The sequence below is a fragment of the Cobetia sp. MM1IDA2H-1 genome, assembly GCF_002916775.2.
Classification (GTDB): Bacteria; Pseudomonadota; Gammaproteobacteria; order Pseudomonadales; family Halomonadaceae; genus Cobetia; species Cobetia marina.
On sequence record NZ_CM133225.1, the window covers coordinates 3914686 to 4145371 of the forward strand.

Annotated in this window: 202 protein-coding genes, 6 tRNA genes and 3 rRNA genes (2 of these 211 running past the window's edge); 61 read left to right on the forward strand and 150 right to left on the reverse strand. The window is 62.0% G+C overall.

Annotation, left to right across the window (positions count from 1 at the left end; all coding sequences use genetic code 11):
- Positions 1 to 560 carry the 5' portion of a 23S rRNA pseudouridine(1911/1915/1917) synthase RluD gene (rluD, locus tag BOH68_RS16400; RefSeq protein ID WP_077373483.1) on the reverse strand. Its footprint begins 394 nt before the window's first position, so 560 of the gene's 954 nt are visible here — the first part of the coding sequence; the start codon lies at positions 558 to 560; its stop codon lies beyond the left edge, outside the window.
- A gap of 106 nt (positions 561 to 666) precedes the next feature.
- Here rluD and BOH68_RS16405 point away from each other — a divergent pair, with 106 nt between their 5' ends.
- Complete coding sequence (locus BOH68_RS16405) at positions 667 to 1458, forward strand: outer membrane protein assembly factor BamD (RefSeq protein ID WP_103751389.1); 792 nt, start codon at positions 667 to 669, stop codon at positions 1456 to 1458.
- A gap of 152 nt (positions 1459 to 1610) precedes the next feature.
- On the opposite strand, the gene BOH68_RS16410 is transcribed toward BOH68_RS16405, so the two are convergent.
- Entirely contained in the window at positions 1611 to 3245 is a 1635-nt protein-coding gene (locus BOH68_RS16410) for an NAD+ synthase (RefSeq protein ID WP_077373477.1), read from the reverse strand.
- A gap of 180 nt (positions 3246 to 3425) precedes the next feature.
- On the opposite strand from BOH68_RS16410, the gene BOH68_RS16415 reads away from it, so the two are divergent.
- On the forward strand, positions 3426 to 3689 hold the full coding sequence (locus BOH68_RS16415; RefSeq protein ID WP_077373474.1) for a PP0621 family protein: 264 nt from the start codon (positions 3426 to 3428) through the stop codon (positions 3687 to 3689).
- Between the two features lie 56 nt (positions 3690 to 3745).
- Here BOH68_RS16415 and thiO read toward each other — a convergent pair whose 3' ends face one another.
- The 26 genes from thiO to rplU all read right to left on the reverse strand — a co-directional run bounded on the left by thiO (position 3746) and on the right by rplU (position 31386).
- Positions 3746 to 4891, reverse strand: a complete 1146-nt coding sequence (thiO, locus tag BOH68_RS16420; RefSeq protein WP_077373471.1) for a glycine oxidase ThiO — start codon at positions 4889 to 4891, stop codon at positions 3746 to 3748.
- Positions 4892 to 5005: 114 nt separating this feature from the next.
- The gene (locus tag BOH68_RS16425) at positions 5006 to 5467 is read right to left on the reverse strand and encodes a type IV pilin protein (RefSeq protein ID WP_052384920.1); all 462 of its coding nucleotides are present in this window, start codon (positions 5465 to 5467) and stop codon (positions 5006 to 5008) included.
- An 84-nt stretch (positions 5468 to 5551) separates the two neighbouring features.
- Positions 5552 to 8968, reverse strand: a complete 3417-nt coding sequence (locus tag BOH68_RS16430; RefSeq protein ID WP_077373468.1) for a pilus assembly protein — start codon at positions 8966 to 8968, stop codon at positions 5552 to 5554.
- 11 nt (positions 8969 to 8979) lie between these two features.
- Positions 8980 to 9501, reverse strand: coding sequence for a pilus assembly PilX family protein (locus BOH68_RS16435; RefSeq protein ID WP_077373465.1), 522 nt, complete (start codon positions 9499 to 9501; stop codon positions 8980 to 8982).
- Complete coding sequence (locus BOH68_RS16440) at positions 9498 to 10454, reverse strand: PilW family protein (protein ID WP_077373462.1); 957 nt, start codon at positions 10452 to 10454, stop codon at positions 9498 to 9500. The genes BOH68_RS16435 and BOH68_RS16440 overlap by 4 nt, the downstream gene beginning before the upstream one ends.
- Positions 10451 to 10924, reverse strand: coding sequence for a type IV pilus modification protein PilV (gene pilV, locus BOH68_RS16445; protein WP_077373459.1), 474 nt, complete (start codon positions 10922 to 10924; stop codon positions 10451 to 10453). The genes BOH68_RS16440 and pilV (BOH68_RS16445) overlap by 4 nt, the downstream gene beginning before the upstream one ends.
- On the reverse strand, positions 10917 to 11483 hold the full coding sequence (locus BOH68_RS16450) for a GspH/FimT family pseudopilin (protein ID WP_170877367.1): 567 nt from the start codon (positions 11481 to 11483) through the stop codon (positions 10917 to 10919). Before BOH68_RS16450 ends, pilV (BOH68_RS16445) begins: the two co-directional genes overlap by 8 nt.
- Before the next feature lie 215 nt (positions 11484 to 11698).
- Positions 11699 to 12184 (reverse strand): type IV pilin protein, encoded by a 486-nt coding sequence (locus BOH68_RS16455; RefSeq protein ID WP_077373453.1) that lies wholly within the window; start codon positions 12182 to 12184, stop codon positions 11699 to 11701.
- Positions 12184 to 12528, reverse strand: a complete 345-nt coding sequence (locus BOH68_RS16460) for a hypothetical protein (RefSeq protein ID WP_077373450.1) — start codon at positions 12526 to 12528, stop codon at positions 12184 to 12186. Before BOH68_RS16460 ends, BOH68_RS16455 begins: the two co-directional genes overlap by 1 nt.
- A gap of 10 nt (positions 12529 to 12538) precedes the next feature.
- Positions 12539 to 16153 (reverse strand): pilus assembly protein, encoded by a 3615-nt coding sequence (locus BOH68_RS16465; RefSeq protein WP_170877366.1) that lies wholly within the window; start codon positions 16151 to 16153, stop codon positions 12539 to 12541.
- A 13-nt stretch (positions 16154 to 16166) separates the two neighbouring features.
- On the reverse strand, positions 16167 to 16745 hold the full coding sequence (locus BOH68_RS16470) for a pilus assembly PilX family protein (protein ID WP_139345424.1): 579 nt from the start codon (positions 16743 to 16745) through the stop codon (positions 16167 to 16169).
- Positions 16745 to 17722 (reverse strand): PilW family protein, encoded by a 978-nt coding sequence (locus BOH68_RS16475; RefSeq protein ID WP_167592954.1) that lies wholly within the window; start codon positions 17720 to 17722, stop codon positions 16745 to 16747. Before BOH68_RS16475 ends, BOH68_RS16470 begins: the two co-directional genes overlap by 1 nt.
- The gene (pilV, locus tag BOH68_RS16480; RefSeq protein WP_077373441.1) at positions 17719 to 18219 is read right to left on the reverse strand and encodes a type IV pilus modification protein PilV; all 501 of its coding nucleotides are present in this window, start codon (positions 18217 to 18219) and stop codon (positions 17719 to 17721) included. The genes BOH68_RS16475 and pilV (BOH68_RS16480) overlap by 4 nt, the downstream gene beginning before the upstream one ends.
- Positions 18216 to 18716, reverse strand: a complete 501-nt coding sequence (locus tag BOH68_RS16485) for a GspH/FimT family pseudopilin (RefSeq protein WP_077373519.1) — start codon at positions 18714 to 18716, stop codon at positions 18216 to 18218. The genes pilV (BOH68_RS16480) and BOH68_RS16485 overlap by 4 nt, the downstream gene beginning before the upstream one ends.
- 92 nt (positions 18717 to 18808) lie before the next feature.
- Positions 18809 to 19180: a type IV pilin protein gene (locus BOH68_RS16490; RefSeq protein WP_127736627.1), complete on the reverse strand. Its 372-nt coding sequence runs from the start codon at positions 19178 to 19180 to the stop codon at positions 18809 to 18811.
- Between the two features lie 330 nt (positions 19181 to 19510).
- Complete coding sequence (gene ispH, locus BOH68_RS16495; RefSeq protein ID WP_077373435.1) at positions 19511 to 20479, reverse strand: 4-hydroxy-3-methylbut-2-enyl diphosphate reductase; 969 nt, start codon at positions 20477 to 20479, stop codon at positions 19511 to 19513.
- A gap of 58 nt (positions 20480 to 20537) precedes the next feature.
- A complete protein-coding gene (gene fkpB, locus BOH68_RS16500; protein ID WP_077373432.1) occupies positions 20538 to 20981 on the reverse strand; it encodes an FKBP-type peptidyl-prolyl cis-trans isomerase in 444 nt (147 codons plus the stop codon).
- Between the two features lie 20 nt (positions 20982 to 21001).
- Entirely contained in the window at positions 21002 to 21529 is a 528-nt protein-coding gene (gene lspA, locus BOH68_RS16505; RefSeq protein ID WP_240499635.1) for a signal peptidase II, read from the reverse strand.
- A gap of 141 nt (positions 21530 to 21670) precedes the next feature.
- Positions 21671 to 24502, reverse strand: coding sequence for an isoleucine--tRNA ligase (ileS, locus tag BOH68_RS16510; protein WP_077373429.1), 2832 nt, complete (start codon positions 24500 to 24502; stop codon positions 21671 to 21673).
- Positions 24503 to 24513: 11 nt separating this feature from the next.
- Positions 24514 to 25644: a bifunctional riboflavin kinase/FAD synthetase gene (ribF, locus tag BOH68_RS16515; RefSeq protein ID WP_077373426.1), complete on the reverse strand. Its 1131-nt coding sequence runs from the start codon at positions 25642 to 25644 to the stop codon at positions 24514 to 24516.
- Between the two features lie 123 nt (positions 25645 to 25767).
- Complete coding sequence (gene murJ / locus BOH68_RS16520; protein ID WP_371861107.1) at positions 25768 to 27312, reverse strand: murein biosynthesis integral membrane protein MurJ; 1545 nt, start codon at positions 27310 to 27312, stop codon at positions 25768 to 25770.
- 226 nt (positions 27313 to 27538) lie between these two features.
- Positions 27539 to 27805 (reverse strand): 30S ribosomal protein S20, encoded by a 267-nt coding sequence (gene rpsT / locus BOH68_RS16525; RefSeq protein ID WP_077373420.1) that lies wholly within the window; start codon positions 27803 to 27805, stop codon positions 27539 to 27541.
- Positions 27806 to 28069: 264 nt separating this feature from the next.
- The gene (proB, locus tag BOH68_RS16530; protein WP_077373512.1) at positions 28070 to 29200 is read right to left on the reverse strand and encodes a glutamate 5-kinase; all 1131 of its coding nucleotides are present in this window, start codon (positions 29198 to 29200) and stop codon (positions 28070 to 28072) included.
- Between the two features lie 261 nt (positions 29201 to 29461).
- Positions 29462 to 30658 carry an Obg family GTPase CgtA gene (cgtA, locus tag BOH68_RS16535; RefSeq protein WP_077373417.1) on the reverse strand — a complete coding sequence of 399 codons (1197 nt, stop codon included), beginning with the start codon at positions 30656 to 30658 and terminating at the stop codon, positions 29462 to 29464.
- 125 nt (positions 30659 to 30783) lie between these two features.
- On the reverse strand, positions 30784 to 31041 hold the full coding sequence (rpmA, locus tag BOH68_RS16540) for a 50S ribosomal protein L27 (RefSeq protein WP_043335969.1): 258 nt from the start codon (positions 31039 to 31041) through the stop codon (positions 30784 to 30786).
- A 33-nt stretch (positions 31042 to 31074) separates the two neighbouring features.
- Positions 31075 to 31386: a 50S ribosomal protein L21 gene (gene rplU / locus BOH68_RS16545; protein WP_065392479.1), complete on the reverse strand. Its 312-nt coding sequence runs from the start codon at positions 31384 to 31386 to the stop codon at positions 31075 to 31077.
- 283 nt (positions 31387 to 31669) lie between these two features.
- Here rplU and ispB point away from each other — a divergent pair, with 283 nt between their 5' ends.
- From ispB to BOH68_RS16560, 3 genes are all read left to right on the forward strand, one after another.
- The gene (gene ispB / locus BOH68_RS16550) at positions 31670 to 32659 is read left to right on the forward strand and encodes an octaprenyl diphosphate synthase (protein ID WP_077373509.1); all 990 of its coding nucleotides are present in this window, start codon (positions 31670 to 31672) and stop codon (positions 32657 to 32659) included.
- A 201-nt stretch (positions 32660 to 32860) separates the two neighbouring features.
- Positions 32861 to 32937: transfer RNA gene (locus BOH68_RS16555), tRNA-Pro, on the forward strand.
- 122 nt (positions 32938 to 33059) lie between these two features.
- Entirely contained in the window at positions 33060 to 33290 is a 231-nt protein-coding gene (locus BOH68_RS16560) for a hypothetical protein (protein WP_077373415.1), read from the forward strand.
- 14 nt (positions 33291 to 33304) lie between these two features.
- Here BOH68_RS16560 and BOH68_RS16565 read toward each other — a convergent pair whose 3' ends face one another.
- A complete protein-coding gene (locus tag BOH68_RS16565; protein ID WP_077373412.1) occupies positions 33305 to 33565 on the reverse strand; it encodes a hypothetical protein in 261 nt (86 codons plus the stop codon).
- 177 nt (positions 33566 to 33742) lie between these two features.
- On the opposite strand from BOH68_RS16565, the gene BOH68_RS16570 reads away from it, so the two are divergent.
- The 3 genes from BOH68_RS16570 to BOH68_RS16580 all read left to right on the forward strand — a co-directional run bounded on the left by BOH68_RS16570 (position 33743) and on the right by BOH68_RS16580 (position 38657).
- On the forward strand, positions 33743 to 34600 hold the full coding sequence (locus tag BOH68_RS16570) for a TlpA disulfide reductase family protein (protein ID WP_077373409.1): 858 nt from the start codon (positions 33743 to 33745) through the stop codon (positions 34598 to 34600).
- A 183-nt stretch (positions 34601 to 34783) separates the two neighbouring features.
- Positions 34784 to 37726, forward strand: a complete 2943-nt coding sequence (gene rapA / locus BOH68_RS16575) for an RNA polymerase-associated protein RapA (RefSeq protein ID WP_077373406.1) — start codon at positions 34784 to 34786, stop codon at positions 37724 to 37726.
- 166 nt (positions 37727 to 37892) lie between these two features.
- On the forward strand, positions 37893 to 38657 hold the full coding sequence (locus BOH68_RS16580) for a pseudouridine synthase (RefSeq protein ID WP_077373403.1): 765 nt from the start codon (positions 37893 to 37895) through the stop codon (positions 38655 to 38657).
- A 79-nt stretch (positions 38658 to 38736) separates the two neighbouring features.
- Here BOH68_RS16580 and BOH68_RS16585 read toward each other — a convergent pair whose 3' ends face one another.
- On the reverse strand, positions 38737 to 39669 hold the full coding sequence (locus BOH68_RS16585; protein WP_077373400.1) for a TIGR01777 family oxidoreductase: 933 nt from the start codon (positions 39667 to 39669) through the stop codon (positions 38737 to 38739).
- A gap of 159 nt (positions 39670 to 39828) precedes the next feature.
- Here BOH68_RS16585 and BOH68_RS16590 point away from each other — a divergent pair, with 159 nt between their 5' ends.
- From BOH68_RS16590 to BOH68_RS16635, 10 genes are all read left to right on the forward strand, one after another.
- The gene (locus BOH68_RS16590; protein ID WP_170877365.1) at positions 39829 to 40980 is read left to right on the forward strand and encodes an NAD(P)/FAD-dependent oxidoreductase; all 1152 of its coding nucleotides are present in this window, start codon (positions 39829 to 39831) and stop codon (positions 40978 to 40980) included.
- 54 nt (positions 40981 to 41034) lie between these two features.
- Positions 41035 to 41421, forward strand: coding sequence for a sirohydrochlorin chelatase (locus BOH68_RS16595; RefSeq protein ID WP_254696575.1), 387 nt, complete (start codon positions 41035 to 41037; stop codon positions 41419 to 41421).
- A 272-nt stretch (positions 41422 to 41693) separates the two neighbouring features.
- Entirely contained in the window at positions 41694 to 42605 is a 912-nt protein-coding gene (locus BOH68_RS16600; protein WP_077373395.1) for a MerR family transcriptional regulator, read from the forward strand.
- Positions 42606 to 42755: 150 nt separating this feature from the next.
- Positions 42756 to 44207, forward strand: coding sequence for a deoxyribodipyrimidine photo-lyase (phrB, locus tag BOH68_RS16605; protein ID WP_258038191.1), 1452 nt, complete (start codon positions 42756 to 42758; stop codon positions 44205 to 44207).
- Positions 44208 to 44296: 89 nt separating this feature from the next.
- Positions 44297 to 44779 (forward strand): nuclear transport factor 2 family protein, encoded by a 483-nt coding sequence (locus tag BOH68_RS16610; RefSeq protein WP_077373503.1) that lies wholly within the window; start codon positions 44297 to 44299, stop codon positions 44777 to 44779.
- A gap of 86 nt (positions 44780 to 44865) precedes the next feature.
- Positions 44866 to 45666 carry an SDR family NAD(P)-dependent oxidoreductase gene (locus BOH68_RS16615; protein WP_077373389.1) on the forward strand — a complete coding sequence of 267 codons (801 nt, stop codon included), beginning with the start codon at positions 44866 to 44868 and terminating at the stop codon, positions 45664 to 45666.
- Positions 45667 to 45740: 74 nt separating this feature from the next.
- Entirely contained in the window at positions 45741 to 47087 is a 1347-nt protein-coding gene (locus BOH68_RS16620) for an NAD(P)/FAD-dependent oxidoreductase (RefSeq protein WP_077373386.1), read from the forward strand.
- Positions 47084 to 47914, forward strand: a complete 831-nt coding sequence (locus tag BOH68_RS16625; protein ID WP_077373383.1) for a DUF1365 domain-containing protein — start codon at positions 47084 to 47086, stop codon at positions 47912 to 47914. Before BOH68_RS16620 ends, BOH68_RS16625 begins: the two co-directional genes overlap by 4 nt.
- A gap of 10 nt (positions 47915 to 47924) precedes the next feature.
- Positions 47925 to 49208 carry an SAM-dependent methyltransferase gene (locus BOH68_RS16630; RefSeq protein ID WP_077373381.1) on the forward strand — a complete coding sequence of 428 codons (1284 nt, stop codon included), beginning with the start codon at positions 47925 to 47927 and terminating at the stop codon, positions 49206 to 49208.
- A gap of 2 nt (positions 49209 to 49210) precedes the next feature.
- Entirely contained in the window at positions 49211 to 49735 is a 525-nt protein-coding gene (locus BOH68_RS16635) for a DUF2878 domain-containing protein (RefSeq protein WP_077373378.1), read from the forward strand.
- Between the two features lie 21 nt (positions 49736 to 49756).
- On the opposite strand, the gene BOH68_RS16640 is transcribed toward BOH68_RS16635, so the two are convergent.
- Positions 49757 to 51595, reverse strand: coding sequence for a putative bifunctional diguanylate cyclase/phosphodiesterase (locus tag BOH68_RS16640; protein WP_077373375.1), 1839 nt, complete (start codon positions 51593 to 51595; stop codon positions 49757 to 49759).
- A 305-nt stretch (positions 51596 to 51900) separates the two neighbouring features.
- Between BOH68_RS16640 and fabA the strand changes: the two genes are divergently transcribed.
- On the forward strand, positions 51901 to 52416 hold the full coding sequence (gene fabA, locus BOH68_RS16645) for a 3-hydroxyacyl-[acyl-carrier-protein] dehydratase FabA (protein WP_077373372.1): 516 nt from the start codon (positions 51901 to 51903) through the stop codon (positions 52414 to 52416).
- A gap of 13 nt (positions 52417 to 52429) precedes the next feature.
- Positions 52430 to 53647, forward strand: coding sequence for a beta-ketoacyl-ACP synthase I (fabB, locus tag BOH68_RS16650; RefSeq protein ID WP_077373369.1), 1218 nt, complete (start codon positions 52430 to 52432; stop codon positions 53645 to 53647).
- Positions 53648 to 53776: 129 nt separating this feature from the next.
- Here fabB and BOH68_RS16655 read toward each other — a convergent pair whose 3' ends face one another.
- From BOH68_RS16655 to BOH68_RS16675, 5 genes are all read right to left on the reverse strand, one after another.
- A complete protein-coding gene (locus tag BOH68_RS16655; protein WP_240499633.1) occupies positions 53777 to 54538 on the reverse strand; it encodes a lysophospholipid acyltransferase family protein in 762 nt (253 codons plus the stop codon).
- Between the two features lie 18 nt (positions 54539 to 54556).
- Entirely contained in the window at positions 54557 to 55441 is an 885-nt protein-coding gene (locus tag BOH68_RS16660) for a sugar nucleotide-binding protein (protein WP_077373366.1), read from the reverse strand.
- Between the two features lie 62 nt (positions 55442 to 55503).
- The gene (locus BOH68_RS16665; RefSeq protein WP_077373363.1) at positions 55504 to 58008 is read right to left on the reverse strand and encodes a bifunctional diguanylate cyclase/phosphodiesterase; all 2505 of its coding nucleotides are present in this window, start codon (positions 58006 to 58008) and stop codon (positions 55504 to 55506) included.
- 363 nt (positions 58009 to 58371) lie between these two features.
- On the reverse strand, positions 58372 to 59013 hold the full coding sequence (locus BOH68_RS16670) for a single-stranded DNA-binding protein (RefSeq protein ID WP_077373360.1): 642 nt from the start codon (positions 59011 to 59013) through the stop codon (positions 58372 to 58374).
- Between the two features lie 87 nt (positions 59014 to 59100).
- Positions 59101 to 60516, reverse strand: a complete 1416-nt coding sequence (locus BOH68_RS16675; protein WP_077373357.1) for an MFS transporter — start codon at positions 60514 to 60516, stop codon at positions 59101 to 59103.
- Positions 60517 to 60721: 205 nt separating this feature from the next.
- On the opposite strand from BOH68_RS16675, the gene uvrA reads away from it, so the two are divergent.
- A complete protein-coding gene (gene uvrA / locus BOH68_RS16680; protein ID WP_077373354.1) occupies positions 60722 to 63652 on the forward strand; it encodes an excinuclease ABC subunit UvrA in 2931 nt (976 codons plus the stop codon).
- A 188-nt stretch (positions 63653 to 63840) separates the two neighbouring features.
- Here the strand turns inward: uvrA and rplQ are convergent, their stop codons facing one another.
- The 52 genes from rplQ to BOH68_RS16940 all read right to left on the reverse strand — a co-directional run bounded on the left by rplQ (position 63841) and on the right by BOH68_RS16940 (position 110330).
- Complete coding sequence (rplQ, locus tag BOH68_RS16685) at positions 63841 to 64227, reverse strand: 50S ribosomal protein L17 (protein ID WP_065392559.1); 387 nt, start codon at positions 64225 to 64227, stop codon at positions 63841 to 63843.
- 46 nt (positions 64228 to 64273) lie between these two features.
- Complete coding sequence (locus tag BOH68_RS16690) at positions 64274 to 65272, reverse strand: DNA-directed RNA polymerase subunit alpha (RefSeq protein WP_065392560.1); 999 nt, start codon at positions 65270 to 65272, stop codon at positions 64274 to 64276.
- Positions 65273 to 65346: 74 nt separating this feature from the next.
- Complete coding sequence (gene rpsD, locus BOH68_RS16695; protein ID WP_065392561.1) at positions 65347 to 65967, reverse strand: 30S ribosomal protein S4; 621 nt, start codon at positions 65965 to 65967, stop codon at positions 65347 to 65349.
- Between the two features lie 12 nt (positions 65968 to 65979).
- Positions 65980 to 66363, reverse strand: a complete 384-nt coding sequence (gene rpsK, locus BOH68_RS16700; protein WP_043334827.1) for a 30S ribosomal protein S11 — start codon at positions 66361 to 66363, stop codon at positions 65980 to 65982.
- Between the two features lie 30 nt (positions 66364 to 66393).
- A complete protein-coding gene (gene rpsM / locus BOH68_RS16705) occupies positions 66394 to 66750 on the reverse strand; it encodes a 30S ribosomal protein S13 (protein ID WP_024950672.1) in 357 nt (118 codons plus the stop codon).
- Positions 66751 to 66881: 131 nt separating this feature from the next.
- Positions 66882 to 66995 (reverse strand): 50S ribosomal protein L36, encoded by a 114-nt coding sequence (rpmJ, locus tag BOH68_RS16710; RefSeq protein WP_077373351.1) that lies wholly within the window; start codon positions 66993 to 66995, stop codon positions 66882 to 66884.
- Positions 66996 to 67029: 34 nt separating this feature from the next.
- A complete protein-coding gene (gene secY / locus BOH68_RS16715; RefSeq protein WP_065392562.1) occupies positions 67030 to 68364 on the reverse strand; it encodes a preprotein translocase subunit SecY in 1335 nt (444 codons plus the stop codon).
- A complete protein-coding gene (gene rplO / locus BOH68_RS16720) occupies positions 68365 to 68799 on the reverse strand; it encodes a 50S ribosomal protein L15 (RefSeq protein WP_065392563.1) in 435 nt (144 codons plus the stop codon).
- A gap of 3 nt (positions 68800 to 68802) precedes the next feature.
- Positions 68803 to 68985 carry a 50S ribosomal protein L30 gene (gene rpmD / locus BOH68_RS16725; RefSeq protein WP_024950669.1) on the reverse strand — a complete coding sequence of 61 codons (183 nt, stop codon included), beginning with the start codon at positions 68983 to 68985 and terminating at the stop codon, positions 68803 to 68805.
- Positions 68986 to 68991: 6 nt separating this feature from the next.
- Entirely contained in the window at positions 68992 to 69492 is a 501-nt protein-coding gene (gene rpsE / locus BOH68_RS16730; RefSeq protein WP_054556902.1) for a 30S ribosomal protein S5, read from the reverse strand.
- A gap of 11 nt (positions 69493 to 69503) precedes the next feature.
- On the reverse strand, positions 69504 to 69854 hold the full coding sequence (gene rplR / locus BOH68_RS16735) for a 50S ribosomal protein L18 (protein ID WP_024950667.1): 351 nt from the start codon (positions 69852 to 69854) through the stop codon (positions 69504 to 69506).
- Between the two features lie 9 nt (positions 69855 to 69863).
- On the reverse strand, positions 69864 to 70394 hold the full coding sequence (rplF, locus tag BOH68_RS16740; protein ID WP_065392564.1) for a 50S ribosomal protein L6: 531 nt from the start codon (positions 70392 to 70394) through the stop codon (positions 69864 to 69866).
- A 9-nt stretch (positions 70395 to 70403) separates the two neighbouring features.
- Positions 70404 to 70796, reverse strand: a complete 393-nt coding sequence (gene rpsH / locus BOH68_RS16745) for a 30S ribosomal protein S8 (RefSeq protein ID WP_065392565.1) — start codon at positions 70794 to 70796, stop codon at positions 70404 to 70406.
- Positions 70797 to 70828: 32 nt separating this feature from the next.
- Positions 70829 to 71134, reverse strand: a complete 306-nt coding sequence (rpsN, locus tag BOH68_RS16750) for a 30S ribosomal protein S14 (protein ID WP_043334842.1) — start codon at positions 71132 to 71134, stop codon at positions 70829 to 70831.
- A gap of 9 nt (positions 71135 to 71143) precedes the next feature.
- A complete protein-coding gene (rplE, locus tag BOH68_RS16755; protein ID WP_065392566.1) occupies positions 71144 to 71683 on the reverse strand; it encodes a 50S ribosomal protein L5 in 540 nt (179 codons plus the stop codon).
- A gap of 17 nt (positions 71684 to 71700) precedes the next feature.
- The gene (gene rplX, locus BOH68_RS16760; RefSeq protein ID WP_043334846.1) at positions 71701 to 72018 is read right to left on the reverse strand and encodes a 50S ribosomal protein L24; all 318 of its coding nucleotides are present in this window, start codon (positions 72016 to 72018) and stop codon (positions 71701 to 71703) included.
- Positions 72019 to 72033: 15 nt separating this feature from the next.
- Positions 72034 to 72405, reverse strand: a complete 372-nt coding sequence (gene rplN / locus BOH68_RS16765; RefSeq protein ID WP_043334850.1) for a 50S ribosomal protein L14 — start codon at positions 72403 to 72405, stop codon at positions 72034 to 72036.
- A 50-nt stretch (positions 72406 to 72455) separates the two neighbouring features.
- Complete coding sequence (gene rpsQ / locus BOH68_RS16770; RefSeq protein WP_043334852.1) at positions 72456 to 72716, reverse strand: 30S ribosomal protein S17; 261 nt, start codon at positions 72714 to 72716, stop codon at positions 72456 to 72458.
- Between the two features lies 1 nt (position 72717).
- Positions 72718 to 72909: a 50S ribosomal protein L29 gene (rpmC, locus tag BOH68_RS16775; protein ID WP_024950659.1), complete on the reverse strand. Its 192-nt coding sequence runs from the start codon at positions 72907 to 72909 to the stop codon at positions 72718 to 72720.
- Positions 72909 to 73322: a 50S ribosomal protein L16 gene (rplP, locus tag BOH68_RS16780; RefSeq protein WP_043334854.1), complete on the reverse strand. Its 414-nt coding sequence runs from the start codon at positions 73320 to 73322 to the stop codon at positions 72909 to 72911. The genes rpmC and rplP overlap by 1 nt, the downstream gene beginning before the upstream one ends.
- Positions 73323 to 73333: 11 nt before the next feature.
- The gene (gene rpsC, locus BOH68_RS16785) at positions 73334 to 74026 is read right to left on the reverse strand and encodes a 30S ribosomal protein S3 (RefSeq protein ID WP_043334856.1); all 693 of its coding nucleotides are present in this window, start codon (positions 74024 to 74026) and stop codon (positions 73334 to 73336) included.
- Between the two features lie 10 nt (positions 74027 to 74036).
- Positions 74037 to 74369 (reverse strand): 50S ribosomal protein L22, encoded by a 333-nt coding sequence (gene rplV, locus BOH68_RS16790; protein ID WP_043334859.1) that lies wholly within the window; start codon positions 74367 to 74369, stop codon positions 74037 to 74039.
- Positions 74370 to 74388: 19 nt separating this feature from the next.
- Positions 74389 to 74664 (reverse strand): 30S ribosomal protein S19, encoded by a 276-nt coding sequence (rpsS, locus tag BOH68_RS16795; protein WP_024950655.1) that lies wholly within the window; start codon positions 74662 to 74664, stop codon positions 74389 to 74391.
- A gap of 22 nt (positions 74665 to 74686) precedes the next feature.
- Positions 74687 to 75514 (reverse strand): 50S ribosomal protein L2, encoded by an 828-nt coding sequence (rplB, locus tag BOH68_RS16800; RefSeq protein WP_043334862.1) that lies wholly within the window; start codon positions 75512 to 75514, stop codon positions 74687 to 74689.
- 16 nt (positions 75515 to 75530) lie between these two features.
- Positions 75531 to 75827, reverse strand: a complete 297-nt coding sequence (rplW, locus tag BOH68_RS16805; RefSeq protein WP_065392567.1) for a 50S ribosomal protein L23 — start codon at positions 75825 to 75827, stop codon at positions 75531 to 75533.
- A complete protein-coding gene (gene rplD, locus BOH68_RS16810) occupies positions 75824 to 76429 on the reverse strand; it encodes a 50S ribosomal protein L4 (RefSeq protein ID WP_065392568.1) in 606 nt (201 codons plus the stop codon). Before rplD ends, rplW begins: the two co-directional genes overlap by 4 nt.
- 13 nt (positions 76430 to 76442) lie before the next feature.
- Positions 76443 to 77081: a 50S ribosomal protein L3 gene (rplC, locus tag BOH68_RS16815; protein WP_065392569.1), complete on the reverse strand. Its 639-nt coding sequence runs from the start codon at positions 77079 to 77081 to the stop codon at positions 76443 to 76445.
- Positions 77082 to 77227: 146 nt separating this feature from the next.
- A complete protein-coding gene (gene rpsJ / locus BOH68_RS16820) occupies positions 77228 to 77539 on the reverse strand; it encodes a 30S ribosomal protein S10 (RefSeq protein ID WP_024950650.1) in 312 nt (103 codons plus the stop codon).
- A 147-nt stretch (positions 77540 to 77686) separates the two neighbouring features.
- Complete coding sequence (tuf, locus tag BOH68_RS16825) at positions 77687 to 78880, reverse strand: elongation factor Tu (RefSeq protein ID WP_065392570.1); 1194 nt, start codon at positions 78878 to 78880, stop codon at positions 77687 to 77689.
- A gap of 29 nt (positions 78881 to 78909) precedes the next feature.
- The gene (gene fusA / locus BOH68_RS16830) at positions 78910 to 81027 is read right to left on the reverse strand and encodes an elongation factor G (RefSeq protein ID WP_065392571.1); all 2118 of its coding nucleotides are present in this window, start codon (positions 81025 to 81027) and stop codon (positions 78910 to 78912) included.
- A gap of 18 nt (positions 81028 to 81045) precedes the next feature.
- Positions 81046 to 81516 (reverse strand): 30S ribosomal protein S7, encoded by a 471-nt coding sequence (gene rpsG, locus BOH68_RS16835; RefSeq protein WP_043334878.1) that lies wholly within the window; start codon positions 81514 to 81516, stop codon positions 81046 to 81048.
- 101 nt (positions 81517 to 81617) lie between these two features.
- Positions 81618 to 81992: a 30S ribosomal protein S12 gene (gene rpsL, locus BOH68_RS16840; protein WP_077373348.1), complete on the reverse strand. Its 375-nt coding sequence runs from the start codon at positions 81990 to 81992 to the stop codon at positions 81618 to 81620.
- A 137-nt stretch (positions 81993 to 82129) separates the two neighbouring features.
- Entirely contained in the window at positions 82130 to 86371 is a 4242-nt protein-coding gene (rpoC, locus tag BOH68_RS16845) for a DNA-directed RNA polymerase subunit beta' (RefSeq protein ID WP_077373345.1), read from the reverse strand.
- Positions 86372 to 86459: 88 nt separating this feature from the next.
- Complete coding sequence (rpoB, locus tag BOH68_RS16850; protein ID WP_077373342.1) at positions 86460 to 90536, reverse strand: DNA-directed RNA polymerase subunit beta; 4077 nt, start codon at positions 90534 to 90536, stop codon at positions 86460 to 86462.
- A gap of 206 nt (positions 90537 to 90742) precedes the next feature.
- The gene (gene rplL, locus BOH68_RS16855; RefSeq protein ID WP_043334886.1) at positions 90743 to 91111 is read right to left on the reverse strand and encodes a 50S ribosomal protein L7/L12; all 369 of its coding nucleotides are present in this window, start codon (positions 91109 to 91111) and stop codon (positions 90743 to 90745) included.
- Between the two features lie 92 nt (positions 91112 to 91203).
- Complete coding sequence (rplJ, locus tag BOH68_RS16860) at positions 91204 to 91713, reverse strand: 50S ribosomal protein L10 (RefSeq protein WP_065392618.1); 510 nt, start codon at positions 91711 to 91713, stop codon at positions 91204 to 91206.
- Positions 91714 to 91974: 261 nt separating this feature from the next.
- Complete coding sequence (gene rplA / locus BOH68_RS16865; RefSeq protein WP_065392620.1) at positions 91975 to 92667, reverse strand: 50S ribosomal protein L1; 693 nt, start codon at positions 92665 to 92667, stop codon at positions 91975 to 91977.
- 2 nt (positions 92668 to 92669) lie between these two features.
- Positions 92670 to 93101 (reverse strand): 50S ribosomal protein L11, encoded by a 432-nt coding sequence (gene rplK, locus BOH68_RS16870; protein WP_043334893.1) that lies wholly within the window; start codon positions 93099 to 93101, stop codon positions 92670 to 92672.
- 117 nt (positions 93102 to 93218) lie between these two features.
- A complete protein-coding gene (nusG, locus tag BOH68_RS16875) occupies positions 93219 to 93752 on the reverse strand; it encodes a transcription termination/antitermination protein NusG (protein WP_065392619.1) in 534 nt (177 codons plus the stop codon).
- 10 nt (positions 93753 to 93762) lie between these two features.
- Complete coding sequence (gene secE, locus BOH68_RS16880; protein WP_043334897.1) at positions 93763 to 94131, reverse strand: preprotein translocase subunit SecE; 369 nt, start codon at positions 94129 to 94131, stop codon at positions 93763 to 93765.
- Between the two features lie 77 nt (positions 94132 to 94208).
- A tRNA-Trp gene (locus BOH68_RS16885) sits at positions 94209 to 94284 on the reverse strand.
- A gap of 163 nt (positions 94285 to 94447) precedes the next feature.
- Positions 94448 to 94522, reverse strand: a tRNA-Thr gene (locus BOH68_RS16890).
- A gap of 35 nt (positions 94523 to 94557) precedes the next feature.
- Positions 94558 to 94631 (reverse strand) — tRNA-Gly (locus tag BOH68_RS16895).
- 46 nt (positions 94632 to 94677) lie between these two features.
- A tRNA-Tyr gene (locus BOH68_RS16900) sits at positions 94678 to 94761 on the reverse strand.
- Positions 94762 to 94872: 111 nt separating this feature from the next.
- Positions 94873 to 95712 carry a type III pantothenate kinase gene (locus BOH68_RS16905; RefSeq protein ID WP_077373339.1) on the reverse strand — a complete coding sequence of 280 codons (840 nt, stop codon included), beginning with the start codon at positions 95710 to 95712 and terminating at the stop codon, positions 94873 to 94875.
- The gene (locus tag BOH68_RS16910; protein ID WP_077373336.1) at positions 95709 to 96689 is read right to left on the reverse strand and encodes a biotin--[acetyl-CoA-carboxylase] ligase; all 981 of its coding nucleotides are present in this window, start codon (positions 96687 to 96689) and stop codon (positions 95709 to 95711) included. The genes BOH68_RS16905 and BOH68_RS16910 overlap by 4 nt, the downstream gene beginning before the upstream one ends.
- A 91-nt stretch (positions 96690 to 96780) precedes the next feature.
- Entirely contained in the window at positions 96781 to 99666 is a 2886-nt protein-coding gene (locus tag BOH68_RS16915) for a DUF2339 domain-containing protein (RefSeq protein ID WP_170877363.1), read from the reverse strand.
- 516 nt (positions 99667 to 100182) lie between these two features.
- Positions 100183 to 100298, reverse strand: a 5S ribosomal RNA gene (rrf, locus tag BOH68_RS16920).
- Positions 100299 to 100436: 138 nt separating this feature from the next.
- Positions 100437 to 103325 (reverse strand): 23S ribosomal RNA (locus tag BOH68_RS16925).
- Positions 103326 to 103566: 241 nt separating this feature from the next.
- A 16S ribosomal RNA gene (locus tag BOH68_RS16930) occupies positions 103567 to 105107 on the reverse strand.
- The 16S, 23S and 5S rRNA genes sit together here, the layout of an rRNA operon.
- Positions 105108 to 105619: 512 nt before the next feature.
- Positions 105620 to 108559, reverse strand: a complete 2940-nt coding sequence (locus tag BOH68_RS16935) for an FAD-binding and (Fe-S)-binding domain-containing protein (RefSeq protein WP_077379975.1) — start codon at positions 108557 to 108559, stop codon at positions 105620 to 105622.
- A 64-nt stretch (positions 108560 to 108623) separates the two neighbouring features.
- A complete protein-coding gene (locus BOH68_RS16940; RefSeq protein WP_077379973.1) occupies positions 108624 to 110330 on the reverse strand; it encodes an L-lactate permease in 1707 nt (568 codons plus the stop codon).
- A 412-nt stretch (positions 110331 to 110742) separates the two neighbouring features.
- Between BOH68_RS16940 and BOH68_RS16945 the strand changes: the two genes are divergently transcribed.
- The 3 genes from BOH68_RS16945 (at position 110743) to BOH68_RS16955 (ending at position 115390) form a co-directional block, all read left to right on the forward strand.
- The gene (locus BOH68_RS16945; protein ID WP_077379971.1) at positions 110743 to 111510 is read left to right on the forward strand and encodes an FCD domain-containing protein; all 768 of its coding nucleotides are present in this window, start codon (positions 110743 to 110745) and stop codon (positions 111508 to 111510) included.
- Positions 111511 to 111587: 77 nt separating this feature from the next.
- Positions 111588 to 113948: an ATP-binding protein gene (locus BOH68_RS16950; protein ID WP_167592950.1), complete on the forward strand. Its 2361-nt coding sequence runs from the start codon at positions 111588 to 111590 to the stop codon at positions 113946 to 113948.
- Entirely contained in the window at positions 113945 to 115390 is a 1446-nt protein-coding gene (locus BOH68_RS16955) for a sigma-54-dependent transcriptional regulator (RefSeq protein ID WP_077379969.1), read from the forward strand. Before BOH68_RS16950 ends, BOH68_RS16955 begins: the two co-directional genes overlap by 4 nt.
- A 36-nt stretch (positions 115391 to 115426) precedes the next feature.
- Here BOH68_RS16955 and BOH68_RS16960 read toward each other — a convergent pair whose 3' ends face one another.
- From BOH68_RS16960 to BOH68_RS16970, 3 genes are all read right to left on the reverse strand, one after another.
- Positions 115427 to 116134, reverse strand: coding sequence for a metal-dependent hydrolase (locus BOH68_RS16960; protein WP_077379967.1), 708 nt, complete (start codon positions 116132 to 116134; stop codon positions 115427 to 115429).
- Positions 116135 to 116381: 247 nt separating this feature from the next.
- Positions 116382 to 116924 (reverse strand): gamma carbonic anhydrase family protein, encoded by a 543-nt coding sequence (locus BOH68_RS16965; RefSeq protein ID WP_077379965.1) that lies wholly within the window; start codon positions 116922 to 116924, stop codon positions 116382 to 116384.
- 167 nt (positions 116925 to 117091) lie between these two features.
- On the reverse strand, positions 117092 to 118435 hold the full coding sequence (locus BOH68_RS16970; protein WP_077379963.1) for a sodium-dependent transporter: 1344 nt from the start codon (positions 118433 to 118435) through the stop codon (positions 117092 to 117094).
- 282 nt (positions 118436 to 118717) lie between these two features.
- Here BOH68_RS16970 and prlC point away from each other — a divergent pair, with 282 nt between their 5' ends.
- Together prlC and BOH68_RS16980 are read left to right on the forward strand one after the other, a co-directional pair.
- Positions 118718 to 120766: an oligopeptidase A gene (gene prlC / locus BOH68_RS16975; protein ID WP_077379961.1), complete on the forward strand. Its 2049-nt coding sequence runs from the start codon at positions 118718 to 118720 to the stop codon at positions 120764 to 120766.
- 172 nt (positions 120767 to 120938) lie between these two features.
- The gene (locus BOH68_RS16980; RefSeq protein ID WP_077379959.1) at positions 120939 to 121190 is read left to right on the forward strand and encodes a YheV family putative zinc ribbon protein; all 252 of its coding nucleotides are present in this window, start codon (positions 120939 to 120941) and stop codon (positions 121188 to 121190) included.
- A 121-nt stretch (positions 121191 to 121311) separates the two neighbouring features.
- Here BOH68_RS16980 and sodC read toward each other — a convergent pair whose 3' ends face one another.
- Both sodC and metF read right to left on the reverse strand, forming a co-directional pair.
- The gene (sodC, locus tag BOH68_RS16985) at positions 121312 to 121881 is read right to left on the reverse strand and encodes a superoxide dismutase family protein (RefSeq protein ID WP_077379957.1); all 570 of its coding nucleotides are present in this window, start codon (positions 121879 to 121881) and stop codon (positions 121312 to 121314) included.
- 159 nt (positions 121882 to 122040) lie between these two features.
- Positions 122041 to 122892: a methylenetetrahydrofolate reductase [NAD(P)H] gene (gene metF / locus BOH68_RS16990; protein ID WP_077379955.1), complete on the reverse strand. Its 852-nt coding sequence runs from the start codon at positions 122890 to 122892 to the stop codon at positions 122041 to 122043.
- Positions 122893 to 123240: 348 nt separating this feature from the next.
- Between metF and BOH68_RS16995 the strand changes: the two genes are divergently transcribed.
- A complete protein-coding gene (locus BOH68_RS16995) occupies positions 123241 to 124170 on the forward strand; it encodes an AEC family transporter (RefSeq protein ID WP_077379953.1) in 930 nt (309 codons plus the stop codon).
- A gap of 3 nt (positions 124171 to 124173) precedes the next feature.
- Here the strand turns inward: BOH68_RS16995 and BOH68_RS17000 are convergent, their stop codons facing one another.
- From BOH68_RS17000 to BOH68_RS17010, 3 genes are all read right to left on the reverse strand, one after another.
- Positions 124174 to 125067 (reverse strand): UDP-2,3-diacylglucosamine diphosphatase, encoded by an 894-nt coding sequence (locus BOH68_RS17000; protein ID WP_077379951.1) that lies wholly within the window; start codon positions 125065 to 125067, stop codon positions 124174 to 124176.
- Positions 125068 to 125206: 139 nt separating this feature from the next.
- Complete coding sequence (locus BOH68_RS17005) at positions 125207 to 126355, reverse strand: GGDEF domain-containing protein (protein WP_167592949.1); 1149 nt, start codon at positions 126353 to 126355, stop codon at positions 125207 to 125209.
- Between the two features lie 210 nt (positions 126356 to 126565).
- The gene (locus BOH68_RS17010) at positions 126566 to 128041 is read right to left on the reverse strand and encodes an NCS1 family nucleobase:cation symporter-1 (protein ID WP_077379947.1); all 1476 of its coding nucleotides are present in this window, start codon (positions 128039 to 128041) and stop codon (positions 126566 to 126568) included.
- A 393-nt stretch (positions 128042 to 128434) separates the two neighbouring features.
- Between BOH68_RS17010 and BOH68_RS17015 the strand changes: the two genes are divergently transcribed.
- A complete protein-coding gene (locus BOH68_RS17015; RefSeq protein WP_077379945.1) occupies positions 128435 to 129175 on the forward strand; it encodes an aspartate/glutamate racemase family protein in 741 nt (246 codons plus the stop codon).
- Positions 129176 to 129274: 99 nt separating this feature from the next.
- Here BOH68_RS17015 and BOH68_RS17020 read toward each other — a convergent pair whose 3' ends face one another.
- From BOH68_RS17020 to metK, 3 genes are all read right to left on the reverse strand, one after another.
- The gene (locus BOH68_RS17020) at positions 129275 to 130546 is read right to left on the reverse strand and encodes a cation:proton antiporter (RefSeq protein WP_077379943.1); all 1272 of its coding nucleotides are present in this window, start codon (positions 130544 to 130546) and stop codon (positions 129275 to 129277) included.
- A 156-nt stretch (positions 130547 to 130702) separates the two neighbouring features.
- A complete protein-coding gene (locus tag BOH68_RS17025) occupies positions 130703 to 131206 on the reverse strand; it encodes a M48 metallopeptidase family protein (RefSeq protein ID WP_077379941.1) in 504 nt (167 codons plus the stop codon).
- Between the two features lie 176 nt (positions 131207 to 131382).
- Positions 131383 to 132603, reverse strand: a complete 1221-nt coding sequence (metK, locus tag BOH68_RS17030) for a methionine adenosyltransferase (protein ID WP_077379939.1) — start codon at positions 132601 to 132603, stop codon at positions 131383 to 131385.
- Between the two features lie 446 nt (positions 132604 to 133049).
- Between metK and tkt the strand changes: the two genes are divergently transcribed.
- The 8 genes from tkt to BOH68_RS17070 all read left to right on the forward strand — a co-directional run bounded on the left by tkt (position 133050) and on the right by BOH68_RS17070 (position 142006).
- Entirely contained in the window at positions 133050 to 135044 is a 1995-nt protein-coding gene (gene tkt / locus BOH68_RS17035) for a transketolase (protein WP_077379937.1), read from the forward strand.
- Positions 135045 to 135479: 435 nt separating this feature from the next.
- Positions 135480 to 136616: a type I glyceraldehyde-3-phosphate dehydrogenase gene (locus BOH68_RS17040; RefSeq protein WP_077379935.1), complete on the forward strand. Its 1137-nt coding sequence runs from the start codon at positions 135480 to 135482 to the stop codon at positions 136614 to 136616.
- The gene (locus BOH68_RS17045; protein WP_077379933.1) at positions 136613 to 137776 is read left to right on the forward strand and encodes a phosphoglycerate kinase; all 1164 of its coding nucleotides are present in this window, start codon (positions 136613 to 136615) and stop codon (positions 137774 to 137776) included. Before BOH68_RS17040 ends, BOH68_RS17045 begins: the two co-directional genes overlap by 4 nt.
- A gap of 181 nt (positions 137777 to 137957) precedes the next feature.
- The gene (gene fba, locus BOH68_RS17050; protein WP_077379931.1) at positions 137958 to 139022 is read left to right on the forward strand and encodes a class II fructose-bisphosphate aldolase; all 1065 of its coding nucleotides are present in this window, start codon (positions 137958 to 137960) and stop codon (positions 139020 to 139022) included.
- Between the two features lie 154 nt (positions 139023 to 139176).
- Complete coding sequence (locus BOH68_RS17055; protein WP_077379929.1) at positions 139177 to 139551, forward strand: translation initiation factor Sui1; 375 nt, start codon at positions 139177 to 139179, stop codon at positions 139549 to 139551.
- A 74-nt stretch (positions 139552 to 139625) separates the two neighbouring features.
- Complete coding sequence (locus BOH68_RS17060; protein ID WP_077379927.1) at positions 139626 to 140075, forward strand: YbaY family lipoprotein; 450 nt, start codon at positions 139626 to 139628, stop codon at positions 140073 to 140075.
- 34 nt (positions 140076 to 140109) lie between these two features.
- On the forward strand, positions 140110 to 141030 hold the full coding sequence (locus BOH68_RS17065; RefSeq protein ID WP_077379925.1) for a nuclease-related domain-containing protein: 921 nt from the start codon (positions 140110 to 140112) through the stop codon (positions 141028 to 141030).
- 139 nt (positions 141031 to 141169) lie between these two features.
- Positions 141170 to 142006: an ATP-grasp domain-containing protein gene (locus tag BOH68_RS17070; protein ID WP_077379923.1), complete on the forward strand. Its 837-nt coding sequence runs from the start codon at positions 141170 to 141172 to the stop codon at positions 142004 to 142006.
- A 103-nt stretch (positions 142007 to 142109) separates the two neighbouring features.
- Here BOH68_RS17070 and BOH68_RS17075 read toward each other — a convergent pair whose 3' ends face one another.
- From BOH68_RS17075 to BOH68_RS17105, 7 genes are all read right to left on the reverse strand, one after another.
- On the reverse strand, positions 142110 to 143861 hold the full coding sequence (locus BOH68_RS17075) for a BCCT family transporter (protein ID WP_077379921.1): 1752 nt from the start codon (positions 143859 to 143861) through the stop codon (positions 142110 to 142112).
- A gap of 358 nt (positions 143862 to 144219) precedes the next feature.
- Positions 144220 to 145557 (reverse strand): deoxyguanosinetriphosphate triphosphohydrolase, encoded by a 1338-nt coding sequence (locus tag BOH68_RS17080; RefSeq protein ID WP_077379919.1) that lies wholly within the window; start codon positions 145555 to 145557, stop codon positions 144220 to 144222.
- Positions 145558 to 145781: 224 nt separating this feature from the next.
- The gene (gene ntrC / locus BOH68_RS17085; RefSeq protein ID WP_077379917.1) at positions 145782 to 147191 is read right to left on the reverse strand and encodes a nitrogen regulation protein NR(I); all 1410 of its coding nucleotides are present in this window, start codon (positions 147189 to 147191) and stop codon (positions 145782 to 145784) included.
- Entirely contained in the window at positions 147188 to 148267 is a 1080-nt protein-coding gene (gene glnL / locus BOH68_RS17090; protein ID WP_077380022.1) for a nitrogen regulation protein NR(II), read from the reverse strand. The genes ntrC and glnL overlap by 4 nt, the downstream gene beginning before the upstream one ends.
- 313 nt (positions 148268 to 148580) lie before the next feature.
- On the reverse strand, positions 148581 to 149222 hold the full coding sequence (locus BOH68_RS17095) for a DUF4124 domain-containing protein (RefSeq protein WP_240499632.1): 642 nt from the start codon (positions 149220 to 149222) through the stop codon (positions 148581 to 148583).
- A 417-nt stretch (positions 149223 to 149639) separates the two neighbouring features.
- Positions 149640 to 151046, reverse strand: coding sequence for a glutamate--ammonia ligase (gene glnA, locus BOH68_RS17100; RefSeq protein WP_065392424.1), 1407 nt, complete (start codon positions 151044 to 151046; stop codon positions 149640 to 149642).
- Positions 151039 to 151332: a hypothetical protein gene (locus BOH68_RS17105; protein ID WP_136939534.1), complete on the reverse strand. Its 294-nt coding sequence runs from the start codon at positions 151330 to 151332 to the stop codon at positions 151039 to 151041. Before BOH68_RS17105 ends, glnA begins: the two co-directional genes overlap by 8 nt.
- A gap of 373 nt (positions 151333 to 151705) precedes the next feature.
- Here BOH68_RS17105 and typA point away from each other — a divergent pair, with 373 nt between their 5' ends.
- From typA to rnk, 3 genes are all read left to right on the forward strand, one after another.
- Positions 151706 to 153514, forward strand: a complete 1809-nt coding sequence (gene typA, locus BOH68_RS17110; RefSeq protein ID WP_077379915.1) for a translational GTPase TypA — start codon at positions 151706 to 151708, stop codon at positions 153512 to 153514.
- Between the two features lie 626 nt (positions 153515 to 154140).
- Positions 154141 to 155031: a WYL domain-containing protein gene (locus BOH68_RS17115; RefSeq protein WP_077379913.1), complete on the forward strand. Its 891-nt coding sequence runs from the start codon at positions 154141 to 154143 to the stop codon at positions 155029 to 155031.
- A 152-nt stretch (positions 155032 to 155183) separates the two neighbouring features.
- Positions 155184 to 155597 carry a nucleoside diphosphate kinase regulator gene (gene rnk / locus BOH68_RS17120; protein WP_077379911.1) on the forward strand — a complete coding sequence of 138 codons (414 nt, stop codon included), beginning with the start codon at positions 155184 to 155186 and terminating at the stop codon, positions 155595 to 155597.
- A gap of 6 nt (positions 155598 to 155603) precedes the next feature.
- Here the strand turns inward: rnk and BOH68_RS17125 are convergent, their stop codons facing one another.
- Both BOH68_RS17125 and BOH68_RS17130 read right to left on the reverse strand, forming a co-directional pair.
- Entirely contained in the window at positions 155604 to 157061 is a 1458-nt protein-coding gene (locus BOH68_RS17125; protein ID WP_103751493.1) for a coniferyl aldehyde dehydrogenase, read from the reverse strand.
- 293 nt (positions 157062 to 157354) lie between these two features.
- A tRNA-Arg gene (locus BOH68_RS17130) sits at positions 157355 to 157431 on the reverse strand.
- 145 nt (positions 157432 to 157576) lie between these two features.
- Between BOH68_RS17130 and BOH68_RS17135 the strand changes: the two genes are divergently transcribed.
- Entirely contained in the window at positions 157577 to 158071 is a 495-nt protein-coding gene (locus BOH68_RS17135; protein WP_077379909.1) for a c-type cytochrome, read from the forward strand.
- Between the two features lie 13 nt (positions 158072 to 158084).
- Here BOH68_RS17135 and rep read toward each other — a convergent pair whose 3' ends face one another.
- The 4 genes from rep to pyrE all read right to left on the reverse strand — a co-directional run bounded on the left by rep (position 158085) and on the right by pyrE (position 162151).
- A complete protein-coding gene (gene rep, locus BOH68_RS17140) occupies positions 158085 to 160166 on the reverse strand; it encodes a DNA helicase Rep (RefSeq protein WP_077379907.1) in 2082 nt (693 codons plus the stop codon).
- A 75-nt stretch (positions 160167 to 160241) separates the two neighbouring features.
- Positions 160242 to 160715, reverse strand: coding sequence for a tRNA (uridine(34)/cytosine(34)/5-carboxymethylaminomethyluridine(34)-2'-O)-methyltransferase TrmL (gene trmL / locus BOH68_RS17145; protein WP_077379905.1), 474 nt, complete (start codon positions 160713 to 160715; stop codon positions 160242 to 160244).
- 145 nt (positions 160716 to 160860) lie between these two features.
- The gene (locus BOH68_RS17150; RefSeq protein ID WP_077379903.1) at positions 160861 to 161421 is read right to left on the reverse strand and encodes a YfaZ family outer membrane protein; all 561 of its coding nucleotides are present in this window, start codon (positions 161419 to 161421) and stop codon (positions 160861 to 160863) included.
- A gap of 55 nt (positions 161422 to 161476) precedes the next feature.
- Entirely contained in the window at positions 161477 to 162151 is a 675-nt protein-coding gene (pyrE, locus tag BOH68_RS17155) for an orotate phosphoribosyltransferase (RefSeq protein WP_077379901.1), read from the reverse strand.
- Positions 162152 to 162237: 86 nt separating this feature from the next.
- Between pyrE and BOH68_RS17160 the strand changes: the two genes are divergently transcribed.
- Positions 162238 to 163005: an exodeoxyribonuclease III gene (locus tag BOH68_RS17160; RefSeq protein ID WP_077379899.1), complete on the forward strand. Its 768-nt coding sequence runs from the start codon at positions 162238 to 162240 to the stop codon at positions 163003 to 163005.
- A gap of 133 nt (positions 163006 to 163138) precedes the next feature.
- Here BOH68_RS17160 and rph read toward each other — a convergent pair whose 3' ends face one another.
- Positions 163139 to 163885: a ribonuclease PH gene (gene rph, locus BOH68_RS17165; RefSeq protein ID WP_077379897.1), complete on the reverse strand. Its 747-nt coding sequence runs from the start codon at positions 163883 to 163885 to the stop codon at positions 163139 to 163141.
- A 198-nt stretch (positions 163886 to 164083) separates the two neighbouring features.
- On the opposite strand from rph, the gene BOH68_RS17170 reads away from it, so the two are divergent.
- The 5 genes from BOH68_RS17170 (at position 164084) to BOH68_RS17190 (ending at position 168460) form a co-directional block, all read left to right on the forward strand.
- Entirely contained in the window at positions 164084 to 164947 is an 864-nt protein-coding gene (locus BOH68_RS17170; protein WP_077379895.1) for a YicC/YloC family endoribonuclease, read from the forward strand.
- Positions 164948 to 165073: 126 nt separating this feature from the next.
- A complete protein-coding gene (gene dcm / locus BOH68_RS17175) occupies positions 165074 to 166516 on the forward strand; it encodes a DNA (cytosine-5-)-methyltransferase (protein WP_077379893.1) in 1443 nt (480 codons plus the stop codon).
- A 248-nt stretch (positions 166517 to 166764) separates the two neighbouring features.
- Positions 166765 to 167481: an HNH endonuclease gene (locus BOH68_RS17180; RefSeq protein WP_077379891.1), complete on the forward strand. Its 717-nt coding sequence runs from the start codon at positions 166765 to 166767 to the stop codon at positions 167479 to 167481.
- A 9-nt stretch (positions 167482 to 167490) separates the two neighbouring features.
- Positions 167491 to 167961: a very short patch repair endonuclease gene (locus BOH68_RS17185; RefSeq protein ID WP_077379889.1), complete on the forward strand. Its 471-nt coding sequence runs from the start codon at positions 167491 to 167493 to the stop codon at positions 167959 to 167961.
- A 70-nt stretch (positions 167962 to 168031) separates the two neighbouring features.
- Positions 168032 to 168460 (forward strand): organic hydroperoxide resistance protein, encoded by a 429-nt coding sequence (locus BOH68_RS17190; protein ID WP_077379887.1) that lies wholly within the window; start codon positions 168032 to 168034, stop codon positions 168458 to 168460.
- 96 nt (positions 168461 to 168556) lie between these two features.
- Here the strand turns inward: BOH68_RS17190 and BOH68_RS17195 are convergent, their stop codons facing one another.
- Positions 168557 to 170137 (reverse strand): BCCT family transporter, encoded by a 1581-nt coding sequence (locus tag BOH68_RS17195; RefSeq protein WP_077379885.1) that lies wholly within the window; start codon positions 170135 to 170137, stop codon positions 168557 to 168559.
- A gap of 326 nt (positions 170138 to 170463) precedes the next feature.
- Positions 170464 to 172041 (reverse strand): BCCT family transporter, encoded by a 1578-nt coding sequence (locus tag BOH68_RS17200; protein WP_077379883.1) that lies wholly within the window; start codon positions 172039 to 172041, stop codon positions 170464 to 170466.
- 294 nt (positions 172042 to 172335) lie between these two features.
- Between BOH68_RS17200 and BOH68_RS17205 the strand changes: the two genes are divergently transcribed.
- Positions 172336 to 173337 (forward strand): GlxA family transcriptional regulator, encoded by a 1002-nt coding sequence (locus BOH68_RS17205; protein WP_255304485.1) that lies wholly within the window; start codon positions 172336 to 172338, stop codon positions 173335 to 173337.
- Positions 173338 to 173452: 115 nt separating this feature from the next.
- Here BOH68_RS17205 and BOH68_RS17210 read toward each other — a convergent pair whose 3' ends face one another.
- Positions 173453 to 174640, reverse strand: a complete 1188-nt coding sequence (locus BOH68_RS17210; protein ID WP_077379879.1) for an MFS transporter — start codon at positions 174638 to 174640, stop codon at positions 173453 to 173455.
- Positions 174641 to 175185: 545 nt separating this feature from the next.
- Here BOH68_RS17210 and gmk point away from each other — a divergent pair.
- The 4 genes from gmk (at position 175186) to BOH68_RS17230 (ending at position 179315) form a co-directional block, all read left to right on the forward strand.
- Entirely contained in the window at positions 175186 to 175842 is a 657-nt protein-coding gene (gene gmk, locus BOH68_RS17215) for a guanylate kinase (protein ID WP_077380016.1), read from the forward strand.
- A gap of 346 nt (positions 175843 to 176188) precedes the next feature.
- Positions 176189 to 176440 carry a DNA-directed RNA polymerase subunit omega gene (gene rpoZ / locus BOH68_RS17220; protein WP_077379876.1) on the forward strand — a complete coding sequence of 84 codons (252 nt, stop codon included), beginning with the start codon at positions 176189 to 176191 and terminating at the stop codon, positions 176438 to 176440.
- Between the two features lie 111 nt (positions 176441 to 176551).
- Positions 176552 to 178717: a RelA/SpoT family protein gene (locus BOH68_RS17225; RefSeq protein WP_077379874.1), complete on the forward strand. Its 2166-nt coding sequence runs from the start codon at positions 176552 to 176554 to the stop codon at positions 178715 to 178717.
- A gap of 208 nt (positions 178718 to 178925) precedes the next feature.
- A complete protein-coding gene (locus BOH68_RS17230) occupies positions 178926 to 179315 on the forward strand; it encodes a RidA family protein (protein ID WP_077379872.1) in 390 nt (129 codons plus the stop codon).
- A 214-nt stretch (positions 179316 to 179529) separates the two neighbouring features.
- Here the strand turns inward: BOH68_RS17230 and BOH68_RS17235 are convergent, their stop codons facing one another.
- Complete coding sequence (locus tag BOH68_RS17235) at positions 179530 to 180417, reverse strand: NAD-dependent epimerase/dehydratase family protein (RefSeq protein ID WP_077379870.1); 888 nt, start codon at positions 180415 to 180417, stop codon at positions 179530 to 179532.
- Positions 180418 to 180488: 71 nt separating this feature from the next.
- On the opposite strand from BOH68_RS17235, the gene BOH68_RS17240 reads away from it, so the two are divergent.
- The gene (locus BOH68_RS17240; RefSeq protein WP_077379868.1) at positions 180489 to 181454 is read left to right on the forward strand and encodes a hydrogen peroxide-inducible genes activator; all 966 of its coding nucleotides are present in this window, start codon (positions 180489 to 180491) and stop codon (positions 181452 to 181454) included.
- Complete coding sequence (gene recG, locus BOH68_RS17245) at positions 181451 to 183592, forward strand: ATP-dependent DNA helicase RecG (RefSeq protein ID WP_077379866.1); 2142 nt, start codon at positions 181451 to 181453, stop codon at positions 183590 to 183592. Before BOH68_RS17240 ends, recG begins: the two co-directional genes overlap by 4 nt.
- A gap of 80 nt (positions 183593 to 183672) precedes the next feature.
- Here the strand turns inward: recG and yccS are convergent, their stop codons facing one another.
- The gene (gene yccS, locus BOH68_RS17250; protein WP_077379864.1) at positions 183673 to 185925 is read right to left on the reverse strand and encodes a YccS family putative transporter; all 2253 of its coding nucleotides are present in this window, start codon (positions 185923 to 185925) and stop codon (positions 183673 to 183675) included.
- A 202-nt stretch (positions 185926 to 186127) separates the two neighbouring features.
- Here yccS and BOH68_RS17255 point away from each other — a divergent pair, with 202 nt between their 5' ends.
- Positions 186128 to 186544, forward strand: coding sequence for a DUF2780 domain-containing protein (locus tag BOH68_RS17255; protein ID WP_077379862.1), 417 nt, complete (start codon positions 186128 to 186130; stop codon positions 186542 to 186544).
- Positions 186545 to 186627: 83 nt separating this feature from the next.
- On the opposite strand, the gene BOH68_RS17260 is transcribed toward BOH68_RS17255, so the two are convergent.
- From BOH68_RS17260 to BOH68_RS17270, 3 genes are all read right to left on the reverse strand, one after another.
- Complete coding sequence (locus tag BOH68_RS17260; RefSeq protein ID WP_077379860.1) at positions 186628 to 186984, reverse strand: hypothetical protein; 357 nt, start codon at positions 186982 to 186984, stop codon at positions 186628 to 186630.
- Between the two features lie 178 nt (positions 186985 to 187162).
- Positions 187163 to 187438: an HU family DNA-binding protein gene (locus BOH68_RS17265; RefSeq protein WP_024952843.1), complete on the reverse strand. Its 276-nt coding sequence runs from the start codon at positions 187436 to 187438 to the stop codon at positions 187163 to 187165.
- A 274-nt stretch (positions 187439 to 187712) separates the two neighbouring features.
- On the reverse strand, positions 187713 to 188897 hold the full coding sequence (locus BOH68_RS17270) for an NAD(P)/FAD-dependent oxidoreductase (RefSeq protein ID WP_077379858.1): 1185 nt from the start codon (positions 188895 to 188897) through the stop codon (positions 187713 to 187715).
- Positions 188898 to 189048: 151 nt separating this feature from the next.
- On the opposite strand from BOH68_RS17270, the gene BOH68_RS17275 reads away from it, so the two are divergent.
- The 4 genes from BOH68_RS17275 (at position 189049) to phoR (ending at position 192828) form a co-directional block, all read left to right on the forward strand.
- On the forward strand, positions 189049 to 189696 hold the full coding sequence (locus BOH68_RS17275) for a chorismate--pyruvate lyase family protein (RefSeq protein WP_240704350.1): 648 nt from the start codon (positions 189049 to 189051) through the stop codon (positions 189694 to 189696).
- Between the two features lie 30 nt (positions 189697 to 189726).
- On the forward strand, positions 189727 to 190608 hold the full coding sequence (ubiA, locus tag BOH68_RS17280) for a 4-hydroxybenzoate octaprenyltransferase (RefSeq protein ID WP_077379853.1): 882 nt from the start codon (positions 189727 to 189729) through the stop codon (positions 190606 to 190608).
- Positions 190609 to 190835: 227 nt separating this feature from the next.
- A complete protein-coding gene (gene phoB / locus BOH68_RS17285) occupies positions 190836 to 191525 on the forward strand; it encodes a phosphate regulon transcriptional regulator PhoB (protein ID WP_077379851.1) in 690 nt (229 codons plus the stop codon).
- Positions 191526 to 191532: 7 nt separating this feature from the next.
- Positions 191533 to 192828, forward strand: a complete 1296-nt coding sequence (gene phoR / locus BOH68_RS17290; RefSeq protein WP_077379848.1) for a phosphate regulon sensor histidine kinase PhoR — start codon at positions 191533 to 191535, stop codon at positions 192826 to 192828.
- A 105-nt stretch (positions 192829 to 192933) separates the two neighbouring features.
- On the opposite strand, the gene cysZ is transcribed toward phoR, so the two are convergent.
- The 6 genes from cysZ to BOH68_RS17320 form a co-directional block, all read right to left on the reverse strand.
- Positions 192934 to 193662, reverse strand: coding sequence for a sulfate transporter CysZ (gene cysZ / locus BOH68_RS17295; protein ID WP_077379846.1), 729 nt, complete (start codon positions 193660 to 193662; stop codon positions 192934 to 192936).
- Between the two features lie 186 nt (positions 193663 to 193848).
- Entirely contained in the window at positions 193849 to 194574 is a 726-nt protein-coding gene (gene phoU / locus BOH68_RS17300; RefSeq protein ID WP_077379844.1) for a phosphate signaling complex protein PhoU, read from the reverse strand.
- Positions 194575 to 194830: 256 nt separating this feature from the next.
- Positions 194831 to 195676, reverse strand: coding sequence for a phosphate ABC transporter ATP-binding protein PstB (gene pstB, locus BOH68_RS17305; RefSeq protein WP_077379842.1), 846 nt, complete (start codon positions 195674 to 195676; stop codon positions 194831 to 194833).
- Positions 195673 to 197472, reverse strand: coding sequence for a phosphate ABC transporter permease PstA (pstA, locus tag BOH68_RS17310; protein ID WP_077379839.1), 1800 nt, complete (start codon positions 197470 to 197472; stop codon positions 195673 to 195675). Before pstA ends, pstB begins: the two co-directional genes overlap by 4 nt.
- Positions 197469 to 199499 (reverse strand): ABC transporter permease subunit, encoded by a 2031-nt coding sequence (locus BOH68_RS17315; RefSeq protein ID WP_170877496.1) that lies wholly within the window; start codon positions 199497 to 199499, stop codon positions 197469 to 197471. The genes pstA and BOH68_RS17315 overlap by 4 nt, the downstream gene beginning before the upstream one ends.
- 139 nt (positions 199500 to 199638) lie before the next feature.
- Positions 199639 to 200637: a PstS family phosphate ABC transporter substrate-binding protein gene (locus BOH68_RS17320; protein WP_077379835.1), complete on the reverse strand. Its 999-nt coding sequence runs from the start codon at positions 200635 to 200637 to the stop codon at positions 199639 to 199641.
- A gap of 388 nt (positions 200638 to 201025) precedes the next feature.
- Here BOH68_RS17320 and BOH68_RS17325 point away from each other — a divergent pair, with 388 nt between their 5' ends.
- Positions 201026 to 201451, forward strand: a complete 426-nt coding sequence (locus BOH68_RS17325; RefSeq protein WP_077379833.1) for an acyl-CoA thioesterase — start codon at positions 201026 to 201028, stop codon at positions 201449 to 201451.
- A gap of 129 nt (positions 201452 to 201580) precedes the next feature.
- Here BOH68_RS17325 and BOH68_RS17330 read toward each other — a convergent pair whose 3' ends face one another.
- From BOH68_RS17330 to hexR, 3 genes are all read right to left on the reverse strand, one after another.
- Positions 201581 to 202681, reverse strand: coding sequence for a TRAP transporter substrate-binding protein (locus BOH68_RS17330; RefSeq protein ID WP_077379831.1), 1101 nt, complete (start codon positions 202679 to 202681; stop codon positions 201581 to 201583).
- A gap of 206 nt (positions 202682 to 202887) precedes the next feature.
- Positions 202888 to 205110, reverse strand: coding sequence for a DNA helicase II (gene uvrD / locus BOH68_RS17335; RefSeq protein WP_077379829.1), 2223 nt, complete (start codon positions 205108 to 205110; stop codon positions 202888 to 202890).
- Between the two features lie 144 nt (positions 205111 to 205254).
- Entirely contained in the window at positions 205255 to 206121 is an 867-nt protein-coding gene (hexR, locus tag BOH68_RS17340) for a transcriptional regulator HexR (RefSeq protein WP_043331730.1), read from the reverse strand.
- 166 nt (positions 206122 to 206287) lie between these two features.
- On the opposite strand from hexR, the gene BOH68_RS17345 reads away from it, so the two are divergent.
- Positions 206288 to 206506 carry a PA3496 family putative envelope integrity protein gene (locus BOH68_RS17345; RefSeq protein ID WP_077379827.1) on the forward strand — a complete coding sequence of 73 codons (219 nt, stop codon included), beginning with the start codon at positions 206288 to 206290 and terminating at the stop codon, positions 206504 to 206506.
- Between the two features lie 483 nt (positions 206507 to 206989).
- Here BOH68_RS17345 and BOH68_RS17350 read toward each other — a convergent pair whose 3' ends face one another.
- A complete protein-coding gene (locus BOH68_RS17350; RefSeq protein ID WP_077379825.1) occupies positions 206990 to 208357 on the reverse strand; it encodes a sodium-dependent transporter in 1368 nt (455 codons plus the stop codon).
- Positions 208358 to 208758: 401 nt separating this feature from the next.
- Complete coding sequence (locus tag BOH68_RS17355) at positions 208759 to 209586, reverse strand: DUF72 domain-containing protein (protein WP_258038375.1); 828 nt, start codon at positions 209584 to 209586, stop codon at positions 208759 to 208761.
- Between the two features lie 333 nt (positions 209587 to 209919).
- Here BOH68_RS17355 and BOH68_RS17360 point away from each other — a divergent pair, with 333 nt between their 5' ends.
- Positions 209920 to 210612 carry a YitT family protein gene (locus tag BOH68_RS17360; protein ID WP_077379821.1) on the forward strand — a complete coding sequence of 231 codons (693 nt, stop codon included), beginning with the start codon at positions 209920 to 209922 and terminating at the stop codon, positions 210610 to 210612.
- On the opposite strand, the gene rluF is transcribed toward BOH68_RS17360, so the two are convergent.
- The 18 genes from rluF to BOH68_RS17450 form a co-directional block, all read right to left on the reverse strand.
- Positions 210609 to 211898: a 23S rRNA pseudouridine(2604) synthase RluF gene (gene rluF / locus BOH68_RS17365; RefSeq protein ID WP_077379820.1), complete on the reverse strand. Its 1290-nt coding sequence runs from the start codon at positions 211896 to 211898 to the stop codon at positions 210609 to 210611. The two genes, BOH68_RS17360 and rluF, sit on opposite strands and share 4 nt — an antisense overlap.
- A gap of 169 nt (positions 211899 to 212067) precedes the next feature.
- The gene (glmS, locus tag BOH68_RS17370) at positions 212068 to 213915 is read right to left on the reverse strand and encodes a glutamine--fructose-6-phosphate transaminase (isomerizing) (RefSeq protein ID WP_077379814.1); all 1848 of its coding nucleotides are present in this window, start codon (positions 213913 to 213915) and stop codon (positions 212068 to 212070) included.
- 11 nt (positions 213916 to 213926) lie between these two features.
- Complete coding sequence (locus tag BOH68_RS17375) at positions 213927 to 214706, reverse strand: DeoR/GlpR family DNA-binding transcription regulator (protein WP_077379812.1); 780 nt, start codon at positions 214704 to 214706, stop codon at positions 213927 to 213929.
- Positions 214707 to 214914: 208 nt separating this feature from the next.
- The gene (gene glmU, locus BOH68_RS17380; RefSeq protein WP_077379809.1) at positions 214915 to 216285 is read right to left on the reverse strand and encodes a bifunctional UDP-N-acetylglucosamine diphosphorylase/glucosamine-1-phosphate N-acetyltransferase GlmU; all 1371 of its coding nucleotides are present in this window, start codon (positions 216283 to 216285) and stop codon (positions 214915 to 214917) included.
- A 326-nt stretch (positions 216286 to 216611) separates the two neighbouring features.
- Positions 216612 to 217034 carry a F0F1 ATP synthase subunit epsilon gene (locus BOH68_RS17385; RefSeq protein WP_054556360.1) on the reverse strand — a complete coding sequence of 141 codons (423 nt, stop codon included), beginning with the start codon at positions 217032 to 217034 and terminating at the stop codon, positions 216612 to 216614.
- A gap of 29 nt (positions 217035 to 217063) precedes the next feature.
- Positions 217064 to 218437 (reverse strand): F0F1 ATP synthase subunit beta, encoded by a 1374-nt coding sequence (gene atpD, locus BOH68_RS17390; RefSeq protein ID WP_077379807.1) that lies wholly within the window; start codon positions 218435 to 218437, stop codon positions 217064 to 217066.
- Positions 218438 to 218493: 56 nt separating this feature from the next.
- Entirely contained in the window at positions 218494 to 219360 is an 867-nt protein-coding gene (gene atpG, locus BOH68_RS17395; RefSeq protein WP_065392631.1) for a F0F1 ATP synthase subunit gamma, read from the reverse strand.
- 67 nt (positions 219361 to 219427) lie between these two features.
- Positions 219428 to 220972, reverse strand: a complete 1545-nt coding sequence (gene atpA / locus BOH68_RS17400; RefSeq protein WP_065392630.1) for a F0F1 ATP synthase subunit alpha — start codon at positions 220970 to 220972, stop codon at positions 219428 to 219430.
- Between the two features lie 16 nt (positions 220973 to 220988).
- Positions 220989 to 221531, reverse strand: a complete 543-nt coding sequence (locus BOH68_RS17405) for a F0F1 ATP synthase subunit delta (protein ID WP_077379805.1) — start codon at positions 221529 to 221531, stop codon at positions 220989 to 220991.
- A 13-nt stretch (positions 221532 to 221544) separates the two neighbouring features.
- A complete protein-coding gene (locus BOH68_RS17410) occupies positions 221545 to 222015 on the reverse strand; it encodes a F0F1 ATP synthase subunit B (protein ID WP_065392628.1) in 471 nt (156 codons plus the stop codon).
- Between the two features lie 64 nt (positions 222016 to 222079).
- Positions 222080 to 222328 (reverse strand): F0F1 ATP synthase subunit C, encoded by a 249-nt coding sequence (gene atpE / locus BOH68_RS17415; protein WP_011508579.1) that lies wholly within the window; start codon positions 222326 to 222328, stop codon positions 222080 to 222082.
- Between the two features lie 100 nt (positions 222329 to 222428).
- Positions 222429 to 223292, reverse strand: coding sequence for a F0F1 ATP synthase subunit A (gene atpB / locus BOH68_RS17420; RefSeq protein ID WP_077379803.1), 864 nt, complete (start codon positions 223290 to 223292; stop codon positions 222429 to 222431).
- A 9-nt stretch (positions 223293 to 223301) separates the two neighbouring features.
- Positions 223302 to 223742, reverse strand: a complete 441-nt coding sequence (locus BOH68_RS17425) for an ATP synthase subunit I (protein WP_240704348.1) — start codon at positions 223740 to 223742, stop codon at positions 223302 to 223304.
- Between the two features lie 356 nt (positions 223743 to 224098).
- A complete protein-coding gene (locus BOH68_RS17430) occupies positions 224099 to 225064 on the reverse strand; it encodes a ParB/RepB/Spo0J family partition protein (RefSeq protein ID WP_077379801.1) in 966 nt (321 codons plus the stop codon).
- 18 nt (positions 225065 to 225082) lie between these two features.
- Entirely contained in the window at positions 225083 to 225850 is a 768-nt protein-coding gene (locus BOH68_RS17435) for a ParA family protein (protein WP_077379799.1), read from the reverse strand.
- 148 nt (positions 225851 to 225998) lie between these two features.
- Complete coding sequence (gene rsmG / locus BOH68_RS17440; protein WP_077379797.1) at positions 225999 to 226649, reverse strand: 16S rRNA (guanine(527)-N(7))-methyltransferase RsmG; 651 nt, start codon at positions 226647 to 226649, stop codon at positions 225999 to 226001.
- A complete protein-coding gene (mnmG, locus tag BOH68_RS17445; protein WP_077379795.1) occupies positions 226646 to 228568 on the reverse strand; it encodes a tRNA uridine-5-carboxymethylaminomethyl(34) synthesis enzyme MnmG in 1923 nt (640 codons plus the stop codon). The genes rsmG and mnmG overlap by 4 nt, the downstream gene beginning before the upstream one ends.
- A gap of 1387 nt (positions 228569 to 229955) precedes the next feature.
- Positions 229956 to 230686: the 3' portion of an amino acid ABC transporter ATP-binding protein gene (locus tag BOH68_RS17450; RefSeq protein ID WP_077379793.1), read on the reverse strand. The gene runs 16 nt beyond the window's last position; only the last 731 of its 747 coding nucleotides appear in the window; the start codon falls outside the window, past its right edge; it ends in the stop codon at positions 229956 to 229958.

Below are 230686 nucleotides of genomic sequence, written 5' to 3' on the forward strand. Positions count from 1 at the left end.
GGCGCATCCACGGTACCGCCCGCCGTCAGCACACCGGTCACGACGGCATCGTACTCGCGAGACACGGTACGCGCCTGCAGCTGCTCGACCAGGTCCGCCTGGGCGGTCAGCGACTTGGCGACCACCATCAGGCCACTGGTGTCCTTGTCGAGACGATGCACGATCCCGGCACGCGGCAGCATGGCATTGCCCGGACAATGGTGCAGGATGGCATTGAGCAGCGTGCCATCCGGATTGCCGGCCCCCGGGTGCACGACCATGCCGTGCTCCTTGTTGATGACCAGCACGTCGTCATCCTCGAAGACGATCTCGAGCTCGATGTCCTCGGGGCCATGACTGACTTCTTCTTCAAGCTCGGCGGTCAGGGCCAGACGTTCACCGCCATAGACCTTCTCGCGGGGTTTGACAGCGGCACCGTCGAGGGTCAAGGCACCGGTCTTGATCCAGTGCTTGAGGCGCTCGCGGGAATAGTCGGAGAAGATCTCGGCGCAGGCCTGATCAAGGCGCATGCCAATCATCGCCTCCGGGATCCGCTCTTCGCGGTTGATGGTGTCTGCCATATTGCTCTCTGAGGCCGTTTCGCAGGAAAGGGCCTTTGCTTTATAGTGAGTGCGGATCGGCGGATTCTAGCATGCCCGCCATGGATTGCCCGAGATGAGGAAACCGATGCGCGCCCTTCCCTTGACTGCCTTCGCCCTGGCCAGCACCTTGCTGGTCGGCTGTGCGTCCAACGAGCCGGCACCGGATCTTCAGGAGCAGGAGCTGTACCGTCAGGCTCAGGTTTCCCTGGATACCAGCCGCTTCAACTCCGCCGTGCAGCAACTTGAAGCACTGGATACTCGCTTCCCGTTCGGCAGCTATGCCGAACAGTCGCAGCTGGAGCTGATCTACGCCTACTACCAGGTGGACAACTGGGAAGCCGCACGCGCGGCGGCCAGCCGCTTCATTCGGCTGCACCCGGACCACCCGCAGGTCGATTATGCCTACTACATGCGTGGACTGGCAGCCTATAGTGCAGGGCGCTTCAGCCTGGAATCGCTGGACCTGATCGACATCTCCAAGCGGGATCTCGGTGCGACGCGGGACGCCTACGTCGACTTCGGCGAACTGGTGCGCCGCTTCCCCAACAGCACCTACGCGGCAGATTCGCGTCAGCGCATCATCTATCTGCGCAACGTACTCGCGCGTGGCGAGCTGCAGACTGCCGATTTCTACCTGCGCAAGCAGGCCTATCTGGCCGCCGTGAAGCGTGGCGAGTGGGTGATCGAGCACTACCCTAACACTCCTGCCACTCGTGATGCGCTGGCCGTGATGGTCGAAGGCTATCTGGGCCTCGGTCTGCGCGACCGCGCCAGCGAGACGCTCAAGGTGCTGATCCAGAATGATCCGGACAACAAGCGTCTGGATGGCCGTACCTTCGAGCCGCGCTACGTGAAGGCGGATGACCTGACCGTCTGACGATCAGGCTTCCCGCCTCACCATCGAAAAGCCCGTGATCACCGATCACGGGCTTTTTTCATGCTGTCAGCATGGCCAGAATCGTCGGACTCAGGCGCTTTCAGCGGCTTGCGCAAAGAATCCGCAATCCCTGACACCGAACATGAGTTGCCTCAGTCGCCGGCCGCCCAGCCATTGACGATCGGGTAGCGACGGTCACGCCCGAAGCCACGCGGCGTGACACGCACGCCAACCGGTGCCTGACGGCGCTTGTACTCACAGCGGTCGACGAGACGCACCACACGATAGACATCCTCTTCCTCGAAACCGGCACGGATGATCGCCTCGGCACTCATGTCACCCTCGATGTAATGGGTGAGAATCGCATCCAGGGTGTCGTAGTCCGGCAGCGAGTCGCTGTCGAGCTGGTCTTCGGCGAGCTCCGCGGACGGCGGACGCGTGATGACACGCTCCGGAATCGCCGGGCCCATGGTGTTGCGCCAGTTGGCGAGACGGAATACCCAGGTCTTGTAGACGTCCTTGAGCGCATTGTAGCCACCGACCATGTCGCCATAGAGGGTGGCGTAACCCACCGCCATCTCGCTCTTGTTGCCAGTGGTCAGCACCATCAGGCCCTTCTTGTTGGAGATGGCCATCAGCAGCACGCCACGACAGCGTGACTGCAGGTTCTCCTCGGTGGTGTCGCGCTCACTGCCGGCAAAGCTCTCCGCCAGTGTCTCGGTGAACGCCTCGACCATCGGGGCGATGGGCATCACCTCGTAATTCACGCCCAGCAGTGTCGCCTGCTCGGCAGCGTCTTCCCTGGAGATGTCCGCGGTGTAGTGGTACGGCATCATCACCGCATGCACGCGGTCCGCGCCCAGCGCATCGACGGCAATCGCCAGCGACAGGCCGGAGTCGATGCCACCAGAGAGACCCAGCACCACGCCCTTGAAGCCGCTCTTGTTGACGTAGTCACGCAGGCCGGTGACCAGTGCACAGTAGAGCGACTCTTCCGGTGACAGCAGCTCGGCGATCTCGCCGCTCTGCGGCGCCCAGCTACCGCCTTCCTCCTTGAGGAACTGCACCGGCATCAGGCCGACATCCCACCAGGGTGCCTGCACGCAGGTATTGCCCTCGGCATCGATGGCGGCGGAGCCACCATCGAAGACCAGCTCGTCCTGGCCACCGATCTGATTGACGTAGACCAGCGGACACTTCACTTCGGCCGCCCGCTGAGCGAACAGATGATTGCGCTCGGCCGGCTTCTCCAGATGATAGGGCGAGGCATTGAGGCTGACGAGAATGTCCGCGCCGGCATCCCGCGCCTGACGAACGGGCGCGCCATCCCACAAGTCTTCACAGATCACGATACCCAGACGGGCGCCGCGGCATTCCACCACGCAGGCCTCGGAGCCCGGCGTGAAGTAACGCTGCTCATCGAAGACCTGATAATTGGGCAAGGCCTGCTTGGCATACTCGGCGATCCACTCGCCATCCTTGAGCACGCCGGCCAGGTTGTAGCGCTTGCCGTCACGCATGCCGGGGTAGCCGACGATGACCATCACGCCGCGCGCGACCTTGCTGGCCATCCGCGCGCGCGCCTCGGCGAGTCGTGCCTCCATGGATTCGCGCAGCAACAGGTCTTCCGGCGGGTAGCCGGTCAGACACAGCTCGGGCAGCACGACGACGTCGGCCTTGTGCTCGAGACTCGCTTCACGGACGGCTTCGATGGCACGCTCGGTATTGCCGGGGATATCACCGACCAGCGGGTCGAGCTGGGCCATCACCAGAGTCAGATCTTGCATGCGGTAAGGATCTCTCGATTGGCGGTTCGATAAGGGGCCAGTACACTGTGGCCAGACATCTGGCTCAGACTGCTGAGCCGTGCACCGGCTCATCAGTCTCATGATGGCCGCCATTGTCCCGCAAGGTCGCGCCGCTGGCAAAAAGCCACGCGCGCCGCCTCATCTGGGAGTCATATAGGAATGAGCCTGTTGATCATCCGTCTGCTGGTATTCGTCGTCCTGTTCTGGGCAGGCCTGCGCCTCTATCGCATGTATCGCCAATGGAAGCTGAGCCAGGACAACCACGATGACGGCCAGCCTGCCGAGCGCGAGGCCCAGAACATGGTGCGCTGCGCCTACTGCGATCTGCATCTGCCGGAAAATGACGCCATCCGCCATGAAGCGCTGCACTTCTGCTGTCAGGAGCACCAGCAGCATTTCCTCGACGAGGGCCCACGCAAGTAACGCACTGTCTTCCCCCTCGAGACGAAGGCTCGAGGGGGAAGACGCCATGACGATGCTCAGGCCCAGCGCGTCGCGTCTGGCTGGGACGAGGCTTCCAGCGTGGCGATCTCGCCCAGCAAGGTCTCGGGCTGGTAGGGGGTGGGGTCGATGATCGGCGTACGCCCCAGCAACTGGTCCGCCAGCAGGCGGGTCGAGGCCGGCGCCAGTACCAGGCCATTGCGATAGTGACCGGCATTGACGTGCAGATGGCGGCGTTCAGGCGCGGCACCAATGAACGGCGTGCCGGTCGGCGAACCGGGGCGCAGCCCCGCCCAGTGATGCTCGACCTCACACTCGGCCAGCGCCGGGATGATCTCGCAGGCGCTCTTGATCAGCGACTCACGCGCCTCAAGGGTGGTCGCCTTGTCGAAGCCGACCTCCTCCAGCGTGGAACCCGCCACGATGCGCCCATCGGCACGTGGAATCACGTAGCGTCCATTCTTGAGTACCACGCGCTCCACCAGCCCCTTGGGTGCCTTGAACAGCACCATCTGGCCGCGGACTGGCCGCACCGGCAGCGCCAGCCCCGCCTCACTCAGAATCTCGCGACTCCAGGCGCCCCCACAGACCACGACCTGTCCGGCGGACAGCACTGAATTGGCGGTCTGCACGCCGATGGCGGTGTCGTCCTGCAGCAGAATGCCCTGTATCGCGACATTCTCGAGCAGACGTACGCGCGGGTGGGCATCGAGAGCGGCGCGCAGTGACTTGCCCAGGCGCGGATTGCGGATGCTGCCCAGCGTCGGCATCCACAGCGCCGATTCGCAACCGGGCGCGACGGCCGGTGCCTTGTCATAAAGAAAGTCAGCCTCCACGCGCGTCAGCGGCTTGGTGTATTCCTCGGACCACGCCAGTGCCTGCTCGGCATCCTCGACATTCAGGTACAGCAGGCCCTGCTGGCGATATTCGGGGTCGATGCCGGTGGTCTCGATCAGGCGCTCGGCCAGCGTGGGGTAGAAACCTTCCGACCAGGCAGACAGGCGTGAGATCGGCGCACTATAACGCCACGGATACAACGGCGAGACGATACCGCCGCCCGCCCAGGATGCCTCGCGCCCACACTGGCCCCGCTCGACCAGCGTGACCTCGGCACCGCCATCCGCCAGTTCCAGCGCAGTCAGCATGCCGATCACGCCACCGCCTACCACCACAAAGTCATTCACGCCTGTTCGCTCCTGCCTCAAGACCGGGAAAGGCTTCCAGAATACGCCGCCCGCAAGGCGGTGCAAGCGAGCCGCGCCCAATCCAGCATCGCGCCGAGGCCGCTCTCGCCACTGCTACCAGCAATCGCCATCGCCTTCAGCCGTCCGGCGCCCGGTACTACTCAAGCTCAAGGACTTACACTCAGTATCGCGAGCCTGAACACCTGTCGCCGTCGCCTTGACAGTAAAAGCAGTTGCATTGCCATCAAGACTCAATGTGTAAAAGCCATCAGGCGACGTGGTCGCACGCCCCAAACCGTCATCATCACAGCTCGAGCCACCCCCGATACTGGATGAGTATTCACCACAGCGCGCCATGTAGCGCTCCTGCGCCTGTGCTAGCGACACCAGCGCGACATGAGCGTCCTCGCGGTGGGTACGCAGAACATGATTCTGGTAACTGGGATACGCGATGGCAGCCAGAATGCCGACGATGGCAACCACTATCATCAACTCGATCAGACTGAAGCCCCGCCCTCTTCGATAAGCGCTTGACTGACTGTCTATACGCTCATTGGCAATGGCTTGTTCAATCATGGGCATGTCCTGTCGTGAAACAGCCACCGCGGCAAGTTGCGGTGGCTGACATAAGAAGTAAAAGTACACGCTTTACCGAGAGCTTCAGCGCAGCTGGTACCAGGAGACACGGCCAGATGTCGCAGACGTCTGTACATTGAGCTCGAACGGAGTAACCGTGCCAGGGTCGCTGCCACTGGCCCCAGTAGCGACAAAGACATGATTGCCAATACTGGCCAGGCCACTAGGCTCACCAGAGAGTTTGATGCTGACCAGGATATTGCCAACCTCAGGACCAGCTTCATTCACTGTTCCAATAAGATCTCCATCATCGAAGCTACTGTCTCCATTGAGATCGAAAATCGGGACATAGCTTGAGTTGCCGCTATCGTAAGACGGCAGACCAGTCTGTACGTCGACCGCTATCAACCAACCACTACTATTGGCTTCACAGAAGTTACTGCCGCCCCCGTCAGTGCGTGTTGAGACGACCAGCAGATTGCCCAGCAAACTGGCAGGCTGGACGACCTCCTCGCCAGCATCAACGAGATCCAGATACCAGCCGTAGCGTGACTCCTTGTCACTGGCTAAAGGCTGCTGGCCGTAATCAAAAAGCTGGCCATCCAGCGTGCGCCCGACAATCTCTCCCTCAGCATGCTCCACACCAGTAAACTCACGCTGCTCAAGCTGCTCACGCCCCAGGTCGAGATGCTGGCCGTCATCGAGCACGGTATACAGACTTTGCTGGCTGGCCACGTCATCATCAATCGGCGTATAGAGCTGTTCACCCGTGCCGAATGACACAAGGAGATTAGGCTCTTCCATGGTATTCGTCGCACCAGAAAGGCGACTCAATGTCGGCTTGACCGTGATCGGCTGAACACTCCCGCTGGCGCAGCCTTCACTACTATCCGAGTCACAGGTGGCAGTGAAAAGCAGACTGGACTTCCACTCCGCTGGGTCCCTCTCACTAAGGTCAAACTTCCACATTCTCCCCTGCATATCACCGCCGTAAGCAAAATCGATCGTTCCGTTGCCATCAAGGTCAGCGACCTGAAGGCTGGTGAGTTCTCCTGCATCACTCCCGCCGACAAGCTTGGCTATCGCGGTACCAGACGTCAGCTCACGCAGAAACAGAGTGGCAGAAGCCTTGTCGTTCTCCGGTTTGAGTCCATTGGGGATCAGCAAGGCCTGCTGGCCATTGTTGAGTTGACCAACATGAACACCGCCATAGACATAGCCTACATCCTTATCCTTGAGGCCATTGCGGTTATTGGCGACCCCAAACTCCCAACCTGCCAGTCCAGCAGCCGAAACCTCATTGCCTTTGACGGCATCCGAGACATTGAGCACGAAAACCCCACGGCCACCGCCGCCCAACCCGGACGCCAGCCAGGTACTCCCCTCAGCTAACGTCGTCACACGTGGGACGGCATCAACATAATAACGATGCTGGTAACCGGTGCTTGCCAGATAACCGAGCCCTTCTCCATCTTCTTTGCTGAACAACAGCTCAGGAATATACGCGAACTGCTCATCGCCAGATTCGAGATCAAAGGCATGCAACATGCCGTCATTGGCCCCCACAAAGACACTGCCCTGACCATTTCCGCCATCGCGAGTCACAACGACTGGGGAAGATCCAATGATATCGCCCAACACGCTACCCTGACGGGTACGTAGGCCCTTTCCCTCGAGTGCGCGACTCCCTTTGAGCCAGGCGACCACCGCCTCGCGCCCCTCTCTTTTGCTCAGATCATCGGGCGCATGACGCTCCAGATCCTTCTGCTGCGCACTGGTGAGGTTGCCCTCTGAAAACACGACTGTTGAACCGTTATCCGCGGTGTAGACCTTGCGACTGGCGGCTCCTGACTTATTGAGATTGGCCGTCAGCCTGTCCGAAGCATTCCATACAGGGGCCTCTTGGTTTGCCTCGAATGTCCCGCTATCCACCACTTCGGCATCGGAGTCTCCCTGAGCCACTGCCGATACCGCCGTGACTTCCCCCGACCAGCTGGCGGGGGAATAGCTGACCTGAAGTACGACACCACCTGCTTCAACCTCCGCAGTACTCAGATTGGTCGCCACACCGCTGACACTCTCACCACGCGCCACGATATCTCGCGAAATGGCTGCCAGAGCATCGACCAAGGCCGCAGGATCAGCGGCATTGAAGTAGAGCCCGCCCCCATCTTCCGCAGCTTGCTTGAGGTCATCGATGGTGCTGGAGGTCGATTCCTGAACATATCCAGGTATGTCGCTATTCAGCCGAGTATTCCACCTGTCATCATCAGCCTCGACACCAAATGCGACGGTATAGGTCGTCATCACCTGGTTCTCATAACTACCACTACCCAATGATTCCTTGAGGTCCTTGTTAGCGTAGTAATAGGCAACATCAGCCAATGTCGTTTTGCCTCCGTATCCTCCATTGGAGTAATACCAGCGTCGCCCATCATTATTTGCATCTCCGATCGACTCAACGCGAGTACGATCGCCACTGGTACTTTCGCGGTTCCAGAAACCATCAGTAACCAGAATGGTGAAGTTTTGCTGACACATGCCGCCCAAATCAGCACTCATGATAGGTGAGCTATCACCGCGATAATATTCGCCAGCACGATAAAGTGCTTCACGCAATGGTGTGCCGCGATAACTATTGACACTACTGATTACACTGGTAGCAATAGCATCACGCACATCGTCGAAGTGCGCATTGGTATTGACAGCGGCCCCACCAAGAGCAGAACCCAAAAGACTGCCGACCGTATTTAGTATCTTGGTGATAATATCATCGACTGGTACTTGTTGAGCTGTATCAGCATCTGGATTGATCGTCATGAAGCCAGTACGATATTGCGTCCCTGTCAACAGCTCCAAACTGGCCGCCTTACCCACACTCAGACGATCTCGATAATAGGTAAACCAATTAGCATAATTTTGTTTTTGTGCAGGTAATAAATCTGAAACTTCATATTTTAAACTGCAACCACTACCAGCATTACCACTATCCACATAATAGGAAAAACCACGCTTACGATCTGTCAAGTCAACGCGATTTCCTGAGACATCGCCTTTAGAATAATCAATCAAAGCATTTTCTGGATCACTATCATCGGCCCGAGTGCCATCTTCCTCTAGCTTCCAAGGAAGATAATCAAGATTTGGATTATAGGCCTGCGAGTTATATGACGAACAGAAAAAATGCTTATCAAGCTCATACTGGGAGAACACATACTTCCAGCTGCTATTCCAATTACAATAACTGGAACAACGCCAATCGTATCCGAATAGCTTATCATAACCACGAGGCGACCCCCCGCCTTCTACTGTATCTTCAAAGGACATTGACCCAGAATCATCCAACAACAGCAGAACATTCGGAGTAACACCCACGTTCTGGGTAATCGGCAGCTGTGAGAGTGTACGCTCGTCATTTGAAGAGGCAGCAAAGCTTGCTGTAGTGATAAATGCCAAGCCATACATAGGCAGCAGGCAATAACGTAAAGTACGCGGAGTCATGTAAAGAATCCTTACTGTGCCAGTATGATTTCGCTCTGCACGACTGCCAGCGCCTGGCGCTCACTGCCACCCCAGCCAGCTGCAGTAATGCGATATCCATTTTCGGGCAAGGCATTGTTCATGTTGTCGGCATTGAGAATGCCCTGAACGGTGCTGCCCAGATACTCGATGATGTAATTTCCGCTCTCTCCTTCCTTTAAGTGACCGATACCGGTCCAGCCATCTGGAGTCAGCAGATCACTCGGCGCATCAACACCCGATACCGTCAGATCGTAGAGTCCGTTGCTCTCTCCTGTCGAAAATTCGCCCAGTGAAATGACACCACTTTCCAGCTTATCCTCAGCCTCTTTCAACAATCCTTCAGCACGTGCATAAGCAGTGTCATATTGCTGCACATTGACCGTCATACGGGTTTGCAACTGAGTATTTTCACTGCCCGACACAGCCATCATGCCTACGACTACCAGCATGACCAGGACCATCAGCAGCACCATACCACCTTGCTGGTGGGCCGAAGCATAACGAGGACTCATAAGCCAAGGTTCCGTGGGCTAAACGTCATGGAGAAGGTACGTTGCATGGTGCCACCAGCTTCGCCTTCAACCTGAAGTGAAGGCGGCGTGCTGAGCGCCAGATCAAGGTGGATGCGCCGCACTTGATCCCAACGACCTGCGACTTGGCTGGCAGTCTGATCAACGGCGTAACCGCTGCCTACGGCGAGGTCAAATCGAAGCTGTATCTCATTCACGTAACTGGCCAGCTCCTCTGCACATCCAGCCTCCGGGCCGTCACCTGACGCATTATCCGAGCTGAGGCAAAGCCGTTGTGGGTTATCAGTGGTAGACGTCAGCATTACAAGATACCAACGCTCGAAAGGATAGACGAAAGGATGGGTTTGCTGATTACCGCCGTAGCCATGCTGCAAGCCACTCGACAATGACAATTTGCCATCTTCACTACCACTGACAGTGTCGATGTCACCACTCTCACAATCGCTGATCATGACGTAACTACCAGATGACAATTGCTCGCCACTGTAGCTCTTCACCTCAATGGAGCGATCGCCCTGCGCGGCCGCGGAAGACAACTGCCAACCGCGTTGACCGTCATCAGCCAAAGCCAAGGCAGGAATCTGCATGGCAAGGCGATCATAGCCCACCCCACCCTCAGTGACAGTCTTAACGGCCAGAGGTTGAGCGTGAGTTCCCGTGTTATCGCTGACATTCGACCAGGGTGTACACCCCGAGAAGCCAATATTGCGCATGACCGGCTGCAGACGGTGTGAAACATGACGAGCACTCTCCTGAAGATAGGAAAGAGCTTCTTGGGTCGTTGCGGTAGCGCGTATCGTCAGGAAGTACTGAAGCGCCATACCCGTGATGAACAACCCCAGCACCAATCCCAGCATCAACTCAACCAGTCCAATACCCTGCTGACGGCGAAGTCCTTGTAGTCGGCACTGGCGGTGACCAATTGAAGGTTTCATGGCGCTATCCGGATCTGAAGTGTCTCAGTGAGTGTTTGGCTATCCGTATCTCCGGAACTCCCCTTGTCGGCTGCTGCCTGCCAGGAAAGAGTGAGATCAAGCTGGCCGCCACTTTCAGTGATGGTGCCTATGGATTCAGGTAAACGACTATTGGCAAGTCTTTGCTGCCACGACCAGACGTCATGGGCAGCCAGCGCATCATCGCTTGTCACGGCCTGCTGCTCCGTGGCGGTTTTCGTATTGCTCCCCGAATATTGGCCTTCAGGATTCGCCTGAATGCGCTCAGCCATACCCACCAGCAAAATGCGCGCTTCAGTGCGAGCGAAGCTCTCATTATTCGCCTGCAGAGTTTCCATCTGCATCAATGCAAACCCGAGCAGTGCAAGCCCCATCAACAGCACGGCAATCAATGCCTCGATCAAACTAGCCCCGTGCTGGTTAGGACGTACTGGCCAGCATGCCTTATCCACAGCTCATTCCTCCGGCTCCATACGCCTCTGGCGCCAGGCGACCAATGATAGAAAGACCCAGCTGACGATGTGCCTGTGACGTTACACGACCACATATCAGAAGGTGTGTCGTGCTTTGCACCGCGCCTTGGCTATCAAAGGAAATGATTTTACTCGCGATCTGCACTGAAGCGCTGCCAGTGTGCTCGCGTAATACCTCGACTTTATCGGTACTAAAGTTGCTCAAAGCCTCTGCTGGGCTCCCTATAACCACTGCCCAGCCATTGTTCCAGGCAGCCGTATCCTCACAACGAGTACCGTCCCCACTAAGCGGGCACACGGATACCTGGCGCCCTCGAGTCACAGCGGTGCTCCGCGCATAGTTGAGCGCAGCGGTGAGTGTTTCGGCCGTGCTTGCCACCTCCTGACGGGTGATGAACCCCTGCCAAGCAGGCACAGCGACTGTCGAGATGATGGCCAACACCGAAACGGTGACCATCAACTCGACAAGGGTAAAACCACGCATCGCGTTGACCCGCTGCCCGGAGTACCCGGTAGCCATCTGGAGGGATTGCTTCATTGATTCATCCACTGGAGTGGCCCGAAAGACGACCAAAATGCAAATATTCGTAGTTAAGCAGTTACACATTCTCACTCAGCCGATACTCAACAACAAGACCAAGGAGCTTGCGTCCAAACATGCGTCCCTTGAAATACTGGCACATGACAAAAAAAACCCCGATCATCGTAGATCGAGGCTTCAGGCGCTTGCCATGCAATGTCGGCTGTCAGTGCCTACCAACAATCACTGCTATCGGTATCTTCCGAGTCCTCAAGAACTGCCGCTCCCTTCACTCCCAGCTCCGTGAGCGTAAAGGTGGCACAGTCCTCATCATTGGCCTGACTGCCCGTGGCAGTGGCCGTCAGCGTATAGCTGTCGGCGTCCCCCGCGACGGCCAGTGTATAGAAGCCCTCCTCGCTGGCCGTATCCGCCTGGCCAAGCCCGATCCCGTCTCCGCCGAGCCCCAGAGCATCATCACAGTCCGTGGCGGCAGTCACACTGGCGGTGGCATATTCTCCGCAGGTGGCCATGATACGCTCCTGGGTCTGGGCAAGCGCCAGCAGGGACGTGATGGCATCCGTGCGGCGTGAGCGCTCCACCTGATCCTGATAGCTGGGATAGGCGATAGCGGCCAGGATTCCGATGATGGCCACGGCAATCATCAGCTCCATCAAGCCGAAACCACCTTGTGATCGAGAACCGCCAGTTCGTCTGATCATCAACGCCCCCTGCGAAGCAGCGTGATATCGATCACCGGTCTTGGCTCGCCGCGCGGATCGAAGCGTACCTCGACCTCCTGCCCCGGATTGAGGTGGAATGCCTGAAGTTCTCGCCCATTGCGATTGAGGACGCGCGTGGTGGGCAGGATCACGAACCCCATGTCGTTGAGCTGCAGCTGGTCCCCCTCCACCTGATCAATCACGCCTGTGACGGTCTGCTCCATGTCCAGCTGAATCAAGGTATCTGCCGCCATGGCCGTCCCGCCCCACCCCGTGAGGAGTGCACAGGCTGCCAGCATCCATGCGCCGCCGCTCCGCTGCCACTTGTGTCGTGATATCTGCATGTTCCCTCTCCTAGCGCAGCTGGTACCAGGCACTACGGCCTTCCAGTCCATCGATCCCGAAGTCCATGGCCATATCGACCACCTGATTGGTACCGCCCTGACCGACGTACTGGGTATCTCCCAGGAACTTGGGCGAGGTGGGCTCCCCGTCCGTCTTTATCGACAGCACGACCTGATTGTTGACGTTGTCGCTGGCATCCACCTTGCCGTCGCCATTGTAGTCAAAGACCTGCTGGACACTGTTGTTGCTGCGGACCGGTTGCAGACCATTGCGCAGGCTGAGGGCATTCAACCAGCCGCTGGCACCACCGGTACAGGGGCCATTGCTGCCCGGGATCGTGGTATTGAAGACGATCAGATCGCCACGTACTGCCGGAATCGTCACCAGACGCTCCCCGGAATCGGAAAGCTCCACATACCACCCGTACTGGATGCCATTGTTGTTCTGATTGGCATAATCGACACCCACACCGGTGACGGTACGTGCATCACTGACCCCGGTGATGTTCGTGAAGCTCTGCTTTTCCAGCTGTCCGTGATAACGGCGCGTCGTGTCGCCCGTGTGCAATACGCTATAGAAAGACTGCGTCGAGGTGTCGATGGCATCCTGCAGCGTCAACAGTTGCCCCGTCCCCCAATAGACATTCAGGTACGGCGTATCGACGGTACTGTTGAAGACACCGCTGCGTGCCACGGCCACTCGCGAGGTGATGGGCTGGCGCGAAGCCGTCGGACAGGTCGATGTCGTGCTGTTCAGAGCCACCGCACATGACTGGAACAGGCGCGACGTCTCGCCGCTCCCCACGTCATCCAACGAGAAATCACGCATGTCGAACACCCAGACGTTGCCGTGAAGATCACCCGCGTAGACCCAATCGGTAATGCCATCGGCATCGATGTCCGCCAGCTCCGGGCTCGACATGCCATTGCAGTCGCTGTTGGCTGACGTGCAGGAACCCCCGGCATTGCTGCCCTGCTGTGAATCCAGCAGCGCGAAGTTTTCCGGGTCCTCCAGGTCCACGATGAACAGTTTGGCACGCCCGTCACTATCCGCGTTGTAGCCATTGCCGAAGATGGCGTACCACTTGCCATCATCAAGTCGAGCAACCTGAATGTCGCTGAAGGTGTAACCGAGATCCTCGTGGGTGAACTCCCACTGCACGATATCCGCCGGCGAGGTGCCATTGGACTCCCCCAGCGTGTCGAAGGCTTCGGGATCCGTGATATCCAGCATGTAGACCGCCTTGCCACCCGCGCCAAGCCCCCCCACCAGGACCGAATGCCAGCTGGGAGCGTCTTCCTCTCCCAGTTGTACGTGGACATCGCGCGCGACAGGCGTGGCATCGACGTAATACTGGTGAACATAATTCTGATCAGCGAGCTGACGAATGCCACGCCCTCCCTCGATGCTGAAAGCGGCATATGGCATGTAGGCGAATTTCTCTTCCCCGCTTTCCATGTCGATGGCATGCAACATGCCATCGTTGGCACCGATGTAGATCATCGACTGGCGATCTTCATGCAAGGTCTTGAAGGAGCGGTACGAAGACACTTCCATGTCATTGCGGTAGCTGGCGGAAGGCGGGCCGACGATGGCCGGCGAGGCGTGGACGATATCACCGAGATAGTTGTCGTCACGATCACGGAACAAGGTACCTTCATAGGTATCATCGCCCTTGAGATAGCCGATCAGATTCTCGAGCTCCGACGTTCTCACGGCAAGCGGTGTCCCATTGAGCGTGAGGAAGGTCCCGCTCGTATCCAGAATCTGCCCCGTCAGCTGCGTCACGGTATCACCGACCAGCTCCAGCACGCCGCTCTGCCCGCCGGTCAACCCCAGGGCATTGGCCAGACCATTGCCATTCCCCAGGCCGAGCCCCAGACCGTTGCCGAGAGTCCCGGAGACCCCGTTTGCAGCTTCACGCACGGAGATCAGCACGGCATCGGTCAACAGCGTCTCGTCCAGGAAACCGACGAGGTCGAGAATCTGTTCCGCCTCCAATGAGCCGGCCTCCTCGATATCAAAGAAGAAGGCCTTCTCGTCGACGTCCGAAATCCCCGGATTATAGGTGATCACCTTGCGACTGCTGCTGCGACCGGCATCGTCACGCAACCACTCCGCGACGGACCATTCGGATGTGCTGCTCAAGGTGCCATCGCTGCCGATCTTGCGTGCGACCACATCCCCCGCCCAGTTGGCCGGGTCATAGGTCGTCTGGATGACATAGGCATCACTGGTCTGGCTACCACTGCTGATATCCAGACTGCCGGTGCTGGCAGCACGCCCCGCGATTGACTGGGCGATATTGTTCAATGCATCGATCAGGGCCTGGGGGTTGGCAGCACTCAGATACTCGCCGCGTCCATTCCAGGCGGCATGGCGAAGATCATCAATGGTGGTATTGGTATTGGACACCGGCTGAGGCCAGGTGAAGGAGGTATCGATACCGGATGGGTTCTCGGTCAGGGAACCATCCACCCCGAAGCCGACAGTGTAGGTGACCATGTGCTGGGACGGGTTTTCATCCACATCCGGCACGGTGGGAACGCTATTGATCAGATCAGTGCGCAGGTCGGTGCGATAGTAATACATCGCCACGTCACCCAAGGTGTTGGAGTAACTGTCACGGTGACTGGCACTGATGTAATCACCGCTGCCACCATCGACATTGCCGACACTGGGACTTGAGCCATTCCAATAGCCATCAGTCATCATGATCGCGTAATTCTGCTGACACATGCCGCCTTCATCCGCACTCAGGATGGGCGCATTGTTCCCGGTACTGGCGAAGTATTCGCCGGCATTCTTCAAGGCCGTGCGCAGTGGTGTCCCGCCGGAGGGATAAGCGGTGAACAGCTCTTCCATCAGGTCGTCACGTTCATCGGCATCGGTCATGTCCGCGACGTTGCGGTTGTTGCGCCCCTGGATGGTACGCAGGCCTACCCGAGACTCGTTGGTATCGATGACGCCTGCCATGGCCGACTTGGCAACGGACATGCGGTCGCGGTAATAGGTGAACCAGTTGGCGAAGTTGGTCTTCTGCGCGGCGGACTGCTGGTTGATGTAGGTCTGACGCGTGGTATCCACATAAAGACCATTGCCACTTCGATAAAGCCCGCACTCCTCGAAGTCATACTCGCCGTCACCGTCATTGTCCGTCCAGTGCATGTAATAGACCCCGGTAAGATTGACGGTTGTCGTCGGCTCATAGGGATCCGCGCGCGCCGTCAGGAGCGTCGCGTCGAGGTAATCCGCTCCAAAGCGATCCTTGCCCGCCCAGGGGGCATAGGTGAGGGCCGGATTGTAGGCCAGGACATTGAAGCCATTGCACGAGCCAATGGCGCGGGCAACGCTGGTCTGGGATTGATGACTGACAGTCCCAAAATTGCTGATCGAGTAGACCCCGGAGTCTCCAAGCACCGACGAGGCGGGCTGATAGCCCCAGTATTCGACGCCCTGATTGAGCGTATCCTCCCAGGCCATGCTGCCCGAATCATCAAGGATGAACAGGATATTGGGCTGAACACCCGTGGCTTCCGTCACTGGCGCACGAGCGATTTCCCCGGGAGCCGCCAGGCAAGGCAGAGCGAAAAGGCATAGGGCACCACTCAGCAGATAACGCATGTTCATGCTCCTCTCAGAAGTAAGGGCCCAGTTCCAACTCGCTTTGCACCACTGTCCAGGAGGCGCCATTGCCGCCTCCCAGGCCCATTGCACTGACGCGGAAGGCATCCAGGCGCGTACCGACCGCATTCAATTCGTTGCTGGTATTCAGTGGGGGCTGACCGACCTTGCCCAGATACTCGATCACGTACGCCCCGATCACCGCGCCGTCATCATCATCCAGCGTATCGATGCCATTGGCCTGCCAATCCGCTTCAGAGAGCGGGTTGATCGGCGGCGCATCCTCAGGGAGTGCCAGCATCAGCCCAGCCGAGTCAACGAAATCGCCCAGTTCCCAGGCGCCATTCTCCAGACCCTCCTGCAACGCCCGCTCACCGATGCTGAGGCTGGTCTCGGCGTTGTAATAGGACTGCTCGAAGTTACGGCTGTTGACGGCCATCCGGGTCTGCAACTGACTGTCCTCCACGCCGGTGACGGCCAGCAGACCGATCACCACCAGCATGACCAGCACGATCAGCAGCGCGATGCCTTGCTGATGCGCGGGCCCCCTCGTTGCCGCACAGGGCCCGGATGTTGACGGCGATGTATGCATCAGCTGCCCCTCAGTTGCAGATTGCGCGGCGTGAACGTCAGATTGAAGGTGCGTGTCAGACGGCCATCGTTATCTCCGCCCGGCACCACGCCTGGCAGGCTCTCGAGCGTCAGGGCGATCTCGATGCGACGCACCTCATCCCAACGGTCTTCGCTGCGAACCGTGGCGGCAGGCACCTTGACCCGATCGACACTGCCGTTGCCAGTGGTGTCCAGACTGAAGCTGACATCGAAGCCCTCGACGCCAGAGGCCAGCTCTTCGCGCGCAAAGGTGGCATCGATGCGATCGAGATACAGCGCACGCACCGAGCTGTCATTGGCCTGATCATCCAGCCGGAGCTCCCAGGCCTGCACCGGATACAGATAGGCGTTCGATGACTGTGAACTGCCATAGGAACGCGACAGGGTATCGTTGGTCTCGATACTGCCCTGGGTCGTCCCCGACACCTTGAAGACATCGGTGCTGTTGCAATCACTGACCAGCGCGAACTCGTCCGTCACGAAGGCCGCTTCACTGCCATTGCGCACGCTCAGTGGTCCGCCCAGTGAGGTCATGCTGCTGATGAGCGTGGTCTCATCGCCATCCTTGCTGGCGGCGACGAACGTCAGATTGAAATAGCTGAGGCTGCGCTGGGTACGCTGCTGCCCACCGAAGGGCGCCGTGAGATCGTGGGAGTCATCCACTGAACTGGCATTGGTGATATCACGACTGTTGGCACACCCCGCGTAGCCCACATTGCGCATGAGGGGCTGAAGCCGGAACGAGACATAACGCGCAGACTCCTGAAGATAGGACAGGGCTTCCTGGGTACTCACGGTACTGCGTGACGTCGAGAACATCTGCACCGCCATCGCCGTGATGAGAAGCCCCAGCACCAGACTGATCATCAGTTCGACCAGGCCAACCCCCGCCTGATGCGCGCGAGAGGCTGGAGAGCGAGAGAACTTCTTGCCAGCGATAGAGACACGCGGGTTCATGGCTCCACCTCGAAGCGATATGCCTGGATATCCATTCCACCATTGAGCGTATCGCTCCATTGCACCTGGACACTGACGTCATGCACCCCGATACCGGCACCGCCGACCAGGCGCTCGTCTACCGTCACGTTGCCGACACCGCTGGTCAGAGTGGAACCCTGGATGGCCGTTCGCCAGTCGATCACATCCTGATTGGCCAACTGAGCAGGCGTGCAGTCTGACGAGCATCCATTGTCCGGTGGGTCCTGCGTATCGGCACCATCGTATTGCGCAATGGCTTCGAGATTGGCCCGGATGCGCTCGGCCATGTCCAATGACAGCAGCTGTGCCACCGTATTGCTGTAACTGACGCGCTGGTGCTGCAACGTCTGCACCTGCAGCAGCCCCAACCCCAGCAAGGAGACACCAAGCAGCAGCACGGCCACCAGCGCCTCGATCAGACCGACGCCACGCTGACGATGCGCCGTCGCGATCTTCGGAGGGTTACGCCTTGTCATGAGCAATCACCTCCCGTCTCGAGTCTCACGCGCCCTGAAGGCGCCACCACCACGGAAGTGGAATCCGATGCTGCGCAGAACACCAGCGTGCTGTTGCCGCTGTTGAGTGTGCCGCGATCGTTGAAGGTGATACGACTGGCACCGCCGGATTGCGCCACCGAGTTGCTGCCCTGATGAACCCACATGCGATCCCCTGCCGTGAAATTGGCCCCACTGCCTTCATACACCACCCAGCCATTCGACCAGTCCGCATCGCAGACAGTGGGATTCGGCGTGGCAACGCTCGGAGCATAGGGACAGACGCTGACCATGGTGCCGCGACTGGTCGCGGCACTGCGTGCCATCGCCAGGGCATGCGTCAGGGCGCGAACGTCGGACTCCACCTGAGAGCGCTGTACCATCCCTTGCCAGGCAGGCACCGCCCAGGCAGCGATGATGGCGATGATCGCCACCGTCACCACCAGCTCGATCAGCGTGAAACCGCGTGAATGACGCATGATGTCAGGCTCCCCGGCCTCTCGTGGCCTCTCATGCAACGCGAAAGGCAGTTCTCTCCCGACCCGATGTCGAGAGGATGGTCTCGCAGACTTCACCAACACCGCCCTCCTCCTTCCGCGCCGGTATTCATGACCTCATCCATCCACAGAATGCCGCAGTCATCGTTGAGCTGTGCTCCCTGCGGAGTGGCTTGCAACACGAAGGTGCTCGGCGTGAGGCTGCGATAGGAGATCAGGTAACGCAGATTGCCGCCGGCATCCTCGATACTGCTGACGCCATCGGCTGGCAACTCACCCTCCAGCACCGGCGCCTCGGAGAAATCGTGTCCATAGAAGCCATGCAACTGCCTGGCCTGCTGGCCCAGCGCCTGCTGAGCATGAGAACGCCAGCTGCGCTCCACGTACCCGAGATAGGATGGCACTGCTACCGCCGCCAGAATCCCGATGATCGCGACCACCATCATGACTTCGATGAGCGTGAAGCCTCGTGCTCCTCTGGGCCCGCACGCTCCCGCTGCCCCGCGTCGTGCACGAGCACCGATGACGCTTTTGGCTAGGGGATGGCATGGCATGCCGATATCTCCAGAGGTGGCTTACCCTCCATTATGTATCATTTTCGTAACTGAGCATTACATTTTTTTTCATATATCCTCAGCCCAGATCAACGCTCACCGGAATGATCAGGGCATTGAGAACATGCGCAATAACTCACAAAGAGCCAGATATTGCGGATCAGACATGAAAAAAGCCGCGACAGAGTCGCGGCTTTCAGATGACCAATGACTTACAGAGCGTTACAGCTCGCGAATCTGATCCGAGGCGATCAAGCGCTCCTTGAGCTCCTTGGGCATGGAGAAGACGATATTCTCCTCCTGACCTTCCAGTTCCTCGGGCGCCGAAGCCCCCAGTGCCATCAGGCGATCGATCACGCCCTGCACCAGCACTTCGGGCGCACTTGCGCCTGCCGTGATCCCGATACTGCCGATACCCTCGAGCCAGGCGGCCTCGATCTGCTCGGCATCATCGATCAACCAGGCCGGGGTCTGCATGCGCTCGGCCAGTTCGCGCAGGCGATTGGAGTTGGAGCTGTTGGGGCTGCCGACCACCAGCACCACATCGCAGGCTTCCGCCAGCATGCGTACGGCGTCCTGACGATTCTGGGTCGCGTAGCAGATATCGTCCTTGCGCGGCCCTTGAATCGCCGGGAAGCGTTCGCGCAGCGCATCGATCACACGCGCCGTGTCATCCATGGACAGTGTGGTCTGGGTGACGAAGGCCAGCTGATCCGGGTCCTTGACCTCCAGGCGCGCCACATCGGACTCGTCCTCCACCAAGTGGATGGTGCCACCCTTGGAGGTGTCATAGCGACCCATGGTGCCCTCGACTTCCGGGTGACCCTCATGGCCGATCAGCACGCAATCCTGGCCCTTGCGCGCATAGCGCAGCACTTCCATGTGCACCTTGGTCACCAGCGGACAGGTGGCATCGAAGACCTTGAGGTTGCGACGCTCGGCCTCTTCCTGCACCGCACGCGAGACACCGTGGGCCGAGAAGATGACGATGACGTCATCCGGCACTTCGTGCAGTTCCTCGACGAAGATGGCGCCGCGCTCCTTGAGGGAGTCGACCACGAAGCGATTGTGCACCACCTCGTGACGCACGTAGATCGGCGGCCCGAACACGTCGAGCGCCCCGTTGACGATATCGATGGCGCGATCCACTCCGGCGCAGAAACCGCGCGGGTTGGCCAGCTTGATCTGCATGACAGGCTCCGCTTGATGGCAAGGGGCACACGTGTGAGGCGCCCCTGGAAAAGAAGACTCAGTGCGTGGTCGCGGGGGAGACGGACAGCACCTCGACCTCGAAGGTCAGGGTACGCCCGGCCAGCGGGTGGTTGAAGTCGACCTTGACGTCACGCTCATCGATCTCGCGAATGATGCCCGGCAGCTCCGAGCCTGACGGCTCGGCGAAGGACATCACCATGCCGACCTCGATCTCGTCATCGAAGCTCTTGCGCGCCACGGTCTGGACATTCTGCGGATTGTGCTGACCGAAGGCATGCTCCGGCGTGACCGTGAAGCTGCCGGTCTCACCTGCCGCCATGCCCATGATCGGCCGCTCGAAGCCCGGCGGCAGATTGCCATCGCCTACCTGGAAGGTGGCCGGCGTCTTGTCGAAGGTGGAATCCACTTCGGTACCGTCTTCCAGACGCAGACGGAAATGGAGGCTGACCTCCATGTTTTCGGCGATACGATATTCGCTCATGCTGACCTCGTTTGCGCCACTCACTCGGAGCGGCCACGGAAGGATTCGATGATCAGTGCCACGGCTCCCAGGCTGATGGCGACGTCCGCCACATTGAAGGCCGGGAAGAAGGCATTGCCCCAGTGGAAGGACAGGAAGTCCACCACGTAACCATGCACGACACGATCATAAAGATTGCCCAGTGCGCCACCCAGTACCAGCGCGATGCCCAGCGCCGTGAAGGTCTCGTGACGCTTGAGGCGCGCAAGCCAGATGCTCAGACCGATGGCCGCCACCACGGCGATGCCGGCGAACAGCCAGCGCTGCCAGCCGTCATGACCGGCCAGGAAACTGAAGGCCGCGCCGGTATTGTGCAGCAGCGTCAGATTGAAGACCGGCAGCACCTCGTTGGCCTGACCGTAGATCAAAGAACTGCTGGCCAACCACTTGGTGGTCAGGTCCAGCACCACGATCACCACTGACAGCCACAGCCAGCGCAACGGCGAACGCATCGGCTCACTGGCGGCCGAGCCGGCCTCACTGGCAGGCGGTTGTGAAGAAGACGTCATGTTACCTTCCTGTCGGGGATGCCATGGGCATCCCTGCATGAAATGAATCCGTCGGCAGCAAGACACGAACGCCGGGCCAGAGCCCGGCGTTCGATATCAGCGCTCAGCGGAGGCTGAACGATGCCGCGGTCGCGTCAGCGATCACGCGAAGTGACGCGTCTCGCCTTCGCCATCCGACAGGTTGGTCACGCAGCGGCCACACAGGGTCGGATGTTCCGGCAGGGTGCCGACTTCCGGACGGTGGTGCCAGCAACGTTCGCACTTGGCATTCTCGCTGACCTTGACCGCCACCTTGAGGCCGGACACTTCGGTCTCTTCTGCGTCACCCGCAGCATCGAGAGGCGCCAGGGTCACGCCGCTGGTCAGCATCACGAAGCGCAGCTCGTCGCCGAGGCTTGCCAGCAGTGCGTTGAGCTCGTCATTGACGTAGAGGGTGACTTCCGCCGCCAGGCCATTCTTGACCAGACCGGCATTGCGCGCACCTTCCAGCGTCTTGTTGACCGCCTGCTTGACGTGCAGCACCTGTTCCCAGAAGTCACGACCCATCGCGGCATCATCCGCCAGTGTGGCCAGGCCGGTATAGGCTGTCTCGAGGAAGATGGTGTCCTTGCGCGGGCCCGGGATGTTGGCGTAGATCTCTTCTCCGGTGAAGGAGAGGATCGGTGCCATCCAGCGAGCCAGTGCCTCGATCACGTGATACAGCGCGGTCTGACAGCTGCGACGCGCACGCGAGTTCGGCTGCGTGGTGTACTGGCGATCCTTGATGATATCCAGGTAGAAGCCACCCAGCTCACGCGAGCAGAAGGTCAGCACCTGCTGATAGATATCGAGGAAGCGGTATTCCTCGTAGGCCAGCTCGACACGTGCCTGCAGCTGGGCGGCACGATCGACCACCCACTGGTCCAGCGCCAGCATGTCGTCGAAGGCCAGCGCATCACGCTCGGGCTCGAAACCGTTCAGGTTGGACAGCAGGAAGCGCGAGGTGTTGCGAATGCGGCGATAGGCATCGGCAGTCCGCTTGAGGATCTCGTCCGAGACGGCCATCTCACCGGAATAGTCATTGGAGGACACCCACAGGCGCAGAATGTCGGCACCCAGCTTGTCCATCACCTGCTGCGGCGCGACCACGTTGCCCACTGACTTGGACATCTTGCGGCCCTGCGCATCGACGGTGAAACCGTGAGTCAGCAGTGCCTTGTAGGGCGCGTGGCCGTCGATGGCACAGCCGGTCAGCAGTGACGAGTGGAACCAGCCACGGTGCTGGTCGGAGCCTTCCAGATACAGGTCGGCACGCGGACCTTCCTCGTGACCATGCGGGTGCGAGCCACGCAGCACATGCCAGTGGGTCGTGCCGGAATCGAACCACACGTCCAGCGTGTCGGTGACCTTCTCGTAGTTCTCGGCCTCATCGCCCAGCAGCTCCTGGCTGTCGAGTGACCACCAGGCATCGATGCCGTGCTCGGCGACGCGATCCGCGACCGCTTCCATCAGCGCGACGCTGTCAGGGTGCAGTTCGCCAGTGGCGCGATGCAGGAACAGCGGAATCGGCACGCCCCAGTTGCGCTGACGCGAGATGCACCAGTCAGGGCGGTTGGCGATCATGCTCTTCAGGCGCGCCTGGCCCCAGGCCGGGATGAAGGTGGTGTCCTCGATGGCGGACAGCGCCTTGTCACGCAGGGTCACGCCATCGGTGCCGGCGATGTCCATGCCGACGAACCACTGGGCCGTGGCGCGATAGATGACCGGCGTCTTGTGGCGCCAGCAGTGCATGTAGCTGTGGGTGATCTTCTCGTGCGCCATCAGCGCGCCGAGTTCTTCCAGACGCGCGACGATGTTCGGATTGGCCTTCCAGATGAACTGACCACCGAATTCCGGCAGGTCCGGCACGTAGACGCCGTTGCCCTGCACCGGGCTCTCGATCTCGTCGAAGCTCATGCCGTAACGACGGCAGGTGTGGAAGTCATCCTCGCCGTAGGCCGGCGCGGAGTGGACGATACCGGTACCGGCACCGGTCTCGACGTAGTCGGCCAGATAGACCGGCGACAGACGATCGTAGATCGGGTGGCGGAAGTTGAGATTCTCCAGTGCCGCGCCATTGACGGTCGCCAGTGTCTCGCCACTCAGCCCGAAGCGCGCCAGGCTGTCGTCGACCAGCTCCTCGGCGAGCACCAGCAGGCGCTCGCCGGTATCGACCAGCGAGTAGACGAAGTCCGGGTGAACGTTGAGCGCCTGGTTGGCCGGAATGGTCCACGGGGTGGTGGTCCAGATCACGATCGCCGCCGGCTTGCTCAGTGACTCGAGGCCGAAGGCCTTGGCCAGCGCCGCGCTGTCGTCTGCCGCGAAGGCGACATCGATGGCGTCAGAGGTCTTGTCGGCGTATTCGACTTCCGCTTCCGCAAGCGCAGAGCCACAGTCGAAGCACCAGTTGACCGGCTTCAGGCCCTTGAAGACATAACCGCCCTTGACCATCTCGGCCAGCGCACGGATCTCGCCGGCTTCGTTGGCGAAGTCCATGGAGCGATACGGGTTACCCCAGTCACCGACGATGCCGAGACGGATGAACTCGTGCTTCTGACCTTCCACCTGCACGCCCGCGTATTCGCGGCACAGGTGGCGGGCTTTCTCGGACTCGAGATGCTTGCCGTGGGTGGTCTCGACCTTGTGCTCGATGGGCAGACCATGACAGTCCCAGCCCGGCACGTAAGGCGCATCGAAGCCCGCCATCGTCTTGGACTTGACGATGATGTCCTTGAGAATCTTGTTGACGGCGTGACCGATGTGAATATTGCCGTTGGCATAGGGAGGGCCGTCGTGGAGCACGAAGCTCGGACGGCCCTTGCCTGCTTCACGCAGACGCGCGTAGAGGTCAATCTCGTTCCAGCGGGCCAGTTGGTCCGGCTCACGCTTGGGGAGATTGCCGCGCATCGGGAAGTCGGTATCGGGCAGATTCAAAGTGTGCTTGTAGTCGCTCATAGCCTTTCGGGTCAGCCGTCGTGGGGGCGGGAAGCCTGAGCTTCCCGAGCTGTGGAATCAGACACCTCAGCAGTGCCGTGTAAGGGTGCCGTCGGCGCATTCATCAGTGCGCTCAGCGGACGGCTGGCCAGCGGCAGGTCAGCCATCGAGGTCATGCAATCGAGCAATGCCTGCTCATCACTGGCGGGCGTCTCACCTGCGGCCAGTGCGAAGAAGCGGCGTGCCAATGCGATATCGGCGTAGATGGCGGCCTTGAGAGCTTCCAGGCCATCGAAGCGCTGCTCGCCACGCAGGAAGGCACAGAAGCTGACACGCATCGACTGGCCATAGAGGTCCTCCGCGAAGTCCAGCAGGTGAACCTCAAGGACCGGGCGCGGCGTGCCGACCGTCGGGCGCCAGCCGATATTGGCTACCGCCGGGCAGGCGCGGCCATCGGCCAGATGCGCCATCACCGCGTAGACGCCGGAGACCGCCAGCGGCGCATTCGGCAGCGGCAGATTGGCGGTCGGCACGCCGATGGTACGCCCCAGCTGACGGTCCGCGACCACGCGCCCCTGCCAGTGATGGGCTCGTCCCAGCAATCTGGCGGCCAATGCCATGTCACCCGCGGCCAGTACCTTGCGCACGCGAGTGCTGGACACACGCTCACCGGCGATCTCGAAGGTGCGGGTATGCTCCACCGCGAAGCCCTCGGCGGCGCCGATGCGCTCCAGCAGCGCGAAGTCACCGGCACGATCACAGCCGAAGCGGAAGTCGTCGCCGACCACCAGGTGGCGCACGCCGAGACCATCGATCAGTACCTGCTCGATGAATTCACGGGCCGACAATGAGCGCAGCGCCTCATTGAAGGGCAGGCACAGTACGCGCTCGGCGCCGTGGCTACCCAGCAGGCGGACCTTTTCCGCCAGTCGCGTCAGGCGTGGCGGCGCCTTGTCACCCGCGAAGAACTCGCGCGGCTGCGGCTCGAACACCACCACCGTGGCCGGCAGCCCATAGGCCGCCGCGCGCTCGCGCAGTTGCTCCAGAATCGCCTGGTGGCCGAGGTGCACCCCATCGAAATTGCCGATGGTGGCCACGCAGCCGCGACTGCCATCCTGCTTGCGCAGGCGGGCGAGATTGTGGAGTCCTCTGATCAAGTCCATGCGTGCATCACACAAGCCGCCGAAAGTGGTCGATTATAGCGAAGGGGCACGGCGCTGACAGCCACCGTTGCCCCACCAGAGAGAAAACTGCTGGAACGCGAGATGTGAATCGAGAGTCGGGGCTCAGCCCTGCATGCGGAAGTGGCGCGGACGTATGCCGCAAAGCCCCAACCACAGTGCATAGACCAGCACACCGCCGACGACCAGCGCCCCCATCATCGCACAGCGCTCCCAAAGGCCCCAACCGAGCCAGGTGGTCCAGTCCGGTGACAGCCACAGCAGGCCGCCGCCCATCAGGGCGCAACCGCCGATCAGCGTCAGCGAATAGCGCCCCCAGCCCGGCTGGAAGCGCAGCACACCCTCGCGATACAGGCCACGCGCCAACAGCCCGGCATTCAGGAAGGCCGACAGCGCCGTGGCCAATGCCAGGCCCGCATGGGCCAGCGGCACGATCAGCGCGAGGTTGAAGGCCATGTTGGCGACCATCGCGATGATGCCGATCTTGACCGGCGTCTTCGTGTCCTGACGCGCATAGAAGCCCGGTGCCAGCACCTTGATCAGCATGAAGGCCAGCAGCCCGAAGCTGTAGGCCCGCAGGCTCTGGGCCGACATCACCACATCATTGTCCGTCATCGCCCCATAGTGGAACAACGTGATCAGCAGCGGCTCCGCGAGCACGCCCAGCGCCAGCGCCGCCGGCACGCCGATCAACAATACCGAACGCAGCGCCCAGTCGAGCATCTTCTGGAAGTGCTCCAGCGACTGCTCCGCGTGACGCTTGGAGAGCGCCGGCAGAATCACGGTGCCGATGGCGATGCCGATGATGCCCAGCGGCAGTTCGACCAGCCGGTCGGAGTAATAGAGCCACGACACGCTGCCGGTGACCAGAAACGAGGCCAGCACGGTATCCAGCAGCAGGTTGATCTGCGAGACCGAGACCCCGAACAGCGCCGGTGTCATCAACTTGAGGATGCGCCGCACGCCTTCGTGGGCGAAGTTCGGCCATGGCTTGGGCATCAGGCCAAGACGCAGCAGGAACGGCACCTGGAACAGCAGCTGCACGCCACCGGCGATCAACACGCCCCAGGCCAGCGCCATGGCGGGTGTCTCGAAACGCGGTGCCAGCAACAGCGCCGCGCCGATCAGGCTCAGGTTGAGCAGCACCGGGGTGATGGCCGGCACCGCGAAGCGGTTCCAGGTATTGAGCACGCTGCCGGCGAAGGCGGTCAGCGAGATCAGCAGCAGATAGGGAAAGGTCAGGCGCAGCATGTCACCGGTCAGCGCCAGCTTGCCGGCATCGTCACCGAACCCCGGCGCGAAGACCCACACCAGCCAGGGCGCGCACAGCATCGCCAGCGCCGTGATCAGCGCCAGGATGACGCCGAGACTGCCACTGACGGCATCCAGCAACTCGCGGACCTCTTCCCGCGTGCGCCGGGTCGCATACTCGGACAGCACCGGAATGAAGGCCTGATTGAAGGCCCCCTCGGCGAACAGACGACGCATGAAGTTGGGGATCTTGAAGGCCACGAAGAAGGCATCCGCCCCGCTGCCTGCCCCCAGCAGACTGGCGATGATCACGTCTCGCGCCAGCCCCAGCACCCGCGACAGCATCGTCATCACGCTGACGATCAGCCCGGAGCGCAGCAGTCCCGCACGCACCGGCAGGCTGTCTCCACTGCTGGTCTCTGCCTGAGCCGTCGCCTGAGAGCCAGTCTGCACGGCCTGGCGACCCGACTCCTTCCCGACATCCTGATCGCCTCTGGGCGACTCATCCTGCGGCTTGCTCACCCTGACACCCCTTTCACTTCCCTGATCCGATACCGATGCCATCCAACACGATAGACAGACACAAAAAAACCGGCCGAAGCCGGTTTTTTCACGCGAACACGTCTCAGACAGCCAGTGCCTTGACGCGTGCGTTCAGACGGCTCTTGACGCGAGCGGCCTTCTTCTTGGACAGGATGTCCTTGTCGGCGTAACGGTCGAGGACCTTCTGCGCGACATTGAAAGCGGCCATGGAAGCAGCGTGGTCACCAGTCTTGACGGCCTTCAGCACGTTCTTGACGCTGGTACGCACGGCGGAACGCTGTGCGGAGTTGTGCTGACGACGGACTTCAGCCTGACGAGCGCGCTTGCGAGCTTGCTTGGAGTTTGCCACTTTGATGCTCCTTATGAGTCCACCCGTAGGCGCGTACTCATGAACTTGAATTTGGAAGACGTTGTCGCGAGGCGACAGCGGGTCCGGTCATCTCTCGCTTTCGACACTTGACGTGAAGACCATAGAGAAATCAGCGACTTGACGTGGAAGCCCCGCCAAGCCTTCGCCATCGGAGCGGACCAGCTCCCGACAGGACGGCAGAGTCTAGCATGGCCAGACGGATGACTGCCAGCATGAGGCCCGCATCGGCAGGCCTCATGCGCCCTACAGCACGATGAGGTTGTCGCGATGGATCAGCTCCGGCGCCTCAATATAGCCCAGCGCAGCCTCGATCTGATGACTCGGCAGCCCCAGGATGCGCTCGGCGTCGACCGCGGAATAGTTGACCAGCCCCTTGGCGATCCGCGCGCCGGATTCATCGACACACTGCACCAGGTCACCGCGCTTGAAGGCTCCCTCGATCTTCTTCACGCCCACCGGCAGCAGGCTGGAACCACGCGTGGTCAGCACGCTGACGGCACCGGCATCCAGCGTCAGGGTGCCCCGCACCTGCAGTTGCCCGGCGATCCAGCGCTTGCGCGCCGCGATCGGCGCATGCTCGGGCAGCAGCAGGGTACCGAAGCGCTCGCCAGCGGCTAGGCGCGTGATCACGTCAGGCTGGCGGCCGGAGGCAATCACCGTCAGCGCGCCACTGCGGGCTGCCAGGCGCGCCGCCCGCACCTTGGTGGCCATGCCGCCACGCCCCAGCACCCCGCCGCCACCGGCGACCTTGACCAGCATCGGGTCATCGGCCTGCGCTTCCTCGATCAGCCTGGCCGCCGGATCATGGCGCGGGTCGGCGTCGTACAGCCCTTCCTGATCGGTGAGCAGCAACAGGGCATCGGCTTCCAGCAGATTGGCGACCAGCGCGCCGAGCGTATCGTTGTCACCGAAGCGAATCTCGTCGGTGACGACAGTGTCATTCTCGTTGATCACCGGCACCACGCGCAGCTCCACCAGGGTGCGCAGCGCCGAGCGTGCATTCAGGTAACGCTTGCGATTGGAGAGATCGTCGTGGGTCAGCAGAATCTGGGCGGTGGTCAGGCCGTGACGATGGAAATGCTCTTCATAGCACTGGGTCAGGCCATTCTGGCCGACCGCCGCCGCGGCCTGCAGCTCATGCACGCCACTGGGTCGCGCCGTCCAGCCAAGCCGGGACATGCCGACGGCGATCGCGCCGGAAGACACCACGATCACCTCGATGCCACGCGCATGCAGTGCCGCGATCTGGTCGACCCAACGCCCGATGCCGGCATCGTCCAGCCCGCGGCCGTCGTCGGTCAGCAGCGCACTGCCGATCTTGACCACCACGCGCCGCGCCCTGGCCAATGCCTCACGTCCGACCCGACTGCCCATCTCCGCCACTTCCGCCACCTTCTGCTCCGCCACCGCACTATCTCCTGTCATGTGGTCTCCCGCCCCGCTCGGCAGGCTGTGACTGCCCCGTCGCGTCATTGTCCGCTCCCGCCCCGCTGCTGTCATCACCCTCGAGCGGCACCTGCAACGAAAACGCCCCGCCGCGAGACCAGAAGGCTCGGGGCGGGGCGTGAATCGCGAAGCGGGTCGCTCGTCACTCAGTGACTGCCTCGCAGGGCAGCCACCGGACGAACCTCGACCTCAGGGCGCGTATTCGACCTCGACGTCGTAATCGTCGTCATTGAAGTCGTCATCGTCCTCTTCTTCGTCATCCTTCTTGCGCTTGCGACGTGTCAGGCGCTCTTCAGCGCGCTCCAGCGACTCGTTCTCCATGCGCGCCAGCAGGGCGGCATGCGCCTCGGCAGCTTCCGGATCTTCCGCCAGCTGCAGGCGTTGCTCGCCCAGCCAGCGGTGTGCGGCCTGCACCAGCTCCTGAGTGCCGATACCACTGGCCGCGGAGACGACGAACAGCTCACCTTCCCAGCCCAGACGCTCGACGAGGTCCTTGACCATCGCCTCGCGATCCTCTTCCGCCAGCAGATCGATCTTGTTGATCACCAGCCAGCGCGGCAGCTCCGTGAGTGCCGAGGAGAAGTTCTTGAGCTCATTGAGAATCGCCTCGACCGCATGGACCGGGTCGCTCTCGTCGAAGGGCGCGATATCCACCACATGCAGCAACAGGCGCGTGCGCGTCAGGTGCTTGAGGAAGCGCAGCCCCAGGCCGGCGCCATCCGCCGCCCCTTCGATCAGGCCGGGAATGTCGGCCATCACGAAGTGCTGGTGGCTACCGATCTTCACGACGCCAAGGTTCGGCACCAGCGTGGTGAAGGGGTAGTTGGCGACCTTGGGCTTGGCCGCGGAGACGGCGCGAATCAGCGTCGACTTGCCGGCATTCGGCATGCCCAGCAGGCCGACATCCGCCATCACCTTCATCTCGAGGCGCAGGTTGCGACGCTCACCCCAGGTGCCCTTGGAGGTCTGGCGCGGCGCGCGATTGGTGGAGGACTTGAAGTGGATGTTGCCCAGACCACGACGCCCACCCTGCGCAACCAGCACCAGCTGGCCGATTTCCGTCACGTCACCGATGATCTCGAGGGTTTCCTCGTCGATCACGGTGGTGCCGACCGGCACCTTGACGATCAGGTCCTCACCCGCCTTGCCCGCCATCTGACGGCCCTGGCCGGCGTCACCGCTCTCGGCCTGGTAATAGCGCTGGAACTTGAAGTCGATCAGGGTATTGAGGGAATCATCCCCGATCAGGTACACACTGCCGCCGTGCCCGCCGTCACCCCCATCGGGGCCACCACGCGGCACATATTTCTCACGGCGAAAACTCAGGCAACCATTGCCGCCACGTCCGGCCTCGACAATGATCGACGCTTCATCAAGGAACTGCATGCTGCTCTCTCCTGACGACGACCCGGGCCGTCATGCGACAAAAAAGCCCCGCCTGAGCGGGGCTTCCTTGCAGACCGTCATACGATACCGGGGCATCGTCCAGTCTGCGTAAGCTGTCAGACGTTTCAGGCAGAAACGATGCTGACGAACTTGCGGTTCTTCGGACCCTTGGTCTCGAACTTCACGTGGCCGTCGGCCAGAGCGAAGAGAGTGTGGTCCTTGCCGATGCCAACGCCAGTACCGGCGTGGAAACGGGTGCCGCGCTGACGCACGATGATGTTGCCGGCGATAGCCGCTTGGCCACCGAACAGCTTCACACCAAGGCGCTTGGATTCAGAATCGCGACCGTTGCGGGTAGAGCCCGCCGCCTTCTTATGTGCCATTGGATAATTCTCCTATGGTGGGTAGCGCTGCAATTACGCAGAGATACCAGTGATCTTGACTTCGGTGAACCACTGACGGTGGCCCGCACGACGCATGGAGTGCTTCCGGCGACGGAACTTGATGATGGTGACCTTGTCGCCACGGCCGTGAGACACGACCTCGGCAGCAACCTTGGCACCTTCAACCAGCGGAGCGCCGACCTTGATGTCGTCGCCTTCAGCGACCATCAGGACTTCGTCGAACTGGATAGTTTCGCCAGTGGCGACTTCAAGCTTCTCGAGCTTCAGGGTCTGGCCTTCCTGAACGCGGTACTGCTTGCCACCGCTCTTGATAACTGCGTACATGATTCTCTCCATCGAACTCATCAAGGGTGTGCTCTTGGGTGGCCTGCTGCGAGTGGCGCCCCTTTTGGAGCCATCTGACAGGGAGCGGGATGAGTCACGGCCGCGTATTATAGCGCCGCGTGCCGCGATCGACAAGCAATGTCAAGATGCACACGTCCGACCCGCCGCCAGCCTGCATCCCTGCGCGGGTGCACGCCTTGACGGCCATAGGGGTGCCCCATAGCATAACCGGCAAATGGCACGCCACGGCGGCCTCACCTCTCGCTACGGGCACGACGACCTCATGCAAGCCGACGCATCGACCCTTCACGCGGCAGTGGCAGATGACTTCGCCGCCGTAGACCGCACCATTCTCGCGCAGCTCGAGTCGCGCGTGCCGCTGGTCCAGACCATCGGTCAGTACATCATCCAGAGTGGTGGCAAGCGCCTGCGCCCGGTCCTGGTGCTGCTGGCAGCCCGCGCACTCGGCTATCAGGGTGATCGCCACATCAACCTGGCCGCACTGATCGAGTTCATGCACACCTCGACACTGCTGCACGATGATGTCGTCGACGAGTCCAGTCTGCGTCGCGGTCGCTCCACCGCCAATGACACCTGGGGCAACGCGCCCTCCGTGCTGGTCGGTGACTTCCTCTATTCCCGCTCTTTCCAGATGATGGTGGAGGTCGGCTCGATGGACGTGATGGCGATTCTCTCCGCCGCCACCTGCACCATCGCCGAAGGCGAGGTCCTGCAGTTGACCAACATCGGCAATGCCGACATCGATGAAGCCGCCTACTTCGAGACCATCCACGGCAAGACCGCCATGCTGTTCGAGGCAGCCGCGCATGCCGGGGCGATACTCGCCCAGGAAGCGGATGGCAGCGTCACGGCGGCACAGGTCAGCGCGTTGCAGAACTATGGCCGCTACCTGGGCCTCGCCTTCCAGCTCATCGATGACCTGCTCGACTATCAGGGCGACGCCGAGACCATGGGCAAGAATGTCGGTGATGACCTGGCCGAGGGCAAGCCGACCCTGCCGTTGATTCGCGCCATGCAGGTCGGAAGCCCGGCGCAGGCCAGCCTGGTACGTGGCGCCATCGAGAAGGGTGGACTGGAGCAACTCGACGAGGTACTGGAAGTCGTGCGCCTCACCGGCGGCCTCGACTATACCCGCAGTCGCGCGCAGGAAATGGCCGACAACGCCCTGGCGGAACTCGAGGCGCTGCCGGAGAGTGACTTCCGCGACAGCCTCGAACGCATCGCGCTGTTGAGTGTCGGCCGTCAGGCCTGATCCCCCTTTCAGCCACGGGGAGACAGACCACCAGCAGGAAAACGTGACGAGAAGTACCGGCAGGATGAGGTGAAGAGAAGCGCGCTTCTCGACAGCCGAATTGCCTCTTGAGACATCGATAAAACTTTTTGACCTCAAGGGCTTGCAAAGCAAAGCTGTCTGCGTATAATTCACCTCCGTCGAGACAAGCTCACGACGCATCGGAGTATAGCTCAGCTTGGTAGAGCGCTGCCTTCGGGAGGCAGAGGTCGTAGGTTCGAATCCTGCTACTCCGACCAGATATCTGAAAAAGCCGCTGATCACTGATCAGCGGCTTTTTTGATGCTGGAAGGTTTCCCTGCGGCTCATGCTGCCCAGTGACGAACTCCCCTCCAACGCCTTACATCCCTCAGGATGCCACATGCACACACTGCGCCTTGCCATGCTGTCCCTGCTGCTCACCTCCCTGCTCTCCGCCTGCGCCTCCACCCGTACCCAATGGGAGAAGCCCGGTGCCAACAGCACGGAGGCTCACAACACCTGGGCCGGCTGCCAGTACGAACTTGGCCTGACGGACAAGTCAGACAACGAGAAACAGACGCTGCTGAAGTACTGCATGGAGCGTGAAGGCTACCGACTGCAGAGCTACTGAGTCGCTCACCTGCGTCAATCGGACATCCAGGTGTCACTCGCCTTGCGGGCCCGCTCGCGACCAGCACGTTCTCGGTCGCGGCGGGCCTTTTGCTTGAGGTAGTAACTGCGCAGCGCCAGCCCTAGTCCACAGGCAAGCATCAGGGCGAACACCAGCCCCTGCCACGGGCGGGCGGCATCCCCCAGCCAGGTTTCCAGCGCGACGATGGCGATAAGGCCGGCGGCCTGACTGGCAACGGCGATCGCACGGCTACGGTCATAATGATGTGAAAGCATGGGGATATCCTGGAGCGTCCTCGGCGCCAGAGCAATGCTCAGCGCGCGAGGCGTGGATGTCGAAGTCCGTCGATTATCGCATACTCGAGCCTCACGACTGCAGCGCCGGCCAAGCGCCGCTCGACAGGTAGTGCTGACCCGAATGCCCCTTCCCGGACACCGCCAAAGGATAACCGCATGGATGCCATCGCTCTGGGCCCTGCCCTGATTTCCGTCGAACGCCTCTATGCCTTCGTGGCAGCCCTGGTGATGCTGATCGAGTTCTCGCTGCTGATTCGTCTACTGGCGCGCATGCACGCCAGGGGCACGACCGCGCCCGCTCACGACTCTTCACCGCTGAGCCCCTCGCGCTGGTTCAATCGCATGCTGGTCAGCTGGGTGATCGGTGCGCGCCTCACTTACGTCGCCCTGCACTGGGCAAGTTATCAGCAGACACCGCTGGATATTCTCAAGCTGTGGCAACCGGGCTACCACCTGCTCGGCGGCATGCTGGCCGCGACCCTGGCCAGCCTGTGGCTGTTGCGCCGGCATGGCGTGATTCGCCAGGTCATCGCGCTAGGCAGTCTGACTCTGGGCCTGACCGCTTTCCTCGGCCTCAAGCAGCTCGACCCGCTGGGCAGCACGCCTTCCATCGAGCGCATGCCGTCGATCACCCTGCATCATCTGGATCGCCGCCCGGTATCGCTGGATGAGGTCCGCAATCAGCGCGTGATCGTCAATCTGTGGGCTACCTGGTGCCCGCCCTGCCGCCGGGAGATGCCGCTGCTGGCCGAGGTGAACGCCCGGCCGGATGTCACCGTGGTGCTGGCCAATCAGGGCGAACAGGCGCTCGCGGTCACTCGTTTCCTCAAGAGTGAGCGACTCACGCTGGAATACGCCCTGCTGGACCCCGCCATGCAGCTGATGGGGCTCGCCGACGCACAGGGCCTGCCTGCCACCCTGATATTCGATGGCGAAGGCCGCCTGATCGAACGCCACATCGGCGAGCTGAGCCGCGCCCAGCTGCAGGCGCTGATGCCCCCGTCTGGATCGTGACGGACACCCTCCCCCAAATCATGAGAGAAGGCCTCATGCCATGGGTGCACCACGCCCAGTGACGACACGAGAGGACAAAGACGCCTCACAAGGACAAAAGGCGCTTAAGCCACGGCGCGTGATCCGGTAAGATACCGCGCCCCTGTATTCCCGATTCCCGTCTTTGTCCTACCCCGAGGCATCATGAGCGACTTCATTCCCGGTCAGCGCTGGATCAGTGATGGTGAGGCCGATCTCGGCCTTGGCACGATCCTCAATGTCGATTTCCGCACGGTTACCGTCCTCTTTGCCGCCAGCGAAGAAACCCGCACCTACAGCCTCCGCGAGGCGCCCCTGACCCGAGTCGCCTTCGGCAATGGCGACCGCATTCAGTCCGACGATGGCGAATGGCTGATCGTCGATGATTCCAAGGAAGTGCGCGGCCAGATCCTCTACATCTGTGAACGTGAAGGCGAAAGCGCCGGCGAGCTGCTCGAGCTTCCCGAGGCACGCCTCAACGACAAGATGCAGTTCAACCAGGCCCGTGACCGCCTGCTGACCGGCCAGGTCGACCGCAATGACTGGTTCGACCTGCGTTACCGCACCCTGCGCCACTTCCATCGTGTCGAGCAGAGCCCCGCGCTGGGCCTCTCCGGCCCCAAGGTCGACCTGGTACCGCACCAGCTGTACATCGCCGATGAGGTCTCGCGCCGTCACGCACCGCGCGTGCTGCTGGCCGATGAAGTCGGCCTGGGCAAGACCATCGAAGCCGGCCTGATCCTGCATCGCCTGCTGCTCAGCGGTCGTGCCCGTCGCGCCCTGATCCTGGTACCGGCGAGCCTGACCCACCAGTGGCTGGTCGAGATGCTGCGCCGCTTTGCGCTGGATGTCTCGCTGCTCGATGAAGAACAATGCAAGGCCCACGGCACGCGCAACCCCTTCGAAGGCAACCAGATCATTCTGGCCAGCCAGGACTGGCTGTTCGCCAACCCGTCGCGTCAGGTCCAGGCTGCCGCCTGCGACTGGGACATGCTGATCGTCGATGAAGCCCACCACCTCGACTGGAGCGAAGACAAGGTCGGCCCGGGCTATGCCTGCGTCGAATCACTCGCCCGCCAGACCGCCGGTGTGCTGCTGCTGACCGCCACACCGGAGCAGATGGGGCTGGAGAGCCACTTCGCGCGCCTGCGCCTGCTCGACCCGGAGCGCTACCACGACCTGGAGCGCTTCAAGGCCGAGGAAGAGGGTTACGTCGCCGTGGCCTCGGCCATCGACAGCCTGGACGCCCTGCCGACTGACACCAGCGGCCTGGACAGCCTGACCGCCGTGCTGGATGACGGCGACAGCCGCGCCCTGCTCGAGACCCTGATGGACAGCGACAGCGATGACGCCCAGCGGGACAGCGCACGTCGTCAGCTGCGTGACCAGCTGCTCGACCGCCACGGCACCGGCCGCGTGATGTTCCGCAACTCGCGCACCCACGTCGAAGGCTTCCCCGAGCGTCGTCTGCACGTCCACGAGCTGGAGTTGCCCTCCTCCTACCGGCGTGTGGTGCGCAAGCTGGAGCGTGACGAGGACTACCTCGATGACCTGCTGATCGAGACCGGCATGAACCACCCCGAGGTGGTGCTGTTCCTCGACGAGATGTACCGCGCCCTGCCTGATGACCGCATGAACGCCGAGCCCTGGTGGCAGATCGACCCGCGCGTCATGTGGCTGCTGGAAACCCTGACCGACCTCGGCAACGAGAAGGCGCTGGTGATCTGTCACACCGCCGATACCGCGCGTGAGCTGTCCGAAGGCCTGCGCGTACTGGGCGGCGTGCATGCACCGGTCTTCCATGAGGGCATGAGCCTGGTCGAGCGTGATCGCGCCGCCGCCGCCTTTGCCTCCGAGGAAGAAGGCGTGCAGCTGCTGGTGTGCTCGGAAATCGGCTCGGAAGGCCGTAATTTCCAGTTCTGCCACCACTTGGTGATGTTCGACCTGCCGGTGCATCCGGACCAGCTCGAGCAGCGCATCGGGCGTCTGGACCGCATCGGCCAGCAGTTCCCGATCGAGATCCACGTACCGGTCTTCGAAGGCTCACCGGGCGCCCAGCTGCTACGCTGGTACCGCGATGGCATGGACGCCTTCAGTGCGCCCCACGGCATCGGCAGCGAGCTGTATTCCCAATTCGGTGACGAGCTGGAAGAAGCCCTGCTCGACAGCGAAGAGATCGACAGCATCATCGAGCAGACCCGCGAACGCTTCGACGCCCTGCAGGCCGAGCGCCAGTCCGGTCGCAACCGTCTGCTGGAACTCAATGCCTGTCGTCACGAGCGCGCCGCGGAAGTCATCGCCGCCATCGAGACACTGGACAACGACAAGGCGCTGCCGGGCTACCTGGAGCGCGCCTTCGACATCTTCGGTATCGAGAGCCGGGACCTCGGCGATGGCATCACCTACCTGGCACCAGGCCCGCACATGCTCGACGGCCTGCCGGGGCTGGTGAAGGGCGAGGAAGGCTTCAGCGTCACCAGCGACCGCGCCACGGCGCTGTCACGCGAAGATGTCCAGCATCTGTCGTGGGAGCACCCGCTGGTCCGCGAGATGCTGGTGCGCATCATCGATGGCTCCATGGGCAACACGGCGCTGGCACTGCTCAAGCACCCGGCGATCCCGGGCGGTCGCCTGATGACGGAAGTGGTGTTCCGCACCCAGTCCACCGCACCGCGCGGCTTGCGCCTGGGTCGCTTCCTGCCACCGACCGCCATCCGGGTACTGCTGGATGAAAACGGCAGCAACCTGTCCGACAAGGTTTCCTTCGGCGGGCTGGCCAAGAACCTCAAGCCGGTCAAGAAGGCGGTCGCGCGTGATCTGATCAAGCAGAGCCACGCGACACTGCGCAAGCTGATGAGCGACGCCGAGCAGGAAGCCGAGCGCGAACTGCCGAGCATCGTCGAGCAGGCCCAGCAGCAGATGCGTGAGCAGCTCAGCGCGGAGCTCGCCCGCCTCGAAGCATTGGCCAGCCACAACCCGTCGGTGCGCGAGGAAGAGCTGGAAGCGCTGCGCCAGGAGCGTGCCGCTCTCGATGGCGCCATCGAGACCACGCGTCTGCGTCTGGACAGCGTGCGCGTCATCGTCACCGTGGATGCTCACGAACGTTGATCTGCCCGCGACGTGACGTCAGGTAGCCCCTGACGTCACAGCTTGCCAATGACGCAAGAAAAGCGCCCCACCTGCCATCGGCAAGTGGGGCGCTTTTCATTGTGAGTCGCCGAAAGCGTTATTCTTGGGCCTGACCGACCAACCCCTACTACCCTAGAGCACCGTCATGGCGACATCACATCCAGAAAGCCGACCCGACACCACGACCGAGCATGGCTGGCAGGGACAACGCCTTGCCGAGGAGGTCGCGCGTGTCGAGGGAGTGGGGCTGACGCTGCTGGCGGCAGGCGATGACTGGTGGGCGATCGACAAGCCGGCCGAGCTGCCTTCGGTACCGGGCCGCGACCCTTCACGCTTCGACAGCGTCCATTCGCGCCTGTGCCGGTTGAGCGAGGACACCCGTGCCGTGCATCGGCTGGATGTGGCAACTTCCGGGGTGCTGCTGGTGGCGCGCAATGTCGAGGGACAGCGGCGGCTGTCGCGCCTCTTCCAGTCGCGCACCCTCGAGAAACGCTACGTGGCCGTGGTGGCAGGGCATCTCACGCCCGACGAGGGCAGCATCGCCCTGCCGCTGCGCTGTGACTGGCCGCGCAGACCGCGGCAGATCGTCGACTTCCTCCATGGCAAACCGGCACTGACGCACTATCAAGTCGAGCGTCACCTGATGCTCGATGGCCAGCGCCCGGATGGCTCGCCTCAGACCCTCGCCGCCAGCCGTGTCCTGCTGACACCTCATACCGGGCGCTCGCATCAGCTGCGCCTGCATATGCTGGCGCTCGGCCATCCCATCATCGGTGATGGCTTCTATGCACGCGGGGCGGCACTGAATGCCAGCCCTCGCCTGCTGCTGCATGCCGCACAGCTGGTGATTCCGTCAGCGACAGGCAGCGACGCGCCATCGCTGGTGCTGAACGCTCCGCTGCCGTTCTAGCCGCCAGGTTCTGGCCAAGAGGCTCTAGCCACCAAGCTCTAGCCACCAGGGGCAAGTCCTGCAGCATCAGACCAGGCCTTCACTTTCTCAGGATGTCGGCGAAGGCCACGTCGAGGGTCGGGTAGTCGAAGGTGAAGCCTGCGGCCAGCAGACGCGCCGGCACCATGCGGGCGCCCTCCAGCAATAGCGTGCTCATCTCTCCCAACCCCAGCTTGAGGGCCTTGGCCGGCAGCGGCAGGATCGCTGGGCGCCCCAGACCGCGCGCCAAGGCGTGGGTAAAGCCCATGTTGGTGACCGGATGCGGTGCACTGGCATTGAAGGCCCCACTCAAGTCCTCATCCTCCAGCAGACGCTCGATGATGCGGATCAGATCATGGCGGTGGATCCACGGCATGTAGTGACGGCCATCGCCGAGACGCCCACCCAAGCCGAACTTGAAGGGCGTCAACAACTTGGCGAGCGTTCCGCCATCCGCTTCCATCACCAGACCGATGCGGATGATCGCCAGGCGAACACCACAGTCCGAGACTGGCATGGCGGCCGCTTCCCAGTCGCGACACAGGCGATGATTGAAGTCATCGTGAGGCGTTGCCTGCTCGTCGATCTCGACATCACCCGGCTCGCCCGCCTTGGGCTGCGCGCCGTAATACCCCATCGCCGAACCGGATACCATCACCTGGGGAGCCTGCCCCTCAGCCGCCAGTTGCTGACACAGCAGCACCAGATGCTCGGTGGTTTCCAGCCGCGAGCGACGCAGCTCTTGCTTGTGATCCTCGCTCCAGCGCCTCCCGGCAATCGATTCCCCCGCCAGATTGACGATGCCCTGTGGCTGCCAGTCCTTGAACATCAGCGCCGAATCCGCCGCCTTCAGGGTGATGCCCAGTTCGGCGAACTGCCGCTCGGCCCGCTCCGGACGACGTGACACCACTGCCAGCTCATGCCCGGCCGCGGCCAGTGAGCGGCAGAGTGCCTGACCGACAAATCCCGTTGCCCCCGTGATCAAGATTCGCATGCTGTCCTCCTCGGCGATGAAGCATCGAGTGTGCCAACTCTTGCCATGAATCTATACCTTTATTGTACAATCCTGCACAAGAAGTTAACTTCAAGGGATGCCGGTGTCATTTCATGTTCCATCCTCCCGGTCCATCTTCCCCAGCAGGAGCCCTGCCTGATGTCAGTATCGTCCATCGCCATCATCGGTGCCGGTATCGCCGGTCTCTCTGCTGCTTCGTACCTGGCAGCGCAGGGTCACGCGGTGACGATCTTCGAGAAGGGACGCGGCCCGGGCGGTCGTCTGGCCAGTCGGCGCACTCCCCACGGCCCCCTCGACATCGGCGCTCAGTATTTCACCGCGCGTGATCCGCGCTTCCAGTCAGCGCTCGAGACATGGCGGGCAGACGGTATCGTCGCCCCCTGGGGTGACAGGCTGTTGCGTCTGGGCAAGACAGCGTCTGACACGCAGGAATGGCAGCGGCTTCGCGATGATTCTGCCCGCTATGTGGCCAGTCCGCGCATGAGCGCCCTGAGCCGCCACCTGAGCGAGGAGCTGCCGGCCAATGCCACCCTGCACACTCGCCTGCGCATCACACGCCTGGTCCGCGATGAAGCGGCGGGCGGCAAGGTTCGCTGGCAGCTTGAGGACCGGGACGGCGAGCGGCATGGTCCCTTTGATCATGTGATGATCACCGCCCCGGCCCCTCAGGCCCGTGCTCTGCTGAATGACGCCGGTACCGACGCTGAAGGCAACGTGCCGGCCTCGGCGCAACAGGCCTCACACTCTCTGGCGCCCGAGCTGAGCGCCCTGCTCTCGCGGATCGAGATGGCACCCACCTGGACCGTGATGGCCGTATTGGAGACACCGCTGCCGGCCCTGGCAGGCATCGAGGACTGGCAGGGGCTGCTGGTCAGTCGCGGAGATGACGCCCCACTGCGCTGCGTGATGCGACAGCATTCGCGCCCCGGCCGCCAGCCCCCCTCGGGGGCTCGCGAGACCCTGAGCCTGCTGGCCACCGCCGGCTGGAGCCAGACTCACCTGGAAGACTCGCCTGAGGACATCTGCGCGGCACTCTGGCAAGCCTTCACGGCACTGCCCGAGATCCAGGCGCTTGGCGAGGACTGGAGTGAAGACAAGGTATCGCTCACGGCCCATCGCTGGCGCTATGCTCATCCGACCCGCTGCGCACCTCAGGCAATGCCCGCCTCGCCGATGAGTCAGCACGGCCTGAGCCTGGCGGGCGATGCACTGAAAGGACCGCGAGTCGAAGATGCCTGGCTGTCAGGACGCGAAGCGGCAGAGCGACTGGCTGACGCGCTGAACTCATGAGCTCACGAGCTCAGAGAACTGACCCACGATCTCCCCCCATGACAGGAAGCCCTCATGAGCAAGATGGAACACCAGGATGACGCCTTGATCCTGCTGGCGCATGGCTCGCGTGATCCACGCTGGCGCGAGCCCTTCGAGGCACTCGAGACCTCGCTCGCCAGTCGCCTGAAGCGCCCGACACGTCTGGCCTACATGGAGTTGTGTGACCCGCTGCTGACCGACACCATCGACGCCCTGGCGGCAGACGGTGCGGCGCGTATCGACATCCTGCCGCTGTTCTTTGCGGCGGGCCGCCATCTGCGCGAAGACGTCCCCGCCATGCTCGAGACATCCCGCCAGCAGCATCCGGATTGTCCGATCACGTTGCTGGACCCGGTGGGTGCCCATCCAGCGTTTGTCGAGGCCTTGATCGAGATTGTGGAGCAACAGGACAACGCATGATGACCCGATGACCCGAGAGAGACTGCGAACCGGAAAGGCTCTGCGATGCCACCTTCAGGCCTGCGCGTCGAATATGCGACGTGAATTGACGCGTGATGCCACTTGTCAGGCCGAGGCGGCTGCGCCATCCTGAGCCCCACATGTACAGCTAATGCACAAGATGCATTGCCGGCATCCCGCAGCGCTTCGAATGCTTCAGTTCCCACTTCTGTGCTTCGTTCCTCTTCGTGCTTCATCCGGGATGCCTCGTCACCGCAGAGGTAACACCATCCATGACTGACAAGGCCACGGAAACTGCCAGCTCGCCCCTGTTTCCGATCCGTGAAGTCTCACGCCTGACCGGCGTCAATTCGGTCACGTTGAGAGCCTGGGAGCGCCGCTACGGGTTGATCGAACCGCGCCGAACGCCCAAGGGACATCGCCTGTATGCCCGCGAGGACATCGAGCGCATCGAGCACATCCTGCAGTGGCTCAACAGGGGCGTGCCCGTCAGTCAGGTGCGAGAGCTGCTGGATCAGCCCCAGCCAGAGACGGCGCCGATGCCGGATGAAGGTAGCTGGGGCGGCCAGCAGCAACTGATCATGGCCGCCATCGACGCCCAGGATGAGTCTCGGCTGGCGGAGCTCTACAACCAGAGTCTGGCGCTGTATCCGGTCAACAGTGTGGTCGAACGCCTGTGGAAGCCGGTGGTCGAACAGCTGGAGGAGCGTGGCACCACGACCTTCGGGGCCCGATTGGCACAGTGTTTCCTCGAGAGCTTCCTGCGCTCACGTATCGGCGCCCGCCTGATGTTCGCGAATCAGGAGCGCCATGCCCCGCACATCACTCTGACGCGCCTGCCGGATGAACCGGGGTTGAGCTGGCTGCTGCTGCTGGCGCTGGTCGCCAGCGATGCCGGTTATCACGTCAGCCTGCTGGATGGCCCGCTGCCCCTGGCCGAGCTGCCACTGGCCGCTGAGCGATTCCAGGCGCAGGCCGTGATCCTGGTCGGCACTCAGGCCGAGCGCAGCGATGTCATGCGCCGCCAGTTGCCGCGGGTGGCAGAACAACTCTCCGTGCCGTTGGCCATCGCTGGCCCGGCCGCCCAGATTCGCCAGCAGGAGCTGGTGGACGGGCCCCTGGAAGGTCTCGGGGCCGACCCCGTTCAAGCGGTGGTCCGCCTGAGGTCCTTGCTGGCTCGTTGATCCCCCCGAAGCTCCTGCGCGATGCACATTTCCGACCGCAAAGGAGCTTTCATGCCTGCCCCTTCTCCCACATCCCGCACAGCCACCGCCTCACGGTCTCCCGGTACGGACACCGAATCCGGGGCTGACTCCGACGCAAGCCGACAGCCTCTGCAGCTCGTGTGGCTGCGAAGCGACCTGCGCGTGCATGACAATACCGCCCTCTCGCAAGCGGCCGCACGCGGCCCGGTGGTGGCGGTGGTCATCCCCTGCTATGCCCAGTGGATGACCCATGGTCATGGTGCCAACAAGCTCGACTTCCTGCGTCGCGGTCTGCACGTCCTGCAGCAGGCACTCGCCGGCCATCACATCCCGCTCAAGGTCCTCGACTGCGACACCTTCGCGGAAGTACCCGAAGCGCTGGCCACGCTGTGCACGCAACTTGGCGTCCAGGCGCTGCACTTCAATGACGAGTACGCCGTCAATGAGCGCGAACGCGACAGACTCGTCCGCGCGCGCCTGGCCGACAGCGACATCCGCCTGCATCGCTACACTGACATGCTCGCCTTCACGCCCGGCGAACTGCTGACCGGCAAGGGCGATTATTACGGCGTCTTCACACCCTTCTCCAAGCGCTGGCACAAGGAGATCGACGCGCGGCGTCTGGCGCTCAACGAGGCTCCCGCGGTGCAGGATGCGCCCCGAGACGCCGAGGGCCGCGAGATTTCGGGAGACGCCATTCCCGCGCTTCCCGACACGCATAGCGTCGACGTGAGACATGGGCCGAGCGAGCCGCTGGAGGCGGAGCGATGGCCTGCCGGCGAGGATGCCGCCCAGGAGCGCCTGGAGCGCTTCATGACCTTCCGGGCGCGCCGCTACCACGAGCAGCGCGACCTGCCCGCCACGCGCGGCACCAGCGAACTGTCCCCCTATCTGGCGCTCGGCATGATCTCGGCTCGACAGTGCTACGCGGCGGTATTGGCGGAAAACGGCAGTCTCGCCGACGGTGATGTCGGCCTGACCACCTGGGTCAACGAGCTGATCTGGCGCGAGTTCTACCAGCACATCCTGGTCGGCTTTCCGCGCGTCAATCGCCACCGCCCCTTCCAGCGCCATACCGAAGCCCTGCAATGGCGCGATGATGACGCAGGCTTCGCCGCCTGGTGCGAAGGGCGTACCGGCTACCCCATCGTCGATGCCGCCATGCGCCAGCTGGTCGAGACCGGCTGGATGCACAATCGCCTGCGCATGGTGACGGCCATGTTCCTCACCAAGCACCTGTTGATCGACTGGCGCCGTGGTGAGGCCTACTTCCTGGCACACCTGGTGGATGGTGAATTGGGGGCCAACAATGGCGGCTGGCAGTGGGCCGCCTCGACCGGCACCGATGCCGCGCCCTATTTCCGCATCTTCAACCCCACCACCCAGGGGCAACGCTTCGACAAGGACGGCGACTTCATCGCAAGCTTCGTGCCTGAGCTGGCCGAACTTCCCGCCAAGCGTCGTCACCAGCCCACGGCTGACGACTGCCATGCCTGTGGCTACCCGCGCCCGATCGTCGACCACAAGGCCGCCCGCCAGCGAGCCCTCGATGCCTTCAAGGCGCTCACCAGAAGCGAATGACCCTGCCAGGCGGCCTGCTGATCTCCAGCGGGCCGCTTTTTCATTGCCTCGACGTCAGGAGCACAGCCATGCAATCGCTGCCCCCCGAGATGAGTCCGACGCTGGTTCGGGTCTGTCGCCTTTACGAAAATCTGGACAAAACCTCTACAGAGCTGCTGAAATCAGTCTATAGTGACGATGTCGTTTTTCGCGATCCTCTGCACGAAGTTCAGGGCCTCGAAGCGCTCAACCAGTATTTCTCAGGGTTGTACACGAATGTCTCATCGATTGATTTCGTGTTTCATCATCCGCTGGGCCCGACTCGGCCAGAGCCAGCCGCCACGTCGCATGAGGCACCGGACACGTGGGAGAGCGCGGAGCAGGGACTGGCATGGTTGAGCTGGACGATGACCTATCGCCATCCGCGCCTGAACGGCGGCAGCGATATCGTGGTGGAAGGTGCCTCACGCCTCGAATTCCGACACGGCAAGGTATGTCGGCACCGTGACTTCTTCGATGCCGGCGAGCTGCTCTACGAGCAGGTGCCGTTGCTGGGCAAGGTGATCAGGCTGCTCAAGCGACGCATGGACTGATGTGCTCCCAGGCACGCAGATGACATCCCCCACCGACAGTCAAGCGGTGCGCTCATCGCGACAGGCGAACACGCCAAGGAGAGAGAATGCCCAGTCAAGCCAGGCCCCCAGCCACGACACGCAAGCACATCTGGTTGACCGGTGCCAGCTCCGGGATCGGTGAAGGGCTGGCGCGTCGCCTGCTGGCCGATGGGCATCGTGTCGTGCTGAGCGCACGCTCCACCGACAAGCTGAAGGCCATCGCGGCCGACGCCGAACAAGGCCCCGGTGATGCACTGGTGATCACGCTGGATCTCACCGACCGTGATGCCATCCGCACGGCCGCACGACAGATCGAGGAAGACTTCGGTGGACTCGACCTGATGCTCCTCAACGCAGGTACCTGCGAATATCTGGATGCACGTGATTTCGAGGCCGACCTGGTTCACCGAGTCTTCGCCACCAATTTCCAGGCAGCCGTGGATGTGATCGAGAGCGCGCTGCCCCTGCTTCGCACGGCTGCCGCGCAGGGGGGAGAGCGGCCACAGCTGGCGGCGGTGTCGAGTGCCTCGGCCTACCTGCCGCTGCCACGCGCCGAAGCCTACGGAGCTTCCAAGGCTGCAGTGAGCTACTTCCTCGAGTCGCTGCGGCTGGACCTGGATGCCCAGGGGATCGATGTCAGCGTGATTCATCCGGGCTTCGTCAAGACACCGCTGACCGAGCGCAATGACTTCCCGATGCCGATGCAGGTCACGGTCGATCAGGCCGTCGAGGCGATCGTGTCAGGGCTGGCGCGTCACCGGCTCGATATCCACTTCCCCAGGCGCTTCACGCTGCTGGTGAAGCTGCTGGGCATTCTACCGCCGACGTTGCGCCGCCAGATCGGGCTGCGCATGACGCGAGATTGACCGACATCAGGCAGGCGGATGCCTGCCACGAACAGCATGTTTCTTGATCGCAGGTCTTCCTTCTCTGGAGTGGCATGAATACAACGACGTCACAGGCAACAGCTCCTCTTTCCCGCCAGCGGATCGCCGTCATCGGCAGCGGCATCAGCGGCATGGCAGCGGCCTACTACCTCAGTCGTCACCACGAGGTACATGTCTTCGAGTCGGCCGAGCGTCTCGGCGGCCACACTGCGACCATGGACGTGCAGACCGCCGATGGCAGCGAATGGGCCATCGATACCGGATTCATCGTCTTCAACGACCGCACCTATCCCCACTTCCAGCGCCTGCTGGAGCGTCTCGATGTCGCCTACCAGCCCACCGAGATGAGCTTCTCGGTACACACCACCGCCGAGGACTTCGAGTACAACGGCCATACGCTGCTGTCGTTGTTCGCCCAGAAACGCAACCTGCTGCGTCCGCGCTTCTATCGACTGCTGCGTGACATCCTGCGCTTCAATCAGCAGGCCGCGGCGGACCTGGACAGCGGCAGGCTCGCCGAGGACGCGACCCTGGGCAGCTATCTCGACGCCAACGGCTACTCGCAGGTGTTTCGCGAGCATTATCTGCTGCCGATGGGCGCGGCGATCTGGTCCGCCAGCATCGCGGACATCGAGCGCTTCCCGCTGCAGTTCTTCGTGCGCTTCTTCCGCCATCACGGCCTGCTGTCGATCAACGATCGTCCCCAATGGTTCACGCTGATCGGTGGGTCACGCAGCTACATCGCCCCGCTGACCGAGGGCTATGCCGAGCGCATTCACCTCAACAGCGAGATCCGCCAGATACGGCGCGATGTCGACGGCGTGACACTGGAGCACGTCGATGGGCGCTGCGAACGCTTCGATCAGGTGGTGCTGGCCTGTCATGCGCCTCAGGCACTGGCTCTGCTGAAAGACGCCAGCGCCTGTGAGCAGGACGTGCTCTCGGCGATCACGACCCAGCGCAATGACGTGGTGATGCACACCGACACCTCCCTGCTGCCCAGGCGCCGTGAGGCCTGGGCGAGCTGGAACTACCGTCTCGATGGGCGGGATGACGCCCAGCGAGCCAGCGTCACCTACGACATGAACATCCTGCAGCGCCTCGATGAGCGCGACTATCCGCCTCGAGAGACCTTCTGCATCACGCTCAACGACAGCGATGCCATCGACCCCGCCCTCGTACTGGGCCGTTACGCCTATGACCACCCGCGCTTCACGCTTGAGGCCGAGGCCGCCAAGCAGCGCTTCATGGAGATCTCCGGTGTCTCGCCGCGGCCCGGTGGCCCGGTGGGACGCACCCATTTCTGTGGTGCCTGGTGGCGCAACGGCTTCCATGAAGATGGCGTGTGGAGTGCATTGCGCGTCGCCGAGGCACTGGGTGCCCGCGAGGCAGACGATTGAAGGCGCCCGCCAGCCGTATCGGCTACGGCACGCTGCGCCATCGTCGCCATGCGCCGCGCCAGCATGCCTTTCGCTATCGCGTCGCGATGGCGTGGCTGGCGCTGGATGAGCTGCCGGACCTGATGGCAGGCCGGCGTCTGGCAAGCGCCAGTCGGGCGGCACCGCTGGCCTTCCGCGAGCGCGACCATCTCCCGGCAGCCCTGCACGGTCTGACGGATGGCCCATTGATCGAGCGTGTCCATGAGGCTTGTCGACGCGAGCTCGCCATGGCGGGCGATCATGCGCCCCTGCCGCAAGGCCGCATCTTCCTGCTGACCCAGCTGCGGCATTTCGGGGTGGGCTTCAATCCGATCCGACTCTATTACCTCTACCACGCGACGGGCCAGCTGGGCGCCGTGCTCGGTGAGGTGACCAACATTCCCTGGGGCGAGCGTGTGCTGTATGCCTCGCGCACCGATTCGCGACGGCGCATGCATTCGGCGCATTTCGACAAGCGCCTGCATGTCTCGCCCTTCATGCCGATGGGCATGCGCTATCACTGGCGCTTCAATGACCCCAGCAACGATGAGCTCCTGTTGCACATGGAAAATCATCCACTGGGCGAGGAAGTGACACGCAAGCCCGGGGAATCACTCTTCGATGCCAGCCTGAGCCTGCATCTGGAACCCGCGACTCCACGCGCCATGACCCGCCTGCTGCTGCGCTTCCCGTGGATGACGCTCAAGACCGTGGCAGGCATCCATTACGAGGCGCTGCGTCTGGCGCTCAAGCGCGTGCCGATCTTCGATCATCCGCGCCCTCAGCCAGAGACTCGGCATCCGTCATGAGGACATCACCATGAGCCAGTTTGAACCCGTTCCCCCCAGTCCGGTGGCAATCCCCCGTCACGATGACCGCCTGACCCGCCTGCTGCGCCCTCGGCTGCTGCGCATGCTCGACAGACTCGAGGGCGGCAGCCTGACCGTGCTGGAAGGTCGTGAGCGCCATGTGCTGGGGCAAGGGGGGCCACGTGACATCACGCTGCGCATCCACGATTCGCGCGCCTGGCGGCGCATGGCACTGGGGGGCACCGTCGCGGCGGCGGAAGCCTACATGGACGGTCAGTGGGAGACGGATGATCTGGTGGGGCTGGTGCGTCTGTTCGCCTTCAATCTGGAACAGGTCAATGACTCGGTGGACAGCGGGACCTCGCGCCTTTCCAAGTGGGCGCTGAGTGTCGCCTACGCGCTGGCGCGCAATACCCTGGCGGGCTCGAAGCGCAATATCTCGGCGCACTACGATCTTGGCAACGACCTCTTCGCGCTGTTCCTCGATCGCGAGCACCGCATGTACTCCGCGGCGGTCTTTCCGCATCCCGAGGCAGACCTCGAGGAAGCCTCGACGCACAAGCTGGAGCGACTGTTCGACCTGCTGGAGCTGGGGCCACAGCATCACCTGCTGGAGATCGGTACCGGCTGGGGCGGCCTTGCCATCCATGCTGCCCGAACGCGCGGCTGTCACGTGACCACCACCACCATCTCCGATGAGCAGCATGCCTATACGGCGGCACGCATCGCCGAAGAAGGACTGGAAGACCGCATCACGCTGCTCAAGCAGGATTATCGTGCCCTCGAAGGCCGCTTCGACCGTATCGTCTCGGTGGAGATGATCGAGGCGGTCGGGCATCAGTATCTGCCGACCTACCTGAAGACTCTCGAGCGACTCCTCAAGCCCGAAGGCCTGATCGCCCTGCAGGCCATCACGATCCGTGATCAACGTTTCGCGGCCGCCAGCCGCGAGATGGATTTCATCAAGCGCTACATCTTCCCGGGCGGCTTCCTGCCCTCACATGGCGCCATACTGGGTGCCATGCAACGTGATACCCAGCTGAACCTGCTGACACTCGAGGATATCGGCCTGCATTACGCGGCCACGCTCAAGGCGTGGGGGCAGCGTTTCGAGGCACGCCTCGACGATGTCTATGCACAGGGGTATGACGAACGCTTCGTGCGAATGTGGCGCTACTACCTGGCCTACTGTGAAGGGGGCTTCCGGGAGCGCACCATCGGCACCTGTCAGCTGCTGCTGGGAGGTCCTGGCGCCCGCCCGGTGCAGATGGGACTCAAGGACTGGAACGCCTGAACGTGCTCTCCCCACGCATCACCCCACTGCTGAATGCCGGGCTGTTTCAGCTTGGCTGGTTCAGCTGCGTGCTGGGGGGCGCCTGGGTCGCACTGCTGGTCACCCCGCTCATTCTGGCCGCGCATCTGGGCTGGGTCGTCCCACAGGCCCGGCGCGCACGAGAGCTGCGATGGCTGGGGGGCTTTCTGGCACTGGGCATGGTGGTGGACGGCGGTCTGACCCTGGCCGGTGGCTACTCGCTGCCAGCCACCGCGCCGGACTGGACACACTGGCTGCCGCTGCCCGTGTGGATGTGGTGCCTGTGGCCGCTGTTCGCCAGTACCGTACATCATGCATTGCACTGGCTATGGCAGCGCCCATGGCTCGCCGCCATCGGCGGGGCGACAAGCGCGCCCCTGTCCTATTACGGCGGCGCTCAGCTCGCTGACGTCACGCTCGCCGATTGGCTGTTGCCGGCACAGGCCCTCATCTGGGGCGGGCTATGCCTGGCCATCTCGCGCTGGAAGCTGGCCCAGCCAGGCACATGATGTCCGTGCATCGAGGCGGCTTCAGGCCATGGCCATGGACAACTGGCCGGATTCATAGCCATTGAGACGCTCGATGACGTCCGCCGCCGGCGCGGGACGGGAGAAGTAGAAGCCCTGAATCCAGCCACAACCGTGCGATACCAGGTATTCACGCTGCTCTGCCGTCTCGACACCCTCCGCGATCATCTCCATGCCCAGCCCCTTGGCCATCGCCAATACCGCCATGGTGATGGCCGCATCGGAGCGCTCCCCCGGCAAGCTGCGAATGAAGGCCCGATCCAGCTTGAGCTTGTCCACTGGCAGATCCTTCAGATAGGACAGCGACGAATAACCGGTCCCGAAATCATCCACCGCGATCTGGTGGCCTCTGCTGCGCAGGGTCGCCAGCCGGCGCGAGATGTCACCGGCGCGCTCATCCAGCAACACCGACTCGGTCAACTCCAGGCCGATGCTGTCCGCCGGCACGTCATACTCCAGCAGCAGCGCGGCCAGCGAGGCCTCGAAATTGCCCTGTATCAGCTGCAGTGCCGAGACATTCACCCAGATGCACAGGCGGTGTCCCGCACGTCGCCAGTTCGCCTGCTGCTGCACGGCCTCGCGCAGCACCCAGTTGCCCAGTCGCAGCATCAGGCCATGGCGCTCGGCCAGCGGGACGAAGTCAGCAGGCGACACCGGCCCACGCAATGGATGCTGCCAGCGCAGCAGCGCCTCGACACTGCTCACCTTGCCGGTACTGGCCTGATGCTGACACTGGTAGTGCAGCTGCAACTGGCCATGGCTCTCGAGCGCTGCCCGTAGATCGTTGGCCAGTCCCAACTGGAGATCGGCACCGGAGTCCAGCGCCGGCTGGAAGCGCATGTCGATATTGCGACCGTGGCGCTTGGCGGCGTAGAGCGCGCTTTCCAGGCGCTGCATCACCACTTCGGGATCACGCCCGTCCTCCGGTGCACGACAGCTGCCGATCGAGAGCGCCAGGTGGAGAATCTGATCGTCCACTTCCAGTGGCTGGGTCAGCGTCGAGCGCAGCTCTTCGATCCACTCACCGTGGTCTCCCCCCGCCGTGGTTCGCAGAATCACGAACTCGTCACCGCCGATGCGTCCTGCGACACCGCCGCGTGCCAGCTCCGTGAGGCGCCGCGCGAACAGCTTGAGCAGACGGTCTCCCCCCTCGGTGCCCAGCGAGTCGTTGATGCTCTTGAGGGCGTCGATGTCGATCAGCGCCAGGTCCAGGGCTTCCCCGGCCCGCAAGCAGCCCAGACGACTCACCATCAGGTCACTCAGACGACGTCGATTGGGCAGGCCGGTCAGAGTGTCCTCCAGCCCGATGCGCTGCAGGTCTTCCTCCCGCGCCTTGTGGCGCGAGATATCCGAGAACAGCGCGATGTGGAACACCTCTCCTGCGCGCTCCATGCGTCGCGCCCTCAGCCACTCAGGGTACTCATCGCCCTGCTTGCGCCGGTTCCAGACCTCGCCCTCCCAATAGCCATGCACCGCCAGGGCCTGCCAATAGCGGCGATAGAAGTCCTCGTCATGGCGGCCCGAGGACAGCAGGGAGGGGTTGCGCCCGATGATCTCCTCCGGCGCGTAGCCGGTGATCCGACTGAAGGCGGCATTCACCGCCAATACCTTGTTCTGACTATCACTGATCAGGAGTCCATCGCTGCTGAGGTGCACGGCCGCCTCCAGCAACTCGCGCCGCAGATGCAGTCGGCGCATCAACCGCAGGATGTCCGCGCCTGCCAGAGTGACCGGTATCAGCGCGCACAGTCGCAGTTCGAGGCCTGGCAGCCACGGCATCAGGCACAGGGCAATGACTCCCCCCCAGATGAGGGGGCGATTGAAGGAAGCATTCGGCCACATACCGGACCCTCGGTCGAGATGACGATATCCACTACACGGTTTCATCATGCAAATGGCCACTTCACAGCCAGGCTGGCCCGCGCACCAATGCTGCCCATTCTCCACGGAAATGTCATGCCAGCCCGCTGACACCCATCGTCTTATCGACTGGCACGCCAAAAGCTGAAGCAGATATTTGCACCGCCCCATGGTGCCCTTTAGTCTGCCCCCCACGTGCATTCAGTGGGGCCAGCCATTAGACTAGCCCCATTCGGGCGTTGTTACGCCCCGTACGGCATAACCATCCCGCTACTCGGAATGACTCAGTGACCAAGCAACACTCCTTTACTCGCGACGAGCTGCTGGCCTGCGGCCAGGGCGAACTCTTCGGCCCGGGCAATGCGCAACTGCCTGCTCCCAACATGCTGATGCTGGATCGCATCACTCACATCAGTGAGGAAGGCGGTAGCCACGGCAAGGGGCAGTTGATCGCTGAGCTCGATATCACTCCGGACCTGTGGTTCTTCGACTGCCACTTCCCGGGCGATCCGGTCATGCCGGGCTGCCTGGGCCTCGATGCCATGTGGCAACTGGTCGGATTCCACCTCGGCTGGCTTGGCAACCCGGGCCGCGGTCGTGCGCTGGGCTGCGGAGAAGTGAAATTCTCCGGTCAGGTCCTGCCGACCGCCAAGAAGGTGACCTACACCATCAACATCAAGCGGGTCATCACTCGCAAGCTGATCCTCGGCATCGCCGATGGCACAGTCACCGTTGATGGCCGCGACATCTATCAGGCCAACGACCTGCGCGTCGGTCTGTTCACCTCCACTGCGAACTTCTGAACGGGAGGCTCCCATGCGTAGAGTGGTAGTCACCGGGCTGGGCATTGTTTCCTGCCTGGGCAATGATCGCCAGCAGGTCCTGGAATCCCTCCAAGAGGGACGTTCCGGTATCCGCCGCAAAGAGGAATACGCCGAGCTTGGCTTCCGCAGCCAGGTCGCGGGCGTAGTCGACATCAACCTCGAAGACCATATCGATCGCAAGCAACTGCGTTTCATGGGAGATGCCGCGGCGTATGCCTACATCTCCATGGAGCAGGCGATCGCTGATTCCGGCCTGAGCCCGGAGCAGGTCTCCAACGAGCGTACAGGCCTGATCGCCGGTTCCGGTGGCGCATCTTCCGCCAACCAGGTCGAGGCCGCTGACATCATGCGCGCCAAGGGCCTGCGCCGCGTCGGACCGTACCGCGTCACCCGCACCATGGGCTCCACCGTCTCCGCGTGTCTGGCCACGCCGTTCAAGATCAAGGGCATCAACTACTCGATCTCCTCGGCCTGTGCGACATCGGCTCACTGCATCGGCAGCGCTGTCGAGCAGATCCAGCTGAACAAGCAGGACGTGGTCTTCGCTGGCGGCGGTGAAGAAGAACACTGGACACTGTCCTGCCTGTTCGATGCCATGGGCGCGCTCTCCACCAGTTACAACGACTCGCCGGAAACCGCGTCTCGTCCGTACGACACCACCCGTGACGGCTTCGTCATCGCTGGCGGTGGCGGCATGCTGGTCCTGGAAGAGCTGGAGCACGCCAAGGCACGTGGCGCCAAGATCTACGCCGAAGTGACAGGCTACGGCGCAACGTCAGACGGCCACGACATGGTGGCACCGTCCGGTGAAGGCGCCGCACGCTGCATGCGTCAGGCGATGGCAACCGTGAATGGCAAGATCGACTACATCAACACTCACGGCACCTCGACGCCAGTGGGTGATGTCGCCGAACTCAAGGCCATCCAGGAAGTCTTCGGTGCGGACAGCCCGGCGATGAGCTCCACCAAGTCGCTGACCGGCCACTCTCTGGGCGCCACTGGCGTGCAGGAAGCCATCTACTCGCTGCTGATGATGGAGAACGACTTCATTGCCGCCTCCGCCAACGTCAGCGAACTGGATGAACGCGCCGACGGCCTCGATATCGTCACCACTCGCCGTGATGGCGTGAAGATCGAGCGTGTGCTCTCCAACAGCTTCGGCTTCGGTGGCACCAACGCCTGTCTGATCCTGGAGCGCTTCCAGGACTGAGATCATGGATCTCTGACCGGTGATGCATGACACGAAAAGGCCGCCCCATGGGGCGGCCTTTTTGCTGATGCCGAGCTATCGGCTGGCTTTCACATCACTTCACCGCCCGACTTCCTCCAGTCGGAGCGCTCAGACGCCCACGCTGTCTGCCGGCGCCTTTTCCTCGAGTGGCGGACGTGGAGTGCGGGATATCCGCTGCAAGGTGTCTTCCACCCACCCCTCGACATCCGCGATCACCGCATCCGGCTTGCGGCCGGTGGTCTCGATCGCAGGCCCGAAGACGACATGCAGGGTGCCAGAACGCTTGATCCAGCTGTCATTGGGCCAGATCTCGCCTGCATTGTGGGCCACCGGGACGACCGGCACTCCAGCACGACAGGCAATCGCGGCACCTGACTTGTTGAACTTCTTGCGCGTCCCCGGAGCCAGGCGTGTCCCTTCCGGGAAGATCAGCACCGTGAAGCCATCCTTGAGCCGCTGCGTTCCCACGCTCAACACCTGCTTGAGCGCCTTGGCGGGCTGCTTGCGGTCCAGCGGAATCGGCTCAAGCAGCTTGAGACCCCAACCGAAGACGGGAATCTTGAGCAACTCCTGCTTGAGCACGGTGCATAGCGGCCGCTTGACCACCTGCAGATAGATGGTTTCCCACTCACTCTGGTGGTTGGAGAGCAGAACGCATGCCCCTTCGGGCAGCTGCTCACGTCCGCTGACCTCTACCCTGACGCCACAGGTAAGACGGAACCACCAGAGCACAAGGTGGTTGTAACTATGCAGAACGCGATAACGTGCCTTGAGCGGCAAGCAGGCTGCCACGGGTACCAGCACCAGGGCACTGAGCAGCAACGCCATGAAATAACCGAAGTAAAACAACACACTACGCAGTGCATTCACAGTAAAGATCTCCGCACGTCAGACATCCTCTTGAGGTGAGGTCACCGGGGTGCGCTGTGCCACCCAATCGTCCAGCAGACGGGACAGCTCCAGCCGCCAGGGTTTCTGATGCACCCCGAAGGTCTCCAGCACTCGTCGACAGTTGAGCACTCGGCGCAGCGGAGTTCCCGAGTTGAGCGTCAACGCCTTGATCGGGCCGGGTGATACCTCCTCCCCGATCCCCTCGAGCCGAGTGATCAGCTGAGTCCGCACCACGCTGATGAAGGCGTAACTGCTGACAGGCTCGGTACCCGCCAGATGATAGGCGCCCCAGGAACCCGCACCGCAACGTTGCTGTTGCAGCATGCCGACCAGCGCCATGGCCACGGCGTCGACACTGGTTGGGCACAGGATGACGTCTTCCGCAGCGCGGACTTCCTGACCCGCGAGCAACGACTCGATCAGCGTCGGCAGCCAGGCATCACGGCCGTCAGGGCCGAACAACGGCCCGAGACGCACGATCAGATGGCTCGGCAATTCGGCGCGGATGCGGTCGCCCGTGGCGATGACCCGACGCAATGCCGTATCGATGGGGGACGGCACCTCTTCCTCATCGAGCAAGCCTTCCCCGCCCTGCTCGAACATCTGGTCCGCCACGCACCACACCAGCGGCGTGTCTGTCTCGACACAGGCCGCCAGCACGGCTTCCACATGCTCGGCATGCGCCGTGACGTCTGCCGGTGCCGAGTCCGCAGGACTGACGAAGGGAGGCACGATCACCACATCCGCGCGATGCGAGCGAATATCACTGGCGTCGATACGCACGGCATCGAGCACTTGAAGCTCGAGATCCGTACGGGTGTTGGCCACTCGGGCCAGGCCGAGGCTCAGGCAATGCCCGGCATCCAGCAGCAAGAGTTTCACAGGCACACTCCGGCAAACAGACGCATCGGCACGAAGCGTGCCGATGCAAAGGCGACATTCTATCAACCTTGCAGGCTGGCTGCAGGCCCGTTGTCGCGCCGGGGACCAGAAGTGAGCAACACCCCTCCCAGCGGCTGGGGGCGACCGATACCATAGCCCTGAACGAGATCGACACCGATCTGCTCAAGTGCCGGCAGCAAGTCACGTCGCTCCACGTATTCGGCGATGGTGACGATGCCCATCTGGGCACAGATGCGGCAGATGGCCGAGACGATGGCAGCGTCCAGGCTGTCACGGGTCAGATTGCGCACGAAGGCGCCATCGATCTTGAGCTGATTGACGGGCAACTCCTTGAGATAGGCGAAAGAGGACATTCCGCTGCCGAAATCGTCCAGCGAGAAGCTGCAGCCAAGGCGACGAATGCCACGAATGAATTCGCGTGCTTGCGCCAGATTGCTGATGGCGGCCGTCTCGGTGATCTCGAAGCACAATCGCTCAGGCGCCACGCCACTCTCCTCGATCATGGTGATCAGCTGATCGCGCAATGGCATGTCACTCAGGCTTTGCCCCGAGAGATTGATGGCCAGGATGGCGTCTTCCTCAATGCGCCCATCATTGGATTTCAGTACCTGCAGCGCTTCAGTGACGACCCAGACATCAATGGCAGGCATCAGCCCGAAGCGCTCGGCAGTGCCCATGAAGTGGGCCGGGGTCATATGCTCGCCCTCGGCGTTGACGTAGCGCAGCAATACTTCGTAGTAAGGCCCACTGGACGGGCGGCACAACGATTCAATCGGCTGGATATAGAGCGTGAAGAAGCGTTTCTCCAGCGCTTCCTGCAACAGAGGCAACCATTGGAGCTCGCGCTGGGCACGCTCGAGCCCGGCATCTTCCTCGTGATAGGCATGCACCTGGTTGCGACCATTCTGCTTGGCCATGTAACAGGCCGCGTCGGCCTGACGCAGCACTTCCGTGGCCGGTGCACTCCCCGTGATGGACGCCAGGCCGATGCTGACACCCAGCTGGAACTGACGCCCATCCTCGAGATAACGATAATCCGCGATGGTCGAGCAGAGTCTCGAGGCGCGCTCCAGTGCCTGTTCACGATTGCATCGGTAGAGGATGACCGCGAATTCATCGCCTCCCAGACGGGCGAGCACATCAGAATCCCGGATCTGCTCGCGCATCAGATGCGCAATCTCGCGCAGCACGGTATCCCCCGCTGCATGACCGCAGGTGTCGTTGATGACCTTGAAGAAGTCGAGATCCAGATACAGCAATTGATGCAGATCGCCGTCTTCCAGCGAGGCCCCCAGAGCATCATCGAAGGCACTGCGGTTCTGCAGCCCCGTCAGGCTGTCATGATGGGCCTGGAAATCGAGCCGACGAATCATCGCCTGGCGATAACTGATGTCACGGAAGACCAGCACGGCACCTTCCACCTCATCATTGCGAGCGCGGACCGGAGACGCCTTGAGCTCTATCGCACACTCACTGCCATCCCTGGCGACCAGCAGGGTCTGGTTCGCCATGTGCACGACCTCCCCGCGGCTGAGCACGACATCCAGGTGGGTATCCATCATGTGGAGGGAGCCCTCATGGCGCAATTGCAGAATGCGCGCCCAGGGGCGGCCCCGGGCCAGCGCGGGATCCCAGCCACACAATTCTGCCGCGATGGGATTGATGTGACGGATCATTCCCTCCCGATCAAGGCTGATCACCCCTTCATCGATGGAATCCAGCATCACGGTCACCTGATCCCGTTCGTGACGCAATTCCCGGGTGCGGTACTCCAGCAGACCGCTCAACCGCGCCCGATAGTGTCGACTGCGCCGCACACGACTTTCTGCCTTCAGCGCCAGCAACGTCAGTCCCAGCACGGCCAGTGAGGCAACCCCGAGTATCACTGCCAGCCAGACATGCTGCCCTTCCCCCGAACGAAGCGGGGGAGCCGGCATCACCGAGTCAGGCACCACTTCCATCGCCGCCATGCCCAGATAGTGCATCCCTGCGATCGCTCCCCCCATCAGCAACGCAGCAAGGGCCTGATAACTGCGACGCGGGCGGCGTTGATGCAGAAAGAGCCCTCCAAGCCACAGCGCAGCCGTCGAGGCGATGACGGCCACCAGAATCGACAGTCCCAACAACGGGGCATCGTAGCGATACGCCATCGGCATCTGCATCGCCGCCATGCCGAGATAGTGCATCGAAGCGATCCCGCCCCCCATCACCGCCCCGCTGCCAAACAGCCATGGCAGCGTCAAGCGCGACAGCGTGTTGGCCCACAGCGCCAGTCCGGAAGAGAGCACGGCCACCATCATCGAGAGTAGCGTCAAACCCCACTCATAGGTGACCGACGTACCGATGTCATAGGCCAGCATGCCGATGAAATGCATTGACCAGATGCCCAGGCCCATCGCCAGAGCCCCACCCAGCGACCACCCCAGGCGACTGGCACGCGACACCGACAGCGCGACCTGCCGAATCAGCTGCAAGGCAGCATGAGATGCCAGTACCGCTACCAGAATGGAAAGCAATACCAGTGAGGGGGAATAGCTACCATGCATGAATGACCTCAATCATCGGGGGCCTGCCAAGGGGAACGAGCTGAAAGTGGACATACACTTGAAACGATAGTTTACCTGCAAGGTACGGAACTGCCTGATTTTTTCCTCCACGCTCAGTGTCCTCAAGCGAGACGACAGCGTGATGGCCCGATCATCGGACTCGGGGCTTCCTCCCTTACGCTCGCAGAGCGACTTTGGATGTATCGGCCGATATCCTGGCAGATGGAGGGGGAATGCCTGAAAACCTCCCCGCCCTCTCACGCAGTACCCTCGATACCTCGAGAGGTTTCCTTTGCCTCCAGAAACGAAAAACCCCCGCAGAGCGGGGGTTCGAGACAATATGGATGACCATGGAACTGATGATCAGAACGGAATCTCATCATCGAAATCGTCAAAGCTGCCAGCCGGCGGCGCGCCGAAATTGTTGTTCTGCGAGTTCTGTTGAGGAGGCTGATGAGCGGGCTGCTGAGCCGGAGGCGGAGTATGCGGCGCCGGCGGCTGACCACCGAAGTTGCCACCCTGCTGCGGTGCCGGCGGCTGGCCGCCGAACTGGCCACCCTGCTGCGGAGCTGCAGCGGCCTGCTGCTGGCCACCATACTGACCACCTTGCTGAGGTGCCTGCTGGGGACGACCGCCGCCACTGAAGCCGCCACCGCCGCCGCCTTCACCACGGGTATCCAGCATCTGCATGTCATTGGCGACGATTTCGGTGCTGTAGCGGTCGTTGCCGTTCTGATCCTGCCACTTGCGCGTCTGCAGACGACCTTCGATATAGAGGCGAGAGCCTTTCTTGACGTATTGCTGAGCGATTTCCGCCAGCTTGTTGAACATCACCACACGGTGCCATTCGGTACGTTCCTGACGCTGACCGCTCTGACGGTCATTCCAGGTATCCGTGGTGGCGAGGTTGAGGTTGCACACCGCACTACCGGACGGAGTGAAACGGACTTCCGGATCCTGACCGAGATTACCGATCAGAATGACCTTGTTTACGCCGCGAGCCATGAAGATTACTCCTGAAAATAGACCGGTGCACATCAGGCACCGGCGAAGGTATCGAGTGCACTGACAGTGATCTGCCAGTGTCAGGGTTCAGCTGGCAGGTGCCTCGGCACCTGCCGGAGTTTCGCCATCACGCTGACGAGTGAAAGTCGCCAGCGCCTTGTCATCCAGTGTATCGCGTGTGACCTTCAGATAGGCGACCTGTTCCTCACGCACGACCAGAGCTTCTTCCACGCCGGCAATGGCCAGCAGGCGCGTCTGCAACTCGACGGCCGGAAGCCTCGCGGCTTCTGGCGACAGGCCGACCACTTCACTGCCAAGATGTCGCGGCGGCTGCATGTTCCAGACCACAGCCAGCCACAGCAGCGCCAGCAACCCCATGCCGAAGAAGACGCCACTCAGCCCGAACTGGCCCGTCAGCCAGCCGCCGCCGACACCCCCCACGAAGGCACCGAGGAACTGGCTGGTCGAATACACCCCCATCGCGGTGCCCTTGGCACCGGCCGGCGCCAGCTTGGAGATCATCGACGGCAAGGTGGCTTCCAGCAGATTGAAGGCCACGAAGAACAGCCACAGCAGGCCAAGGAAGGGCACGAGACCTGCGTGCTCGATGCCATCCACCCCCAGCAGCAACAGGCTTGTCGCGATGGTCGCCACGGCGCCCAGGAAGACCGGCTTCATGCGGCGGTACTTCTCGGCCACGATGACCAGCGGAAGCATGGCGACAAACGCCAGGCCCATCAAGGGCAGATAGACCCAGCCATGATGGGCGGGCGCGATGCCGAAGTTGACCAGCTGCTGCGGAATGGCCACGAAACAGGCCGTGAGGATCATGTGCAGCGCAAAGATCGACACATCCATGCGCAACAATGCGGAATTCGCAAGAATGCCCTTGAGCTGGCGACGATCAAGCCCCACATCTTGATGCTGACGCCTGGGTGCAGCAGGCACCAGTTTCCAGAGTACGAACACGCTCGCCACGGCCATGATGGCCGTAAGCCAGAAGACGCCCGAAAGTCCGAACGCATCCGCGGCCAGGGGTCCCGCGACCATCGCCAGCGCGAAGGCGACGCCGATCGACATGCCGATGGAGGCCATCGCCATCGTGCGCACCTCCTCTCGCGTCTGATCGGCCAGCAGCGCCATGATCGCACCTGCCACGGCACCGCTGCCCTGCAGGCAACGACCAAGGATGATCATCTCGATGCTGTCGGCATTTGCCGCGACCAACGAGCCAAGGATGAACAGCCCGAGTCCGAAGCCGATCACGGCCTTGCGCCCAAGGCGATCGGACAACCAGCCGAAGGGGATCTGCAGCAGTGCCTGGGTCAGGCCATACCCGCCCAACGCGACGCCGACCAGCGTCGGCGTCGCGCCAGCCAGATCACGGGTGTAGAGCGCCAGCACCGGCAACACCATGAACAGCCCGAGCATGCGGGTGGCATACAGGCTGGCAAGGCCGACGATGGCGCGACGTTCCGGCGCTAGCAGTCGAGAGGTCTTCATGGATGGCGGCGGGCTCCGGAGCAGGACAGTCAAGAAAGGGAGGCCGACCACGCGGGTCGCCAGAGAGTAGACTCCATGGGTGCTGATCACCGATGGACTGCACATTCTAAGGCTCGCCTGTCGGCTTTGAAAGCATGCAGCCTTTGCCGGGCGTTTCGCCCGCGCCTTATAATCGTTGCTTTTATCGACGCAGCCCGAGGTGGCAATGGACAGGATTCAGGTCAGGGGTGCGCGCACCCACAACCTCAAGAACATCGATGTCGAACTGCCGCGTGACAAGCTGATCGTGGTGACCGGGCTCTCCGGTTCCGGCAAGTCGTCACTTGCCTTTGACACACTCTATGCCGAGGGGCAGCGGCGCTACGTCGAATCACTGTCCACCTATGCTCGCCAGTTTCTGTCGATGATGGAAAAACCGGACATCGACCACATCGAGGGTCTGTCACCGGCGATTTCCATCGAACAGAAATCGACATCGCACAACCCCCGCTCCACCGTCGGTACCATTACCGAGATCTACGACTACCTGCGCCTTCTGTACGCTCGCGCCGGTACGCCGCGTTGCCCGGACCACGACATCGATCTGGAAGCCCAGACCATCTCGCAGATGGTCGATCAGGCGCTGGCCCTGCCCGAGGGCAGCAAACTGATGCTGCTGGCACCGGTAGTCAGCGGGCGCAAGGGCGAGCACCTGCAACTGCTTTCCGAGCTGCGCGCCCAGGGCTTCGTCCGCGCGCGTATCGATGGCCTCATCGTCGAGCTGGATGACCTCAAGCCGCTGGAGAAGAACAAGAAGCATGATATCGACGTCGTCGTCGATCGCTTCAAGGTGCGCGAGGACCTCAAGCAGCGTCTGGCCGAGTCCTTCGAGACCGCACTGAACCTGGCCGATGGCAGCGCACGGCTGCACTTCATGGACGGCGAACAGGAAGACCTGGTGTTCTCCTCGCGCTTCGCCTGCCCGGTGTGTGGCTATGCCCTGGCCGAGCTGGAGCCACGCCTGTTCTCCTTCAACAACCCGGCTGGCGCCTGCCCGACCTGTGACGGTCTCGGGGTGAAGCAATACTTCGACCCGGAGAAGCTGATCAGCCATCCGGAGCTGTCGCTGGCCGAAGGCGTCATCAAGGGCTGGGACCGTCGCAGCGTCTATTACTTCAGCCAGCTGCAGGCCGTCGCCGAGCACTATGGTTTCGCTCTGGAAGCCGCCTGGGAATCACTCAGTGATGAAGCGCGTGATGCCGTGCTCAATGGCAGCGGACGTGAGGACATCGCGTTCAGCTACGTCAATGACCGCGGCCGCAAGGTGACGCGCGAACATCCCTTCGAGGGCGTACTGCCCAACATGGAGCGGCGCTACCGTGAGACCGAATCCAACATGGTGCGCGAGGATCTCGCCCGCTATCTGGCCGTTCAACCCTGCCCGAGCTGCGATGGCTCGCGTCTGCGCCGCGAGGCACGCAATGTCTACGTCGACAATCGCACCCTCGCCGAGGTCGTGCGCCAGCCGATCGGCGAAGCGTGGGAAGAGTTCGGCAAGCTGAGCCTGCCGGGGCGCAAGGGCGAGATCGCTGCCAAGATCGTCAACGAGATCCAGGCGCGCCTCGAGTTCCTCGTCAATGTCGGCCTCGACTATCTGACGCTGGAGCGCAGCGCCGACACCCTTTCCGGGGGTGAGGCACAGCGCATCCGTCTTGCCAGCCAGATCGGCGCCGGCCTGGTCGGCGTGATGTACATCCTCGATGAGCCCTCCATCGGCCTGCATCAGCGTGACAATGACCGCCTGCTCAAGACACTGATTCACCTGCGTGATCTGGGCAACACCGTGATCGTGGTCGAGCATGATGAAGATGCCATCCGTGCCGCGGACCACGTACTCGATATCGGCCCCGGCGCCGGCGTGCACGGCGGCGAGATCGTCGCCCAGGGCACCCCGGCGCAGATCGAGGCGACGCCCGGCTCATTGACCGGACAGTACCTGAGTGGCGAGCGTGAGATCGCCGTGCCGCCGTATCGCCTGCCCGCCAATCCCGAAAAGGTGCTGCGCCTGACAGGTGCCACCGGCAACAACCTGCAAAACGTGACGCTGACGCTGCCGACAGGCCTGCTGACCTGCATCACCGGCGTCTCCGGCTCAGGCAAGTCGACACTGATCAACGCCACGCTGATGCCGCTGGCCGCCCGTGAGCTCAATCGTGCGACCACGCTGACCCCGGCGCCCTACGGCAAGATCGAGGGGCTGGATCTGTTCGACAAGATGGTGGACATCGATCAGAGCCCCATCGGGCGTACACCTCGCTCCAACCCCGCCACCTATACCGGGATCTTCACGCCGATCCGCGAGCTGTTCTCCGGGACCCAGGAAGCGCGCGCGCGCGGCTACAAGCCGGGCCGCTTCAGCTTCAACGTCAAGGGTGGGCGCTGCGAAGCCTGTCAGGGCGATGGCCTGATCAAGGTCGAGATGCACTTCCTGCCTGACATGTACGTGCCCTGCGATGTCTGCAAGGGCAAGCGCTACAATCGTGAGACGCTCGAGGTCCAGTACAAGGGCAAGAACATCCATGAAGTGCTGGAGATGACCATCGAGGAGGCACTGGAGTTCTTCTCACCGGTGCCCGCCATCGCGCGTCGACTGCAGACACTGATGGATGTCGGCCTGTCCTATGTCCGCCTCGGCCAGAGCGCGACCACGCTCTCCGGCGGGGAAGCCCAGCGCGTCAAGCTGGCGCGCGAGCTGGCCAAGCGGGACACCGGCAAGACGCTCTACATTCTCGATGAGCCGACCACCGGCCTGCACTTCGAGGATATCCGACAACTGCTGGTGGTCCTGCACCGCCTGCGCGATCACGGCAACACCGTCGTCGTAATCGAGCACAACCTGGATGTGATCAAGACCGCTGACTGGTTGATCGATCTGGGGCCGGAAGGCGGCTCAGGCGGAGGCCAGATCATCGCCGAGGGGACACCGGAGCAACTGGCAACGCAGGAGGTCTCGCATACCGGTCGCTTCCTGGCACCGCTGCTGAAGCGCCAGAGAGCCTCCAACGCCAAGACAGGTGCTCAAGACACGTCAGCGGACAGCAAGCCGCCCAATGGCGGGAAGCCCGGCAGCAAGAAGAAGACAGAAACCAGCAACTGACCTTCGTCAGGTGCCCCAGCGACACCCCTGACTCCTTCATACCGTTTCCTTGCGGAACGTGACGAGTCAGGGCTTGCCCATGACGCCTGGCCACATGAGCTGCCCAACCGACAGGCCTGTCTATCAGGCATAAAAAAAGGCCAACCCCGAAGGGTTGGCCTTTTCTTGTGGACGAAGCAAGCCGAAGCTTACTCTTCGCCCGCTGCCTCGGAGGCAGCCGGACGATCGACCAGCTCGACGAATGCCATCGGGGCATTGTCACCGGCACGATAGCCACACTTCAGGATGCGCAGGTAACCGCCCGGACGGGTGGTGTAGCGCGGGCCGAGCTCATTGAAGAGCTTGCCGACCGCTTCCTTGGAACCGGTACGAGAGAACGCCAAACGACGGTTCGCAACGGAATCCTGCTTGGCCAGGGTGATCAGCGGCTCGATATGACGACGCAGTTCCTTGGCTTTCGGCAGGGTAGTCTTGATGACTTCGTGCTCTACCAGAGAGATGCACATGTTCTTGAACATGGCTTCACGGTGAGAGCTGGTACGGTTCAGGTGACGACCACTCTTACGATGACGCATGGTTGTGATTCCTTACCAGTCTGGGGCTTGAGCCGACCGGGCTTCCTTAAGCGGAAGCCTTGTCGTCCTTCAGGCTTGCGGGCGGCCAGTTTTCCAACCGCATGCCGAGGGACAGACCACGCGCGGACAGCACGTCCTTGATTTCATTCAAGGACTTCTTGCCGAGATTCGGGGTCTTCAGCAGCTCAACTTCGGTGCGCTGAATGAGATCACCGATGTAATAGATATTCTCGGCCTTGAGACAGTTCGCACTGCGAACGGTCAGCTCAAGATCGTCTACGGGACGGAGAAGGATCGGATCGATTTGATCTTCCTCTTCTTCGACTTCCTGTTCCTTGTCTGCTTCCAGATCAACGAAGGCGGCCAGCTGCTCCTGCAAGATGGTTGCGGAGCGGCGGATCGCTTCTTCCGGATCCAGCGTGCCGTCGGTTTCCAGGTCAATCACCAGCTTGTCAAGGTTGGTGCGCTGTTCAACACGCGCCGCCTCAACAGCATAGGAGACCCGGCGAACCGGCGTGAAGGTCGCATCCAGCTGGAGACGGCCAATGGCACGTGATTCGTCATCTGCAGAGAGACGCGCGTCAGCCGGTTCGTAGCCGCGGCCACGAGCGATCTTGAGTTGCATCTTCAGCTCGCCACCATCATTCAGGTGAGCGATGACGTGATCCGGATTCACGATTTCGAGATCATGGTCACCGGCGATGTCGCCAGCAGTCACGATGCCCGGGCCCTTCTTGTTCAGCGCCAGCACAGCTTCGTCGCGACCATGCATCTTGATGGCCACGTCCTTGAGGTTCAGCAGGATTTCGATGACATCCTCCTGTACCCCTTCAATGGCGCTGTACTCGTGCAGAACGCCTTCGATCTCAGCTTCCACGACGGCACAGCCGGGCATGGAAGACAGCAGGATGCGACGCAGAGCATTCCCCAGGGTGTGGCCGAAACCACGCTCGAAGGGCTCGAGGACGATCCGCGCATGATGGGCGCTGACTTCCTCGACCTTGATATCGCGAGGACGGAGAAACTCTGTCACTGAGCGCTGCATAAGAACACCTTTAAGGCTGCCAAACGGATAATCTGGGTACTCCAGCCGGGCCGACGAATCAGCCCGGCATCACATTACTTGGAGTACAGCTCGACGATCAGGTTTTCGTTGATATCGGCAGACAGGTCGCCACGCTCGGGGACAGCCTTGAAAGTGCCTTCCATCTTCTTGGAGTCGACGTCGACCCAGGAGACATCACCGCGGTTGGCAGCGAGTGCCAGAGACTGCTGGATGCGAGCCTGGTTCTTGGCCTTCTCACGAACGGTAACCACATCACCGGCCTTCACATTGAAGGAAGCGACGTTGACGGTACGGCCGTTCACGGCGATCGCCTTGTGGCTGACCAGCTGACGTGCCTCGGAACGCGTGGAGCCGAAGCCCATGCGGTAGACGACGTTGTCGAGGCGAGCCTCGAGGAGCTGGAGCAGAACCTCACCAGTCGCGCCTTTCACGCGAGCGGCTTCTTTGTAGTAATTGCGGAATTGCTTTTCCAGAACGCCGTACATGCGACGAACCTTCTGCTTTTCACGCAACTGCAGGCCGTAGTCTGAAAGACGTTGACGGCGCTGGCCATGAACACCCGGGGGTTGTTCGGATTTGCACTTCTTCTCGAACGGAGTCACGCCACTCTTCAGGAAGAGGTCGGTGCCTTCACGACGAGACAGTTTGCACTTCGGTCCAATATAACGAGCCATGAGTCTGTCTCCTTAAACGCGGCGTTTCTTCGGCGGACGGCACCCATTATGCGGGATGGGGGTCACGTCGGTGATGCTTTGCACGCGGAAGCCTGCGGCATTGAGAGCACGCACGGCGGACTCACGACCCGGACCCGGGCCCTTGACCAGCACGTCGACGTTCTTCACACCATATTCGGCTGCAGCGGTCGCTGCACGTTCACTTGCGACTTGCGCAGCGAACGGGGTGCTCTTGCGAGAACCACGAAAACCCGAACCACCGGCAGTTGCCCAGGAGAGAGCATTGCCCTGGCGGTCTGTGATCGTCACGATAGTGTTGTTAAAAGAGGCATGGATATGCGCGATGGCATCCACTACCTGCTTTTTAACCTTCTTGCGCTTACTCGGGTTAGCCATTAGATGTTTCCTGTCTAAACGCCAGTTCGTTTACTTGCGAATCGGTTTACGCGGACCTTTGCGTGTACGTGCGTTGGTCTTGGTGCGCTGACCGCGCAACGGAAGACCACGACGATGGCGCAGGCCACGATAGCAACCGAGGTCCATGAGACGCTTGATGTTCAGCGTGATCTCACGACGCAGGTCGCCTTCGACGGTGTACTTACCCACCTCGGCACGAACCAGGTCCAGTTGTTCAACAGACAGATCAGCGATCTTGACGCTCGGTTCTAAACCGAGAGCGGCGCAGATCTGCTGTGCACGCGTACGGCCAATCCCGAAGATATAAGTCAGCGAGATCGCCGCGTGCTTGTTGTCCGGGATATTGACGCCAGCAATACGGGCCATCAGTTTTCTCCGAAAGGTTAGCGGCGGATTTTACATCCACAAAGGGCGCAATAGCATACCCCTTGATCCCGTTGGGAACAAGGGGGTATGCCAGCACCCGAGCTTGTATTCAGCTAAGCGGGGTCGAGGGATTAGCCCTGACGCTGCTTGTGGCGCGGCTCAGTGCAGATGACCCGCACTGCGCCACGACGCCGAATGATCTTGCAGTTACGGCAAATTTTCTTGACGGAAGCTCGAACTTTCATCGTTCTCTCCAGTTTGCTAACAGGGGCTGCGCAATCAGCGCATCATGCCACCGCTGCCATAGCCTTTGAGGTTGGCCTTCTTCATCACCGACGCATACTGATTTGACATCAGATGCGACTGCACCTGGGCCATGAAGTCCATGACCACCACAACCACGATGAGCAGAGAGGTACCGCCGAAATAGAACGGAACCTGCCAGGCGACAACGAGGAATTGCGGCATCAGGGAGACGAGGGTGATGTAGAGGGCGCCGAACAGCGTCAGGCGAGTCATCACCTTATCGATGTAACGGGCCGTCTGTTCGCCTGGGCGAATCCCCGGCAGGAAAGCTCCTGACTTCTTGAGGTTGTCAGCAACATCCTTGGGATTGAAGACCAGCGCCGTGTAGAAGAAGCAGAAGAATACTACAGCGGCAGCGAAAAGCAAGATGTACAGTGGCTGGCCCGGCCCGAGAGCCTGAGAAGCCGTCTGCAACCATTGCATGCTTTCACTCTGGCCAAACCATTGGCCCATCGATGCAGGGAACAGCAGGATGCTTGACGCGAAGATCGGCGGGATGACCCCGGCCATGTTGACCTTCATCGGCAAGTAGCTGCTCTGACCGGCATACATCTTGTTGCCCACCTGACGGCGCGGATAGTTCACCGTGATGCGGCGTTGACCGCGTTCGATGAACACCACAAAGGCAACGGTAACGACTGCGAGCAGCGTCAGCGCCAGCAGCGGAAGCACATTCCAGGCACCATCATTGCGCGCCAGTTCGAAAGACTGGCCGATGGCACTCGGCAGCCCGGCGACAATACCAGCAAAGATGATCAGTGAGATCCCGTTGCCGATACCCTTCTCGGTGATCTGCTCTCCCAGCCACATCAGGAACACTGCACCAGCCACGAACGTACTCACGGCGGTGAAGTAGAAGCTGAAGTCAGCGGAATAGGCGACACCGTTTCCGACCAGTCCGACTGCCATGCCGATCGATTGGACCAGGGCCAGTACGACCGTGCCGTAGCGCGTGTACTGGCTGATCTTGCGACGACCGGCCTCACCTTCCTTCTTCAACTGCTCTAGCTGAGGCGAGACCACCGTCAGGAGCTGCATGATGATCGACGCGGATATGTAGGGCATGATGCCCAACGCGAAGATACTCATTCGCTCCAGTGCACCACCGGAGAACATGTTGAACATGCTCAGGATGGTGCCCTGGTTTTCCCTGAACAAGGCAGCAAGCTGGTCAGGATTGATACCGGGAACGGGGATGTGTGCACCGATTCGGTACACCACGATGGCGATGAACACGAAGCGCAAACGCGCCCAGAGTTCGCTCAACCCACTTCCCTGCATCGCCGGTACGTTTCCTGACTTAGCCATTTAGTCCTCTACCTTGCCACCGGCAGCTTCGATCGCAGCACGGGCACCCTTGGTGACCTTGATGCCGCGGACCGTGACTGCCTTGTCCAGTTCGCCGGAGAGCATGACCTTCGCGAACTTCGTGGAATCACGAAGCACGTTGGCCTTCTTCAGCGTTTCGAGGTCGACGATATCACCGTCTACCAGTGCCAGCTCGCTCAGGCGCACTTCTTCGGAAACCAGAGATTTCGCGGAAGTGAAACCAAACTTCGGCAGGCGACGCTGCATAGGCATCTGACCGCCTTCGAAGCCCGGCTTGACGCTGCCACCGGAACGGGACTTCTGGCCCTTGTGGCCACGACCGCCGGTCTTACCAAGACCGGAGCCGATACCACGACCGACACGCTTTGCAGCGTGCTTGGAGCCCGGGGCCGGACTCAGGGTATTCAATTTCATGGATTACTCTCCCTCAACACGGACAAGGTAATGAACCTTGTTGATCATGCCGCGTACCGCGGGGGTGTCTTCCAGCTCGACAGTGTGACCGATGCGACGCAGCCCAAGGCCTTTCATGGTGGCCTTGTGCTTTTCGAGGACGCCGATGGTGCTGCGGATCTGGGTTACCGTGATCTTAGCTGCCATGGTGCCTTACCCCGCAATCTTGTCGACAGACAGGCCACGCTTGGCGGCGATGTCTTCCGGAGATTTCATGGCAGCGAGACCGTTGATGGTCGCGCGCACCACGTTGACCGGATTGGTGGAACCGTAGCACTTGGCCAGGACGTCATGGACGCCTGCCAGTTCGAGCACGGAACGCATCGCACCGCCGGCAATGATGCCGGTACCTTCGGATGCTGGCTGCATGTAGATCTTGGATGCGCCGTGACGAGCCTTCACCGGGTACTGCAGGGTGTGGCCCTTCAGGTCAACCTTGATCATGTTGCGACGAGCTTGGTCCATTGCCTTCTGGATCGCGACCGGCACTTCACGCGCCTTGCCACGACCGAAGCCAACACGACCATTGCCGTCACCAACGACAGTCAGAGCGGTGAAACCGAAGATACGGCCGCCCTTGACTACCTTGGCGACGCGGTTGATCTGCACGAGCTTCTCTTGCAGGTCACCGCCCTTCTGTTCGATATTCGCCATCGTAAAACCCTTTAGAATTCCAGGCCGCCTTCACGTGCGGCATCGGCCAGGGCCTTCACGCGACCGTGGTACTTGTACCCGGAGCGATCGAAAGCCACTTGCTTGATACCCGCTTCCTTCGCGCGCTCGGCAATCAGAGCACCCACCTTGGCGGCGGAGTCCGAGTTACCGGTAGAACCTTCGCGCAGGCTCTTGTCGAGCGTGGATGCGGTGGCCAGGACCTGGCCGCCATCCGGCGAGATGATCTGCGCGTAGATGTGACGCGGGGTGCGGTTCACGCACAGGCGAAACACGCCCAGCTCGCGGATTTTCGCACGAGCGCGGCGGGCACGACGGAGACGAGATTCTTTCTTCGCGTTCATAACCCTGCCTTACTTCTTCTTGGCTTCTTTACGACGGACGACTTCGTCGCTGTACCGAATACCTTTGCCCTTGTAGGGCTCCGGCGGACGGAACGCGCGAATCTCTGCGGCGACCTGACCCAAAGCCTGCTTGTCAGCAGATTTCAGGACGATCTGAGTGTTCTTCGGCGTTTCAGCCGTAACACTTGCCGGCAGTTCATAGTCGACCGGGTGTGAGAAGCCCAGTGTCAGGTTGATTGTCTGGCCTTTGGCCTGGGCACGATAACCCACACCATTGATTTCCAGAGACTTGGTGAAGCCTTCGGAAACACCAGACACCATGTTGTTGACCAGAGCACGTGTGGTACCAACCATTGCCCAGTTCTTGGCAGTCTCAGCCGGGGCGAAGGTCATCTGACCTTCTTCCAGGTTGATGACCACGTCCTGGTGGACGGTCAGTTCCAGCTGGCCATTGCTGCCCTTCACGGTCAGCTTGTCGCCATCGAGTTTTGCCTCGACGCCGTTCGGCAATTTAACCGGATACTTGGCTACGCGGGACATTCCAAACTCCTAGAATACGGTGCAGAGGACTTCGCCGCCGACACCAGCTTGACGGGCCGCACGATCGGTCATCACGCCCCGGGAGGTGGAAACGATCGCAATACCCAGGCCATCTGCGACTTTCGGCAGCTCGCCCTTGCCTTTGTACTGGCGCAGGGACGGCTTGGAAACACGCTTGATGTTCTCGATAACCGCCTTGCCTTCAAAGTACTTGAGGGTCACGGTCAGTTCCGGCTTCGCGCCTTCTGCGACAGCAAACTCGGAAATGTAACCCTCTTCCTTCAATACGCGGGCCACTTCAACCTTGAGCTTGGAAGACGGCATGGTAACCGTCTCCTTGGTGGCCATCTGCGCATTGCGGATACGAGTGAACATATCCGCCAGAGTGTCTTGCATGCTCATTTACGTTGCGCTCCTGAATTCTTGCAGTGGTGTTACCAGCTGGACTTGGTCAGACCAGGCACGTCACCACGCATAGCGGCTTCACGCAGCTTGTTGCGGCTCAGGCCGAACTTGTTGTAGTAGCCGTGCGGACGGCCAGTGATACGGCAGCGGTTACGCTGACGGACCGGGCTGGCATCACGCGGCAGCTGCTGCAGTTTCAGCTGTGCGTCGAAGCGCTCTTCTTCAGAAGCGTTGACGTCATTGATGATGGTCTTCAGTGCGTCGCGCTTGGCGGCGTACTTTGCGACCAGCTTGGTGCGCTTGAGCTCACGCTCAACCATGCTTTTCTTTGCCATGATCCACCCTTATTTCTTGAACGGGAAGTTCAGCGCGCCCAGCAACGCACGACCTTCATCATCGGTGTTGGCGCTAGTGGTGATGGTGATGTCCAGGCCACGAATCCGGTCGATCTTATCATACTCGATCTCCGGGAAGATGATCTGCTCACGCACACCCATGGAGTAGTTTCCACGGCCATCGAAGGACTTCGGGTTCAGACCGCGGAAGTCACGAACGCGCGGGATAGCCACGTTCACGAGACGGTCCAGGAAGTCCCACATACGATCGCTGCGCAGGGTCACCTTGACACCGATCGGCCATCCTTCGCGGACCTTGAAGCCAGCGATGGACTTGCGTGCCTTGGTGATGATCGGCTTCTGACCAGACAGCATCTGGAGATCGGCAAACGCGTTGTCGATCAGCTTCTTGTCAGCGGTGGCTTCACCGATGCCCATGTTCAGGGTCACCTTGGTGATACGCGGCACCTGCATCACGTTGGCGTAGCCGAACTGCTCTTTAAGCTGGGCGGCCACTTCGTTCTGATAACGTTCTTTCAAGTTCGCCATGTTGTACCCGACTCGCGTTAGGCGTCGATCAGCTTCTGAGTCGACTTAAAGATGCGTACCTTAGTACCGTCTTCCTGAACCTGGATACCGACACGATCCGCCTTGCCGGTCTCCTGGTTGAAGATGGCCACGTTGGACGCGTGAATCGGAGCCTCGCGCTCGACGATACCCCCCTGGGTGCCCAGCATCGGGTTGGGCTTGGTGTGACGCTTGATCATGTTCACACCGGACACTAGCAGACGCTCACCTTTCAGCACCTTGCTGATGGTACCGCGCTTGCCCTTGTCCTTCCCGGCGATGACGATGACTTCATCGTCACGTTTGATCTTTTGCATATCCGCTTCCGCTCCTTACAGCACTTCGGGCGCCAGGGAAATGATCTTCATGAACTTCTCACTGCGAAGTTCACGGGTAACCGGGCCGAAGATACGGGTACCGATCGGCTGTTCGTTGGTGTTATTCAACAGAACGGCCGCATTACCGTCGAAGCGGATCACGGAACCGTCATTACGACGGACACCGGCTTTGGTACGAACGACCACTGCCTTCATGACTTGGCCTTTCTTGACCTTGCCACGCGGGATAGCTTCTTTGACGGTGACCTTGATGATGTCTCCAACACGAGCGTAACGGCGGTGTGAACCACCCAGCACCTTGATGCATTGCACCCGGCGCGCGCCACTGTTGTCGGCGACATCCAGCATTGTCTGAGTCTGAATCATCGGTTTTCTCCAAACCTAATCTGACTGCCTGGTGGGAACTGGCCTAGGGATCAACCCTTGGCCTGTTCAACCACCTCGACCAGGGTCCAGGCTTTCTTCTTGGACAGCGGACGAGTCTCGGCGATAGAGACGGTGTCACCGATCCGAGCCTGATTCGCCTCATCATGGGCGTGCAGCTTGGTGGAGCGTCTCAGGTACTTGCCATAGATCGGGTGACGCTCACGGCGCTCGACCATGACAACGATGGATTTTTCCATCTTGTCACTCACCACCTTGCCGGTGAGTGTGCGTGCTTTAGTTTCTTCGGCCATTTTACTCACCTGACTTCTGGTTGAGCACAGTCTTAACCTGAGCAATTTGGCGACGAGTCTGCTTGAGCAGGTGAACCTGGCTCAGCTGACCGGTAGCCTTCTGCATGCGCAGATTGAATTGCTCACGCAGCAGTTCGAACAACTGCTCCTGGAGCGCCTCGACTGACTTTTCACGGAGTTCTTGGGCTTTCATCACATCACCGTCCGCTTAACAAAGGTGGTGGAGATCGGCATCTTCATAGCGGCCAGACTGAATGCTTCACGGGCCAGCTCTTCGGATACACCTTCGATCTCGTAAAGGACCTTGCCGGGCTGGATCTGTGCGACCCAGTACTCGACAGAACCCTTACCTTTACCCATACGAACTTCCAACGGCTTGTTGGAAATCGGCTTGTCTGGGAAGACGCGGATCCAGATCTTACCGCCACGCTTGACGTGACGAGTGATGGCACGACGGCCAGCTTCGATCTGACGAGCGGTGATACGACCACGGCCGGTGGCTTTCAGGCCAAACTCACCAAAGCTTACCTTGCTTCCGCGATGCGCCAGGCCACGATTGCGACCTTTCTGCATCTTGCGGAATTTCATACGCTTGGGCTGTAACATCGATTACCCCCTTACTTGCCTTTCTTCTTGGGTGCGGACGCGGGCTGCTTCGCCTTGGCTCGCACCTCTTCGATGCCACCGAGGATCTCGCCTTTGAAGATCCAGACCTTGACACCAATGATGCCGTAGGTGGTGTGAGCTTCGAAGGTGGAGTAATCAATGTCAGCACGCAGGGTGTGAAGCGGAACGCGGCCTTCGCGGTACCATTCGGTACGGGCGATTTCGGCACCGCCGAGACGACCGGAGAGCTGAATCTTGATGCCCTTGGCGCCCAGACGCATTGCGTTCTGCACAGCACGCTTCATCGCACGACGGAACATGACACGACGCTCGAGCTGACCTGCCACATTGGCAGCGACCAGCTTGGCATCGAGTTCCGGCTTGCGAATCTCCTCGATGTTGATGTGGACGGGAACGCCCATCATCTCGGAAACTTCACGACGAAGGCGATCGACATCTTCACCTTTCTTACCGATCACGATACCCGGACGGGCAGTGTGAATGGTAATACGGGCGTTGTTTGCCGGACGCTCGATGCTGATGCGGCTCACGGAAGCGCTTTTCAGACGCTCTTCCAGGAATCCACGCACCTGCAGATCGTTGTTCAGTTTGTCGGCATAGGTAGCGCCTTCGGCGTACCAGACAGAGGTATGATCCTTGACAATACCCAGTCGGAAACCTGTCGGATTAACTTTCTGACCCATTGGTCGTCTCCTACTTCTCGGCTACCTTGACGGTGATATGACAAGTGCGCTTCAAGATGCGATCCGCACGGCCTTTGGCACGTGGCTGGATGCGCTTGAGCGTCATGCCCTCGTCGACACAGATAGTCGAGACGCGAAGCTCGTCAATGTCCATGCCGTTGTTTTCTTCCGCATTCGCGATCGCGGACTGCAGAACCTTGCGAACAATCTTCGCGGCCTTCTTCGGTGAGAAAGCGAGCAGATTCAGCGCCTCGGCGACCGGCTTACCGCGCACCTGGTCAGCCACCAAACGGGCCTTCTGGGCGGATAAACGAGCGCCGCGCAGCTTAGCAGCTACTTCCATCTCTTAAATCCTCTCTGGCTTACCGTTTGGCTTTTTTATCTGCAGCGTGCCCGCGGTATGTGCGGGTGGCAGCAAACTCGCCGAGCTTGTGACCGACCATTTCCTCAGAAACGAGAACCGGGACATGCTGGCGACCGTTATGGACGGCAATGGTGAGCCCGACCATGTTCGGCAGGATCATGGAACGACGCGACCAGGTCTTGATCGGTTTGCGGTCGTTCTTTTCCACTGCTGTCTCAACCTTCTTCAGCAGATGAAGGTCAATAAATGGACCTTTCTTCAGTGAACGTGGCACAGCCGTTACCTCTCAATATCTGTTACTTGGCCTTGCGGCGACGGACGATAAGCTTATCGGTGCGCTTGTTCTTGCGAGTCTTGTGACCCTTGGTCGGGACGCCCCACGGGCTGACCGGATGACGGCCACCAGAGGTACGACCTTCACCACCACCATGCGGGTGATCGACAGGGTTCATCGCGACACCGCGAACGGTCGGGCGCACGCCTCTCCAACGCTTAGCACCGGCCTTGCCCAGTTGACGGAGGCTGTGCTCGGAGTTGCCCACTTCGCCGAGTGTTGCACGGCATTCGGACAGCACCTTACGCATCTCGCCAGAGCGCAGACGCAACGTGGTGTAGTTACCGTCACGTGCCACGACCTGGGCACTGGTACCTGCACTACGAGCGATCTGAGCGCCCTTGCCCGGCTTCAGCTCTACACAGTGAACGGTGGAACCCACCGGGACATTGCGCAGCGGCAGAGCGTTGCCTTTCTTGATCGGTGCGTTGACACCGGACTCGAGACGGTCGCCAGCAGAGACACCTTTCGGTGCAATGATGTAGCGACGTTCGCCATCGAGGTACTTCACCAGCGCGATGTTCGCGCTACGGTTCGGATCGTATTCCAGGCGCTCGACGATGGCCGGAATGCCATCCTTGTTGCGCTTGAAGTCGACCAGACGGTAATGGTGACGATGACCACCGCCGATGTGGCGAGTAGTGATGCGACCATTATTGTTACGACCACCGGACTTTGACTGCTTTTCAAGCAGCGGAGCGTACGCGCGACCTTTGAAAAGTTCGTCATTGACGACTTTTACCAGGTGGCGGCGACCGGCGGAGGTAGGTTTTGTCTTAACAATTGCCATGTTCCGTACTCCTGCCTTACTCGGCGCCAGAGAAGTCTTCGATGGTCTCGCCGGCGGCCAGAGTTACATAGGCCTTGCGATAACCAGCGCGACGACCAACACCGCGAGCGGTGCGCTTGGTCTTGCCTTTCATGTTCAGAACCTGAACACGATCGACTTTCTTGCCAAACAGCTCTTCGACGGCTTTCTTGATTTCGGGCTTTGTCGCGTCGCTGGCAACCTTGAACACGTACTGGTTGTTCTCGGCAGCGACCGCGGCCTTCTCGGTCATGTGAGGACCAAGCAGGACCTTGAATACGCGTTCCTGATTCATCCCAGGTTCTCCTCGAACTTGCGCAGGGCAGCGACAGTCATCAGCACCTTGTCGTATCCGACGAGGCTGACCGGGTCAGCGCCAGCGACATTGACGACGTCAACATACGGGATGTTGCGCGCAGCCAGGTACAGATTGACGTCCTGCTCTTCTGTGACGATCAGCGCTTTCTCAAGGCCCAGTTCCTGGAGCTTGGCGATCAGCAGCTTGGTCTTCGGAGCATCGACAGTGATTGCGTCGACCGCGACCAGGCGATCCTGACGGACCAGCTCGGACAGGATGGAACGCATGGCAGCGCGATACATCTTGCGGTTGACCTTGTGCGAGTGGTCCTGCGGACGCGCTGCAAAGGTCACACCGCCAGAACGCCACAGCGGGGAACGGATGGTACCGGCACGAGCGCGGCCAGTACCTTTCTGACGCCACGGCTTCTTGCCACCGCCGGACACGTCAGAACGGGTCTTCTGAGCCACGGTACCCTGACGCGCACCAGCCAGATAGGCGGTGACGACCTGGTGAACCAGAGCCTCGTTGAAGTCCTTACCAAAGGTAGCATCGGAGACGTCTACTGCGCCGCCTGCACCTGCAAGATTAAGATTCATCGGTTAATTCCCCTCAGCGAGCTTTCACAGCGGAACGCACGATCACTTCGCCGCCCGGAGCACCTGGAACGGCACCCTTGACCAACAGAAGATTGCGCTCAGCGTCGACGCGGACCACTTCCAGGCTCTGGACGGTGGAACGGACGTTGCCCATCTGGCCAGCCATCTTCTTACCTTTGAAGACGCGGCCCGGGGTCTGACAGTTACCGATGGAACCCGGCGCGCGGTGCGACAGTGAGTTACCGTGGGTAGCGTCTTGGGTGCGGAAGTTCCAGCGCTTAACTGCGCCCTGGAAACCTTTACCCTTGGAGGTGCCAGTCACGTCAATCTTCTGACCAGCTTCAAAGAGGGATACGGTGAGTTCGCCGCCCACTGCAGGAGCTTCATCGCCTTCTTCCAGGCGGAACTCCATCAGGGAACGACCAGCCTCAACACCCGCCTTGGCATACTGACCAGCAGTTGCCTTGGTGAGGTGCTTGGCCTTGCGGGAACCAGTTGTCACCTGAATCGCATTGTAGCCATCAGTCTCGACGGACTTGATGGTCACGATGCGGTTCGGCTCAACTTCAATCACGGTAACCGGCACGGATGCGCCAGCTTCGGTGAAGACGCGGGTCATCCCGGCCTTCTTACCGACTAAACCGATAGACATGTTCAGTCTCCTTTAGTGTACGGGGCTGTCACCCGCTATGGCTGCCCTTTCCAGAGCATTCCACTAGCACATTGTATGACGCCATCCCGGCGTGGCGGCTGCTGCTCCATCATTGAGAGCGCTGGGCCGCAGTGACTAGTGAGGTATCAGTCAACCTTGATCTGGACGTCCACACCGGCGGCCAGGTCAAGCTTCATCAGCGCGTCGACAGTCTTCTCTGTCGGCTCGACGATGTCGAGAACGCGCTTGTGGGTACGAATCTCATACTGGTCACGCGCGTCCTTGTTGACGTGCGGAGAGACCAGGATGGTGTAACGCTCGCGACGGGTCGGCAGCGGGATCGGGCCACGAACCTGAGCACCGGTACGCTTTGCAGTTTCAACGATCTCTGCAGAGGACTGGTCGATCAGACGGTGGTCGAATGCTTTCAACCGGATGCGAATCTTCTGGTTTTGCATTGCCCAAAACTCCAATGGATGTCGACGGCGTAGGCCGTCACCCACGCATTCAAAGGATGCGCATTATAGGCAGACTGACATCAGGTGTCAAACATGCGAGAAAAGGGGGCCCAACAGGGCCCCCTTCTGTGTCAGGTAAGGAGAACCTTACTCGACAATCTTGGCCACGACGCCAGCGCCGACGGTACGACCGCCTTCACGGATAGCGAAGCGCAGACCATCTTCCATGGCGATCGGAGCGATCAGAGACACGACCATCTGGACGTTGTCGCCCGGCATGACCATCTCGACGCCTTCCGGCAGCTCACAGGTACCAGTGATGTCAGTGGTACGGAAGTAGAACTGCGGACGATAGCCCTTGAAGAACGGAGTGTGACGACCGCCTTCTTCCTTGGACAGAACGTAGACTTCTGCTTCGAACTTGGTGTGCGGCTTGATGGAGCCCGGCTTGGCCAGAACCTGGCCACGCTCGACGTCATCACGCTTGGTGCCACGCAGCAGAGCGCCGACGTTCTCACCAGCACGACCTTCGTCCAGCAGCTTGCGGAACATCTCGACACCGGTAACGGTAGTCTTGGTGGTGTCACGCACGCCGATGATCTCGATCTCTTCGCCAGTCTTGACCAGACCACGCTCGATGCGGCCAGTCACGACGGTACCACGGCCAGAGATGGAGAAGACGTCTTCGATCGGCATCAGGAACGGCTGGTCGATAGCACGCTCCGGCTCCGGGATGTACGCATCCAGGGCCTTGATCAGGTTGGCAACGGCGGTAGTACCCATGCCGTTGTCATCCTTGCCTTCCAGAGCCATCAGAGCAGAACCGATGACGATCGGAGTGTCGTCACCCGGGAAGTCGTACTCGCTCAGGAGTTCGCGCACTTCCATCTCGACCAGCTCGAGCAGTTCTTCGTCATCGACCATGTCAGCCTTGTTCAGGAAGACAACGATGAACGGAACGCCGACCTGACGGGACAGCAGGATGTGCTCGCGAGTCTGCGGCATGGGGCCGTCAGCTGCGGAACAGACCAGGATAGCGCCGTCCATCTGGGCAGCACCGGTGATCATGTTCTTGACGTAGTCAGCGTGACCCGGGCAGTCGACGTGCGCGTAGTGACGCACTTCGGACTGGTATTCCACGTGAGCGGTGGAGATGGTGATACCACGCTCACGCTCTTCCGGGGCGTTATCGATGGAGTCAAACGCACGCGCGTCACCACCGAAAACTTCTGCAGAGACACGAGTCAGTGCCGCAGTCAGAGTGGTCTTGCCGTGATCGACGTGACCAATGGTGCCGACGTTGACGTGCGGCTTCGAACGCTCAAATTTTTCCTTAGCCACTGCTATAACCTCTTTCGTTAGCTAATCGGTTACTTCTGGTTGATGACGGCTTCGACGATGCTGTTCGGCGCTTCGTCGTATTTCGCAAACTCCATGGAGTAGCTTGCGCGGCCCTGGGTCTGTGAGCGCAGGTCGGTCGCATAACCGAACATCTCACCCAGCGGCACCAGTGCATTGATGATCTTGCCAGTGGAAGAATCATCCATGCCCTGAACGAGGCCACGACGACGGTTCAGGTCGCCCATGACGTCACCCATGAAATCTTCAGGCGTGACGACTTCGACTTTCATGAGCGGCTCAAGCAGCACTGCACCCGCTTTCGGGGCACCGGCCTTGATCGCCATGGAAGAGGCAACCTTGAACGCGGTCTCGTTGGAGTCGACGTCGTGGTAGGAACCATCGAACAGCGTGACCTTGACGTCGATCATCGGATAACCGGCGATGACACCATTCTTGAGCTGCTCAGCGGCACCCTTCTCGACGGCCGGCACGTATTCCTTCGGAACCGCACCACCGACGATCTCGGACTCGAACTTGAAGGTCATTTCTTCGTCGTCGCCCTTGTCCTCTGCAGTCAGAGGCTCAATGCGAAGCCAGACGTGACCGAACTGACCACGACCACCGGACTGACGAACGAACTTGCCTTCCTGCTCGACCTTGGTGCGGATGGTCTCACGGTAAGCCACCTGCGGCTTGCCGATGTTCGCCTCGACATTGAACTCGCGACGCATGCGGTCAACGAGGATGTCCAGGTGAAGCTCACCCATACCGGAGATGATGGTCTGACCAGACTCTTCGTCGGTCTCGACGCGGAAGGACGGATCTTCCTGGGCCAGCTTGCCCAGTGCGACACCCATCTTTTCCTGGTCGGCCTTGGACTTCGGCTCGACGGCGACGGAGATGACCGGCTCAGGGAATTCCATGCGCTCAAGCACGATCTTGTTGTCCGGATCACACAGGGTATCCCCGGTGGTCACGTCTTTCAGACCGATACATGCGGCGATATCGCCAGCATAGACTTCCTTGATCTCCTCACGAGAGTTGGAGTGCATCTGGACGATACGACCGACACGCTCCTTCTTGCTCTTGACGGAGTTGAAGACGCCATCGCCAGACTTCAGCACGCCCGAGTAGACGCGGATGAAGGTCAGGGTACCCACGAACGGGTCGGTCGCGATCTTGAACGCCAGCGCCGCGAACGGAGCCTTGTCGTCAGCTTCGCGGGTCTCGATGGTACCGTCCTTGTCGTCAAGCTCACCTTCGATGGCCTTGACTTCAAGCGGAGACGGCATGTATTCGATGACCGCATCCAGAACCGCCTGGACACCCTTGTTCTTGAAGGCAGAACCACAGGTCACGAGGCAGATTTCGTTGGCCAGGGTACGCTGACGCAGCGCAGCCTTGACTTCTTCCTCGGTCAGGTCGCCTTCTTCAAGGTACTTGTCCATCAGTTCTTCGGACGCTTCAGCAGCAGACTCGAGCATGTGCTCACGCCATTCGGCAGCTGTGTCTTGCAGCTCAGCCGGAATGTCGATCAGCTCATAGTTCATGCCGTGATTGTCTTCGTCCCAGACGATCGCCTTCATCTTGATCAGGTCGATGACGCCCTTGAACTCGTCTTCCGCGCCCCAGTTGATCTGGATCGGCACGGCGTTCGCGCCCAGGCGCTTGCGCACCTGTTCGACGACCATGAAGAAGTCCGCGCCAGCGCGGTCCATCTTGTTGACGAAGATCATGCGCGGAACTTCGTAACGGTTGGCCTGACGCCAGACAGTTTCTGTCTGCGGCTGGACACCGGAAGAACCACACAGCACCACGACCGCGCCATCGAGAACACGCAGTGAACGCTCGACTTCAACAGTGAAGTCAACGTGCCCCGGAGTATCGATGATGTTGATACGGTGCTCGTCGAACTGCTTGTTCATGCCCTGCCAGAAGCAGGTGGTCGCCGCAGAGGTGATCGTGATGCCACGTTCCTGTTCCTGCTCCATCCAGTCCATGGTGGCAGCACCATCGTGGACTTCGCCGACCTTGTGGGACAGGCCGGTGTAGAACAGGACGCGCTCGGTAGTGGTAGTCTTACCGGCGTCGACGTGGGCACAGATACCGATGTTGCGGTAACGCTTAAGTGGAGTCTTGCGTGCCACGGTGAGTATCCCCGTTGTTTAGAAGCGGTAGTGGGAGAAGGCCTTGTTGGCTTCTGCCATGCGGTGCACGTCTTCACGCTTCTTCACAGCAGAACCCTTGCCTTCAGCGGCATCCAGGATCTCGCCAGAGAGGCGCTGCACCATGGTCTTTTCGCCGCGCTTGCGCGCAGCGTCCACCAGCCAACGCATGGCCAGTGCCTGGCGACGGGACGGACGAACTTCGACCGGCACCTGGTAGGTAGCACCACCGACACGACGGGACTTCACCTCAACCATCGGCTGGATGGCTTCCAACGCCTTGTCGAAGAGATCCAGCGGCTCATCATTGGAGCGTTCGGCAACACGGTCGAGGGCACCGTAAACGATGCGCTCGGCTGCAGACTTCTTGCCGCTGATCATCAGGTGGTTCATGAACTTGGCCAGGCGCTCGCTTCCGAACTTCGGATCCGGCAGGATTTCGCGCTTAGCTGCTACACGTCTTCTAGGCATGATAAGCCCTCAGTAGAAGGGTCCTTCAGGTAAACCCGGGATGCCTCGCGATGGACGCGACACCCGACCTTACTCTTATCAGACCGATATTAAACTTTGAATTACGCCTTCGGACGCTTGGCGCCGTACTTGGAACGGCCCTGCTTACGGTTCTGCACGCCAGAGGTATCCAGTGCACCACGAACGGTGTGGTAACGGACACCCGGCAAATCCTTCACACGACCGCCACGGATCAGAACAACAGAGTGTTCCTGAAGGTTGTGACCTTCACCGCCGATGTAGGAAGAGACTTCGAAGCCGTTGGTCAGGCGAACACGGCAGACCTTACGGAGTGCGGAGTTCGGCTTCTTCGGGGTAGTGGTGTATACGCGAGTACACACGCCACGCTTCTGCGGGCATGCCTGCAGCGCAGGGACGTCACTCTTGGACGCCTGACGCTTGCGCGGCTTGCGCACGAGCTGGTTTACGGTTGCCATTTGCTTGCTCCAATGGGTTGTACTGCCTTCCAACAATCGGACAGGATGCACCTGCCCTACTGTTAAAGGCTGCATATTCTAGGGCTTGGGCCACAAGGGCGTCAACCCCGCCGTCAGCGACGGCGGGGCTCAAGACCTCAGAGGTCGTCGTCGTCCGCGTCGAGAGCGGTCAGCTGGGCACCCAGCTCCTGCTCGACGTCCTGTGCCGACGGGGCCGGTGCGAGCGGCAGGCCATCACGACGGCGGCGACGCTCATCGTGATAAGCCAGGCCAGTACCCGCCGGGATCAGGCGACCCACCACGACGTTCTCCTTCAGACCACGGAGATAATCGCGCTTGCCGGTGACAGAGGCTTCGGTCAGAACTCGTGTGGTCTCCTGGAAGGAGGCCGCCGAGATGAACGATTCTGTCGCCAGGCTCGCCTTGGTGATACCGAGCAGGATGCGGTCGAACTTGGCCGGGAACTTGCCTTCGGCCTCGAGACGCATGTTCTCTTCGACGACACGGGCGTATTCCACCTGGTCGCCGGTGATGAAGCTGGAATCGCCGGAATCGGTGATCTCCACCTTGCGCAGCATCTGACGCACGATGACTTCGATGTGCTTGTCGTTGATGCCGACACCCTGGAGGCGATAGACCTCCTGGACTTCGGTGGTGATGTACTTGGTCATTTCCGCGACGCCGAGCAGACGCAGGATATCGTGCGGATTGCTCGGGCCATCGGAGATGACCTCACCCTTCTCGACCGTTTCCCCTTCGAAGACGCTGATCTGGCGCCATTTCGGGATCAACAGCTCGAACGGGTCACCTTCGGCCGGCGTGATGGTCAGGCGACGCTTGCCCTTGGTTTCCTTGCCGAAGGTCACGGTACCGGAGATCTCGGCCAGGATGGCCGGTTCCTTCGGACGACGTGCTTCGAACAGGTCGGCAACGCGCGGCAGACCACCGGTGATGTCCTTGTTACCGGACGCTTCCATCGGGATACGTGCGATGACGTCACCCACACCGACGGCTGCGCCATTCTCGGCGGACACGACGGCATTGCCCGGCAGCAGGTACTGGACCGGCGTGTTGGAGCCCGGCAGTGTCACGTGCTTGCCACTGGAATCCACCAGCATGATCATCGGACGCTTGTCACGTGCCGCGGACGGACGCGAGGCGCTCTCGATGACTTCGATGGAGGACAGGCCTGTCATCTCGTCGGTGGTACGGTTGATGGTCTGACCATCTTCCATGTCCGTGAACTGCACCTGACCCGCCACTTCGGCGACGATCGGGTGAGTGTGCGGATCCCACTTGGCGACGGACTGACCGGACTCGACCTTGTCACCGTCACGTACGGACAGCTCGGCACCATACGGCAGCTTGTAGAACTCACGCTCACGACCGTGATCGTCAGCGACAGCCAGCGCACTGGAACGCGAGACGACGATCAGCTTGCCATCCGCGCGCTCGACCGACTTGATGTTGTGCAGACGCACGTGGCCGCCGTGCTTGACCTGGACGCTATCCACGGCAGAAGCACGCGAGGCGGCACCACCGATGTGGAAGGTACGCATGGTCAGCTGGGTACCCGGCTCACCGATGGACTGTGCCGCGATGACACCGATGGCTTCACCGACGTTGACCTGATGGCCACGCGCCAGATCACGGCCATAACAGGCCGAGCAGACACCGTGCACGGTTTCACAGCCGATGGTGGTACGCACGATGATCTCATCGACGCCCATGGTATCGAGCTGTGCACACCAGGCTTCATCCAGCAGGGTGCCGCGTGCGATCAGGACCTCATCAGAGACCGGATCGACGACATCCTGTGCCACGACACGACCCAGCACACGCTGAGACAGCGGGACGATGATGTCACCGCCTTCGATGACCGGGTGCAGGATCAGACCTTCCTGAGTGCCACAATCCGCTTCGGTGATGACCAGATCCTGGGCAACATCGACCAGACGACGCGTCAGGTAACCGGAGTTGGCGGTCTTCAGTGCCGTATCCGCCAGACCCTTACGGGCACCGTGGGTGGAGATGAAGTACTGGAGTACGTTCAGACCTTCACGGAAGTTGGCGGTGATCGGCGTCTCGATGATCGAGCCATCCGGCTTGGCCATCAGGCCACGCATGCCGGCCAGCTGACGAATCTGGGCCGCGGAACCACGAGCACCGGAGTCAGCCATGATGAAGACGCTGTTGAACGACTCCTGCTCCATCGGCTTGCCGTCTTCGCCGTTGACCACTTCGCCCTTCCAGTTGACGACGGTCTCTTTCGAGATACCCGCCATCATCTCCTTGGCGACACGGTCGTTGGCACGCGCCCAGATATCGATGACCTTGTTGTACTTCTCGCCCGCGGTCACGAGACCGGAGGAGAACTGGTCTTCGATCTCTTTCACTTCGTCTTCGGCCGCGTCGATGATGACCTTCTTCGCGTCCGGAATGACGAAGTCGTTGACGCCGATGGAGGCGCCGGACCAGGTCGCGAGACGGAAGCCGGTGTACATCAGCTGGTCAGCGAAGATGACGGTGTCCTTCAGACCGACACGACGGTACGCCTCGTTGATCAGACCGGAGATGGCTTTCTTCTTCATCACCTGGTTGATCAGCTCGAACGGCATGCCCTTCGGCAGAATGCGGAACAGCAGTGCGCGACCGATGGTGGTGTCGTGCAGGGACGTCTTCTCGTACAGCTCGCCGGATTCTTCATCCTTGAGCGTCTCGGTCAGACGGACCTTGACCATCGCGTGCAGGTGAGCGCTGTGCGTGCCGAAGGCACGCTCGACTTCACCCAGGTTCGCGAAGGCCATGCCCTCACCCTTGGCACCGATCTTCTCGCGGGTCATGTAGTACAGACCCAGCACGACGTCCTGGGACGGCACGATGATCGGCTCGCCGTTGGCCGGCGACAGCACGTTGTTGGTCGACATCATCAACGCACGCGCTTCCAGCTGGGCTTCCAGCGTCAGCGGTACGTGAACGGCCATCTGGTCACCATCGAAGTCGGCGTTGTACGCCGCGCAGACCAGCGGGTGCAGCTGGATGGCCTTGCCTTCGATCAGCAGCGGCTCGAACGCCTGGATACCCAGACGGTGCAGAGTCGGGGCACGGTTCAGCAGCACCGGGTGCTCGCGGATGACGTCGGCGAGGAAATCCCAGACTTCCGGGGCTTCACGCTCGACCATCTTCTTGGCGGCCTTGATGGTGCTGGCGTGACCGGAGGCCTGCAGCTTGGCGTAGATGAACGGCTTGAACAGCTCAAGCGCCATCTTCTTCGGCAGACCACACTGGTGCAGACGCAGGGTCGGGCCGACGGTGATGACGGAACGACCGGAGTAGTCGACACGCTTGCCCAGCAGGTTCTGACGGAAACGACCCTGCTTGCCCTTGATCATGTCGGCCAGTGACTTCAGCGGACGCTTGTTGGAACCGGTGATGGCGCGACCGCGACGACCGTTGTCGAGCAGTGCATCCACGGATTCCTGCAGCATGCGCTTCTCGTTGCGCACGATGATGTCCGGCGCATTGAGGTCGAGCAGACGCTTGAGGCGGTTGTTGCGGTTGATCACGCGGCGATACAGATCGTTCAGATCCGAGGTCGCGAAGCGGCCGCCGTCCAGCGGTACCAGCGGACGCAGGTCCGGCGGCAGCACTGGCAGCACTTCCATGATCATCCAGCCCGGCTTGTTGCCGGAATAGTAGAAGGCTTCCAGCAGCTTGAGGCGCTTGGACAGCTTCTTGATCTTGGTCTCGGAGTTGGTCTGCGGAATCTCTTCGCGCAGGCGCTCGACCTCTTCTTCCAGCTCGATGTCCTCGAGCAGCGCCTTGATGGCCTCGGCACCCATGCGGGCATCGAAGTCATCGCCGAATTCTTCCAGCGCCTCGAAGTACTGCTCATCATTGAGCAGATGACCCTTCTCGAGGGTCGTCATGCCCGGATCGATGACCACGAAGCTTTCGAAGTACAGCACACGCTCGATATCACGCAGAGTCATGTCGAGCAGCATGCCGATACGGGACGGCAGCGACTTCAGGAACCAGATGTGCGCGACCGGGCTGGCCAGTTCGATGTGAGCCATACGCTCACGACGCACTGCCGCCTTGGTCACTTCAACGCCACACTTCTCACAGATGATGCCGCGATGCTTCATCCGCTTGTACTTGCCACACAGGCACTCGTAGTCCTTCACCGGACCAAAGATCTTGGCACAGAAAAGACCATCACGTTCCGGCTTGAATGTCCGGTAATTGATGGTTTCAGGCTTCTTCACTTCACCAAAAGACCACGAGCGAATCATGTCCGGAGACGCCAGGGTAATCTTGATGGCGTCGAATTCTTCGGACTGCGCCTGCGATTTGAGAACTTTCACCAAATCTTTCATGGGTCGCTCCGTTGCGGAGTTGTCATGGGCAAAGCCTGGCTGCTGACACCAGGCTTTGCGGACCGTCAATACTTGTGGCTTTTCGGCGTCAGCCTTCCAGCTCCATGTCGATACCCAGCGAGCGGATTTCCTTCACCAGCACGTTGAAGGATTCGGGCATGCCCGCCTGCATGGTGTGATCGCCATCTACGATGCTCTTGTACATCTTGGTACGGCCTTCCACGTCATCGGACTTGACCGTGAGCATCTCCTGGAGGGTGTAGGCAGCGCCGTACGCCTCGAGGGCCCAGACCTCCATCTCACCGAAGCGCTGACCACCAAACTGCGCCTTACCACCCAGCGGCTGCTGCGTGACGAGGGAGTAGGAGCCGGTCGAACGCGCATGCATCTTGTCATCCACCAGGTGGTTGAGCTTGAGCATGTACATGTAACCGACGGTCACCTTGCGATCGAACTTCTCGCCGGTGCGGCCATCGTAGAGGTCCATCTGTCCGGAATCGGGGATACCGGCCAGCGTGAGCAACTGCTTGATCTCGTGTTCCTTGGCACCATCGAAGACCGGCGTCGCCATCGGCACGCCCTTCTTCAGGTTGTGCGCCATGGTGATGATCTCGTCATCACTGAGCACGGAGAGGTCTTCCTGGCGGCCACCGACGGTGTTGTACACCTTGTCGAGGAACTCGCGGATCTGCTTGACCTGCTCGGCACGCTCTTCGCGCAGCATGTGCTCGATCTTCACGCCCAGACCACGCGCGGCCATGCCGAGGTGGGTCTCGAGGATCTGACCGACGTTCATGCGCGACGGAACACCCAGCGGGTTCAGCACGACATCTACCGGCTCGCCGTAACCATCGAACGGCATGTCTTCCACCGGCATGATCGCGGAGATGACACCCTTGTTACCGTGACGACCGGCCATCTTGTCACCCGGCTGGATACGGCGCTTCACGGCGACGTATACCTTGACGATCTTGAGCACGCCCGGTGCCAGATCATCGCCCTGGGTGAGCTTGCGCTTCTTGTCTTCGAAGCGCTCGTCCATCTCGCGACGACGGATCTCGAGCTGCTCATCGGCCTGGGCCAGCAGCTCATTGAGAGATTCATCCTGCAGACGCAGCTTGAACCACTCCTGACGCGGCAGGGCCTCGAGGTAGTCATCGGTCAGCACGTCGCCCTTCTTGAGCTTCGGACCACCGTTGACCGCCTGACCGACCAGGTTGCGCTGCAGACGCTCGAAGGTCGCCTCTTCCGCGATGCGGTAGGTTTCCTGCAGGTCCTTGCGGACCTCGGCCAGCTGCATCTGCTCGATGGAGAGCGCACGCTGATCCTTCTCGACGCCGTCACGGGTGAAGACCTGAACGTCGATGACGGTGGCCTTCATGCCGGTCGGGGCACGCAGAGAGGTGTCCTTCACGTCGGACGCCTTCTCGCCGAAGATGGCACGCAGCAGCTTCTCTTCCGGCGTCAGCTGGGTCTCGCCCTTCGGCGTGACCTTGCCGACCAGGATGTCGCCCGGATTCAGCTCGGCACCGATGTAGACGACACCGGACTCATCCAGCTTGGAGAGTGCGGACTCGCCGACGTTCGGGATATCGGACGTGATTTCTTCCGGCCCGAGCTTGGTGTCACGCGCGACACAGGTCAGTTCCTGGATGTGGATGGTGGTGAAGCGATCTTCCTGCACCACACGCTCCGAGAACAGGATGGAGTCCTCGAAGTTGAAGCCGTTCCAGGGCATGAACGCCAGACGCATGTTCTGACCCAGTGCCAGATCCCCCATGTCGACGGACGGGCCGTCGGCCAGGATATCGCCGATGGCGACTTCGTCGCCCGGGCGCACGATCGGACGCTGGTTCTGACAGGTGTTCTGGTTCGAGCGGACGTACTTGGTCAGGTTGTAGATATCAACGCCGGCTTCACCGCCGATGATCTCTTCTTCCCGCACACGCACGACGATACGCTTGGCATCGACGGAGTCGATGACACCGCCACGACGTGCCACGGCGCAGACGCCGGAGTCACGCGCCACGAAGCGCTCCATGCCGGTACCGACCAGCGGCTTGTCAGCCTTCAGGGTCGGAACGGCCTGACGCTGCATGTTCGCACCCATCAGGGCGCGGTTGGCATCATCGTGCTCGAGGAACGGGATCAATGCCGCAGCGACGGAGACGACCTGACGCGGAGACACGTCCATCATGGTGACCTTTTCCGGCGCCATGAAGGTAGTCTCGCCACGGTGACGCACCTGAACCAGGTCGTCGACCAGACGGTTGTTCTCGTCGACGGTCGCGGAGGCCTGGGCGATGATGAAATCGCCTTCCTCGATCGCGGACAGATCGACGACGTCGTCGGTGACCTGACAATCCACGACCTTGCGGTACGGCGTCTCGAGGAAGCCATAGCTGTTGGTCTTGGAGTAGGTCGCCAGGGAGTTGATCAGACCGATGTTCGGGCCTTCCGGCGTCTCGATCGGGCACAGACGGCCGTAGTGCGTGGCGTGAACGTCACGAACTTCGAAGCCGGCGCGCTCACGGGTCAGACCACCCGGACCAAGCGCGGAGACACGGCGCTTGTGCGTCACTTCGGACAGCGGGTTGTTCTGATCCATGAACTGGGAGAGCTGGCTGGAACCGAAGAATTCCTTCACCGCCGCCGCAACCGGCTTGGCGTTGATGAGATCCTGCGGCATCAGGCCTTCGCTCTCGGCCATGGAGAGACGCTCCTTGACCGCACGCTCGACACGGACCAGACCGACACGGAACTGGTTTTCCGCCATTTCGCCCACAGAGCGAATACGACGGTTGCCCAGGTGGTCGATGTCATCGACATCGCCATTGCCGTTACGGATGCTGATCAGCTCCTGCATGACGGTCAGGATATCGTCCTGATCGAGCACGCCGCTGCCGGTATCGCTTTCGCGACGCAGGCGACGGTTGAACTTCATGCGACCCACGCCCGACAGGTCGTAGCGGTCTTCGCTGAAGAACAGGTTCTGGAACAGTGATTCTGCCGCGTCCTTGGTGGGCGGCTCGCCCGGACGCATCATGCGGTAGATCTCGACCAGTGCCTCGAGCTGATTACGCGTGGTATCCAGCTTCAATGTGTCAGACACGAACGGACCGCAATCCAGATCGTTGGTGTAGATGACCTCGAACTGGGTGATCTTGGCCTGGGCCATCTTCTCCAGCAGTTCCGGGGTGATCTCGCTGTTGCATTCGCACACCAGCTCACCGGTGGCCGGATCGATCTGATCCTTGGCCAGCACCTTGCCGTAGAGGTACTCCATCGGCACTTCGAGACGCTCGAGGCCGGAGTTTTCCATCTGACGGACGTGCTTCTGGGTGATGCGACGACCTTCTTCCACGATCACGCTGCCATCGGCATCCTTGATGTCGAAGGCGGCAGTCTCGCCACGCAGGCGTGACGGCACCAGCTCAACGGAGAAGCCGCTGCGCTCGATGTGGTACATGGTGGTATCGAAGAAGGTACCGAGGATCTCTTCGCTGGTCATGCCCATGGCACGCAGCAGCACGGAGGCCGGCAGCTTGCGACGACGGTCGATACGGACGTAGACGTTGTCCTTCGGGTCAAACTCGAAGTCCAGCCAGGAACCGCGGTAAGGAATCACACGTGCGGAGTACAGCAACTTGCCGGACGAGTGGCTCTTGCCCTTGTCGTGATCGAAGAACACACCCGGCGAGCGATGCAGCTGAGACACGATGACACGTTCAGTACCATTGATGACGAAGGTACCGTTCTCTGTCATCAGGGGGATTTCCCCCATGTAGACTTCCTGCTCCTTGATGTCCTTGATCGCCTTGTTGGACGATTCCTTGTCGTAGATCATCAGGCGCACTTTCACGCGCAGCGGTGCAGAGTAGGTCACTCCGCGCAGCTGACATTCCTTTACGTCGAACGCCGGCGTACCGAAACGGTAGCTGACATACTCGAGCGCTGCGTTGCCAGAGAAACTGGCAATCGGGAACACGGACTTGAAGGCAGCGTGAAGGCCGACTTCCAGGCGCTGTTCTGGCGCCCTGTCCTGCTGGAGAAAGTCGTGGTAGGAATCAAGCTGGATGGCCAGCAGGTAAGGCACATCCATCACTTGGGGCAGTTTGCCAAAATCCTTGCGGATGCGTTTTTTCTCAGTGTATGAGTAAGCCATCTGTATTCCCCAGCTTGTTCACCTTGGGTGACCGATGCGTGGTCGGCTCATACCTGATGGCGCGGCGATGTCCATCAGGCGCGGACGGCAAGCCTCCCTTGCGGGCTGGCTCGCCGTCATAATTCGTCTTGCAACAGAAAAAGGCTGGTGGCGGAGTCCGCCACCAGCCAGGAAGCTTACGCAGCGTGCGTAGCCTGGAACACGAGTTACTTGAGTTCCACGGACGCGCCAGCTTCTTCCAGCTTCTTCTTCGCTTCTTCAGCGTCTTCCTTGCTCACGCCTTCTTTCAGGGTGGCCGGAGCGCCGTCAACAGCTGCCTTGGCTTCTTTCAGGCCCAGGCCAGTCAGTTCGCGAACAGCCTTGATGACGTTGACTTTCTTGTCACCAGCAGCAGTCAGAACGATGTCGAACTCGGTCTGTTCTTCAGCGGCTTCACCTGCAGCGGCCGGGCCAGCAACGACGGCGGCAGCGGCAGAAACGCCGAACTTCTCTTCCATTGCTTCGATCAGCTCAGCCACTTCCATGACGGTCATGTCAGCGACGGCGTTGATGATGTCTTCTTTGGTCAGTGCCATTTTAGCAATCCTAAACTTTGCGGAGCAAAGATGCTCGGTCAAACGGAAATCGATTCAGGCTGCACGAGACAGCCAGGAGGAAGAAGCGACGCTTACGCGGCGGCTTCGGCTTCCTGCTTCTGATCGCGCAGTGCTGCGATAGTACGGACCAGCTTGCCTGCAGAAGCTTCCTTCATGACAGACAGCAGCTTGGACAGTGCTTCGTCGCGGGTCGGCAGAGATGCCAGACGGTCGATGTTGGCCGCCGGGATGAACTCGCCTTCGTAGGCCAGTGCCTTGACTTCGAATGCCTCGACCTTCTTGGCAAATTCCTTGAACAGACGAGCGCCAGCGCCCGGGTGTTCCATGGAGAATGCAAGCAGGGTCGGGCCGACGAAGGACTCGTTCAGCACCTCATAAGAGGTACCGGACAGCGCACGGCGAGCCAGGGTGTTGCGAACAACACGCAGCTGGACGCCCGCTTCGCGGCACTGCTTGCGCAATTCGGTCATTGCGCCAACAGTTACACCACGAGAGTCGGCAGCGACTACGGAGAGAGCACCCTTGGCGGTTTCGCTGACCTCAGCAACAATTGCCTTCTTGTCTTCGAGACCTAAAGCCACGGTGTTGACTCCATTTCGTGCCGGGGAACGAATTCCCCAGTGGTTTACCATCTCTCTCACCTGAACTGCGCGGGAGAGTCTTGGAGGATGGCTGCCACCAGCGAGGCTGGGACACCATCTGCGCAGGCTGCGCGCGATGCAGGCATCACGTCGCGATTAAGCCAGCCCTGCCACCGAAGCGACAAGGCTGGCACCTGCGGTCTTTGACGGCGCCCCGCGGCTGAGCACGGGGACCGCAAAGTGAAACATTCTGTGACTGCCTTACGCGTACTTGGCGTGATCGACGGTCAGACCCGGGCCCATGGTGCTGGACAGGGTGATCTTCTTCAGGTAGATACCTTTGGAAGTGCTCGGCTTCAGCTTCTTCACTTCGGCGACCAGGGCGTCGATGTTACCCTGAATCGCGTCTGCACTGAAGTCGATCTTGCCGATACCGGCGTGAATGATGCCGTTCTTGTCAGTACGGAAACGCACCTGACCTGCCTTGGCATTCTTCACGGCAGTCGCGACGTCCGGCGTCACGGTACCGACTTTCGGGTTCGGCATCAGGCCGCGCGGGCCGAGGATCTGACCCAGCTGACCGACGACGCGCATGGCGTCCGGAGAAGCGATGACGACGTCGAAGTCCATCACGCCTTTCTTGACCTGCTCAGCAAGATCGTCCATGCCGACGACGTCTGCACCGGCTTCCTTCGCTGCTTCAGCGTTGGCGCCCTGGGTGAAGACAGCGACACGCACGTCGTTACCGGTGCCGTTCGGCATGACGGTAGCGCCGCGAACGACCTGGTCGGATTTACGCGGATCGACACCCAGGTTCAGAGAAACTTCAACAGTCTCCTTGAACTTGACGGTGGACAGCTCGGACAGCAGGGCGACAGCTTCTTCGACGCTGTAGACCTTGCCGGATTCGACTTTTGCGTTGATCGCCTGGGCGCGCTTTGAAATCTTGGCCATGATCAAAGACCCTCCACGTTCAGGCCCATGCTACGGGCAGTACCGGCGATGGTGCGAACAGCAGCGTCCAGATTGGAAGCTGTCAGATCCGGTTCCTTGGTGGTCGCGATCTCTTCGAGCTGAGCGCGAGTCACGGTACCGACCTTCTTCTTGTTCGGCTCGCCAGAACCGGACTTCAGACCAGCAGCCTTCAGCAGCAGGACGGCGGCAGGCGGCGTCTTGGTGACGAAGGTGAAGCTGCGGTCGGAATACACGGTGATGACCACAGGAGTCGGGAGGCCCGGCTCGACGTTCTGGGTAGCGGCGTTGAACGCTTTACAGAACTCCATGATGTTGACACCGTGCTGACCGAGGGCAGGACCCACGGGCGGGCTCGGGTTAGCTTTACCGGCTGCGACCTGCAGCTTGATGTAAGCCTGTACTTTCTTGGCCATGATAGGACTCCATTTTGGGTGGTAGCGCCTTGCGGCTCCCCGTGAAACCGGGCCGCCTCAGGCGACCCGTCGTGTTGCCGTGATGCTCGTATCCAGACAGGAAAGGTGATCCAGAGATCAGTCCTTCTCGACCTGCGAGAACTCGAGCTCCACTGGCGTGGCACGCCCAAAGATCAGCACGCTGACCTGCAGACGGCTCTTTTCGTAATTCACTTCTTCGACGACGCCATTGAAATCGGCGAAAGGACCGTCGGTGACGCGCACTGTCTCGCCCGGCTCGAAGAGAGTCTTCGGACGCGGCTTGTCAGTACCGTCCTGAACGCGACGCAACATGGCGTCGGCTTCTTTCTGGGTGATCGCAGCCGGCTTCTCCGGCGTGCCACCGATGAACCCCATGACGCGCGGGGTTTCATTCACCAGGTGCCAGGACTGATCATTCATGTCCATCTCGACCAGCACGTAGCCTGGATAGAACTTGCGCTCACTCTTGCGGCGCTTGCCGTCACGCATCTCGACGATTTCTTCCACAGGCACCAGGATCTCACCGAAGTGTTCTTCCATGGCATACAGCTTCACACGCTCATTCAGGGAGCGCATGACCTGCTTTTCGAAACCGGAATAGGCGTGTATGACATACCAACGCTTGGACATGGAAACTCCGTTAACTGACGATGCCGGACATCAGCCAGCCGAGGGTGGTATCGATGAGCCATAGCAACAGGCCCACGATAAGCACGGCACCCAGCACGATGGCAGTTGTCTGGACAGTTTCCTGTCGGGTCGGCCAAACGACGCGCTGGATCTCGCGGCGCGCACTGCTTGCCAGCTCGACGACATCACGACCCTTGTTGGTCGTGATGGCCAGAGCAGCCGCTGCAACGCCAAGCACGACGACGCCAAGCACGCGATAAAGCAGCGCTTGGTCAGCAAAATAGGCGTTGCCGGCAACAGCCAGCACAAGAAGAATGACAACGACCGACCACTTGAATCCGTCGTGGCGCGCTTCCTGCACCTCGGCGTTCTGTTTCATCAAAGAGACTCCTCAAGGGTGCAGCGATCGCTAGAATCGAGAATCGGTAAGAAGTCGAATACCATCCTGGGGAAGGATGGCAGGCCAGGAGGGAATCGAACCCCCAACCTGCGGTTTTGGAGACCGCTGCTCTGCCAATTGAGCTACTGGCCTGTAACACTTGCGTGTTCCAGAGACTAAAAACAAGGCTGAATTAACAGCGGGCGCCATCATAGCTGAGACAACCCATACTGACAAGCCTTATCTTTGACCGCGACCTGGGAGGTCGTCGGAAACGAAAAAGACGAGCCAAACTGCGACTCGCCTTTCCGTTGTATGGAGCTCGTGGGCGGATTTGAACCGCCGACCTCACCCTTACCAAGGGTGTGCTCTACCCCTGAGCTACACGAGCAAAACCTTTGCGCAATCTCGTCAGACGAGATGAACTGGAGCGGGCAGCGGGAATCGAACCCGCGTCATCAGCTTGGAAGGCTGAGGTTCTACCATTAAACTATGCCCGCTTTCCAACTCTTGCTGCCCAGATGAATATGCCATCATGAGCGAATCTGGTGGTGGGGGAAGGATTCGAACCTTCGAAGCTTTCGCGGCAGATTTACAGTCTGCTCCCTTTGGCCACTCGGGAACCCCACCTCTTCTATGGCGACAAATCTTACGTCGCTTGGGATACGCTGTCAAGTGCTTGATTTCTTTTGACTTCAAGCGCTTGAGGGAATGTATCTCCTCAGAACGGGGCGTAGTATGTCAAAGCATCTGGGTAAGTGCAAGCCCTGAGCGAAGTTTTTCCAGATCAGCAACGCGCGGCTGCTCCGGCGCGCCTGACAGGCGTCCGGCACGCTCCGCCGCTGTCAGCGGGAAAAGCGCCTCGAGACCGGCATAGACCATGTCCGGCCATAATGCATGAGGAACCCGCAGGCCTCTCGCTACCACGCGTGCATCCCCTCCGGTCAGCAACAGCGGCAGCGCGACCCCCTCACGATCACACACCTCGGCATACAACCGATTGACGGCACTGACCGCCGCCATGTAGATCCCGTGATTGACCGCCTCCACCGTATTGCGTCCCGGCGCCAGCAGGCTGTCCACCTCACTGTCCGGGTCGATGGCCACGTTGCGCGTCCCCAGCTTGAGGCTCTCCTTCATCAGGCGTAGCCCGGGAATGATATAGCCCCCGAGATGCTTCCCGCCCGGCAACACGAAGTCCACGGTAATGGCGCTTCCACAGTCCACACTGCAACATCCGCCGGTCAGATGATGCCCGGCAAGCGCACCAAGCCAGCGATCCACCCCCAATCGCTGCGGCTCTTCATACCCGCAGGTGACCCCCAGCGCCTCACGTGTCGAGCGTGCCACATGCACTGCCCCGACCTGCTTGCGCAGCAGCTCGACGGTCTCATCCAATACCTGCTTGCGCGCCACGCTGGAAATGCGCACTGCCGTGACGACGTCCAGATCGGGAATATCCTCCCCTGGACGCCACTCTTCACGTGTCCATACTGCGCCGCGTGAGCGGATCTCGCTGGAGACAGTGTCCTTGAGACGCCACTTGGACAAGGTGTTGCCGATATCAAGATCCAGAATCATGAGACAGCGCGCAGACTGATCTCGCCACCGGCGAGTGTGATGGTTTCGCCATTCATGCGCACCTCGAGATTTCCGTTGATATCCACACCTTCAGCGATGGCTTCCTCCCGCTTGTCGCCTCGCAGAATCACCACATCGCGCCCCTTGAACGCATTGCGCTCATTCCAGCGCTGCTGCCAGGCAGAGAACCCTTCAGCTTCGAACTCAGGCAACAGGGCCAGCAGCGACTCCATCAGGCGAGCCGCATAAGCGTTGCGTGAAGCGCCCGGGATGATGTCACGTACCGCCGCGACCGATTGCCCGATATCCTCGCGATGACTCGCCGGCAACTCGATGTTCAACCCGATACCGATCACGACATCACAAGGCCCGGAGACATCACCTGTCACCTCGACCAGAATGCCGGCAATCTTCGGCTGGTCCTTCTGTATCTGAAGCAGGACATCATTCGGCCACTTCAGGCGCGCAGGCAACCCATCCGCCTCCAGCACCTCGGCGACTGCCACGCCGATCGCCAGGCTCAAGCCTTCCAGTGACGCGGCACCTGACTCGAAGCGCCAACCAAGTGAGAAGACCAGGCTGCGGCCCCATGGCGTCTGCCACTCGCGACCACGACGACCCCGCCCGGCAGACTGCACCTCAGCCAGGCAGACCTCTGCATGACCCGCTCCCTGGCGAAAGCGCTCACGGATGAAGGTATTGGTGGAATCCAGCGATTCCTCGATGAACAGGCGCTTCAGGTGCTTGCGAGTCTCGCGTGGCAGCGCTTCGATGATCCGCTGTCCATCAAGCAACTCGATAGGGTTGGCCAGTCGATAGCCCAACCCCTTCACAGCCTCAAGCGGGATATCAAGCGCCTCAAGTTTCTTGAGCTGCTTCCAGACCGCCGTACGCGACACCCCGAGCTCTTCGCCCAGGGCCTCTCCGGAGTGGTAGTCACCATCTCCGAGCAGGCGAATGAGATCACGGATGGTCATGCGGGGAGCGTCCCTGTGCAAAAGGGCACATTCTATCGGATTCATGGGCTTGCGAGCCAAGAACAACGACCAAAGTTCGGGGGCTTTTCACTCATTCCTGCTCCTCCCTTCGCGTACCGGCCCCTGCCAGGCGCTTGAACAACGCTGACAGCAGCATCAGCACGGTTCCAAGCCCGAGCCATGACCCCACTCGCCACAGGCCATCCAGAGTCGCCGTGTCCCAGAGTCCAACCTTGAGAATCGTCACGACCAACAGCCCCTGTCCGACGCGCTGCCAGTGCGGTTGCCCCATTCTGGCACCGCCGATCACGAGACTCGCCGCAATGGCTAGCAAGGCGAGACTATAGGCATAAAGCTCCGCCTGCTCGACCCCGTGCCAGAGCCCGAGCGCCCCACCATGCCAGACATGGCGCAAGCTGAGCCCGATCCATAGCCCGACAGCCAGCAGTCCCACCACCTCGCAGAGACGACGCAGCAAGGCAGCATGCCGCGAAAGACGCCATACCAGGGCGGCTCCCAGCGCCGGCAGCGCATAAGCGGGCAATAGCCAGTTCAACAATGGCCAGCGACCGACATCACCGTCCTGCCACAGCGGATTGAATGCCAGAACGATGCCGGCAAGCCAGATGATTCCTGCCAGGCCGCCCACGACGGAGGCCAGCAGGCGGTATAGCGCGACATTCGTCGCCGAACCACGCCCGCGCCAGGCATAGCCCGCCGCCACACCAGCGAGCGCCAACACCTGCAGGGAGAGTTCCGCCAGTGAAAGAGGGCCGGAGAAAGGCTGACCGTCTGTCAGCAGATAACGAATCTCCAGCACTGTCGTGGCGAGCGCAAGCTGAACCACGCCCCCTTCCAGCCAGCGCTGGATAGACTTGCGGTGACGCATGCCATGACTGCTGAGGGCGACACAGACAAGCACCGGCAGAAAGACCTGCAACGGCCAGTGACTGATGTCGTCATACGTGCCAGTGACGACACCCCAGGCCAGACGCAGGGCCAACCCCCAGGCAAGCAGGCGCGCCAACTCGGCAAACAGGGAGCGTCCGGCGCCATCCTCATCAGCCTGGAGTCGCCACCAACGCCACTCACACCCCGTCAACCCAAGCAGTTGCAATGCCAACGCCAATGTCAGCGATGGTCCATCAAGCGCGATCACCAGCGCCAGCGCAATCCCGAATTGAGCGGGCAGCCACAAGCCGGCAGCCAGACGCACTCCTTCTCGCGAATGGAAACGGTTGGCGCCAACCCAACATACCAGCCCCCAGATCAAGGGTGGCATGGCGGTGTTCAGCCATGGGGCCGCTCCACCCCCCGCCTCGACAGGGATGGTGCCGTTCCAGACGGCCAGCCCCCACGCGACCAGCGGTACCAGAGTCGCCATGGCCCACCAGCAGGCAGACAGCATGTGCGCCTGCTTGGCAGGTGCCTGCGAGGCCTGCGGTTTCCAGCAGGCAAGGCCAACCAACCCGACACACAGCGCCATCGGCCCTGTCATCACCCAGATCCCGCTCGCCGTCAGTGGGCTCCATCCCCATGCCAACAACCAGAACGCTACCGCCCCCACCATCATCGACCAGCTAGCCGCCATGTGTCGTGCGGTCCATCCCGTGACCCACAGCAGCAGGACACTCGGCAACCAGTCACCGGGCGCGATGTCATTGGCAGCCTCCAGCCCCCCAACATGGGGCAGCAACAGGCTCATGGTATTGACGGCCCCCAGCAGCAGACCCGCGATCCAATGACGCTGCACCCGCGGGGTGGCACGCCATGGCCACCAGGTCATGGCCTCCCCCGTGGCACTCACGCCACCCTGCGCGCCATCTGCCACCACCCGGCCTTCGGATCGTCCAGACTCGTCTCGCCAGGTATGGAGGTACGCAATAGCCAACAGGCACAACCAGAGACCCACAAGTCCGCGCTCCAGCTCGCCTGAGACAGGTCGCAGATCAACAGTTCCCGCCTCCAGGGGGAGCAGCGCCATCCACCATAGCAAGGCACCGCACAATCCCCCCCAATACAGCCAGTTCAGTCCGATCTTCCGGTGCAGAAGGCGGCATGCCAGGGCGATGACCCCTAGATGCCCCAGCAGCATCAGGCTGGCGGCTCCTCCCAACTGTGCCTGAAGGGGCAAGGCAAGCGGGAGGGCGTAACCACCTAGCATGCCCAGCGCGGCCAGCCATGGGCCATGATGGCGGGCACGCTCCAGCGTCCACAGACTCAGCAGAGCCAACAGCACGAAGGTGACGAGTGGAGAAGCCAACGACAGCAGGTAGTGACCGGCCAATAGACTTGCTGCGGTGACCAGACTTCCCGCACCACTCACGGCTCCGGTCAAGCTGGGAGATTGCGTCGTGCGCCATCGTAGCCATTCAGCCAGCACGATCATGCCGATGCCGAAGCCCAGCCCCAGCGCCAGTCGCATGCCCGGCCCCAGCAGCCCCTGCTCAAAGGAGTAACCCACCAGCATCACGCCCGCCATGACCAGAGACAGGGCACCGACAAGTATCATCCAGTGCTCGCGCATTACCGCGAAGCTCCGCGCCATGGGGGTGCCACCGGCGCGCTCCGTGCTGCCGGTCTCACGCCCCTCCCCCCTGGGCCTGCCAGACGCGCCATGCAGCAAGCGTGTCCATAGCGACTCGAGCAGCTTCACGGGAGCGGCGCCTGCATCCGCATCCGTCTGATGAGAGGATGCCTCGTCAATAGGACTTCGGCTCGCTGCGGCCTTCTTCCCATCAGGTGACAAGCCCCCCTCGGCATCGTCAGTCGTGGTAGAGCCATCATTCGACTTATCCACACCCTGACGCCTGGAGGTGCTGTGTATAAGCTGTGGCCCGACCTCTCGCAGCTGTGCTTCCAGCTTGAGAACACGCTGCTCCAGCCCCTTGATCTTGAGCAGACTGAGCCAACCCGTCAGCGCCCCACCGATGACCAGAACCGCAAACACGGCACCGACCACGATCAACTCGTCCATTGCCTTCCCTGTCATCAAAGAGATATGCCTAGAGACTACGGCATTTTGATCGTCGGCTCATGCCACGAGGGGCAAAGCACCGTCTTTGCACAATCAAGGTCAACCCACGAAAAAGCCCGACTCCAGAAGGAATCGGGCTTCACGTCGAGGCGACAGGGAGAGAACTCTCGTATGGATGACTCAGCGGGGTGCACGCCACCCCGATCTGCATATCACTTTCCTGCGCACCACTTTTTCCTACGCACAAAGAGAACCGCCCCTGCAGCTGGGCTGCAGGGGCGGTTCAGTATAAGTGCCTGACGAGGATCGGGGCGGCCATCCGCTACTCTTACAGGGAGAAACGCTACCCTAGGGACGCGTGACCTTTTCTCATCGCGTGTTCCCAGCACGCCCGGCTCAGCACTCTTTACTCAACGCAGCTTTTGTCTCGCACATGACTCTTGCCGAGCATCACTTTTTCCGTGCACAAAGAGAACCGCCCCTGCAGCAAGGCTACAGGGGCGGTTCGGTATAAGTGCCTGACGATGACCTACTCTCACATGGAGAAACTCCACACTACCATCGGCGCTAAGCGGTTTCACTTCCGAGTTCGGCATGGGATCGGGTGGTTCACGCTCGCTATGGTCGTCAGGCGAAACGGTGGCACCTTGCGGTGCCTGAGTCTCGAGGCTTGTGGCCTCGCGACTCGCAATATGAATCATGCTGACCGATATGTCGTCGATCCTGTCGCAATCCCGGCGGTTTGCCGTAGCAAACCCCTTGGGTGTTATATGGTCAAGCCTCACGGGCAATTAGTACTGGTTAGCTCAACACATTGCTGTGCTTCCACACCCAGCCTATCAACCTTGTAGTCTTCAAGGGCCCTTCAGGAGGCGCAAGGCCTCAGGGAAGTCTCATCTTGAAGGGGGCTTCCCGCTTAGATGCTTTCAGCGGTTATCCCGTCCGAACGTAGCTACCGGGCAATGCCATTGGCATGACAACCCGAACACCAGAGGTTCGTCCACTCCGGTCCTCTCGTACTAGGAGCAGCTCTTCTCAAACTTCCGACGCCCACGGCAGATAGGGACCGAACTGTCTCACGACGTTCTAAACCCAGCTCGCGTACCACTTTAAATGGCGAACAGCCATACCCTTGGGACCGACTTCAGCCCCAGGATGTGATGAGCCGACATCGAGGTGCCAAACACCGCCGTCGATGTGAACTCTTGGGCGGTATCAGCCTGTTATCCCCGGAGTACCTTTTATCCGTTGAGCGATGGCCCTTCCATACAGAACCACCGGATCACTAGAACCTACTTTCGTACCTGCTCGACGTGTCTGTCTCGCAGTCAAGCACCCTTATGCTCTTGCACTCAATGCACGATTTCCAACCGTGCTGAGGGTACCTTCGTGCTCCTCCGTTACTCTTTAGGAGGAGACCGCCCCAGTCAAACTACCCACCATACACTGTCCTCGATCCGGATAACGGACCTGAGTTAGAACGCCAATGATGTCAGGCTGGTATTTCAAGGTTGGCTCCACCGCATCTGGCGACGTGGTTTCAAAGCCTCCCAGCTATCCTACACAGACAACATCAGCATCCAGTGTAAAGCTATAGTAAAGGTTCACGGGGTCTTTCCGTCTAGCCGCGGGTACACAGCATCTTCACTGCGATTTCAATTTCACTGAGTCTCGGGTGGAGACAGCGTGGCCATCATTACGCCATTCGTGCAGGTCGGAACTTACCCGACAAGGAATTTCGCTACCTTAGGACCGTTATAGTTACGGCCGCCGTTTACCGGGGCTTCGATCAAGAGCTTCGGACGAATCCTAACCCCATCAATTAACCTTCCGGCACCGGGCAGGCGTCACACCCTATACGTCCGCTTGCGCGTTTGCAGAGTGCTGTGTTTTTAATAAACAGTTGCAGCCACCTGGTATCTTCGACCGGTAAGAGCTTACGGAGCAAGTCCTTCACTCGAACCGGTGCACCTTCTCCCGAAGTTACGGTGCCATTTTGCCTAGTTCCTTCACCCGAGTTCTCTCAAGCGCCTTGGTATTCTCTACCTGACCACCTGTGTCGGTTTGGGGTACGGTCGCATGTGATCTGAAGCTTAGAGGCTTTTCCTGGAAGCGTGGCATCGATGACTTCCTGACCGTAGTCAGTTCGTCTCGCATCTCGACCTCAGAGGAACCGGATTTGCCTGATTCCTCGGCCTACATGCTTTCACCAGGACAACCAACGCCTGGCTCACCTAGCCTTCTTCGTCCCCCCATCGCAACCACATCCGGTACGGGAATATTAACCCGTTTCCCATCGACTACGCGTTTCCGCCTCGCCTTAGGGGCCGACTCACTCTGCTCCGATTAACGTAGAACAGAAAACCTTGGTCTTCCGGCGGGGGAGTTTTTCACTCCCCTTATCGTTACTCATGTCAGCATTCGCACTCGTGATACCTCCAGCAGACTTCTCAATCCACCTTCATTGGCTTACACGACGCTCCTCTACCGCTCATCCATAAGGATGAACCCGTAGCTTCGGTACCTGATTTAGCCCCGTTATATCTTCCGCGCAGGCCGACTCGACTAGTGAGCTATTACGCTTTCTTTAAAGGATGGCTGCTTCTAAGCCAACCTCCTAGCTGTCTGAGCCTTCCCACATCGTTTCCCACTTAATCAGGATTTTGGGACCTTAGCTGACGGTCTGGGTTGTTTCCCTTTTCACAACGGACGTTAGCACCCGCTGTGTGTCTCCCACGCTGCACTCACTGGTATTCGGAGTTTGCCTCGGGTTGGTAAGTCGGGATGACCCCCTAGCCGAAACAGTGCTCTACCCCCAGCGGTGATACGTGAGGCGCTACCTAAATAGCTTTCGAGGAGAACCAGCTATCTCCGGGCTTGATTAGCCTTTCACTCCGATCCACAGCTCATCCCAGCATTTTTCAACATACTTGGGTTCGGGCCTCCAATTGATGTTACTCAATCTTCACCCTGGCCATGGATAGATCGCCCGGTTTCGGGTCTATACCCTGCGACTGGTCGCCCAGTTAAGACTCGCTTTCGCTACGCCTCCCCTATACGGTTAAGCTCGCCACAGAATATAAGTCGCTGACCCATTATACAAAAGGTACGCGGTCACACCACGAAGGTGCTCCCACTGCTTGTACGCATACGGTTTCAGGATCTATTTCACTCCCCTCGCCGGGGTTCTTTTCGCCTTTCCCTCACGGTACTGGTTCACTATCGGTCAGCCAGGAGTATTTAGCCTTGGAGGATGGTCCCCCCATGTTCAGTCAAGGTTTCTCGTGCCCCGACCTACTCGATTTCACGATACTCAGACTTCGACTACGGGACTATCACCCTGTATCGTCAAGCTTCCCAGCTTGTTCGTCTGTCAGTTGTATCGCTTAAGGGCTGGTCCCCGTTCGCTCGCCGCTACTTGGGGAATCTCGGTTGATTTCTTTTCCTCCGGGTACTTAGATGTTTCAGTTCCCCGGGTTTGCCTCTATAGGTTATGTATTGGCCTATAGATACTCACCTGATGGTGAGTGGGTTTCCCCATTCGGAAATCGTTGGGTCGCAGGGTATTTGCCACCTCGCCAACGCTTATCGCAGGCTATCACGTCCTTCATCGCCTCTGGCTGCCAAGGCATCCACCGTATGCGCTTAATCGCTTGACCATATAACCCCAAGGGGTCTGTCAAGGATTACGAATCTGTCGGACCTCTCCGACATATCGTTTGATGGAGATGTGCTTGGCGCACATTCCATCGTCAGCATGATTCACATTGTTAAAGAGCGGCTGTTCAGAGAACAGTGAGAAGCGCGCTCTGTTGAGCACGCTTGCCACTGCCGGCTAAGCCAGCAATAAGATCAGGTAATTCGTTGTGAGCACTTGCCGCGAGCGGTAGACAGTGTCGATAAGGAGGTGATCCAGCCCCAGGTTCCCCTAGGGCTACCTTGTTACGACTTCACCCCAGTCATGAACCACACCGTGGTGATCGCCCTCCCGAAGGTTAGGCTAACCACTTCTGGTGCAGTCCACTCCCATGGTGTGACGGGCGGTGTGTACAAGGCCCGGGAACGTATTCACCGTGGCATTCTGATCCACGATTACTAGCGATTCCGACTTCATGGAGTCGAGTTGCAGACTCCAATCCGGACTGAGGCAAGCTTTATGGGATTGGCTCCACGTCGCCGTATTGCAACCCTTTGTACTTGCCATTGTAGCACGTGTGTAGCCCTACCCGTAAGGGCCATGATGACTTGACGTCGTCCCCACCTTCCTCCGGTTTGTCACCGGCAGTCTCCTTAGAGTTCCCGACATTACTCGCTGGCAAATAAGGATAGGGGTTGCGCTCGTTACGGGACTTAACCCAACATTTCACAACACGAGCTGACGACAGCCATGCAGCACCTGTCTCAGAGTTCCCGAAGGCACCAATCCATCTCTGGAAAGTCCTCTGGATGTCAAGGGTAGGTAAGGTTCTTCGCGTTGCATCGAATTAAACCACATGCTCCACCGCTTGTGCGGGCCCCCGTCAATTCATTTGAGTTTTAACCTTGCGGCCGTACTCCCCAGGCGGTCAACTTATTGCGTTAGCTGCGCCACTAAGTCCTCAAGGGACCCAACGGCTAGTTGACATCGTTTACGGCGTGGACTACCAGGGTATCTAATCCTGTTTGCTACCCACGCTTTCGCACCTCAGTGTCAGTGTCAGTCCAGAAGGCCGCCTTCGCCACTGGTATTCCTCCCGATCTCTACGCATTTCACCGCTACACCGGGAATTCTACCTTCCTCTCCTGCACTCTAGCCAAGCAGTTCCAGATGCCGTTCCCAGGTTGAGCCCGGGGCTTTCACACCTGGCTGACTTAGCCACCTACGCGCGCTTTACGCCCAGTAATTCCGATTAACGCTTGCACCCTCCGTATTACCGCGGCTGCTGGCACGGAGTTAGCCGGTGCTTCTTCTGCGAGTGATGTCTTTCCTCGGGAGTATTAATCCCGAAGCGTTCTTCCTCGCTGAAAGTGCTTTACAACCCGAAGGCCTTCTTCACACACGCGGCATGGCTGGATCAGGCTTTCGCCCATTGTCCAATATTCCCCACTGCTGCCTCCCGTAGGAGTCTGGGCCGTGTCTCAGTCCCAGTGTGGCTGATCATCCTCTCAGACCAGCTACGGATCGTCGCCTTGGTGAGCCGTTACCTCACCAACAAGCTAATCCGACATGGGCTCATCCGATAGCGCAAGGTCCGAAGATCCCCTGCTTTCTCCCGTAGGACGTATGCGGTATTAGCCTGAGTTTCCCCAGGTTGTCCCCCACTATCGGGCAGATTCCCATGCATTACTCACCCGTCCGCCGCTCGACGCCTTCTAGCAAGCTAGAATCGTTTCCGCTCGACTTGCATGTGTTAAGCCTGCCGCCAGCGTTCAATCTGAGCCATGATCAAACTCTTCAGTTGAAAGCTTGATAGTCTGTTAAGCAGACCAAACTTGGTTCAGAGTCAAACTTCTCGTGAGAGGCTTGCTCCGATATTTGGTGACCTTGTCACCACTCATCGGCAAGCGCTCACACGAATTACCTGATCAAATTTTTAAAGAGCGTCGCTGTTAAGCGAGGAGGCATATTCTATCCGGAACGCTTGAGAAGTCAAGCACTTGATGATGAGTCAGTCGACTGCCTCTAAGCATCATCCAGCGGTGAGGAGCGTTGCTCGATCACCTGTTCCGTAAGGAGTGCGGCGTATTCTAGCGAATCGCCCGGGATTGTCAATCGATGATTTGGAAGCGTACTTCAAAAACATCAAACAAAACAACCACCTGCAAACCTCTTTCACCGCTGGTAACGCCATGCGTCCCCGGCAGCGGATGCGTACTTTACGCACGATCCGGGCTGAGCACAAGGGCTTTTTCAAGAGATTGTCATCACGCTGTCACGGAGCGTCACACTCCCTCTTCTCCCTATCCTTGCCCTCTATCCTTGCCTTGATGCCGAGGCACGATCCACCAGGCCAAGAATCGACTGATAACTGAGCCCTGAGTGCTCACTCAACCCTATCTCACAGGTGCGCGAGTTTGAGACACCATAGTCACAGTCGGCGACCACGTCCTTCAGCCCTTTCAGCGCCGAAGCATTGAGCTCCGGTGTCGCGAAGCCCTTGTCTCCCGCGAAACCACAGCAGGTGATCTCTTCCGGCACGACGATCTCGGTCGCACACTGGCGCGCCAGTGCCACGAAACGCTCCGCCAAGCCCATGCGAACACTGGAGCAGGTGACATGCACCGCGACTCTTGCCTTGAGCGGCGTGATCGAGAGGTGTGGCAATAGATAGTCGAGCACCAGCTGCACCGGCTCGACCAGCGTGAGTGATACCTCGAGATGTTCACGTGCGTAGGCCTGTGCCTGGGCGAGACACGGGCTGGTATCACAGAAGATCGGCAGACGCCCGCCATCGCTCGCTTCCACCAGCGCGGCTGCCAACTCGGCGGCCTTGGCATCCCCGGCCTCGAACTGGCCCTTGGACTGGAAGGCCATTCCGCAGCACAGAGCATCCACTCCCTTGGGCAGAACGACTTCGAATCCCGCCTTGTCCATCAGGGCCAGCGCCATCTCGGTGGCGCTGCGCGGATCGATGTCGTCAGTGGCGACCCCGAAGACACGCGTGGCACAGGACGGAAAATAGACGACATGCCCATTGGGCGTCTCGTTGCACCCCAATGGCTGCGCCAGACGCTTGAGATAGGGGCGCGGAGCGGCGCCTGGCATGCTGGGGGTCCATTGCTGCACCCTGTCGCCGGAGACCTTGCGTGCGGCCTGAGTCAGCCGTCGCATGTTGCGCGTACCGACCACACCATGCAGCCCATCTGCCAGGCGCAAGACACCGCGCATGCCACTGGTGACATGGGTGAAGTGCTCGCCGGCCCAGTGCGCCACCTTCACCTTGCCCGGATGATCGGCACCGGCGTTCTCCTCGTGGCGCAGACCGCGGATCAGATCCCCGGTATTGATGCCGACCGGACACTGGGTCGCACACAGACCATCTCCCGCGCAGGTCTCCATGCCTTGATAGGCGTAATTCTTCTTGAGCGCCGCCAGCTGAGCGCGCTGCTCTTCCGTCGGTATATCGAGGGCGGCGAGTCGTGCGATCTCACGCCGGATGACGATGCGCTGACGTGGAGTGAGGCTGAGATTCTTCGACGGACAGACCGACTCGCAGAATCCGCACTCGATGCAGCGATCCACCAGCGGGTCTGCTGCCGGGAGAGGCTTGAGGTTCTCCAGATGCAGACGGGAATTGCGCGTCAGGATGACTTCCGGATTGAGCAGATTGTCCGGGTCGAAAGCCTCCTTGATACGCCACATCAGGGCGTAGGCCTCCTTGCCCCACTCAAGCTCTACATAAGGTGCCATATTGCGACCGGTGCCATGCTCGGCCTTGAGCGAACCACCGTACTCCTGCCCCACCAGCCGTGCGACGTCATCCATCAATGCCTGATAGCGCTCCACCTCGCCTTCACGCTCGAAGCCCTGCGGGAAGACGAAATGCAGGTTGCCTTCCAGGGCGTGGCCGAACAGGATCGCCTGAGAGTAGCCATGACGCTGGAAGACCTCCGTCAGCGCCCCGACCCCTTCCGCCAGCCGCTCGATGGGGAAGGCGACATCCTCGATGATCACGGTGGTCCCCAGGTCCCGTACCGCACCGACCGCCGGAAACAGCCCCTTGCGGATCTTCCAGTACAACGCATAGCGCTGCGCATCCTGGGTGAAGGCCCACGCTTCACAGGTCTCGATGCCTTCCAGCACGCGGGCGACCTCCGCCATGCGCGCCTCCAGCTCCTGCTGATGCGCGCCGCGCACATCCACCAGCAGCGCGACCGCCGCTTCCGGCAGGGTGCGCAGCACCTCCGGCATGCCCGGCGCGTCCTCGACGGAGCGCAGCGCCGCGCGGTCCATCAGCTCCACCGCCGCGACCGGCGCCGTCTTGAGCAGCATGGTGGCGCGACAGGCCGCATCGATGTTCGGGTAGTAGACCAGCGCCGCCGCCTTGTGCGACTCCTCGATCACCGTGCGATAGGTGATCGAGGCGATGAAGCCCAGCGTGCCTTCCGAGCCGATCATCAGATGCTTGAGGATCTCGAGACCATCGGCATAGTCGACCAGCGCATTGAGGCTGTAGCCGGTCGTGTTCTTGAGGCGGTACTTGTGGCGGATGCGCTCCGCCAGTTCAGGGTCCGCCCGCACATCGCAGGCCATCCTTTCCAACGCTGCCAGCAGGCCAGCGTGGCTTGCACGGAAGGCCTGTACGCTCTTCGGCACCGCCGTATCCAGGCAGGTGCCATCGGCGAGAATGACGCGAATGTCCTCCACGGTGCGATAACTGTTGTGTGCCGTGCCGCAGCACATGCCGGAGGCGTTGTTGGCCGCGATGCCACCGATCATGCAGCTGTTGATGGAGGCCGGGTCCGGGCCGATCTTGCGCCCGAAGGGGGCCAGCAATTGATTGGCACGCGCGCCGATCACCCCCGGCTGCAGGCGGATACGACTGCCCTGTTCCAGCACCTGCGCCCCACGCCACTCACCGCCCAGCTGGATGAGCACCGAATCCGTCAGCGCCTGACCGGACAGCGACGTCCCGGCCGCCCGGAAGGTTACCGGCAGCTTGCGCGCTCGGCACTCGCGCAGCACATGTCCCAGCTCCTGCTCGTCATGCACGCGCACCACCAGCTGCGGTACCAGGCGATAGAAGCTGGCATCCGTGCCGTAGGCCAGCGTCCGCAACGCGTCATGAATCAAGCGCTCAGCGGGAAGGTGCAATGCCAGCGCCTCGCGCAATGCCAGATAGGCAGCTGCACGCTCAGTCGCCGATGGGGTCTCGCTCAAGGCATCTCGTGCAATGGCGTCAGGAGCAGTCATGGCCAATCTCTTTTTGAAAAAACGGTGTGGATGTCAGTCAGGGCAGCATCACGAAAAGGCTCTGTCACTTGAGCAATGGGTCACTCAGGCCAAGCAAGTGGAACGCCAGCAAGCCAAGCACGCCAGAAGCCAATAGATAGTAAGCCGTCGGAATCGCCGTCATGCGCAGGGTGCGTCCCTCACGCCCCAGCAGGCCGACGGTCGCCGAGGCCGCCACCACATTGTGGATGGCGATCATGTTGCCGGCCGCCGCCCCGACCGCCTGCAGCGCCACCATCAGGGCCCCCGAGAGCCCGAGCTGGGCAGCGACATTGAACTGGAACTGCGACAGCATCATGTTCGAGACCGTGTTGGAGCCGGCGATGAAGGCCCCCAGCGCGCCGATGCCGGACGCGAACAGCGGATACGCCTGACCGAGACTGTCGGCCACCACGTTCGCCATCACCACCGGCATCGAGGCCAGGTCGTTCAGATTGACGCCGGAGTTGATCAGGATGCGCACCATGGGAATGGTGAACACCAGCACGAATCCGGCCCCGACCAGCGTGCGCCAGGATTCACTGGCCGCCGCCACCAGCTGACGCGTCTGCATGCGATGCAGCATCAGGGTGATCAGTGCCACGAAGACCATGATGCCGCCCGGCAGGTAGAGCGGTTGTATCGACCCCGACACACCGCTGGCCCCCAGCAGGTCCGTGGCACTGAACTGCACGCTGACCAGCCACGCCTTGACGTCGCCCGACACGCGCGAGGCGACCAGCAGCAGCGCGATCAGGCCATAGGGCAGCCATGCCAGCCACAGTGGTAGCGGGCGTCTGCCGGCGGCAGCCATCTCGACCTCATCACGCTCCGGCGTCAGGTCGCCCAGCCAATGCCTGGGCCATTCGGCCTCGGGCGGAAAATCCCAGCTGTCCTTCGGCAGAAGAAAACCGACACGCGCCGCCGGTACCACGATGATCAGACCGACCAGGGCGCCGATCAGTGACGGGAATTCCGGGCCGAGGAAGACTCCCGCCGCCACGTAGGGCAGCGTGAAGCACAGCCCGGCGAACAGCGCGAACGGTGCGATCGACAACCCTTCACTCCAGCGTTTCTTCGCGCCGAAGAAGCGCGTCATCATCACGGTCATGAACAGCGGCATCAGCAGGCCGACGATGCCATGCACGATGGCGACTTCCGAGGTGATCAGCTGCAGGAAGGCCTCCCAGCTGGAATGATTCGCCAGCAGCTGCTCGCTGAGGCTGGCCTTGTCGAGGCCCGCGTTCACGCCGATCACGATCGGCGTGCCCACCGCACCGAACGATACCGGCGTCGACTGGATCATCATGCCCACCATCACCGCCCCCAGCGCCGGGAAGCCGATGGCGACCAGCAGCGGCGCCGCGATGGCCGCAGGCGTCCCGAAGCCGGAAGCGCCCTCGATGAAGCTGCCGAACAGCCAGGCGATGATGATCGCCTGTACGCGCCGATCCGGGCTGATGGTGGTGAAGGCACCGCGGATCACCGCGATCGCCCCGGAATGCTTGAGGGTGTTGAGCAGGAAGATGGCGCCGAAGATGATCCACAGCACCGAGACGGTGACCATCAATCCCTGCAGCGTGGAGGCCAGAATGCGCGTCAGCGACATCTGCCACACGAAATAGCCGATGGCAGCGGTGACGAGGAAGACCAATGGCATGGCGCGGCGCGCGGGCCATTGCAGGCCGACGAGCAGGATGCCCGCCAGCAGAATGGGGGCAAAGGCCAGCAAGGCCAGGAGGGGCTCGGACATGACGGAAACTCCGCAGGCGAATTGTTGTGATTGTTGTCGGGCACAGCAGTGAAGCACTCGGGGTTGGCGCACCCTCTGGTCAGGTCTTCACATAAATTGGTCATACCAATTTACCTTGCTGTACCTCGGCATAATCTAGGCGTCGCCCTCATGGCGGTCAAACATCATGAGCTGCCTGATATCTAGACATTGGTCAAAGCACCATCGCCCTTTAAAATTGGTATTACCAATTGTTGGCAATCCCAATCAGCCACGCGAGGCGTGGTTGTCATACATATTGGTAAGACCAATGTCGGCTGTAGCGCGAAGTCGCCACACGCCACACTGATCCTCGGTCGCGCCTCTTCTGCATGCCGCACACCGGCTTGCAGCACTCGGCGCCACCTTTCACTCCTGCCGCAAGGACACTTCCATGCGTTACGCCCCCGTCCGCCAACCCCGTATCGCCGATGTGCTCACCGAACGCCTCGAGAGCATGATTCTCGAGGGCAGTCTGAAGCCCGGTGAGCGGCTTCCTCCGGAGCGCACCCTCGCCGAGCAGTTCGAGGTCTCGCGACCGTCCGTACGGGAAGCCATCCAGAAGCTGGCGGCGCGCGGGCTTTTGACCTCACGTCAGGGTGGCGGCACCTACGTGTCCGAAGAGTTGGCGCGCGCCTGGTCCGACCCGCTCAGTGCGCTGCTGGGTCGGCACTCCGAGTTCAATCTCGACCTGCTGGAGTTTCGCGACGCCCTGGAAGGCATCAGCGCCTATTACGCTGCCATGCGCTCCACCCCGGCCGACAAGGAGATGCTGCGTCAATGCTTCGAGACGCTGGAGAAGAGTTTCGAGGGACGTGATCCGGAACTGGAAGCCGGCGCGGATGCCGCCTTCCACCTCGCCATCGCCGAGGCCGCACACAACGTGGTGCTGCTGCACTCGATGCGCAGCCTGTTCCAGTTGCTGGAGAAGAGCATCGTGGCCAACCTGCGCCACCTGTTCGAGAAGCCCGAATCGCGTCCGCGCCTGATCCAGCAGCACCGCACCCTGTTCGAGGCGATCATGGAAGGACGCGCCGAGGACGCCCGCAACGCGGCCCACGAGCACCTGGTGTTCGTCGAGGATTCACTGCTGGAGCTGGAGCGCGCCGAAACCCGTGCACAGCGTGCCCTGCGCCGTGCACAGGCCATGCCGGAGCGCTGAGGGTGCAACGCTGATGGATCAGTGAGGGTGGCCGTTCCCCCCCTTCCCCTTGAGCCCTTGCCCAGGAAGGCCTGCCGATGAAGGACACGCGTCTGCCTCACCACTGGCGTCTGCTGCTGGCGATCGTGCTACCGATCGGTCTGATGCTGTGCGTCTGGCAGGCGGTGGCCGTCGCGCGCAGCCAGTCACTCGAGCGCCTGACCCATGAAGCAGACAACGAGTTGCGCCTGACCGCCGCCAGCCTGCGTGGTCAACTGAGTCAGCATGCCTACCTGCCACGGCTGGTCGCCGAGAACGATCAGCTGCGCGCTTTCCTTGATGCCCCCGATGACCCCAGCGCCGAGATGGCACTCAATCAACGGCTGGATCGCATGCGCGCGCTCGCGAAGGTGTCCGACCTCTACCTGGTCAACGACGTCGGCACCACCATCGCCGCCAGCAACTGGCGCTCGGCATCCACCTTCATCGGCCAGAACTATCGCTTCCGCCCCTACTGGAAGGACGCCATCGATGGCGGCGAAGCACGCTTCTACGGGCTGGGGACCAGTTCCGGCGAGCGTGGCTACTTCTTCAGCGCCAGCGTGGTGAGTCCCCGCGGGCGGCGCGGCGTGGTGGTGGCCAAGGTGCAGATCGCCGCGCTGGAAGCGGCATGGCTGGATCAGAATGCCGACATCATGGTCACCGACCCGCACGGCGTGATCTTCATCGCCAGTCAGCCCGACCGGGTACTGCGCACGCTGGACCCCCTCAGTGACGAGACCCGCAACCGGCTGCTCGACACCCAGCGCTATGCCAATCAACGCCTGCGCCCCCTGCGGCTTTATCACCGTGAAGCCTTGTCCGATCTGTCGACGCCCGAGCCGCCCTTGCGTCTCGACGCTGTCACCACGGTCGAGCTGCTGCAACTGACGCCGGGCGATCTCTGGCAGCACGCCTGGTTGAGCCTGTCACGCCCGCTGCCGGACATCGGCTGGCGCCTGCATGTGCTCAAGCCACTGGCCCCGCTGCGCGGCAGCATCTGGCAAGCCGCCGGACTGGCCGCCGGTGGCTACGTACTGCTGTGCCTGCTGGCGGGGCTGGGCTGGCAACGGCTGCGCATCCTGCGCGAGCGGCGTCTGTTCGCCGAACGTGAACGACAGTCGCTCGCCGCCAGTCAGCAACGGGTGCGGGGCATCATCGACCGCACTCAGGCGGGGCTGTGCATCCTCGATGAACGTGCTCACCTGGTGTACCTCAATCCTACCGCCGTGGCGCTGTTCGGTTCGCCCTTGAGCGCCGATGCCTCACGGGACGACAGCCCCCGGCAGCCCAGCGCACGCGAAGGGCGTGACCTGCGCGAACTGTTCCTGCCGGCCGAGCGTGCGCTGCTGGACCACCTGACCCGCCCCCGCCCGATCGGGCCGCTGGAAGTGCATGGCCTGCGCAGCGGAGTGGCCGTGCCGCTGGAGCTGTCCTGCGCCCCGCTACCGAGCCCCAATGGCCCGCGCTGGCTGGTGACGGTCTTCGATGTCAGCGAGCGGCGCGCCCAGGCCGAGGCCCTCGCCCAGGCACGCGATGCCTTCGAGCAACGCGTGGTCGAGCGCACCCGTGACCTCGCTGCCAGCAATGCGCGCCTGAGCGCGGAAGTCGAGGAACGCACCCGCGCCGAGCGTGAGCTGCGCGCGACCCGCGATGAACTGATCCAGACTGCCAAGCTGGCAGTGCTTGGCGAGCTGGCCGCCGGCATCAACCACGAGCTCAACCAGCCACTGGCCGCCATCCGTGCCTATGCCGAGAATGCCAGCGCCTTCCTCGCCCGTGCCCAGACACCTCAGGTCGAGAGCAACCTGCGCCAGATCACCGAGCTGACCCAGCGCATGGGCGAGATCAGCGCCCAGCTGCGCCAGTTCTCGCGCAAGAGTGGTGACCGCCTGGAAGCGGTCGACCTCGCCACCAGTCTCGACTACGCCCTGCGCCTGCTGCAGCCACGCCGTGATGCCCAGGCAGTCGACATCACGCGTGAGCAGAGCACCGCCCTGCCCAGGGTGCGCGCCGAACCGGTACGCCTCGAGCAGGTACTGGTCAATCTGCTCAGCAATGCACTGGATGCGCTGGCTGACAGACCGTCAGCGCCAGCCTGCCTCCAGCTGAACCTGCATGAACGAGCCGGCAGTGAAGGCACGCAAGTGGTGCTGGAAGTGCATGACAACGGCCCGGGACTTGCGCCAGCCCAGCTGACGCGGGTCTTCGAACCCTTCTATACCCAGCGCGCCGATGGCAAGGGACTGGGACTGGGACTGTCGATCAGCGCGCGTATCGTGGCGGATCTCGGCGGCACCCTCGAGGCGCATCCCTCACCGCTGGGGGGCGCACTGTTCCGGCTGACGCTGCCGGCGTCGGGCACGCCCTCACAGCCCCTTTCCCCATCCGCCGCCGCCAATTCACAGGAGCCGTCATGAGTGATGTCACGAATACTGACATGCAGGTGCTGGTCGTGGATGACGAACCACATCTACGCGACAGCCTGAGCCAGAGCCTGATGCTGGCCGATTACCTCACCCGGCCGCTGGCCAGTGCCGAGGAAGCGCTTGAGATCCTGAACACCGAAGCCCCCTTCGAAGGCGTGGTGATCACCGACATCCGCATGCCGGGCATGGATGGTCTGAGCCTGCTGCGCGCTGCCCGTGAGCTGGATGACGAGCTGCCGGTGATCGTGATGACAGGGCATGGCGATGTCGATACCGCCGTCTCCGCCATGCAGGGCGGCGCCTGGGACTTCATCGAGAAACCCTTCGATCGTGAGCGGCTGCTGGACGGGGTGCGGCGTGCGGTGGCCGCCAGACGTCTGGCGCTGGAGAACCGCTCACTGCGCGAGCAGCTGGATACCCAGCGCAACAGCGCCGGGCCGCGCCTCGTCGGCAGCAGCGAGGTGATTCAGCGCCTGGATGCCCAGGTCTCACGGCTGGCGGCGGTGGATGCCGATACCCTGCTGTACGGCGAGACCGGAGCCGGCAAGGATCGCGTGGCCCGCTGTCTGCACGAGCGCAGTCTCCGTGCCAGCAAGCCCTTCGTGGCACTCAATTGTGGCGGCATGCCGGAGACGTTGATCGAGTCGGAGCTGTTCGGCCACGAGAAGGGGGCCTTTACCGGCGCCAGCGAGCGCCGGATCGGCAAGCTGGAACACGCCGACGGCGGCACCCTGTTTCTCGATGAGATCGAGTCCATGCCGATGTCGTTGCAGATCAAGCTGTTGCGTGTCCTTCAGGAGCGCAGTATCGAGCGACTGGGCAGCAATACACCGCGCCCCATCGATATCCGCGTCATCGCGGCCACCAAGCGTGACCTGCGTGAAGCGGCCAGCGCCGGCGACTTTCGTGAAGACCTCTACTACCGCCTGAACGTCGTCACGCTGTATCTGCCGCCACTGCGTGAGCATCGCGAGGATATCCTGCAGCTGTTTCGACACTTCGCCATTCTGGCCAGCGAGCGCACCAGTCTGGAGGTTCCGCCGCTGGATTCGCGTACGCTGCAGGCGCTGCTCGACCATGACTGGCCGGGCAATGTGCGTGAGCTGAGAAACTGTGCGGAGCGTCATGTGCTGCTGGGGGGACTGGAGGGCAATATCGGCGACAGCATGGCGGAGGGGCAGCCGCCGGGAGCGTCCACCGAACAACGCAGCCTGCAGGCGGAGATGTCACTGGAAGAGAGCGTCAGCCAGGCAACCGAAGGGCAGGCACTGCCGACACGCATGGAGGCCTTCGAGGCCGCGCTCATCCGTGACGCGCTGGCCGCGTGCCGCGGACAGGTCGTGATGGCCTGCGAACGACTGGGACTGCCGCGCAAGACACTTTACGACAAGCTCAAGAAGCATGGCCTGAGTGCCGAACCCTACCGGCGCTGAAGCGCATGGCGGGCTGCGGGAGAGGTAGCCGTCGTGTCAGACACCGGCCATCAGGCGAGACAGGCTGGCGCCGAAGACGGACAACGGTCCCTGCAGGTGCATGATGTCCACCAGCACCGCCAGCGGCGGTAGCCAGGGAGTCATCGCGGCGATCACCGCCACCATCGCCAGCGAGTTGCCCGGCTCGCGGTAATCGAACAGCTTGAAGGCAGTGCCGAAACTCTTCTTGAGACGCGCTCCGACCATGTCAACGCTGTACATCTCATCCAGCAACAGATGGATCATGGCGCCGAACAACAGGGCGGCGCCCTGCCACCAGGCCTGCTCCTCACTCTGGCCGAGCAGATGCAGACTGGCGGCCGTCACGCCCAGCGAGCACAGCAATGAGGCCAGCAGGGAATGCCAGATGCCGCGATGGACGGTGAAACGCTTGAAGATGGCGCTGGCCACATAGCGCACGCCCAGATAGGTCGCGCCGCCCGCCATCATTAGCGGCCCCGCCAGCAGGCGGTCCTGCAGCAGCAGCACGCAGGCCATGGTCGCCAGCACCGCAAACAGCGTGAACAGGATACGGATAGCGCGCGAGTTGTCGGAGTCGATGTCCGGCAGGATGCCACCGAAGGTCGTCAGGCTCGCCAGCGGCACACCCTCCGCCAGCGACCACAGGCCGCCTTGCCAGCCTGCCGCCGCCACGATACCGCCGGCAAAGGCTGCCACGGTGATATGGGTACGAAAATTGGCCATGAGATACGGGTCGCGAGCCCTCGACGATGTCACTGGACCAGTCACCACACGCTGGCACTGGATATATGTCCAGATTATGACGCAAGCATTTCATGAAAAACAATGGCTTGTCCGGGTTTGTGAGTGCAGATGCTGCCTCCACCGTCAACGCTCGGGAAATGCAGCCCCCGAAACGCGCACTCCCCCGCCAGCCTGGGCCGACGGGGGAGTGCTCTTTGCTGCGCTCGGGGAACTCCTTGAAGGAGGTTCAGCCGGCGTAATCCTCAGCCAGATGCTGATCCTTCAGCTTGACGTAGTTCACCGCCGAATAGGTGAAGAACTCACGCTCGCTGTCCTTGATGGGACGCAGCGCACGCGCGGGATTGCCCGCATACACATGCCCGCCTTCGAGACGCTTGCCAGGCGGCACCAGTGCGCCCGCCGCGATGATGACCTCATCCTCCACCACCACACCGTCCATCACGATGGCTCCCATGCCGACCAGCACGCGGTCATGGATGGTGCAGCCGTGCAGCACGGCCTTGTGGCCGATGGTGACGTCGTCACCGATTTCCAGCGGATGGCCGCCCGGATTGAAGTCGCTGGCGTGAGTGATGTGCAGCACTGCCCCGTCCTGCACGCTGGTACGCGCGCCGATACGGATACGGTGCATGTCGCCGCGGATCACGGCCAGTGGCCATACCGAGCTGTCATCACCGAGGGCGACATCGCCCAGTACGACACTGCTGGGGTCGATGAAAACCCGTTCGCCCAGCCGCGGCGTCAGGCCCTTGAAGGATCGAATGCTCATGCCTTGCCTCCTGAATTAGGCCACCAGCCTACTGCTCCCATCGTCATGATGCCAATAGCGCGGCAGCCTGAATCGCGTTGCGGTTTGCTCGACGACGCTCATTTCCCCGCCTTGCGGCACCGCCCCTCCCGAGGACTAAACGCCCTGCTCACGTAACCCTTGGCGGCCTACTTGAAGAAGCTCCACCCCAGCACGACCAGCACCAGCGGAATCGAGATCCAGCGCAGCACCCAACGCCAGCGACGGAAGAAACGACGCGACGTCCCCAGCCCCGCCAATGCCAGATTCTGCGGCATGATCCAGCCCGCGAAGATGGCGATCAGCAGGCCGCCGATCGGCAGGAAGAAGTCCGGCGGAATCGTCGTCACCACATCGAAGGCGTTCATCTCGCCCAGCAGGTGCACTTCCTTGAGGCTCGAGAAGGACAGCACCGACAACAGGCCCATCGCCCAGACCGCGATACCCACCGCCAGCGCGGCACGCCGACGTGTCATTCCCCAGCCCTGCAGCACCTCGACGATGGGCTCGGCGATGTTGATCGAGCTGGTCCAGGTCGCCAGCAGCAGCAACAGGAAGAACAGCGCCAGCAGCAGGCTGCCGCCCGGCAGATTGGCAAAGGCGATGGGCAGGCTGACAAACATCAGGCCGGGCCCGGAAGCCGGGTCCAGTCCCTGACTGAACACCGCCGCGAAGATGGCGATCCCCGCCAGCAATGCCACCCCGATGTCCAGCGCCGCCACGGCGATCGCGGCCGTCGGCAGACTCTGGCGCTCCGGCATGTAGGCGCCATAGGCCATCAGCGCACAGGCGCCGACCGCCAGCGTGAAGAAGGCATGCCCCATGGCATTGAGTATCACGTCCAGCGTGATGGCGTCGGGATTGGGCATGAACAGCCAGCTGATGGCGGGACCGAAGCCCGGAGTGCTGATGCTGTAACCGGCCAATGCCAGCAACAGCACGTAGAGCAGCGGCATCATCAGGTTGTTGAGACGTTCGAGCCCCGAGGAGATGCCGGCGGCCACCACGCTCATGGTCATCAGCATGAAGACGGTGTGGTTGAAGGTCATGGTGACCGGGTCTTCCAGAAAGGCACCGAAGGAGGCGCCGATCTCCGGCGGGCTCATGCCGCTGAAGTCCCCCTTCAGTGAATCGACCAGATACTCGATCGACCAGCCCGACACCACCGAATAGAACGACAGGATGAAGAACATGGTGATGGCACCGAAGAAGCCCAGCCAGCGCCAGTTCGGCGTACGGCCAGCGCTGGTCGCCAGATGGGCGAGCGCCTGCATCGGCCCGCGCCGACCGGCGCGACCGATCATGATCTCGGCCATCATCACCGGCAGGCCCAGCAGCAGCACGAAGCCGATGTACAGCAGCAGAAAGGCCGAACCGCCGTTCTCGCCCGTCATGTACGGGAAGCGCCAGATGTTGCCCAACCCGACGGCAGCGCCGGTGACGGCCAGGATGAAGGCGCGGCGACTGCCCCAGCGTTCGGTGGTTTCGCTCATGTCTGCTCTCGTGGTGAAGAATCGATAGTCAATGAAGGCTCATCAGGGGCTGCAAGATAGCAGCCGCGTCGTTCAGGGCCAATGCAGGCTCGGCTCGGGCGTCCCACGCGGAGAGGTCCGGGCCGCCTCCTATCGGGTCGATAGATTGAATAACACGCGCCAAGGCCTCACATTCTAGGTATCCCCGCGGCGACGGTGACACCGTTCTCGTGGCGCCTCCGATGCGCCAGTCTTCCTTTACCGTTCACCGCTGCCGCCCATCCGAATGACGCGAGGTACACGATGTCGATCAATCCCCTGCTGGAACGCAACACTCTGCCCCCCTTCGACACCCTCAAGGCCGAGCATGTCGAAGACGCGATCAGCGAACTGCTGGAGCACAACCAGCAGGAGATCGAGCGCCTGATCGAGGCCACCCGCGACGACACGCGCTGGGACAACTTCGCCGCGCCGCTGGAAGCGCTGGGCGACCGCCTGAGTCAGGCCTGGTCACCGGTCTCGCACCTCAACTCGACCATGAATTCCCCAAAGCTGCGCGAGGCCTATCAGGCCTGTCTGGCCAAGCTGTCGGCCTACTCCACCTGGGTGGGTCAGAACAGCGATCTGGCTGCGGCCTATCAGCGCCTTGCGGACAGCGACGAATTCGCAAGCCTCGATGAAGCCCAGCAGAAGGCGATCACCAACAGTCTGCGCGATTTCCGTCTCGCCGGTGTCGATCTGCCCCAGGACAAGAAGCAGCGTTATGGCGAGATCCAGGCGCGCCTGTCCGAACTCTCCAACACCTTCTCCAACCATGTGCTGGATGCCACCCAGGCCTGGCACAAGGATGTCGAGGAAGAGGCGCTGGCGGGCGTGCCGGAAAGCGGCCTCGCGGCGCTCAAGGCCAACGCCGAGGCCAAGGGGCTGGAAGGCTATCGCATCACCCTGGACTTCCCGAGCTTCTTCCCGGTGCTCAGCTACGCCGACAACCGCGAGCTGCGCGAGGAGGTCTACACCGCCTTCGTCACCCGCGCCTCGGAAAAGGGTCCCAACGCCGGTGATTTCGACAACGGTCCGGTGATCGAGGAGATTCTGGCCCTGCGTCAGGAACTGGCTAGGCTGATCGGTTTCGACGATTACGCCTCACTGTCACTGGCGACCAAGATGGCCGACTCGCCGGCACAGGTCATCAGCTTCCTCGAGGACCTCGCGACCCGTGCAGTGCCCCAGGCGCGTGAAGAGTTCAACGAGCTGGCGGCCTACGCCACCGAAAGCCTCGGCATCGATGACCTGCAACCGTGGGATGTCGGCTACGCCAGCGAGAAGCTGCGCGAATCACGCTACGCGATCAATCAGGAACAGCTGCGCCCCTACTTCCCGGCGCCGCAGGCCATCGAGGGACTGTTCGAGGTGGTCAATCGCCTCTACGGCATCACCTTCCAGCAGCGTGAAGTGCCGGTGTGGCACGACGACGTCAGCTACTACGAGGTGATCGAGAATGACACGCCGATCGCCGGCTTCTATCTCGATCTCTATGCCCGCGAAGGCAAGCGTGGCGGCGCCTGGATGGATGAGTGCCGCGTGCGTCGTCGCCGCGAGGATGGCAGCCTGCAGTTGCCGGTCGCCTATCTGACCTGCAACTTCACCCGCCCGGTGGGTGGCCGCCCGGCGCTGCTGACCCACGATGAAGTGGTCACGCTGTTCCACGAGTTCGGTCACGGTCTGCATCACATGCTGACCCGTCAGGAAGTCGCCGAAGTCTCCGGCATCAATGGCGTGGCGTGGGACGCCGTCGAACTGCCCAGCCAGTTCATGGAGAACTTCTGCTACGAGCGTGAAGGGCTGGATCTGATCGCGCGTCACGTGGACACCGGCGAGCGTCTGCCCGACGACATGCTCGAGCGCCTGCAGGCAGCCCGCAACTTCCAGGCGGCGATGACCATGGTCCGCCAGCTGGAATTCTCGCTGTTCGACTTCCGCCTGCATCACGAGCTCGACACGCCGTCCGCCGGCGATGTCCAGACGCTGCTCGACGAGGTACGCAGCAAGGTCGCCGTGGTCCCGGCAGTCGAATTCAACCGCTTCCAGAATGGCTTCAGCCACATCTTCGCCGGCGGTTACGCCGCGGGCTACTACAGCTACAAGTGGGCCGAAGTGCTGTCGGCGGATGCCTTCAGCGCCTTCGAGGAAAGCGCCGTCTTCGACACCGCCACCGGTCAGCGCTTCCGGGAAGAGGTACTGGCCAAGGGTGGCTCGCGTGATGCCGCCGAGCTGTTCCGCGCCTTCCGGGGCCGTGACCCGCAGGTCGATGCCCTGCTGCGTCACTCCGGTATCGGTGCCCAGGCGGCCTGAGCCTCGCCCAGACCCCGGTCTTGATGACGGCGCAAGCCTGATCACACACCGCTGTCCCTGCGCCCCTGACCTTTGCCGGTCGGGGGCGTATCATATGGCGCATCGTCCGCCTGACGCTCGCATTGCCCGATGCCGAGCGGCCTGACACAACCAGATCCTGACTGGAGGCACCATGTCTACCATCAAGCGCTTCATCGCGGGTGCCGTCTGCCCACGCTGCGGAGCAATGGACCGCCTGCGCACCTGGGAGCAGAACGAGACACGCTACCGTGACTGCGTGTCCTGTGACTTCTTCGAGCAGCAGGCCATCGAGGAACCGCCCACCCTCGAGGAGCTGTCCACGCGCGTGAACGCGCCACGCGACGAGCCCGCGAGTGATGAGGTCCAGCCGGTGCGTATCCTGGACCCCGGCAAGCGGCATTGACCGCATGTGATATCGCGAGCCCCCCGTGGCATCCATGCTTGCTGCATGAAAAAGCCCCGCCAGATGGCGGGGCTTTTGCGTATCAGCTCGACGGACTGTCAGCTCGACTGGCCCACGGCTTTCATTTGACCACGCCGCAGGCAACGCGCGAGCCGCCACCACCCAGCTTGGGCGTATCGGTGTAGTTGTCACCGCCAGAGTGGATCATCAGCGCATGACCGCCGAGATCGCTCTCCTTGAGGCGCGGAGCCAACACCGGCAGCGAGATCTTGCCATCGGCATCGACGCTCAGCGCCGGAAGATCGCCCAGGTGACCATCGCCATACGGGCCCTGGTGGGTGCCGGTCTCCTCTGGGTCGAAGTGGCCACCTGCCGCGGCACCGGCCACGGCCTCTCCGTCCTTCTCGGCGGGTTCGCAGCTGGCATTGGCATGCAGGTGGAAGCCATGGATGCCGCTTTCGAGCCCTTCGATCTTCGGCGTCAGCAGCAGACCATCAGCAGTGTCCTCGGCCATGATGCTGCCGACGGTCTCGCCGACCCCGTCACTGCTGACACGATGCATTTCCACCTCGGTGGCCGCCTGGGCGACACCCCCGAACAACCAGGCACCCAGCGCCAGCGCAGCGGCGCTCTTGAAGGGCTTTCTGGTAGATGACGCAAAGGATGCCGTGTGCTGTGTCTCGTGATTCATGAGCAATCTCTCCTTCACTGAGGCCGGCTCCACTGCCGACGCCTTGAGTGGCTTGCGGGCCGCTGTCGCAAGCGGCTACCCCTCAGACCTCAGGGCGAGAGACGTCACATTCAATGCAATGCTGCCAATGACTTGCCGCGCACGCCGGGCGAGCGCACCTCAGCGAGAAGAGATCCCCAGGTTTTCCAGCACCTTGAGACACGGCCCGGCCTGGTTGAGGGTATAGAAATGCAGACCCGGCGCGCCGCCATCCAACAGACGCTGACTCATCCGCGAGATCACCTCGGTACCGAAGGCCTGGAGGCTCTCGCTGTCATCGGCGTAGCTCTCGAGCTGCCTGCGAATCCAGCGCGGAATCTCGGCACCGCAGGAGTCGGAGAAACGCGCCAGCTTGGTGTAATTGGTGATCGGCATGATGCCCGGGATGATCGGCTGCTGGATGCCCAGATCACGTGCTCGCTCCACGAAGTGGAAGTAGGCATCGGCATTGAAGAAATACTGGGTGATGGCGATGTCGGCCCCGGCATTCATCTTGCGCGCGAAGTTCTCCAGATCCATACGGTAGTTGTCAGCCTGCGGGTGACACTCCGGGTAGGCGGCCACCGCGATCTCGAAATGATCGCCGGTCTCGTCACGCACGAACTCCACCAGCTCATTGGCATGGCGCAGTTCACTGCGTGCGCCCATCCCGGACGGCAGATCACCGCGCAGCGCCACCAGGCGCTTGATGCCCTGCTCGCGATACTCGCCGAGAATCTCGCGCAGCTCACCACGGTCGCTGCCGACACACGACAGATGCGGCGCCGTGCAGATACCGCTGCTGCGCACGGACTGCACGGTATTGAAGGTGCGCTCACGCGTGGAGCCACCAGCGCCATAGGTGACCGAGAAGAATGCCGGGTCCAGCGCGGCCAGGCGGTCACGGACACCCATCAGCTTTTCACGTCCCACCTCGGTATTCGGTGGAAAGAACTCGAAACTGATGCCTGAGGGGTGTTCGCTGGCGCTCATGGGGCGGCCTCCTGGTCGGTCGTGTCCGGCATTGATGTTCTTGTGCCGCACACGTCGCGGTGTGCGTGCTGCCGTGTGGCGCTGCGCTGATGACACAAGCACGCGCACGGTGCATGTCATGCATCATGACCTGCGCCTCGATCCACGGCCAATGAAAGGTTTTCGCCTCAACATCAATATCATTCATATAAGAAACTGCTTTCTTATAACCACAACGCCTTACCCGGCTCACCTGCTGCACGACACCCTCCCTGCAGCCCGAGCGGGCGCCGTTTTCAAGATGACGTCGGCACATGACTCACGGCATGATGGCTCGCACGCCCCCGCCCCGCTTCACAAGGAACCGTGATGGATCACCTGGATCTGCAGCAACCGCTCTGGATGCTGATCACCTTCGTTGCCATCGGCGCACTGTGCGCCCGCAAGCTGGCCATCGACCCACGCCCCATCGCCACCTTGCTGATCTACGTGATCGCGCCGCTGACCTTCTTCCGCGGACTGGTGCTGGGCGAGCCCTCCTTGAGCGATCTGGGTCTGACATTGGGCCTGTTCACGCTGTCGAGCCTCATCTGTCTGCTGGTGCGTCCACTGGCCGCGAAGTTCTTCCCGCCGCAGGAGGCCGCCTTGCTCGCCTTCTCTTCCGGCACCGGCAACACCGGCTACTTCGGCCTGCCGGTCGCGATGCTGTTGCTGCCGCCGGAAGGCGTGACCCAGTACCTGTTCTGCCTGCTCGGCATCACCCTGTATGAGTTCACGCTGGGCTTCTACGTCAGTGCGCGCGGGCAGTTCTCGATGCAGCAAAGTCTGGTGAAGATCGCGCGGCTGCCGCTGATCTACGCTTTCATGGCCGCACTGCTGGTCGGCACGCTAGGGCTTCAGGTGCCGGGGGCGGTCATGGAGGGGCTCGACTACTTCAAGTACAGCTACACGGTGCTGGGCATGATGATCATCGGCATGACGCTGGGGGGCATCAGCCTGCGCGAGGTCGACCCGCGCTTCATCCTGGCCGCGACTGCCCTGCGTTTCGTGATGTGGCCGCTGCTGAGTCTGGGCAGCGTGATGCTGCTGGGCAGCCTGTTCGCACTCGACCCGGTACTGGCGCAGGTCCTGCTGCTGCTGGGGGTGGTGCCGATGGCCGCCAATGTGGTCGTGCTGGCCATCGAGCTGAACATCCAGCCGGCCAAGGGCGCGATCGCGGTGATGCTGACTACCCTGGCGGCCCCGCTGATCATCCCACTCTACCTGTCATGGATGCTGACGATCAGCGGGCTGGGGTGAGGCTCAGGCCCCGGCCATCTCGGGGGTGACGGCCTCGGTGGCGGGTGGCACGGCCTGACGCGGCATCAAATGACGCGGGGCGCTTTCGAGAATCTGCCCCTGCCAGTCGATCAGATGCAGTGCGCCATCGCCATCTTCTGCCAGCGCAGTGCAGTGCTCTACCCAGTCGCCGTCGTTGCAGTAGAGCACGCCATCCTCGACCCGAAAGCCCGCCTGGTGGATATGCCCACCGACATAGCCATCCAGGCCCTCGAGACGGGCCTGGCGCATGGCCGCCTCCTCGAACTGGGCCACGTAGCGCTGGGCGACGCCACTGCGGCGCTTGAGCGCGCTGGCCAGCGACCAGTAAGGCAGACCGAACATGCCACGCGCGCGGTTGCACCAGCGATTGAGCGACAGGATGAAGCCGTGCATGCCATCCCCCAGCGTGAGCAGCCACGGCGCGATGCGCACATGGGTATCGAATTCATCGCCGTGGGAGACCAGCAGGCGGCGCCCGCTGCCGGTGGTGTGGATCGCGCGCCGCTCGATGCTCACGTTGTGGAGCTTGAGGCCACAGAGCCGACGGAAGGCGGCATCGTGATTGCCGGGAATGTAGATGACCTCGCAGCCACTGCGTGCCAGGCGCAGTACCCGCGCCACCAGCGCCTGCTGATCCTTGTCGAGCACCGCACGCTTGCGCATCGCCAGCAGATCCACGATATCGCCGACCAGATACAGACGCTCAGGGCGCACGCGCCGCAGCAGCTTCGCGAGCAGCGCCGCCTGACAGTCCGGCGTGCCCAGATGCACGTCCGAGATGAACAATGTCCGCACCTGGCCGAGTGACGCATGCCGTGGCGCCGCCTCTGCAGAAGACGCCGGAGAAGACGGGGGAGCGAAGTGCGGCACGGGCATGTCAGTTACCTCTGATCAATCACCTCGGGATCGGCGAGCGCAGACAGACATGGCTACGCCCCGGATTGCCGGACCAGAGTGACCGCGTGCGATGACGCCTCCATAACAGGACCATGACCGGGCGATGACAACCCGCCGCTCACGCCTGCTGATTGCTCCCCTTTACCACCGCATGCCGGCCGGCGCGCTTCTGGCGGTACATGCGATCATCCGCGATGTGGATGAGATCCTGCACGCTGATCTCGCCCTGCAGTACCGAGTCATGCGTGACCCGCCCGATGCTCACCTCGACCGGAAAGGCGATCTGCTCCTCGAGACGTTGCGCCTCCAGGTGATGCATCAGCTGATTCGCCGCCTGCTGACTGGCCATATCGCAGGCCCCGGGCAGCACGACCAGAAACTCGTCTCCGCCCAGACGGCAGGCCATCCCTTCCTCTCCCGCGGCCTGTGCCGCGCCTGCGGCGACCAGCTGGATCAGCCGATCCCCCTGGGGATGGCCAAAGGTGTCGTTGACGTACTTCAAGCGATCGACATCCACGAACAGGATGGATAGACACCGGCGTTCTCGCAGGCTGGCGGCCAACGTCCTGTCGAGAAACTCGAGACCACAGCGGCGGTTGGGCAGGCTGGTCAGCAGGTCATGGTTGGCACGGTATTCCAGCTCATGCTGCTGCGTGAGCAGCTGCTGATTCATGTGGCTGAGCTCGGCGTTGCGCACCTCCAGTGCCCGGCGCAGCTTGACGGTACGCAGGAAGGTGGAGCTGCGGGCGTGCGCCAGCGCCGGCGCCATGATCATCGTCGCGATCATGTAGGCACCTCCCGCGCCGGCAAGGTCCTTGAGCGAGAGCGGGCTCAGCCATAGAAAGAGCGGCAGATAGCCCAGTATCAACGGCAGACTGCTGACCAGCTGGTACCGCCAGCCCCACACCAGCCACGCCGGCATGGCGATCAGCATGGAGGTCGAGAAGCTCAGGTTCCACAGCGATAGCGTGATGGCATCCTGGATCATCGTCGCGCCGAAGCAGAAATACAGATTGGCGCAGACGGCGCCGAGCAATGCGATATCGTCGGGCCGACGTGGCTGGCGACGCAGTAGCGTCACACACAGCACACAGACACCGAGAAGCAGAAAGCGCCCGAGCCACAGAGTCGGCCAGGCGTCAGGGACCTGGAAGTAATCGAACAGCAGAAAGCACGCCAGACCCGCCATCGCGAACAGCACGAAGGTATGATTGAGTCGCGCCCGATAATGGCGAGACTCCTCATCCTCCATCTCACTGCATGGCATGAGGTGATCATGGAACGACACGGCACGTCCTCTCGGAAAGCTGGGGCATGGCCTCATGCTACACCTGCCGCCAGCCTCCCCCTATCCCGACGGCTCGCGTCCCGCCAACGCTACTGCCACGTGTCCTGCCGGCGAGATGCACTCAGGGCCCGATACCGGGAAGGTACGGGCCCTGAGCGTCTCGACGTGACTCGCGCCTTTCGCCTGCGGTCAGACGACCTTGCCGCGTGAACCAGCAGGCACATAGATGCGCGCGGAGGCAGCATCTCCCAGCCAATATCCCGAGAAGATGCCATACAGCCCTGCCGCCATCAGGCCGCCGATGAACAGCGTGAAGTGGGTGATGTCACCCAGCGGCAGGAAGCTGATCACCAGCGTCACCGCCGAGGAGGCCAGCAACGCCTTGACCGCCGCGACATTGACGCCCTTCTCGAAGAAATACTCCCCCTGCGCGCTGTCGGTGAACAGTGCCCGGGTGTTGATGCCGCCCTTGTGGATCAAGTAGTGATCGAACAGGATCACGCCATACACCGGGCCGATGGCTGCGGCGAGAATGCCCACGGTGTACTGGATGATTTCCGGATTGTTGAACAGATTCCACGGCGTGATGAAGATGGAGCCGACGGCGGCGAGCATGCCGCCCATCCGCCAGCTGATGCGCGACGGCGCCACATTGGAGAAATCGAACGCCGGTGACACGAAGTTGGCCACGATGTTGATGCCGATGGTAGCCAGCACCAGGGTCAGGATGCCCAGCGCCGCCGCGACACCGTTGTCGATGCGCGCGACAGTCTCCATCGGGTCATGCAGCATCTCGCCGAAGATGGGCTGGGTGCCGGACACCACTACCACGGTGATGACGGCAAACAGCAGGAAGTTGACCGGCAGGCCCCAGAAGTTGCCACGCTTCACGTCACCAGGCGTGGCGCAGTAGCGCGAGAAGTCGCCGAAGTTGAGCGTCGGACCCGCGAAGTAGCCCGCCACCAGGGCCGCGGCGATCACCATCTGCCACAGGGCATCACTGCCGGAGAGCGTCTTGCTGCCCAGTGTGAAGCTGATGTTGTCCCAGCCGGCCTGCCAGACGATCCAGCCCGCCAGCGCGAACATCACCACATAGACCGCCGGCCCGGCGAAATCGATGAAACGGCGCACCGCGTTCATGCCCCACCAGAACACCAGCGCCTGCAGCACCCACATGAACAGGAAGCAGTACCAGCCAAGCTGCGAGAGGCCGAGGTACTGGACCTCGGTCAGCCCCTCCAGCGACGGCACGTAACGCAGCAGCACCAGCATCAAGGCATGTGCCGCCAGATACGTCTGGATGCCGTACCACACCACCGCGATCAGCCCGCGGATGATCGCCGGGATATTGGCACCATAGATGCCGAAGGACTGGCGGCAGACCACCGGAAACGGTACCCCCGTCTGCTGGCTGGGCCGCGAGATCAGATTGGCGAACACCTGCACCACCAGAATCCCCACCAGCATCGAGACCAGAATCTGCCAGCTGGCCAGGCCCAGGGTGAACAGACTGGCGGCGAAGACATAGCCACCGACACTGTGCACGTCGGACATCCAGAACGAGAAGATGTTGTACCAGTTCCAGTTCTGCTCGCAGGGCGCGAGGTCGTCGTTGATGAGCCGCTTGCTGGCGTTGCTCAGGTCAGGGGGAGTCTGGGGTGTCATTGTTGTCTCCAGAGGGGGCTTGGTGCCCGAGTGGACGTTCCGTCCGTGGGCCGGTCACGAGGCATCACGCCTCGCCATGCCTATCCCTCTATCAACAAGCATGCCAATGAAACACATGTTGCGGCTTTTCAATCTCCCAGCGTTTCCCCCGGCCCCCATTCTGCCTGCACCTCCTGCCAGTACTACCTCTCAAGCCGAAATCGCTGCCCCCTCAAGTACCATCGATTCCCCCTGAATTCGCCATATGCACCACCAGGGCGCACCAGCGATGAAACGAACGTTGCTGAAGCGGTGATTGCCCGTCTGGCACGAATGCTGCTCACGTATTGACCATCCTGCTCGAACGTCTCACCCATCCCCGCGAGCCGAACCTCATCACAGGAGACACGCGCCATGTTGCGTCTCAAGGTCATCAATCCCAACACCAGCCAGGCGATGAGCCAGCAGATGGCGCACTCGCTGCAACGACAGCTCGCGGACGACGTCCGACTCGAGGTACTGACCGCCGAGCATGGCGCCCCCAGTATCGAAGCGGCCGTCGAGGAAGCCATGGCGGTGGTCGCGCTGCTGAGTCTGATCGCCCGGGACAGAGAAGGCCTGCTGGACACGCCCCCCGCCGATGGCTATCTGCTGGCCTGCTTCGGTGACCCCGGCCTTGAGGCCGCCCGCGAACTGAGCCCCGTGCCGGTGATCGGCATCGCCCAGGCCGCCATGCACATGGCCACGCTGGCGGCTCCCTCCTTTGCCATCGTCACCAGCATGACCAGCACGCTGCCGATGTCCGAGCAGCTGCTGGAGCGCTATGCGATGCGTCCGCTGTGCAAGGCACTGCTGGCATGTGACGTCCCGGTACTGGCGCTGTCCGAGGCGCGCACTCCCCCGCAGGCGCTGCTTGAGAGCTGTGAGCAGGCCAGGGCGAGCGGTGCCGGCAGCATCGTGCTGGGCTGCGCCGCGATGGGCCCGCTGCGCGACGCCATCGCTCGGGATATCGGTCTGCCGGTGGTCGACCCGCTGCTGGCGGGACGGGACCTGCTGCTGACATTGATGCGCCAGCCCCCCGCCAACCGCTCGGCACCGGGCGGCGAGGCCAAGCCGCTCAGCGGTGTCTTTGCCCGAGGGCTGGCCGCCCTCTGACCTGCCATTGCGATGCCCTTGGCTTGCCTCTCTCGACAGCAACGAAAACGCCCCCTCACTGCTGTCAGTGAGGGGGCGTTTCTCTTGGCAGGCTCTGACTCAATGCTGGTCGTGCGGCGCCTCCGAGCGAGAACGATCCCCGACGACTGCGGTCACCAGCTTGCCGATGCTCAGGCCCTGCACGAGGATCGAGAACAGCACGATGATGTAGGTGGTGACCACCAGCGGCTCGCGGAAGTCACCTTCGGGAATCGCCAGGGCCAGTGCCACCGAGATGCCGCCGCGCAGGCCACCCCAGGTGAGCACGCGCGTGGTGCCGGCCCGGAAGGTATACCAGCGCCGCAAGATGCTCAGCGGAATGCCGATCAGCGCCAGACGCGAGAGCAGGATGACCGCCACCAGCGCCAGGGCGATGCCGATCGAGGTCAGGGTGATCGGCATCAGTACCAGCTCGAGGCCGATCAGCACGAACAGCACCGCGTTGAGGATCTCGTCGACCAGCTCCCAGAAACCGTCCAGATAGCGGCGGGTGTTGTCGGACATGGCGCCATCACGCGCCATATTGCCGATGATCAGCCCCGCCACCACCATCGCGATGGGGCCGGAGACGTGCAGCGCCGAGGCCAGCGCGTAGCCGCCCAACACCAGCGCCAGGCTCAGCATCACCTCGACCTGATACTGGTCGATGCTGCGCATCAGCTGATAGACCAGCGCACCCAGTGCCAGCCCGAGCAGAATCCCGCCGCCGGCTTCCTCGAGGAACAGGAGCCCCATGTGGCCGAGCTCGACCTCACCGCTGCCCGCCGAGGCCGCGCTCAACAGCGCGGTGAACAGCACCACCGCCACGCCATCATTGAACAGTGACTCGCCGACGATGCGGATCTCCATGTCGGCAGGCGCTCCGGCGCTGCGCATGATGCCGAGCACGGCGATCGGGTCGGTGGGCGAGATCAACGCGCCGAACACCAGGCAATACAGGTAGGGCACCTCGATGCCGGCCCACTGGAACAGCCACCAGGCGGCGGAGCCGATCACCAGGGTCGAGACCAGCACGCCCAGCGTGGCCAGCAGGCCGATGGAGCGGCGATAGGCCTTCAAACGCGAGAGATCCACGTGCAGCGCACCGGCGAACAGCAGGAAGGACAGCATGCCGTCCATCAGCAGGCTGTTGAAGTTGATGCGCCCCAGCCAGTCTTCCGCGATGTCGGCCACGACGGTGGTCACCGCGAAGTGATCCAGCCCGATCACGCCGAGTGACAGCACCAGACCGATGGCCATCACGCCGATGGTCGGGGGCAGGCGCAGGACCCGATGGTTGAACCACATGCACACGGCAGTGATGGTAATGAACAGTGCAGCGAGATTGAGCATCCGAAAACGGTCCTTTGCAGTGGCGCCGATACCCTGGCGGGCATGACGTCCTTGTCATTCGTCTTTCATACGAGCTGGTGTGGTGAACCACTCGCGTGGCCAGCAGCGCTGATCGTGACTGCCAGAACGGGTCGTGACTGCCAGCACTGGCCGTGACTACCAGAGATCACCGTGACGTTCACGGTGACAGAGATAGAGACGCAGCTCGAACTCACGTTGATGATACTCCGGCTGCATGTGACAGCAGAGTCGATAGAACGCCTTGTCGTGGGCCTTCTCGCGCAGATGCGCCAGCTCATGGACCACGATCATGTTCAGCAGCGGCTCCGGCAGGCGCCGAAACAACGACGAGATGCGGATCTCGTGCTTGGCCTTGAGCTTGTTGCCCTGCACCCGCGACACGAAGGTGTGCAGCCCCAGGGCGTTGTCGATGACGTGAATCCGGTCGTCATAGACCACCTTGCTGATCGGCGCCGAGCTGCGCAGGTACTGATTCTTCAGCGCCATGGTGTAGTCATGCAGCGCACGGGCCCCCTGCAGCTGATGTGGCTCGGGATATCTAGCGAGAAAGAAGGCTGCCGTCTTGCCCGACGCCAGCAGTTCACTCGCCTGCTGTTGGATCTCGGGGCCGTAGCCCTTGAGATAGCGTAGATCAGCCACTGGGCCTCTCTCCTGTTGCTGTCCCACAAAGGGTCAGACCTGCGTGTCAGTCGGGCTCGCGCCGCTAACGCTCCACCAGAGACAGGAAAACCCGCCGAAGCGGGTTTTCTTGTCATGACACTGAGCCGGTGGGGGCGAGATGCCCCTCCCCTGCCAGGCCTGTCGAGCTGACGACCTTACAGGCCGGCAGCAGCCTTGAGGCCAGCGGCACGGTCGGTCTTTTCCCACGGGAAGGCGGTGAAGGTTTCGGTCTTCTTCTCGCCGGTCACGTCGGTCCAGCTGTAGCTGTGCTCGAACGGCTCACGACCGAAGTGGCCGTAGGCAGCGGTCAGCTGATACATCGGGTGCGCCAGATCCAGCATGGTGGTGATGGCATACGGACGCAGGTCGAAGTGCTCGCGCACCAGCTCGACGATCTTGGCATCGCTGATCTTGCCGGTGCCGAAGGTGTTGATCGAGACGGAGGTCGGCTCGGCGACACCGATGGCGTAGGAGACCTGGATCTCGCACTTGTCGGCCAGACCGCTGGCGACGACGTTCTTGGCCACGTAACGACCGGCATAGGCGGCGCTGCGATCGACCTTGGACGGGTCCTTGCCGGAGAAGGCACCACCACCGTGACGGGCCATGCCGCCGTAGGTGTCGACGATGATCTTGCGGCCCGTCAGACCACAGTCACCCACCGGGCCACCGATGACGAAGTTGCCGGTCGGGTTGATGTGGTATTCGGTGGTCTCGGACAGCCACTCGGCCGGCAGGACCTGCTCGATGATCTCGCGCTTGACCATCGCGCGCAGGTCTTCCTGGGACACTTCCGGGTCATGCTGGGTGGACAGCACGACGGCTTCGACGGCGACCGGCTTGCCGGCTTCGTCGTAGCGGAAGGTGACCTGACTCTTCGCATCCGGACGCAGCCACGGCAGCATGCCGTTCTTGCGCAGTTCCGCCTGACGCTCCACCAGACGGTGAGCGTAGTGGATCGGCGCCGGCATGAAGGAGTCGGTCTCGTTGGTGGCATAGCCGAACATCAGGCCCTGGTCGCCCGCGCCCTGATCTTCCGGCTTGGTGCGATCGACGCCCTGGGCGATATCGACGCTCTGCTTGCCGATCAGGTTCAGGACACCACAGGTCTCGCCGTCGAAACCGACATCGGAAGAGGTGTAGCCGATATCCGTGATGACACGACGTACCAGCTCCTCGAGATCGACCCACGCGCTGGTGGAGATCTCACCGGCCACGATGGCCACGCCTGTCTTGACGAGCGTTTCGCACGCCACGCGTGCCTGCTTGTCGCGCGCGATGATGGCATCGAGCACGGCATCGGAAATCTGGTCGGCAATCTTGTCCGGGTGCCCTTCGGACACGGACTCGGATGTGAAGAGTGAGTATTCGCTCATTGGTCCTCGACCCTCTTTTCGGATGCGGGGATGATTCGGCCACTGACGGCAGATGGCTGCTTGAGACCGAGTAGAAACACGCTTGCGGCGCACGTTGAGGACTGACACAGACGGCCCGGCCTCGGGGGGGCGAGTTTACACGCCACTTATGTGAGTGCCTAGCGCCATGCGGACTGCACGACGGCCGTTTCGAGACCTTTTTGCCACAAGAAGGACACCAACCGGCATAAGTCAGCAAGACGCATGGACGGCTGCGGGGCCCGGATGCGATTTGCCGCGCCCCGTCATCTCGGTGACAATACTGGCCCGGAGATCGCGTACGGGCGAAGCTTCGTACGCACAAGGTTCACGCGACGCACTGTCCTTTCCGGCGCGCTGCGCACCACAGGCAGAACGCCGTGATTCATTGCCACACTCTTGACGCCCCGCAGGCGAGGAGCTATTGCATGCCTTCCCGTTTTGACCTGGCCAACGCCATCCGTGCACTTTCCATGGACGCCGTTCAGAAGGCCAAGTCTGGCCACCCCGGCGCCCCCATGGGCATGGCCGACATCGCTGAAGTGCTCTGGAACGACCACCTCAAGCACAACCCGGCCAACCCGAACTGGGCCGACCGTGACCGCTTCGTGCTGTCCAACGGCCACGGCTCCATGCTGCTCTACTCCCTGCTGCACCTCACGGGCTACCAGCTGAGCCTTGAAGATCTGCAGAACTTCCGCCAACTGCATTCCAAGACCGCCGGTCACCCGGAATACGGTTATGCGCCGGGTATCGAGACCACCACCGGCCCGCTGGGCCAGGGGCTGGCCAATGCCGTGGGCATGGCGATCGCCGAGAAGACACTGGCGGCGCAGTTCAACCGTCCGGGCCACACCGTCGTCGACCACACCACCTGGTGCTTCCTGGGCGATGGCTGCCTGATGGAAGGCATCTCCCACGAGGTCGGCTCGCTGGCCGGCACCCTGGGTCTGGGCAAGCTGATCGCCCTGTATGACGACAACGGCATCTCCATCGATGGGGAAGTCGAAGGCTGGTTCACCGATGACACCGCCAAGCGCTTCGAAGCCTATGGCTGGCACGTCGTGGCCAACGTCGACGGCCACAAGCCGGAAGAGATCAACGCCGCCATCGCCCTGGCCAAGAGCCACGACGACAAGCCGAGCCTGATCATCTGCAAGACCGTCATCGGCTTCGGCTCCCCGAACAAGGAAGGCACCGAGTCCTGCCACGGCGCTCCGCTGGGTGACGACGAAGTCGCGGCGACCCGCGAGAAGCTGGGCTGGACCCACGCACCCTTCCACATCCCGGAAGACATCTATCAGGGCTGGGATGCCAGCGAGCGCGGCGCCAAGCTCGAGAGTGACTGGGATGCACGCTTCGCCCGTTACGCCGACGCGCACCCGGAACTGGCCGCCGAGTTCACCCGTCGTCTGGAAGGCAAGCTGCCGCACGCCCTGAGCAGCGAGAAGATGATCGAGGACGCTCAGGCCGCCGGCGACAGCCCGGCATCGCGCAAGGCCTCCTTCGAGTGCCTGAACCAGCTCGGCCCGCAGCTGCCGGAACTGCTCGGCGGCAGCGCCGACCTCGCCCCGTCCAACCTGACCTTCTGGAAGGGCGCCCAGGCGATCACCCGCGAAGACTTCAGCGGCAACTACCTGCATTACGGTGTGCGTGAGTTCGGCATGGGCGCGATCATGAACGGCGCCGGTCTGCACGGCGGCTTCATCCCGTACGGCGCGACCTTCCTGATCTTCATGGAATACATGCGCAACGCCGTTCGCATGGCCGCCCTGATGGGTCAGCAGGCCGTCTACGTCTTCACCCACGACTCCATCGGTCTGGGCGAAGATGGCCCGACGCACCAGCCGATCGAGCAGCTGACCAGCCTGCGCACCACGCCGAACCTGTCCACCTGGCGTCCGGCGGATGCCGTGGAGACCGCAGCCGCCTGGGATGCGGCCATCAAGCGTCACTCCGGCCCGACCGCGCTGATCCTGTCGCGTCAGAACCTGCCGCACCAGAACCGCGACAAGGCCCAGCTGGCCAACATCAGCCGTGGCGGTTACGTGCTGAAGGACGCCGCCAACGGCCAGCCGGAACTGATCCTGATCGCCACCGGCTCCGAAGTCGGTCTGGCGATGGATGCCGCCGCCGAGCTGGAAGCCGCCGGTCGCGCCGTACGTGTCGTGTCCATGCCGGCCACCGACCTGTTCGATGCCCAGGACGCGGAATACCGCGAATCCGTGCTGCCGTCTTCCGTCACCGCGCGCGTGGCGATCGAAGCCGGGCATCGTGACTACTGGTTCAAGTATGTCGGCCTGAACGGCGACATCATCGGCATGGAGACCTTCGGGGAATCCGCGCCGGCTGGCGACCTGTTCAAGCACTTCGGCTTCACGGTCGAGAACGTGGTCGAACGCGCCAACACGCTGCTGGGCTGATCACCGCCTGACTCACCCCGTCCATGACGGAGTGGGATGCAGATCGACGCCGCCGCCTCCCGCTGGGAGCGGCGGCGTTTTCGTCTGTGCGACACTCGAGAAGCCCTCCACCGTCACCGGCTGTCGCCTGTAGTCGACGCGCTCCATGTCACTCACAGCTTGATGACACGATTCATCCTGCATGAACGGTCATTCTCCGGCGATCCAGCCCTCGACAGACAGCGTGGATGGCGACTACACAACCCCTCCAGTTGGGTAGTGTGACTACGTGTTCTTAGACGAAAAAAACCAGAAATCAGGCGCTTGCGCGCCTTTCGCTCCCTCCGCCCAGCAAAGCGATGCGCTACCATGGACCCCTTGAAAAACACCCGGAACGAGACCTCATTGAGCCATCAGTCCCCTCTGCCCACCTCCGACGCCTCCCAGGAGGCCAGCATGCGCCTTCGCCAGGGGAACGCCCCCTTGCGAGTGGCCATCAATGGCTACGGACGCATCGGTCAGTGTGTGCTGAGAGCGCTGGTGGAACGTGAAGCACGTGGCGAGACGCTGCCACTGGAAGTGGTGGCGATCAACGAGCTGTCAGACCTGGACACCATCACCTATCTGACACGCTACGACACCACCCATGGCCGCTTCCCCGGCACGGTGGAGCAGCGCGACGGCCAGCTGGTCGTCAACGGCCATGCGATCAGCATCCTGTCCGAGGCCAATCCAGACTGCCTGCCCTGGCGGGCACTGGGGATTGACCTGGTCCTGGAGTGCTCAGGCAGCTTCAAGGACCGCGCCACCGCCGAGCGCCATCTGTCGGCAGGCGCGGGACGGCTGCTGTTCTCCCAGCCCGGCGATACCGACGCCGATGTCGATGCCACCATCGTGTGTGGCATCAACCAGTCGGCGCTGGCCCCCGCCGGGACAGGGCAGGACGCTGGCGGCATGCGCATCGTCTCGGCGGCGTCGTGTACGACCAATTGCCTGATCCCGATCCTCACGGTGCTGGAGCAGGCCTTCGGGCTGGAGCGTGGCGTCACCACCACGGTGCATTCGGCGATGAACGACCAGCCGGTGATCGACGCCTACCACCAGACGGACCTGCGCCTGACGCGCTCCGCGATGAGTTCGATCGTGCCGGTGGATACGGGGCTGGCCAAGGGCATCAACCGCCTGATGCCGCATCTGGAAGGACGCTTCGAGTGTCTGCACCTGCGGGTGCCGACCATCAACGTGTCCTGCATGGACATGTCCATCGAGGTGAAGCGCGACGTGAGCGCGGACGAGGTCAATGACCTGCTGCGCGAGGCCTGCGCACGACGCCTGCAGGGCCTGATGGGGTTGAGCGAGGAGCCGACGGCGTCCATCGACTTCAACCACGATCCGCGCTCGGGTATCGTGGATGCGACCCAGACCCGTGTTGCCGGCGGCCGGCTGATCAAGATGCTGTGCTGGTTCGACAACGAATGGGGCTTTGCCAATCGCATGCTGGACGTCGCCACCCATTGGCACGCCTGCGAGATGACAACGCCTCTGGCGACGGGAGCTCTCTCCACCGATTCACGACCAAGGAACCCGTCATGAACGTGCAAACGATGACCGCCCTCGACCTGTCAGGCAAACGCGTGCTGATCCGCGAAGATCTCAACGTGCCGGTTCGCAATGGTCAGGTGACCAGCGACGCGCGTATCCGCGCCAGCCTGCCGACCATCACGGCGGCCCGCGATGCGGGAGCGCGCGTCATGCTGATGAGCCATCTGGGCCGTCCCACCGAAGGGCAGCCGGAAGAGCAGTTCTCTCTGGCACCGGTCGCGGCACACCTGGGCGAGCTGCTGGGCAGCCCGGTGCGTCTGATCACCGACTATCTCGACACGGCACCGGACGTCGCCGATGGCGAGGTCGTGCTGCTGGAAAACGTGCGCTTCAATGCCGGCGAGAAGAAGGATGATGAAGCGCTGTCTCGCGCCTACGCCGCCCTGTGCGACATCTACGTGATGGACGCCTTCGGCACTGCGCACCGCGCCCAGGCCTCTACCCATGGCGTGGCACGCTTCGCCCCGGACGCCTGCGCCGGCCCGCTGCTGGCCGCCGAGCTGGAAGCCCTCGAGAAGGCACTCGCCGCGCCGCGCGCGCCGATGGTCGCCATCGTCGGCGGCTCCAAGGTCTCCACCAAGCTGGACGTGCTCAAGGCGCTGTCCGACAAGTGCCATCAGCTGATCGTCGGTGGCGGCATCGCCAACACCTTCATCGCCGCCGCCGGTTACAACGTCGGCAAGTCGCTCTACGAGGCTGACCTGCTCGAGACCGCTCGCGCGCTGATGGACAAGGTCGAGATCCCGCTGCCCACCGACGTCGTCGTGGCCACCGAGTTCTCCGACAAGGCCGAGGCCATCGTGCGTGACGTTGCCGACGTGCGTGATGACGAGATGATTCTGGATATCGGCCCGGACACCGCCTCCCGCTTCGGGGCGCTGCTCAAGGATGCCGGCACCATTCTGTGGAACGGCCCGGTGGGCGTGTTCGAGATCGACCAGTTCGCCAACGGTACCGAGAAGCTGGCCATGGCCATCGCCGAGAGCGACGCCTTCTCCATCGCTGGCGGCGGGGACACCCTGGCGGCCATCGACAAATACGCTGTCGAGTCCCGCGTGTCCTACATTTCTACCGGTGGCGGTGCCTTCCTCGAGTACGTGGAAGGCAAGACGCTACCGGCCGTGGCGGCATTGGAAGCCGCTGCAAGCTGACCCGGGCTGCGCTCGAATGGCGCAGCGACAAGGTCCTCATCGACTGTCCCGGTACCCTGAGCCAGCCACATGCCCGGGGTACCCGGTAACTGGGTCACGGTAACAGGGCCATCCTCTGCCTGCGGCACAGGGTGGCCAGACGCTACTCCCTTTTCCATTCCCCAAGAAGACAGGTGATGTCATGGCATTGATCAGCATGCGCCAGATGTTGGACCACGCAGCCGAGTACGGATACGGCATTCCCGCGTTCAACGTCAACAACCTCGAGCAGATGCGCGCCATCATGGAAGCCGCCGACCACACCGACTCTCCGGTGATCGTCCAGGCCTCTGCAGGCGCTCGCAAATACGCCGGCGCGCCGTTCCTTCGCCACCTGATTCTGGCCGCGATCGAGGAATTCCCGCATATCCCGGTGGTCATGCACCAGGATCACGGCACCTCGCCAGCCGTCTGCCAGCGCTCCATCCAGCTGGGCTTCAGCTCGGTGATGATGGACGGTTCGCTGGGGGAAGATGGCAAGACCCCGACAAGCTACGAATACAACGTCGATGTGACCCGTCGCACCGTCGAGATGGCGCATGCCTGTGGCGTGTCCGTCGAAGGCGAACTGGGTTGCCTCGGCTCGCTGGAAACCGGCATGGCCGGTGAAGAAGATGGCATCGGTGCCGAAGGCAAGCTGGATCACGACCAGATGCTGACCGACCCCGAAGAAGCCGCCGACTTCGTCAAGAAGACCCACGTCGATGCCCTGGCCATCGCCATCGGCACCTCCCACGGTGCCTACAAGTTCACCAAGCCGCCGACGGGTGACACCCTGTCCATCCAGCGCATCAAGGAAATCCACGCCCGCATCCCCGAGACTCACCTGGTGATGCACGGCTCTTCCTCCGTGCCGCAGGACTGGCTGGAAATCATCAACGAATACGGTGGCAAGATTCCGGAAACCTACGGGGTTCCGGTCGACGAGATCGTCGAAGGCATCAAGCACGGCGTGCGCAAGATCAACGTCGATACCGATCTGCGCCTCGCCTCCACCGGCTCCATCCGTCGTTTCATGGCCCAGAACCCGTCTGAATTCGACCCGCGCAAGTACCTGAAGGAATCCGTGAAGGCGATGCGCGACATCTGCATCGCACGCTACGAAGCCTTCGGTGCTGCCGGCCACGGCAGCAAGATCGACCCGATCAACCTCGAAGCGATGTTCGAGCGTTACCACCGTGGCGAGCTGGACCCGAAGATCAACTGATCTGACGGCCATGCGCACGACGGCATGAACGAAAGGCGGCCCGCAGGGGCCGCCTTTTTTTGACGCATCAGGGTGCCGCTGCCGACGCGCACGGGTATCCTTTCCTCAGACACCGCCGACAACGCATCATTTTTCTGGTACCGCAGGAGACATCATGGCCTCGCTCAAGGATCAACTTTCCGGGCTTGTCTATTCCACTGAACACGGCGCCACCTGCCCCGAATGCCGCCGCGCCGAAGCCGACTGCGAGTGCGCGGACCTCGCCGAGCGCGAACGGCTCGACAGCCTCGATGGCGTGGTGCGTATCCGCCGCGAGACCAGCGGCCGCAAGGGCAAGGGCGTGACCACCGTGAGCGGGATTCCGCTGGCGGAGAAGGAACTCAAGGCGCTTGCCAAGACTCTCAAGCAGCGGTGTGGCACCGGCGGCAGCCTCAAGAACGGTATCGTGGAGATCCAGGGCGATCACCGCGAGACGCTCAAGACCGAGCTGACGCGACGCGGCTATACCGTCAAGCTGGCCGGCGGCTGAACCTGCACGCCCCGGCATCCGTCTCATCAGACATCTCGGTTGGCGGCGTATCGCCGACCGCACAAGGGACCTCCATGCTGAAACTCTCCATGCCTCATCCTTCCCGCTCTCTGGCCATCGGCGCACTGCTGCTCGGCACGCTGGGGCTGGCGGGCTGCATGACCGGCCCTGACTTCGCTCAGCTGGAGGCACGCGTGGTGCCACAGCAGGCCTTCCAGGCACCGGGTGATGCGCTACTGGAGGTCCGCCTGGTGGATATCTCCAGAGCCGATGCACCGGCCAACCTGATCGCCAGCACCCGCTTCGGCGGTCTGCGCCAGGGGCCTTTCCCGGTCAGCCTGCAATATGATCGCAATCCCATCGAGGATGGCCATCGCTATGCACTGCAGGCCGACGTGCGCAGTGACGGCAAGCTGTACTGGATCAATGACAGTGTGGTGCCAGTACTGGACACTACCCACAACGCAGCGCAGGGTGAGGTCGAGGTGCCGATCGTGCCGCTGCCACGTGCGCTGGGCCACTGAATACGCTCCCCTCTCCTGTAGATAGGACATCCCGATGGATTGGCTGGAATACCTGTTACCTGTCTTCTTTCTCACCCCGCTGGGCGCCATCGCGCTGGTGGTGCTGGGCATGCGCGGCCTGCATGAGCGCCGCATCCAGTCACCCCTGACCCGCCGCCAGCTGCGCGAGCCGGGCCAGAGCCTGCGAGACCGCCTCGATGACGCCTTCCAGTCATTGTTTCTCGATGGCGCACTGGGACCGCTCATCACACTGAGCCCGCTGATCTATGGCATGGGACGCATGGTGTTCGGCGAAGAGCAGAACTGGCTGGAGTGGGCGGGCTATGGACTGGCCTGCGCGCTGTTCGTGCTGATCTTCGCGCTGCGCCTCACCCGCCACTTCCAGCGCATTCGCAAGTTGAAGCTGGGGCTGGCCTGCGAGCTGTCCATCGGCCAGGAGCTGGATCAGCTCATTCGCCCGGAGCAGTTGAGCAGCGTGGTCTATCATGACGTCCCCGCCGACGGCTTCCATATCGACCATCTGGTGCTCACGCCGCTCGGTGCCTATGCCATCCGCACCAAGGCGCGCTCGCGTCCGCTGGATGCTCTGGGAGCGATCAAGAACGAGGTCAAGCTGGAGGATGGGCGCCTGCACTTCCCCGGTGGGCGCGAGCGCAAGCCGCTGCGCGAGACACGCGTCGCGCGTGACTGGACTGCCGCCTGGCTCAAGCGCGAGTGTGGTGTCGAGGTACCGGTACACGGCATTCTGGCGCTGCCGGGCTGGCAGATCATCCGGCGTGGTGAACAGCGCAAGGGCGACCCGGACGTCGTCAATGGCGAAGGGCTGGCCGAGTGGCTCAGCACCCATTGCATGACCCCGGAGGATGGCTGCCCGGCGCTGGATGAGGCACTCAAGCAGCGCATCAACGAGGCGATTCTGCTGCGGGTACAGGCCGAACGCATGGAAACGCCCTAGGCCAGCGACTGGCGGTCTCCCATCCGCCCGTCACAAGGACTTGCCAAGCGGGCCGGCGCGACGTTAAATACGCGCCGGTCCAGCCCTGGCTCCTTGATCGCGCCATCGCAATGATGGCGCTTCTGGCGACATATCCCCCATGAAACTCATCACCTTCGACGCATTTCGCACCCTCGGTATCGCCGGCGTTCGCTACATCAAGCCGGAACGCATGCTGGATCACCTCGACGAGATCCGCGCCGCCGACATCCTGCTGTTTCCCGAATACTGGCAGATCACCACCCTGGTCTACGGCCTGGGAAAACGCATCTTCCCGAGCCTGCCCAGCTACGCCATCGGCCACGACAAGGTCGAGCAGACGCGCGTCTTTCAGGCCATCTGCCCGGACAATGTGCCGCCCACCGAGATTCGGGGTGCCAGCCGTCAGGCAATCGACGACATCGAGGCACGCTTCGGCTATCCGCTGATCGTCAAGGAAGTGAAGAGCTCCATGGGGGCCGGGGTGAAGCTGATCCAGTCACGTGGCGAGCTGGAAGCCCACGCAGCCGAGCACCCGGTGCTGTATGCCCAGCCACGGCTGGATATCGATCGCGACCTGCGCATCGTGGTGGTCGGTGGCGAAGTCATCACTGCCTACTGGCGCGTCACGCCGCTGGGCGGCTATCGCTCCAATGTCAGTCAGGGCGGCGAGACGGCCTATGACAACATCCCGGCGCCCGCCATCGAACTGGCGCTGCAGCTGGCCGAGGCGCTGAGTGTCGACCACGCCGGCTTCGATATCGCGATGGTCGATGGCCATCCGATGGTCTTCGAGTTCAATCGTCTGTTCGGCAACCAGGGCATTCAGGACAGTTCACGGCGTATCGGTGCCGCCATCAGTCGCTATCTGGCCCTCGACAATGACGACAAGGACCCGACGCCGCCGGTGCTGACACCGCGCCGCGCCCGCAGCGAGACACTGCAGGAAACCGCCTGAGTCATCGCCCCTGAGACTCACCAGCCCATCATCCAGACGACAGAAAGCCGCCCCTCGGGGCGGCTTTCTGTCGTCGGCGGCCTGATCCTTCAGGCCGGCCGGATCACAGTCGGGAAGGACGGCTGTGCGGGTCGCCTTCGACATGATCCTTGGGCGTGTCCTGCTGCGGCTTGCCCGCCGCAGGCACGTCCTCGTCCGGAATCTCCCAGGTGCCCTCTTCCGTCCAGGGGTCGTCTTCCGGGAATTCCTCGATATTGATCTCCTTGACCGTGTAATCCGGCTGGTAGCGCAGGTCATAGTGCGCGGCGCGCACGATGGAGATGCACAGCAGCAACGCCACCGCCAGCAACGGCACGCCACCGATGATCGAGGCCGTCTGCAGGGTTTCCAGCCCGCCGACGAACATCAGCACGATCGGCATGAACGACAGCGCGAAGGCCCAGAAGAGACGGTTCCAGCGCATCGGCTCCTCATCCACTTCCTTCTGGACCACGGCCGCCAGGATATAGGAGATGGAGTCGAAGGTGGTGGCCGTGAAGATCAGTGCCAGCAGCGTGAAGGCAAAGATCACCACATAGTCCAGCGGCAGGGTATGCAGCATGGCGAAGATGGCAGCGGTCGGGCTCTGCTCGTTGAGTATGGTCACCACGTCCAGCTCACCTGACAGCTGCAGGTACAGGCCGTAGTTGCCCATCACCATGAAGAACAGGAAGCAGCCCATGGTGCCGAAGAACATCGAGCCCGCCACCATCGCGCGAATGGTGCGACCCCGCGAGATGCGCGCGATGAACAGCCCCACGCTGGGCGCGAACACCAGCCACCAGGCCCAGTAGAAGATGGTCCAGTCCTGCGGGAAGTGGGTGTTCTCGAAGCCCTTGAACTCGGCGAACGGCTCAAGCCAGGTCGCCATGTGGATCAGATTGCTCATCACGCGCCCCAGCGCGTCCAGACCGGTATTGGCCATGAACAGGGTCGGACCTGCGATGAAGATGAACAGCAGCAACCCGACCGCCAGCCAGAAGTTGATGTCCGACAGCAGCTTGATGCCCTTCTTGAGCCCCACGTAGGCGCTGTAGCCGAACAGCGCGGTACACACCAGCAGCACGACGACCTGGGTCATCAGCGACTTGGGTACGCCGAACAGCTCATGCACCCCCTCGTTGATCATCGGAGCTGCCAGACCGAGCGTGGTCGCCCCGCCACCCAGCATGCCGAAGACGAAGCTGATGTCGACCAGCTTGCCCAGCCAGCCACGCGCCAGCTTTTCGCCGAGCACCGGCATCAGCGCCTCGGAAATCTTCAGGACACTGTGGTGACGCACGTAGTAGAAGTAGGCGATCGGCACGGCGGGAATCAGATAGATCGCCCACGCCAGCGGCCCCCAGTGGAAGATACCGTAGGCGGCGGCCCATTCCGCGGCCTCCGGTGTCTGGCCTTCCACATGGAACGGCGGCGACTGGTAGTAGTAGACCCACTCGATCATCGACCAGTAGAGGATGGAGGCCCCGATACCGGCGCAGAACAGCATGGCCGCCCACGACACGATCGAGAACTCGGGCTTCTCTTCGGCGTCGCCCAGCTTGATCTGCCCGATATCACTGAAGATGATGTAGATCATGAAGCCACCGGCTCCGACACCCAGCATCAGGTAGAGCACACCCAGCTTGCTGGTGACGAAATTCTTGGCCGCCGATACCCACATCGCACCCTGCTCGGGGAAGATGACCAATGGCAACGTCACTGCCAGCAGCAGAAAGATCGAGCCGAAGAAGGTCGGCTTGTCGATCATGTCGAAGGCCTTCTCTGGCTTGTTCTCCGCGTTGGCAGCGGTTCCTCCGGGGGTTTTCTTGCTCATAAATAAGCCTCGTTTATCGTTATTGCCCTGCATGATAATAGCTTATCATGAATGAAAAGTGACCTGCGCGTTCACACTTCGTACAAAGCTAGTACAACAACTCGATAGGCTACGTAAAGAAAATTTACCGCTTGTCAGCGCAAGGACGTCACGCGAGACAGCAGCCGGCCAGGATCACGTCGACGGAGACATCGAGGAAAAAAGGAAAAGAGGGACGGAGGGACGGAGGGAAAGCGGGAAAGAGGAGTTGCCGGAACAGATGGGGTGCGTGACCGGCAGGAGGCCGGCAAGGCAACGCGGAGATGACACGACTGCCCGGCACGGCTTGCCGGACAGTCGTCATGCTCGAGCGGATGGCTCAGTCGCCGCGCAAGCGGCCACCCATCTCCTGAGCGAGATCCACGGCGAAGTGATCGGTCATGCCGCCGATGAAATCGAGCATGCGCCGGTAACTGCGGTAGAGATCCCAGTCACGCGTCGGGGTGTTCTCGCCGATCAGCGCCAGCACGCGCTGATGCTTGAAGCTGGAGCGCCCCGTGGTGTGCAGCTCATGGGCAGCCCCGATGAAGGCTTCGAGCAGGATGCCCAGCGTGGTGTAGGCGCCGATTTCCAGCTTGGCCTTGCGCTCGTTGCGAAAGATCTTCTGGCGCGCCAGATTCTTGGCTTCCCGCACGCCCCAGCCGAGATCGGGATGACACAGATCCAGCAGGTCCTCACTGAGGGTGCCCGCCAACAATTCCACCTCATGCTGCACGAAGGCCTGGGCCACATCATTGACCGCCCGCTCCATCGCCGCGCCCCTGAGGGCCGCCACCTTGCGCCGCTGTGACGTGCCACGCGCGACCATGTCGTCATACTCCCGCGGCGCGCCACCACTGATGCCGGTCAGAATCTCGTAGACCTCCTCGAACTGCAGTATGCCCATCTCGAGACCATCCTCGAGATCGAGCAGCGCATAGCAGATGTCATCGGCAGCCTCGACCAGCCACGCCAACGGGTGGCGACACCAGCGGCCATCGTCACGCGCCAGCAGCCCGCAGCGCTCGGCCACCTGATCCAGCAGTTCACGCTCACTCTGGTAGCAACCGAACTTGCCGCCTGCCGTGGCGTGCTTCACCGTCCAGGGATACTTGAGCAGGGTGCCCAGCGTCGCCGCCGTCAGGCGCATGCCGCCATGAAACTGGTTGTACTCGATCTGGGTGACGATACGAAAGCCCTGGGCGTTGCCTTCATAGGTCAGCAGGTCTTCGCGCTCGGCCTCGCTCAGGCCTGACAGACGCCCGTGGTCACTGGCGGCCTCTGCGGCAAACCAGTCACGGATGGCATATTCTCCGGCATGCCCGAAGGGTGGGTTGCCGATGTCGTGTCCCAGACAGCCGGTCTGGACGATGACGCCGAGGTCGGCGGGCGTGACCCACTCGGGCAGATGGTCCTTCAACTTCTCGCCGACCATCATGCCCAGCGAACGCCCGACGCAGCCGACCTCCAGGGAGTGGGTCAGACGCGTGTGGATGTGGTCGTTGTCGGTCAGCGGGTGCACCTGGGTCTTGCGACCCAGCCGTCGGAAGGAGCCCGCGAACACGATCCGGTCGTGATCCTTGTGGAAGGGCGTACGGCCCATCTCACGCGATACGGTGCCCGGTGCGTCATGCAGGCGACTCGGCTCCAGCAGTCGTTCCCAGTTCATTGATGACATCAGGCAACTCCTTGGCAGGCGCCCGAGAAACGACGCCGGCGAGCAGACAACGGTGAATGACGGGCAGAAAAAAAGAGAACAGGGATTGTGGCACCCTGTTCTCTTTCTCTCCAGACCGCTGGGCGGTTCTCCTGTCCGCCCAGACGTTTTCTCTACCCGCTCAGGCGGTTCATCACCCGCTCAGTCTGAGAAGGGTGCTCGGGACTGTCTGGCGCCGGGGCGGCTCAATCCTCGGCCAGTGCCGGCAACAGCACCTTGAGCTTGCGCGTCAGCGTGTTGCGTCCCCAGCCCAGCAACTCGGCGGCTTCGCCCTTGCGACCGCCGGTATGCTTGAGCGCCGTCTCGATCAGGATGCGCTCGAAGTCGGGCACCGCCTCTTCCAGCAGATGGGTGTGGCCGGCGGCGAGCGCGCGGTCCGCCCACTCACGGAAGGCACCACGCCAGTCCCCGGACGCGGCCTCGGTGCCACTGACGTCACGCAGTTCCGGCGGCAGATCCTCGACCATCACCTCGCGGCCCGAGGCCATCACCGTCAGCCAGCGACAGGTGTTCTCCAGCTGGCGCACGTTGCCCGGCCAGTCGAAGCGCGTGAGGTGCTTCTCGGCCGCCTCGGTGAGCACCTTGGGGTCCGTGGCCAGCTCGCGTGCGGCTTCAGCGAGGAAGTGCTGCATCAGGCGCGGGATGTCCTCACGGCGCTCTGACAGCCGCGGCAGGTGGACGCGAATCACGTTGAGGCGGTGGAAGAGATCCTCGCGGAAACGACCATCCTCCACCAACGCCTCCAGGTGCTGGTGGGTCGCGGCGATGATACGCACATCCACCTTGACCGGCGTGATGCCCCCCACGCGGTAGAACTCGCCATCCGCCAGCACCCGCAACAGGCGTGTCTGGGTTTCCGCCGGCATGTCGCCGATCTCGTCCAGGAACAGGGTGCCACCATCGGCCTGCTCGAAGCGTCCGCGACGCAGAGCGGTGGCACCGGTGAAGGCGCCCTTCTCGTGGCCGAAGAGCTCTGACTCCATCAGGTCCTTGGGGATCGCCGCCATGTTCAACGCGATGAACGGCTTGGCCTTGCGGGGCGAATGCTGATGCAGCGCCTGGGCGACACGCTCCTTGCCGGTCCCGGATTCGCCGTTGATCAGTACGGTGATGTGCGACTGGGACAGGCGACCGATGGCCCGAAAGACCTCCTGCATCGCTGGCGCTTCCCCGATGATCTCCTTGGTCAATCCTTCCGGCACCACCGCGGGGGCCTTGGATTCCCGCGCGTGCGCCACGGCGCGCCGCACCAGCGCCAGCGCCTCATCCACATCGAAGGGCTTGGGCAGATACTCGAAGGCACCGCCCTGATAGGAGGCCACGGCACTGTCGAGGTCGGAATGGGCCGTCATCACGATCACCGGCAGGTCCGGATAACGCTCGCGGACTCGTGCCATCAGATCGAGGCCATCGATACCGGGCATGCGGATGTCGGTGATCAGCACATCCGGGCACTGTCGCATGATGCTGGCTTCTGCCTGATCCGGGCGCTCGAAGCTTTCCACCTCGAGGTCAGGCTGGGCCAGAGCGCGCTCCAGTACCCAGCGGATGGCGCGGTCATCATCGACGATACAGACGCGTGCAGTCTCGCTCATGAGGGATCTCCAGAAGTGCCGGCAAGCGGGATTAATAGTCGGAATTCGGTATGGCCGGGGCGCGAGTCACACTCGATCAACCCCTGATGCTGGTGCAGGATGCCCTGGGCGATGGAAAGCCCGAGCCCTGAGCCTTCGGCGCGCCCCGAGACCATCGGGTAGAACAGCGTCTCGCGCAGCGCCTCGGGAATGCCCGGGCCGTTGTCGCTGATCGCCAGCTCGCAGACCAGACGATGGCGCTCATGACCCAGCGTGAACTGCCGCCGGGCCCGCGTGCGCAGGGTGATCTCCCACGGCGCCTCATTGCCATCGGCTGATTCGGGCTGCGGCTGCTCGTTGAGGGCCTGGGTCGCGTTGCGCGCGATGTTGAGCACCGCCTGGATCAACTGGCCTTCATCGCCGATGACTTCAGGAAGGCTCGGGTCATAGTCGGCCGTCAGCTTGATGTGATGCCCTTCCGCCGCCAGCAGGGAGCGCACCCGCTCGGTCACCGAGTGGATATTGACCGGCGACTGCAGCGGTGGCCGATTCGGCCCCAGCATGCGATCGACCAGATCACGCAGGCGATCCACCTCCTCGATGATGATGCGCGTGAACTCCACCATCTGCGGCTCCGGCAGATCGCGCTCCAGCAACTGGGCCGCGCCCCGGATACCGCCAAGCGGGTTCTTCACTTCATGCGCCAGCCCGCGTGTCAGCACCTTGACGGCTTCCTGCCGAGCGATCAGCGCCTCCTCGCGGGAGATCTGCATCAGACGATCACGCGGCTCGATTTCCACCAGCAGCTCATTGGCGCTGACCGGGGTCGCGGTGAAGTCCACCGTCAGCGGCTCGTTGGCCGCATTGACGATCTCGGCCTCACGCTGGGTATAGGGATGCTGTTCTTCCAGCGCCTTGCGCAGCACCTTGATGGGCTCTTCATCCAGCCCGGTCAGATGTTCAGGGGAGCTGCCCTTGACGCGCACCAGGCTGACCGCCAATAGCGTCTCGGCCGCCGGGTTCAGCCATACCACGCGCAGCTGTGCATCCAGCACCACCACGGCAGTATTCAGGTGTTCGAGCAGTCGTTGATGCATGCCTTTATCCGCCATTCGCAGTACGTCTCCCTATTCTGCAATAACCGCGCCAGTCTGGTGCAAATGCCGCGTGCATGGCACCCGCGCCGATGCACCTCTTTCGGGCGTCGATTTGAAGCACCATTATGGTGCGCCAAAGGTTCGCACTGCCAACCCGATGCAGCAGACCTGCTCATCAGCGGGCGTGCTGCTGCATCGCGGGCGATACCGTTGCCAGACCTGGCGACAAAAAAGGCCACCCGAAGGTGGCCTGATGACCTGGCGCGCGAGTCACGTGTCGTTCGCAAGCCAGGAGGGCTGTCACCCCCGTCTCTCAGCCACCCCCGGCATTGGCCGGGTTGTTGGGATTGCGCGGGAGATTGACGCTGGCGCGTTGCACGTAGACCACTCGGGGCTCGGTGGTCTGGCGCACTCGTCCGGAGGCATCCAGCAGCTCCGCTTGGATGACGTGCTTGCCACGCTCGAGCCCCGGCACCATGAAGACACTGCTGTTCATGGCCGATTGCGACGGCGCGCCATCCACGGTCACGCGTACCTTGTGCTCGGGACGCAGCTGCGGCTCGATGGCCAGGCGCACCGCCAGGTTGCCGGCCTGCCCCGTAGGCAGCGTCTCTTCATTGCTCGGGCTCTGGATGAAGAAGCGGGTATAGCCACGGAAGCTGACATCCACGGCAGGCGCGGAGGGTCGGCTACGGGAAGCGGTCTCGGACGGGGAAGATGACACGCCACGCGAAGCAGGCGCGCGCGAGGGAGCAGACTCGGTGGAAGGCACCACACTCAGCGGCGTCAGCTTGACCTTGCTGCCGCCCGCCGGCTGATCACTGAACACCACGTTGCCGTTGGCATCCACGTGCCGGTAGACCTGAGCCGCCTCGAGCTCCGCCGAGACGCTGCCCAGGGCCAGCACCGCTGAGAGGCAGAGGCCGAGCGTCGTCATGCCGGACAGGCGAGCCATCCGCCGCATTCCCTTGACCGGCAAGGACCTGCTGTCACCCACTGAACCGATGCCACGCGAAGAAGAAGTGAAGGGCCACATCCGGGAATTCCTGAAGAAGTCATGGGAAGCCAGAAGCGCGCATCCGCTCCTGCCAGTCGTGTCACTCACTCGGACGCTACCAGCGTGCCAGAAGTGACATATCCTGCTGCCAAGTTACAAAGCTTCCCGCGTTGATACCAGCCCTGCTTGTTGCGACGCGACTTTCCGCGACGGGTCGCGGGTCCTGGACAGCCGGGAGTCAGCTCTTGGAGCACATGTCTCAGAAACGAGAACAGGGCCATACCTGTCGGTATGACCCTGTGTGTCTCGCCTCACGCATGCCCCGCGCTCAGACTGCTCCGGGCGGGGCCGTGAGCGACATGCGCGGTCGGTAGATCAGACGCTGTAGTACATGTCGAATTCGAGCGGGTGAGTCGCCATGCGCAGGCGCTGGATGTCTTCGCCCTTCAGCTCGAGGTAGGCATCGATCATGTCGTCGGTGAAGACGCCACCCTGGGTCAGGAACTCACGATCGCCGTCCAGCGCGGTCAGTGCCTGCTCGAGGCTCTCGGCCACGGTCGGAATGGACTTGGCTTCTTCGGCCGGCAGGTCGTAGAGGTTCTTGTCCATGGCATCGCCCGGGTGGATCTTGTTCTTGATGCCGTCGATACCGGCCATCAGCATCGCGGAGAACGCCAGGTACGGGTTGGCCGTCGGATCCGGGAAGCGAGCCTCGACACGCTTGCCTTTCGGGCTGGCGGTGTACGGGATACGGATGGAAGCGGAACGGTTGCGGGCAGAGTAGGCCAGCATGACCGGGGCTTCGAAGCCCGGCACCAGACGCTTGTAGGAGTTGGTGGACGCATTGGTGAAGGCGTTCAGCGCACGAGCGTGCTTGATGATGCCGCCAATGTAGTAGAGGGCCATTTCGGACAGACCCGCGTACTCGTCACCGGCGAACTGGTTGTCGCCATCCTTCCAGAAGGACTGGTGAACGTGCATGCCGGAACCGTTGTCACCGACCAGCGGCTTGGGCATGAAGGTCGCGGACTTGCCGTAAGCGTGCGCCACGTTGTGGATCACGTACTTGAGTTCCTGAACCTCATCGGCCTTCTTGACCAGGGTGTTGAACTTGACACCGATCTCGTTCTGGCCGGCGTTCGCCACTTCGTGGTGGTGAACTTCGACTTCCTGACCGATGGCTTCCAGGGTGTTGCACATGGCAGCACGGATATCGTGGAAGCTGTCGATCGGCGGGACCGGGAAGTAGCCGCCCTTCAGACGCGGACGGTGACCCAGGTTGCCGCCTTCCGGCGTGGAATCGGTCGCCCATGCACCTTCTTCGGAAGAGATCTTGAACATCGCGCCGTTCATCTCGTTCTTCCAGTGCACTTCATCGAAGATGAAGAATTCCGGCTCCGGACCGAAGAAGGCAGTATCGCCCAGACCGGTGGACTTCAGATATTCCTCGGCACGCTTGGCGACGGAACGCGGGTCGCGCTCATAGCCCTGCATGGTGGCCGGCTCGATGACGTCACAGCGCAGCACCAGAGTGGTGTCTTCGGTGAACGGGTCAAGGAAGGCAGTGCCGTCGTCCGGCATCAGGATCATGTCGGACTCGTTGATGCCCTTCCAACCTTCGATAGAAGAACCATCGAACATCTGACCATTCTCGAAGAATTCTTCGTCAACCGTGCGCGCCGGGATGGAGACGTGCTGCTCCTTGCCCTTGGTGTCGGTGAAGCGCAGATCAACCCACTTGACTTCGTGTTCTTCAATCAGGGCAAGTGTCTTCTCAGCCATGGTAATTCTCCGATGGAGCCGGCGGCTCGGTTGCAGTTGGTGTCAGCGTTGTCTGTTCAGGTCTTTCGTTGTCTGTCTTTTTTCTCATGGTCAGCCAATGGATGCCAGCCATGAAGAGGATGACCTGATAATGCATCGAGCGTGCCAGAATGAAGCACACCAGAACATCAACAACAATAACTAACTGAAAACAATGAAGAAATACATGCACCCAAAGATGACATGCTGGATTTTGCAGCGAGAAACATGACCCCACAAGGTGCAGAAAAGAGGATTGCGCAGGCACGAATTATCATATTGGTGCATCAAAAAATGCCTTGGCACCAATATGGTGCACAGCGAGCCATCAGGCCGATCTGACCGGTCACATCAGCCTCACGCTGGCCGCGTCAATTCGAGAGAACTCGCTGTCGATGACGGTCTTTTTCGCTCGTGATCGTCATGGCAGCCCCTGGCCACAAGTTTTTTTTCATCTGTCACAAGCGCGCGGAAAAGACTTGAGAGACAATCATTTGGGCACTTCAGGCCAATCCATGGCTCTCACTGACCCGCCTCGTGAATGCACGATGCTGGCAGGAGGCATGCCATGCCCCCTATAATGCGCCCCAAATCACAAGCGCCCGGTACGCGAGCGCCCATTTTCCGCACAGGTTCCCGTCGTGATCGAGAAACTTCGCAACATAGCCATCATCGCCCACGTTGACCACGGTAAAACTACCCTGGTCGACAAGCTCCTGAGTCAGTCTGGCACCCTGGACCGCAAGGCCGAGGGTCAGGAACGCATCATGGATTCCAACGACCAGGAAAAAGAGCGCGGCATCACCATTCTCGCGAAGAACACCGCGATCCAGTGGAACGATTACCACATCAACATCGTGGATACCCCTGGGCACGCTGACTTCGGTGGCGAAGTCGAGCGCGTGATGTCCATGGTCGATTCCGTGCTGCTGCTGGTCGATGCTGTCGATGGCCCGATGCCGCAGACTCGCTTCGTGACCCAGAAGGCTTTCGCCCAGGGTCTGAAGCCGATCGTCGTCGTCAACAAGATCGACCGTCCGGGCTCTCGTCCTGACTGGGTCGTCGACCAGATCTTCGATCTGTTCGACAACCTGGGCGCGACTGACGAGCAGCTCGACTTCCCGATCATCTACTGCTCTGCCCTCAACGGCATTGCCGGCATGGATCCGGAAGACCTGCAAGACACCATGGACCCGATGTTCCAGTCCATAGTCGACATCGTCGAGCCGCCGAAGGTCGAGCTGGACGGTCCGTTCCAGATGCAGATCTCCGCACTGGACTACAACAGCTACGTCGGCGTCATCGGTCTGGGCCGCATCAAGCGCGGTTCTGTCAGCCCGGGTCAGCAGGTTTCCATCGTCACCAAGGAAGGCGCTGTCCGCAAGGGCAAGATCGGCCAGGTCATGACCCACATGGGTCTGGACCGCGTGCAGACCGACAAGGCGACCGCCGGCGACATCGTCTGCATCACCGGTATCGAGAACCTCGCGATCTCCGACACCATCTGCGACACCGCGACCGTCGAAGCGCTGCCGCCGCTGACCGTCGATGAGCCGACCGTCTCCATGACCTTCCAGGTCAATGACTCTCCGTTCGCCGGTCAGGACGGCAAGTTCGTCACCAGCCGCAACATCCGTGAGCGTCTGGATCAGGAACTGATCCACAACGTCGCCCTGCGCGTCGAACAGGGTGAGACGCCGGAGAAATTCGTCGTTTCCGGCCGTGGTGAGCTGCACCTCTCCGTACTGATCGAATCCATGCGTCGTGAAGGCTTCGAGCTGGCCGTGGGCCGCCCGGAAGTCATCATCAAGGAAATCGACGGCAAGAAGCAGGAGCCGTACGAAGAAGTCATCATCGACTGTGAAGAGCAGCACCAGGGCTCCATCATGGAAGAGCTGGGCTACCGCAAGGGTGAGCTGACCAACATGAACCCGGATGGCAAGGGTCGTGTGCGTCTGGACTTCATCATCCCGTCACGTGGTCTGATCGGCTTCCGTGGCCAGTTCCTGACCCTGACCTCCGGTACCGGCATCCTGACCAGCCGCTTCGATCACTACGGTGACCTGAAGGAAGGCGCAGGCGTCGAGCGTCGCAACGGTGTCATGATCTCCATGGTGCCGGGCAAGGCACTGTCCTACGCCCTGTACACTCTGCAGGAGCGCGGCAAGCTGATCATCGGTCACGGTACCGAAGTCTATGAAGGCATGCTGGTGGGTATCCACAACCGTGCCAACGACCTGGTCGTCAACCCGACCAAGGCCAAGAAGCTGGATAACATGCGCTCCACCGGCAACGACGAGAACATCGTGCTGACGCCGCCGATCCGCTTCACCCTGGAACAGGCGATCGAGTTCCTGGATTCCGATGAGCTGGTGGAAGTCACTCCGCTGCACATCCGTATCCGCAAGAAGTACCTGAAAGAGAACGAGCGCAAGCGCGCCAGCAAGTAAGACGCTGCCCGTGCAGCCCTCCTCCCCAAGTGGAGGGCAAGCTTGAAACGCAAAAGACCCGCCTCCCGGCGGGTCTTTTGCGTTTCAGGCGTTAACAACGCCACTTCCCTAATACTCGAGCATGTCATTGCAGATAGTGCGTCGCCATTAGGGCCGGCAGTTTCCCCCCTCAAACGTCCGTTCCTTGGCCTAACGCGTTCTAACCTCTTAAATGTGAGTCATATCAAGCTTCTGTTGTTGCGCATATCGCAGTGCTGCTCTCTTCCACCCGGCGATAGTGGTTTTCGGATGCGCCAACTTGTTGCCCGTAATGGCCAGAAGCCGCAATAGAAAACTGGAACCTGTTTATATGGCAACAGATTATTTCAATGCGTCACTTTCATGCGACGCAATGAAGTCGCGCCTTTCGCGGACACTGGGGTCAACGCATCCGAACAGGTATCTTCTGCCGGAGCTTTTTTCATGCCTACCCAGCATTTAAGAAGTCCTCAGCCATCACAGGAAGCCCGGAACCGGGTCATCTTCCCGATCATCAATGACGCCTGCCACGCGTTGCCATTGCCAGGGCCCTCTCCAGCAATCTCGCATTTCGGCGCCATAGAAGACCCGTATGAAAGGATTCATCAATGAGCATCAAGGAACGCCTGGAAACCCTGCCCTGGGACACGCTGGCACGCTACCGTCTGATCGAGATCATCGCCCTGTGGGAAGGCCGCGTCACGTCACGTCATCTGGGCAACGCCTTCGGGATAGCACGCCAGCAGGCGTCACGCGTCATGAAGACCTATCGCGAGACCGTCGCCGAACACAATCTTGAATATGATCCCGTGATCAAGGGCTACCGCCCCTCCGCCAATTTTCACCCGATGCTGACGCGGGGTGAGGTGGATGAATATCTGCAGCTGCTCGGCAATCATGACAATCTGAATCCCCACTTCACCGGACTCGGACTCGGTCAGGCCAACACCGAGGCGCTCCGCTTGCCGTCCCGCAGCGCCAGCCCGCCCGTGGTCCGGACATTGATTGAAGCGGCCAGCCAGGGAGCACGCCTGGAGGTCACCTACGCCTCTTTGAACTCCCCTCAGGGGGAAGAGCGTATCCTGTGTCCACATACGCTGGTCTATGCCGCAGGTCGCTGGCATGTGCGGGCCTTCTGTGAGAAGAACCGGGCTTTTCGCGACTTCGTGCTGTCTCGATTCCGCGATGTCCCTGAGCTGTTCGGCGAGGCCCTTGAAGGCAGTCAACGTGAATTCGATGACGGCTGGGAAACCCGGGTCACCCTGCGCCTGGGGGCAGACCCTCGCCTGACGCCAGATGAGCGTGGCCTGATCGAACAGGACCACGGCATGGTCGACGGCGAGCTTCACCTCCCGACTCGCGGCGCCCTCGTCCAGTATGTGCTGCGTGAGCTGGGCATCAATCCGGATTATCTGGATGAGTCGCCCCGTGCGCAGCAATTGGTGGTGTTGAATCATGCCGAGATCAGCGACTGGTTGTTCGTCAGCTCCAGCGCCTGAAACGATGGCTTGCAGGACTATCCAGCGCTGAGTGAAGTTTATATGATGACTTCTGCACACAGTCCTTCGCCTACCCGGCGGAGGGCTGTTTTTTTGGTAACTCGCCAGGCCTTGTCAGCAAGGCGCGGATACCACACCTGACAGGAGGTCACATGGCCACACTTCCCTCGATCATCATCAATCGTCTGGATGCCGAACGCCTCGAGCGCCTGATTGATCGCGTCTCGGCTGCCGACCGCCAGGTGGCGGAACAGCTTGAGGACGAACTGGAGCGCGGCGATATCGTCGAGCCTCACGAGGTGCCCGCCGATATCGTCAGCATGAACAGCCGCGTGGAGTTCACGGATCTGACCCGCCAGCAGACCCTGATACGCACACTGGTCTATCCGCACGCCCTGTCAGACCAGCAGGATGGCCTGTCAGTACTGGCGCCTCTGGGAGCCGCTCTGCTGGGGCTGCGGGTCGGTAGCCTCATCGAGTGGCAGCTGCCGGATGGTAGCCTGCACGAGGTACGCATCGAGGCGCTCCACTACCAGCCGGAAAGCGCGGGCGATCTGCACCGCTGACAGCGCCTAGCGCATCAGCAGGCGGCGGATCAGACCATGGATGGCGCGTGCTGCCGGCCCGTCGGCATAGGGCGGATACATCAGCTTCGCGCCATTCATGCGCCCCTTGGCAAAGACGCCCTTGGCCTTGCTCAGCGTCTGGAATCCTTCCCGCCCGTGGTAATGCCCCATGCCGGATGGCCCGATGCCGCCGAACGGCATGTCATCCTGCGCCACATGCAGCAGGGTGTCGTTCAGACACATTCCGCCTGCATGCGTGCCCTCGGTGACCCGCTGCTGTTCGTGCTTGTCGTGGCCGAAGTAGTAAAGCGCCAGCGGGCGTGGGCGCGCATTCACGTAGGCCATCGCAGCGGACAGCTCATCCACCGCCGCGTCCGGCAGCGCGACAATCGGCAGCAGCGGCCCGAAGATCTCCTCCTGCATCACCCGCATCTCATCCGTCACCTCAAGCAGTGCCAGCGGCGGCATCAGACGCTTCTCGACCAGCACCGGGTCATCCCAGTCAGGGCTGTCGAGCAGTGGCCTGAGCGTCGCACCCTTGGCCAGTGCATCCTCGAGCACTTCCCTCACGCGCTGGTATTGACGCTGATTGATGATGCGCGAGTAATCCTGCGTCTCGGCGAAGCGCGGATAGAAGCGCTGGAAGCACTCCCCCAACGCCTGAACCAGCGACTCGATCTGATCTTCCGCACACAGCACGTAATCCGGAGCGACACAGGTCTGGCCGGCATTCATGCCCTTGCCGAAGGCAAGACGTGAGGCCGCCTCGCGGCGCTGCGCGTCGTCCGCCATCAACTGGCGCGACATGATCACCGGCGACTTGCCGCCCAGCTCCAGCGTGACGGGGGTCAGATTCTCCGCCGCGGCGCGCATCACATGCCGGCCCACCGCCGTGCTGCCGGTGAACAGCAGGTGGTCGAAGGGCAGTGCCGAGAAGGCCGCCGCGACCTCGGCCTCGCCGGTCACCACCGCGACCTGCACTTCCTCGAAGGCATCCGCGAGCATGCCGCGCAGCGCCTCGGCGGTTTCCGGCGTGAATTCGCTCATCTTGATCATCACCCGATTGCCGGCGCTCAGCGCGCTGATCAAGGGGCCGATCGCCAGATACAGCGGATAGTTCCACGGCACGATGATGCCGACCACACCAAGTGGCTGGTAGACGACACTTGCACTGGCTGGCTGGAAGGCGGCGCTGACGTGGCGCTTCGAGGGCTTCATCCAGCCCTTCAGGTGACGGCGTGCATGGCGAATGCCCTCGTAGCTCGGTACCAGTTCCGCCAGGCGTGTCTCGTGAGCACTGCGATGACCGAAATCTCGGCTGATGGCCGCGACCAAGGCCTCCTCGTGCGCATTGAGGGCATCACGCAGCGCTGCCAGCCAGCCACGCCGCTCCTCGGCACTCGGCATCGGCGCGTGGGCGAAGGCTGCTCGCTGAGCGTCCAGCAACTCACGCATGCGAGCCATCTCGGCCTCTCCCTCGTGGTCTGATGAGGCAGTCGCAGCGTCGGAGGTGGCAGGCAGGTCGTCAACAGCACGGGGGTCTACAGGGGAAGCAGGCGTCATGAGCGTATCCGGTGGGAGCTGTCGAGAATGACAGACGTCGTCGTGGCTCACTCCGTTTTAGAACACTCGTTTGATGGCGTCAAAGAAAGTCTGCACGACAGTCCACGCAAGCCAGAATGCAAGAAGCCCCCGCACCGTGAGGTGCGAGGGCTTCTCGGATGTCATCCTGCCGATAGGCCGATGACGGAATTCGTTGGCGCGCCCAGCAGGATTTGAACCTGCGACCCCTGCCTTCGGAGGGCAGTACTCTATCCAGCTGAGCTATGGGCGCGCATGCCATGGTTGCGGAGAACCAAGGCGCGCTTATGGTAACGTCTTGATTCTACGTTGTCGAGATATCACGCCCGTCACACGGTTGCCGCTCCCTCGGCCAGCGCTATACTGGCTCGATACACAGCCTTCAAAAGGTGCACCTCATGCAAGCTCGCCAGCCATCCGCGTCATTCCTCACGCGCTCATCCCTGCCGGTTTCCCTGAGCGCGATGCTGTTCAGCGTGCTTGTCAGTTCACAGGCGCTCGCCGCGGACAATTCGCATGACGCCATCGCCGAGCGCCTCAAGCCGGTGGGTGAGCTATGCCTGAAAGGTGAGAGTTGCGCAGGTGACATGGCCGGAGCGGGCCAACAGCCGTCTGCGGCGGCGGAGACTGACTCCGCCCGTGCTGCCAGCGCGATCGACGGTGAGAAGGTCTACGGCGGTATCTGCATGGCCTGCCATACCACGGGCGCGGCAGGCGCACCGCGTCTGGGTGAGGCCGGCGACTGGGAAGCGCGTCTCGCCAAGGGCGACGAGACGCTCTATACCCATGCCATCGAAGGTTTCAATGCCATGCCGGCCAAGGGCGGCAACCCGGCGCTGTCCGATGAGGAAGTGAAGGCCGCCGTGGACTATCTGCTCGACTCCGTGCGCTGACCCTCGAGCGCGACTAACCGAGCAGGGAACGCAGGCCCGCGATGGCATCCCGACCGCGGGCCACCTTCTTCTCCTGATCCTGCGGCTTGTCGGCACGCCCTTCCCACTCGAGATCCTCGGGGGGCAGCTCGTCCAGGAAGCGACTCGGCACGCAGTCCATCATCTCGCCATAGGTCTTGCGCTGCCGGGCCAGTGTCAGCACCAGCGTGCGCCGTGCCCGCGTGATGCCGACATAGGCGAGGCGACGTTCCTCCTCAACCGTCTCCATCTCGATGGAGTTGCGGTGCGGCAACAGGTCTTCCTCCAGCCCCATCACGTAGACGTGCGGGAATTCCAGGCCCTTGGAGGCATGCAGCGTCAGCAGCTGCACACGGTCCGAATCGTCCTCCTCGGCCTGCTGCTCGAGAATGTCGCGCAGCACCAGACGTGAGATGGCCGCCGCGACATCACCGGTCTCGGTGTCACCGACCATCGCCTCGCTGCCCTCAAGCTCTTCCACCTCCTCCTGGGGATTGCCGCTGATCGACTTCTCCAGCTGGTCGATCAGGATCCAGACGTTGGCCATGCGCCGCTCGGCGATCTTGGGGGCACTGGCGTTCTGATACAGCCAGCCCTCGTAATCCACTTCATGAAACAGCTCGCGGATCGCGCTGATCGACTGACCGGCGTCCATCTCGCGACGCACGCGGTCCAGCGTGTGGGTGAAGCGACCCAGCCTGTCCAGGGCGCGCTCGCTGAGCTGCTCACGCAGGCCCATCTCGCTGCAGGCGGCGTAGAGTGACACGCCACGCCCGGTGGCGTAGTTGGCCAGCTTCTCCAGCGTGCCCGGCCCGACTTCGCGTCGCGGCACGTTGACGATGCGCAGGAAGGCATTGTCGTCCGCCGGGTTGATCAACAGACGCAGATAGGCCATCGCATCCTTGATCTCGTTGCGCCCGAAGAAGGAGGTACCGCCGGAAAGCTTGTAGGGAATCTGATAGTGCTGCAGCTTCAGCTCCAGGAGGCGCGCCTGGAAGTTGCCACGATAGAGCACCGCGAAATCACGCCACTCGGCGCCTTCCTTGATGCGCCGCGTCAGGATCTCCCCCGCCACGCGCTCGGCCTCAGCCTCTTCGTTGCGATTCATGATGATGCGGATCGGGTCGCCATCGCCCATCTGCGACCACAGCGTCTTGTCGTAGACGTGCGGGTTGTTGGCGATCAGGGTGTTCGCCGCGCGCAGGATGATGCCGGTGGAGCGATAGTTCTGCTCCAGCTTGATCAGATTGAGGCGCGGGAAATCCTCGCCGAGGGTGACGAGGTTCTCGGGGCGCGCGCCACGCCAGGCGTAGATGGACTGATCATCGTCCCCCACCACGGTGAAGGTCTGACGCTCCTGCATCAGCATCTTCACCAGCAGGTACTGACTGATGTTGGTGTCCTGATACTCATCGACCAGCATGTAGTGGATGCGCCGTTGCCAGCGTGCCAGCACCTCGGGGTGGTCACGGAACAGCACCACCGGCAGCAGGATCAGGTCATCGAAGTCCACCGCGTTGTAGGCCTTGAGATGCCGGTTGTAGGCCTCGTAGATCACTGCGGCGTACTGGGCGTCTTCATCCTCGGCATGCGACAGCGCCGCCCCGGGCAGGATGAGGTCATTCTTCCAGGTGGAAATCTGGCTCTGCACCGCATTGATCTGCTCGGCGTCGGTGTCGGCTTCCTTGTGCATCAGCTCCTTGATCAACACCTTGGCGTCATCGGTGTCGAACAGCGAGAAGCCCGGCTTGTAGCCCAATGTCTTCAGCTCGCCGCGGATGATGGTCAGGCCGAGGGTGTGGAAGGTCGAGACGATCAGCCCGTGGCCCTCGCGGCCCTTGAGCATCTTGCCGACTCGCTCCTTCATCTCGCGCGCCGCCTTGTTGGTGAAGGTCACGGCGGCGATGTTGCGTGCCTTCATGCCGCATTCCTGCACCAGATAGGCGATCTTGGTCGTGATCACGCTGGTCTTGCCGGAACCGGCCCCTGCCAGTACCAGACAGGGGCCATCGATGGCACGCACGGCTTCCTGCTGGCGGGGATTGAGCTTGGCGAGGCGATCACGGATCTCGGTCATCACGGTGTCCTGCTGGGCGAGGAAATCAATCGAAGAAACATCTCTGGCGGTGCCGGGCACGACCGGGCAGCGCACTCAATCGAGCTGCACGGCCCCGGCAAAGTCGAGCTGACGCCAGCTTTCGTAGACGACGACGGCGACGGCATTCGACAGATTCATGCTGCGGCTGTCGGCCAGCATCGGCAGGCGCAATACCTGCTCGCGGGGGAGACTGTCGAGCATCGCCTGTGGCAGGCCGCGCGTCTCCGGGCCGAACACCAGCGCATCACCGGCCTGGAAGCTGGCCTCATGTGGCGCGGTGCGGCCCCGCGTCGAGAGCGCGAAGATCCGCGCAGGCTTCACGCTCGCGACGAAGGCCTCGAGGCAGGCATGGCGCTGGACACGTGCCCACTCATGATAATCGAGTCCGGCACGCCGCAGGCGCTTGTCCTCCAGCTCGAACCCGAGCGGCTCGATCAGATGCAGGCGAAAGCCGGTATTGGCGCACAGGCGGATGATGTTGCCGGTATTGGGCGGAATCTCGGGCTGATAGAGCACGATATCGAGCATGAGCGAACTCGCGGCAGATGACGAAACAGGGCGTTGGCAGGCCAGCATTCCCCTCATGGCAGCACCGCCCGCCAGGACAACGCAAAGCGGGCCCCGAAGGGCCCGCCATCTTACCGCAATGCGCATCCGTCGCGCAGGGCGGGAATCAGAACTGCAGACGCATGCCGACCAGCGGGCCGGAATCCAGCGTGCGCTCGTCACGGTTGTCGAAGTCCGCCTTCACCTTGCGGTAGCCGACATAACCTTCGACGTTGTCGATGACCTGGTAGCGGGCGCGCAGACCGTACTCGTAGCTGTGCTCCAGCTCGTCGCTGGTCACGACGTTCGGGGTGACGTAGCCATAGCCACCCAGCGAGACGCGCGGCGCGCCCGGCAGGTAGTAGTAGCCATAGCCGCCCAGGCCCAGACCGCCGCCGTCACCGTGGTCGGTGTCGTACTGGCTCCAGCGTGCGCCGAGGCCCACGTCGTATTCGCTGGTGCGCTCGGTGCCCAGCAGCTGGACGTGACCGGCGGTGACATCATCGTGGTCATCGCTGGACAGGATACCGCCGCCGAGCTGGACGCCGTTGCTGATCTCGCCGTTCAGCTCGCCCTGGACGGCTTCACTGTTGAGGTTGAGATCGGCGTTGCCGGCGAGTGCCGGGGCGGACAGGCTAGCGGCAAGGATAGCTGCCGAAAGGCCGAGAATGTTACGGTAAGCTGTCATGTGCATGTCTCTCTACGTGACTGGGAAATGTGGTGTGCGCGGGTCATGAGCGCTCTCAGGCGCTCTGGAGACCGTACTGCGCACGATAGTCGCGGATAGCTGCCGCGTACCCAGACAGTTCCTGCTGTGCGTATTGCTCAAGATACTCCAGCACCTGGTCGAGCGTCACGATACTGACCACGGGCATGGAGAAACGTGCTTCCACTTCCTGGATGGCACTGTTCGCTTTCAGGCCACCCTGTCCATCCGGAGCACGCTCCTGACGGTCCAGAGCGATCACGACCCCCGCCGCCTTGGCACGCTCGGCGTGGATGATCTCCATCACTTCGCCGATGGCGGTACCGGCGGTGATGACGTCATCGATGATCATCACGCGGCCTTCCAGGGGCGCGCCGACCAGCGAGCCGCCTTCACCATGCGTCTTGGCTTCCTTGCGATTGAAGGTAAACGGCATGTCGCGCTGATGGTGGTCGGCCAGCGCGACGGCCGTCACGGCACCCAGCGGGATGCCCTTGTAGGCAGGGCCGAACAGCACGTCGGCCTCCAGGCCCGAGTCGACGATGGCGCGGGCGTAGAAACGGCCCAGGCGCGCCAACGCCTGACCGGAGCGGAACAGGCCAGCATTGAAGAAGTAGGGGCTCACCCGCCCGGACTTGAGCGTAAACTCGCCAAACCGCAGCACGTCCTGCTCGATGGCAAACTCAATGAACTCCCGCTGGTAGTCCTGCATCCGATATCACCTTTGAATTCGTTAGCCATTTACCAAATCGTCTAAAGCTCGGGTATCATACAGGCGCGACGAACCAGGGACCACGTATGAAAATCGCTACAGTTAACGTCAATGGTATTCGAGAAGCGGTCAGCCGCGGCTTCCTCGACTGGCTTGCCAGTCAGGACGCCGACGTCGTCTGCATCCAGAACCTCAAGGCCAAGAGCTTCGAGCTCGACGACAGCATCCTCTACCCGGAAGGGTATGAAGGCTACTTCCTTGACGCCGAGAAAGACGGCTTCTCGGGCGTAGGCCTCTACTGCCGCCAGATTCCCAAGGCCATCATGTATGGACTGGGCTTCGAGCAGTGCGACAACGAAGGCCGCTACCTGCAGGCCGATTACGACCGCTTCAGCATCTGCTCCTTCCTGATGCCTGACGGCAGTGATCCGGACGCCAAGGGCGCCTTCATGGAGCAGTATCAGGAATACCTCAGCAAGCTGCGCCGCAAGCGTCGTGATTACATGATCTGCGGCACCTGGCATGTGGCCCACAAGACCGTCGATCTCGCCAACTGGTCCGACAACCAGATGACGCCCGGCTTCAAGCCGGAAGAGCGCGCCTGGATGGATCAGGTCTTCGGCCCGATCGGCTTCATCGATGCCTTCCGTGAGGTCAATCGCGAGGCTCACCAGTACTCCTGGTGGCCGGCGCTGGACAGTGACCAGCCGCGCGCCCGTCAGGAAGGCTGGCGCCTGGACTATCAGGTCATCGACCCGAACCTGCGTCGTCACATCAAGGACGCATGGATCGATACCGACGCGACCTTCAGCGAATTCGCACCGGTGATCGTCGAGTACGACCTCGAACTGTGATCCGTCGCGTCTCGCCTTGAGCGCTCGGCCTCGGGCCACCCTGCCAGTCGCATGATGTGCCATCCGGCACTGACGAAAACGCCCCCACCGCGCAAGCGATGGGGGCGTTTTCCGTCGGGTCCCGAAAAAGGACTCAGGCCTCGGCGGGCATGCCCAGCGCCGCACGCTGCGCGGCGAACAGCTCCGCTCCGGTCCGCTCGGCGAGATCCAGCAGCGCGTTGAGCTCGGCGCGATCAAAGGCTGCGCCTTCGGCCGTGCCCTGCACCTCGATCAGCCCCTTGCCTTCCGCCATCACCACGTTCATGTCGGTATCGGCCTTGCTGTCTTCCGGATAGTCGAGATCCGTGACCGGCACGCCCTTGTAGATACCGACGGACACGGCGCTGACCAGACTCACCAGCGGGTCGGTCTTGATCTTGCGCTCACGCTGCAGGCCCTGCAGCGCATCGACCAGCGCCACACAGCCACCGGTGATCGCCGCGGTACGCGTGCCGCCATCGGCCTGCAGCACATCGCAGTCGATGGTGATGGTGTATTCGCCCAGCTTCTTGAGATCTACCGCAGCGCGCAGCGCACGGCCGATCAGACGCTGGATCTCCACCGTACGACCGCCCTGCTTGCCACGCGCCGCCTCACGATCACTGCGGGTGTGGGTCGCGCGCGGCAGCATGCCGTACTCGGCGGTCAGCCAGCCCTTGCCGGAACCGCGCAGCCAGCGCGGCACGCCCGCCACGACAGAGGCGGTGCACAGTACGCGGGTATCCCCGAACTCCACCAGCACCGAGCCCTCGGCGTGACGAGTGAACTCACGGGTCAGGCGGATCTCGCGCGGCTGCTCCGGGGTGCGGCCACTGGGGCGGATCACGTTGGCTTCGCTCATGGGGATTCCTTTGTTGCAGTCTTCGGGAGGCCAGAGTCTACACGCCACGCCCACGGGCGACGACCTTCACCGCACACCGGGCCGCCCGCCCGAGAGCACTGGGCGCTCAAGAGCGGCGAGCGTACACTTCAAGACAATCATCACGGACGCTTCATGCTCCGCCCCTTCTTCCCGACTGCCAACCGACAGGAGCACGTCATGGTCCACAGCATGACCGCCTTCAGCCGCCAGACCCATGAAGCCGACTACGGCACCCTGACACTGGAACTGCGCTCGGTGAACCAGCGTTATCTGGAACCGCACTTCCGCCTGCCCGACAGCCTGCGCGAACTCGAAAGCGCCTTCCGCGAAGGCCTGCGCAAGCGCCTCAATCGCGGCAAGGTCGAACTCTCGCTGCGCTTTGACGCCGAAGCCGGTGCCGACAGCCTCGCCGTCGATGCCAGACGCCTTGGCGAACTCAGTCGCGTGCTCGCCGAAGTCGGCCAGCACTGCCCGGACGCCCCTCAGCCCTCACGCCTCGCCCTGCTCGACTATCCCGGCGTACTGGTACGCGAAGGCGCTGATCAGGAGCGCATCAAGGCCGATGCCTTGAGTCTGTTCAAGCGCGCGCTGGACGAGCACATCGAAGGCCGCGCCCGCGAAGGCGAACGCCTCGCCGAACTCATCACCGCTCGCCTCGACAGCGTCGACAGCCACGTCGCCGAAGTCCGCCGCCTGATGCCGGACATCCTCGCCCGACAGCGTGAAACCCTGCTCGCTCGCCTCGAGGAAGTTCGCGCCACCCTCGACCCGCAACGCCTGGAAGCCGAACTGACCCTGATGGCCCAGAAGGCCGATGTCGATGAAGAACTCGACCGCCTCGACACCCACGTCAGCGAAGTCCGTCGTCAGCTCACCCAGAAGGGCCCCATCGGCCGCCGTCTCGACTTCCTGATGCAGGAACTCAACCGCGAAGCCAACACCCTCTCCTCCAAATCCGTCGTCGCCGACACCACCCGCTGCGCCGTCGAGCTCAAGGTGCTGATCGAGCAGATGCGCGAGCAGATTCAGAATATCGAGTGATAGCAAAGCAGGTGAAAACTTATTGTTCCACCATACTGGATAAAAAACCAGTCAAGCCTGGAACCGAGCCATCAATCGGAATACAATAGTGGCAATTCGTCACAGTTTTCACCCAGAGGAATTTCCATGTCCCTACTCCAAAGCCCAGCCACATCGACATTGAACCATCAGGATCCGTACTCCTATTACGGGCTCGAGGGGCGCGAGCTGCTTGAAAAAGTACTAGAGATCTATGATCAGGGGACTGTAGCTAACGTATTAAAGTCTGTGCATAACAAGTGGTGTCGAGAAACGCTAAATCGCACAATAAAAGGAAAAGCTGACACTTCCTTAAGCTGGGACGAGGCTCAAGCTTTAATAAAAATGCTGCCGCAAAAGCCGCAGCACTACGGAAATGCAGATTTCACTTTCATTGACCTATTTGCAGGGATTGGCGGAATACGTAAGGGTTTTGACGCTGTAAAGGGAGAATGCGTTTTCACTTCAGAGTGGGACAAATTTGCTGTCCGCACTTATAAAGCCAACCATTATTGTGATCCGGTCACGCATCGATTCAACCGCGATATTCGAGATATCACCTTATCTGGAAATTTAGATATTGATGAAGAAACAGCGTACAAAAATATTGATAGAGAGATCCCTGATCACGATGTTCTACTAGCAGGTTTTCCGTGCCAGCCTTTCTCTCTAGCGGGCGTCTCTAAGAAAAACTCCTTGGGGCGCAAGCATGGGTTCGAGTGCGATGCTCAAGGTACATTGTTCTTTGATGTGGCCCGCATTATTGCAGCGAAGCGTCCACCAGCTTTTGTGCTAGAGAATGTAAAAAACCTCAAGAGTCATGATAAAGGCAATACATTTAAAGTGATTTGTGAAGCACTAGACGAGCTAGGTTATGATGTCGCAGATGTAAATGCTCCGAAGGGGAAAGACCCTAAAGTTATCGATGCTAAGTATTTTATCCCTCAGCACCGCGAACGTATCGTGCTTGTTGGTTTCCGTCGCGATCTCAAAATACACGCAGGATTCACTCTTCGCGATATAGAAAAATTATACCCGAAAGATAAACCTAGCTTTGGCGATATACTTAGCAAAGAGGTTTCAGACAAGTACATACTTACGCCAAAGCTATGGGAATATCTTTATCGTTATGCGCAAAAGCATCGTGAAAAGGGTAATGGCTTTGGCTTTGGTTTAACACGCCCTGATGATACAGCACGCACACTTTCCGCACGTTATCATAAGGATGGTTCCGAGATTTTAGTCGACCGTGGATTTAATGATAACAAGCCTTTTAGCTCTGAAAAAAATATGGAAAACCGTCCTCGCCGTCTAACTCCACAGGAATGTGCTAGGTTAATGGGATTTGATAAAGTTGGTGAAAGTAAATTTATAATCCCAGTTTCTGACACTCAGGCCTATCGTCAATTTGGAAACTCCGTAGTTGTTCCTGTGTTCCAAGCTGTAGCTGAACTCGTTAAGCTCAGAATTGCCCAGCTAGCCAGTAGCGACAAAGCAGACGCGCCGCGTCAAAGAGAACTAAAATTTCTCACTACTGAAAATCAACTTTAGGATATTGGAAGTAGACACTTGTGACTGCTCAAAGTCTCAACCAAAAGACAAATAAAGATCATGAAAAAGCATCACCAAAACCACCACCAAAAAAATTAAAATATAAGTGCAATCAAGCATCAATCACGATATTTCACTTGAGGATATATCCCTACGACATATAAACACCTAAGTTAAGCCAGAGCTTGCACAGGACAAAAACTAGTAGTAATATAAGAGCTTCATAGAAGCTCTTATATAGGTAAGTCATGCCAAATTATTTTGATAATTTTCATTACGCAACAAAAAGAATTGCACCTAATGATATAAGAAAAGGGGCTTTTTTCGTAACTAATGAGCAGCAAGAAATACTTGAGATGGCCGCAATATTTGCAGAAACAGAAGAAAATACAGACCAAACTCTTCCTGCAAATAAAAGATATACTGCTCGTATTGGTCGCTGGGTAAACAATAATGAAATTGCCCAATTCACTTACTATGCATCAAACAGGAACGTTGAGCGCCCATCTGAACCAAGAATCGGAAGAATAACAAGTAGACTAACCGAAGGAGATTACCTAACATTAATTTGGGATGGATACAATATATCGTTCTATACATCTAGCGACAACAATGCCTTTCCACCCGACCGTTTAGAAAAACTTCCCTCTGATTATATCCCTCAAAAAACTCCCGGATACGCTCAATGGAAAAGAGATACAAGGGTAATGATACAGGCGAAGGAAAGAGCGAATTATCAATGCGAATACCCTAACTGTAGTTGGATCCCTTTTTTGGATTCTTCTAATAAAAATTATATAGAAACACATCACATCATACCATTGGCTATGGGTGGACCAGATATTTTAGAAAACTGTATTGCACTATGCCCGGGGTGCCACAGGCAAGCGCATTATTCATCGCCGGAAGAACAAGAAAAAATGCGAAAAATTTTTAAAAGAATACGTGGACTGTCTCACTCCTAGAGTCTAAAAGTGTCTCAGCTTACCAACTCCCAAATCCGTTCCAGAATGATGGCCTCGATACGAGGCAAGAATACCAGCCCCGAGTTGGCGATACGTCGCTACCTCCATGCTCGGGGCTTTCGGTATCAGCTTCATCGTGGGGATCTTCCCGGAAAACCTGATCTTGTGCTTCCAAAGCACCGGCTCGCGATCTTTGTGAATGGGTGCTTCTGGCATAGGCACAAAGACTGCTTTTACGCCTCATCACCTGCGACTAACAAGACGTTCTGGAAGGAAAAGTTGGAGGGTAATGTGGCTCGTGATTGGCGGAAGTGGGCTGATTTGGTGAGTCATGGGTGGCGAGTGCTAGTCATCTGGGAATGTGGTCTGAAGCATTGCTCAGATGACCTGGAATCTGTCGTTAACATCATCACAGGCGAAGACCCCTTCCATCAGTGGCCTTCCTCGCCGCCAAGGACACGTCCTACGTCAAGCAATTGAAACTCTGCCCGACAGGCGCCATCTTGTTTGCATCCCTCAGCTGAGGGCTTTTCCGCTCAAGGAGTCAGGCATGTCTATCGAACAAGTGCTGTACCGTGCAGAAGCCACTACCACTGGGGGTCGTGAAGGCAAGTCGCGTTCTTCCGATGGGGCGTTGGATGTCACCCTGAGCACGCCGAAGGAGCTGGGCGGTGGTGGCGGTGAAGGCACCAACCCGGAGCAGCTGTTCGCGGCGGGGTATTCTGCCTGCTTCATCGGTGCCATGAAGCACGTGGCCAGCACTGACGGCGTGACGCTGCCGGAAGGCCTGGAGATCACCGGCAAGGTGGGTATCGGCCAGATTCCGGCCGGTTTCGGTATCGAGGTGGCGCTAGATATCAGCCTGCCGGGCATGGACAAGTCCGAGGCGGATGCGCTGGTCGAGAAGGCGCACCAGGTGTGCCCTTACTCCAACGCGACGCGTGGCAATATCGATGTGACGCTGAACGTCAGCGTCTGATGACTGACGTCTGATCGCCAGACACGAAAACGCCGCCCCTCGGGGCGGCGTTTTTGATGGTGCGACACGCTCATTGCTCTCGAGCGTGCGAGCCGATCAGACGCCCTGCTCACGCGCCATGCGGCGGGCAATCAGCGGAGCGTTCCACAGGCTGGGCAGCAGAATCAGTGACACCGGCACGGCGGTGACGACGATGAAGGATTGCAGCGCATTGATGCCGCCATCGCCCATCGAGATCAGCAGCGCCGCGACCACGCCCATCATCAGGCTCCAGAACACGCGCACGCCACGCGGCGGATTGTCGTGACCGCTCATCACCATCGAGACGGCGTAGGTCATCGAGTCACCGGTGGTGGCGACGAACAGCGTGGTCAGCACCAGGAACAGTACCGAGATGGTGAAGCCGAACGGCAGTTGCTGGGTGATGGCGATCAGCGCTGCCGGCAGGTTGAAGCCGGTGAACGGGCCGGAGACGCTGCCCGGGTTGCTCAGCTCGAAGGCGAGACCGCTGCCACCGATGATGGTGAACCACAGGCAGGTGACCAGCGGCGAGATGACCGCGATCAACAGCACCATCTGACGCAGGGTACGGCCACGCGAGATGCGCGCGACGAACATCGCCATCAGCGGACCATAGCCGATGAACCAGCCCCAGAAGAACAGCGTCCAGCCATTCAGCCAGCCATCGTCAGCACGGAAGGTGGACATGGAGACGAAGTCGCCGACGTAGCGCACCAGCCCTTGCGGGAAGGCATCCAGCAGGAAGCCGGTCGGGCCCATGATCAGGATGAACAGCAACAGCGCGCCGCCGAGCAGGACATTGGTGCTGCTCAGGAACTGGATGCCACGGGTCACGCCGCTCACCGCTGACAGGGTGTAGATGACGGTCAGCACGAGCAGCAGGGTGAGCTGGGTCGCGTAGGTATCGGGGATGCCGAACAGCGCGTTGAGCCCATAGCTGACCTGCAGGCCAAGGAAGCCGATGGGGCCGACGGTACCGGCGACCACCGCCAGCACGCAGCAGGCATCCACCAGCGCGCCGACGGGGCCACGCATGACGCGGTCGCCGAACAGCGGGTAGAGCAGCGTACGCGGCTTGAGCGGCAGGCCCTTCTCGTAGTGCAGGTACATGAAGATGATGCCGGTCAGGCTGCCGAGCATCGCCCAGGCCAGGAAGCCCCAGTGCATGAAGCTCTGCGCCAGCGCGTTGTAGGCGGCATCGGCGTTGCCCGTCGGGGCATCGGCGCCGAACACCGGCGGCGGCGAGGTGAAGTGAGCGATCGGCTCGGCCGCTGCCCAGAAGACACCACCGCCCGCCAGCAGCGTGCACAGGATGATGGCCATCCAGCGCAGCGTCGAGATATCCGGCGCGGCGAGTCCACCCATGCGCACCCGTCCGGTGCGGCCGATGGTCAGCACGATGGCGATGACGAAGGTCGCCAGCATCAGCGCTTGCCAGTAGGCACCGAAGTAGTGGGTCGAGACACCGAAGGCACTCTGGATGAGCGCGGAGACACCGTCGAGATCGACCAGTGCGGCGATGGCGAACAGCGCCAGCACGCCACCACTGATGATGAAGACAGGCCAGTCGATACCTTGCGGGGAGTGTGCGGAATCAGCGGGGGGAGTTACCGGTGTGGCGGAGCCGGACGAAACAGTCCGGGAAGAATCCGTCATTAGTCAGCCTCTGGGCATGATCTGAGTGACGGTGCAGTGTATCAGTCGAGACAGAAGGAAATAGGCGATAAGCGGTTGTTTTTACACCTATGTAACGCGACGTATCATCAAGCCTACAGCCGTTTTACATTCTTGGCGCGCCGTAACATGACGCATCTTTCGAGTCGTGCCCCTTCGCGCCGCTTGTGCCCTCAGTCCCTCTCCTCATGAAGACGCCGCCCTGGAGGGCGGCGTCTTCTTTCTCGTCATCGGATGACATGGCCCTGCCTATCCTGCCGGGCGAATCATGCCGGCCAAAGTCATGTCGGATGAGTCATGAGGATGAATCAGAGTCCTTGCTCGCGGGCCATCCTGCGCGCGATGCCGGGCGCATTCCACAGGCTCGGCAACAGGATCAGCGAGACCGGCACGGCGGTGACGACGATGAAGGATTGCAGTGCATTGATGCCGCCATCGCCCATCGAGATCAGCAAGGCTGCCACCACGCCCATGATCAGACTCCAGAACACGCGCACGCTGCGCGGCGGGGCGTCGTGACCACTCATCACCATCGAGATGGCATACGTCATCGAGTCGCCAGTGGTGGCCACGAACAATGCCGACAGAATCAGGAACATCACGGACATGATGAAACCGAACGGCAGCTGCTGGGTGATGGCGATCAAGGCCGCCGACAGGTTGAAGCCGGTGAACGGGCCGGACACGCTGCCGGGATCGGCCAGCTCGAAGGCCAGACCGCTGCCACCGAGAATGGTGAACCACACGCAGGTCGCCAGCGGCGACAGGAGAGTGATCAACCACACCATCTGGCGCAGCGTGCGGCCCCGCGAGATACGCGCGACCAGCATCGCCATCAGGGGTCCGAAACCGATGAACCAGCCCCAGAAGAACAGCGTCCAGCTGTTCAGCCACCCAGTGTCCGCGCGAAAGACCGCCATCGGCGCGATGTGTTTCAGGTAGTCCACCATGCCCAGCGGGAAGGCCTTGAGCAGGAATTCCGTCGGTCCCATGATCAGGATGAACAGCAACATCGCGCCGCCGATCAGCACATTGGCGCTGCTCAGGAATTGAATGCCGCGCATGACACCACTCACCGCTGACAGGGTGTAGACGGCGGTCAACATGGCCAACAGCACCAGTTGCGTCGTGTAGGTGTCGGGAATGCCGAACAGCGCGTTGAGCCCGAAGCTGAGCTGGATGCCGAGAAAGCCCACTGGCCCCACGGTGCCCGCGATGACCGCCAGCACGCAGCAGGCGTCCACCAGCGCTCCCGCAGGTCCACGCATCACCCGGTCGCCGAACAGCGGATAGAGCAGCGTGCGCGGCTTGAGCGGCAGGCCCTTCTCATAATGGAGATGCATGAAGACCACGCCGGTCAGGCTGCCCAGAACCGCCCAGCCGAGAAATCCCCAGTGCATGAAGCTCTGCGCCAGCGCGTTGTAGGCAGCATCGAGATTGCCCACGGCGGCGTCCGGGCCGAACACCGGCGGCGGCGAGGTGAAGTGGGCGATCGGCTCCGCCGCTGCCCAGAAGACGCCACCCCCCGCCAGCAATGTGCACAGGATGGTCGCCATCCAGCGCGGCGTGGAAATGTCCGGCGTGTCCAGGCCACCCAGCACCACCCGTCCCGTGCGACCGAACGTCATGCCGATGGCGACAAGGAAGGTGGCGATCATCAGCGCCTGCCAATAGGCACCGAAGTAGGCGGTCGAGAGATCGAAGGCATGCTGGATGAGCGACGAGACGCCCTCGAGATTGACCAGTGCGGCGATCACGAACACCGCCATCACGCCACCGCTGAGGAGGAAGACGGGCCAGTCGAGGCCCCGGGAGGAAGCGCGGGAAGGGGTAGGGGCTGCTGAAGTTGCGGCGCCGGACGAAAGGGTCCGGGTGGTATCCGTCATTTATCTGCCTCTGGGCATGGTCTGATTAGCCGGGCAGTCTATCAGCCACACCCTTGGCATCGCTGTGACAAGTCCATGATTTTACTGCTGTGTTACGCGAAGTATCACCAAGCCCACAGCGGCATTACATTCTGCCCAACACAAGGACACCGGATTGCCACTCGCCGTGCCTGCCAACTCCTGAGAGGATGAAGCTGACACGTGAGGCATTGCCTGCCCCGCCCCCTCCTTCATCCGCGATAGTGCTCCCTCGATACCATGACATCGCCTCGCCGCCGTGATTTCACCCCCTCGATGAAACTGCGCAACCAGCGTCTGCTTCAGGACGTGACCTGCTCCCGGAGCGCACCGCTCGATGTGGCCTTCGTGCTGCTGGAGCACTTCTCCCTCCCCGCCTTCACCTCCGGGCTGGATGCGCTGGTGACTGCCAATCTGCTCCGTGACGATCCCTTCTATCGCCTGCACACCTGTGGCCTGAACGATGGCAGCGTACGCAGCGATCTGGGCATCGACATCATGCCCGGCCTGACGCTTGCCGAGCTGGACCCCGCCCAGTGCGATCTGCTGATCGTGTGCGGAGGCTATCGCGTGATGCTGGAAGAGATCCCGAAGCTCAACGACCTGCTGCGCCGTGCCGCCCAGCAGGGCTGTCGCCTGGGCAGTCTGTGGAACGGCAGCTACTTCCTGGCCTCGGCCGGGGTGATGGAGGGCCATCGTTGCACCATTCACCCCGAGAACGCGGCGCTGTTCAGCGAGACCTTCCCCGCGCTCGAGCTGTCCCGAGCCCCGCTGGTCGTCGAGGAAGCGCGTCTCAGCAGCGCCAGCGCCGCCAGTGCGCTGGACATGATGCTGGAAGGCATGCGTCAGCGTCACGGAGAGGATCTGGCGCGCAGCGTCGAGGAGATTCTGGCCTGCGAGCGCCCGGCCACGCCCAGTCCGTGGCATGTCGAGCAGACGCTGCCCGCACCGGACAGTCACCTTCCCGAGGCACTGCGCTCCATCCTGGAGTTGATGAGCAGCAACCTCGAGGAGCCGCTGAGCATGACCGACATCTCGCACTGCGTCTCCCTGTCGCGGCGCCAGATAGAGCGGCTTTTCACGCGACATCTGGATACCACGCCATCTCGCCATTATCTGGAGATGCGCCTGACACGCGCCCGCCAGCTGCTGACCCAGGGCAATGCCAGCATCACCGATGTCACCGTGGCCTGCGGCTTCGTCAGCACCACACATTTCAGTCACTGCTTTCGGGATTACTTCGGCATGTCACCGACGCGCGCTCGCCAGAGATGCTGACAGTCCCTTGCCACTGATGAGCCCCAGAAACGCAGAACGCCGCCCCGAAGGGCGGCGTTCTGCGTTGCGACGTCTTGTGCTCACGGGGCTTTCACGGCCTCGCTTCATGCACACATCAGGCGGAAGCCGTCTGCAACTCGCGGCGCTCATGGCGCTGCCCGAGCAGGAAGACGATCAAGCCGGCGATGGCCATGGCCACCCCGACCAGGCCGATGGAGGAGTGGGACGGGCCATACGCGAAGGCCAGGCCACCACACCAGGCGCCCAGCGCATTGGCGATGTTGAAGGCCGCATGATTGAGGGTCGCCGCCATGGTCTGGGCGTCTTCCGCCACATCCATCAGGCGCATCTGCAGCGCCGGTGCCAGGCCGATGCCCGTGCCGACCAGTCCGACGAACAGGATACCGCTCCAGACACCGTCGGCGGCGAAGTAGAAGCCACCCTGTACCAGCGCGCTCCAGATCAGCACGGCAGGAATGGTGCGCATCAGGTCGATGTCCGCAGCACGGCTACCGATCAGGTTGCCGATGATGGTGCCTACCCCGAAGACGGCCAGCACCATCGGCACCAGGTTCTGGGACAGTCCGGCCTGGACGTTGAGCGTCTCCACCGCATAGCTGTAGACACTGAACATGCCGCCGAAACCGATGCAGGCGATGCCGAGGGTATAGAGCACCCGCGGCTTGATCAGCGCGGCCAGCTCGGTCAGCGGCGTCGCGTTCTGATTGCCTGCCTGATAGGGCACGAAACCACGCACCAGCACGGCCGTCGCCAGCGCCAGCAGGCCGACGAGGAGGAACGCGGAATGCCAACCGAACAGACTGCCGAACCAGGTCGCCGCTGGCGCCCCGATGAGAATCGCCACCGTCAGCCCCATCATCACGCGCCCGACGGCACGGCCACGCTCGCCGGCGGGAGCAGCATCCGCCGCCACCAGTGCGGCCACCCCCAGATAGACGCCATGCGGCAGCCCCGCGATGAAGCGCAGCGCGGCGAAGCTGGTCAGTGAGGGGGCCATCAGGCTGGCCACGTTGCTGAGCGCGAACAGCAGCATCAGGCCGATCAACAGGCCACGCCGCGGCAGGCGTGCGCCAAGCGCCGAGATCAGCGGAGCACCGACTACCACCCCCATCGCATAGGCGCTGATGGCATAGCCGACCTGCTGGGATGACACCTGAAAGTCCGCGGCGATGTTGGGCATCAGCCCCATGATCACGAATTCGGTAGTGCCGATGGCAAAGGCACCGAGTGCCAGCGCCAGTTCGGCGATGCGCGGATGGCGCGCAACGGGGGAGGCAGACATGTCCGGGTCTCCTGAAACTTGAAAGGGGATATCACCCGTGTCCGTGCTCATCCGCAGCACCGCTGACAGGTGCAGGCCACGGATGGCATTGCCTGCGCATGGCTGGCGCTACGCAAGGCAAAAGACCGCGCGCCATTCATCATCTGCCAGGAAGGCGGGAATGAATGGCGCGCGGGACAGGTAACAGGTGATGCGCTCGTGCGTGGCGTCTCTCTTGGACGCCTGCTGCACGTCATGGCGCTGCTCTATCGTCTGGCATACGGTATGTGGCCCCCCCCATCAAGTTGCCTTGGGCGAGGCGTCAGCAAACCGTGCGATCCCTCATGGGGCCGAGCCGACTCGCGGGCTGGCCGATGCTTGAGCGATCAATGAAATATACGACCATTGTTGCAGATAACGCCACGCCGGCCCAACCGATTCATCACGACAACTGTGGTGCCGGAAGTGCAACATCGGTACATGACACCGTCATGTCTGCCTGCAGCCCAAGCAGGGGTGAGTGTGCGATAATGCGCCGATTCAGCGACAGCAAGCGGATCCCTTCCATGTCTTCGACATCATCAGCACCCTCCACTGCCGCCAGCAACGCCCGTGGCACTCTCTACATCATTTCCGCGCCCTCCGGCGCCGGCAAGACCACACTGGTCAAGGCATTGCTGGAGCGCATGGACGGCATCGGCGTATCCGTCTCGCACACCACCCGCGGCCAGCGCCCGGGCGAGCAGGATGCCGTCAACTACCACTTCGTGGATGTCGATCACTTCAAGACGATGATCGAGCAGGGCGACTTCTTCGAGCACGCCCAGGTCTTCGACAACTTCTATGGCACCTCGCGTCCGGCGGTCGAAGCTCGCCTGAGCAAGGGCGAGGACGTCATCCTCGAGATCGACTGGCAGGGTGCCCAGCAGGTACGCGCCCAGGTGCCGGAAGCCGTCTCCATCTTCATCCTGCCGCCGTCGCGTGAAGCGCTTCTCGAGCGTCTGTCCGGCCGCGGTACCGATGGGGAAGACGTCATCGCCCGGCGCATGCGTGACGCCGTCAGCGAGATGTCCCACTACGACGAGTACGACCTGATCGTCATCAACGATGATTTTACTCAGGCATTGGACGAGCTGTGCAGTCTGATCACCGCCGAGCGCGCACGCCGCCCGCGCGTCCAGGCGCGCCATGCCGCATTGCTGGACTCCCTGCTCGCCGGATGACGCCCGTGCACGAAGTCCAAACATGACAAGGACTTGTTGCGGCCTACGGTGCTGATCATGCGCGCTCTGGTCGCTTACGCCGCCGAGAGCGCGCCATGTCGCGCCACCGGATAGCGCCCTACTTGTCACGCTACAAGGGCGTCGAGTAGACTCGATTCCCTTTCAGAATCATTGGCCGCTGCGCTGTCTCGCCCCTGGCGGGCTGGCGCAGCGGCATTGTGCTTGCGTCGTGTGCGAGATACTGTCAGATGATCAGGGTATGCGGCCCCTAGCGGTCGCGGCACTCTGCGCTGATTACACGCCGACAGCGAACCCCCGAATATCCCGCTATTGAAGGTGCACTGCCATGGCCCGCGTAACCGTAGAAGATTGCCTCGAGAACGTCGACAACCGCTTCCAGCTGGTGATGATCTCCACTCGTCGTGCCCGTCAGCTGTCACGTGGCAGCCGCAACGCCCAACTGCCGTGGGAAAACGACAAGCCGACCGTACTGGCCCTGCGCGAAGTGGCGGCGGGTCTGGTCAACCGCGACATCCTGAATGAGCCGGTCGAAGCTCCGATCCAGCGCAAGCCGGTGCTGCCGCAGATCGAGGACTGAGCCCCGGCTCTCCCTCTCCTGTACGTGTGCTGATCCGCACCTCCAACGTCGCGCCATCATGGCCATCACGCGGGGTGCGGGCCCGGAACCACCTTGAGCCAAGGCCGCTGAATGTTCACGATCGATGACCTGGCAGACCGCCTGGGCGGTTATCTTCCCGAGGAAGAGATCCGTCAGGTTAGGCGCGCCTTCTATTACGCCGAGCAGGCCCACGATGGCCAGCGCAGGCGTTCCGGTGAACCCTATGTGACCCACCCGCTGGCGGTGGCGAACATTCTCGCCAACATGCACATGGACCATCAGAGCCTGATGGCGGCCATGCTGCACGATGTCATCGAAGACACCAGCGTGACCTTCGAGGCACTGGCCGGCCAGTTCGGCGAGCCGGTGGCCTTGCTGGTCGATGGCGTCTCGAAGCTGACCCAGATCACCTTCGAGGACAAGGCCGTCGCTCAGGCCGAGAACTTCCAGAAGATGGTGCTGGCGATGTCCCAGGACATCCGCGTCATCATCGTCAAACTGGCCGACCGTCTCCACAACATGCGTACCCTCGGTGCCCTGCGCCCCGAGAAGAAGCGGCGCATCGCCCGTGAGACGCTCGAGATCTACGCCCGCGTCGCCAACCGCCTCGGTATCAACACCATCCGTGTCGAACTGGAAGATCTGTCCTTCCAGGCACTGCACCCGATGCGCTCCGAACGCATCAAGCGTGCCGTCACCGCCGCGCGTGGCAATCGTCGTACCCTGATGCGCGAGATCCAGGCCAGCCTGCAGAACGCGCTGGAGCGCGATCAGCTGCCCGGCTCGGTGATCGGCCGTCAGAAGCATCTGCTGTCCATCTACCGCAAGATGCGTGACCAGCAGAAGCCCTTCAATGAACTGATGGACGTGTTCGGCTTCCGCATCATCACTGATGACGTGGACAGCTGCTATCGCATCCTCGGCGTGGTGCACAATCTCTACAAGCCGGTACCGGGACGCTTCAAGGATTACATCGCGATCCCCAAGGCCAATGGCTACCAGAGTCTGCACACCACGCTGTTCGGCATGAACGGCATGCCCATCGAGGTACAGATTCGCACCCGCGAGATGGAAGCGATGGCCAACAACGGCATCGCGGCCCACTGGCTGTACAAGGCCGGGCAGACCGACCGTCCCATCGGCGCGGGCAGCCACGCACGTGCCCGCGAGTGGGTACGCGGCCTGCTCGAGATGCAACGCCATGCCGGCAACTCGCTGGAATTCATCGAGCACGTCAAGAACGACCTGTTCCCCGATGATACCTACGTGTTCACCCCCAAGGGCGACATCATGGAGCTGCCGCGCGGTGCAACGGCGGTCGATTTCGCCTATGCGGTGCACACCGATGTCGGCAACAGCTGCATCGCCTGTCGCATCGATCGTCATCTGGCGCCGCTATCCTCGCCACTGGAGAGCGGCCAGACCGTCGAGGTCATCACCGCACCGGGTGCCAAGCCCAATCTGGCGTGGCTCAACTTCGTCACCACCGCCAAGGCGCGTTCCGCCATTCGCCACTACCTCAAGCATCAGCAGCGCAGCGAGTCCGTGGCATTGGGCCAGCGCCTGCTGATCAAGGCACTCGCCGGCCTGGACATCACCCTCGAACAGCTGCCGCCCCAGCGCCTGGATACCCTGGCGGCGGAGCTTGAGCTGGAAGGCGGGCGTGATGATCTGCTCGAGTCCATAGGTCTCGGTACCCGCGCCGCCTACAGCGTGGCGCAGAGCCTGCTGAACGACAGGATGAGTCCCGCGGCACAGCAGCCCAAGTTCTCGGCCAAGGATGGCAACGTCCAGCCGGAGGACAGTGGCATCGGGCCGATGCAGGTCAGTGGCGGCGACAGCATGGTCACCAGCTATGCACGCTGCTGCCACCCGCTGCCGGGAGAGCCCATCATGGGCCACCTTTCAGCCGGCAAGGGCCTGGTGGTCCATCGTCAGGAATGCAGCAATCTGACCGAGCTGGCCAGCGATCCGGAGCGTGTCTTCCCGCTGACCTGGGCCGAGCAGATCGAAGGCGACTTCACCGTCGCCCTGCGCATCGAAGCCCAGACCCAGCGCGGGCTGATCGCCGAGCTGGCCGAACTCGTCACCGATGCGGAAGCCAATATCGAACGCATCGGCATCGAGGAGCGCGACGCTCACCTGGCCATCGTCAATCTGACCCTGGCGGTACGTGATCGCATTCACCTGGCACGCATCATCAAGCGCATGCGCAACCTGTTGCACGTGGAGCGCATTACCCGCGTCATCAGTTGATCGGATTCAAGGCCGCGTCGTTCGCCACCGGCGGGCGGCGCGGTTTTCGTTTTTGGGACTTCCGCAAGGTCGTCCATGGACACGACGGGCCTCTGCCCGACACCTCGCCGAGACAGGCGAGCAGCGCACTCACAAACACAATCGCAATTCACTGTCACAAGGCAACTGGCACAAGACCAGTAGGAAAGACAGTCACAAGGAGCACAACATGAGCAATCGCGCGATCATCAACACCGACAAGGCACCCGCTGCCATCGGGCCGTACTCCCAGGCCATCAAGGCGGGCAACACCGTCTATCTCTCCGGCCAGATTCCGCTGGACCCGCAGACGATGGAAGTCGTCGAAGGTGGTATCGAGGCGCAGGCGCGTCAGGTGTTCACCAACCTGAGCGCCGTGTGTGAAGAAGCCGCCGGCAGCCTGGGCGACATCGTCAAGCTCAACCTCTACCTGACGGACCTCGATGACTTCGCTCGCGTCAACGCGGTGATGGAAGAGTTCTTCAGCGCGCCCTTCCCGGCGCGTGCCGCCGTCGGCGTCAAGGCACTGCCCAAGGGCGTGGCTTTCGAAGCCGAGGGCGTGATGGTCATCGGCGACTGATCACGGTGGATCTTGCCGCCTGATCTGCCGAAATGCCTGACCTGCTGAAACGTGGTCTGCTGAAACGACAGTGCCCGCCCCGGAAACCCGGGGCGGGCACTGTCAGTTATCGGGCCAGGCAGTCCTAGCTCCTCCCGGCGTCTCGACTTGTCCACAGCCGGTCAGGATGCGTCACGCGCGACCTCCTGTGGACAAGTCAATCGCCGTGCGGCGCTCAGCGCCCGGAAAGCTCGCTCTCCGGTACCGTCACGCCATGTTCCTTGAGCACCTCGGCATAACCCTCGCGGAAGGTCGGGTAACGGAAGCGATAGCCACTCTCGAGCAGCAGCGCATTGCCGCAGCGCTTGCTGGAGCGACGCCGCAGCGGCGACTGGATCACCTCGGTGGATTCGACCTTGAGCTGACGTGCCAACCACGCCATCACCTCGTGCAGCGGTGCACCATCACAGTCGGTGGCCAGGTAGATCGGCTCGACCGGCTTGCCCTCGAGACTCAGTGCGATCAGGTGCGCCAGCACCCCCGCGCAGTCGTCACGATGGATGCGGTTGGAGTAGAGTGGCGGATTGCTGGCGGCGATGCGCCCATCGCGCGCCTGACGGATCAGCATGTCGCGACCCGGCCCGTAGATACCGGAGAAGCGCACCACGGTGCCATTGAGCGAGGAGTCGAGCAGGACCTGCTCGCCTTCCCGCATCAGCTGCCCCGAGAAGCTGGTGGCGTCGGTGGGGGACTGCTCGTCGACCTCTTCGCCTTCCTTCTGGGCGTAGACGGAGGTCGAGGACACGAAGAATACGCGTGTCGGCGGGTTGGCACGCGATTCCAGCTCCGCGACCAGCGCACGAATGCCATCGACGTAGGCGGCCCGATAGGCGTCTTCGTCGAAGTGGTCAGCGCTCAGCACGTGTACCACGGTGTCGGCATCTGGCAAGCTGGCCAGAGCACCTTCCGCGGTGATGTCCAGTGCCAGCGTCTCGATACCGAGATCCGCCAGCCTGGACACATCGCGTCTGACACCGATGACGTGCTGATCGGCCTTGAGCAGCTCGCGCGCCAGCGCGCTGCCAACGTCGCCACAACCGAGGATGAGACTCGTCTTCTTCACCTTTGCCGTGCTCCTTGGTAAAACGAATCGGTACCCACCGCATCCCAGGATGCCAGTTCCGGGCAGGAATCATGACTCTAACAGAACTCCGCTACATCGTAACCTTGGCCCAGGAGCGTCATTTCGGACGCGCCGCAGAGCGCTGCTTCGTCTCGCAGCCGACCCTGTCGGTGGCCGTCAAGAAGCTGGAAGAGGAGCTGGGAGTCGCACTGTTCGAGCGTTCCAAGTCCACCGTACAGGTCACACCGCTCGGCGAGAAGATCGTTCAGCAGGCCCAGCGCGTGCTGGAACAGTCCAGCGTGATCAAGGAGCTGGCCAATGCCGGCAAGGATCAGCTCTCCAGCCCGTTGCGCATCGGCGCCATCTATACCATTGGACCTTACCTGTTTCCGCATCTGGTGCCGGAACTGACGCGGCGTGCGCCGAAGATGCCGCTCTACATCGAGGAAGGCATGACCGGCGATCTGCGCCGCAAGCTCAGAAACGGTGAGCTGGACATCATCATCGTGGCGCTGCCCTTCACCGAGACCGACGTGCTGACCAAGACGCTCTACGAAGAACCCTTCGAGGTGCTGTTGCCGTCGGGTCACGCGCTGCTCGAACAGGACAGCATCGCCAAGGAGCAATTGATCAATGAGCGCCTTCTGATGCTGGGCGAGGGCCACTGCTTCCGTGATCAGATTCTCGAGGCGTGTCCGGCCATCGGCCATCAGATCAACAATCCCGAGAATACCCTGATCGCCGAGGGGGGCTCGCTGGAGACCATTCGTCACATGGTCGCCTCAGGCCTCGGTATCACCGTGCTGCCCTACTCGGCCACCGGTACCGGCCATTACGAGAGCGGCGTGCTCGAGACACGTCCCTTCAAGGACCCCGCCCCCAGCCGCAGCGTGGCGCTGGCATGGCGTGCCAGCTTCCCGCGCCCCAAGGCGATTGACGTGATCAGCCAGGCGATCGCCGAGTGCTCGACCCGCGCCCGCCAGAGCAACGAGAACGGCATGCAGGGTTCCGCTTCCCAGAGCCACGAACCGGCATGAGCAGGGCGGGCACGGACGCCTCATCTGCCGGGCCCGCCAGCGCCGGTGTCTTTGCCACCGGCGCGCTGGCGCAACCGCTGGACAGCCTGAGCGGGGTCGGCCCCGCGCTGAGCGAGAAACTCTCGCGGCTGGGACTGGAGCGCGTGGCGGACCTGCTCTTCCACCTGCCGCTGCGTTATCAGGACAGGACTCGCGTCACCCCCATCGGCACGCTCAAGAGCGGCATGGAGGCCGTGGTGGAAGGCGAGGTGACGGCCTGCGACATCGTCAAGGGTCGCCGGCGCAGCCTGCTGGTGCGCCTGCGCGATGGCAGCGGCATCCTCAGTCTGCGCTTCTTCCACTTCTCTCCCGCCCAGCAACAGCAGTTCCAGCGTGGCCACAGCGTGCGCTGCTTCGGCGAGGCGCGTGCCGGGGCCACCGGTCTCGAGATCTATCATCCGGAATACCGTCTGCTCGGTCAGGGCGCGGCCCCGGTGGAAGACCACCTCACCCCCATCTATCCGGCCACCGAAGGACTCAATCAGGCGCGCCTGCGCGGCTTGATCGGCCAGGCCCTCAAGCAGCTCGAGGAGACGCCCCATGAGCTGCCGGACCTGATCCCCGAGGCCCTGCGCGCACGCTTTCGCCTGCCTGGGGTGATCGAGTGCCTGCGTTTCCTGCATGAGCCGCCGCCGGATGCGCCCGTCGATCAGATGAGCGACGGCGTGCATCCCAGTCAGCGGCGTCTCGCCCAGGAAGAGCTGCTCGCCCATCAACTGAGCCTGCGGCAGGTGCGAGCGCGCATCCAGCAGGATGGCGCCCCCTCGTTGAGCGCCAGCGGTGGCCTGAGCACCCGCTTTCTTGCCCAGTTGCCCTTCTCGCTGACCGGCGCCCAACGCCGTGTGCTGGATGAGGTACGCCGTGACCTGGCGCGCGAAGTGCCGATGCTGCGCCTGGTGCAGGGCGACGTGGGCTCGGGCAAGACGGTGGTGGCGGCAATGGCGGCTCTGATCGCCATCGGTGGTGGCTGTCAGGCCGCCTTGATGGCCCCCACCGAGATTCTCGCCGAGCAGCACTATCGCAACTTCCGCGAATGGCTGGAGCCGCTGGGCATCGAGGTCGCGTGGCTGGCCGGCAAGCTCAAGGGCAAGGCGCGGCTGGATGCCAAGGCGGCCATCGCCGATGGCCGGGCACGCATGGTGGTCGGGACTCACGCACTGTTCCAGGCCGACGTGACCTTCCAGCGCCTGGGGCTGGCGATCGTCGATGAGCAGCATCGCTTCGGCGTGCATCAGCGCCTCGCCTTGCGCGAGAAGGGCGAGGCTGGCGGCCTGACCCCCCATCAGCTGATCATGACCGCCACGCCGATCCCGCGCACTCTGGCGATGAGCGCCTACGCGGATCTCGATCTCTCGGTGATCGACGAGCTTCCCCCGGGGCGTACCCCGGTACAGACCGTGGCAGTGGCCGACCCGCGGCGCCCCGAGGTGGTCGAGCGCATTCGCGCCGCCTGCGCCGAGGGTCGTCAGGCCTATTGGGTATGCACGCTGATCGAGGAATCCGAGGTGATGACCTGTCAGGCCGCCGAGGTGACGCGTGACGAGCTGACCGAGGCGTTGCCGGAGCTGTCCATCGGTCTGGTGCACGGCCGCATGAAGGCGGCCGAGAAGGCCGAGGTGATGGCGGCGTTCAAGGAAGGCGAACATGACCTGCTGGTGGCCACCACGGTGATCGAGGTCGGGGTCGATGTGCCGAATGCCAGCCTGATGGTGATCGACAACCCCGAGCGTCTCGGCCTGTCGCAGCTGCACCAGCTACGCGGGCGTGTCGGGCGTGGCAGTACCGAGAGCTTCTGCGTGCTGCTCTATCATCCGCCGCTCTCTCAGCACTCCAGGCAACGCCTGGCGGTGATGCGCGAGACCACCGACGGCTTCAAGATCGCCGAGAAGGACCTGGAGCTGCGCGGGCCCGGCGAAGTGCTGGGCACGCGCCAGACGGGGCTGGCGGGGATGAAGATCGCCGATCTCGAGCGTGACAGCGACCTGATCGCCCCGACCACCACCCTGGCCGACGCCATTCTCACTGAGGCCCCCCAGGCCGCGGAGCCCCTGATCCGCCGCTGGCTGGGGGAGGCGGCTGGCCAATACGGCGCCGTCTGAGCGCCCTGCCCACCTGTCCCCCAACGCACTCGTTCACCTGGTCACTCGTTCACTTGGCCACTTGCCAGCCGCGCCAGCCCTCAGCTGGCGCGGCTGGCCTTGATCAGCTGGGTGCCGGCACTTTCCAGCGGCTGCAACAGCCGCAGCACCAGAATCAGCTGTGACAGCGCCAGGCGCCCGGTGGTGGACTCGACCTGCTCGATCTCGGCCTCCAGCGCCGTGATCTCGTCTTCGCTGTCCAGCGTGAGGGTGATCTCGCCGCCCGCCTCCAGCTGCTCACCCAATGCCGTCAGCTGCTGGCTCAGGCGCTCGCCATGGCGCAACAGCGTCTCGATGCCGCTGCTGGCGGACGAGGTGGATTCCAGCTCGCCACGATGCGCCGCCAATGCCGACAGATACCCCAGCGCGGTATGGGCATGGAGCAGGAAGCCGAAGCCCGGTTCCACGTCACGCCGGAAATGGCCCGGCTCCTTGCGCGCCGTCGCCAGCAGGCTCGAGAAGGCGGCGTCGGCATTGTGGGCATTGCGCCGCGCCAGGCGGTAGGCCAGGTCATCGCGCTTGCCGTGACGATACTGGGACAGCACCTCCCCCAGATAGCGCCCGCTGGTCTTGAGGCTGACACCGGCCTGACGATAGAGCTTGCGGCCCTGCCAGTCCGGCAGGATCAACACCACGGAAAGCCCCGCCAGCAGGCCACCGACCAGCGTATCGAACAGTCGCGGCCAGATGAGATCGAAGCCATCACCGACCTGGTTGAAGCAGGCCAGCACCATCAGGGTGATGGCCGCCGTCGCCAGGGTGTAGCGTGACCCGCGCGTGGCGAAGAACAGCACCCCCGCGACCACGGCGATGCCGGCCTGGAGGGTGGGGGCCGGGAACAGGCTGATCAGCGCCCAGCCGGCCAGCAGACCGATCAAGGTACCGACGATGCGCTGAGCCAGGGTGCGCCGGGTATCGCCGAAGCTGGGCCGGCAGACGAACAGCCCCGTCAGCAGAATCCAGTAGCCCTGGGTCGGGTGGACCGCCAGCAGCACGCCATAGCCGGCCACCAGGGTCGCGGTCAGGCGCAGCGAGTGACGGAAGATCGGCGAGCGCGGGGTCAGATGGCTGCGAATGCGCTCGAGCATGTCCCGCGTGCCGTGAGGCGAGCGGTCCAGCAGGCTGTTGTCGCTTTCGCTGCTGCTGGCTTCCAGATCGCCGAGTCGCTCGATCTGCCCTTCGATCAACCGCAGGTTGCCCGCCAGCGCCTCCAGCGCCTGCATCAGATGACGCCATTCAGGCCGATGCTGCTGCTTGAGATACTCGAGCGAGGCGTTGAGGTCTTCCAGCGCCTGCTGGCTGTCACTGGCCTCGAAGGGCTGACGCATCAGCAGCGCCCGGCCCAGCCCCTTGCAGGCGCCGCCCTGCTGCTCCAGCAGGCGCTGACAGCGGAACAGGATATCGTGGTGGAAGAAGGCATCACTGAGCTGGCCATAGGGGTAATGGCTCGAACTGGCCCGCTCATGAAGGTCCTGGGCGATGAAGTAGAGCCGCAGGTAGCGATCCAGCTTGCTGGTGTCGCGCCGCCCGGCGAGACGCCGGAAGACCATCTCCTTGGTCTGGTTGAGCGCCACGACCACACGACCATTCTGCTCCGCCAGCGCCAGACGACGCGCCGAGCGATCCACGTTGCGCAGTGGCTCGAACAGCTGAGCCTTGAGAATCAGATAGCGGCCCAGTTCACGGTAGAGGGTCGCCATGCTGTGCTTGAGCGGCTGACGCGAGAACAGCGCGCACCACAGTACCGACAGCAGGCCATACCAGGTCGCGCCGATCACCAGCAGCAACGGCTGGACCAGATTGATGCCCAGTCCCGGCTCACGCAGCCACTCGGGCAGGCTGCGCTCCAGCAGCGCGATCTGCCCATCGCCATGCTGCTGCTCGAGACTGATCATGGTGTACACGGCCAGAATCAGCGAGGCGCGGGCGATGGCCCCGTAGCGGGCATCGATCGCCGCCAGCATCGGCAAGGTGAAGGTGGCCAGCGCCAGGCCGATCACGAAGGGCAGCGGCATGCCGAACAGCAGCTCCACCGAGACGGCGGCGATGCTGAAGCAGGCCAGCGTCATGCCCAGCGCGCGCAGTCGCCCGCGCCAATGGTCATCCGTTTCCGCCAGTCCCGAGGCAATCACGCCGAGAAACAGCGGGATCACCAGCGCCATCTCGTCCAGCCAGAACCCTACCGCCATCACACCGCCCAGCGCGATGAGCATGCGCAGCGAATAGCTGAAGGCATCCAGCGTCCACAGTCGACGCAGGGAGTGGATGAGCGAGTGTTGCAGGGAGCGTGTCATGAAGTGTTCCGTGACCAGGGCGCGAGCAGCGCATTAGACTTTAGATTTATGCCGCTAGCATACCACCCTGTTCTGCCGTGTCCGATAGCTCCGGCTCACACAAGCGTTGGCAAGCGCTTCAGGCGCCAAACTCCCCGTCCGTGCCACTCTACCCACTCATGCTACCCACTCATGCCTACCCCGGATTTCATGGAGAATACCGATGCACCCACTCATCGAACGTGTCACTGGCGCCCTCGGGCTGTCACCGGAGATTGCCGAACAGGCGGTCGGCCTCATTCTCAAGTTCGTGCGTGAACAGGGCCCGGATGGGCCGGCGGCATCACTGCTGGGGGCCATTCCGGGCGCCGAAGGGTTGATCGGCAGCGCTGGCGAGGAAGCCGCCGAGTCCGGGGGCGGTGGCCTCATGGGCGGCCTGATGGGGGCGGTCAGTGCATTCACCGGAGGCAGCGGAGGGGGAGCACTGGAGCTGGGCCAGAAGCTGATGGGACTGGACCTGAACATGGATCAGGCACGTGGCGTGGCCGATGAGACGCTGAGCTATGCGCGCGAGCAAGCCGGCGATGGTGTGGTCGACCAGGTCATCGAGGGCATCCCGGGCCTCAAGCATCTGCTGTGACACCTTGCGTGCCCTCACGAAAAACGCCCCGCTGAGCAGATCAGCGGGGCGTTTTTTTCGGTCACTACGGCATGGCCGTCGGTTCAGCGAATCCGCTTGAGCAATGACTGCAGACGATTGAGCTGGGCGGAATCCCCGACCAGACGCACGCGCTGCTCCATCATGCCATTCAAGAAGGCCTTGGGAGACGGCTTGAGCAGGAAGGCCACCGCACTCTCAGCATCCGCGAAGCGCAGCTCAAGCTCCGTATCCACCGGCAGACCGGTGCCGGAGGTCACACCTTCCCGAGACATCCGATAATGACGCGCGATGCTCAGATCCTCCGTGGCAACGCCCCAATCCAGCGAACGCGTCTCGAGCTGAGCGCGAAATTCGGGGTCGCGCCGGAAGGCACGCTTGAGCAGCAGGCCCAGTACCCACAACAGCAACTTGAGCTTCATGGCGTCAATCCTTCCTTGAGAGGCGGCACGGTCAAGCGGTCAGCCGCGAACAGCCATCGATACCGTCCATGACAAAATGCCACCGGGCCCGAGTGGCGGAGCCGGTGGCATCGATACTGACATCGGGCAAGCATGGCGGGCCGCCACGCCAGCAGGGGCGCGGCGGCGTGGACCAGACTTACTTGGTCACCGCATCCTTCAATGACTTGCCCGGCTTGAAGGCCACTGTCTTGCTGGCCGGGATGGTCAGGGGTTTGCCTGTCTGGGGGTTCTTGCCGGTACGCGCTGCACGCTGACGCACCGTGAAGGAGCCAAAACCAATCAATGAAACATCGTTGCCCTTGGCGACCGTGTGGGTGATCTCGTCGAGAATCACGTTCAACACCTGACTAGCCTTGTCCTTGGACAGATCCGCACGCTCGGCGATGGCCGCAGCGAGTTCTGGCTTGCGCATGAAAAGCCCTCCTGGTTTGGCATTCTGCACGGGCGGCTCAGCCGCCGATTCATTGTTGTTCTTGCACGAATGTTGTTCTTGCACGGATGTTGCTGCACTTGCTGGCATTGCATGGCGCTTGGGCGATGCGATACCGAGTCCCCCTTTCACGGGGTGAACGTCATCGGTAACACGTCGTCCCTGATTCTCGCCTGACGCTCTGTGACGGAAACTTCACTATCGTGCCTGACTACGCTGGCTTCAAGGGGTCTGCGACCATCGGCCATGGCATCGCCTAGCCTAGCAACGGCGGTGCCTGCCGCGCCAGCTCGACTTTCCTGCGAACGGAGGCGCCTGTCAACGCATATCCAATCAAGCGTTCGTTCGCATCGAGAGCGCGTGCATCGAGATCATCTCCCTCGCCCGTGATGTCCCAGCGCGCCACGGCCGTCCGAGGCGGGTAGGCCACGATGGGCAGCGCCGGTGTCTTGACCAGCACGGGCCAGGCCTTCCAGTCGAGCTCGACCGCCTCGCCGCACAGATTGGCGGCCAGCACCCGGGCTGCGGCCTGCAGGGGCTGCACGTACATGGCATTGACCCCTTCGACACTGGCGCAGTCTCCCAGCGCCCAGACATGCGGCCGGGAGGTGGCAAGGTGACGATCGACGCGGATGCCGTCCCCACCAGCACTCAACCCCGCGCCCTGTGCCAGCTTGATGCGTGGCGCGAGCCCCGTGGCCAGCAGCACCAGCGAGCCCTCCACCGCATGACCACTCTGCAGCACCACGCTGACGGGCGCCTGCGTTGCCTTGCCGGCGGTGATGGTCTCGACCATCTCGCCTTGCAGCCGACGCACGCCGATGGCATCGAAGGCCTTGCCAAGTCGCTGGCCGAGCGCCTGGGGAAGCAAGCCATCCAGCGGAGTGTCTTCCACCGCGACCAGGGTGACCTCATGTCCTGCGGCTTTCAGGTCATTGGCGTATTCACACCCCACCAGACCGGCACCGACGATCACGACACGGCCACTCTCCCCCGCCTCACGCGCTGCCGTCAGCGTGGCGCTGAAGGCGGCGTAGTCATCGAGATCATTGATGCTCATCACGCGCGAGCCGACCGAGTCATCGATGGGGAAGGGTCGCCGTGGCGCGGCACCGAGTGCCAGCACCAGCTCGTCATAGGCCAGGCATTCCTCGCCCAGCCAGACCTGTCGCGCGTGGGTATCGATGCTCGTCACTCGCTGATGGGTGCGCAGCTCGGCGTCCAGTTCATCCACCAGGGCCACGGAGGTCTGCCGTGCCAATGCCCGGGCGCTCATGCCCTTGGCAAAGGCGGTGGACAGCAGAGGCTTGGCGTAATCGTGGCCACTGTCCTGACTGACCAGGATCAGTCGACTGTCCTTGTCACGCGCACGCAGGGCACGCGCCAGGCCAATGCCGGCCATGCCGGTGCCGATGATGACAAGGGTACGAGGGTCGCGCATGGCGCCATCTCCTGAGATCGATCCGAGAGGAAAATAGGGTAGTCGGGCCCCAGCATACCAGCCTGCCACTGGCGCGGGCATGCTCACGCTGCAGGCCTTGCGGTTCGGGCGTGCTAGACTCGCCACTTGTCATCCTGACAGGGAATTCATCGTGGTCTGTCACTCCCACTCGGCAGCGTTTGCCGGCAAGATCGCCATCCGGGCCATGTCTCGTTCGGAACTCAGCACTCCCTGCGCTCACCAGAGAGCAATGGACTCGGCGGTCCGCCGCCACTGGCAGCCCGCCGCGAGCCTGCAAGGCGTCATGCCGGCCGGCTGGTGGCCATGGCTGTCCTCCAGCGACTCGCTGACCCAGCGTCTCGATCACGCCATGCGCATGCTCGATGGTCAGGGGCTGCGCGTGCGCCTGCTGCTGCAGGACACCGGCCCTGCCCGGCGGGATGAGGCGCGGATGCTGGGTATCGCGCCACGACGCCATGTCTGGCGGCGCGAAGTGGCCTTGTGTCATGGCGATGAGCCCTGGGTGATCGCGCGCTCGCTGGCGGCGCTGGACCTGGCCCATGGCCACCGTCTTTCGACGCTCGGCGAAGGCTCGCTGGGCCATTGGCTGTTCCGCCAGCCCGACCTGACCCGCAGCGCCATCGATGTCAGCCGGGCACCACTGAGGCTTGCCAGCACGCAGCCGCTGGCACGCACCGCCAGCCTGTGGATGCGCCGCTCGATGTTCTCGCACGGTCGCTTCCGGGTACTGGTCCAGGAAGGTTTCACCCCTCGGTTCCAGCATGCTCTGGAACTCTGATTCCCCACTGCCGTTCGATCAGGAGTCCTGATGTCAGCGTCATCCGCTTCCCGCCCGTCCAAACTGGCCGATTACCTCGCCCTGACTCGTCTGGACCGCCCCATCGGCACCTGGCTGCTGATGTGGCCGACCCTCTGGGCCCTGTGGCTGGCGGCCGATGGGCTACCGGACCGCGATACGCTGCTGATCTTCGTGGCTGGCGTCTATCTGATGCGTGCCGCCGGCTGCGTGATCAACGACTACGCGGATCGCCACTGGGACAAGCATGTCGAACGCACCCGGGATCGCCCGCTGACCTCAGGACGCATCACGGAGCGCGAGGCGCTGACCCTGTTCGGTGTGCTGGTCGCGGCCGCCTTCGTGCTGGTGTGCTTCACCAACCTGACCACGGTGCTGCTGTCGATCATCGCCGTGCTGCTGGCGGCCAGCTATCCGTTCATGAAGCGCTTCCATCATCTGCCGCAGGTGGTGCTGGGTGCCGCCTTCGGCTGGGCGATTCCGATGGCCTTCGCGGCGACGCTTGAGGAGGTGCCGACCTATGGCTGGTGGCTGTTCGCGGCCAACCTGATGTGGACGGTGGCCTACGACACCGCCTATGCGATGGTCGATCGCAATGACGACCTCAAGGTCGGCATCAAGTCCACCGCCGTGCTGTTCGGCCGCGTCGACAAGTTGATGATCGGTCTGCTGCAGCTGGGCATGCTGGCGGTGTTGATCGGCATCGGCCTGCACCTGGCACTGGGCATCTTCTACTGGCTGGGGCTGGCCGCGGCGGCCGTGACCTTCGTCTGGCAGCAACGCCTGATTCGCGAGCGGGAGCGTGGCCCCTGCTTCCAGGCATTTCTCAACAACCACTGGTCCGGCCTGCTGATCTTCGCGGGCATTGCGCTGGCGACCTGGCCAGCTGCCTGACCCCTCTTTCCGGCCAACGGGCCCGCGTCCTCATCCGGTCTGCCAGCGATCTTCCTCGTGCGGCGAGGCGTGACATTCACGCCTTGAGAGAGTTGAGGGACTCGCTGGCAAGCCGGGCGGCAAACTGCCAAGCTGGCGATTGTCATCTCACTGTCATATAAGCAGGTTGTAATCGTCATCGACTTGTCATTCTGGCGCGTGCGCCGACTGCTGCATGGGATCTAGCGATGAGCTCCAAGACCGTACTGATTGTCGACGACGAATCCTCGATACGCGAGATGATCGCCGTCGCCCTGGAAATGGCGGATTACCGCGTGCTGGAGGCCGACAATGCCCAGGACGCCCACGCCATCGTCGTCGATGAAAAGCCCGATCTGCTGTTGCTGGACTGGATGATGCCCGGCACCAGCGGGCTGGAACTGGCGCGCCGCCTCAAGCGTGACGAGACCACGGCGGAGCTGCCGATCATCCTGCTCACCGCCAAGGGCGAGGAAGACAACAAGATCCAGGGGCTCGAGGCCGGGGCGGACGATTACATCACCAAGCCCTTCTCGCCACGCGAGCTGGTGGCACGCCTCAAGGCCGTGCTGCGCCGCACCACGCCCAAGGGCGTCGAGGAGTCGGTGGAAGTCGAGGGTCTGATGCTCGACCCCGCCAGCCACCGCGTGACCGCACACGGCAACTCCCTGGAGGTCGGCCCCACCGAATACCGCCTGCTGCAGTTCTTCATGACCCATCAGGAGCGCGCCTACACCCGCAGCCAGCTGCTGGATCAGGTCTGGGGCGGCAATGTCTATGTCGAGGAGCGCACCGTGGACGTGCACATTCGTCGTCTGCGCAAGGCGCTGGGCGAGGGGCATCAGCACTTGATCCAGACTGTCCGCGGTACCGGTTATCGCTTCAGCGCCCAGGCCTGAGACGCGGATGCGCTACTGGACGAACGAGCTATGGCGGCTGGGCTATCTGGCGGGCGGCTTCGGGCTGGTCGGCGGACTGCTCGGCCTGCTGGGCTGGGGCCTGGCGCTGGGGCTGGCGCTGTACCTGTTCGTCCATCTCAAGCATCTCAAGAGCCTCTACACCTGGCTGATCACCAACCCCCATGAAGAGCCGCCGCCCGGCGATGGCGTCTGGGGGGATCTGCTCGATCGTCTGTATCGCTACCAAAAGGGTCAGCGTCAGGCACAGGAGCGACTGCGCAGCATCCTCAATCGCATCCAGGAATCCTCGGAAGCGATGCGCGATGGCCTGGTGATGCTCGACAATCACGGCGACATGGAGTGGTGGAACAGCGCTGCCGAGCAGTTGATCGGCCTCAAGGCCAGTCACGACCGCGGCCAGCACGTCACCAACTATCTGCGTGACCCCGTGTTCATCGATTACTTCAATCGGCTGGCCTATCGTGAGCCGCTGACCCTGCAATCGCCGCTCTCCGACAACCTGACCCTGCAGATCTCCATCACCCTGTTCGGTGACAACGAGCGCCTGGTGATGGTGCGCGATGTCACCCGTCTCTACCGTCTCGAGGAAATGCGCCGCGATTTCGTGGCCAATGTCTCCCATGAGCTGCGCACGCCGCTGACGGTACTGGCCGGCTATCTCGAGACCTATTCCGACTATGCCGATGACCTGCCCCCGCGCTGGCAGCGTGGCCTGGGACAGATGCAGAGTCAGACCGACCGCATGCAGCACCTCGTCGAGGATCTGCTGACCCTGTCGCGCCTGGAGACCGACGAGCTGTCGGGCGAAGGACGTCGCATCGACATGGCGCAGCTGCTGACGCGTATCCGGGAAGATGCCGAAGGCCTCTCGAAGGAGCGACATGTCATCACAGTGGAGGTCGAGCCCGGACTGGCCCTGATGGGTGAGGAGCAGGAGCTGAGAAGCGCGATCTCGAATCTGGTCTTCAATGCGGTGCGTTACACGCCGGAAGACTGCCACATCACGCTGCGCTGCCAGAGCACCACCGAGGGCGTGATGGTCGAGGTGGAGGATGACGGTGACGGCATTGATCCCGTGCATCTACCGCGCCTGACGGAGCGCTTCTATCGCATCGACAAGGGACGCAGCACCGCCACTGGTGGCACCGGGCTGGGACTGGCCATCGTCAAGCATGTGCTGATCCGCCATCAGGGCCGCCTGGAGATCGACAGCCTGCCCGGCGAGGGCGCACGCTTCCGTTGTCATTTCCCGGCGGAGCGTCGCTGCACGACGACTGCCTGACGGTTGCAGCCCCACTGACACGAACGCCCCGCCGCGCCCTCTGCATGAGGTCACGGCGGGGCGTCGTGGTATCTGCGTTCGTCAACGCTCGCGATAAAGCCTGGCTCAGCGGCGCGGGGCAGGCAGCTGTCGGTAGTGGCTCTGCCACATCAGGACGGCACCCGCCACGGCCCCGGGAATGAACAGCAGGTTGGCCAAGGGCACCAGCGTCAGCACGAACACGGCACCACCGAAGGTCAGTGACGGCCACCAGCGCGCCTTGAGACGCTGCTTCATGTCGCCGAAGCTGACATGATGGTTGTCCATCGGATAGTCCAGATACTGGATCGCCATGCTCCAGGCCGAGAACAGCCCCCACAGCAGCGGTGAGAGCAGATTCAGGCCCGGAATGAAGCCGAGAATGAACAGCGCGATCATGCGGGGAATGAAGTAACCCAGTTTGGCCATCTCGCGCCCCAGCGAGTCGATCCCGATCTTCACCAGGCCACGCTCATCCTCGATCAGGGTGCCATCCAGTCGATGCTCGACCTTCTCGGCCAGAATGCCGTAGAACGGCGCCGCGATCAGATTGGTCACCAGGCTGAAGGTGAAGAACACCGCCAGCAACAGACTCAGCACCAGCACCGGCCAGATCAACCAGCTCAGCCATTCCAGCCAGCTGGGCACCTTGAGCATCCAGTAGTCGATCCAGCCCTCGAACTGGCTGAACAACAGCCACAGCGTGGCACTGTAGAGCACCAGGTTGATCGCCAGTGGTACGAACACGAAACGGCGTAGCCCGGGGGTATAGACCATGCGGGTCCCGCGGACCAGCGCCGATACGGCATCAATCATGCGACGTCCTCGTCATCTCGTGAAAGGCGGCTGCCCTCGGGCGGCCGGAGCCACACCCTAGCACTACCACCCGTCCCACGCAGCTGTCGGCGCATCGAATGGCAGACGCCCCGCACTCCGTCGGCGGGACAGAGGCGGGGCGTCATCGGCAGACAGGCGTCAGGCCCCGGGGGAGGGGCCTGCACGTCAGGGCTTGTCGAGATCCTGCGGCTGGAGGTCATGGGTGTCGGTGTGACGCACGTCCACGCCCTTGACCAGGAAGATGACGTACTCGGCGAGGTTGTCGGCGTGATCCCCGATACGCTCCAGCGCACGCAGAATCCACATCACGTTGAGCACCGGGGTGATCTGGCGCGCGTCTTCCATCATGAAGGTCATCAGCGAACGCATCGCGCTCTGGTATTCCAGGTCCACCGAGGCGTCCTCACGCAGGACCTTGAGCGCCAGATCCGTGTCGAAGCGGGCGAAGGCGGTCAGCGAGTCACGCACCATGCTGCGCACATGCTGACTGAGGTGACGCACCTCGACCATGCCACGCGGGCTCTGGCCGTTCTCGACCAGCGAGATGGCATTGCGCGCGATCTTGCTGGATTCATCGCCGATACGCTCCAGGTCCGAGGTGGCGCGAATCACGGCCAGCACCAGACGCAGATCGGAGGCCGCCGGCTGACGGCGCGCCAGCACGCGGGTGCACTCGTCATCGATCTTCAGCTGCATGTCGTTGACGGCCTTGTCATTGTCACGCACGCGTGTCGCCGTCTCGCTGTCACCCTCCAGCAGGGCCGTGACGGCATCCTGCAGCTGCTTCTCCACCAGACCGCCCATGGCCAGCAGGTGTGTCTTCAGCGCATCCAGCTCGTGATTGAACTGCTGGGATATGTGCTTGCCGTGCGAATCGCTGGTGATATCCATTACCCTCTCCCGGGAAGTCATCCGCCGAGGCAGGCGGTCTCTGACATGTGGCATTGATGTAGAAGCGCTGCAGCAGGGTCTGGCGCAGGCGGCTCCCTCCTAGCATGACGCCTCTTGATTGCAGTTATATTTCACTCGAGCGCCGGGACGCCAATCGAATCTTGCGCCGCGCTGACATATCGACGACGCGATGGACCATCCGCCAACGTCCCGCGCGAGACACGTGTCAGCCACCTGCAGTGCCGCTTCGGTGATCTCACCCGAAACGGCCGGTGATGTAGTCCTCGGTCTGGCGACGACGCGGGTTGGTGAACAGCTGATCGGTCGGGGCATATTCCACCAGCTGCCCTTCATGCAGAAAGGCCGTGGCATCCGAGACACGTGCTGCCTGCTGCATGTTGTGGGTGACGATGACCAACGTCAGGCGTGAGCGCAGCGAGCGGATCAGCTCCTCGATCTTGAGCGTCGAGATCGGATCCAGCGCCGAGGCTGGCTCATCCAGCAGCAGGACTTCCGGCTCCACCGCCAGCGTGCGCGCGATCACCAGGCGCTGCTGCTGGCCACCGGAAAGCCCCAGCGCGCTGTCGAACAGCCGGTCCTTCACTTCCTCCCACAGCGCCGCGGCCCGCAGACAGGATTCGACCTTGTCATCCAGATGGCGCTTGTCATTCTCGCCGACCAGCCGCAGCCCGAAGGCCACGTTCTCGTAGACCGACATCGGAAAGGGGTTGGGCGTCTGGAACACCATGCCGACGCGCCGGCGCAGCATGGGGACATCCACGCCCCGGGCATGGATGTCCTCGCCTTCCAGCCAGACCTTGCCGCTCAGGCGTGACTGCTCATCGAGATCAGTCATGCGATTGAAGGTGCGCAGCAGGCTCGACTTGCCACATCCCGAGGGACCGATGAAAGCCGTCACGCGCTTGCGCGCGATGCGCAGGCTGATATCGTCAAGCGCACGCCGCCGGTGACGCTCCTTGCCCACCTGCGCCTGATAATCGAGACACAGGTGGCGGGTTTCCAGGCACGTGTCCTGCGGATTGACGACCTCGGGATGCTGCGAGCTCGACTGGACGCTCTCACGTGCAGAGTCACGCTTCATTCGGTGGCTCCCTTGTAACGTTGTGCCAGCATGTGACGCAGGCGAATGGCACTCAGATTGAGGCACAGGATCACGACCACCAGCACCAGCGCGGTCGCGTAGACCAGCGGGCGACTGCTGAAGGCATCGCTGCTCTGGAAGGCCAGATCATAGACCTGATGGCCGAGGTGCATGAACTTGCGATCCAGATGCAGCCACGGGAAGTTGTCATCCAGCGGCAGGTCCGGTGCCAGCTTGACCACGCCGACCAGCATCAAGGGCGCGACCTCGCCTGCCGCACGCGCCACCGCCAGGATCAGCCCGGTCATCAAGGCCGGAGATGCCGCGGGTATCACCACGCGCCTGAGGGTCTCGAAGCGCGTGGCACCCAGTGCCAGCGCGCCTTCGCGCAGGCGATGCGGCACCCGCGCCAGCCCCTCCTCCGTGGCCACGATCACCACCGGCAGCGTCAGCAGCGCCAGCGTCAGCGATGCCCACAGCAATCCACCGGTGCCGAAGGTGGGGGTCGGCAGACGCTCGGAAAAGAACAGTTCATCCAGGCCGGCCCCCAGCCCGTAGACGAAGAACCCCAGCCCGAAGACCCCATAGACGATGGAAGGTACGCCGGCGAGATTGCGCAGCGCGATGCGGGTCAGTCGCGTGAGACGCCCCTGATGCGCGACCTCGTGCAGATAGAGGGCCGCCATCACGCCGAAGGGCATCACCAGAATCGCCATCAACACCACCATCAGCACGGTACCGAAGATGGCGGGCCAGATGCCGCCACTGCCTTCATTGGGCGAGCCGGAGACGAAGTCGCGAAAGCGCTCCAGCGTCAGCAACAGTCGTCCGCCAAAGCCCATGGCATTCGGCTGCCAGACATGGCGGATGTCATTCAGCGCGATGCGCCCCTCATGACCGCCATTGCCCCCGAGCAGTAGCTGGCCGGCGTCCAGGGCTCCTCGGAGAGCCAGCAGTTGCCCCTCACGGGTGATCAGTGCCTCGCGTGTCGTCTCGAGCTCCGCGATCAAGGAGGCATCCGCCTCGTCCTGCGTCGTGACAGGCCCTTGTCGAGCGGACAGTTGCTGCTGCAAGGCCAGCAGGCGCGCGCTCAAGGCCTCGCTGTCAGCGCGCAGTGCCGCCAGCTGACGGCGCTGCCCCTCAAGCGCCGCCAACCGCGCATGCAGTGCCTCGGCATTCTGGTGCAGTGAAGGAGTCGGTGCCCCCGGGACCGCACTGTCGGAAGAGAGCTGCGGAGAATGATCCAGCTCACCGGTGAGCGGATCACTCAGCGCTCTGGCCATGCCATACAGCACTCGCCCGTCGCGCATTTCCAGCATCAGTGCCTGGCGAGGAAAGCGGATATTCTCCATCAGGGTATCCGGCAGCCACTGCCAGCTCGCCGAGGCCCCATCCTGAGAGGAGGTCTGCAGCAGCCACCAGCGCTGCGACTGTCGCTCACGTTGCTGATCACCGGTGTCCGCTGCCGAGGGACGCAGCTCCTCATGCATCAATTCGCCCAGCAGGTGACGGTTGTCCGCCGCCGGCTCGCCACGGGTGGTCTTGAGCGCCGTGACGCTCTGCCCCGGCTGGGTGGTGAGTTCGACCTCGACCAGCCGTGAGGGCCAGAAGTGACTGAGCGAGCCCACCACCAGCAGGCTGATCAGCCCCAGCACCAGTACCAGCGAGACACTGACCGCCATGGCATTCAGCCAGCCCCAGGGGCCACCATCACGCCAGTAACGCGCCAGACGCGCCGTCACAGGCTCACGAGGTCTGAGCAACGAGGACGGCGGTACCGCATCAGGACGACTCATCCCCAGCCTCCACGTTGCGGCGGCATGAAGCGCAGCCGCAGCACTTCCGCCAGCGTATTGACCACGAAGGTGAAGAGGAACAAGGCCAGCGCGGCAAGGAACAGCAGGCGGTAATGGCTGCTGCCGACCTCGGCTTCCGGCAACTCGATCGCCAGGGTCGCCGCCAGTGAGCGCACTCCCTCGAACAGGCTGGCATCCACCAGCGGCGTGTTGCCGGCGACCATCAACACGATCATCGTCTCGCCCACGGCGCGCCCCATGCCGATCATCATCGCGGAGAACAGCCCGACGGCGGCGGCCGGCAGGATCACGCGGCGCAGACTCTGCCAGGGTGTCGCCCCCAGTGCCGCGGACCCCGCCGCCAGTCCGCGAGGGACTGAGGACAGCGCATCCTCACTGAGCGTGAAGAGTGTCGGCATCACCGCCAGCCCCAGCGCCATGCCGGTCACCAGGGTATTGCGCTGGGCGTAATCGATGCCGTGATGGGCAAACAGCCATTGACGGATGTCGCCCTCGAACCACCAGGCTTCCAGTTGATGAGCCAGCGTCACATCCAGCCACAGCAGCAGCATCAGCAGCGGCAACAGCCCGAAGGCGGCCATGTTTTCCGGCATCAGGCTGCGCAGTGCGCGCGGCGACAGGGTCCACACGAAACCGGCCACCATGGTGCCCAGCGGAATCAGTACCAGCCCCAGCAGCACGGCCATCAATTCACGCTCGACGAAGGGCGCGACCACCAGCGCCGCGATGAAGCCGATCACCACCGTGGGCAAGGCCTCCATCATCTCCAGCATCGGCTTGATGCGCGCCCGCTGGCGCGGGGCCATGAAACAGGCCACATGGATGGCACAGCCCAGTCCCAACGGCACGGCAAACAGCAGGCCGACCAGCGCGACCTTGAGCGTCCCCCACATGATGGGTACCAGCGACAGGCGGGGTTCATGGGCACCGGTGCTCTCCAGCTGCCAGATCCAGGCCGGTGCGTCACGCCCCTCATACCAGACCTTGCCGAAGATCGCGCCAAGCCCCACGACCTGATGCGGATCACGGATCTCGAGACCCGCATAGGCCTGTTCAAGAGCCCCCAGACCACCTGCCACGGACGTTGGCCGTGCCAGCAGACGACGATCCTCCTGCTGGAAGCTCAACTCGACTCCTGCCGCCACCTGTGCGGGTGACAGCCAGTCCACCAGCTGCCGACGACGCTCGGCCGTGGCGAGATACAGCCCGAGTCGGCCATCCGCGTCGAGTGCCGCGAAGCCCAACCCATGATGTGCCGCGGCGATGGTTCTCACCGGGGCCGACAGGCCACTGTCGAAGTCTCCCGCCTTGATCAGCGGGCTGGCATGCGCGGGCAGCAGGTAATGACTCAGTCCACCGCCGGCATCCCCCAGGATCAGGCTCTTGCCGCCGCGCAGGACACTCAGGGCGGTGATCGGCTGGGCAGCATGCTCCTGCCGGCCCAGCTTGCGGGCCAGAGGTACCTGGCCGGCGGACGCATCGTTCAACTGCCATTGAGTGAAGGCATGCGGCCCTGCCGTGACCAGCAACTGCCCCTCCAGGGTCGAAAGGCTGGCCGGGCCGGGCAGCCATTGCTGCTGCCAGCTGCCTTGCGGCGTGGTCGAGGCCAGTCTTGCCAGCCACAGACGATCACCTTGTCGATCGGGCATGCGCAGCCATAGCTGCTGTCGGCTCTGCGTGAGGTGAGCCTGCCGATGATCCAGTCCCTCGGGTACCTGGAGGGAACTCGATCGACGCAGACCGTCATCGGTGTGCTGGATCAGCTGCAACCGGTTGCCGGCCAGCCACTCGATCCGCCACTCGTCCATGTCCGCGGCGCGAGTGTCCAATGCTCGAGATTCCAGTACCTGCGAGCTGCTCGGCGTCGTGCCGGGCGGTTTGAGCAGCGGCCATGACACGCTGATCAGATAGCCGAGCATCACCACCACCAGCGCCATCACGCCAAGACCGGCAACCGTCAGCCACAGGCTTGCCAGGCGATCGCGACGCAGACGGCGAGATTGCATTCGTGAGGCTTCAGCAGCAGCCGGCATGAATATTCACCACAAGAGAAGAAGCGCGCGGGGAGGGATCACTCCCGCGTGCGAAAGATGGGGTCTGCCTCAAGATTATGTCCATGAGATGACAGCGAGATGACAAGCGTACTCAGAGACCCTCACCCTCATCCAGCCCCAGACGTTCACGCCATTGGTTCAGCTGATCGTCCGGCAACGGTACATAGCCTTCCCGCAGGATGGCCTGTTGTCCCTGACGCGACATGATCAACGACAGGAACGCCTGCTCCAATGACGGCAGCGGCTTGTCTGGCACGCGATTGACGTAGATGTACAGGGCGCGTGTCAGCGGGTAACGCCCGTCGCGGATACTGGCCCGACTCGGAAATATCGCCATGCTGCCGGCGTCACGACTCACCGACAGCTGTTTGACCATGGGAGATGATGTGCTGAAGCTGGCGTAGCCGATCCCGCCCGGCGAGGAGCCCACGGCGCCGATGATCGACGCCGAACCCGGTTGCTCGCTCACGTCCAGCCGGAAGTCGCCGCCACACAGGGCGACACGCCGGAAGGCACCGTAGGTCCCGGAGGTGGCACTGCGCCCGAAGCGGCTGATCTGACGCTCAGCCCAGTCTCCCGACAGCCCCAGTTGCCCCCACCGATCGGCCCGCTGACTGCCACACTCATGACTGGCCGAGAAGATGGCATCGAGCTGCGCGATACTGATCGTCTCCAGCGGATTGCGGCGATGCACGAGGATGCCCATGGCATCCAGCGCCACGGGGACTTCCAATGGCGGATACCCGAATGCCCGGATGAAGTCCTGGCGCTCCTGATCGCTCATCGGCCGTGACATCAGCCCCACCCGTGTGGTGCCGGCAATCAGGGCAGGCGGCGCCGTCGAGGACCCCGCTGCCTGCAACTGGACCCGCACCCCTGGATGGTAGCGACGCAGCTGAGCCGCCCACCGCGTCACCAGCACCGAGAGGGTATCGGAGCCCACGGCCGTCAGGTTGCCGACGACCCCCGGCACGGGGCGATATTCAGGTACCTCGGCAAACGCGGGCACGACCGGCATCAGCAGGCAGGCCAGCAACGCAAGGCGACTCGAGAGCCAACGGGGACGACGCAAGGATGCGATGAAGAACATGACGATTTCAGGCCTGAAAGATGAATGATGCGCTCATTGGCGGTGATGACTATCGCGTTGTTCCTTCAACCCCTACCACTCCTTCAATACCACTTCCCTGCGTGAGGCTGTCTCACCAGCGGCATTGCTGCGCCGAGTATCCTTCATTGCAACGTTGAGGCACGAGACCATCATGCTGCAATGCAAGAAAATTCCCGCTGCAACGCCTGGCGAGAGAGGACATCCCTTCCACTGGCAGAGTAGGATACCGGACATGAGATGCCTTTCGTGAGCCACTGCCCGCTCGGGCTCTCCTTCCATCGCCACTAGGCAAACCATCGACGCCACTAGGCAAACCGCCGACGCCAGTGCACCCTGAAGACATAACAACAAGACAGCGAGTGACGACATGCAAGCCCTGGATGATGCCCCGGTGCCGAACGGCACGCTGACGCTCAAGCTGATCGCTCAGCGTCACGATACCAATCTTTATGGCGATATCAGCGGTGGCTGGTTGATGCATCGCATGGATGAGGCCTGCGAGCTGGCCGCCGGCCGTGTGGCCAACGGACGGACTGCCACCGTCGCCGTGGAGGGCCTCGACTTTCTCTCACCGGTGCGCGTCGGCTCGGTGGTCAATATCTTCACGCACGTCACGGAAGTCGGACGCAGCTCGGTACGGCTCACGGTCGAGGTCTGGATTCGGCCGCCTCAGGAGCGCAACCATCGTGCGCTGACCAAGGTGACCGAGGCCAACTACGTGATGGTGGCCCTGGACGACAATGGCCGAATCCGCGCGGTGCCGGAACAGGGCAACGACGAGGAAAGTGTCTGACGTGATGGACACCGCCATTCATGAAGAAGCCGCCCCGAGGGGCGGCTTCTTCATTTCCCACCAGAGCCCGCCTGACACTGCCTGACGAGCGAGTCGCGATGTCCCCACACACGGCGGCGGGCGGTCACCTCAGCTCTCGCCCAGCACCCGGGCACGCGCATCAAGGAAGCCCTGTTCACCGATGCGCGTCCAGGGGGCGACCTGCTGCTGGAAGGCACGGTAGGACTCGTAGACACGCCTGGCGTCCTCATCCTTGGCGATGAACTCGTCCAGCACCTCGTTGGACGCCTTGAACAGCGCCGCGTAGACATCCTGCGGAAATTCGCGCAGCTCAACGCCATGTTCCTCGACCAGTGAGGTCAGGGCGGTGGCATTGCGCAGCGCGAATTCATCCACCATCGCATGATTGGCAATCCTGGCTGCCTGGATCACCACCTGCTGGAGGTCTTCCGGCAACGCCTGCCAGGCCTCGAGATTGACGGTGCCTTCGAGAATGGCGGAGGGCTCGTTCCAGGCCGGGGAGTAGTAATACTTGGCCACCTGATGCAGACCGAAGGCCAGATCATTGTAGGGACCGACCCAGTCGGTGGCGTCGATCACACCGGTCTCCATCGCAGTGAAGATCTCGCTGCCCGGCAGATTCACCGCACTGGCACCGATGCGGTTCATCACTTCACCCGCGAGCCCCGGCAGGCGGATCTTCAGGCCTTTCATGTCCGATAGACTGTTCACTTCCTTGTTGAACCAGCCGGCCATCTGGGTGCCGGTATTGCCCACCGCCAGCGGCTTGAGGTTGTGACGCGCGTAGATCTCGTCCCACAGCTTCATGCCATCGCCGTGATACAGCCAGGCGTTGGTCTCGGTGGTATTCATGCCGAAGGGCACGGCGGTGAAGAACTGGGCGGCAGGTACCTTGCCCTTCCAGTAATAGGACGCCGAGTGGCCCATCTGGGCTGTCCCGGAAGACACGGCGTCGAAGACTTCCAAAGCCGGCACCATCTCACCGGCCCCATAGACCTTGACCTGAAGACGACCACCGGAAAGCTTCCCGATCAGGCTGGCGAACTCATTGGCACCGGTGCCCAGTGCCGGGAAGTTCTTCGGCCAGGAGGTCACCATCTTCCAGTGGATGGTTTCCTCCTCGGCGGCATTGGCCGTGGAGACGAAAGGTGCAGCGGCGAGACCGGCAGCACCGGCCCCCAGAGCAGAGAGAAAACGGCGGCGTTGCATGGGGCGTTCCTTGTTCGAGTTGTGGGCAATGCATGACGCGGCATCAAGACAGCAGATTATCTGCCACTATGCCGCGACCCATGGATGGCCCACAACTGCACCAAGGCCGTAATGGCGCACGAATACCGCGCCCCCTGCACCGCTTTTCACTTCTCGCCAGCGCCTGCTGTCAGCGCCTCATGCCTGCGTCTGCCATCAATGCAGGATCAGCTGAGTACTTCCAGCTTGGCGAAACCCAGCACCAGCCACTTGTCGCCTTCGCCCTCGAAGCTGATCTGGACACGCGCGCGCTCGCCCTGGCCTTCGGCGTTGATGACCACGCCCTCGCCGAACAGCGGATGACGCACCAGGCTGCCCAGCGACAGCGCCGGCATGTCGCCATTGGCCTCGACACTCTCCTGACGCGGCCCGGAGGGGCGACGATTCGGCATGGCACGCTGGGTCGAGACCGGACGCGAGACCTGGCCACGCAGGCGCACTTCCTCCAGCAGCTCTTCCGGCAGCTCACGCAGGAAGCGCGACGGTCGCTGGAAGGTCTCCTTGCCGTGCATGCGCCGCAGCTCGGCGTAGGTCAGGTAGAGGCGCTGCATGGCACGGGTGACACCGACGTAGCACAGGCGACGCTCTTCCTCGAGGCGCCCCGGCTCCTCCAGTGACATCTTGTGCGGGAACAGCCCTTCCTCGACCCCGGCGACGAACACCACCGGGAATTCGAGCCCCTTGGCGGAGTGCAGCGTCATCATCTGTACGCATTCCTCGCCTTCGGCGGCTTCATGATCACCGGCATCCAGCGCGGCTTCGGCGAGGAAGGGCTCCAGCGCCTCGGCCCCTTCGCTGGGGGCTTCCGGGTCCATGCGCTCGCCCTGACTGAAGGCGCGACAGGCGTTGACCAGTTCGGCAAGGTTCTCGAGGCGCGCCTGGCCCTTCTCGCCCTTCTCGGCGGCGTGATGCTCGCGCAGGCCGGAGACGTGGATGACGTGCTCGACCAGCTCATGCAGCGCCATGCCGGCGGTGTCGTTGTCGAGGCCATCGATGATGTCGGCGAAGGCACGCACGGCGGTGGCGGCGCGCCCCTTGAGGGCGCCGTCGGAAACCGCATCGCTCATCGCCTGCCACATGGTCAGGTTGCCGTAGCGCGCACGCTCGCGCAGCTGCTCGACGGTGCGCATGCCGATGCCACGCGCCGGCACGTTGATCACGCGCTCCAGGGCGGCATCGTCCTCGCGGTTGTTCATCAGACGCAGGTAGGCGAGCGCGTTCTTGATCTCGAGACGCTCATAGAAACGCTGGCCGCCATAGATGCGATACGGCATGCCCTGGCGGATCAGCGTCTCCTCCAGCACGCGTGACTGGGCGTTGGAGCGATACAGGATCGCGATCTCGTCGCGACTGTAACCATGCTCATTGACCAGTTCGCGGATGGTATCGGCGATGTAGCGCGATTCGTCGATGTCGTTGAAGCCGGCATAGACCCGAATCCGCTCGCCACGGCCGCTGTCGGTCCACAGCTCCTTGCCCATGCGCCCGCCATTGTGGCTGATCAGGGCGTTGGCAGCCTCCAGGATGGCGCTGGAGGAGCGGTAGTTCTGCTCCAGACGCACCACACGGGTATTGGCGAATTCCTCGGTGAAGCGCTGGATGTTCTCGACCCGTGCGCCACGCCAGCCGTAGATGGACTGGTCATCATCGCCGACCACGGTCATGCATTCGCGATCACCGGCCAGCAGCTTCAGCCAGGCGTACTGCAGGGTATTGGTATCCTGAAACTCGTCGACCAGCAGGTGGGCGAAGCGCTCGCGGTAATGCGCCAGCAGATGCGGCGTGTCACGCAGCAGCTCCAGCGAGCGCAGCAGCAGCTCACCGAAATCCACCAGCCCGCCACGCTCGCAAGCCAGCTGATAGAGCTCGTACATCTCGACCATCTTGCCCATGTAGGCGTCGCCGTGGGTCTGGACCTGATGGGCCCGCAGCCCCTCTTCCTTGCAGCCGGCGATGAAGTACTGGACCTGCTTGGGCGGCCAGCGCTCGTCATCGACGTTGTGCTCCTTGAGCAGCCGCTTGACCATGCGCAGCTGGTCATCGCTGTCGATGATCTGGAAGTGCTCGGGCAGACGCGCCTCCTGCCAGTGGGTGCGCAGCAGACGGTGACTGATGGAGTGGAAGGTGCCGACCCACATGTGGCGCAGACTGCTGCCATTGAGCGCCTCGAGACGCGTGCGCATCTCGCGGGAGGCCTTGTTGGTGAAGGTCACCGACAGGATGGCATAGGGCGAGAACTGATATCGGTCCATCAACCAGGCGATGCGATGGACCAGCACGCGGGTCTTGCCGGAACCGGCGCCCGCCAGTACCAGCATGTTGCCCGGCGGCGCGGACACGGCCTCACGCTGATGCGTGTTGAGGTGATCGAGGAGGGGCGATTCGGACATGCAGGGCTCACCACAGGGCAGAGAAGTCGAGGGGCGGGGCAGCGGGTCGGGGGCTGCCCCTGTTCAGGCATCCACCTTATCACAGCGGCCTGCCCTGCTCTTCCCTGCACGCGTCATCCCTGACCGGTGACGCTTGTATGGCACTCAGTGCGTATCGAAGTCGTGATCATCGATGCGCAGGGTGGCAAGGCTCTTCTTGACCGCTTCCAGCTGCTCCTTGAGCTTGGGACCACGTGCCTTGGCGACCCCCACCGCCAGCGTATCGACGATCACCAGATGCGCGATGCGTGAGCTCATCGGCGTATAGATCTCGGTGTCTTCATGCACATCGATGTGCAGCGGCAGCGTGACTTCATCCGCCAGCGGCGAGCCGCTGGGACACAGGCCGATGACGGTCGCGCCGGCATCCCGTGCCAGACGCACGCTGGCGATCAGCGCCTTGGTGCGTCCGGTCTGGGAGATGGCGACCACCACGTCGCGCGGCCCCAGCGTCACCGCTGACATGTTCTGCATGTGCGGGTCGGTGTAGGCGGCAGTGGAGATCTGCAGACGAAAGAACTTGTGCTGGGCATCGTGGGCCACGGCACCCGAGGCGCCATAGCCGTAGAACTCGACCCGGCTGGCGGAGGCCAGCGAGTGGATGGCACGTGCGACGGCTTCGGCATCCAGACGGTCACGCACTGACAGCAGCGTGCCGATGGTGGAATCGAACAGGGAGTGAGAGAACTCCGCCACGCTGTCGGAGTCATTCATCGAGAACTGGGCGAACTGGGTGCCCGTGGCCAGGCGTTGCGCCAGCTGGAGCTTGAAGTCCTGGAAGCCGGCAAAGCCCATCGCACGACAGAAGCGCACTACCGTCGGTTCACTGACCGAGGATTCACTGGCCAGATCGACGATCCGCATGTGAATCACCTCCTCCGGATGGCGGAGGACGTAACGGGCAACCTTCTGTTCAGAGCGGCGGAAATTCTCCATCCGGCTCCTCAGGTCGTCGAAGATGGCATGACTCACGGCACACTCCTTGCAGACTTCATGGGCATGCCTGAGCTTACGACATCCCCCGGGGGGTGTCGCCATCACAGGCGGTCTATGGTCACAATTTTGTCAAGTGAGCTATAGTAAAACGGTGTGGCGCCAGTGAAAGCCCACATCCTTTGGATGCCATGGAGGTCGAATCATGCGTAATTCAGAGCAGGTAGATACGCTCAAGAACGAGCTTCTCGATATTTTCATGACCCTCGGTGCCGACGAACATCAGGCCCGCAAGAAACAAAGCGCAGTCCGCCACCTCCGCGCCAGACGCGGAATCGAAATGCACAACGAAATCAAGCGCCTGAGCGAGGATTTAAGCGACATCGAAGTGCTGGAAACGGAAAGCGATATCGATACCCACTGATTCTCGGGCGGGGAGCGATACGTCTCCCCGCCGAGCAGTCCCCCATCTCCCTGCCAGCTCAGGGACGAGGGCTTCTGTCTTCCTTGCCGCCATCTCTGATGAGCATGGTCAGCCCCCCTCGCGACATTTTCTTCTGCCTTCGGGCCCTCAGCCTTCATTTCCCTCTGCAATGACTCTGCCTTCTGCCGCGCGCTCGCCACGGTGTCACTCTCGATCGTCCTTCATCTGCACCGACATTCTCTGCCTCATTGTCATGTCATCGCCCAGGACGATGCACCAACAGGGTGCAAGTACACACTGACATGAACGTGACGCCCGCCATCTCCCACACTGAGCATCGAGTCGCCGCCTGGGTGTCGTGCACGGGCCATCTCGGCCAGAAACGCAAGAGGCTCGCCGGATAGGCGAGCCTCTTGTCGTTCTTCAATGCCGTCAGATCCGTGCTGACAGAACATCAGGACAGCCTGAAAAGTGGGGCCGGGATTACAGGCTGGAGGCGAAGACCACCACCACGCCGATCGGGGCGATGAAGCGCGCCACGAAGCTCCACAGCTTGAAGGCCGAGTCGCTCATGTTGAGCTGACTGCGCACTTCATCACGCCCCATGAACCAGCCGACGAAGACGATGGTCGCCAGGCCGGTCAGCGGCAGCATCAGCTTGCTGGTCGCGTAATCGAGCAGGTCGAAGATGGTCATGCCCTCGAACTTGGCGAACATGCCCAGCGGCGCCACATCACTCCACAGATTGAAGGACAGGATGGTGGCGATCCCCAGCAGCCAGGTCGCGATACCCGCCACCCAGGCAGAGGCCACGCGTGACATCGGCGTCTTCTCTTCCAGCCATTCGACGATGGGTTCCAGCAGCGAGATCCCTGAGGTCCAGGCCGCGAAGACCAGCAGCACGAAGAACACCACGCCGAACACTTCTCCGCCCGGCATGTGGCCGAAGGCCAGCGGCAGGGTCTGGAAGATCAGGCCCGGGCCCGCAGCGGCGTCGAGACCATTGGAGAACACCACCGGGAAGATGGCCAGCCCCGCCAGCAGAGCGATGACGGTATCCAGCACCACCACGATCAGCGCGGTACGCCCGATGTTGACGTCATCGGAGAGATAGGAGCCGTAGGCCATCATGATGCCCATGCCCAGTGACAGGGTGAAGAAGGCATGCCCCATCGCCGCCAGCACGCCATCCTTGTCGAGCTTGGAGAAGTCCGGTGTCAGCAGCCAGGCAGCCGCTTCAGCGAAGCCATCAGTGGTCGCCGCATACCCGACCAGCATGACCAGCATGACCGCCAGCAGCGGCATCAGGATCTTGGCGGCGCGCTCCAGACCACCCGCGACGCCCCCGGCCACGACCAGGATCACCATCAGCATGAAGGCACTGTGCCAGGCCAGCAGGGTGGTCGGGTCGCCCAGCAGACCACCGAACAGACTGCCTGCCGTGTCAGAGGTCAGGCTTTCGAAGCTGCCACTGGCGGCGTCAGCGATGAAGGCCAGTGCCCAGCCACCGATGACACTGTAGAAGGACAGGATCAGATAGGCGCCGAGCACACCGGCCACCCCGATCAACACCCAGGCGGGGCTACGCTTGAGGCGCGCACTGATGTGACTCATGGTCGAGATCGGGTTCTTCTGTCCCAGGCGGCCCAGCAGCCACTCGGACATCAGGATCGGCAGACCGATCAACAGAATGCAGACCAGATAGACAAGAACGAAGGCACCGCCGCCGCTCTCACCGGTCATGTACGGGAATTTCCAGATGTTGCCCAGTCCGACGGAGGAACCGACGGCGGCCAGGGTGAAGGCCAGACGAGAAGACCACTGAGCGTGGGAATGCGGTTTGGATGACATGTGAGTCCCTGATTCGTCGCGATGATGCCAGCCACGGGTAGCGGCCTGTGGCATCTTGTTGTGCTTGTTGCATCATGCTGGCGAGACGGAAGGATGAACCGTGGCCGACAGGATGGCGTCGCAGGATCACTGCTGTGGTGCATCTGGCCGTCATCATGGCCGGATAGGCCCGAATGACAGACAGACTGGTGTCGATAGACACGCCGGAATGGACACGCTGCCCGCCCCGGTAAATATCGCCGTGGTAACGACAATAGGTAGGTAAAGTTACTTGATTGACCCGATATCTACCAGCAAGCCACCCTCAGACCATCGCCTCACGATAGAAAACAGCGACTGAGGCCGGCAGGTCACTTCCCCCGTCCCGCAAGACACTGAAGCGCGACAGGCAGCGGGTGGCGCTAGAAGAGACGTCCTTGTCCTTCCCCGGGGAAGGCACCGATCAATGGCCGATCAAGCCGCTCCAGCACCTGATTGGCCAGACGACGTGCCAAGGCCGGAGCCGCCTTGTTGTCAGGAGTATGCACAAACAGGAAAGGGCTTTTCCCCTGACTTATCCACAGGGAAAGGCGTTCCACCCAGGGCTGGAAGAAGGCCAGATTGGTCGCGTCGTCATGATGCCCGATGAAGCGGACCAGCGGTTGGCGTGCGCTGGAGAACACATGCAATGGGCGATGCGGCTTTTCCGAGCGTGCTACGGCAAGCCCTGGATGCGCGGTATCAGGGCCACTGAAGAGTGGACGGACATCCAGCATCACGCGATCGACTCCGTGACTTATCAACAAGCGATTCAACTGTCGTTCCACCGAGCCCTTGGCAAAGAAACTCGGGGCACGGGGCTCCACGGCCCAATCAAGGCCAGCACCCTCGACATGCGCGAAGAATTGCGCAAGACGCGGGAGTACCTCCCCCCCCAGGTCGCGTGGCAGCTGGATCATGATCGGCCCCATGCGCGACTTAAGCGGCGCAAGCCGCGCCAGGAATTCCGCCAGCTCCTCCTCGATTCCCTGAAGCCTCAACTCATGGGTCAGTCGTCCCGGCAACTTGAAGCAGAAGCGGAAGTGCTCGGGCGCCTGGCGGGCCCAGCTGGCCACGGCGCTCTCCGGCGGCAGAGCATAGAAGCTGGTATTGCCTTCGACACAGTCGAAGACCTGCGCGTAATCCGCCAGATGCTCGCGCGGGCCACTGCCCGGCAGCAGGCTGCCGCGCCAGTCATCGTTGGCCCACATCGCGAGCCCGAGATGAAGATGCCCCGACTCGCAAGCTCCGTCATGGCCCGCAGCGTGCGGAACATTCGTCTCCGTCGGTGCGGAGGATGCATGAAAATGGTGCATGAAGGCGCCATAGCTAGAGGAATGTGAGGGTCAAAGGCCCAATACACCGAATAATATCGTCTGCTAGAGCGACGTAAGCACAATAAAAACTGTCATCACGGCGTGCTATGGTCCGCTTCCTGCATGAACCGTCACAGGCGAACCACCCCTCGCCGCGACATCGCTTTCTGCCCGCCACAAGCAGGTCGGAAGCCATCATTGTTGACTGCCCATACCCCGGAGCCTGTCATGACTGCTTTCCAACGACTCATCCTGCGTGCCAACGACGGCCGCTCCCGTGCGGCCAATGCCATCACGCTGCGTAGCCTGATCACGCTCTTCGAGGGCTGTCTGCTGGTGGCACTCGGCGTGCGCCTGCTGCAGGCCGGCGGCTTGCTGGTCAGTGGTACTGCCGGGATGTCATTGCTTGGCTCGGACCTGACGGGCTTGAGCTTCGGCAGTCTGTTCTTCCTGATCAACCTGCCCTTCTACGGGCTGGCCTGGAAGCAGCTGGGGCTCAACTTCACGCTGCGCACCCTGGGATGCGTCAGTCTGCTCTCGGTCCTGACGGATCTACTGGCGGTCAGTCTGCCGCTGGGCGACGTCAATCTGCCGGTGGTGGCGATTGCCGCAGGCCTGCTCATCGGGCTGGGGGTCACCCTGCTGTTTCGCGAGAACGCCTCCCTCGGCGGACTCAACATTCTCGCGCTGGATCTGGAGCGACGCTTCGCCATCCATGCAGGCCGCACGACTTTCGCCTTCGACCTGCTGCTGATCGCGCTCGCCGCGCTGGTCTATCCCTGGCCGCAGGTCATCTGCTCGGCACTGGCGTTCGCCACGCTGTCTTTCGTACTGGGCCGCTACCACCGCCGCACGCCTCAAGGCTCAGATGCCAGCACCACCGCTCAAGACGATGGCAAGCAGGTGCAGGCAGCTCACTAGCGGCGACCACGCCCGCCATTGGAGCCGCCGCCGCCCTTGTACGACGAGCTCTTGCCCCCGGCACTTCTGCCGCCAGGATTCTTCTTGCCAAAGGTCGTGTTGCCAGAGGTCTTGCTACCAGAAGACTTGCTACCAGAGGACTTTTCGCCAGCCCCCCTGCTCGCCGCATCGCGCTCATCGCGACGCTCTCCGGCCTTGCCACGCGTGCGTGGCTTGAGGCCGCTCGCGAGCTTGCCCGCGCCATTGGCGCTCTTGCTGCCCGGCTGGGAGCCGCCCTTGCCGGCGCTGCTGCGTTCCTGATTGCCACGAACGGACCTGGACTCATCGGTACGCTCCCGCCGCCCCGCCCCTTCCTGGCGAGCACCCGAGCGTTGGCCTGTCTTGGGCTGACCTGAGCCGCGCTGATCCGAGCTGCGCTGGCCCATGGCGCGCTTGCTGCTGTCCTCGCGCCGAGCACCACCACGCCGGCCGCTATCCGTATCCTGCGCGGCACGCTGATGGCGCGCGGCAGTCGCGTGCTGGGAAGGCGTCGGCGCCTCCGCCAGTCGTGAGGCCTCCTCGGTACCACTGGAGCCTTCGATCATCCGATGGATGTCGTCCATCTCGCGCTGGGTGAGATAGCGCCATTCGCCGATGCCCAGCCCGTCCAGGCTGACATTCATGATGCGCACCCGCTTGAGCTTGAAGACCTCATAGCCCAGCGCCTCGCACATGCGGCGAATCTGGCGATTGAGCCCCTGCGTCAGGATGATGCGGAACACATAGGTGGAAATCTGCTCGATGCGGCACGGCTGGGTGATGGTATCCAGAATCGGCACGCCGGCTGCCATGCGCTTGAGAAAGTCCGGGTTGATCGGCTTGTCGACCCGCACCACATATTCCTTCTCGTGGGCGTTGCCGGCCCGCAGGATCTTGTTGACGATGTCGCCGTCACTGGTCAGGAAGATCAGGCCATCGGAAGGCTTGTCGAGGCGACCGATCGGGAAGATCCGCTTGGGATGGCCGATGTAGTCAATGATGTTGCCTTCCACGTGGCGCTCGGTGGTACAGGTGATGCCCACCGGCTTGTTGAAGGCCAGATAGACCGCTTCCTGCTTGGCCTTCAACGGCTTGCCGTTGACCAGCACCTCATCGCCCGGCGCGACCTTGGTGCCCATCTCGGGGACGACACCATTGATGGTCACTCGCCCTTCGGCGATATGGCGATCCGCCTCGCGCCGCGAGCAGAAGCCCGTTTCGCTGATGAACTTGTTGAGGCGGGTGAGCGATGCGTCGCGATCAGTCATGGCAGGTCACGTGCGTGCGCCGGGCGATGAACGCGCAGCGGACGTAAGAGGATAAGAAGGCAGGCGCACAGGATACCAAAAACGGCAGCCCTGAGGCTGCCGTTGGCACGATGAGACTGAGCTCATCTGCTGCTGCGCCAGACATGACGCAGCCGTCTTGCATCGCGGATCACTCGACCGTGACGCTCTTGGCCAGGTTGCGCGGCTGATCGACATCGGTGCCCTTGAGCACGGCGACATGGTAGGACAGCAGCTGCAGCGGCAGAGTGTAGAGAATCGGTGCCAGCACTTCGCTGACATGTGGCATGCGCAGCACACGCACGCCTTCGCTCTCTTCGAGACTGATGTTCTCGTCAGCGAAGACGAACAGCTCCCCGCCACGTGCACGCACTTCCTGCAGGTTCGACTTGAGCTTCTCGAGCAGCTCGTCGTTGGGTGCCACCGCGACCACCGGCATGTCGGCATCCACCAGCGCCAACGGGCCGTGCTTCAGCTCGCCCGCCGGATAGGCCTCGGCGTGGATATAGGAGATTTCCTTGAGCTTGAGCGCGCCTTCCAGCGCGATGGGGAACTGGGTGCCACGCCCGAGGAACAGCGCGTTGTGCTTGTCAGCGAAGGCCTCTGAGAGACGCTCGATCTCGCTGTCCATGGCCAATGCCTTGGTAACCAGTGACGGCAGCTGACGCAGCTCACGCACCACCTCGGCTTCTCCGGCCTCATCGCCACCCCGCACGCGACGCAGCGACAGCGTCAGCAGCATCAGGCCGACCAGCTGGGTGGTGAAGGCCTTGGTGGAGGCGACGCCGATTTCCGGTCCGGCCATGGTCATCAGGCTGAGGTCCGATTCACGCACTAGCGAGCTGCCCGGGACGTTGCAGATCGCCAGACTGCCGAGGAAGCCGCCCAGCGACTGGGCATAGCGCAGTGCGGACAGCGTGTCGGCGGTCTCGCCGGACTGGGACAGGGTGACGAACAGGGTGCCATCGGCCACCACCACCGGACGGTAGCGGAACTCTGAGGCGACCTCGACCGCCGCCGGAATGCCGGCCAGACGCTCGATCCAGTAACGCGCCACCATGCCGGCGTGGTAGCTGGTACCACAGGCGACGATCTGCACCTGCTTGACCTGACGGAAGAGGTTTTCCGCCTCGCTGCCGAAGCTGCGCACCAGCACGTGATCGCCGTTCAGGCGACCTTCCAGCGTGGCGGCCAGCACACGGGACTGCTCGTGGATTTCCTTGAGCATGAAGTGGCGATAGTCACCCTTGGAGGCGGCATCCTGCGCGTGCTCGAAGGTCTGGACCGGGCGCTCGTTGGCCTCGGTGATCAGACGCTCGCCCTGCTCGAAGATCTCGATCTGCTCGGCGGTCATGCGCACCAGATCGCCTTCCTTGAGATAGATGAAGCGATCGGTGACCTGCAGCAGCGCCAGCTGATCGGAGGCCAGGAAGTGCTCGTCGATCCCGACACCGATCACCAGCGGGCTGCCCTGACGCGCGCCGATCAGCACGTCCGGCTGGGCACGATGCACCACGCCCAGCGCGAAGGCGCCATCCAGCAGGGCGACGGCCTTCTGAACGGCGGTCAGCAGGTCCTGGCTCAGGGTGTATTCACGCGCCAGCAGGTGGGCGACCACCTCGGTGTCGGTCTCGGAGGTGAAGACATACCCCTGACCTTGCAGCTCGCGCTTGAGCGTCTCGTAATTCTCGATGATGCCGTTGTGGACCACGGCCAGGCTGTCACCGGACTGGTGCGGGTGAGCATTGGCTTCACTCGGCGCCCCATGCGTGGCCCAGCGAGTGTGAGCGATACCCACGCGTCCCTTGAGCGGTGATTCTTCGAGACGCTCCTGCAACGCCGCCACCTTGCCCAGCGCACGCACGCGATTCAAGCGGCCCTCTTCGGACAGCACGGCCATGCCGGCACTGTCATAGCCACGGTATTCGAGGCGGTGCAGACCCTCGAGCAGGATGTTCTGGACGTTACGACTGGCGACGGCGCCTACGATGCCACACATGAGCAATCTCCTTATGCTGTTGCTGGCGCCACGAGCGGGGCGATCAACACCTCGACTCCATGAGCGCGAATCTGGTCACGCGCAGCATCAGGCAACGCGTCATCGGTTATCAGGGTACTGATGCTGGACCAGGCCAGCTCCAGGTTGGGAATGCGACGGCCCAGCTTGTGGGATTCCGCCATCACCACGACTTCTCGCGACACCTCGGCCATCACGCGTGACAGGCCGATCAGCTCATTGAAGGTGGTAGTGCCACGTTCGAGGTCCAGACCATCCGCGCCGAGGAAGACCTGGTCGAAGTCGTAACTGCGCAGCACCTGCTCCGCCACCTGTCCCTGGAAGGAATCGGAGTGCGGATCCCAGGTACCACCGGTCATCAGCAATACCGGCTCGTTTTCCAGCTCGCGAATGGCATTGGCCACGCTCAGCGAGTTGGTCATCACGATCAGGTCATCACGCCCCTTGAGCTCGGGGATCAGCACCACCGTGGTGGTACCGCTGTCGATGATGATGCGCTGATGGGCGCCGATACGGCTGGCTGCCAGGCGGGCAATGGCCTGCTTGGCGGCACTGACCGGTTCGTCATGCACCAGCAGTTCACGCGGCATGGCCACGGCGCCGCCGTAGCGCCTGAGCAGCAGGCCGCTCTTCTCGAGAAAGGCCAGATCCTTGCGGATGGTGACCTCGGAAGTGGCGAGTTCCCGCGCCAGTGCCTCGACACTGACTTCACCGTCACGTCCCAGTTGTTCGAGGATCTGGTGACGCCGTTGTGGTGTCAGACGCTTGGACATCAGGGCCCCCTATAAAGTTTCGAAACGAAAGATAAGTGAGGCATAACGAAACATCAAGTGAAAGACGAGACAGGATGAGACGATTCATTCCTGCACGCCGTTCCACAGAGCTGACCGCGATGACAAAACGGGGAGACACCTGTCGGTGCCTCCCCGTTTCTGATGCCCACCTTCACTCACCAGCAAGTATCGCGATTGAAGCTGCCGTTCACTTCTTGGTCGGACGCGGCCATTCCGGCTTGTCGATACGCTTGCCACGCGCCACGCTCAACGCGCCTTCGGCGACATCGCGGCTCAGGGTCGAGCCAGCGCCCACGGTGGCACCCGCACCGATCTTGAGCGGCGCTACCAGCGCGGAGTTGGAGCCGATGAAGGCATTGTCGCCAATTTCGGTTCGGAACTTGTTGGCACCGTCATAGTTGCAGGTGATGGTGCCGGCACCGACGTTGACCGCCTCGCCGAGGGTGGCATCACCGACATAGCTCAGGTGATTGATCTTGGCGTTCACGCCCACCTGGGCATTCTTGGTCTCGACGAAGTTGCCGATGCGCGCGCCGCGCGCCAGTTCGGTTCCAGGACGCAGACGTGCGAAGGGCCCGACATTGTTGTCACCTTCCAGTACCGCACCATCGATGACGCTATGCGGCGCGATGTTGGCGCCGGCACCGATGGTGGCATTGCGGATCACGCAGTGGGCGCCGATGACCACGTCATCTCCGAGACTCACTTCGCCCTCGAAGACACAACCGACGTCGATGCTGATATCGGTACCGATGGACAGCTTGCCGCGCACGTCGATGCGCGCCGGGTCCGCCAGGCTGGCACCTTCGGTCATCAGGCGGTTGGCTTCACGACGCTGGAAGGCGCGCTCGAGATCGGCCAGCTGCAGACGATTGTTGACGCCCTGCACTTCCTCGACCGCCGCCGGCTGGGCAGTGGCGATGTTGACACCTTCGCTGGCCGCCATGGCGATGATGTCGGTCAGGTAGTACTCGCCCTGGGCGTTGTCGGCGGACAGCGCCGGCAGCCAGCGCTTGAGCTGGGCACCGGTGGTCGCGAGGATACCGGTGTTGCCTTCCTGGATAGCCAGCTGCTCCGGCGTGGCATCCTTGTGCTCGACGATGGCGCTGACGCGACCTTCGCTATCGCGCACGATACGGCCATAGCCTGTCGGGTCTTCCAGAATCACCGTCAGCAGGCCCAGAGTCTGCTCACTGACTTCGGCCAGCAGCGCCTCGAGGGTCTCGCGACGAATCAGCGGCACATCGCCATACAGGATCAGTACCTTGCCATCGCCGATGGCTTCCAGTGACTGGGCCACGGCGTGACCGGTGCCCTTCTGCTCTGCCTGAACGGCAAAACTCGCGCCGGTGTCGGCCAGCTGCTGCTGCACACGCTCACCACCATGACCAATGACGACATTCAGATGCGCACCGTCCAGGCCTGCAGCGGTGTCAGCCACATGACGCACCATCGCCTTGCCTGCCAACGGGTGCAGCACCTTCGGCAATTTGGAACGCATGCGGGTGCCCTGGCCTGCGGCAAGAATGACGACGTCGGTACGCTCTGCACTGCTCATCGGTGAACTCCTGTAGAAAGCGGGTCTTCATACCTGAAGCCCCTGAAAATAATGGCGCCATCATAGCAGCTGAACCCTGAGCTGCCAGTGACGAGGTTTACCCACGGCCCTGTCGCCGAGAACAGACCCGCGAAAGCATCAGTCGCCCGCAAGACACCTGAGCCATCTCTCCGATGGGCTCGACACCCTTCCTGATGAGCCCGGTCAGTCCCCGGCGTCACAGGAACGACCTTCGATGGCTAGAGGCATCAGTCCTCTCGGGCATAAAAAAAGGCGACCCGAAGGTCGCCTCTTTCCTGTCACTGGCCGTCATGGCCCAGTGCATCTCAGCGCGTGTGACGACGCATCTGCTGCACGGTGCGCAGCTTGGCCATCGCCTCGGCCAGTTCGGCCGTGGCGCGTGAGTATTCCAGTTCGGAAGCCTGATCGTTCATGGCCTTCAAGGCCACTTCCTTGGCTTCCTGGGCTGCCGCCTCATCCAGATCGTCGGCACGTACTGCGGTGTCGGCGAGGACTGAAACGAGGTTCGGCTGCACTTCGAGGAATCCACCACTGACGTAGTAGATTTCCTCAGCCCCACCCTGACGCTGAACGCGAATCGGGCCGGGTTGCAGCTCGGTCAGCAGCGGTGCGTGACCCGGCATGATGCCGAGGTCACCTTCGCTGCCGGCAGCCACGAGACGCTCGACCAGGCCGGAAAAGATGCCTTTCTCAGCGCTGACGATGTCGCAATGGACGCTCATAGCCATACCTGTTTCCTCATGCCTGAACAGGGAAATTACATGCCCTTGGCTTTCTCGACAGCTTCGTCGATGGTGCCGACCATGTAGAACGCCTGCTCCGGCAGTGCGTCATATTCGCCGTCCAGGATACCCTGGAAGCCGCGGATGGTGTCCTTGAGGGACACGTACTTGCCCGGCGCGCCGGTGAAGATTTCCGCCACGAAGAACGGCTGTGACAGGAAGCGCTGGATCTTGCGCGCACGTGCCACGGTCTGCTTGTCTTCGTCAGACAGCTCGTCCATCCCGAGGATGGCGATGATGTCCTTCAGCTCCTTGTAGCGCTGCAACACACCCTGAACGTTACGGGCAGTGTTGTAGTGCTCCTCGCCGACGACCAGCGGGTCGAGCTGACGAGAGGTGGAGTCGAGCGGGTCAACGGCCGGATAGATACCCAGCTCGGCAATCTGACGAGACAGTACGACAGTCGCGTCAAGGTGCGAGAAGGTGGTCGCCGGAGACGGGTCGGTCAAGTCATCCGCGGGGACGTAGACGGCCTGCACGGAAGTGATCGATCCGGTCTTGGTAGAAGTGATGCGCTCCTGCAGGACGCCCATCTCTTCCGCCAGTGTCGGCTGATAACCCACCGCGGACGGCATACGACCCAGCAGTGCGGACACTTCGGTCCCTGCCAGGGTGTAACGATAGATGTTGTCGACGAACAGCAGAACGTCACGACCTTCGTCACGGAACTTCTCGGCGATGGTCAGGCCGGTCAGTGCCACGCGCAGACGGTTGCCGGGCGGCTCGTTCATCTGACCGTAGACCAGGGCAACCTTGTCGAGAACGTTGGATTCCTTCATTTCGTGGAAGAAATCGTTACCTTCACGAGTACGCTCACCCACGCCCGCGAACACGGAGTAACCGCTGTGCTCGGTGGCGATGTTACGGATCAGCTCCATCATGTTGACGGTCTTGCCGACACCGGCGCCGCCGAACAGGCCGACCTTGCCGCCCTTGGCGAACGGGCAGACCAGGTCGATGACCTTGATGCCGGTTTCCAGCAGCTCGTTTGATGCTGCCTGTTCCGCGAAGCTCGGGGCTGCACGGTGGATCGGCATGTGCTCATCCGCACCCACGTCACCCGCTTCATCGATCGGCTGACCCAGCACGTTCATGATGCGACCCAGAGTCGCCGTGCCGACCGGCACGGAGATCGGAGCACCAGTGCTCTCAACTGCGAGACTGCGCTTGAGGCCTTCGGTCGAACCCATTGCGATAGTACGGACCACGCCGTCGCCCAGCTGCTGCTGGACTTCGAGTACGGTCTCGCTATCGGCGACGTTCAGGGCGTCGTAGACCTTGGGCACTGCGTCCCGCGGAAACTCGACGTCAATCACCGCGCCGATGATTTGTACGATACGTCCGCTCATTCCTGGTTCCTCTTAAACCTGCGATTGAAACCTGCTTGCCTGTTGCCACGCTGTCATCAGACGGCGGCGGCACCGGATACGATCTCGGAGATTTCCTGAGTGATCGCTGCCTGGCGGGCCTTGTTGTAGACCAGCTGGAGGTCGTCGATCAGGTCGCCGGCGTTATCGGTCGCACTCTTCATTGCGATCATTCGCGCTGCCTGTTCGCAGGCGATGTTCTCGACCACGGCCTGATAGACCTGGGCCTCGACATAGCGCTTGAGCAGCTTGTCGAGCAACGAGACGGCATCCGGCTCATACAGGTAGTCCCATGTAGTGGGACCGGTTTCTTCGTCGTTCTGATCAGCTTCGAGAGGAAGCAGCTGACGCACGACCGGCTTCTGCGTCATGGTGTTGACGAACTCGTTGAACACCACGTACAGACGGTCGAGGCTGCCCTCGTCGAATGCGTCCAGCATGGCCTTGACGCTACCGATCAGATCCTGGGTACCCGGGGAATCCCCGAGACCGGACTTGGCGGCAAGCAGGTTGCCACCGTAGTTGCGGAAGAAGGTACCGGCCTTGGAGCCGAGGGCACAGAAGTCCACCTCGACACCCTGGTCGCGCCAGCTCTTCGCATGCTTGGTGACAGCCTTGAACAGATTGGCGTTCAGGCCACCACACAGGCCGCGATCACTGGAGACCACGATATAACCGACACGCTTCACATCGCGTTCCATCAGATACGGATGGCGATATTCCGGGTTGGCCCGGGCGATGTGTCCTACAACCTTGCGGATCTGATGGGCATAAGGCTGGCTGGCCGCCATGCGATCCTGCGCTTTACGCATCTTCGACGCAGCCACCATTTCCATGGCGCTGGTGATCTTTTGCGTATTTTTGATGCTCCCGATCTGGGAGCGAATCTCTTTTGCAGCTGCCATAGCGATCTGCCTTATTCATGCCACCCGAAGGGAAACGACAAGGCCCGGACTGGCCGGGCCATGTCACTTACCAGCTCTGGGTCGCCTTGAACTTCTCGACGCCAGCCTTGAGACCATTCTTGATCTCGTCATCGTAGCCGCCGGACTGATTGATCTTGTCCAGAAGATCCGCGTGCTCGGAGCGCATGTAGTCAAGCAGCGCTTTCTCGAAGCCCAGCACCTTGGCGACTTCGACGTCGTCCAGGTAGCCTTCGTTGGCCGCGAACAGCGAGATCGCCATGTCGGCCACGGACATCGGAGAGTACTGCTTCTGCTTCATGAGCTCGGTGACACGCTGACCGTGCTCGAGCTGCTTGCGGGTCGCTTCGTCCAGATCGGAGGCGAACTGCGAGAAGGCTGCCAGTTCACGGTACTGAGCCAGTGCCAGACGCACACCACCACCCAACTTCTTGATGATCTTGGTCTGGGCAGCACCACCGACACGGGAAACAGACAGACCCGCGTTGATGGACGGACGGATACCGGAGTTGAACAGGCTGGTCTCGAGGAAGATCTGACCGTCGGTGATGGAGATCACGTTGGTCGGAACGAACGCGGAGACGTCGCCACCCTGGGTCTCGATGATCGGCAGCGCGGTCAGGGAGCCGGTCTTGCCTTTCACTTCACCCTTGGTGAACTGCTCGACATAATCGGCGTTGACGCGTGCAGAACGCTCAAGCAGACGGGAGTGGAGATAGAAGACATCACCCGGGTAGGCTTCACGGCCCGGCGGACGCTTGAGCAGCAGGGAGATCTGACGATACGCCCATGCCTGCTTGGTCAGATCGTCATAGACGATCATCGCGTCTTCGCCGCGGTCGCGGAAGTACTCGCCCATGGTGCAACCGGCGTACGGTGCCAGGAACAGCATGGCAGCCGGGTCGGAGGCACCAGCCGCGACGATGATGGTGTGTTCCATCGCGCCGTGCTCTTCGAGCTTGCGCACGACGTTGGCGATGGTGGACTGCTTCTGGCCGACGGCGACGTAGACGCAGGTAATGCCCTTGCCCTTCTGATTGATGATGGCATCAATCGCGATGGCGGACTTACCGATCTGGCGGTCACCGATGATCAGCTCACGCTGACCACGGCCGATCGGCACCATGGCATCGATGGACTTCAGACCAGTCTGCACCGGCTGGTCGACCGGCTCACGGGCGATGACGCCCGGAGCGACCTTCTCGACCGCGTCAGTCAGCTTGGCGTCGATCGGGCCTTTGCCGTCAATCGGGTTACCCAGAGCATCGACCACACGGCCGACCATTTCCGGACCCACCGGCACTTCGAGAATGCGACCGGTGCACTGCGCGGTCATGCCTTCTTCGAGTTGCAGGTAGTCGCCCAGGACGACAGCGCCGACGCTGTCGCGCTCAAGGTTAAGCGCCATACCAAAGACGCCACCCGGGAATTCAATCATCTCACCGAACATGACGTCTGCGAGGCCGTGGATCTGCACGATGCCGTCGGAGACGCTGACGATGGTGCCCTGATTACGGGCTTCGGATGCGACGTCAAGCTTTTCGATACGCTGCTTGATGATGTCGCTGATCTCGGAAGGATTCAGTTGCTGCATGCCATGTCCCTCGGACTCAGGAGTTCAGTGCTTCGGAAAGCCGGGCCAGCTTGCCGCGCACGGAGCCGTCAATGACGGTATCTCCGGCACGGATGATGACGCCGCCGAGCAGCGTACTATCCACCTGAGTGGTAATGGAGATGTCGCGGTTCAGACGCTTGCGCAGGGCGGTGGCGAGCTTCTCTTCCTGCTCGCTTTCCAGTGCAAAGGCGGACACCAGGGTCACCTCGACACGCTGTTCCTGCTCGGCCTTCTGGGCCTCGAACAATTCGGCCACGGAGGGCAGGGCCGCGAGGCGGTCCTGCTCACCGAGAGTCCGGATGAAGTTGCGTGCGTTGTCGTCCAACGCGTCGCCGCACACGTCAATGAAGGTGTCGACCTTGTGCTCGGTAGAGAGCTTCGGGTTGTCGAGCACCGCCTTGACGGTCGCGTCGACAGCGACGTTCGCCGCTGTCGACAACATTCCGGACCAGGCCTCTAGCGCCTGCTGGCCGCGTGCAAACTCGAACGCCGCCTTGGCGTACGGGCGAGCCGCGGTGGAGGTAGACGTTTCAGCCATGGAATCAGTCTCCTCAGAGCTCAGCAGCGAGTTTGTCAATCAGCTCGCGGTGCTTGGCTTCGTCGATGGAGGATTCCAGGATGCGCTCTGCACCGATCACTGCCAGAGATGCGACCTGACCACGGAGCTCGTCCTTGGCCTGGTTGATCTCCTGGGTGATCTCTGCGCGCGCCTGAGCGACCATACGCTCGCCTTCGGCACGGGCAGCTTCACGAGCTTCCTCGATCATCTGGTTGGAACGCTTGTGCGCCTGCTCAATGATGCTTGCTGCTTCTTCCTTGCTTTCCCGCAGTGTCTCGCTGGCTTTTTCCTGCGCCAGTTCGAGGTCACGGGTAGCACGGCTGGCAGCATCCAGACCATCTGCAATCTTCTTCTGACGTTCTGCCAGAGCCTGTGTGACCGGCGGCCAGACATACTTCATGCAGAAGAAAACGAAGACCGCAAAGGCGATGGCCTGACCAATCAGGGTTAAGTTCAGATTCACGCCAGCACCTCTCGCTTCACGATTGTTGGGTCATAAACACGGTTGGCCTGTGGCCAGCCGATGTTTAACCGACAAACGGGTTGGCGAAGGTGAAGAACAGCGCGATACCGACACCGATCATGGTCACGGCATCCAGCAGACCAGCGACGATGAACATCTTGACCTGCAGCTGCGGGATCATTTCCGGCTGACGCGCGGCGCCTTCCAGGAACTTGCCACCGAGGATACCGAAACCGATGGCGGTGCCCAGGGCGCCCAGACCGATCAGCAGGGAGACGGCGATAGCGGTCATGCCAAGAACTTGTGCTTCCATTGTGGAACTCCAGTTTTAGTCAAGTTTAAGTCAAGGGTTGAGGGTGTGAGCAGAGCTCGGAAATCTTGCCCCGCACCACGAATGGCACGGGGCGGGTACATCAGTGATCTTCGCTGGCCATGCTCAGATAGACGATGGTCAGCATCATGAAGATGAATGCCTGCAAGGTGATGACCAGGATATGGAAGACTGCCCACGGGAAGTGGAGCGGCAGCTGCCAGATACCGACCAGCGAGATCAGAATGAAGATCAACTCGCCTGCATACATGTTACCGAACAGACGCAGCGCCAGAGAGATCGGCTTGGCGATCAGCGTCACGAATTCAAGCAGGAAGTTGACCGGGATCAGCGCGATCTGTGCCAGCTTGTTCGGGGTATTGAACGGGTGCAGCGTCAGTTCGGCCACGAAGCCCTTGAGGCCCTTGACGCGAATGGAGTAGAAGATGATCAGCGCGAACACGGACAGTGACATGCCCAGTGTGGCGTTGATGTCGGTGGACGGTACCACCTTGAAGAACACGTGAGCCGGATCGGCGCCGAACATCTCGCCAACCTTGGCAGCAACGCCCGGCAGCCAGTCGACGGGGACCAGGTCCATCAGGTTCATCAGGAAGATCCAGCAGAAGATCGTCAGCGACAGCGGCGCGATCAAGCGGGAACGACCGTGGAAGGTCTCCTTGACGGACTGATCGACGAACTCGACCATCAGCTCGACGAAGTTCTGCAGACCACTCGGCACGCCGGTGGTCGCGGACTTGGCGACCTTGCGGAACAGGCACAGGAAGATCAGACCCAGCCCGATGGACCAGCCCATGGTGTCCAGATGGATGGCCCAGAAGCCCATGTCGGAGGCTTCCTGGGCACTGTGCGCCATGGACCACCCGTGTTCGGGGTGGTTACCGAACGTCAGATTCTGCAGGTGGTGCTGAATATATTCGGAGGGACTCGGGTTGGTGCCTGCCATTACTCTGCCTCAGGTTCGTGTGTACGGTGTTCGCTTCACCAGCCAGGGGCCCAGCCAGTGAACCGCCATTGCCGCCACGTAAGCGCAAAAAAATAAAGCGGGGTTTGAGGGCGGCACTGCAATGAAGAAGAATGCAAACAATACGGCCGTCAAACCGAACTTACCGGCCTCAGCCTGATAGAAGGCCTTGACCATCGCCTGGGCGTAACGTGCACCCGTCACGCGCAATGAACGCCAGGCAAAGAACAGGTTGGGCAGCAGGCAGACCAGGCCACCACACAGGGCAGACAATGCCGCGCCGCTTCCCTTGCTCACCCAGGACAGGAGTACGGCACACAGAATCACCAGCGCCTGGCCCCAGAGAAGTCGCGCGACCTGAGGGCGTCGCAAGGCAGCGGGTGTCGTCTTGTGCATCGTGAACCTGTCCATCGCAGTGATGACTCTCGCCAATCCCTGTCACTGCGCATCCTGCAGCCGGGGAGCAAACTCGCCGGATTATAGGGGAGCGCCGCATCGCCATCAACCAAACTGCCGGCTAAATTCCTTGATCTTTCGCAAGCTTACGACCAAAGCCTCACCATCTTGCGTGAAACAGATGACAGTTGGCTTACGTTGACAGTCGCTTGCGATGCAGGCGACGTAGGGTTGCGCCTATCACAACCCGCCGTCAAGACGATCTTGCCGCTCCGGTCAGAGAAACGCACTTCATGGCCCTGCGACAATGCGTCACAGGGCCACGAAAACGACCAGAGAAGCACGGAAAGGCTCAATGTCAGCCGATCACCTGCACCGAAGGCACGCCATGCCTAGTGGATATGACCGAGAATGCCATCCAGCTCATCCAGGCTGGTATAGGAGATGGTGACCTTGCCCTTGCCGCTCTTGCCATGACGGATATTGACCGCCGCCCCCAACTGCTCTGACAGCCGGGTCTCCAGGCGCTGGATGTCCGCATCTGGCCTGGGTGCGGAAGGCTTGGTCTGCTCCCCTTTCTGCACGCTTTTCACCAGCGCTTCCGTCTGGCGCACGGTCAGCTCACGCTCGACCACCTCATGAGCCAGCTTGCGCTGACGTGCAGGACTGAGCCCGATCAGGGTACGGGCATGGCCCATGTCCAGCTCACCGCGTTCCAGCAGTGTCTGCACTTCCTGGTCCAGCGTCAGCAGACGCAACAGGTTGGCCACTTGCGCACGTGAGCGACCGACGGCATCCCCGACCTGCTGCTGAGTCAGTTCGAACTCGTCGAGCAGGCGCTTGAGCGCCATGGCCTCTTCGACCGGATTGAGATTCTCGCGCTGGATGTTCTCGATCAGCGCCAGAGCCAGCGCGATCTCGTCACTGATGCCTTCCCGGATGACGGCCGGAATGGTGTCCAGCTCCGCCAGCTGGGACGCCCGCCACCGCCGTTCACCCGCGATGATCTCGTAACGTCCTTCCGCGATGGGCCGCACCACGATGGGCTGCATGACCCCCTGGGCGCGAATGGAATCCGCCAGTTCTTCCAGCGCTTCCGGCTGGATGTCACGCCGCGGCTGGTACTTGCCACGTTGCAACTGCCCCAGCGGCAGTCGCTCGAGACGCTCGCCGGACAGCACGGCTGCCTCGGCCCCGGTATCCGTCGCACTACCAGCGGCATTCCCGCCGTCGGGCGACAAGGCGTCAGTCGTGGCCGCCGGCAGGGCGCCTTCGGCATCAGATTCGGCATGGCGGCGGCGATTGCCAGCGCCGATCAGGGCATCCAGGCCCCTTCCCAGGGCACGCTTACGCGTCATGGACCTTCCTCGGTGAAGTTACAGCGAGAGACGACGAATCAATTCCTTGGCGAGCACGCGATAGGCCTGGCTGCCACGCGACAGACGCGCGTACTTGGTGACCGGCAGACCATGGCTCGGCGCTTCGGCCACCCGCACGTTGCGTGGAATGGTGGCCTTGATCAGGGTATCGCCAAAGTAATCGGAAAGTTGCTTGCTGACATCGCGGGTCAGACTGTTGCGGGCGTCGTACATGGTGCGCACGATCCCGAACACGTCGAGGGCCGGATTCACGTTGCCCTGTATCTGCTCGACGGTATCCAGCAGCGCTGACAGGCCTTCCAGAGCATAGAACTCGCACTGAAGGGGAATCAGGACGCCATGGGCGGCGGTCAGGGCATTGACGGTCAGCATGTTGAGCGAGGGCGGGCAGTCGATCAGCACCACGTCGTATTCCGAGGCGATCGGGGCGAGTGCCTCGGCAAGACGCCGCTCGCGCCCTTCGACATCCAGCAGGTCGACTTCGGCGGCCGTGAGATCGCCATTGCCCGGCAACAGGGCATAGCCGGCATCCGGGCAGTCGAGAATCACGTCGCTGGCCCGCAGTTCACCCAGCAGCACGTCCAGCACGCTGCCTTCCAGGTCATGCTTGTCGATGCCACTGCCCATGGTGGCGTGGCCCTGGGGGTCGAGGTCGATCAGCAATACGCGGCGATCGAGCGCCGCCAGCGAAGCGGCGAGATTGACGGCTGTCGTGGTCTTGCCGACACCACCTTTCTGGTTGGTCAGCGCGATGATCTTGGTCACGAGCGACTTCCTTGGTTCCTTGAGAAGCGGGGCCTTTGGCACCAGCCGCATGCTCACGAGGGCAGATCATGGATCTGCCCTCCCAGAGCCTCAGGCTGCCTGCCTTTTGCGCCCGGCACAATCCCTGCACGCGCCGCGAGACGAGCGGTCAGTCGCGTTTCAAGCGCAGAAGGTGACGTTCACCTTCTTCTCCCGGGACACACAGTCTGAGCGTCTCGACCAGCGAGACACCCGCCGGCAACCGTGCGATCTCGTCATTGGGGATGCGACCTTTCATCGCCAGCCATTCGCCGCCTTCTGCCAGTACGGCGCCTGACAGATTGACGAAGGCGTCAGTATCGGCGAAGGCCCGCGAGATGATCTGCTCGAAGGGCGCGCCATCATAGGCTTCGATACGCACCTGAGTCGGGCTCAGGTTGTTCAGGCCCAGCTCGTGGCCGGCCTGAATCTGGAAACGCACCTTCTTGCCATTCGAATCCAGCGGTACGACAGCGATGTCGGGACGCATGATCGCGATTACGAGACTCGGCAGGCCCGGGCCGGCACCGACGTCCAGCAGGCGTGGCCCGCTGATGTGGGGCAGCACGCTGAGGCTATCCAGCAGATGGCGCGTCACCATCGCCTCCGGCTCACGTACCGCGGTGAGGTTATAGGCGCGATTCCACTTGTGCAACAGCACCAGCAGCGTCATCAGCTGCGCATGCTGCTCATCACTCAGCGCCACTCCCATGGCGCTGGCACCGCGACTGAGCAACTGGGCGCAACGCGCACGCTGCGTCTCGTTGAGCGTCTGACTCATTGCGCGACTCCCGTGTCAGCCGTATCGGTATCTGCTGGAGTCTCCGCCTTGATCAACTGCCGTTTCTTCAAGTGAATCAACAGGATGGAAACCGCTGCTGGCGTGACACCGGAAATGCGGCCTGCCTGGGCAAGCGTCGCCGGGCGCGCTTCATTGAGCTTCTGCTTGATCTCGTTGGACAGGCCATCGACGGAGTCGTAATCGAGACTGGCCGGCAATTCGGTGTGCTCATGACGACGCAGGCGGTCGATCTCTTCCTGCTGACGCTGGATGTAGCCCGCGTACTTGGCGGTGATCTGCACCTGCTCGGCGATGCGCCAGTCGTCGACTCCTTCCCCTTTCAGGCCTGCCACATCCGGATACTCGAGCTCCGGACGCTTGAGCAGCTCCATCAGGCTGGCTTCACGCTTGAGCGGTGAGCTGAGCTTGTCGCTCAGCGGGGCCAGCTCCGGGCTCTTCGGCGTCAGCCAGGTGCTTTGCAGACGAGCGGTCTCGCGCTCGATCGCTTCGCGCTTCTGCTCGAACGCCGCCCAGCGCGCGTCATCGATCAAGCCGAGTTCGCGGCCCTTGGCAGTCAGACGCAGATCCGCATTGTCCTCGCGCAGCAGCAGACGATATTCGGCACGTGAGGTGAACATGCGATACGGCTCGCGAGTGCCGAGGGTGATCAGGTCATCGACCATCACGCCGGTGTAGGCCTCGTCGCGCAGTGGATGCCAGGCCTCGTCGTCAGTGGCGCGCAAGGCGGCGTTGACGCCTGCCAGCAGGCCCTGGGCACCGGCTTCTTCATAGCCGGTGGTGCCGTTGATCTGACCGGCGAAGTACAGATTCTTGATGAAACGCGTCTCCAGGGAGTGATGCAGGTCCTGGGGATTGAAGAAGTCGTACTCGATGGCGTAGCCGGGACGCGTGATGTGCGCGTTTTCCATGCCACGAATCGAGCGTACCACCTCGAGCTGCGTATCGAAGGGCAGCGAGGTGGAGATGCCATTGGGGTACAGCTCGTGGGTATTCAGGCCTTCCGGCTCGATGAAGACCTGGTGGCTGTTCTTGTCGGCGAAGCGATGCACCTTGTCCTCGATGGACGGGCAGTAACGCGGCCCGATGCCATCGATGACGCCGGAGTACATCGGCGAGCGATCGAGATTGGCGAAGATGATCTCGTGAGTGCGCTCGTTGGTATGCGTGATGAAGCAGTTGACCTGCTCCGGATGCATTTCCCGACTGCCCATGTAGGACATGACCGGGCGCGGTGCGTCACCCGGCTGAGCTTCCATCTTGCTGAAATCGACGCTCTTGGCATCGATGCGCGGCGGGGTACCGGTCTTGAGCCGATCAACCCGGAATGGCAGCTCGCGCAGACGTGACGCCAGGCCATTGGCGGGCGGATCCCCGGCACGTCCACCGGCATGGTGATCCAGGCCGATATGAATCACGCCACCGAGGAAGGTCCCGGTCGCCAGCACCACCGTGGTGGCGTGGAAACGGATGCCGGTCTGGGTGACGACACCCCGTACGGTCTCGCCTTCGACGATCAGGTCTTCCGCACCCTGCTGGAACAGCGTCAGGTTCGGCTGGTTCTCCAGCACGTTGCGAATCGCCGCCTTGTACAGCGCCCGGTCGGCCTGTGCTCGAGTGGCACGTACCGCCGGGCCCTTGCGGGCATTCAGCGTGCGGAACTGGATACCCGCCATGTCGGTTGCCAGGCCCATGGCACCGCCCAGCGCATCGATCTCCTTGACCAGATGGCTCTTGCCGATCCCACCGATGGCGGGATTGCAGGACATCTGCCCCAGGGTCTCGATGTTATGGGTCAGCAGCAGGGTCTGACGGCCCATGCGGGCAGCCGCCAGTGCGGCTTCCGTACCGGCATGACCGCCGCCGATGACGATCACGTCAAAGCGGTTCGGGTAATCCACGTTGGCACCTCGGGGTATCACGAAACTTGGATGAAGCGCTGTTCGCATGGTGGCGAATCAGGCAAATCGGCCAGACACGACGATGACTCGATGTCTGGATGGATCCGGGACTGACGAACGTCATGGCGAAGACAAGGCGCCGCAGACGGCATGAGCTCGACCCGATGGGGAGCCTGCAAGCCAATCGGATGACGTTCGGGCCGCACAGTATAAACCGCCTGTGGGTAAGCGTCAGGAGTTTTCCACAGTGCCATGGCAGGACACGCCATGCACCGGACTCGCGGATGTTTCTCTCAGGGCATCAATCGCGACAGTGAGTCGAGCCCGTGTCGAGTGTGTGTGGCGTAGGGGGTTTCCCGAGGACTGGGTCGGATCGTCCTGCCGTTCGTTATCCCGAACACCTTGGGAAGTGAGCTTCCTCGAACCCGGTCTTTCGGGGTGTCCGAACGTCCTTCGGGTTTCCGGATAACAAGATTATATAAAGAAAAGAAAAAGGGGTTCTGTTGATGTTGTAACTACTGTTGTGGACAAAATCAGTGGGAAATCGACTTTATCTCTTCAAAATCAGTATCTTACGATGTTGATATAGTTGGGGAGAAAATGCGTGCTACCTGAGGACGCCACCGGTGGCTTCCTGTGGATGAAACACCGCCTTGTCCACAAGCCCAGTTATCCTCGTTTTCATACCGTGCTGGTACCGGACTTTTCTGCCCTGCTGTGCACAAGTGGCCAGTTTACCCACAACCCCTAGTGCTGCAAGGGCTAACGTACAGAAGGCCGCGGATGATGCCGCAAAATGTCCACAGAGGCAAATCGTCTTCACCTCGACACGCCAACTCTGTAGATAGTACGGGGATAAGCCGTGAGTGGATGGCTACGCTGCCCAGCAGTGGTGCCCTGAGAGATACGATGATACTGCTGTGGATAGTTGTTGGCGTGATTGAGGCTTGCATACCGGTGCCTGGCCGGCCAGACGACTCATGGGCTGACATCAGGCGTGTGTTATCACCAGCCACGGCCCCTTGCAGGCGATGTTTCGAGCGCCTTTCGCGTCAGGACATGCGGTGTGAAAGACGGGTCCTTCGGCGACTGATGAAGTGAATCGAGAGCCTCAGCGAGGCTGGGGGCGTGACGTGAGAGGCAGCCAAGGTGGGGCGAATCATCTGATTTCATTGCATGAAAAAAGCGCGAAATCGTCAATCGAGATCGAAAAACTTCATTTCGAATGCCAGAACTCCCGTCATTCGGGCCACAACAGACACGTCTATCGCCAGATGATGCTCTGGATTGGCCAGGAATTGCCTCTTCACGGCGTGGCATTCGGGCAAAAAAAAGCCCCGACCTGACGGTCGGGGCATGGCCTCTCTCAAGAGATGGCAGCGGGGGTTCAGTGCTTGAGAACGCGCGCCAGGAAGCTCTGGGTGCGCGGATGACGAGGGGTGTCGAAGACCTCGCTCGGAGTGCCTTCCTCGACGATGCTGCCCTGGTGGACGAAGACGACGCGATCCGCGACTTCACGCGCGAAGCTCATCTCATGCGTGACGATCATCATCGTCATGCCGTCGCGTGCCAGCTCACGCATCACGTCCAGCACCTCCCCGATCATCTCGGGGTCCAGTGCGGAGGTGGGCTCATCGAACAGCATCAAGCGGGGTTCCATCGCCAGTGAGCGGGCGATGGCGACGCGTTGCTGCTGGCCGCCTGACAGCTGGCCGGGGTACTTGTCGGCCTGCTCGAGAATATTGACCCGCTCGAGCAGCGTGTCGGCCTGTCGCTCGGCGGTCGCCCGGTCACTGCCGCGCACCTTGATGGGGGCCAGGCTGACGTTGTCACGTACCTTCATGTGCGGAAAGAGATTGAACTGCTGGAAGACCATGCCGACTTCGGTGCGAATCGTCTTCAGCGCTCGGTGGCTCTTGCCGTGGGGGATCAAGGACTGTCCGTCCACTTCGATGCTGCCGCCCTGGAACTCCTCGAGGCCATTCACGCAGCGGATCAGCGTCGACTTGCCGGAACCACTGGCGCCGATGATCACCACCACTTCCCCCTGGGCGACCTCGAGATCGATGTCCTTGAGCACATGCAGGCTGCCGAAGTGCTTGTTGATCTTTTGCATGT

What these genes read in the sequence shown, in the direction of transcription:
- BOH68_RS16620 (WP_077373386.1), top strand. Translation starts at nt 45,741, where the DNA reads ATGAATACAACGACGTCACAGGCAACAGCTCCTCTTTCCCGCCAGCGG.
- BOH68_RS17205 (WP_255304485.1), top strand. Translation starts at nt 172,336, where the DNA reads ATGAAACTGCGCAACCAGCGTCTGCTTCAGGACGTGACCTGCTCCCGG.
- BOH68_RS17320 (WP_077379835.1), bottom strand. Translation starts at nt 200,637, where the DNA reads ATGTTCTTCATCGCATCCTTGCGTCGTCCCCGTTGGCTCTCGAGTCGC.
- BOH68_RS17405 (WP_077379805.1), bottom strand. Translation starts at nt 221,531, where the DNA reads ATGGCTGAAACGTCTACCTCCACCGCGGCTCGCCCGTACGCCAAGGCG.
- BOH68_RS16590 (WP_170877365.1), top strand. Translation starts at nt 39,829, where the DNA reads ATGTCAGTATCGTCCATCGCCATCATCGGTGCCGGTATCGCCGGTCTC.
- uvrA (WP_077373354.1), top strand. Translation starts at nt 60,722, where the DNA reads ATGGACAGGATTCAGGTCAGGGGTGCGCGCACCCACAACCTCAAGAAC.
- BOH68_RS16675 (WP_077373357.1), bottom strand. Translation starts at nt 60,516, where the DNA reads ATGAAGACCTCTCGACTGCTAGCGCCGGAACGTCGCGCCATCGTCGGC.
- rpsJ (WP_024950650.1), bottom strand. Translation starts at nt 77,539, where the DNA reads ATGCAAAACCAGAAGATTCGCATCCGGTTGAAAGCATTCGACCACCGT.
- rplW (WP_065392567.1), bottom strand. Translation starts at nt 75,827, where the DNA reads ATGAATCAGGAACGCGTATTCAAGGTCCTGCTTGGTCCTCACATGACC.
- atpE (WP_011508579.1), bottom strand. Translation starts at nt 222,328, where the DNA reads ATGGAAGCACAAGTTCTTGGCATGACCGCTATCGCCGTCTCCCTGCTG.
- BOH68_RS17375 (WP_077379812.1), bottom strand. Translation starts at nt 214,706, where the DNA reads ATGTCCAAGCGTCTGACACCACAACGGCGTCACCAGATCCTCGAACAA.
- BOH68_RS17210 (WP_077379879.1), bottom strand. Translation starts at nt 174,640, where the DNA reads ATGTCTGCCTCCCCCGTTGCGCGCCATCCGCGCATCGCCGAACTGGCG.
- BOH68_RS16425 (WP_052384920.1), bottom strand. Translation starts at nt 5,467, where the DNA reads ATGATTGAACAAGCCATTGCCAATGAGCGTATAGACAGTCAGTCAAGC.
- BOH68_RS16965 (WP_077379965.1), bottom strand. Translation starts at nt 116,924, where the DNA reads ATGAGCATTCGATCCTTCAAGGGCCTGACGCCGCGGCTGGGCGAACGG.
- BOH68_RS17000 (WP_077379951.1), bottom strand. Translation starts at nt 125,067, where the DNA reads ATGCCCGTGCCGCACTTCGCTCCCCCGTCTTCTCCGGCGTCTTCTGCA.
- BOH68_RS16565 (WP_077373412.1), bottom strand. Translation starts at nt 33,565, where the DNA reads ATGCTTTCACATCATTATGACCGTAGCCGTGCGATCGCCGTTGCCAGT.
- rpsH (WP_065392565.1), bottom strand. Translation starts at nt 70,796, where the DNA reads ATGAGCATGCAAGACACTCTGGCGGATATGTTCACTCGTATCCGCAAT.
- pyrE (WP_077379901.1), bottom strand. Translation starts at nt 162,151, where the DNA reads ATGCAGGACTACCAGCGGGAGTTCATTGAGTTTGCCATCGAGCAGGAC.
- BOH68_RS16915 (WP_170877363.1), bottom strand. Translation starts at nt 99,666, where the DNA reads ATGGACGAGTTGATCGTGGTCGGTGCCGTGTTTGCGGTTCTGGTCATC.
- BOH68_RS17355 (WP_258038375.1), bottom strand. Translation starts at nt 209,586, where the DNA reads ATGTGGGCCAACGATGACTGGCGCGGCAGCCTGCTGCCGGGCAGTGGC.
- rpsG (WP_043334878.1), bottom strand. Translation starts at nt 81,516, where the DNA reads ATGCCTAGAAGACGTGTAGCAGCTAAGCGCGAAATCCTGCCGGATCCG.
- BOH68_RS17265 (WP_024952843.1), bottom strand. Translation starts at nt 187,438, where the DNA reads ATGCGCAAGCCAGAACTCGCTGCGGCCATCGCCGAGCGTGCGGATCTG.
- rpmC (WP_024950659.1), bottom strand. Translation starts at nt 72,909, where the DNA reads ATGAAAGCCCAAGAACTCCGTGAAAAGTCAGTCGAGGCGCTCCAGGAG.
- BOH68_RS16450 (WP_170877367.1), bottom strand. Translation starts at nt 11,483, where the DNA reads ATGAAGCAATCCCTCCAGATGGCTACCGGGTACTCCGGGCAGCGGGTC.
- BOH68_RS17350 (WP_077379825.1), bottom strand. Translation starts at nt 208,357, where the DNA reads ATGTCATCCAAACCGCATTCCCACGCTCAGTGGTCTTCTCGTCTGGCC.
- pstB (WP_077379842.1), bottom strand. Translation starts at nt 195,676, where the DNA reads ATGAAGCGTGACTCTGCACGTGAGAGCGTCCAGTCGAGCTCGCAGCAT.
- BOH68_RS16455 (WP_077373453.1), bottom strand. Translation starts at nt 12,184, where the DNA reads ATGATCAGACGAACTGGCGGTTCTCGATCACAAGGTGGTTTCGGCTTG.
- BOH68_RS17010 (WP_077379947.1), bottom strand. Translation starts at nt 128,041, where the DNA reads ATGACACCCCAGACTCCCCCTGACCTGAGCAACGCCAGCAAGCGGCTC.
- BOH68_RS16640 (WP_077373375.1), bottom strand. Translation starts at nt 51,595, where the DNA reads ATGTGGCCGAATGCTTCCTTCAATCGCCCCCTCATCTGGGGGGGAGTC.
- rsmG (WP_077379797.1), bottom strand. Translation starts at nt 226,649, where the DNA reads ATGAGTCAGACGCTCAACGAGACGCAGCGTGCGCGTTGCGCCCAGTTG.
- rplB (WP_043334862.1), bottom strand. Translation starts at nt 75,514, where the DNA reads ATGGCAATTGTTAAGACAAAACCTACCTCCGCCGGTCGCCGCCACCTG.
- ubiA (WP_077379853.1), top strand. Translation starts at nt 189,727, where the DNA reads ATGTCAGCGTCATCCGCTTCCCGCCCGTCCAAACTGGCCGATTACCTC.
- dcm (WP_077379893.1), top strand. Translation starts at nt 165,074, where the DNA reads ATGTCCCTACTCCAAAGCCCAGCCACATCGACATTGAACCATCAGGAT.
- glmS (WP_077379814.1), bottom strand. Translation starts at nt 213,915, where the DNA reads ATGTGTGGCATCGTAGGCGCCGTCGCCAGTCGTAACGTCCAGAACATC.
- BOH68_RS17080 (WP_077379919.1), bottom strand. Translation starts at nt 145,557, where the DNA reads ATGTCATCAATGAACTGGGAACGACTGCTGGAGCCGAGTCGCCTGCAT.
- fkpB (WP_077373432.1), bottom strand. Translation starts at nt 20,981, where the DNA reads ATGAGCGAATATCGTATCGCCGAAAACATGGAGGTCAGCCTCCATTTC.
- atpG (WP_065392631.1), bottom strand. Translation starts at nt 219,360, where the DNA reads ATGGCAGCTGCAAAAGAGATTCGCTCCCAGATCGGGAGCATCAAAAAT.
- glmU (WP_077379809.1), bottom strand. Translation starts at nt 216,285, where the DNA reads ATGAGCAGTGCAGAGCGTACCGACGTCGTCATTCTTGCCGCAGGCCAG.
- ileS (WP_077373429.1), bottom strand. Translation starts at nt 24,502, where the DNA reads ATGAGCGACTACAAGCACACTTTGAATCTGCCCGATACCGACTTCCCG.
- tkt (WP_077379937.1), top strand. Translation starts at nt 133,050, where the DNA reads ATGCCTTCCCGTTTTGACCTGGCCAACGCCATCCGTGCACTTTCCATG.
- BOH68_RS17230 (WP_077379872.1), top strand. Translation starts at nt 178,926, where the DNA reads ATGAGCAATCGCGCGATCATCAACACCGACAAGGCACCCGCTGCCATC.
- rpsQ (WP_043334852.1), bottom strand. Translation starts at nt 72,716, where the DNA reads ATGGCCGAAGAAACTAAAGCACGCACACTCACCGGCAAGGTGGTGAGT.
- BOH68_RS17240 (WP_077379868.1), top strand. Translation starts at nt 180,489, where the DNA reads ATGACTCTAACAGAACTCCGCTACATCGTAACCTTGGCCCAGGAGCGT.
- BOH68_RS17070 (WP_077379923.1), top strand. Translation starts at nt 141,170, where the DNA reads ATGAAACTCATCACCTTCGACGCATTTCGCACCCTCGGTATCGCCGGC.
- ribF (WP_077373426.1), bottom strand. Translation starts at nt 25,644, where the DNA reads ATGGACTTGATCAGAGGACTCCACAATCTCGCCCGCCTGCGCAAGCAG.
- lspA (WP_240499635.1), bottom strand. Translation starts at nt 21,529, where the DNA reads ATGACGTCTTCTTCACAACCGCCTGCCAGTGAGGCCGGCTCGGCCGCC.
- BOH68_RS16430 (WP_077373468.1), bottom strand. Translation starts at nt 8,968, where the DNA reads ATGACTCCGCGTACTTTACGTTATTGCCTGCTGCCTATGTATGGCTTG.
- rph (WP_077379897.1), bottom strand. Translation starts at nt 163,885, where the DNA reads ATGAGCGAAGCCAACGTGATCCGCCCCAGTGGCCGCACCCCGGAGCAG.
- rluF (WP_077379820.1), bottom strand. Translation starts at nt 211,898, where the DNA reads ATGACTGATCGCGACGCATCGCTCACCCGCCTCAACAAGTTCATCAGC.
- uvrD (WP_077379829.1), bottom strand. Translation starts at nt 205,110, where the DNA reads ATGTCCGAATCGCCCCTCCTCGATCACCTCAACACGCATCAGCGTGAG.
- BOH68_RS16490 (WP_127736627.1), bottom strand. Translation starts at nt 19,180, where the DNA reads ATGATGGTGGTCGCGATCATCGGGATTCTGGCGGCGGTAGCAGTGCCA.
- rpsK (WP_043334827.1), bottom strand. Translation starts at nt 66,363, where the DNA reads ATGGCTAACCCGAGTAAGCGCAAGAAGGTTAAAAAGCAGGTAGTGGAT.
- BOH68_RS17385 (WP_054556360.1), bottom strand. Translation starts at nt 217,034, where the DNA reads ATGGCTATGAGCGTCCATTGCGACATCGTCAGCGCTGAGAAAGGCATC.
- BOH68_RS17225 (WP_077379874.1), top strand. Translation starts at nt 176,552, where the DNA reads ATGTTCACGATCGATGACCTGGCAGACCGCCTGGGCGGTTATCTTCCC.
- BOH68_RS16935 (WP_077379975.1), bottom strand. Translation starts at nt 108,559, where the DNA reads ATGACTGCTCCTGACGCCATTGCACGAGATGCCTTGAGCGAGACCCCA.
- BOH68_RS17200 (WP_077379883.1), bottom strand. Translation starts at nt 172,041, where the DNA reads ATGACGGATACCACCCGGACCCTTTCGTCCGGCGCCGCAACTTCAGCA.
- BOH68_RS16630 (WP_077373381.1), top strand. Translation starts at nt 47,925, where the DNA reads ATGAGCCAGTTTGAACCCGTTCCCCCCAGTCCGGTGGCAATCCCCCGT.
- BOH68_RS17195 (WP_077379885.1), bottom strand. Translation starts at nt 170,137, where the DNA reads ATGACGGATTCTTCCCGGACTGTTTCGTCCGGCTCCGCCACACCGGTA.
- atpA (WP_065392630.1), bottom strand. Translation starts at nt 220,972, where the DNA reads ATGCAGCAACTGAATCCTTCCGAGATCAGCGACATCATCAAGCAGCGT.
- BOH68_RS17005 (WP_167592949.1), bottom strand. Translation starts at nt 126,355, where the DNA reads ATGCCATGCAGTGAGATGGAGGATGAGGAGTCTCGCCATTATCGGGCG.
- rnk (WP_077379911.1), top strand. Translation starts at nt 155,184, where the DNA reads ATGGCCACACTTCCCTCGATCATCATCAATCGTCTGGATGCCGAACGC.
- BOH68_RS16610 (WP_077373503.1), top strand. Translation starts at nt 44,297, where the DNA reads ATGAGTCCGACGCTGGTTCGGGTCTGTCGCCTTTACGAAAATCTGGAC.
- rpsM (WP_024950672.1), bottom strand. Translation starts at nt 66,750, where the DNA reads ATGGCCCGTATTGCTGGCGTCAATATCCCGGACAACAAGCACGCGGCG.
- proB (WP_077373512.1), bottom strand. Translation starts at nt 29,200, where the DNA reads ATGGGCAGTCGGGTCGGACGTGAGGCATTGGCCAGGGCGCGGCGCGTG.
- BOH68_RS16465 (WP_170877366.1), bottom strand. Translation starts at nt 16,153, where the DNA reads ATGCGTTATCTGCTGAGTGGTGCCCTATGCCTTTTCGCTCTGCCTTGC.
- rplD (WP_065392568.1), bottom strand. Translation starts at nt 76,429, where the DNA reads ATGAATCTTAATCTTGCAGGTGCAGGCGGCGCAGTAGACGTCTCCGAT.
- phoR (WP_077379848.1), top strand. Translation starts at nt 191,533, where the DNA reads ATGCGCTACTGGACGAACGAGCTATGGCGGCTGGGCTATCTGGCGGGC.
- atpB (WP_077379803.1), bottom strand. Translation starts at nt 223,292, where the DNA reads ATGGCAGGCACCAACCCGAGTCCCTCCGAATATATTCAGCACCACCTG.
- rplU (WP_065392479.1), bottom strand. Translation starts at nt 31,386, where the DNA reads ATGTACGCAGTTATCAAGAGCGGTGGCAAGCAGTACCGCGTTCAGGAA.
- glnA (WP_065392424.1), bottom strand. Translation starts at nt 151,046, where the DNA reads ATGGCTGAGAAGACACTTGCCCTGATTGAAGAACACGAAGTCAAGTGG.
- BOH68_RS16960 (WP_077379967.1), bottom strand. Translation starts at nt 116,134, where the DNA reads ATGGCCAATTTTCGTACCCATATCACCGTGGCAGCCTTTGCCGGCGGT.
- BOH68_RS16950 (WP_167592950.1), top strand. Translation starts at nt 111,588, where the DNA reads ATGAAGGACACGCGTCTGCCTCACCACTGGCGTCTGCTGCTGGCGATC.
- trmL (WP_077379905.1), bottom strand. Translation starts at nt 160,715, where the DNA reads ATGCTCGATATCGTGCTCTATCAGCCCGAGATTCCGCCCAATACCGGC.
- phoU (WP_077379844.1), bottom strand. Translation starts at nt 194,574, where the DNA reads ATGGATATCACCAGCGATTCGCACGGCAAGCACATATCCCAGCAGTTC.
- rplR (WP_024950667.1), bottom strand. Translation starts at nt 69,854, where the DNA reads ATGAACGCGAAGAAAGAATCTCGTCTCCGTCGTGCCCGCCGCGCTCGT.
- BOH68_RS16995 (WP_077379953.1), top strand. Translation starts at nt 123,241, where the DNA reads ATGGATCACCTGGATCTGCAGCAACCGCTCTGGATGCTGATCACCTTC.
- BOH68_RS16435 (WP_077373465.1), bottom strand. Translation starts at nt 9,501, where the DNA reads ATGAGTCCTCGTTATGCTTCGGCCCACCAGCAAGGTGGTATGGTGCTG.
- ntrC (WP_077379917.1), bottom strand. Translation starts at nt 147,191, where the DNA reads ATGAGCGAGACTGCACGCGTCTGTATCGTCGATGATGACCGCGCCATC.
- cysZ (WP_077379846.1), bottom strand. Translation starts at nt 193,662, where the DNA reads ATGATTGATGCCGTATCGGCGCTGGTCCGCGGGACCCGCATGGTCTAT.
- BOH68_RS17360 (WP_077379821.1), top strand. Translation starts at nt 209,920, where the DNA reads ATGACTGCTTTCCAACGACTCATCCTGCGTGCCAACGACGGCCGCTCC.
- BOH68_RS17115 (WP_077379913.1), top strand. Translation starts at nt 154,141, where the DNA reads ATGAGCATCAAGGAACGCCTGGAAACCCTGCCCTGGGACACGCTGGCA.
- BOH68_RS17045 (WP_077379933.1), top strand. Translation starts at nt 136,613, where the DNA reads ATGAACGTGCAAACGATGACCGCCCTCGACCTGTCAGGCAAACGCGTG.
- rplN (WP_043334850.1), bottom strand. Translation starts at nt 72,405, where the DNA reads ATGATTCAGACTCAGACAATGCTGGATGTCGCCGACAACAGTGGCGCG.
- sodC (WP_077379957.1), bottom strand. Translation starts at nt 121,881, where the DNA reads ATGAATCACGAGACACAGCACACGGCATCCTTTGCGTCATCTACCAGA.
- rplQ (WP_065392559.1), bottom strand. Translation starts at nt 64,227, where the DNA reads ATGCGTCATCGTAAGAGTGGTCGTCACCTGAACCGTACCAGCTCTCAC.
- BOH68_RS17060 (WP_077379927.1), top strand. Translation starts at nt 139,626, where the DNA reads ATGCTGAAACTCTCCATGCCTCATCCTTCCCGCTCTCTGGCCATCGGC.
- rplX (WP_043334846.1), bottom strand. Translation starts at nt 72,018, where the DNA reads ATGCAAAAGATCAAACGTGACGATGAAGTCATCGTCATCGCCGGGAAG.
- BOH68_RS16440 (WP_077373462.1), bottom strand. Translation starts at nt 10,454, where the DNA reads ATGAAACCTTCAATTGGTCACCGCCAGTGCCGACTACAAGGACTTCGC.
- BOH68_RS17345 (WP_077379827.1), top strand. Translation starts at nt 206,288, where the DNA reads ATGCGTAATTCAGAGCAGGTAGATACGCTCAAGAACGAGCTTCTCGAT.
- BOH68_RS16955 (WP_077379969.1), top strand. Translation starts at nt 113,945, where the DNA reads ATGAGTGATGTCACGAATACTGACATGCAGGTGCTGGTCGTGGATGAC.
- BOH68_RS17190 (WP_077379887.1), top strand. Translation starts at nt 168,032, where the DNA reads ATGTCTATCGAACAAGTGCTGTACCGTGCAGAAGCCACTACCACTGGG.
- glnL (WP_077380022.1), bottom strand. Translation starts at nt 148,267, where the DNA reads ATGCATCAACGACTGCTCGAACACCTGAATACTGCCGTGGTGGTGCTG.
- rpmD (WP_024950669.1), bottom strand. Translation starts at nt 68,985, where the DNA reads ATGGCAGCTAAGATCACGGTAACCCAGATCCGCAGCACCATCGGCGTC.
- metF (WP_077379955.1), bottom strand. Translation starts at nt 122,892, where the DNA reads ATGAGCGCCAGCGAACACCCCTCAGGCATCAGTTTCGAGTTCTTTCCA.
- pstA (WP_077379839.1), bottom strand. Translation starts at nt 197,472, where the DNA reads ATGAGTCGTCCTGATGCGGTACCGCCGTCCTCGTTGCTCAGACCTCGT.
- rpsL (WP_077373348.1), bottom strand. Translation starts at nt 81,992, where the DNA reads ATGGCAACCGTAAACCAGCTCGTGCGCAAGCCGCGCAAGCGTCAGGCG.
- BOH68_RS16585 (WP_077373400.1), bottom strand. Translation starts at nt 39,669, where the DNA reads ATGCGAATCTTGATCACGGGGGCAACGGGATTTGTCGGTCAGGCACTC.
- BOH68_RS17270 (WP_077379858.1), bottom strand. Translation starts at nt 188,897, where the DNA reads ATGCGCGACCCTCGTACCCTTGTCATCATCGGCACCGGCATGGCCGGC.
- metK (WP_077379939.1), bottom strand. Translation starts at nt 132,603, where the DNA reads ATGAGCGAATACTCACTCTTCACATCCGAGTCCGTGTCCGAAGGGCAC.
- BOH68_RS16405 (WP_103751389.1), top strand. Translation starts at nt 667, where the DNA reads ATGCGCGCCCTTCCCTTGACTGCCTTCGCCCTGGCCAGCACCTTGCTG.
- BOH68_RS17255 (WP_077379862.1), top strand. Translation starts at nt 186,128, where the DNA reads ATGCACCCACTCATCGAACGTGTCACTGGCGCCCTCGGGCTGTCACCG.
- BOH68_RS17330 (WP_077379831.1), bottom strand. Translation starts at nt 202,681, where the DNA reads ATGCAACGCCGCCGTTTTCTCTCTGCTCTGGGGGCCGGTGCTGCCGGT.
- BOH68_RS16460 (WP_077373450.1), bottom strand. Translation starts at nt 12,528, where the DNA reads ATGCAGATATCACGACACAAGTGGCAGCGGAGCGGCGGCGCATGGATG.
- BOH68_RS17020 (WP_077379943.1), bottom strand. Translation starts at nt 130,546, where the DNA reads ATGCTCAATCTCGCTGCACTGTTCATTACCATCACTGCCGTGTGCATG.
- BOH68_RS16470 (WP_139345424.1), bottom strand. Translation starts at nt 16,745, where the DNA reads ATGCATACATCGCCGTCAACATCCGGGCCCTGTGCGGCAACGAGGGGG.
- rplE (WP_065392566.1), bottom strand. Translation starts at nt 71,683, where the DNA reads ATGGCGAACTTGAAAGAACGTTATCAGAACGAAGTGGCCGCCCAGCTT.
- pilV (WP_077373441.1), bottom strand. Translation starts at nt 18,219, where the DNA reads ATGACAAGGCGTAACCCTCCGAAGATCGCGACGGCGCATCGTCAGCGT.
- BOH68_RS16485 (WP_077373519.1), bottom strand. Translation starts at nt 18,716, where the DNA reads ATGCGTCATTCACGCGGTTTCACGCTGATCGAGCTGGTGGTGACGGTG.
- cgtA (WP_077373417.1), bottom strand. Translation starts at nt 30,658, where the DNA reads ATGCAGTTCCTTGATGAAGCGTCGATCATTGTCGAGGCCGGACGTGGC.
- rpsE (WP_054556902.1), bottom strand. Translation starts at nt 69,492, where the DNA reads ATGGCGAATATCGAACAGAAGGGCGGTGACCTGCAAGAGAAGCTCGTG.
- rplL (WP_043334886.1), bottom strand. Translation starts at nt 91,111, where the DNA reads ATGGCACTGACCAAAGAAGACATCATCAACGCCGTCGCTGACATGACC.
- BOH68_RS16690 (WP_065392560.1), bottom strand. Translation starts at nt 65,272, where the DNA reads ATGCAGCGCTCAGTGACAGAGTTTCTCCGTCCTCGCGATATCAAGGTC.
- BOH68_RS16415 (WP_077373474.1), top strand. Translation starts at nt 3,426, where the DNA reads ATGAGCCTGTTGATCATCCGTCTGCTGGTATTCGTCGTCCTGTTCTGG.
- rpoC (WP_077373345.1), bottom strand. Translation starts at nt 86,371, where the DNA reads ATGAAAGATTTGGTGAAAGTTCTCAAATCGCAGGCGCAGTCCGAAGAA.
- BOH68_RS16980 (WP_077379959.1), top strand. Translation starts at nt 120,939, where the DNA reads ATGTCTACCATCAAGCGCTTCATCGCGGGTGCCGTCTGCCCACGCTGC.
- BOH68_RS17125 (WP_103751493.1), bottom strand. Translation starts at nt 157,061, where the DNA reads ATGGCTCGCATGCGTGAGTTGCTGGACGCTCAGCGAGCAGCCTTCGCC.
- secY (WP_065392562.1), bottom strand. Translation starts at nt 68,364, where the DNA reads ATGGCTAAGTCAGGAAACGTACCGGCGATGCAGGGAAGTGGGTTGAGC.
- rpoZ (WP_077379876.1), top strand. Translation starts at nt 176,189, where the DNA reads ATGGCCCGCGTAACCGTAGAAGATTGCCTCGAGAACGTCGACAACCGC.
- BOH68_RS16410 (WP_077373477.1), bottom strand. Translation starts at nt 3,245, where the DNA reads ATGCAAGATCTGACTCTGGTGATGGCCCAGCTCGACCCGCTGGTCGGT.
- rpsN (WP_043334842.1), bottom strand. Translation starts at nt 71,134, where the DNA reads ATGGCAAAGAAAAGCATGGTTGAGCGTGAGCTCAAGCGCACCAAGCTG.
- rplK (WP_043334893.1), bottom strand. Translation starts at nt 93,101, where the DNA reads ATGGCCAAGAAAGTACAGGCTTACATCAAGCTGCAGGTCGCAGCCGGT.
- BOH68_RS16670 (WP_077373360.1), bottom strand. Translation starts at nt 59,013, where the DNA reads ATGGCTCGCGGCGTAAACAAGGTCATTCTGATCGGTAATCTCGGTCAG.
- BOH68_RS16615 (WP_077373389.1), top strand. Translation starts at nt 44,866, where the DNA reads ATGCCCAGTCAAGCCAGGCCCCCAGCCACGACACGCAAGCACATCTGG.
- recG (WP_077379866.1), top strand. Translation starts at nt 181,451, where the DNA reads ATGAGCAGGGCGGGCACGGACGCCTCATCTGCCGGGCCCGCCAGCGCC.
- BOH68_RS17135 (WP_077379909.1), top strand. Translation starts at nt 157,577, where the DNA reads ATGCAAGCTCGCCAGCCATCCGCGTCATTCCTCACGCGCTCATCCCTG.
- BOH68_RS17095 (WP_240499632.1), bottom strand. Translation starts at nt 149,222, where the DNA reads ATGGCTCGCCTGTCCGGCATGACGACGCTCGGCCTCTGCCTCTCAGCG.
- BOH68_RS17170 (WP_077379895.1), top strand. Translation starts at nt 164,084, where the DNA reads ATGGTCCACAGCATGACCGCCTTCAGCCGCCAGACCCATGAAGCCGAC.
- atpD (WP_077379807.1), bottom strand. Translation starts at nt 218,437, where the DNA reads ATGAGCGGACGTATCGTACAAATCATCGGCGCGGTGATTGACGTCGAG.
- BOH68_RS16945 (WP_077379971.1), top strand. Translation starts at nt 110,743, where the DNA reads ATGCGTTACGCCCCCGTCCGCCAACCCCGTATCGCCGATGTGCTCACC.
- rapA (WP_077373406.1), top strand. Translation starts at nt 34,784, where the DNA reads ATGAGCGACTTCATTCCCGGTCAGCGCTGGATCAGTGATGGTGAGGCC.
- BOH68_RS16570 (WP_077373409.1), top strand. Translation starts at nt 33,743, where the DNA reads ATGGATGCCATCGCTCTGGGCCCTGCCCTGATTTCCGTCGAACGCCTC.
- BOH68_RS17315 (WP_170877496.1), bottom strand. Translation starts at nt 199,499, where the DNA reads ATGCAATCTCGCCGTCTGCGTCGCGATCGCCTGGCAAGCCTGTGGCTG.
- rpoB (WP_077373342.1), bottom strand. Translation starts at nt 90,536, where the DNA reads ATGGCTTACTCATACACTGAGAAAAAACGCATCCGCAAGGATTTTGGC.
- BOH68_RS16595 (WP_254696575.1), top strand. Translation starts at nt 41,035, where the DNA reads ATGAGCAAGATGGAACACCAGGATGACGCCTTGATCCTGCTGGCGCAT.
- BOH68_RS16970 (WP_077379963.1), bottom strand. Translation starts at nt 118,435, where the DNA reads ATGAGCGAAACCACCGAACGCTGGGGCAGTCGCCGCGCCTTCATCCTG.
- nusG (WP_065392619.1), bottom strand. Translation starts at nt 93,752, where the DNA reads ATGTCCAAGCGTTGGTATGTCATACACGCCTATTCCGGTTTCGAAAAG.
- BOH68_RS17040 (WP_077379935.1), top strand. Translation starts at nt 135,480, where the DNA reads ATGCGCCTTCGCCAGGGGAACGCCCCCTTGCGAGTGGCCATCAATGGC.
- gmk (WP_077380016.1), top strand. Translation starts at nt 175,186, where the DNA reads ATGTCTTCGACATCATCAGCACCCTCCACTGCCGCCAGCAACGCCCGT.
- prlC (WP_077379961.1), top strand. Translation starts at nt 118,718, where the DNA reads ATGTCGATCAATCCCCTGCTGGAACGCAACACTCTGCCCCCCTTCGAC.
- BOH68_RS16940 (WP_077379973.1), bottom strand. Translation starts at nt 110,330, where the DNA reads ATGTCCGAGCCCCTCCTGGCCTTGCTGGCCTTTGCCCCCATTCTGCTG.
- BOH68_RS16600 (WP_077373395.1), top strand. Translation starts at nt 41,694, where the DNA reads ATGACTGACAAGGCCACGGAAACTGCCAGCTCGCCCCTGTTTCCGATC.
- BOH68_RS16910 (WP_077373336.1), bottom strand. Translation starts at nt 96,689, where the DNA reads ATGACCATCCGTGATCTCATTCGCCTGCTCGGAGATGGTGACTACCAC.
- secE (WP_043334897.1), bottom strand. Translation starts at nt 94,131, where the DNA reads ATGAAACAGAACGCCGAGGTGCAGGAAGCGCGCCACGACGGATTCAAG.
- phoB (WP_077379851.1), top strand. Translation starts at nt 190,836, where the DNA reads ATGAGCTCCAAGACCGTACTGATTGTCGACGACGAATCCTCGATACGC.
- BOH68_RS16580 (WP_077373403.1), top strand. Translation starts at nt 37,893, where the DNA reads ATGGCGACATCACATCCAGAAAGCCGACCCGACACCACGACCGAGCAT.
- rplF (WP_065392564.1), bottom strand. Translation starts at nt 70,394, where the DNA reads ATGTCCCGCGTAGCCAAGTATCCGGTTAAATTGCCGAACGGCGTCGAG.
- rplA (WP_065392620.1), bottom strand. Translation starts at nt 92,667, where the DNA reads ATGGCCAAGATTTCAAAGCGCGCCCAGGCGATCAACGCAAAAGTCGAA.
- rplV (WP_043334859.1), bottom strand. Translation starts at nt 74,369, where the DNA reads ATGGAAGTAGCTGCTAAGCTGCGCGGCGCTCGTTTATCCGCCCAGAAG.
- BOH68_RS16475 (WP_167592954.1), bottom strand. Translation starts at nt 17,722, where the DNA reads ATGAACCCGCGTGTCTCTATCGCTGGCAAGAAGTTCTCTCGCTCTCCA.
- BOH68_RS17160 (WP_077379899.1), top strand. Translation starts at nt 162,238, where the DNA reads ATGAAAATCGCTACAGTTAACGTCAATGGTATTCGAGAAGCGGTCAGC.
- BOH68_RS17180 (WP_077379891.1), top strand. Translation starts at nt 166,765, where the DNA reads ATGCCAAATTATTTTGATAATTTTCATTACGCAACAAAAAGAATTGCA.
- rpmA (WP_043335969.1), bottom strand. Translation starts at nt 31,041, where the DNA reads ATGGCACATAAGAAGGCGGCGGGCTCTACCCGCAACGGTCGCGATTCT.
- BOH68_RS17075 (WP_077379921.1), bottom strand. Translation starts at nt 143,861, where the DNA reads ATGAGCAAGAAAACCCCCGGAGGAACCGCTGCCAACGCGGAGAACAAG.
- BOH68_RS17065 (WP_077379925.1), top strand. Translation starts at nt 140,110, where the DNA reads ATGGATTGGCTGGAATACCTGTTACCTGTCTTCTTTCTCACCCCGCTG.
- ispB (WP_077373509.1), top strand. Translation starts at nt 31,670, where the DNA reads ATGCAAGCCGACGCATCGACCCTTCACGCGGCAGTGGCAGATGACTTC.
- yccS (WP_077379864.1), bottom strand. Translation starts at nt 185,925, where the DNA reads ATGACACGCTCCCTGCAACACTCGCTCATCCACTCCCTGCGTCGACTG.
- BOH68_RS17325 (WP_077379833.1), top strand. Translation starts at nt 201,026, where the DNA reads ATGCAAGCCCTGGATGATGCCCCGGTGCCGAACGGCACGCTGACGCTC.
- fabB (WP_077373369.1), top strand. Translation starts at nt 52,430, where the DNA reads ATGCGTAGAGTGGTAGTCACCGGGCTGGGCATTGTTTCCTGCCTGGGC.
- rep (WP_077379907.1), bottom strand. Translation starts at nt 160,166, where the DNA reads ATGACCGAGATCCGTGATCGCCTCGCCAAGCTCAATCCCCGCCAGCAG.
- BOH68_RS17430 (WP_077379801.1), bottom strand. Translation starts at nt 225,064, where the DNA reads ATGACGCGTAAGCGTGCCCTGGGAAGGGGCCTGGATGCCCTGATCGGC.
- rpmJ (WP_077373351.1), bottom strand. Translation starts at nt 66,995, where the DNA reads ATGAAAGTTCGAGCTTCCGTCAAGAAAATTTGCCGTAACTGCAAGATC.
- BOH68_RS17055 (WP_077379929.1), top strand. Translation starts at nt 139,177, where the DNA reads ATGGCCTCGCTCAAGGATCAACTTTCCGGGCTTGTCTATTCCACTGAA.
- BOH68_RS17015 (WP_077379945.1), top strand. Translation starts at nt 128,435, where the DNA reads ATGTTGCGTCTCAAGGTCATCAATCCCAACACCAGCCAGGCGATGAGC.
- rplP (WP_043334854.1), bottom strand. Translation starts at nt 73,322, where the DNA reads ATGTTACAGCCCAAGCGTATGAAATTCCGCAAGATGCAGAAAGGTCGC.
- rpsC (WP_043334856.1), bottom strand. Translation starts at nt 74,026, where the DNA reads ATGGGTCAGAAAGTTAATCCGACAGGTTTCCGACTGGGTATTGTCAAG.
- BOH68_RS17260 (WP_077379860.1), bottom strand. Translation starts at nt 186,984, where the DNA reads ATGAAGCTCAAGTTGCTGTTGTGGGTACTGGGCCTGCTGCTCAAGCGT.
- BOH68_RS16560 (WP_077373415.1), top strand. Translation starts at nt 33,060, where the DNA reads ATGCACACACTGCGCCTTGCCATGCTGTCCCTGCTGCTCACCTCCCTG.
- rpsD (WP_065392561.1), bottom strand. Translation starts at nt 65,967, where the DNA reads ATGGCTCGTTATATTGGACCGAAGTGCAAACTGTCTCGTCGTGAAGGC.
- BOH68_RS16665 (WP_077373363.1), bottom strand. Translation starts at nt 58,008, where the DNA reads ATGCATGGTAGCTATTCCCCCTCACTGGTATTGCTTTCCATTCTGGTA.
- BOH68_RS16905 (WP_077373339.1), bottom strand. Translation starts at nt 95,712, where the DNA reads ATGATTCTGGATCTTGATATCGGCAACACCTTGTCCAAGTGGCGTCTC.
- rplC (WP_065392569.1), bottom strand. Translation starts at nt 77,081, where the DNA reads ATGTCTATCGGTTTAGTCGGTAAGAAGGCCGGGATGACCCGCGTCTTC.
- ispH (WP_077373435.1), bottom strand. Translation starts at nt 20,479, where the DNA reads ATGCAGATCAAGCTGGCCAACCCGCGCGGTTTCTGCGCCGGAGTGGAT.
- rplO (WP_065392563.1), bottom strand. Translation starts at nt 68,799, where the DNA reads ATGAAATTGAATACCCTGAGTCCGGCCCCGGGCTCCAAGCACGCTGCA.
- fba (WP_077379931.1), top strand. Translation starts at nt 137,958, where the DNA reads ATGGCATTGATCAGCATGCGCCAGATGTTGGACCACGCAGCCGAGTAC.
- BOH68_RS17150 (WP_077379903.1), bottom strand. Translation starts at nt 161,421, where the DNA reads ATGACAGCTTACCGTAACATTCTCGGCCTTTCGGCAGCTATCCTTGCC.